Origin of the sequence: Pseudomonas sp. P5_152, from assembly GCF_033989915.1 — a bacterium.
Taxonomy (GTDB): domain Bacteria; phylum Pseudomonadota; class Gammaproteobacteria; order Pseudomonadales; family Pseudomonadaceae; genus Aquipseudomonas.
In genome coordinates this window covers 1,434,841-1,660,077 of sequence record NZ_JASFAH010000002.1, presented here as the reverse complement: position 1 = coordinate 1,660,077, position 225,237 = coordinate 1,434,841, and the positions used below count along the sequence as shown (strand labels likewise).

The window sequence follows — 225,237 nt, the reverse complement described above, 5'->3', positions numbered from 1 at the left end:
TCCGTTTCCACTCCCTCGGTATTCGACGTCTTCAGGCTGACATACGGACAACCCTCCACATGCCGGGTGCTGGGCACATTCTTGAAATGTGGCGTGCGGATGTAGTTCACGCTCTTGGCATTGATCGTCCCCAGCACATTGGTGGTTCCAAAGGCCAAGCGGCAGGCATCGTTGGGGCACTGGAAGTGTTCCTTCGCAGAGTCGAACGCCATCGTCTCGTCAAAATTCAGGTCCCGCACGTCATAGATCGACAGCTTGGCGTCGAGGCTGATGCAGTAGGCGAGGTCGAATTTCATGGCGGCGCGAGTCCTGGAGGGGAGAGGTATTAATAGCGGGATGCGCTGATGGTTTTCAACCCTGGCACAGCGATGTAGGAGCAAGGCTTGCCCGCGGTTGCCGTTATCAGTGGAGCAACCAGTAAAGGCTCACAAAAAAGCCCTGGAGGCATTACGCATCCAGGGCTCTTTAAGATCATCGACTCAGCAGTGATGAGCGTCAGGAATCAATCCCAGCTCAATGCCCCGCCAGTCTGATATTCAATAACCCGAGTCTCGAAGAAGTTCTTCTCTTTCTTCAAGTCCATGATCTCGCTCATCCATGGGAATGGGTTGGTGGTGCCTGGGTACTCTTCCTTCAAACCGATCTGCGACAGGCGACGGTTGGCGATGAACTTGAGGTAGTCCTCCATCATCGCCGCGTTCATGCCCAGTACGCCGCGCGGCATGGTGTCGCGTGCGTATTCGATTTCCAGTTGGGTGCCCTGCAGGATCATCTGGCTGGCTTCTTCCTTCATCTCGGCATCCCACAGGTGCGGGTTTTCGATCTTGATCTGGTTGATCACGTCGATGCCAAAGTTCAGGTGCATGGATTCGTCGCGCAGGATGTACTGGAACTGCTCGGCGACGCCGGTCATTTTGTTGCGCCGACCCATGGAGAGGATCTGGGTGAAGCCGCAGTAGAAGAAGATGCCTTCCAGAACGCAGTAGTAGGCGATCAGGTTACGCAGCAACTCTTTGTCGGTTTCGACGGTACCGGTTTCGAACTTCGGATCGGAGATCGAACGGGTGTATTTCAGGCCCCAGGTGGCTTTTTTCGCGACCGATGGGATCTCGTGGTACATGTTGAAGATCTCGCCTTCATCCATGGCCAGCGATTCGATGCAGTACTGGTAGGCGTGAGTGTGGATCGCCTCTTCGAACGCCTGGCGCAGGATGTACTGGCGGCATTCCGGGTTGGTGATCAGGCGGTACACGGCCAGAACCAGGTTGTTGGCAACCAGGGAGTCGGCGGTGGAGAAGAAGCCCAGGTTGCGCATCACGATGCGGCGCTCGTCGTCGGTCAGGCCTTCCGGGTTTTTCCAGAGGGCGATGTCGGCGGTCATGTTGACTTCTTGCGGCATCCAGTGGTTTGCGCAACCGTCCAGGTACTTCTGCCAGGCCCAGTCGTATTTGAATGGGACGAGTTGGTTGAGGTCGGCGCGGCAGTTGATCATGCGCTTCTCGTCGACCGCAACGCGGGCAGAGGCGCCTTCGAGTTCGGCCAGGCCTTCGGCGACGTCGAGTTTGTCGAGGGCAGCCTTGGCGCGAACGATCGCGGCCGAGTCGCTGGCGGTCACGGCGCGCGCTTCCAGCGCAGCAGCACCACCGGCGCTGTCGAGGCGGTCCATGTTGGCTTCTGTTGCGTGGCCAGCATTGGCGCCTTTGGCGACAACTTCGCCGTCTTCTTTATCGAATTCGTCCCAGCTCAGCATGACGTGTCGTCTCCTGCGTGAGGGCCAGTTGCCCGTGTGAAAACTCTGAAGGTCGGTTATTCACACGGCCTGGTGGCCGCGGTGGATCTAAAGGAATCGTTTGTTGCAGCGGTACGCAGGCAAAAAACAGAAATGTCTACGGGTGTCCTGAAGTCGCTGAAGGGCGGAGTCGACATGGTCAGCATCCGGCGATGGCTTCAGCACGGCTTTCACCCTCATGTAAGGAGGTGTTGCAGGCCCGATTTACCGGCGCATTATAGGTGTTTTTTACGGCTTGTGGTGCGACGAAGTAGCCCAGTTAGTGGCCATGAGGCCTGCTTTTTCGGACAGAGCGAGAGTTTATGGGGCTTTGGCCGGCATAGATTTTTTTTGCCGGGTATCGGTAAATTTTTGCCAACTGCAGCCAGCTGTCCCGCCAGCTCCACGCAAAGCCCGCCGGGGCGGGCGTGCGGCTCAATAAAACATCGTGCGCGAGTCTTCCAGTTCGGCACAGGGGATGGGCTTGTTCGGGTTGATTCCCAACCGTTTGAAGGCGGGCAGGCTGCTGATGTCGATCTGGGCCAGCGGGTGGTGGCTGCCCAGATGGGCATGCACGGTCGCCACTTGCACCAGGTCGACGTAGTCGACAGCCTCGGGCTGACGCTTGAAGTCCAGGTATTGCCCCGGCAGGTGGACCAGCATTTCCGGAAACTCCCAGACCTGCAGCAGCTTGTCGCCAAGCAGCGGGTGGATGCGCTCGATCACATGGTTGAGGCTGACCGGGTCCGAGAGCAGCTCATAGTGGTCTTGGGCGTAGGTCAGGATTGGCAGCACGCCGATCTGGTGTACCAGGCCACCCAGCGCCGCCTGGTCGGGCTTGAGCTGAGTGTGGCTACGGCACAACGAGTAGCTGATGCCGGCGATCTCCTGGCTCTTGCGCCAGACGTCGCGCATTTTCTGGCCGACCACATCGGAGCGGGCATGGAAGATCTGCTCGATGACCAGGCCGATGGCCAGGTTGCTGCTGTAGTTGATGCCCAGTCGGGTAATGGCCGTGTACAGGTCGGTGACTTCCTGGGCGCCGCGCAGCAGGGGGCTGTTGACCACTTTGATCAGGCGCGCCGACAGGGCGGTGTCGCGGCCGATGACTTTACTCAGGGTGGTGACGCTGATATCCGGGTCTTCGGCGGCCCGACGAATCTGCAGGGCCACTTCCGGTAACGTTGGCAGAACCAGGTCATCATTATCGATGGCCTCAACCAAATCCTGTTGGACCTTTTCCGCCAGCTTGCTCATTTCGTTTCTCTAGGTGTTGCGACAAAGTACTGCGGATTAACGCTGGATCTCGCGATCGCGATCCAGTTGGTAAGGCAGTTCGAGCAGGTGCAGGGTCGGGCCTTCGAGCGCGCCCAGGTGCAGGTTGGCACCTTCGGCCGCTTCGGCTTGCAGCACTGCCAGCAGTTCGATGCCCTGTTCGGCGTGTGCGGCGAGGACCACTTCGCCAATGGAGCTGCCGTGGGTTGGCGCGAACAAGGCGGTGCCTGGCTCGGGCAAGTCGCTGGCGTCTAGTTGCAGGCGATACAGGCGGCGCTTGAGTTTGCCCAGGTATTGCATGCGTGCGACGATTTCCTGGCCGGTGTAGCAGCCTTTCTTGAAGCTCACGCCGCCTACCGCCTGCAGGTTGAGCATCTGCGGAATGAACAGCTCGCGAGTGGCGGGCATCACCTGGCCAATGCCGGCGCGGATCTGGCCCAGCAACCAATCATTGAGGCTGCCTTGCGCGAGGGTGCTCGAGAGTTGTGTCGCCAGGCTCTGTGCCTGTGCGGCCGGGGCCCAGAGTTCAGTGCGGCCAGGGGAGACCCGAATGGCGATCAGGCCGGCGTGGCGGGCGACCGAGTCGGTGTCTGGCGGCAGGTCGAGCCCCAGTGCCGTCAGTGCGGTATCGGCCTCGACTAGGCCAAAACGAACCCAGGCGGCGCTTTCATCAGTGAGTTTGGACTTGGAGAACACGGCGTACTTTTTCAGGTCGGCCAGTTGCGGCTCCAGCAACTCGCTGGCCATCGCCAGCAACACCCCGTCACCCTCCAGCAGGATGCGGAAGCTCGACTGCATGCGGCCCTTTTGGGTGCAGCGGGCGCCGAGGCTCGCCTGGGTATCGCTCAGGTAGTTGAGGTTGCAGGTCAATTGGCCCTGAAGAAACTTGCTGGCATCGCTGCCGCGGACGGCGAGCACGCCTTCATGGGACAAGGTGCAGAAAAAAGCGGAATCAGCCATGGGTCATCGCAGGGTAAAAGGTCTGGAGGACATCATAAGGGGGTGCTCTGGAAATGGGTAGTTTACAAAAGCCTGGAGGCGCCCGACCAAAGCCGACTGTTCGACCGGGATCGGGGCTGTATACTTGCGCTCTATTTGAGGAGCGCTCCATGGTCGAAGATGTTGAACTCAATCGCCTCTATTGGCACAGCCGCCGCGGCATGCTTGAACTTGACGTGTTGCTGGTGCCCTTTGTCAAAGAGGTTTATGCGCACCTGAACCAGGTCGATCGCGACTGCTACGTCAGGTTGCTCGAATGCGAAGATCAGGACATGTTCGGCTGGTTCATGGAGCGTTCCGAATCGGAAGATCCCGAGCTGCAACGTATGGTCCGGATGATCCTGGATCGTGTCCAGCCCAAGTAGTTTCGAATGCCGCTGGCAGGCCTCACGGCAACTGCTGGCGGCCTATCTCCTGGCCCAGCTGTTCGCGCTGGGCTCGCTGTTTCTACTCGATGTTGCCCTGTGGGCCCGCCTGGCGGGTGTCTTGCTGTGCCTGGCGCACGGCGCCTGGGTGCTGCCGCGGCAGATTCTCCTGACTCATCCCACAGCCTTCAGTGGCTTGCGCCGCGATGCCGATGGCTGGCAGTTGTGGAGCCGGGCCGGTGGCTGGCAGGCCGTGCAATTGCGCCCTGATAGCCTGGCCTTGCCGTTGATCGTGGTGCTGCGCTTTCGCCTGAGTGGCGAGCGCTGGGTGCGTTCGATCTGTGTGCCGCGCGATGCCCTGGCGCCGGATGTTCACCGGCGCCTGCGGGTACGGCTCAAGTTCAGTCGGCGTAGGTGGGCGGCACCAGGATAGTGTCCAGCGCTTGCGGCAACAGGTCCGGGTAGTCGAGGGTGTAATGCAGGCCACGGCTTTCCTTGCGCTCCATGGCTGACTGGATCATCAGTTCGGCCACCTGGGCCAGGTTGCGCAACTCGATCAGGTCGCGGCTGACTTTATAGTTGCTGTAGAACTCGTCGATCTCGTCCAGCAGCAGGCGCACGCGGTGCTGGGCGCGCTGCAGGCGCTTGTTGGTGCGCACGATGCCGACGTAGTCCCACATGAACCGCCGCAGTTCATCCCAGTTGTGGGCGATGATCACGTCTTCGTCGGAGTCGGTAACCTGGCTGGCGTCCCAGACAGGCAGGGCGCAGGGGATCGACACCTGGGGCAGTTGCGCAAGAATGTCCGCAGCTGCCGAGCGGGCATAGACGAAGCATTCCAGCAGCGAGTTGCTGGCCATGCGGTTGGCGCCGTGCAAGCCGGTGAAGCTGGTTTCGCCGATGGCATAGAGGCCGGGGACGTCGGTGCGCCCCTGCTGGTCGACCATCACGCCGCCACAGGTGTAGTGCGCCGCCGGGACGACCGGGATCGGCTGGCGAGTTATGTCGATGGAAAACTCCAGGCAGCGCTCATAGACCGTCGGGAAGTGACTCTTGATGAAGGCTTCGGGCTTGTGGCTGATGTCCAGGTAGACGCAGTCGATCCCCAGGCGTTTCATTTCGTGGTCGATGGCCCGGGCCACGATATCCCGTGGTGCCAGCTCGGCCCGTGGGTCGAAGCGCTGCATGAAACGCTCGCCGTTGGGCAGCTTGAGGTGCGCTCCCTCGCCGCGCAGGGCTTCGGTGATCAGGAAACTCTTGGCTTGCGGGTGGTACAGGCAGGTCGGGTGGAACTGGTTGAACTCCAGGTTGGCCACCCGACAACCCGAGCGCCAGGCCATGGCGATGCCGTCGCCACAAGCGCCATCGGGGTTGCTGGTATAGAGGTAGACCTTGGCCGCGCCACCGGAGGCGAGGATCACGAACCGCGCGCCGTAGGTGTCGACCTGGCCGGTGCCGCGATTGAGCACATAGGCACCAAGGCAGCGATCGCCCTCCAGGCCGAGGCGTTTTTCGGTGATCAGGTCAACGGCGACCCGTTGCTCCAGCAGTTCGATGTTCGGGCGTAGCCGCGCTTGCGCCAGCAAGGTGTTGAAGATTGCGGCGCCGGTGGCATCGGCGGCGTGAATGATACGCCGATGGCTATGACCACCCTCACGGGTCAGGTGGAACTCAAAACCGCCGTCTTCGGTGCCCGACTGTTCGTCGCGGGTGAAGGGCACGCCTTGGTCGATCAGCCACTGTATGGCTTCGCGGCTGTGCTCTACCGTGAACCGCACCGCGTCTTCGTGACACAGGCCACCGCCGGCGTTGAGGGTGTCGTCGACATGAGATTCAACGGTATCGGTATCGTCCAGCACGGCAGCGACACCGCCCTGGGCCCAGTAGGTCGAGCCGTTGGCGAGGTTGCCTTTGCTCAATACCGCAATGCGCAAATGATCAGGCAACGTCAGTGCCAGACTCAGACCGGCAGCGCCGCTGCCAATCACCAGAACATCGTGTTGAAACTGTTGGCTCATTTCAGGATTCCGCTCAAAGCGACCCGGGACGGGGTTGGCGCAAGACACCTGAATCGGCGAGTCGAGACAGCCACACAGCGCACTAGTATATAGAGGGGTGGATCGGCACAATAGCCGAGCCTTCGTGGCAATGTGAAACTACTGTGACGGAAAAGACGGATGCCTATGTCGGGTGTTTTACCTCGTGAGGAGGCGAAATGCTCAAGTTTTCGGCGACAAACCCCGCTTTTTCGCTTCGTGGTTGCACATTGTTGGTTTCACCCGGCTATAAAGATTGGGAACTTTTGCCAAGGCCCTAAACTCAATAGAAGGTTGCCTGAAACGAGGGACGACGTCGGTTTCACGCAGGATCTGTGTTCCGGTCAATGCGTATGGATTCGACAACAAGATTATTCGCGCAGCCGGCCAAGCCGGTGCTGCGTTTTTCGTGTGTGCCAAATCAGCGCGCGCAGGAAACTTGCTTGGAGGGGGAGAACTTTTGCGAAAAGCCCGAGTCTATGTTTGCAAGCCTGAACGATTAGCCATGCAAGCCTCCTCCGAGTTTATCGAGGAGTGTTCATGCTAACCCAGGAAGAGGATCAGCAGCTGGTCGAACGCGTTCAGCGCGGCGACAAGCGTGCTTTCGATCTGCTAGTGCTGAAATACCAGCACAAAATTCTCGGGTTGATCGTGCGTTTTGTGCACGACACCCATGAAGCCCAGGATGTTGCGCAAGAGGCCTTTATCAAGGCTTACCGTGCACTGGGGAATTTTCGCGGGGACAGCGCGTTTTATACGTGGCTTTACCGCATTGCCATCAACACGGCGAAGAACTATCTGGTTTCACGCGGCCGCCGGCCGCCGGATAGCGATGTTAGCTCTGAAGATGCGGAGTTCTACGACGGCGATCACGGCCTCAAGGATCTCGAGTCACCAGAGCGTGCATTGCTGAGGGATGAGATCGAAGGCACCGTCCATCGAACCATTCAGCAACTGCCAGAAGATTTACGTACCGCTCTAACTTTACGTGAGTTTGATGGTCTGAGTTACGAGGACATTGCGAGCGTCATGCAATGTCCGGTGGGTACCGTGCGCTCCCGGATCTTCCGCGCTCGGGAGGCCATCGATAAAGCCCTGCAACCACTGTTGCAGGAAAACTAAAGACAGCGGCGACAGCCAAGAGAGGAACGCCATGAGTCGGGAAGCCCTGCAGGAATCGCTGTCCGCAGTGATGGATAACGAAGCGGACGAACTGGAATTGCGTCGGGTGTTGAATGCCTTCGACGATGTTGAAACCCGCGAAACCTGGGCGCGTTACCAGATTGCCCGGGCAGTGATGCACAAGGACTTGCTGATCCCCCGTCTGGACCTGGCTTCGGCCGTCTCGCAAGCGCTGGCTGATGAAGCCGTGCCAGCGAAAGTCAGCCGTGGACCGTGGCGTAGCTTGGGTCGCCTGGCCGTTGCAGCATCCGTGACTGTTGCGGTGCTGGCAGGTGTGCGTCTGTACAACCAGGATGAGATCGCCGGCGTCGAATTGGCCCAGCAATCCACTCAACCGGGTCTGACCGTTCCTCAAGTCAAGGGCCCAGCCGTTTTGGCAGGCTACAATGAGAGTTCGCAAGCCACAGGCCCGATGGCCAATGGTGTCTTGCAAGGTCAGCCAGGCTGGCACGATCAGCGTCTGCCGGGTTATCTGCGTCAACATGCTCAACAAGCTGCACTCAAAGGTACTGAAAGTGCCCTGCCTTATGCTCGTGCAGCGAGCCAGGAAACCCGTTAAGGAGGATCATGCGCGCCATACCTCTACTTACGCTTTTGCTCAGTGGCTGGTTCGTTGTTCCAGCCCATGCCGATGAGGCTCAAGACTGGTTGAACCGTCTGAGCCAGGCCGAGCAGCAGCAGAGCTTTCAAGGCACTTTCATTTACGAGCGTAACGGTAGTTTTTCTACCCACAACATCTGGCATCGTGTCCAGGATGGCAAAGTCCGCGAGCGTTTACTGCAGCTCGACGGCTCGGCCCAGGAAGTCGTACGCATTGATGGACGTACTCAATGCGTGAGCGGCAGCCTGGTGGCAGGGCTGGAGGACACCCCCGACGCGTCCGCTCGAGCACTTGACCCACAAAAGCTGAAGAATTGGTACGACCTTGCCGTCATCGGCAAGTCGCGCGTGGCCGGGCGCGCGGCGGTGATTGTTTCGCTGACGCCCCGTGACCAGCATCGTTACGGTTTTGAATTGCACCTGGATCGGGAAACCGGTCTGCCGCTCAAATCCTTGCTACTCAATGAAAAAGGCCAGTTGCTGGAGCGCTTCCAGTTTACCCGCCTGGACACCGCCGACGTGCCGGGCGACCAGGACCTGCAGGCCAGTGACGAGTGCAAGACCGTGGCGCTGGACAGTAACAAGGCCACGGCCGCGAAGACCGCCCAGGCCTGGCACTCCGATTGGTTACCGCCGGGCTTCGAGTTGACCAGCAGCAGCGCCCACAAGGATCCGCAGACCAAGGCTCAGGTTAGTAGCCTGATGTATGACGACGGCCTGGCGCGTTTCTCGGTGTTCCTCGAGCCGCTCAATGGCGAAGTAGTCACTGATACTCGAACCCAGCTTGGGCCCACCGTTGCCGTTTCACGGCGCTTGACCACCCCCGATGGTGAGATGATGGTGACCGTGGTGGGGGAAATTCCGATCGGTACCGCTGAACGGATCGCGCTGTCCATGCGCACCGCTCCATCGACGTCCAAGCAGTAAGTCGACCCAGTGCCGCTCATCGAACGACGGGTTGGTTGTGGAAAAGGTCAGTCATGGCTGGTTCCACAATCGAGATGTCGAAATGTTTGGTGAGCATTTCAGTTTGCAAAACTTCTTAAAATTTTCTATAGGTCAGAGCCCCTCGGCTCTGGCCTTGTATAGTTGTTCCCGGAACAAAAGTACCGATGGCGGTTGCCTGGTGTTTCTTGTTCCCTATCGCTTAACCATGCTCGTCGTAACGGGAGCCGTATGTCGATACCACGTTTAAAATCCTACCTGACTATTTTTGCCACCGTCTTGGTGCTGGGTCAGACCGTTGCTGCCCAGGCAGCCGAACTGCCGGACTTCACCCAACTGGTCGAGCAAGCCTCGCCAGCCGTGGTGAACATCAGTACCACGCAAAAATTGCCCGACCGCAAAGTGTCTAACCAGCAGATGCCTGACCTGGAAGGCTTGCCACCGATGCTGCGCGAGTTCTTCGAGCGCGGTATGCCGCCACAGCAGCGTTCCCCTGGCGGTGGCCGCCAGCGTGAAGCGCAATCCCTGGGGTCGGGCTTCATCATTTCCTCGGACGGCTACATCCTGACCAATAACCATGTGATCGCCGATGCCGACGAAATTCTCGTGCGCCTGGCTGATCGCAGTGAACTCAAGGCCAAGTTGATCGGCACCGACCCGCGTTCCGACGTGGCGCTGCTGAAAATCGAAGGCAAGGACCTGCCGGTGCTGAAACTGGGTAAATCCCAGGACCTCAAGGCCGGGCAATGGGTAGTCGCCATCGGTTCGCCGTTCGGCTTTGACCATACTGTGACCCAAGGCATCGTCAGCGCGATCGGCCGTAGCCTGCCGAACGAGAACTACGTACCGTTCATCCAGACCGACGTGCCGATCAACCCGGGCAACTCCGGTGGCCCGCTGTTCAACCTGGCGGGCGAAGTGGTGGGGATCAACTCCCAGATCTACACCCGTTCCGGTGGTTTCATGGGCGTCTCGTTCGCTATTCCAATCGATGTGGCAATGGATGTCTCCAACCAGCTCAAAAGCGGTGGCAAAGTCAGCCGTGGCTGGTTGGGTGTGGTGATCCAGGAAGTGAACAAGGATCTTGCCGAGTCCTTCGGCCTGGACAAGCCGGCCGGCGCGCTGGTGGCCCAGATCCAGGACGACGGTCCGGCAGCCAAGGGTGGTTTGCAGGTGGGTGACGTGATCTTGAGCATGAACGATCAGCCGATCGTCATGTCGGCAGACCTGCCGCACCTGGTGGGCGCACTCAAGGCCGGCGCCAAGGCAAACCTTGAAGTGATTCGCGACGGCAAGCGCAAAAACGTCGAGTTGACGGTTGGCGCGATTCCGGAAGAAGGCAAGGAGCTCGATGCACTGGCCAAAAACGGTGTCGAGCGCAGCAGTAATCGTCTGGGCGTGGCCGTGATTGAGCTCAGCGACGAGCAGAAGAAGGCGTTCGACCTCAAGGGCGGCGTGGTGATCAAGGAGGTCCAGGACGGTCCTGCTTCATTGATCGGCCTGCAGCCAGGCGATGTGATCACGCATCTGAACAATCAGGCGATCGTATCGGCCAAGGAGTTCACGGAGATCGCCAAGGCACTGCCGAAGAATCGTTCGGTGTCGATGCGGGTCCTGCGCCAGGGGCGCGCGAGCTTCATTACCTTCAAGCTGGCTGAATAACCCGGTTACTCGCTAAAAAAAACCGCCTCGATTGAGGCGGTTTTTTTTGGTCGGGAGAATGTACCTCCAACCAGCAACGAGTCGACCATTGCCCGCGATGCACTCAGCAACAATACGATATTCGCTGGCAGTCAGCGTCCGCAGGGGCTGTTCGCGGGCAAGCCTTGCTCCTACGGATGGGCAGGCAAAAGAAAACCCCCGGCAAGTCCGGAGGACCTGGCGGGGGTTTTGGGTAAGCGCCGGGTGGCGCCTACGGGCTCAGCTTATTGGCAAGCTTCGCAATCCGGCTCGTCGATGGCGCAAGCCTTCGGCACTGGTGCAGGACCTGCTGGAGCTGCCAGGACCGAGTCGTCACCGTGGTTGCCGCCGCTGGAAACAGCGTTCAGCTTGCCGGTGTTGATGGTCGACTTCTCGGTGCTGGTCGCGGCCAGGGCACGGAGGTAGTAAGTGGTTTTCAGACCACGGTACCAGGCCATGCGGTAGGTCACGTCGAGCTTCTTGCCCGATGCGCCAGCGATGTACAGGTTCAGCGATTGGGCCTGGTCGATCCACTTCTGACGACGGCTGGCCGCGTCAACGATCCACTTGGTGTCCACTTCGAAGGCTGTCGCGTAGAGCTCTTTGAGTTCTTGCGGGATGCGCTCGATCTGTTGCACCGAACCGTCGTAGTACTTCAGGTCGTTGATCATGACCGAGTCCCACAGGCCACGAGCCTTGAGGTCGCGAACCAGGTACGGGTTGATCACGGTGAATTCGCCCGACAGGTTCGATTTCACATAGAGGTTCTGGTAGGTCGGTTCGATCGACTGCGATACGCCAGTGATGTTGGCGATGGTCGCGGTCGGTGCGATGGCCATGATGTTGGAGTTACGAATGCCTTTCTGTACACGGGCACGTACCGGTGCCCAGTCCAGGGATTCGTTCAGGTCAACGTCGATGTACTTCTGGCCACGGGCTTCGATCAGGATCTGTTGCGAGTCCAGTGGCAGGATGCCTTTGGACCACAGCGAACCCTGGAACGTCTCGTAGGCGCCACGCTCGTCGGCCAGGTCGCAGGAGGCCTGGATCGCGTAGTAGCTGACCGCTTCCATGGACTTGTCGGCGAACTCGACCGCAGCATCAGAACCGTAAGGAATGTGCTGCAGGTACAACGCATCCTGGAAGCCCATGATGCCGAGGCCAACCGGACGGTGCTTGAAGTTGGAGTTCTGCGCCTGTGGCACCGAGTAGTAGTTGATGTCGATAACGTTATCGAGCATGCGTACGGCGGTGTTCACGGTGCGTTCCAGCTTGGCGGTGTCCAGCTTGCCGTTGACGATGTGGTTCGGCAGGTTGATCGAGCCCAGGTTGCAAACGGCGATCTCGTCCTTGTTGGTGTTCAAGGTGATCTCGGTGCACAGGTTCGAGCTATGGACCACGCCTACGTGCTGCTGCGGGCTACGCAGGTTGCACGGGTCTTTGAAGGTCAGCCATGGGTGGCCGGTTTCAAACAGCATGGAGAGCATTTTGCGCCACAGGTCTTTGGCCTGGATGGTCTTGAACAGCTTGATCTTGCCCGGGTACTGGGACAGGGCTTCGTAGTACTCGTAGCGCTCTTCGAAGGCCTTGCCGGTCAGGTCGTGCAGGTCTGGCACTTCGGACGGCGAGAACAGGGTCCACGGGCCGTCATCGAAGACGCGCTTCATGAACAGGTCAGGGATCCAGTTGGCGGTGTTCATGTCGTGGGTACGACGACGGTCATCACCGGTGTTCTTGCGCAGCTCGATGAACTCTTCGATGTCCATGTGCCAGGTTTCCAGGTAGGCGCACACAGCGCCTTTGCGCTTGCCACCCTGGTTGACGGCTACGGCGGTGTCGTTCACTACCTTGAGGAACGGAACCACGCCTTGGGACTTGCCGTTGGTGCCCTTGATGTACGAACCCAGGGCACGTACCGGAGTCCAGTCGTTGCCCAGGCCGCCGGCGAATTTCGACAGCATGGCGTTGTCGTGGATCGCGTGGTAGATGCCCGACAGGTCATCCGGCACGGTGGTCAGGTAGCAGCTCGAGAGCTGTGGACGCAGGGTGCCGGCGTTGAACAGGGTCGGGGTCGACGACATGTAGTCGAAGGACGACAGCAGGTTGTAGAACTCGATCGCACGGTCTTCTTTGTGCTTCTCTTCGATCGCCAGGCCCATGGCCACGCGCATGAAGAAGATCTGCGGCAGTTCGAAACGCACGCCATCCTTGTGGATGAAGTAACGGTCGTACAGGGTTTGCAGGCCCAGGTAGGTGAACTGCTGGTCGCGCTCGTGATTGATCGCCTTGCCGAGTTTTTCCAGGTCGAAGGTAGCCAGGATCGGGTTCAGCAATTCGAATTCGATACCCTTGGCGATGTAGGCCGGCAGTGCCTTGGCGTACAGGTCGACCATTTCGTGGTGGGTCGCGCTTTCGGCGACGCCGAGGAAGCCCAGGCCTTCGGCACGCAGGGTGTCCATCAGCAGGCGGGCGGTGACGAACGAGTAGTTCGGCTCACGCTCGACCAGGGTCCGCGCGGTCATCACCAGGGCGGTGTTGACGTCGGTCAGGGCTACGCCGTCGTACAGGTTTTTCAGGGTTTCGCGCTGGATCAGGTCGCCGTCGACCTCTTCCAGGCCTTCGCAGGCCTCGGTCACGATGGTGTTCAGGCGGCCCATGTCCAGTGGCGCGAAAGTGCCATCGGCGCGGGTGATACGGATCGAAGGGTGCGCCTGCACCGCGTCTTCGGCCGGGGCGCGGACTGCGCGCTCCTTGGAGCGGGCGTCACGGTAGATCACGTAGTCGCGAGCCACTTTCTGCTCGCCAGCACGCATCAGGGCCAGTTCGACCTGGTCCTGGATTTCTTCGATATGGATGGTGCCGCCCGATGGCATGCGACGCTTGAAGGTCGCGGTGACCTGCTCGGTCAGGCGCGCAACGGTGTCGTGGATTCGCGACGAGGCGGCAGCGGTGCCGCCTTCAACTGCGAGAAACGCTTTGGTGATGGCGACGGTGATCTTGTCATCGGTGTAAGGAACGACAGTGCCGTTACGCTTGATCACGCGCAGTTGGCCTGGCGCAGTGGCGGACAGATCGGAATTCGAATCTGCGCCCTGCGGCAAGGTGCCCTGCGGGTTCTCGCGAGTTGTGTCGGTTTGCATGGGTGTCTCCACATTCTCTATGTTTGTTTGGGCACCATGAAGGTGCCCACCGTTCCGTCCTGAAGCACTACAACCGGCAAGCGCCGGGCATAACAACTTCGGGACAGTAGGAAGGGGCCGTCGGGCGCCGCTTCCATGCCGAAGCCTTTGGTTTCAAGCCAGGGGCTGGAAACCGAATTCCGTTGGGGTGACAGTAAACGACTGCAACACCCGTACCGTTTTTGCCGTTTTGGGCGGAAAAACAGTTGCCATCCGCGGGAGCGGTTTGGGCTTCTGAAAAAGAGTTTGGTTCAACCAAAAACATGCAAGAAAAGCACTTGAGTTTCTTGTCTGATTTGTGTTTGGTTTTTGCCTCAAAACCCTATATGTAGGGTTTTTCTGAGCGCGAGCTACAAGATAATGCGTTTTGGGGGGTGATTGCAACGTACTACCTGTGGATAAAGCTGTGCGTAAAATGTGTATGAAACAGCCAATCGTCGTGTAGGCCGCGACCCTGCTGGGGTCGACCGTTTGTCACTGTTTATTACCCAGAAAAATAGCCTGGGGGGATTTTTGCGGGCGCGAACCCTATCACAAAAAATCCCGGTTACCGAGCGCATTTGCCAGCTTGTGTTCTCAAGGGTGGGCGTTGCTACAATCGGGCGCTGTGTAAGCAGTCTTATCCACTTCAAAGATGACAAAAAGATGAGTGGAGCCTTCCTTAATAGTGTTCTGGCAAGCAGAGGTCACCCGTGAAGCAAGAAGCCTGGCAGGTATTGATTGTCGAGGACGACCAGCGCCTGGCTGAGTTGACTCGTGAGTACCTGGAAAGCAATGGATTGCAGGTAACCATCGAAGGCAACGGCGCATTGGCGGCGGCGCGGATCATTGCCGAGCAGCCGGACCTGGTGATCCTTGACCTGATGCTGCCCGGCGAAGACGGGTTGACCATCTGCCGCAAGGTTCGCGACCACTACGATGGGCCGATCCTGATGCTCACGGCGCGCACCGACGACATGGATCAGATCCAGGGCCTGGACATGGGCGCCGATGACTACGTGTGCAAGCCGGTGCGTCCGCGGCTGCTGCTGGCGCGCATCCAGGCCTTGCTGCGGCGCAGCGAGGCGCCCGAACCGGCCGCGCCGCAAAAGCTGCGGCGCCTGCAGTTCGGCCCGCTGGTGGTCGACAACGCCCTGCGCGAAGCCTGGCTGCATGACCAGGGCATCGAATTGACCAGTGCCGAATTCGACCTGCTCTGGCTGCTGGTGGCCAATGCCGGGCGAATTTTGTCCCGCGAGGAAATTTTCACCGCGTTGCGCGGCATCGGCTATGACGGCCAGGATCGCTCCATCGATGTGCGCATTTCACGCATCCGCCCGAAAATCGGCGATGACCCGGACCACCCGCGCCTGATCAAGACCATCCGCAGCAAGGGCTACCTGTTCGTTCCCGAAGCCTGCGTAGACCAGCCACTGTGAACTCGATCTTCCTGCGCATCTACGGCGGCATGTGTGCGGCGCTGATTCTGGTGGCCGCCCTCGGGGTCCTGGCCTTGCACCTGCTCAACGAAGTGCGCAGCGAGCAATACCGCGAGCGCCTGGCCCACGGTACGTTTTCCCTGATGGCCGACAACCTGCAGCCGATGAACCTCACCGAGCGCCGTCGTGCGCTGCTGGTGTGGGAGCGCTTGCTGGGTATTCCCCTCAACCTGCAGACCTTCAGCCAGACCGGCCTCGATCTGGGCGAACGCACCCGGGTATTGCGTGGCCAGGCGCTGGTGGAACAGACGGGGCCTCATGCGGCAAAGGTCTACCGGCTGGTCAGCGAGCAGGAGCAGTTGGTGCTGACGGGGGAAGTGCAGCAGATCAGCGAGCAACTGGCACGGGCGACTATTTATCTGTTGGCTGATGAACTGGTGCGCTACCCGGTGGCCGAACAACCGAAGCGCCTGGAGGCCTTGAAAAAAGACAAGGGGTTTGGCTTCGAGCTGCAACTGGTCACGGTGGACCAGGCGGACATGGACGAAGACCAGAGCCGCCGGGTGTCCGAGGGCGACACCGTGATGGCGCTGGGCAAGGAGGGCGATTCGATCCGGGTGTTTGCCGGGATGGTGGGCACGCCATGGGTGCTGGAAATCGGCCCCCTGTACCAGATGAATCCGTATCCGCCGCAGTGGCTGGTGTTGATTGCGGCCCTGGGGCTGAGCTTGATCGGCCTGATCGTCTACCTGCTGGTACGTCAACTGGAGCGGCGCCTCAGTGGCCTGGAGTCGGCCGCCACGCGCATCGCCAAGGGCAGCCTGGAAACCCGCGTGCCGACCCGGGGCGCGGACTCGGTAGGGCGGCTGGCGGCAGCGTTCAACGGCATGGCCGAGCACTTGCAGCAATTGCTGGCGATCCAGCGCGAACTGGTGCGTGCGGTGTCCCATGAGTTGCGTACGCCGGTGGCGCGCTTGCGGTTTGGCCTGGAGATGATCAGCATGGCGTCCACCGCGCAAGCGCGGGACAAGTACCTCGAAGGCATGGACCACGACATCCAGGACCTCGATGGCCTGGTGGACGAGATGCTCACCTATGCACGGCTGGAGCAGGGTTCGCCGGCGCTGGTTTTTCAGCGGGTCGACCTCGATGCCCTGGTCAATCAGGTGATCAGCGAACTGGCACCACTACGCGCCGAGGTCCGGGTGCAGCGCGGGTTGTGCCTGTCGGCAGCCGACTGCGACGGCGCCTGGGTCGAGGCCGAGCCGCGTTACCTGCACCGGGCGTTGCAGAACCTGGTGGGCAATGCCATGCGCCATGCCCAGGGGCAGGTCTCGATCAGCTATCAGGTCGGGCAGCAGCGCTGCCGGGTGGATGTCGAGGACGACGGCCCGGGAGTGCCGGAAAGTGCCTGGGAAAAAATCTTCACACCCTTTCTGCGCCTGGACGACAGCCGCACCCGAGCCTCGGGGGGCCACGGTCTGGGGTTGTCCATCGTGCGTCGGATCGTGCACTGGCATGGCGGGCGCGCGTTGATCAGCCAGAGCAAGAACCTGGGCGGGGCGTGTTTCAGCCTGAGCTGGCCGCGCAACCAGGAAAAGCCCGAGCGCTGACCTGTCTAATCAGGCCCGGATACTCACCAGGCTCAACAATTGCCCCGCTTTTACCGCGAACTGCGCATCCAGCTCGGTGCCATTGCGCCATTCACCGGACAAGTCCGTCAGCAGGCGCAGGCGCACCTGCCCGCGGTCGGTCCATTCCAGCACTTCGGCATGCTCGAAGTAGAAGCGTTTCTGGACGATGGGGTACAGGGCCTTGAACAGGCTTTCCTTGACCGAGAACGTCAGGGTCACCCACAAGGCCAGTTGTTCGCGCCGGCCGGCCGTCATCCGCTTGAGCTCCGCCGGGGTGAGAATCTCACCGGCCAGACGTTCGGCGCGCTCGGTGGTGAGCAGGTTTTCCAGGTCCATGCCCAGGCCGCGCCAGTCGGTGTTTTGCGCAACGATGGCGGCGGCGTGCCCAGTGCTGTGGGTAATCGAGCCGCAGATGCCGGGCGGCCAGACCGGCGCCCGGTCTTCGCCAATTGCCGGACTGCAGTCCAGGCCCTGCAATTTTTGCAGTGCAGCACGTGCACACAGTCGCCCCGCAAGAAACTCGGCCTGACGCTTGGCCACCGAGCGCTGGATGCTCGGTGGCGGCTCGATCTGGCTGCGACGGAAATCGTCGAGCGCCAGTAATGAGGGATCGAAGCGTGTGCTGAGCAGGACTGTGCCAGGCAGCGAATCAGGCAACGGCCATTGGTCGTCGAGCGGCGTGCAGCAGGCGGGCAGGGAGGGGAGCGGATTCATCGCGGCATTTTGCCGATTAGTCGCGTGGCTGGGTAGTGCTGAGGAGTGTCGAGCTCGTTCAGCCAGGGTTCAGCGTGTGTTCAGGGGGAGTTCAGTGGGGGGTAGTTAACCTGAGCGCATCACCTAAAAACACATTGCGAACGAGGAAGCTCAACATGACCCACTTCAAAAAGCTCATTCTGGCCATGACTGTCCTGGGCGCCAGCGCCGTGGTTCACGCCGCTGACGACAACTTCGCCAGCCTGACCCTGGGGCAGACCAGCGACAAGGTGAAAAAATCCAGCCTGTTGAACAGCAACCTCGATCACCCGAATGCCAATGGCGTGATTGGCAAGGACACCACCTGGGGTCTGCGTCTCGGTCAGCAGAACAATGACCGTCGTTACTACGCCACCTACGACAACGTTTCCGGCAGCCACAACGGCATCAAGCTGCGCCAGGAAAACCTCCTCGGCAGTTACGACCTGTTCCTGCCCGTGACCAGCAGCACCAAGCTGTTCGGTGGCGCTAGCGCCGGCCTGACCAAACTCACCCAGGATTCGCCGGGCTACAGCCGCGACAGCGACATTGGTTATGCCCTGGGCGTGCAAGGCGGTGTCCTGCAACAGGTTTCCAAGAACGCCTCGGTGGAATTGGGGTACCGTTACCTGCGCAGCAATGCCAGCACTGAAATGAGTACCCAAGGCACCAAGCAGGGCTCGTTGAGCCTGGACAGCAGCGCCCAGACCTATCTGTCCGCCAACTACGCTTTCTAATCAGCGGGCAAGCAGGACCTGCGCCGGATCCGCCCTAGAGGTGATCCGGCGCAGGCATGTCGGTAAGCTGGGTGCATGGCACCCGTGGAGTGGTTGATTTGCCTGGGAGAGCGTTATGAAATTACTGGTCGTCGAAGACGAGGCGCTATTGCGCCATCATCTGCATACCCGCCTGACTGAAAATGGCCATGTGGTCGAGTCCGTGGCCAACGCCGAAGAGGCGTTGTACCAGTCCGGTCAATACAACCATGACCTGGCAGTGATCGACCTCGGCCTGCCGGGCATGGGGGGGCTGGACCTGATTCGCCAGTTGCGATCGCAAGGCAAGACCTTCCCGATCCTGATCCTCACCGCACGCGGCAACTGGCAGGACAAGGTCGAAGGCCTGGCCGCTGGTGCCGATGATTACGTGGTCAAGCCATTCCAGTTCGAAGAGCTGGATGCGCGTCTGAATGCCTTGCTGCGCCGCTCCAGCGGTTTTACCCAGTCGACGATAATCGCCGGCCCGCTGTTGCTTGACCTCAACCGCAAGCAGGCCAGCCTAGACGAGCAACCGTTGGCCCTGACAGCCTATGAATACCGGATCCTCGAGTACCTGATGCGCCATCATCAGCAAGTGGTCGCCAAGGACCGCCTGATGGAGCAGCTCTACCCGGATGACGACGAGCGCGATCCGAACGTGATTGAAGTGCTGGTCGGGCGTTTGCGGCGCAAGCTTGAAGCGCCGGCCGGGTTCAAGCCGATCGAGACCGTGCGAGGCCTGGGCTACCTGTTCAACGAGCGCTGCCAGTGATTCGTTCCCTTCGCCTGCGCCTGATGCTGGCGGCCACCACCTTGGCGGTGCTGTTCATGCTGGCGCTGTTGCCGGCCATGCAGGGCGCCTTCAGCCTGGCGCTGGAAGACTCGATCGAACAGCGCCTGGCCTCGGACGTCACCACGCTGATTTCTGCGGCACGGATCGAGAACAAACAGTTGATGATGCCTTCGCAGTTGCCGGACGAGCGCTTCAATCTCGCCGACAGTCGCCTGCTGGGCTACATCTACGATCGCGAAGGGCAACTGGTCTGGCGCTCGCGGGCGACCCAGGACGAACACATCAATTACAAGCCGCGTTATGACGGGCGCGGCAATGAGTTTGCGCGTATTCGTGAGGCCGACGGCCAGGAGTTCTTCGTCTATGACGTCGAAGTCAAGCTGCTGGGCGGCAAAAGTGCGGCATTCAGTATCGTTGCGCTGCAGCCGGTGCGCGAGTACCAGCAGACACTCGAAGGCCTGCGGGAAAATCTCTACCTGGGTTTTGGCGCAGCCTTGCTGGTGTTGCTGGCGCTGCTGTGGATCGGCCTGACCTGGGGCCTGCGCGCGTTGCGGCGCTTGAGCCAGGAGCTCGACCAGATTGAAAGCGGTGACCTGGAAAGCCTCAGTGAAGAACACCCGCGCGAACTGTTGCGCCTGACCGGCTCGCTGAACCGCTTGCTGCGCAGCGAGCGCGAACAACGCAGCCGCTACCGCGACTCGCTGGACGATCTGGCCCACAGTCTGAAAACCCCCCTGGCAGTCCTGCAAGGCGTCAGCGAGGACATGGCCCAGCGTCCCGAAGAGCGCGAGCAGGCGTGGGTCCTGCAAACGCAGATCGAGCGCATGAGCCAGCAGATCAGCTACCAGTTGCAGCGTGCCAGCCTGCGCAAAAGCGGGCTGGTGCGGCACCAGGTGCAGTTACAGCCAGTACTCAAGAGCCTGTGCGACACCCTGGACAAGGTCTATCGCGACAAACGGGTGCGTACCAGCTTCGACTTGCCGCAGTCCTGCTATGTGCCGATCGAGCAGGGTGCCTTGCTGGAAATGCTCGGCAACCTGTTGGAAAACGCCTACCGCCTATGCCTCGGCGAAGTGCGGATCAGCCTGCGTCAGACCCGTGCCAGCATCGAAGTCTGCGTTGAAGACGACGGGCCGGGTGTACCAGAGGATCAACGGGCGCGGATCCTCCAGCGTGGCGAACGCCTGGACCGCCAGCATCCGGGGCAGGGCATTGGCCTGGCTGTGGTCAAGGACATCATCGAAAGCTACGGCGCCCAACTAACCCTTGGCGATTCGACCCTGGGTGGGGCGGCCTTCCGGATTCATTTCCCGCTGGCGTGAAGCCGCGCTTCAACTGTCCTGGGCGCGATAGGCGCCCGGGGTCAGGCCGGTCCATTTCTTGAACGCCCGGTGAAACGCCGAGGGTTCGGAAAAGCCCAATTGCCAGGCGATCTGTTGCAACGACAGGTCGGCGCGACGCAGATGATAGATCGCGATGTCGCGGCGCAACTGATCCTTCAATTCCTGAAAACTCGAACCCTCTTCGCGCAAGTGCCGACGCAGGGTTTGCGGGCTGATGTGCAGGTGCGCCGCCACGGCTTCCAGGTCGGGCCAGCGACTGCTGTCGCGGCTGAGCAGGCGGCGCAACTGACTGCTCAGGCTGTCGCCGTCATCCGGGCGTGACAGCAGGTCGGCCGGTGAGCGTTCCAGAAAGTGCTTGAGGGTTCGTTCGTCCTGCAACAGCGGCATGCCCAGGTAGCGACTGTGAAACAGCAGGCTGGTGCGCTGGGCGCCGAACTCGAGTGGGCAAGGGAACAGCAGGTCGTATTCGGCGCCATGTCCGGGTTTCGGGTAACTGAAACTGGCCTGCTCGAGGGCGATGCGCTGGCCGATCAACCAACTGCCAAGGCGATGCCAGATCACCAGCAGGCTTTCGCTGAGAAAGTGATCGGGGTCGCGCAGCTGCGAATCATCCAGGCTCAAGCGCACCCATTGCTCTTCCCGGGTCAGGGTCAGGCCTGGCGAGTCGGCAAACAGGCTGTAAAACAACAGGCCGCGCCCCAAGGCTTTCTCCAGCGTGCTGCAGTGAATCAGGGCGTGGCACATCATGGCGAAAGTCCCGCGCTTGCTGGGACTGCGGGCCAAGCCCAGGTACTCGTCATCCAGCGCCAGCCACAGGCCTTGCAACAGGGCGCTGAACTGCTCAGGCGCGATCCGGGCGCGGGGCTCGTCGAGCAATTCGGCGCTGATCCCGAGCTGGTGCAACAGCTCTGCATAGTCATAGCCCATCCGCCGGGCGCCACCGGTGGCGGCGCGGGCGAAATGACTGGCGATGGTGCGTTCGCGCATGGGGAGTGGGGTCCGGCCATTGAGTGGCGGATCTTAGCCAGCCCTCCCGGATGGAACAAGGCGGATTTCCGCCAAATTGCAGGGCTCGATTCGGGCATTGGGCGGGAATCCGCCAAGTGGCTCCTGCGCGCCGCACCATGGAAAGTGCTGCAGCCCTTGTGGCAAGCGGCTTGTGAGGGATTTGGCAAAGGTGGCACGAGCTCTGCAATAAGGCCAAGAGGTCTGCCAGCGCGCAGCTCGCCACAACAAATCCCTCCAGTGCAGGAGGGTTCGCACTTTAGGCGTCGTTTGCATCAGATGGATGATGACAACGCGGTGCTCTTGAGGAACTTTGCAATGACGACTCGTCAGCCACTGTACAAATCCCTGTATTTCCAGGTAATCGTTGCCATCGTTATCGGCATCTTGCTCGGTCACTTCTATCCGCAGACCGGGGTGGCGCTCAAGCCACTGGGTGACGGGTTCATCAAACTGATCAAGATGGTCATTGCACCCATCATCTTCTGCACCGTAGTCAGCGGTATCGCGGGCATGCAGAACATGAAGTCGGTGGGCAAAACCGGCGGCTACGCGCTGCTCTACTTCGAAATCGTTTCCACCATCGCCCTGCTGATCGGCCTGGTCGTGGTCAACGTGGTGCAACCGGGCGCCGGCATGCACATCGATGTGACCACCCTCGACGCCTCCAAAGTCGCGGCCTATGTCACGGCCGGCAAGGACCAGAGCATCGTCGGCTTCATTCTCAACGTGATCCCGAACACCATTGTCGGCGCCTTCGCCAACGGTGACATCCTGCAGGTCCTGATGTTCTCGGTGATCTTCGGTTTCGCCCTGCACCGCCTGGGTGCCTACGGCAAGCCGGTGCTGGACTTCATCGATCGTTTTGCCCACGTGATGTTCAACATCATCAACATGATCATGAAACTGGCGCCAATCGGTGCGCTGGGTGCCATGGCCTTCACCATCGGTGCCTACGGCGTCGGTTCGCTGGTGCAACTGGGCCAGTTGATGATCTGCTTCTACATCACCTGCGTGCTGTTCGTGGTGCTGGTACTGGGTGCGATCTGCCGTGCTCACGGCTTCAGCGTACTGAAACTGATCCGCTACATCCGTGAAGAGCTGTTGATCGTACTGGGTACTTCCTCGTCCGAATCGGCGCTGCCACGCATGCTGATCAAAATGGAACGCCTGGGCGCACAGAAATCGGTGGTAGGCCTGGTGATTCCAACGGGCTACTCGTTCAACCTGGACGGTACTTCGATCTACCTGACCATGGCGGCCGTGTTCATCGCCCAGGCGACTGACACCCACATGGACATCACTCACCAGATCACCTTGCTGCTGGTGCTGTTGTTGTCTTCCAAAGGTGCTGCAGGCGTGACCGGTAGCGGCTTCATCGTCTTGGCTGCAACCCTCTCGGCTGTAGGCCACCTGCCGGTCGCCGGCTTGGCGCTGATCCTCGGTATCGACCGCTTCATGTCCGAAGCGCGGGCGCTGACCAACCTGGTGGGTAACGCTGTTGCGACCCTGGTGGTGGCCAAGTGGGTCAAGGAGCTGGACGAAGACAAGCTGCAAGTCGAGCTGGCGTCCGGTGGTCGTGGTATCTCCGATGATCGTGAAATGGATGACCTGGGTGTGGCCGAAGGCCCGGCCCCGACTTCCTTGAAGTAACTCACGCACGTCAATGAAAAACCCGCTACGGCGGGTTTTTTGTTGCCTGCGGTGCGGGAGCCAAACCTGCTCGCGGCAGCGCCCTGAGCGCAAAGGTCACCCGTCCTGACGGTTAAGGTGATTGCCGTCAGGCGGACGGCTGCCTAGTCTGCAGGTATCGCTCAAGGAGATGGCTTATGCAGGGTCCACTGGCATCACTCAAGGTTCTGGATTTCTCGACACTGTTGCCGGGGCCCTTCGCCTCGCTGTTGCTGGCGGACATGGGGGCCGAGGTGCTGCGCATCGAATCGCCAACCCGCATGGACCTGCTGCGGGTGCTACCGCCCCATGACCAGGGCATCTCGGCCAGCCACGCCTACCTCAACCGCAACAAGCGCAGCCTGGCGTTGGACCTCAAGCAACCCGCGGCGCTGGAGGTGGTCAAGCAACTGCTGCAGGACCACGACATCTTGCTGGAGCAATTTCGCCCCGGGGTAATGGAACGGCTGGGGCTGGGGTATGAGGCGCTGAGGGCGATCAACCCGCGACTGATCTACGTGTCGATCACCGGCTACGGCCAGACCGGCCCCTACAAGGACCGCGCCGGGCACGACCTCAACTACCTGGCGCTGGCTGGCCTGGCCAGCTACACCGGGCGTGCCGACAGCGGGCCGTTACCGCTGGGGTTCCAGGCGGCGGACATCGCCGGTGGTTCGCTGCACGGGGTGATCGGCCTGTTGGCCGCGGTGATTGCCCGTCAGCAGAGCGGGCAGGGCCAGCACCTGGATGTGAGCATGACTGACTGCGCATTCAGCCTGAACGCGATGGCCGGGGCGGGGTACCTGGCGTGTGGCGTGGAGCCGGGGTGCGAGGAGCAGATGCTCAACGGTGGCAGTTTCTACGACTACTACCGCAGCCGGGATGGACGCTGGATGTCGGTGGGCAGTCTGGAGCCCAACTTCATGCAGCAATTGTGCACCGCCCTCGGTCGTCCCGAGTTGGCGGCCCAGGGGCTGTCGCCCAAACCAGAGCAGCAACAGGCTTTGAAGCAAGCCTTGCAGATCGAATTCGAAAAGCGCGACTTCAGCGACCTGTGTGCGCTGTTTGCCGACGTCGATGCCTGTGTCGAGCCGGTACTCAGCGTGGCCGAAGCGGTGGCCCATCCCCAGCTCAAGGCACGGGAGCTGGTGACCCAGGTACCACGCGGCGATGGCAGCAGCCAGGCACAAATGGCTTGCCCGTTGAAGTTCTCCGAGGGTTTGCCGCAACCACGCAATATCGGTGCGACGCTGGGGGCGCACACCAACCAGGTGTTGCACGAGTTGGGTTACAGCGAGCAACGGATCGACGATTTGCGGCGGACCAAGGTCATTCTCTAGAGGTGACGCAGGTTCGCAGCGAGCCTGCTCGCGATAGGGCCAGGGAAGGCTCTGCCTATCCCACTATTCGACCCGCGACTCCCCGGTAAACACCAATGTCTGCCGACAACGCCGACACAGGTAACGCCGGCCCTGGCGTACCAGACTATGGCGCTGGGCCGAAAACGGGAAGTCGCTGTTGGCGCACGGGCAGCGGTAGATGTAGCGGGTCACGCTGCGGCGTTTAATAGCGTAGGTATGGCAACGATCGGGCGGTAGTTCATAGACGCCGCGCATGATCAGTTGCCATTCCTCACCGTGGGGTGCAATGCGCTCGCCAAACAACTGGTGTGCGATCAGGTGCGCGACTTCGTGGGCCACGGTCTGCTTGAGGAAATCTTCACTGTTCTCGCGGTACAACTGCGGATTGAAGCGCAGCAGGTTTTCGTGCAGGTGTGCCACGCCGGCCTTCTGCCCGCGCAACTTGAGGCTGACCACCGGGCGCTTGAAAGGGCGTTTGAAAAAGGATTCGGCTTGTTGGAAACAGTCTTCGACGCGGGTATTGAGTTGCTCGGGCATGCTTAACGGATCTCCAGAGGCCACAAGTATGCTGCAAACCCAGGCCATTGCGAATCGCCTGGCTGCCGAATGGTCGTGGTCCCAGCAAAAGGCCGCCTTGCGGCGGCCGGTATTGGCAGATCCTCGTTTGTTTCATGGGCGGCGTCCCTTGCTCGCTCCAGCGGCTTGCGTTGAATGCTGGTTTAGTTGGTATAGACCGGGCCGACGCCCAGGCCCCAGACAATGACGGTGAAGGCCATGATCGCCACCAACACCACCAGCCCTACGGCAAGCACTGAACTTGAGAAGAGAAACCCTTCGTCCGTTGGAATGTTCATGAAGGTCGGCAAGCCGACATACAACAGGTAGACCGTGTAGCAGATAGCCGCGGTGCCGACGATCATGCCCAGCCACATATGTGGATACAGCGCGGCCAGGCCGCCGATGAACAACGGCGTGGCGGTGTATGTGGCAAAGGCGACACAGCGCGCCAGGCTCGGTGTAGCGTCATAGGTGCGGGCCATCCAGTGAATGAACGCGCCCATGACCGCGACCCCGCCCAGCATCGCCAGGTACGACATGATGGTCATCCAGAGCGCGCTTTCCATGGTCAGCATGACGGGCGCCCGACTGCCGATGACCCAGCCCACCTGGGTCGTGCCGATAAACGCGGAAATTGCCGGAATCGCCGCCAGGATCAGCGTGTGGGTGAGGTACATGTGGCTGATGCTTTCCTCTTGGTCGCCACGGATTTCTTTCCATTCTTGATCTGGGTGGGTGAAAAGCCCCACGACGTGATGGATCATAGTCAGTCACTCCTACGTGATTGCTGTCGCCCCCCAACGGAGCGCCTACGGGCCAGTGGCCAAGTCGGTAAAGGTCTTCAGGTATGCGACCTTATGTCGCAGTATAGAAAGGACTGGAACACGCAGGAGCAGGGGCTTTAGAGCAAATCGCGCTGTAAACCCCGGGCTTAATCGCTGTGCTGCATGACAGCAGCCCTGCTGGTTAGTCGATAACCGTAGAAGACGCAGGGCACTTCGCCCGCCCCGGGTTTTTGCGTAAAATGCCGGCCTTTCGTCACACCTCGCGGATTTCAAGCGCCATGGGCACTCTTACGGTCAACCAGAACAAACTGCAGAAACGTCTACGCCGCCAGGCCGGGGAGGCCGTTGCCGACTTCAACATGATCGAGGATGGCGACAAGGTCATGGTCTGCCTGTCCGGAGGCAAGGACAGCTACACCATGCTCGACGTGCTGCTGCACCTGCAGAAGGTGGCGCCGATCAAGTTCGAGATCGTCGCGGTGAACATGGACCAGAAGCAGCCGGGTTTCCCTGAGCATGTGTTGCCCGCCTACCTCAAGGAACTGGGGGTGGAGTACCACATCGTCGAAAAGGACACCTATTCGGTGGTCAAGGAGCTGATCCCGGAGGGCAAGACCACGTGCTCGCTGTGCTCGCGCCTGCGTCGCGGTACGCTCTATACCTTTGCCGACGAAATCGGTGCGACCAAGATGGCCCTGGGTCACCATCGCGATGACATCGTCGAGACTTTTTTCCTCAATATGTTCTTCAACGGTTCGCTCAAGGCCATGCCGCCGAAACTGCGCGCCGATGACGGGCGCAACGTGGTGATTCGCCCGCTGGCCTACTGCAACGAGAAGGACATCCAGGCCTACTCCGACTTCAAGCAGTTCCCGATCATTCCGTGCAACCTCTGTGGCTCCCAGGAAAACCTGCAGCGCCAGGTGGTCAAGGACATGCTTCAGGACTGGGAGCGCAAGACCCCGGGCCGCAGCGATAGCATCTTCCGCAGCCTGCAGAATGTGATCCCGTCGCAACTGGCGGACCGTAACCTGTTTGACTTCACCAGCCTGAAAATCGACGAAAGCGCGGCATCGCGTTTCGTCAATGTGGTCAATCTCTGACCGGATCACTGGTTGGGCATGACGGCGCTCGCGGGCGCCGTTTTTATTTGTTTGCAAAGGAGAGGGCATGCGCGATTACAAGTGGCTGCACGAATACTGTCTGAACCGCTTTGGTTCGGCAGCCGAACTGGAAGCCCATCTGCCAGTCCCCAAGACCCCGGCACAATTGCGCAAGATCAGTGATGATCGCTACCTGTCGACCATGGCCCTACGGGTCTTCCGCGCAGGCCTCAAGCACAGCCTGGTGGACGCCAAGTGGCCGGCATTCGAGGAGGTGTTCTTCAAGTTCGATCCGCAAAAAGTGGTGTTGATGGGCGCCGAACACCTGGAGCGCCTGATGCAGGACGCGCGGATCATCCGCCACCTGGGCAAGCTCAAGAGTGTGCCGCGCAACGCCCAGTTCATCCTCGATGTAGCCAAGGACAAAGGCAGCTTCGGCGAGTTGATCGCCCAATGGCCGGTGACCGACATCGTCGGCCTGTGGAAATACCTGGCCAAGCACGGGCATCAGATGGGCGGCTTGTCGGCGCCACGGTTTTTGCGCATGGTTGGCAAGGACACCTTTGTGCCCAGCTATGACGTGGTCGCGGCGTTGAATGCCCAGCAGATCATCGACAAGGTGCCCACCAGCCTGCGTGACCTGGCGACTGTGCAGGACGCCTTCAACCAGTGGCACGCTGAAAGTGGCCGGCCGATGTGCCAGATCTCGATGATGCTGGCCTTTACCGTCAATCATTGAGCCAGTCGCTCCAATCGCGGGCAAGCAGAGCGCCACCCGGCAGCTCCCACATGAAGTTCGCTCACCTGGGGGCCGGCCAGGATGTTGGATTAGACCGCGTACATATCCATTTCTTCGGTAACGGCCACCTATGGTTCCGCTTTTACAGCGGCTCACTTTTGGAGGAGCCCAAAAGTAAGCAAAAGGCTCTTGCCCACCACTCGGCACCTCGCTTAAGCTCGGTGTGCCCTCACTCCGGCTTGAATCCGTGGGCCGCCGCCACGCGCCATCCATGGCGCGGGGCGGCTAACCCGGCGTCCTGCCGGGTTACCCACGGATTCAAGCCTGCGTTCGGCCAGCGTGGTTAACGGGGCGCCCCAGGATCAAAAGCCAAAGCCAAAGCCAGATCAAAAGATTGCTGACTTCGTCAGCGTCTTAGGAAGTAGAAGCTACACCGCGCATGCTCCAACGATCAGGTCGGCTCTAAGGCCGCCTCGCTTTGTTTTTGATCCTGGGCGCCCGTTAACCACGCTGGCCGGAGTCCGATATTGATTTGGGGGGTAAACCGGCAGGACGCCGGTTTAGCCGCACTGGGCCAGGGAGGGCCCATTGCGGCGGCCCCCAAATCAATGTCGGAGTACGGGCATGCCGAGCCTAAGCGAGGCACCGAGTGGTGGGGCAAGAGCGTTTTGCTTACTTTTGCGCTCTCAAAAGTGAGCCGCTGTCAGAGCGGAACCATAAGTGGCCGTTTCCGAAGAAATGGATATGTACTCGGTCTAATCCAACACCCCAGAGGCCCACAGGTGCAACGTCGCACCACAGTTATGTAGATACCTATGCCGCGATGAGGCCCTGTCAGGCGGCGCAGGTTTCGCCTTCTCCCGCCAACTTGCGGTTGAGCTGGAAGCGCCAGCGCACATACAGCAAAGCCGAGCAGAACAGCGCCAGGCTGGCGCCCATTTCCAGCAGGCCGAACACCTGGCGATTGGGGTCGAACGCGGCAATCGCGCCCTTGATGAAGTACAGGTTCACCACAAAGCACATCCATGAGTGTCCGCGCGCACTGCCGCTGATCATCCCCGGCGCCAGCAACAGCAAGGGCACCAGCTCGATCAGCAGGATCACCCAGGGTCGTGCGCCGTGCAGGTCGGCAAACACCAGGTAGTAGGCGCAGAGCAGGCCGACCAGGGCGAAGAAGCACAGCAGGCTGGCGGTGCGGCTGATCCGCACGCGTGGCTCCAGCCACTCGATGGCCGGCAGGATCTTGGGCTTTTTAGCCACGGTGGTTCTCCATTGGCTGGGCGCTGGCAAGTTGCTGTGCAGTTTTCGCCAGGCGCAGGCCCAGGGCCCGGCACAGCGCCACTTCATGTTCGTTCAAGCCGCTCTTGCCGTCGGCCCCGGCGTGATGGCTGGCGCCATAGGGCGTGCCGCCGCCACGGGTTTCCAGCAGGGCCGACTCGCTGTAGGGCAGGCCGGTGATCAGCATGCCGTGATGCAGCAAGGGCAGCATCATCGACAACAGGGTGGTTTCCTGGCCGCCATGCAGGCTGGCAGTCGAGGTGAACACCCCGGCTGGCTTGCCCACCAGGGCGCCGGTCAGCCACAGGTTACTGGTACCGTCAAGAAAGTACTTGAGCGGTGCCGCCATGTTGCCGAAGCGAGTCGGGCTGCCGAGGGCCAGGCCCGAGCAGTGTTTCAGGTCGTCGAGGCTGGCGTACAGCGGGCCTTCGTCAGGGATATCCGGCGACACGGCTTCGCATTCGCTGGAAATCGCCGGCACGGTGCGCAGACGCGCTTCCATGCCGGACTGTTCGACGCCGCGGGCGATCTGCCGGGCCATTTCATTGGTCGAGCCATTGCGGCTGTAGTACAGGACCAGGATGTACGGCGCGCTCACGGCAGGATCTCCAGTACTTTTTCTGGCGGCCGGCCGATCACGGCCTGGTCGCCGACTTCGAGGATCGGGCGTTCCATCAGCTTGGGGTGGGCGGCGATGGCGGCGATCAGTTGTGCTTCGCTGAGGTTCCCATCGGCCAGGTTCAGGCTCTTGTATTCGTCTTCACCGGTGCGCAGCAATTGCCGGGCGCTGATGCCCAGTTTGCCCAGCAGGCCGTGCAACTGCTCGGCATTGAGCGGGGTTTCCAGGTAGCGCACCACGGTCGGCGTCAGGCCGCGGGCCTCCAGCAGTTCCAGCGCACCGCGGGATTTCGAGCAGCGCGGGTTGTGATAAAGCGTCAGATCGGTCATGAGCGGGTCGCATCTTGCGTAAGGTGGCGGCTATTCTACCTGTGCGGCGAGCAGTCCAGAACCTTCAGGGGCAATGGGTCGCAGCGCAATTTATTTATCGAGTAAGGATCAGCCCCATGACAAGGCGATTGAGCGCGGCATTGGCACTTTTCACCACCCTGCTGCTGGCAGGCTGTGGTTACGACTACGGCACCGATCAGTTGGGCCAGAAGGTGGCCTCGGAGCGCCTGGACGGTAAATGGTTGGTGCTCAACTACTGGGCTGAGTGGTGTGGCCCCTGCCGGACCGAGATCCCTGAGCTCAACGCCCTGGCCGAACAGCTCAAGAGTCAGAAGATCAATGTCTTCGGGGTCAACTTCGACAACGTGCAGGGCGAGGAACTCAAGAGCGCCAGCAACAAACTGGGCATCGACTTTACCGTCCTGGCCCAGGATCCGGCCGAACGTTTTGAGTTGCCGCGCAGCGAAGCGCTGCCGGTGACCTACATCATCGACGACAAGGGCAAGGTGCGTGAGCAGATGATGGGTGAGCAGACGGCGGCGGGGGTGATCGCCAAGTTGCAAGCGTTGCAAGCGAAGAACTGAAGCGGCGCTTGGTGTCACTTGATCGTTCCCACGGGGCGTGGGAACGATCATCGGCCGATCAGCCTTCTTCCGGCCACCAGCGCAGGGGTTTGCCGGTGGCGGGCCAGAAGCGTACTTGCTCGATGGGCGAGATGTCCCAGCGTTGCACGGTTTCCAGCGCCTGCAGGAAGCGTCTTTCCTGCTCCATCAAGGCCGGTGCACACAGCTTGCGGGTGCTGCCTACTTTGCCGAAGCTCAGTTGGTTGCCGTCCAGGGTGTAGGGAGCGAACCAATGGTTGCAGCCACCGTTGCCGTAGGCCCGGCCGTCTTCACCCAGGGTGATGGTCAGGTGGCTGCTGTCGATCAGCGGACGCTCACCAATCCATTCCAGGATGTAGCTGCGCTCCTGTTGCAGTTTCATCGGCTCGGCCGCGCACCCCAACAAGCCCACAGCCGCCATCCCGGCCAGCACTAGGTGTTTCATCACGCGGGCTCCTGGCATTTCGGGCACAGGTGCTTCTCGCCAGCGGTGGTCCAGCCCAGTTCGGCGATCCGCGCGGTGGCGGCCGGCTTTTCGGCCTTGATACCGTGTGAGGTGTCGACCGCGAACTCGAACTTGAGCTCCTTGGCGCAGTTGTCGCAGTTGACCTGCCAGCTGTGGATCGCCAACTCCCCGAACACCGGACCGCTGGCCATGGCAACCCACTGGCCCATCGGCTTGAGCAGGTGACGCACATTCTCGACGGTCAGGCGCATGGACAAGTCCTTGCTGCCCTTGAGGGTGACCAGCAACACGTCGTCGGCGCGAATCGAGCCACCGTTGCCGGTGACTTGATAACGCCCCGGCGCGAGGGTGCGGCATTCGATCAGGGTGTGTTGCGGGTTCATCAGGCTATAGCGGAAATCGTGTTCGACCATGGGTCCTCCAAATATGGCCGATATGCTAGCACGCGAAACCCTCGCCCATGGCCCGTGGATGTGACCTTCGATCAGCCAATCTCAGCCTTCGACGCGGTTTTGCGGGGTACCTGCGGCCCACTCGGTAATGTTCTGCAACGTAGTCGCGGCAATGGCCGCCAGGGCCTCGCGGGTGAGGAACGCCTGGTGGGCGGTGATGATCACATTGGGAAAGGTCAGCAATCGCGCCAGGACATCGTCCTGCAAGGGCAAGTCGGAGCGGTCCTCGAAGAACAGTTGGGCTTCTTCTTCATACACATCCAGCCCCAGGTAGCCCAACTGTCCGCTTTTCAGGGCTTCGATCAGCGCCGGGGTGTCCACCAGGGCGCCGCGTCCGGTGTTGATCAACATGGCCCCGGGTTGCAGGTGCGCCAGTGACTGGCTGTTGATCAGGTGCTTGCTGTCGGCGGTCAGCGGGCAGTGCAGGCTGATGATTTGCGCCTCGGCGAGCAATTCAGCCAGGGGCAGGTAGCGTGCGCCGAGAGCTTGCACTTCAGGGTTGGGGTAGGGGTCATAGGCCAGCAACTGGCAGCCGAAGCCAGCCATGATTTTGGCGAACGTAGCGCCAATCTGCCCGGTGCCGACGACTCCCACTGTCTTGCCGTACAGGTCAAAGCCGGTCAACCCGTGCAGGGTGAAGTCGCCTTCGCGAGTGCGGTTGTAGGCGCGGTGCAGGCGCCGGTTGAGCGCCAGGATCAGCGCCACCGCATGTTCGGCCACCGCATGGGGCGAGTAGGCTGGCACGCGGACCACGCTGAGGCCCAGGCGCTTGGCGGCCGCCAGGTCGACGTGGTTGTAGCCGGCCGAGCGCAGGGCGATCAAGCGGGTGCCGCCAGCCGCCAGGTGCTCCAGCACCGGCGCGCTGAGGTCGTCATTGATAAAGGCGCAGACCACCTCGAACCGCTCGGCCAGGGCCACGGTGTCCAGGCTCAGGCGTGCCGCCTGGAAGTGCAGCTCGATACTGGCGTTGGCCGGTGCGGCGAGAAAGCTGTCGCGGTCGTAGGTCTGGCTGCTGAAGAGAATGGTGCGCATGCGGTCCTCCTGGAATCGACGGGCAAAAGGTTGAGTTTAATCCCTCGAGCGCCCGGCGCCATTGCCCTGGATCAGGCGCTGATCCGGGCTTGCAGGGCCAGGCGGTTGATCGCGCGTTCCAGTTCTTCCAGCGCGGCATGGGCCTTGGGGTCTTGCTGCTTGAGCAGGGTTTCACTGCGTTGGCAGGCCGCGCGCAGCTGCGGTACCCCGCAATAACGCGTGGCGCCGTGCAAGCGGTGGACCCGCTCGATCAAGGCATTGTGGTCATGGCTCTGGCGGGCCACGCGAATCGCCTCGCGGTCAGCCTCCAAAGACGCCAGCAGCATTGCCAGCATGTCGGCGGCCAGGTCGGCCTTGCCGGCGGCCAGGCGCAGGCCTTCATCCGGGTCGAGTACCAGCAGGTCGCTGGTGCTGCCATAGGTGTCGGCGCGCTCCGGCGCATGATTGCGCAGCGCCAGTCCCGTCCACTTCAATACCACCTGCGCCAGTTGGCGCTCACTGATGGGCTTGGTCAGGTAATCGTCCATGCCGCTTTGCAGCAGCGCGCGTTTTTCGTTGGCCATGGCGTGCGCCGTGAGGGCGACGATCGGCAGCGGCGTGCAATGCCGTTCACTTTCCCACTGGCGAATGGTTTCGGTGCTCTGGCGCCCGTCCATGCCGGGCATCTGTACATCCATCAGCACCAGGTCGAAGGTTTCGGTCTGCACGGCCTTGATCGCCGCGTAACCACTTTCCACCGCCAGGACCTTGGCCCCCATGTCTTCGAGCAGGGTTTGCACCAGCAACAGGTTGGCCGGGTTGTCGTCCACACAGAGCACTTTGGGTGGACGGCTGGACAGCGGCTCGCCAGGTTCACTGCGCACCTGGCGTGGGGTGACCAGGTCGGACAAAGCCCGGCGCAACTTGCGGGTGCAGGCCGGCTTGGCCTGCAACTGGCTATGGGGGTTGGGCACCGAGAGGTGGAACAGCGTCTGTTCGGTGGTCGGGCACAGCACCAGCACCTTGCAGCCCAGGTGCTCGAGGTCCCAGATGTGCTGGTTGAGCCGCTCCGGAGGCATGTCGTTGGAGGTGATGCCCAGGACCGCCAGGTCGATCGCCTGCTCGGTCTGATGAGCAATGGTGACGCCGTTGGCCAGGCTTTCCAGGGTGTTGAACGGGGTGACTTCCAGGCCGCAGTCCTGCAATTGGTGCTGCAAGGCCTGGCGCGCCAGTTCGTGGTTTTCCAGGACTGCGACGCGACGTCCCAACAGTGGCGGGGCCGGTAGGTCCTCGATGTCGTCGCGAGTCTTGGGCAGGCTTAGGCTGATCCAGAATTCCGAGCCTTCGCCTGGGGTGCTGTCGACCCCGATCTCGCCACCCATCTGTTCGATCAGCCGCTTCGAGATCACCAGCCCCAGCCCCGTGCCGCCGGGCTGTCGGGACAAGGAGTTGTCGGCCTGGCTGAAGGCCTGGAACAGGGCTCGGACATCCTGGTTGGACAGGCCGATGCCGGTGTCCTGAATGCTGATGCGCAGTTGCACGCTGTCTTCGAACTCGTCTTCCAGCATGGCGCGGGCAACGATGGTGCCTTCGCGGGTGAACTTGATGGCGTTGCTCACCAGGTTGGTCAGGATCTGCTTGAGGCGCAGCGGATCCCCCACCAGCGACAGCGGCGTGTCGCGGTATACCAGGCTCACCAGTTCCAGCTGCTTGGCGTGAGCGGCGGGGGCGAGGATGGTCAGGGTGTCCTGCAGCAGGTCGCGCAGGTTGAACGGAATACTGTCGAGCACCAGCTTGCCGGCCTCGATTTTCGAGAAGTCGAGAATCTCGTTGATGATCCCCAACAGGCTGTCGGCGGACTTTTCGATGGTCCCCAGGTAATCCAGCTGGCGCGGCGTAAGTTCGCTCTTTTGCAGCAGGTGGGTAAAGCCGAGGATGCCGTTGAGCGGGGTGCGAATCTCGTGGCTCATGTTGGCGAGGAATTCGGATTTGATCCGGCTCGCTTCCAGGGCTTCCTTGCGCGCCAGGTCCAGCTCGATGTTCTGGATCTCGATGGTCTCCAGGTTCTGGCGCACGTCTTCGGTGGCCTGGTCGATGCTGTGCTGCAATTCTTCCTGGGCATTTTGCAGGGTGCTGGCCATGCGGTTGATGCCCGAGGCCAGTTCATCCAGTTCCTGGCTGCCCAGCGGGGGCAGGCGGGTTTCCAGGTGGCCGTCCTTGAGCTGGGCCACGGCCTGCTTGATGCTGTTGAGCGGGTTGTTGATGGTGCGGCCCATGCGCAGGGCGAGCAGGGCGGTGCAGATCAGCCCGCCGACGATCAGCAGCAGGCTGGCGAACAGGCTGCGATAACCGCGCAGCAACATACCGTTGTGGGATAGCTCCAGTTCGACCCAGCCCAGCAGGCGATCGGCTTCATCGGGGATCACTTCGCCGGCCAGGTTGCGGTGCTTGCCGAACACCGGCAGCAGGTAGCGGGTGGCATCGCTGCCGGAGCGGCGCAGCAGGTGCGAGTTGTCGCCGGTCGGTGCCGGGTTGAGCATCAAGGGGCCGGCGTGCGCCACAGGGCTGCGGTCAGGGGCGAGGAACGACACAGCGCGCACGTCCTGTTGTTCCAGCGACTGGGTGGCGATGCGTTCCAGCAACTCTTCGTTCTGATGGCCCATTGCTGGCGCCACCAGCGGTGCCAGTTGTTCGGCGATCATTTCTCCGCGCTTGAGCAGTTGGGTCTGCAGGTCGGACTGCTGCATCCAGGTGAAATAACCACCCAGGACCAGGGCCATCAGGCTGGTCGGCAGCAAGGTCAGCAGGAGCACGCGACCTTTGATCCCCATTTTCTTCAGCACGCCACTCTCCTGCTCTTACGTCGTTCATCGATCATCGATGCGCCTATCTGGCACGCAATACCTGCGCAGTGTAGCGATTTGCAGGCAGGCAATCTCGGCAAATTGCCCGGCACCGCCGACAGCTGCGTGACGTCGGGCAGCCGCGCGGGTTGCTCATGGCCGGGCAATCTTGAATAATCACTGATTGAGAATTACTTGCAGAAGCTAATGACTCCCGTACCTGTTGGCTTTCCCCGGATCCTGGCGATTGAAGACGACCTTGTGCTCGGCGCTTATGTGCATGAGCACCTGGGACGTTGTGGTTTCCAGGTCACCTGGTGCCAGAACGGCAAGGAAGGGCTGGCGCTGGCCCGTGCCCAGGCCTTCGATGTGGTGTTGATGGACATCCTGTTGCCCGGCATGGATGGCCTGGCGGTACTGACCGACCTGCGTACCAGTGACTCGACGCCCGTGCTGCTGATGTCCGCGCTGGGCGCGGAAGCGGATCGCATCAGCGGTTTTCGCCTGGGCGCCGACGACTACCTGCCCAAGCCGTTCAGCATGGCCGAATTGCGCGTGCGCATTGAAGCCATCCTGCGGCGGGTGGCCCTGGACCGCCGCCACGTGCCACCGACACTCAACACTGAAGCCCACAGCCTGCGGTTCGACGACGAACTGTGCGATGTGCATTTTGGCCAGCAGTGGGCTGGCCTGACCCGCAGTGAGTACCGGCTGCTGGAAACCCTCAACCGCAATGGCGACGAAGTCCTGAGCAAGGCCTTCCTTTACCAGCATGTATTGCAACGCGGCTACGCACCCCACGACCGCAGCCTGGACATGCACATCAGCCAGATCCGGCGCAAGCTCAAGGCCATCGGCTACAGCGAGCGCGAAGTGCGCACCGTGTGGGGCAAAGGTTACGTCTTGAGCGCCATCGATGAAGTGGTCTGACCTCCCCGGCAAACATTCGCTGTTCTGGAAACTGGCGTGCCTACTGGTTGCCTTCTGCCTGCTGATGATCTGGCTGAGCTGGTCCTGGGGCCGCTACATGGAAAAGCAGAACCAGTTTCTGTCCCACGAGGCCCGGGCTACCCTCTTGGGCTACGCCGCAGAGGCCGAGCAGGCCTGGCAGCAGGGCCAGCGCGCCGGCGTTGATGCCTGGCTGCAGGGCATGGCTCAGCGTGAGAAAGGCTGGGTGGGAGTCATCAGTAATGAGCTGCAATCCTTGAGCAGCCATGAACTCACCGCTCCGGAAATCCAGCGTTTGACGTTTTTGCGTGACATGGAGTGGCCGATCCACGCCAAGCGCCTGCCCGGGCTGCGTATTCCCTTTCCCCAGGACTCGAGCGTCGGCAGCCTGGTGCTCGAATTGCCCAAGCGCTTCATGCCTGGGCGCTACCAAGTGTTCTGGCGGGTGATCACCAACGGGGTGATTCCCGGGCTGTTCACCCTGCTCCTGTGCGTGGGGCTGTACCGCTTGCTGGTGGTACCGCTGAACAATCTGCGCGAGCAGGCCAACGCCTGGCGGGCGGACCAGTTGAGCGTGCGCCTGTCGAGCCAGACCACCAATCGCAAGGATGAGCTGGGTGAACTGGGGCGCGCCTTCGATCACATGTCCGAACGGCTGCAAAGCACGGTGGCGCTGCAACAGCAGTTGCTGCGTGACCTGTCCCATGAACTGCGCACCCCGCTGAGTCGCCTGCGAGTGGCCAGCGAAAGCGAACAGGACCTGGCGCAACTGCGGGACCGCATCGGCCGTGAAGTCGATGGCATGCAGCGCCTGGTCGAAGACACCCTGCAACTGGCCTGGCTCGATACCGAGCGTGCGCCCCTGCCGGACGAGGCAATCCAGGTGCAGGCGCTGTGGGAAATGCTCACGGAAAACGCCTGCTACGAAAGTGCCTGGCCCAGTACCCAACTGCAATGCGCGGTCGACGCCGAGTGTTGGGTGCGCGGCAACCTCAACACCTTGGCCCAGGCCCTGGAAAACATTCTGCGCAACGCCATCCGGCATTCCCCCGAGGGCGCCTGCGTTCGCCTCGACGGTCGCCGTGACGGCGAGTTCTGGCACCTTTGGCTGGAGGATCAGGGCGGTGGGGTGGCGGAGGCCGACCTGGAACGGATCTTCCTGCCCTTCACCCGCCTCGACGGCTCGCGCCCGGGCAATGGCGGTTTCGGGCTGGGCTTGAGCATTGCCAGGAATGCCGTGCAACGCCAGGGCGGGCAGTTGTGGGCGCAGAACACCGGAGGGGGATTGTGCCTGCACCTGCGCCTGCTGGCTCATCCCTCTGCCGTCTGATCGGGCGCTCGACAGCGTAATAGCTGCTTATAGCTATCAGCCATAAGCACCGTACTTTGCGTGATATGGCCCGCGCACGTTTGCCGGTATGATGGGCGCCCCCGCAGTCTGGATTGCGAATACGCCATGACCTTGCAGTACCCAACTATCGCCGATTGCGTCGGCAACACCCCGCTGGTCCGTTTGCAGCGCCTGCCTGGCGAGACCAGCAACACCCTGCTGCTCAAGCTTGAGGGCAATAACCCGGCGGGTTCGGTCAAGGACCGTCCGGCGTTGTCGATGATCACCCGTGCCGAGTTGCGTGGGCAGATCCATGCCGGCGACACTCTGATCGAGGCGACCTCCGGCAACACCGGGATCGCCCTGGCCATGGCGGCGGCGATCAAGGGTTACAAGATGATCCTGATCATGCCCGACAACTCCAGCGCCGAGCGCAAGGCCGCCATGACGGCCTACGGTGCCGAGCTGATCCTGGTCAGCCAGGAGGAGGGCATGGAAGGCGCCCGCGATCTGGCCCAGCGCATGGAGGCCGAGGGCCGTGGCAAGGTGCTGGACCAGTTCGCCAACGGTGACAACCCCGAGGCGCACTACACCACCACCGGCCCGGAGATCTGGCGCCAGACCCAGGGCACCATTACCCACTTTGTCAGTTCCATGGGCACTACCGGGACCATCATGGGCGTTTCGCGCTACTTGAAAGAGCAGAGCGCCAGCGTGCAGATCGTCGGCCTGCAGCCGATGGAAGGCTCGGCGATCCCGGGCATCCGCCGCTGGCCCCAGGAATACCTGCCGAAGATCTACCAGGCCGAGCGCGTCGACCGGATCGTCGACATGGCCCAGGGCGAAGCTGAAGACGTGACCCGTCGACTGGCCCGCGAGGAAGGCATCTTCTGTGGCGTTTCCTCGGGTGGCGCGGTGGCGGCGATGCTGCGGCTGTCCCGGGAAGTTGAAAACGCGGTGATCGTCGCGATCATCTGCGACCGGGGCGACCGTTACTTGTCGACCGGCATTTTCGATGCGCCCAACTGATGGCCAAGCAACCGAGAGGCCTGCGTTTCCAGCCCACGGGCGGCAGCAAGGCCCCGCAAATCCCGACCGGTAAAAAGCAGCGCTTGAGCATCGAGCGCCTGGCCAATGACGGTCGTGGCATCGCGTTTTTCGAAGGACGCACCTGGTTCGTCATCGGCGCCCTGGCGGGCGAGGAGGTCGAGGCGCGGGTCCTTGGCGCCCATGGCAAAGTGGTCGAGGCCCGTACCGAACGAGTATTTGTCGCCAATGACCTGCGCCGTCCTGCCCCCTGTGTCCATGCCGGGCGCTGCGGTGGCTGCAGCGTGCAGCATCTGCCCCATAACGAACAACTGGCCCTGAAACAGCGCATGCTCGCCGAGCAGTTGTCGAAGGTGGCCGGGGTCGAGCCCGAAGAGTGGGCTGCGCCGCTGAGCGGGGCGGAATTTGCCTATCGACGTCGCGCCCGAGTGGCAGTGCGCTGGGACATCAAGGCGAAGAAGCTGGAAGTCGGATTCCGTGCCGCGGGTAGCCAGGACATCGTAGGCATCGATGATTGCCCGGTGCTGGTACAGCCCTTGCAACCGATCATGAGTCGTTTGCCCGAGATGCTTCGGCGCTTGAGCAAACCGCAGTCCCTGGGGCATGTCGAGTTGTTCGCCGGTTCTTCGCTGGCCGTGTTGTTGCGGCACATGGCACCGCTGTCCGACGCCGACCTGAACATACTCAAGGAATTCTGCGCCTTCCATCAAGCCCAGTTGTGGCTGCATGGCGAAGGTGAACCACAACCGGTGGATGCCGGCCAGGCGCTGGGCTATCGACTGGAACGCTGGAACCTGGAGCTGGCGTATCGGCCGGGGGACTTTGTCCAGGTCAATGCCGCGGTCAACGAGGCGATGGTGGCCCAGGCCCTGGACTGGCTGCAACCGACGGCTGAGGAACGCGTGCTGGATCTGTTCTGCGGCCTGGGCAACTTTGCCTTGCCGCTGGCCCAGCAGGTGCGCGAAGTGGTGGCTGTGGAAGGCGTGCAGACCATGGTCGAGCGCGCTGCTGCCAATGCCGCTAGCAACAATCTGCATAACGCCAGGTTTTTTCAGGCCGATTTATCCCAGCCTTTGGCTGATGCCAAATGGGCCGAGGAACGCTTTTGTGCGGTACTCTTGGACCCACCGCGTGATGGTGCTTTCGAGGTGGTGCGCACACTCGCCTCGCTCGGCGCCAAGCGCCTGGTATACGTGTCGTGCAACCCGGCAACGCTGGCGCGCGACACGGTTGAATTGATCAAGCAGGGCTACCGGTTAAAACGTGCCGGGATCCTCGATATGTTTCCTCAGACGGCACATGTCGAGGCCATGGCGTTATTTGAAGCGAGCTAGGATGCTCGTCTGGTCCGACTGGGCCGCCCATGCCGCACTCGCAGCAGCCCAGCGAGGGCGCATGGGCAACGAAGGTCAGCGATTTGACGCATTGAATCTGCGTCGTAGGGAAGGTAAGCAAGATGGTACAGGTGAGAGCACACCAGCCGATCAACACCGACGGCAGTATCAATCTCGAGGCTTGGCTCGATCATGCGGTCAGTGTCGATCCAGCACTGGATCGCGAAGCCTTGAAGGAAGCCTGCGAGTTCGCTCGCCAGGCCGAGCAGCAAGACAATGCGGCGAAGAACCTGTGGTCCGAAGGCACCTCGAGTTTTCGTACCGGGCTTGAGATCGCGGAAATTCTCGCCGACCTCAAGCTCGACCAGGACTCCCTGGTCGCGGCGATTCTTTACCGTGGCGTGCGCGAAGGCCAGATCCAACTGCCCAACGTCAGCCAGCGCTTTGGCCCGGTGGTCGGCAAGCTGATCGACGGCGTGCTGCGCATGGCGGCCATCAGCGCCAGCCTGAGCCCGCGCCAGTCCATGGTGCTGGGCACCCAGGGCCAGGTGGAAAACCTGCGCAAGATGCTGGTGGCCATGGTCGACGACGTCCGTGTGGCCCTGATCAAGCTCGCCGAGCGCACCTGCGCGATCCGCGCGGTGAAAACCGCCGACGACGAAAAGCGCAACCGGGTCGCCCGGGAAGTTTTTGATATCTACGCGCCGCTGGCCCATCGCCTGGGGATCGGTCATATCAAGTGGGAGCTGGAGGACTTGTCCTTCCGTTACCTGGAACCGGACCAGTACAAGCAGATTGCCAAGTTGCTGCATGAGCGGCGCCTCGACCGCGAGCGCTTCATCAGTGACGTGATGAACCAGTTGCAGAGCGAGTTGCAGGCCACCGGTGTCGATGCCGACATCAGCGGCCGAGCCAAGCACATCTATTCGATCTGGCGCAAAATGCAGCGCAAGGGTCTGGAGTTTAGCCAGATCTACGACGTGCGCGCGGTGCGCGTGCTGGTGCCGGAAATGCGCGACTGCTATACCGCGCTGGGCATCGTCCACACGCTGTGGCGGCACATTCCCAAGGAATTCGACGACTACATCGCCAACCCCAAGGAGAACGGCTACCGCTCGTTGCACACGGCGGTGATCGGTCCCGAGGGCAAGGTGCTGGAAGTGCAGATCCGCACCCACGCCATGCACGAAGAAGCCGAGTTGGGGGTCTGTGCGCACTGGAAGTACAAAGGCACCGACGTCAAGTCCGGCTCCAACCACTACGAAGAGAAAATCTCCTGGTTGCGCCAGGTGCTCGAGTGGCACGAGGAGCTGGGGGACATCGGTGGCCTGGCCGAACAGTTGCGGGTCGATATCGAGCCGGACCGGGTGTACATCTTCACCCCCGACGGCCATGCCATCGACCTGCCCAAGGGCGCGACGCCGCTGGACTTTGCCTACCGCGTGCACACCGAGATCGGCCACAACTGCCGTGGCGCAAAGATCAACGGGCGTATCGTGCCGCTCAACTACAGCCTGCAAACCGGTGAACAGGTCGAGATCATCACCAGCAAGCACGGCACCCCGAGCCGTGACTGGCTGAACCCGAACCTGGGCTACATCACCACCTCGCGGGCCCGGGCCAAGATTGTCCACTGGTTCAAGTTGCAGGCGCGCGATCAGAACGTCGCGGCGGGCAAGACCTTGCTCGAGCGCGAGCTCAATCGCCTCGGCCTGCCGCAGGTGGATTTCGAGAAGCTGGCCGACAAGGCCAACATGAAAACCGCCGAGGACATGTTCGCAGCCCTGGGCGCGGGCGATCTGCGCCTGGCCCAACTGGTCAACCTGGCGCAGCAACTGGTGGAGCCGGAACGCGGCAACGAACAGTTGGAGCTGATCCCGCGCAAGGCCACCGGCTACAAGCCCGGCAAGCGCGGCGACATCCAGATCCAGGGCGTGGGCAACCTGATGACGCAGATGGCCGGCTGCTGCCAGCCGCTGCCAGGCGACGCGATCGTCGGCTACATCACCCAGGGCCGCGGTGTCAGCATTCACCGCCAGGACTGTGCCTCGGTGTTGCAACTGGGCGGGCGCGAACCCGAGCGGATCATCCAGGTCAGCTGGGGCCCGGTGCCGGTGCTCACCTATCCGGTGGACATCATCATCCGTGCCTACGACCGCTCCGGTCTGCTGCGTGACGTCTCGCAAGTGCTGCTCAACGAGCGGATCAACGTGCTGGCGGTCAACACCCGCTCGAACAAGGAGGACAACACTGCGTTGATGTCCCTGACCATCGAGATTCCGGGGCTGGACGCTTTGGGGCGGCTGCTGGGGCGAATTTCCCAGTTGCCAAACATCATTGAGACCCGGCGTAATCGTACGCCATAAGACGCAAGAGCTTTATTGTAGGAGCGGGCCCGCTGGCGGCTTGCTCGCGAAGGATTTGAGGGCGACGCATTTATTCAGATGACGCGCGTCATCGTTAACGTCCATCGCGAGCAGGCTCGCTCCTACAGTAAGCGGGCAGAGGCCGTTTTGATGTATTCACTTGAAGACCTGCTGCACCTCATGGCCCGTCTGCGCGACCCGCAGTACGGCTGCCCGTGGGATATCAAGCAAACGTACAAGAGCATCGTCCCGCACACCCTGGAGGAAGCCTACGAAGTAGCTGACGCCATCGAGCGCGGGGACTTCGATCACTTGCAGGGTGAATTGGGCGACTTGCTGTTCCAGGTGGTGTACTACAGCCAGTTGGCCCGAGAGGAGGGGCGTTTCGAGTTTGCCGGCGTCATCGACAGCATCACCCGCAAGTTGATCCGCCGTCATCCCCACGTGTTTCCCACTGGCGACCTGTACGCACCGCTGGATGTCCCGCGCCTCGACGAGGAGCAGGTCAAGCAGCGTTGGGAGCAGATCAAGGCGCAAGAACGGGCCGAGAAGTCCCAGGCACCCGAGCAGTTGTCCTTGCTCGACGATGTGCCCAGTGCGCTGCCGGCGCTGTCGCGTTCGGCCAAGTTGCAAAAGCGCGCCGGGCAGGTAGGGTTCGATTGGCCGCATGCGTTGCCGGTGCTCGACAAGGTGCGTGAAGAGCTCGATGAAGTGCTTGAGGCCATGGCCGATAACGACAAGGCGGCGATCAGTGACGAGGTCGGCGACCTGTTGTTTTCCGTGGTCAATCTGGCGCGGCACCTCAAGGTCGACCCGGAAACCGCGCTGCGCGGGGCCAATGCCAAGTTTGAGCGACGTTTCCGATTTATCGAACAGGCATTGCGCGACACGCACCAACCCATAGAAAATTGCACCCTCGAAGAGTTGGACGCCTTGTGGGGCGAAGCCAAACGTCAGGAAAAGAATTTGCCCAGCTGCGGTTGAGCAGTTGCCTAAGTGAGTAAGCACATGAGCATTTCCCTTCGCGACCAGTTGCTCAAAGCAGGGCTGGTCAATCAAAAGCAGGCCAAGCAGGTCGGTAAAGAAAAGCAGAAGCAACAACGCCTGGCCCACAAAGGCCAGATCGAGCTCGACGACAGCCAGCAGCGCCTGGCCCAGGAAGCCATGGCCGAGAAGGTCAAGCGCGACCAGGAGCTCAACCGCCAGCAGCAGGAGAAAGCCGAGCAGAAGGCCCGTGCCGCACAGATCAAGCAACTGATCGAAGTCTCGCGCCTGCCCAAGCTCACCACCGAGGACTACTACAACTTCGTTGACGACAAGAAGGTCAAGCGCCTGTCGGTCAACACCCTGATGCGCAACAAACTCAGCAGCGGCTCGCTGGCCATCGTCCACCATGGCGGCGGCTACGAAGTGATCCCACGTGAGGCTGCGCTGAAGATCCAGGAGCGCGATCCACAGCGCATCGTGCAGATGAACGTGCAGACCGAAGAGGTCGATGCCGAGGACGATCCGTATGCGGCCTATCAGATTCCTGATGATCTGATGTGGTAATACGACATGGGTAGTTGGCGACAACTACACACGCGTTAGTACTTCAGGCGGTCAAACATGTTGAGCCCGAAAGAGTGTATCGCTACGCTCTTTCGGGCTCTTCTGTTATACGGCGGTTAATATTTATTTATGTCTGGCTTCAGGTCGGTGTAATACCGATCCTGCGGTTGATCTTTTAATGGCCCAACGGCAAGGAGAGTATTTGATCTATTAATGATTCTGAGGTGCTTAATGTTTGTGACTATTGCGTCTTTGCAACAACCCACCTTTCATTCGGAATTCTCCTGGGCGCGTAAACCGGGCCAGAGCATCGTCAGTTATGTCACCCAGGAACTCGATCGGCGAGTTCAATTCGTCAGTGACAGGCTGAACCTGAGTGCCGAACTGACCATCAATGATTACGTCGACAGTCAGTGCCTGTTCTTCACCTTGCCCGAGTTCTTCTGGAACGTACCCTGGGCCAGTGCGGGCACCGAGGAGGAGCTGCTGCAGCTGAGCAGTTGTTACCTGGAGCAACTGCCGGGGAGTATCGCGCAGCTCATCAAGTGGCTGCCGCTCAACGACTATGGCAGGGTCGTCCTGATGGCCGGCACCTGTGCCAGCTTGATCAAGGTCGAGGATCCTCAAGGTGAGTATTTTGAAGTGGTCAACTCAGTGTTGCTGGCGAGTAACTTCAAGTTTCTGGGCGACGGCTTCCCGGAGCTATCGATGTGGCCAAAGCGCCATGTTTCCGGTATCGACTTTGGCAGGAATGTCGGCAGTGATGAGTGTTATTGGTACTTTCAGCTTTCCGATAACTTGAAAGTCAAAGTGCGCAAACTCAGTTCGGCGCTGTCCGAGCACAATACGGCGCAGGGTTATGGTCCGATGTTGTTTAACTCGATGATCGAACTGTGCCCTTTTAGTATCAATGTGTGCCTGGACTACGCGCAGCTCGAAGAGGGCGAGCGAGATGAAGAGACGGAGCAGATCGAGGCGAAAATTGATTTTCTGATCGCCTGTGGCATGCCGTTTGATCAAAACCGACCGTACCCGCCGAGTGTGCAGTTTGCGGTCAGGAACGATGGCATGGGCGAGGGGCATTGTCAGTTCGCTAAAGTCAGTTGCGGCCGGATCAGCCACGAACTGCAGGCTATGAAAGTCGAGGAGACGTTGCACTTTGTGCAACTGGAACTGAGCTGAGTCTGCAGCCGCCAGCCTCGGCGCTTGGCTGGGTTGGCGGCTGCAGTTTTCAAAGGTCAGCGCGTAGCGGTTTCGCGTTGCTGCTCCAGGGTTTCCAATTCGATGCGATAGCTGTGGGCGTCGCTTTCGGAATGAAACATTCCCACCAGCAAGTCTTGTTGATGCACATCCCAGATGCGGATACCGGCGGCTACCCCTTCGTGGGACATGTGTGAATCGTCGCGTTCTGTCACTTTAACTGTCATCTGCTAGCTCCAATCCTGATTGATCTGCAGCAAGGCGTGTGCAGGCCTTTGTTATATGTTTTGATAGCTTGCTAAGTAAATCAGCAGAATCGGTAACGGTCTGTTGCAGGAATTGAGAAAATCCTGCAGCCCGTGCAGGGCGTGACATTCGGTCGCAGGCTGGAAAGTTTCATGACAGAAGTTTCATGAGCCGAAGGGCTTCGCGGGCCGGTGACGGCGAATCTACAGGCGAAAAAAAGCCCCGCTTTCGCGAGGCTTTTGGGTGTTTCCAGGCTTAGCTGCCTTTGACCGACTTGCCGTTGACGGTGCCGTCCAGGAGCATGATGTTGTACTCCTTGCCGTCGGTTTCGACCTGTTGCAGGCGAACCAGCAGGTAGTCCCAGTCCTTGGCGAACCACATCACGGTGATGCGTTTGCTTTGTGTCGGGTCGCGTACGCGCTCCACCTTGATCGCGTCGATCTGGCCGGCCTTGGTGTCGACTTTCTCGGAGCCCAGGACGCGGAAGTCGTAGGTATCGACTTCGCCGTCATCGACCACTTGGTAGCTCATGCTTTTCTTGCCGGCGGCGACATCGTGCTGCAGGGCGAGCTGATAGGTGGATTTGTCGACCATGCCGCGGTTCAGCGGGATCTTGACCGCGTCACCGCGATCAGTGCCGGTGACCATCTTGGTGGTCCAGTCGAAATCCAGATCAGCCTTCTTGGCCTTGCCCAGGCCGCCACGCTCGAAGTGATACGACTGCGGCAGCAGGGTGTCCTTGTCGAGTGTCAGGGTGCTTTCTTCGGTCAGGCTGGCAATCATCATGGAGGCCTTGAAGCTGAGCTTCCAGACACCATTGGCTTGTTTGGCCAGGCTGCGTTCGGCAGTGCCGCTCATCGGCAGCTGTTTCCAGTCGGCGGTGTAGCTGGCGGAGAACGGTTGAAGGTCTGCAGCCTGCGCGAGTGGCAGGGCGAACAGAGCGCAAGCGAAGAGCAGGGCGCGACGCATAAAATCTCCTAGTTACGAATCAAGTGACCGCTGGCCTCGAGCAACTGGCCATCCAGTAAAGCACCTTCTTCGCCAAGGCTCAGGCGGCCCTCGGCAAACCAGCGAACAGCCAACGGATAAATCTGGTGTTCGCGTACGTGTACGCGTTGCGCCAGACTTTGCGGCGAATCATGCAACTCTACCGGTATTACTGCCTGTACGACCAGTGGGCCGCCGTCGAGTTCCTCGGTAACGAAGTGCACGCTGCATCCGTGTTCAGTGTCGCCGGCCTCCAACGCTCGCTGATGAGTGTGTAACCCTTTGTATTTGGGTAGCAGCGAAGGGTGGATATTGAGCAGGCGGCTCTGATAGTGGCGCACGAAATCAGCGCTGAGAATGCGCATGAAACCGGCCAGTACCACCAGCTTGGGCTGGAATTCATCGATCAGTTCGATCAAGGCGGCATCGAAGGCCTCGCGGCCTTCGAAAGCCTTGTGATCCAGGGCGCGGGTGTCGATACCCGCGTCCCTGGCGCGCTGAAGGCCGTAGGCATCGGCGCGGTTCGAGATCACGGCGCGGATGCGGACAGGGTTGTCCGCATGCTGTGCGTCGTCGATCAAGGCCTGCAAGTTACTGCCGGTGCCGGACAACAGCACCACCACATCACAGGTCTTGGACATCAATGAGCCTTGAGGTTCTTCAGTTCAACCTGAGCCGCGCCTTCGGCAGCGGTGGAGATCTGACCGATGACCCAAGGCTGCTCGCCGGCTTCACGCAGCACGTTCAGCGCGGTTTCAACGTGCTCTTGAGCGACGCAGATGACCATGCCCACGCCGCAGTTCAGCACGCGGTGCATTTCGTTTTCGTCGACGTTGCCTTGCTCTTGCAGCCAGTCGAACACGGCAGGACGGGTCCAGCTCGCAACGTCAACCACGGCTTGTGCGCCTTTTGGCAGGACGCGTGGGATGTTGTCCAGCAGGCCACCACCGGTGATGTGGGCCATGGCTTTTACAGCGCCGGTGTCCTTGATCAGCTTGAGCAACGGCTTGACGTAGATGCGGGTCGGCGCCATCAGCAGGTCGGTCAGCGGCTTGCCATCGAGTTCGATGTTCTCGATGTCGGCACCGGATACTTCGATGATCTTGCGGATCAGCGAGTAGCCATTGGAGTGCGGGCCGGACGAAGGCAGGGCGAGCAGGGCGTCGCCGGCGGCCACTTTCGAGCCGTCGATGATCTCGGCTTTCTCGACCACACCGACGCAGAAGCCGGCCAGGTCGTAGTCTTCGCCTTCGTACATGCCAGGCATTTCAGCGGTTTCGCCGCCAACCAGGGAGCAGCCGGACAGTTCGCAGCCAGCGCCGATGCCAGTGACCACCTGGGTGGCGGTTTCGACGTTGAGCTTGCCGGTGGCGTAGTAGTCCAGGAAGAACAGCGGTTCGGCGCCGCACACCACCAGGTCGTTAACGCACATGGCCACCAGGTCGATGCCGATGCTGTCGTGCTTGTTCAGGTTCAGTGCCAGGCGCAGCTTGGTGCCAACACCGTCGGTGCCGGAAACCAGTACAGGCTGCTTGTAGCCGGCCGGGATTTCGCAGAGGGCGCCGAAACCGCCCAGGCCGCCCATGACTTCCGGGCGCGCAGTGCGCTTGGCGACGCTCTTGATGCGTTCGACCAATGCTTCACCGGCGTCGATGTCTACACCGGCGTCCTTGTAGCTCAGGGAGGGTTGCTTGCTCATGATCCAGGCCTTTAGGGGGGATTCAGGGGTAACGACCGAGTCTGGCGGGAAGGCTGAAAGCGTCCTGGCGGGAGTGCCGCGCAAAACATTTCAGATCACCCGGCCATTGCCGGTCTGCGAAGGCGCGCGATTTTATCAGGCTTGAGGGGCAGCGGCCATCCTCGGGCCGACGGGCAGGGGCATATCGGCAAAAAAAAGCAAAAAATGCCGGCGTTGGAGATCTCGTGTGTCGCTGTATAAGGTAGAGCTGTTTACCGTCTATGGTTATGACGGAGTAAAAACTTCCAGCGATCGCGTGAATGTTTTGCTGGGGCGCGTGGTCACAGCCCTGTTCAAATTGATTCATGCGGTGCGTTCCAGCCGCTTTCTGTCGTCGGGAATCTTCCATGCGTCTGTGTAAATTGTTGTTTGCCGGTGTGTTGTCAGTGCTCAGCCTGGCCAGCCAGGCCCAAACCGTCAAAGGTCTCTATCAGGTGCGCGAACCGGTCAGCAACCAGACCCCGCAAGAGCGCGACCAGGCCACCCAGCGTGCGCTCGACACCCTGGTGTTGCGCCTTACCGGAGATGCCAAGGCCTTGCAAAGCCCCGGCCTGGCCGCCTTGCGCAAGGACCCGCAACAAATCATCAGCCAGTACGGCTACGATGCCGGGCCGCCGGAAAGCCTGCAGGTCGAATTCGATCCGGCGAGCACCGATCGCGCGTTGCGCCAGGCCGGGCTGGCGGTGTGGGGCGCCAATCGGCCGTCGATCCTCGGTTGGTGGCTCAACGACTCCAGTGAAGGCTCGAGCCTGGTGGGCGACGGCCAGTCCAGTGCAGAGCCCTTGCGCCGTGCGGCCCAGCATCGTGGGTTACCCTTGCGCCTGCCGCTGGCCGACCTGAGCGAGCAACTGGTCGCCACCGCACCCAATCTGCAAGGTAATGATGCCACTGCGCTGCGCAGCGCCTCCGAGCGTTATGGTGCCGATGGCCTGCTGGCGGTACATGCGCGTGAGGATGGCGGTGCATGGCAGGCCAAATGGCATCTGTGGCTGGGAGACCAGCGTGAGCAGGGCAGCGTGCAGGGGGCGGATAGCGCGGAGGTTGCCGACGCGGTGTTGCTGGCAGTGAGTGAGCGCCTGGCGCCGCGCTTTGCCTCCAAGCCGGGGGCGTCCGGCGAGCAGGTGCTTGAAGTGCAGGGCATGAACCTTGAACGTTATGCTGCGCTGGGGCGCTTGCTGGAGCCCTTTGGTGCCCGTTTGCAGCGGGTGGTGGGTGACCGGATCGTGTATCGGGTCAATGGCAGCAGCGAGCAACTGCGTGCGCAGTTGAGCCTGGCCAAGTTGCAGGAGGTGCCCGTAGCGGCGCCTGCGCCACTGGCCCCGGGCGCCGAGGGTACGCCTGCGGCAGTGGCGGCAGCACCCAAGGCGCAATTGAGTTTTCGCTGGTAGTTTTTCTTTTCCTATATAGAAGCAGGAGTGGTACATGGCCGATTCGCGGCGTTGGGTTTGGCTGGGTGGGGTCGTCCTGCTGTGTCTGTTCATTTATCTGTTGCACCCGATCCTCACGCCGTTCCTGGTGGCGCTGGGGCTGGCGTACCTGTTCGATCCGATGGTCGACCGTCTGGAAAAGTACGGTCTGTCGCGGACCTGGGGCGTGGTGGCGGTGTTTGCCGTGTTCACCTTGATCGTCATGGCCTTGTTGCTGGTGCTGGTGCCGATGCTGGCCAAGCAGTTGTTCAGCCTGTACGAACTGGCTCCGCAGATGCTCGACTGGCTGCAGCACACCGCGATGCCATGGGTGCAGGCCAAGTTGGGGCTGGCGGACGGGTTCTGGAAGTTCGACAAGGTCAAGGCTGCCATCAGTGAGCACATGGGGCAGACCACCGACATCGTCGGGGTGGTGCTGAGCCAGGCCACGGCGTCCAGCCTGGCGCTGATCGGGTTGCTGGCCAACCTGGTGTTGATCCCGGTGGTGAGCTTTTACCTGCTGCGCGATTGGGATGTGATGATGGCCAAGATCCGCAGCCTGCTGCCGCGTGATCGTGAGGCGCGGCTGGTGTCGCTGGCCGGCGAATGCCATGAGGTGCTGGGCGCCTTCGTGCGCGGGCAGTTGCTGGTGATGCTGGCGTTGGGGGTGATCTACGCGGCGGGCCTGATGCTGGTCGGCCTGCAGTTGGGGTTGTTGATCGGCCTGATTGCCGGTCTGGCGGCCATCGTGCCCTACATGGGCTTTGTGATCGGGATTGGCGCGGCGTTGATTGCCGGACTGTTCCAGTTTGGTGGCGACCCGTACCCGATGATCGGGATTGTCGCGGTGTTCATGGTTGGCCAGGCCCTGGAAGGCATGGTGCTGACGCCATTGCTGGTGGGTGACCGGATTGGCCTGCACCCGGTGGCGGTGATCTTCGCGATCCTGGCCGGTGGCGAGTTGTTCGGCTTTACCGGGATCCTGCTGGCGTTACCGGTGGCGGCGGTGATCATGGTGCTGGTGCGTCACGTGCAAGATTTGTACAAGGATTCGGGAATGTACAGTGGGGCCCAGGGGCCCGAGGCGTGAGTGCCTCTGGCCCGATACTGGCAAGTTAACGCAAACCTTTGATTTTGCTTATGGTCTGTTGCATTGTGCGGCTGGCTTCACGGGTATAAACTTTGCAAACTTTACACAGAGGCCACTAACGGTTCCTTTGGAACTGTTCAGTCAGCATGAAACCGATTCAGCTGCCCCTAGGTGTGCGTCTGCGTGATGACGCCACCTTTATCAATTACTACCCTGGCGCCAACGCCGCTGCACTCGGCTATGTCGAACGCCTGTGCGAAGCCGACGCCGGCTGGACCGAAAGCCTGATCTATCTGTGGGGCAAGGACGGCGTGGGGCGTACGCACTTGTTGCAGGCGGCGTGCCTGCGCTTCGAGCAGTTGGGCGAGCCGGCGGTGTACCTGCCGTTGGCCGAATTGCTGGACCGGGGTATCGAGATCCTCGACAACCTCGAGCAGTACGAGCTGGTGTGCCTGGATGACCTGCAGGCGGTTGCCGGGCGAGCAGACTGGGAAGAGGCGCTGTTCCACCTGTTCAATCGGCTGCGCGACAGTGGTCGGCGCTTGCTGATCGCAGCGTCGACTTCGCCGCGGGAGTTGCCGGTCAAGCTGGCCGACCTCAAGTCCCGTTTGACCCTGGCGTTGATTTTCCAGATGCGTCCGCTGTCCGATGAGGACAAACTGCGCGCCCTGCAACTGCGTGCCTCGCGCCGCGGTCTGCACCTGACCGACGAGGTCGGGCATTTTATCCTGACTCGTGGTACCCGCAGCATGAGTGCCCTGTTCGAGCTGCTTGAGCGCCTCGATCAGGCGTCCCTGCAGGCTCAGCGCAAGCTGACCATTCCCTTCCTCAAAGAAACCCTGGGCTGGTAAAACCGCGGCCTGTAGCGCGTTTCGGCAAATTTCAGGCGTCAGAAAACCCGCAGGCGAACGGCGTTCGTCATGCGTGCAGATTTATAATGGGCTTAAGCGCTTAGATGGCGGGGCGAAACTGCAAAGTCACATTTAAATCGATTGAATTTGCAAATGAGGGTGATAGAAGGCATAGTCTCGGCTTCTTTACACAATTCAGCCACGGTCGTGCCCATGCTAAAGCGCTTCGCACCCCTCGTGCCTCTCGCACTCGTCACCCTGTTGTTTGGTTGCGCTGCACACTCCCCAGTGTCCCAGCAAGAGCCCCAGCAACAGGTCAAGAACTCTGTTACCGCGCAGTCTTCCGCTGTTTATCAGGAAGAACTGGCAACCGAAAAAGAGCTGGCCGCGTTTGCGGGCCGCAAGCCTTACCAGATGCCGGTCCTGGCCGACAGCATCCTCGAACGTGGCATGTCCCTGATCGGTACCCGTTACCGTTTCGGTGGTACCTCTGAAGCCGGTTTCGATTGCAGCGGCTTCATCGGCTACCTGTTTCGCGAAGAAGCGGGCATGAACCTGCCACGCTCCACCCGCGAAATGATCAACGTTGATGCGCCACTGGTTTCGCGCAGCAAGCTGGAACCGGGCGACCTGCTGTTCTTCGCCACCAATGGTCGTCGCGGGCGTGTCAGCCACGCCGGGATCTACCTCGGTGACAACCAGTTCATCCACTCCAGCAGTAGCCGCAGCGGCGGTGTCCGGGTCGATAGCCTGGGCGACAGCTACTGGAGCAAGACCTTCATCGAAGCCAAGCGCGCCCTCGCCATGGCTCCGACCACGGTCACTGCCCGCAAGTAAGCGGGCAGGCTGGCAACGGCGCTCCAGGCGAGCGCCGGCCAGCGCAAAGACCATCTTCCCGGCAATACCCCTTCTTTTTGTAGTGCAAACTTAAAGTCTTACTTGAAGTTTGGCGCGTAGCCGCTAGAATCCTGATCTATTGTTGATCAACTAACCGCGTAAGCCCTGCTTACGCGGTTTTGTTTTCAGCCTCCCGGCAGTGACAGCCGCAGCCAGATCAGGATGTTCGGTAATGACGATGTCGGCCCGCCTTGCACTCATGTTCTGCGTCGCGCTGCTCAGCGCCTGCGCCAGTCGCACGCCGCCACCGGCCAAGGTGGTCCGCGCACCGATTTTTGCCCCTACCCAGAATTTCTCCCCGGCTGCCGAAGACGTGCTGTTTCGCGCCTTGGGCCTGGTGGGCACACCCTATCGCTGGGGCGGTAATACTCCGGATTCGGGATTTGATTGCAGTGGCTTGATTGGCTATGTCTACCGGGATGCAGCGGGTATTTCCCTGCCGCGCACCACCGGTGAAATGATCGGCATGCAGGCCCCGAGCGTCGGCAAAGAGGCCCTGCAGACTGGCGATGTGATCTTCTTCGCCACCAACGGCGGCTCACGGGTCAGTCACGCTGGCATCTACGTCGGCGAAGGACGCTTCGTGCACGCGCCGGCTACCGGTGGTACGGTCAAGCTCGACAGCTTGTCCAAAGCCTATTGGCAAAAAGCCTACCTGAGCGCCAAGCGCGTACTGCAACCCGAGCACCTGGCGCACAATCCCTAGTTCACAACGGGTTGGCAGAGGTGGTAATGACCGCGCGTACGCTCAATCTCGACGATGCCCTCTATCAGTACCTGCTCGACGTCTCGCTGCGCGAAACGCCGCTGCAACGTCGTCTGCGTGACGAAACCCAGGCGCTGCCCATGGCACGTTGGCAGGTAGCGCCGGAGCAGGGCCAGTTCCTCGCGTTGCTGGTCAAGCTCAGCGGTGCGCGCCGGGTGATTGAAGTGGGGACGTTCACCGGTTACAGCGCCCTGTGCATGGCCGCGGCCCTGCCGGACGACGGGCAACTGATCTGCTGCGACATCATTGGTGACTACAACGCCACAGCGCGGCGCTACTGGCAGGAAGCCGGCCTCAGCGAGCGCATCGAACTGCGCCTGGCGCCGGCGTTGCAGACCCTGGAGCAGATCGAGCAGCAAGGGCAGGGCGGCGCTTTCGACTTGATTTTCATCGATGCCGACAAGGCCAACTATCCGGCCTACCTGGAAAGCGCCCTGCGTTTGTTGCGCAGCGGCGGCCTAGCGGTGTTCGACAACACCCTGTGGAGTGGCCGGGTCCTGGAGCGCCAACCCGAGAGTGCCGATACCCGCGCCATCCAGGCACTCAACCTGGCCTTGAAGGATGATCCGCGGGTCGACCTGTCGTTATTGCCCCTGGGGGATGGCCTGACGCTGTGCCGCAAACGCTAGGCGCTGCGGTCATTGGCGGGCGGATACCCGCCACACCTTGTTGCCCACATCGTCGGCCACCAGCAAGTTACCCTGCCGATCGATCACCACTCCCACCGGCCGCCCCATGGCCTCTTCGTCCTGGTTGAGGAAGCCGCTGAGCACATCCAGCGGTTCCCCGCTTGGCTTGCCGGCACTGAAGGGTACGAAGATCACTTTGTAACCGCTGTGCGGTTTGCGGTTCCACGAGCCGTGCTGGCCGATAAACGCGCCTTCGGTAAACGGGGCTGGCAACGTGCTGCCTTCGGCGAAGGCTAGGCCCAGGGAGGCTGTGTGTGGGCCCACTGCGTAGTCCGGGGCGATGGCCTTGGCCACCTGATCCGGATCTTGCGGGCTGACGCGGACATCGACGTGTTGGCCGTAGTAGCTGAACGGCCAGCCATAGAAGCCGCCATCCTTGACCGACGTAATGTAGTCCGGCACCAGGTCGCTGCCGATCTCGTCTCGCTCATTGACCGCCGTCCACAGTTTGCCCGAGCTCGGTTCCCAGGCCATGCCGTTGGGATTGCGCAGGCCGGAGGCGAAAATCCGCTGATTGCCGGTGGCACGATCCACCTCCCAGATAGCGGCGCGGCCCTGTTCCTGCTCCAGGCCGTTTTCCCCGACATTGCTGTTGGAGCCCACCGTGACATACAACTTGCTGCCGTCCTGGCTGGCAATGACGTTTTTGGTCCAGTGGTGATTCAGCGTGCCACCGGGCAGGTCGATGACTTTCATGGGTTTGGTGGTGATTGAGGTTTGTCCCTCGACATAGTTGAAGCGCAGCAAACGATCGGTGTCGGCGACGTACAGGTCGTTGCCGACCAAGGTCATGCCAAACGGCGAATTGAGGTTTTCGATAAAACTGCTGCGGGTTTCGGCCACGCCATCGTGGTTGCTGTCGCGCAGCAGGGTGATGCGGTTGGCGCTGGGCACCGCGGCCCCAGCGCGGTCCATGACCTTGCCCATGACCCAGCCACGGATGCCCTTGCCATCTTCAGGCTTGGCTGGCGCATTGGTTTCTGCGACCAGTACATCGCCGTTGGGCAGCACGTAGAGCCAGCGCGGATGCTCCAATCCTTCGGCAAAGGCGACTACCTGGGTGCCGGGCGCTGCGGTCGGCTTGGCGCCATTGGCCCAGCCGACAGCGGGCGCGATGTTGACCGTCGGTATCAGGGTTTTGTTGGGTTCAGGCAGCTTGGGCGAAGGCCCGGTGCCATCCTCGACCCTGAGGCTCGAGGATTCTCCACAGGCGACCAGGCCTGCGGCCAGGGCGATGACACCAACGAGGCGGGACGTGGACATGCGGCTCTCCCTTTGAATGCACTGCTTAAGCCATAGAGGCGTCAGCATGACCTTAGGTTCAATTCGTCAGGTGGCGCTTTGCATTCTTGCTGCCGATTAGCCCGGCTTTAATTGACGCTCCACCCCCAACCCACTAACCTTCGCGACTTGTTTCAGGTGCTCGGTGACCCCAGGGTCGATCGAGTGAAACAGGGAAGCCGGTGAGCGCGCGTTCTATGACAGAACGGGTGACGATCCCGGCGCTGCCCCCGCAACGGTAAATGAGTGAAAACGACGCTTTGAGCCACTGTATCGGTGTCCGATATGGGAAGGCGCGTCGTCCGGCCAGCGCGCCACTCATGAGCCCGGAGACCGGCCTGATCCATCCAGCGGCATCACGGTGGGCGATGCCAGGCTTCTTGCCGTCTATTTCTATGCCTGCCCGCCGTTATCCAGCCTCAACGGAGAGCTCCCCCATGACTGATTCCCCTGATCGTGACGAACGCCATCTGGCGCGCATGCAGCGCAAAAAAGCCGTGATCGATGAGCGTATTGCCAACTCACCCAACGAATGTGGCCTGCTGCTGGTGCTGACCGGCAACGGCAAAGGCAAGAGCAGTTCGGCGTTCGGCATGCTCGCCCGCGCCATGGGCCATGGCATGCAGTGCGGTGTGGTGCAGTTCATCAAGGGCCGCAACAGCACGGGCGAGGAGCTGTTCTTCCGGCGCTTCCCGGAGCAGGTGCGGTTTCATGTGATGGGCGAAGGGTTCACCTGGGAAACCCAGGACCGCCAGCGTGATATCGCCGCTGCCGAGGCCGCCTGGCAGGTGTCCCGCGAACTGCTGCGCGACCCGGCCATCGGCCTGGTGGTGCTCGATGAGCTGAACATCGCCCTCAAGCATGGCTACCTCGATCTCGATCAGGTGCTCAGCGACCTGCAAGCCCGCCCGCCGATGCAACACGTGGTGGTTACCGGCCGCGCGGCCAAAGAGCAAATGATCGAACTGGCTGACACCGTCACCGAAATGGGCGTGATCAAGCATGCGTTCCAGGCCGGGATCAAGGCGCAAAAAGGCGTCGAGCTGTGAGCCTCTTTTCATGACCAGCAGTCGTTTTTGCCCGGCGGTACTGATCGCCGCGCCAGCCTCCGGGCAGGGTAAGACCACCGTCACCGCGGCCCTGGCCCGTTTGCACCGCAATCAGGGGCGCAAGGTCCGGGTGTTCAAGTGCGGCCCGGATTTTCTCGACCCGATGATTCTCGAACGTGCCAGTGGCCAGCCGGTGTATCAGTTGGACATGTGGATGGTCGGCGAGCAGGAAAGTCGCCGGCTGTTGTGGGAAGCCGCGGCCGAGGCTGACCTGATCCTGATCGAAGGGGTCATGGGCCTGTTCGACGGTACCCCGTCCAGTGCTGACCTGGCGCGCCACTTCGGCGTGCCGGTGCTGGGGGTGATCGACGGCACCGCCATGGCCCAGACCTTTGGTGCACTGGCGTTGGGCCTGGCGCGTTATCAGCCGGACCTGCCATTTGCCGGCGTGCTGGCCAATCGGGTGGGCACCCTGCGCCACGCTCAGTTACTCGAAGGCAGCCTTACCGAAGGCTTGCGTTGGTATGGCGCATTGTCCCGGGAAACCGGGATTGAATTGCCGAGCCGGCACCTGGGCCTGGTACAAGCCAGTGAGCTGAACGACCTCGACCTGCGCCTCGATGCAGCCGCCGAGGCCTTGGGTAGCAGTTGCCAGGTGGCCTTGCCGCCCGCAGTGGAATTTGCCGCGCCCGAGGTGATCCCAGTCGAGCCTTTGCTGGCCGGTGTGCGGATCGCCGTGGCCCGGGATGAAGCCTTTGCTTTCACCTATGGCGCGAGCCTGGACTTATTGCGTGCGATGGGCGCCGAGCTGCGGTTCTTCTCGCCGATCCGCGACAGCCAGTTGCCAGAGGCAGATAGCCTGTACCTGCCTGGTGGCTACCCGGAATTGCACCATGTGGCCTTGTCAGGCAACACCGCGATGCTCGATGCCATTCGTGGCCATCACGCCGCCGGCAAGCCGCTGCTCGCCGAATGCGGCGGCATGCTGTATCTGCTGGATTCCCTGACCGACGTGGAAGGCACGCGGGCCGAACTGGTGGGTTTGCTCAAAGGCGATGCGACGATGCAAAAACGTCTGGCGGCGCTGGCGCTGCAGGCGGTCGAGCTGCCGGAAGGCGCGTTGCGTGGGCACACCTATCACCATTCCCTGACCAGCACCGAGCTTGAGCCGATTGCGCGTGGACTGAGCCCGAACGGCGGGCGAGGAGCGGAGGCGGTTTATCGTGAGGGGCGGATGACGGCTTCTTATGTGCACTTTTATTTTCCGTCCAATCCCAGCGCTGTAGCCGCGTTGTTTGCGCCAGACCCGGTGGTAGCGAGCTTGCTCGCGAAGAGGCCATGAGCAATAACGCATTCTGCGAAGTCGAACGCGCAGCGGTTTACCGCGCCATCGCCGAGCGCCGTGACATGCGCCACTTCAGCGGTGGCACGGTGGAGCCTGAGCTGCTGCGTCGTTTGCTTGAAGCTGCGCATCAGGCGCCCAGTGTTGGCCTGATGCAGCCATGGCGCTTCATTCGCATCAGCGACCGGACCTTGCGCGGGCAGCTCCAGGCGCTGGTGGAGGAGGAGCGCATCCGCACCGCCGAAGCCCTCGGCGAGCGCAGCGATGAGTTCATGAAACTCAAGGTCGAAGGCATCAATGACTGCGCCGAAGTGCTGGTTGCCGCGTTGATGGACGATCGCGAACGGCATATTTTCGGCCGCCGTACCTTGCCGGAAATGGACATGGCGTCGTTGTCCTGTGCAATCCAGAACCTCTGGCTGGCCTCCCGTGCCGAAGGTCTGGGCATGGGCTGGGTTTCGCTGTTCGAGCCCCAGGCACTGGCCGATCTGTTGCAACTGCCGGCCGGAGCCAAGCCCGTGGCGATTCTCTGCCTGGGCCCGGTCAAGGCCTTTTACCCGGCGCCGATGCTGGCCCTTGAAGGCTGGGCGCACGTGCGTCCGCTGCATGAACTGCTGTACGAAAATGTCTGGGGAGTGAATCAATGAGTGTGGCGTTGTTGAGTGTCGCTGCCGTTGCGCTGGATGCGCTGCTGGGCGAACCCAAGCGCTGGCATCCGCTGGTGGCGTTCGGTCGATTTGCCGGGCGCATCGAGCAGCGTTTCAATTCTGCCGGGCGTGGCTGGCGCAGTCATGGAGTCACCGCGTGGGTGCTGGCCGTGGTGCCGCTGACCCTGCTGGCCACGGCGTTGTCCTGGCTACCCTACCTCGGTTGGATCGTCGAGATCCTGGCCCTGTATTGCGCCCTGGGCTTGCGCAGCCTGGGCGAACACGTCGAGCCGGTGGCCCAGGCGCTGCGCAGCGATGACCTGGACGAAGCGCGCACCCGTGTCAGTTACCTGGTCAGCCGCCAGACCAGTGAGCTGGACGCCACTGAAGTGGCTCGCGCGGCCACCGAGTCGGTCCTGGAAAATGGCAGCGACGCGGTGTTTGCCGCGCTGTTCTGGTTTGCCGTGGCCGGGGCGCCCGGGGTGGTGCTGTATCGCCTGAGCAATACCCTGGATGCCATGTGGGGCTATCGCAACGAACGTTTCGAGCGCTTCGGCTGGGCGGCGGCGAAAATCGACGACGTGCTCAACTACATTCCCGCACGCCTGGTGGCCCTGACCTACGCTGTGCTCGGCAAGACCCGGCTGGCCCTCAAGTGCTGGCGCACCCAGGGACCGACCTGGGACAGCCCGAATGCCGGCCCGGTGATGGCTGCCGGGGCTGGGGCGCTGGGCGTCGAGCTGGGCGGGGCGGCGATCTATCATGGCGAGCTGCACCAGCGTCCACCCTTGGGCGAAGGCGTGCCGGCGGACGCCAGCTCCATCGACCGTGGCTGGCAGTTGGTCCAGCGCGGGGTATGGTTATGGCTGTTGATCCTCTGTGTGGGGGCTGAGTTTTATGCTTGAACACGGTGGTCGCCTGCGCAAGGCGGCGTTGCACTATGGGATTGCCGAAGCCGACTGGCTCGACCTCTCCAGCGGGCTGGCGCCCTGGCCGTGGGACATCCCGCCGATTCCCGCCAGGGCCTGGGCCCGCTTGCCGGAAACCGAGGACGGCCTGGAGCAGGCCGCCCGGCAATACTATGGCGCGACTCAGTTGCTGCCGGTCGCCGGTTCGCAGATGGCCATCCAGTTGCTGCCGCGTTTGCGGCGGGCCGGCAAGGTCGGCGTACTGTCGCCTTGTTACGCCGAACACGCCGAAGCCTGGCGGCGTAACGGTTACATCGTGCGCGAGGTGTTGGAGCAGGAGGTGGAATTTTTCATCGACAACCTCGACGTGCTGGTGGTGGTCAATCCCAACAATCCCACGGGCCTTAGCCTGACCCCGGAGCGCCTGCTCGACTGGCATGCCCGCTTGGCGCAGAGAGGCGGCTGGCTGGTGGTGGACGAAGCGTTCATGGACAACACCCCGCACCTGAGCCTGGCGTCTTTCGCCCATCAGGTCGGGCTGATCGTGTTGCGCTCCTTCGGCAAGTTCTTCGGCCTGGCTGGGGTGCGCTTGGGGTTTGTCCTGGCCGAACGGCGGCTGCTCAATCTGCTCGCTGAGCAGGTGGGCCCCTGGGCGGTTGCCGGGCCGACGCGGGTGCTGGGGCAGGCCTGCCTGCTCGACAGCGAAGGTCATCGCCGGCAACGCCAGCGTAGCGAAGAGGCGAGCGAACGCCTGGTCGAACTGCTGGAGCGCCATGGTTTCAAGCCTCAGGGCGGCTGCGCGCTGTTCCAGTGGTTGAGCACCGAACGGGCCGAGCACTTGTATGAATTCATGGCGCGCCAGGGCATTTTGCTGCGCCTGTTCAGCCACAACAGCAGCCTGCGCTTCGGCCTGCCAGCCGACGAAACCGACTGGTTGCGCCTGGAGCGGGCCTTTGTCGCCTACGCCAAGGAAACCCCATGCCAACGTTGATGGTTCAAGGCACCACGTCCGATGCCGGCAAAAGCACTCTGGTCACGGCGCTCTGTCGTTGGGCGACGCGCCAGGGAGTGCCGGTGGTGCCGTTCAAGCCGCAGAACATGGCACTCAACAGCGCTGTCACCGCCGACGGTGGCGAAATCGGTCGGGCCCAGGCGGTACAGGCCCAGGCCGCGAACCTCGAACCCCACACCGACATGAACCCGGTGCTGCTCAAGCCCAACAGCGATACCGGTGCCCAGGTGATCATTCACGGGCGCGCGGTGACCAGCATGAATGCCGTCGCCTACCACGACTACAAGGCCATCGCCATGCAGGCGGTGCTCGCCTCGCACCAACGCCTGAGCGCGGCCTATCCGCTGGTGATGGTGGAAGGGGCGGGCTCGCCGGCCGAGATCAACCTGCGGGCCGGCGACATCGCCAACATGGGGTTTGCCGAGGCTGTCGATTGCCCGGTGGTATTGATTGCCGACATCAATCGTGGTGGCGTCTTCGCCCATCTGGTGGGCACCCTGGAGTTGCTCTCGGCCAGTGAGCAGGCGCGGGTCAAGGGCTTCATCATCAACCGTTTTCGCGGTGACATCGCCTTGCTGCAGCCGGGCCTGGACTGGCTGGAGGCGCGGACCGGCAAGCCGGTGATCGGAGTCTTGCCGTATGTCATGGACCTGCACCTGGAGGCCGAGGACGGCATCGACCAGCGCCAGGCCGACAAGGCCGAACAGGTACTCAAGGTGGTGGTGCCGGTATTGCCGCGCATCAGCAACCACACCGACTTCGATCCGCTGCGCCTGCACCCCCAGGTCGACCTGCAATTCGTCGGGCCGGGCCAGGCGATACCGCCTGCTGACCTGATCATCCTGCCGGGCTCCAAGAGCGTGCGCAGCGACCTTACGTACCTGCGCGCCAATGGCTGGGACACCGCCATCGCCCGTCACCTGCGCTACGGCGGCAAGCTGCTGGGCATCTGCGGTGGCCTGCAAATGCTCGGCACGCAGTTGCATGATCCGCTGGGCCTGGAAGGGGCCGCGGGCTCCAGTGCCGGGCTCGGCTTGCTGGCCTTCGACACGGTGCTTGAGGCCGAGAAGCAACTGCGCAATGTGCGTGGTCGCCTGGTCTTGGAAAACGCCGAGGTCAGTGGTTATGAAATTCATGCCGGGGTCACCCGCGGCGTGGCGCTGGAGCAGCCTGCTGTATTGCTCGACGATGGCCGCAGCGATGGCGCCCAGAGTGCCGATGGACAAGTCCTCGGGACTTACCTGCACGGCTTGTTCGAGTCCCCGGCGGCGTGCAGTGCACTGTTGCGCTGGGCCGGGCTTGCGGATGTGCAGGCAGTCGATTATCACGGCTTGCGCGAGCGCGATATCGAGCGCCTGGCGGACCTGGTGGAGAAGCATCTGGATACCGGGTTGTTGCGTGAGCTCTGTGGTTTGTAGGTTGACCGGCCTGGCCTCTTCGCGGGCAAGCCCGCTCCTACACAGAGCTGCCGACCCTGATACCGCTCATAGAAGGTAAAGACCATGCTGCAATTGATCCTCGGCGGTGCCCGTTCCGGCAAAAGCCGCCTGGCTGAAAAGCTCGCCGCCGACAGCTCCCTGGCGGTGACCTACATTGCCACCAGCCAGCCGCTGGACGGCGAAATGAATGCCCGGGTCGCCCATCACCGGGCACGCCGCCCGGCCGAGTGGGGCTTGATCGAGGAACCCCTGGCGCTGGCTCGGGTACTGCGCGAAACCGCCAGTGCCGAGCGTTGCCTGCTGGTGGATTGCCTGACCCTGTGGCTGACCAACCTGCTGATGCTCGACAACCCCGAGCGTCTGGCCCAGGAGCGTGAAGCCCTGCTGGACTGCCTGGCGTCGTTGCCGGGAGAGGTGATTCTGGTCAGCAACGAAACCGGAATGGGGGTCGTGCCACTGGGCGAATTGACTCGCCGTTATGTCGATGAAGCCGGTTGGTTGCATCAAGCCCTGGCTGAGCGCTGTCAGCGTGTCGTATTGACCGTCGCCGGCCTGCCCCTGACTTTGAAAGGTACTGCGTTATGACTCAATCCTGGTGGCTGAACCCGTGCAAGGCCGTTGATCGCCAAGCCCTGCAAGATGCAGAGCAGTTGCAGCAGCAACTGACCAAGCCGGCCGGTTCGCTGGGGCAGCTGGAAACGCTGGCGGTGCAGTTGGCGGGGTTGCAAGGCCGGCTCAAGCCGAGCGTGAACCAGTTGTGGATCGGGATTTTTGCCGGTGACCACGGGGTGGTGGCCGAAGGTGTCTCGGCCTTTCCCCAGGAAGTCACCGGGCAGATGTTGCGCAACTTCGTCAACGGCGGCGCGGCCATCAGCGTGCTGGCGCGCCAACTGCAAGCCCGGCTGGAGGTGGTCGACCTCGGCACCGTGACCCCCTCGCTGAATCTGCCGGGGGTGCGCCACCTGCACCTGGGCCCTGGCACCGCCAACTTCGCCCGTGGCCCGGCGATGACTCCGGCCCAAGGCGCACAAGCCTTGCAAGCCGGGCGCGACACGGTGTTGCGAGCCCTGGCCGAAGGCGCGGAGCTGTTCATCGGCGGCGAGATGGGCATTGGCAATACCACCGCGGCCAGTGCCTTGGCCTGTGCCTTGCTGGATTGCCCGGTGGCCCACCTCACCGGCCCGGGCACCGGCTTGGACACGGCGGGCGTCAGCCACAAGACCCAGGTCATCGAACGCGCCCTGGCCTTGCACGCGGCGCAGCGAGGTGATCCGTTGCAAACCCTGTTCAACCTCGGCGGCTTTGAAATCGCCGCGCTGGTCGGCGCTTACCTGGCCTGTGCCCAAGAGGGGCTGGCGGTGCTGGTGGACGGCTTTATCTGCAGCGTTGCGGCCCTGATTGCCGTGCGCCTCAATCCTGCGTGTCGCGAGTGGCTGCTGTTCGGCCATCGCGGGGCGGAGCCGGGTCACCGGCATGTCCTGCAAGCGTTGAACGCGCAACCGCTGCTCGAACTCGGCTTGCGCCTGGGCGAGGGCAGTGGTGCGGCGCTGGCGGTGCCCTTGTTGCGCCTGGCCTGCGACCTGCACGGGCAGATGGCGACCTTTGCCGAGGCGGCGGTTGCCGATCGCCCGGCATGACCTTGCACCTGGACCTGCTACGCCACGGTGAAACCGAACTGGGCGGCGGCCTGCGCGGCAGTCTGGATGACGCGCTGACGCCACTGGGTTGGCAGCAGATGCGCGACGCCGTCGTAGGCGCTGGCCCCTGGGACCGCCTGGTGAGTTCGCCCCTGCAACGCTGTGCGCGGTTTGCCGAGGAACTGGGCGCGCAACTGGGCCTGCCGGTAAGCCTGGAGCAGGACCTGCAAGAGCTGCATTTTGGCGCCTGGGAGGGGTGCAGCGCGGCGGCGTTGATGGAGACTGACGCTGATGCCCTTGGCCGTTTCTGGTCGGACCCTTATGGTTTTACCCCGCCCGAGGGCGAGCCAGTCAGCGACTTTTCGGCGCGGGTGTTGGCGGCGGTGCAGCGCTTGCACCAGGCCTATGCCGGTGAGCGGGTGTTGCTGGTCAGTCATGGCGGTGTCATGCGCCTGCTACTGGCGCGCGCGCGCGGGCTGCCTCGCGAGCAGTTGCTGAACGTCGAAGTCGGCCACGGCGGGCTGTTTTTCCTGCGGGTCGAGGCTGACGCCATGCTTCGGGAAGAGGCGTAGACATGTTGCCAATGTGGATCGCCCTGCAATTTCTCAGCAGCCTGCCGATTCGCCTGCCGGGCATGCCGTCACCTCAGGAGCTGGGGCGCTCATTGCTGTTTTATCCGCTGGTGGGCCTGTTGTTTGGTGGGCTGTTGTGGGGCCTGAACGGACTATTGGGGGGCGCGCCGGCGCTGTTGCACGCGGCCATCCTGCTGACGGTCTGGGTGGTGCTCAGTGGCGGCTTGCACCTGGACGGCCTGGCCGACAGTGCTGATGCCTGGCTCGGTGGTTTTGGTGACCGCGAACGCACCCTGACCATCATGAAAGACCCACGCAGCGGACCGATTGCCGTGGTCACCCTGGTGCTGGTGCTGCTACTCAAGTTCGCCGCCTTGCTGGCACTGATCGAACAGCAGGCCACGGTCGCGCTGATCCTCGCGCCACTGCTCGGGCGCACGGCCTTGCTCGGCTTGTTCCTGACGACGCCTTATGTGCGGGCGGGGGGGCTGGGGCAGGCATTGGCTGACCACTTGCCACGCCAGGCCGGCCGGCGGGTGCTGCTGCTCAGTGCGCTGGCCTGTGTACTGATCGCGGGCTGGGGTGGAGTGATTGCGCTGGTGGTGGCGGTCGGGGTGTTCGCCGGCGTGCGTCATTTGATGATGCGCCGCCTTGGCGGGACAACCGGGGATACGGCGGGGGCGTTGCTGGAATTGCTGGAAGTGGCGGTGCTGATGGCTTTGGCGCTGGTTTGAGGGGAGGCGAAAATCGTAAGCAAAGCTTGCATAAAGTTAAACGCGGGTATATACACGCACCATGCTAGCCTCTCAGTGTTTATGCACCAACCTGCGTCGCGCCGCCCGTGGCGTCAGCAGGCATTACGACGGCGCCCTCGACGGCTTCGGGATCAACGTTGCCCAGTATTCTTTGCTGTGCAATCTGCAGCGCCTGGATCAGCCGAGTATTTCCACCCTGGCCGAGGCCATGGGGCTGGATCGCAGTACTCTGGGGCGTAACCTGCGGGTGTTGGAGGGTGAGGGGCTGGTGCGGATGGTCGAGGGTGAAGACCAGCGCAACCGCATCGTGCAATTGACCGAGGCCGGGCGTGAGCGCCTGGCGGCGGCCTTGCCGGCCTGGGAGGCGGCGCAACAACGTTTGATCGATCGGTTGGGCGCCGAGAAGCGCGCAACATTGCTGGCCTTGCTGGACGAACTCGCATGAAGCGGGTTTTTTCGAGTTTAAGCGGGTATATACCCGCGATTGGAGAATAACAATGACATCGATGTGGCGTACCAGCGGTTGGATTTTACTTGGGAGTGCGCTGATTCTGGCGTTGTCCCTCGGCGTGCGGCATGGCTTCGGCCTGTTCCTGCCGCCGATGAGTGAGCAGTTCGGCTGGGGGCGCGAAGTGTTCGCCTTCGCCATCGCCTTGCAGAATCTGATCTGGGGCCTGGCGCAGCCCTTTACCGGCGCGCTGGCCGATCGCTTCGGCGCGGCGAAAGTGGTGCTGGTGGGAGGTGTCTTGTATGCGGTGGGCCTGGTGTTCATGGGGCTGTCCGACTCGCCCCTGTCACTGTCGTTGAGCGCCGGCCTGTTGATTGGTATCGGCCTGTCCGGGACGTCGTTTTCGGTGATTCTCGGCGTGGTTGGGCGGGCCTTGCCGGCGGAGAAACGCAGCATGGGCATGGGGGTCGCCAGTGCTGCCGGCTCCTTCGGCCAGTTTGCTATGTTGCCCGGCACCCTGGGCCTGATCGGCTGGCTCGGCTGGTCCAGCGCGCTGCTGGTGCTGGGCGTGCTGGTGGCGCTGATTGTGCCGCTGGTGAGCATGCTCAAGGACAAGCCGCTGCCGGTGCTGGGCCATGAGCAGACGCTGAAGGAGGCCCTGCGCGAGGCCTGTTCGCACTCCGGCTTCTGGCTGCTGGCGTTCGGCTTTTTTGTCTGTGGTTTCCAGGTGGTGTTCATCGGTGTGCACTTGCCGGCCTACCTGGTGGATCAGCATCTTCCGGCCACCGTCGGCACCACGGTGCTGGCCTTGATTGGCCTGTTCAATATCTTCGGCACCTACACCGCCGGTTGGCTCGGCGGGCGCATGTCCAAGCCGCGCCTGCTGACCGGCCTGTACCTGCTGCGCGCGGTGGTGATCGGGCTGTTTCTGTGGATGCCGGTCACCCAGACCAGCGCCTACCTGTTCGGCATGGCCATGGGCTTCCTCTGGCTGTCGACGGTGCCTTTGACCAACGGTACGGTGGCGACCCTGTTCGGTGTGCGAAATCTCTCTATGCTGGGAGGTATCGTCTTCCTCTTTCACCAATTGGGCTCGTTCCTCGGTGGCTGGTTGGGCGGGGTGGTGTATGACCGAACAGGAAACTACGACTTGATCTGGCAAGTGGCGATTCTCCTCAGCCTGTTGGCGGCTGCCTTGAACTGGCCTGTGCGTGAGCGTCCGGTGGCGCGCCTGCAAGCCCAGGCGAGCGCGGCATGAGGTGGATCGCCTTGAGGCTGGTGGCGACGGCGGTTGTCGCGCTGCTGCTGGCGCTGGCCTGGTGGGGCTGGCATCAGGGCGGCCTGGCCATGATGCAGCTGGGACTGGGAGCTTGCTAAATAGCCACTTGCCATCATTCGTGCAGGGCGAGTAACGTCGCCCTCTGACGATTTCTCGAGGACACCCGATATGCTGATGCGCTGGCTAGCTGTTCCCGCCCTGCTGTTGCTGGTCGCAGGTCCGACGTTGGCCGCTGAGTGCCCGGCACTGCTGTCGGGCTCACTGCCCAAGCTGCATGCCAAGGAATCCATTGAGCTGTGCAAGCGTTTTGCCGGCAAACCGCTGGTGGTGGTCAATACCGCCAGTTTCTGTGGTTTCGCTCCGCAGTTCAAAGGCCTTGAGGCGTTGTACCAGCGCTACAAGGAGCAGGGGCTGGAAGTGCTTGGCGTGCCGTCCAATGATTTCAAGCAGGAGTCCGGGGATGGCGCGGAGACGGCCAAGGTCTGCTACGTCAACTATGGCGTGACCTTCACCATGACCGAGCCGCAGAAAGTTCGCGGTGCCAGCGCCATCCATCTGTTCAAGGTGCTTGCCGAGCAAAGCAGTTCGCCGAAGTGGAATTTCTACAAGTACGTGGTGGACCGCCAGGGCAAGGTGATTGCCAACTTCTCCAGCCTGACCAAACCCGAAAGCCCGGAATTCATCGCGGCGGTGGAGCAGGCCCTGGCCTCGAAACCCTGAATGCCAGCCATTAAAAAGCCCCGCCTCTGAACCAGAGAGCGGGGCTTTTTGCTGTTCAGCAAGCGCGCCATTCAGGCGCGCCGTGAATCAGAAGCGGTAGGTCGCGCCCACACCAAAGCCGTTTGCCCAGTTTTCATACTTGGCGTTGTAGCTCTGGCCACGATCGTTCTGATTGTTGACCTTGACGGCTTCTTCCTTGAGGTAGGAGTAGGCCATGTCGATGGTCAGGTCTTCAGTTGGGCTCCAGCCGGCGCCCAGGCTGAAGATGGTACGGTCGCCAGTCGGGATGCGTGGGGAGCGATCGACGTTGTTGGTCGGGGCCTGGTCAAACGACAGGCCGGTACGCAGTACCCACTGTTTGTTCAGCTTGTACGAAGCACCGACGGCGTGCGCCCAGGTGTCATGCCAGTTCTGCTCTTCGGTGATTTCACCGAACTGCGAGCCCAGCACGCCAGGTACACCCTTGTTCTCTACGGTGATTTCTTTCAGGCGGCTCCAGCGGGTCCAGGTGCTGCCTGCGTACAGGGTCCACTGGTCGTCCAGAGCGTGGGTCACCGAGAAGTCCGCGGACTCAGGGGTGGTCAGGTCCAGGGACGCGTCGTACTTCTGGTCCTTGCTCTGGCCAGCCAGCGGCAGCAGGCCGTAGTTGACCTTGGTGTTGCCTTCGAGCTTGTACTTCACTTTCGAGTGGTAGGTCAGGCCGACGCGGGTGCTGTCGGTCAACTGGGCCAGGATCCCGATGTTGTAGCCCAGGGCGGTATCGTCGCCCTTGATGCGCACGTGGCCATCGGGAGCAGCCTGGGTAATCGACAGGTCGGATTCCAGCTTGCCTTCGATACGGTTGATGGTCGGACCAAAACCGATGGAGACCTTGTCATTGAATGCGTAGGAAACAGTTGGCTGCAGGGTCACGACTTTAACGTCGCTCTTGCTGCCGAAGTATTTGCCGGCAAAACCGTTCTCGTAGTCGGTGACCAGGCCAAATGGCGCGTACATGCCAACGCCGACGGCCCATTGGTCATCGATCGGCTTGACGTAGTAGCCCATGGGAACGGCAATGAACGGAACCATGTCGCCCTGATTGGTGCCATTGTTAGGGCTGGAACTGGCATTGCTGATGTCAGTGTGGGCATCGAGCATGGCGACCCCGCCAGTGACTTGTTCGCGCTTGAGGCGCGCCATGCCGGCAGGGTTACCGAAAACTGTGCTTGCATCATCGGCGACAGAAGAACGCCCGGCGAAACCAGTACCCATCCCACTGATGCTTTGTTCGTTGATGGCAAAGCCAGCTGCGAAGATCTGGGTGGATGCCAAGGTAACGGCGAGGCTAAGGGTGGTTTTGAGCATGACTTTTTTCATTATTAGAACTCCGGGTGATCACCGGGGCGAAAATTACCAACATTTTCGACTCAGCGCTATAGCCGGTAATGCGTGAGATAGAGCGTTTTGTAGGACAATCCGACCATAATCGCGGGATTTTCCCCGATCTTGCAAATTGCCCGGTCAGCAGGCGACCTGATTCATCGGTGAAACACAGTCGCGCCATGCACAAGTGAAGTCGCGCAGGCGTCCTTGGGGTTGGAAGGTCTGGCGCCAGATTCGGGCCATTCCCAACAGGTCGTCGGGTTCGGGCAGCGGGGTGTTTTGCTCTTCGATCAGCAGCCAGGCAATGGCCGTGGCATAACGCAGATTGACCGTCAGTTCCAGGTGCGGGCCACTGAGAAAGGCATGCTGGCTGGCGAGGCCGCGCACCAGGCTGGCACGTTCCGGATCCAGGGCCAGGTAGTCATCCCACAGGGCCTGGTGGCGAAGCTCGGCAATCCGGTACAGGCCGTGGCCACGGCGGTCATGCAGGGCGGAGCCGAGGGCTGACTGGCTGGCGGCAACACCCAGCAGCAGGGATTCGGCAGTCGTGCTATGTCGTCCCAGGTAAATCAGGGTAGGACGGATCACAAAACGGCACAGTTCGCTGGCAGCGATACCCATAAGGCCCTCGAAACGTTAAGTGAGCGGCGATACCTGAATGGGGGGGCTTGGCAGCGGTAGGTCGACTCAGGCTCGCCGGAAGCGGATCATGCCGCTTGAGTTGAAGTGTAGTGTCATATTCTTGCTGTAAAGGACTGTTTTTAAAATATTTCCAGCTCGCAGTTATAACCGTTATATCGGTTGGTGCTTAAGCCAGGGTGGGGCGATGGGAAATATCAGGCAATAAAAAGCCCCGCATTTTCAGCGGGGCTCTTGTGGTGTTCAGCCTTTCTCGCGTCTCAGGCAACCAGTGCCTGGCGAGTACGCTCGATCACGGCCTGCAGCGGCTCGGCGCTGGAGTACTGGTCGGGATACAGGCGTTCGCTGTGACGAGCGATCCCGTGTTCGTTGACCAGCGTGAAGCTGAAGCAGCCTTTGCGAGCGGCCATGATCAGGCAGTTCATTGGGGCAAAAGCGTTGGTTAGGGTGCGAATGGCATCCTGAGTATGGATTTGAGTCGACATAATTATTGGTGTTCCTGCAAATGACACGGAATCTGATCCGTGCAGCGTTAAAACGTTCCAGTAACGTCGATCACCATTGATCGAACGAAGAACCCGACTGGAACAAAGCAGCCAGTTGAAGCGCTATTAAATGTGCGCGCTTGGGCCGGCAGGTAGGTACTTAGGAGGGCAGGCAACACATCAAGGGCAAAGGTTCTGGGCCCGGGGTGAAGATCCTGATCAATTTGCAGGTTGGTTCGGTCAGAGTAAGTGAGCTTCGCAACACCCTTTGCATTCGATTCAAAGGCTGTGTTGTCGCAAGCGTTACCTGGAAACCATCGAGGTGGTCGATCCCGTGATGTCGGTAGAAGCTTCTCTTTAGGGAAGGTATACCGCGGGAGGTGTTCGACCAGAATTGACTTTCAGCTTGGTACTAACGCTGCGGATACTAACGGATTGAAATGCTTAAGGGAAGTGTGTTAGGCAAAAAACATTTGCTTACGTTTGCTGGGTTGTTACCTCTGCTTGGCAAAACGCACGCAAAAAGTGCGGTGATATAACCAGTGCACAGGTACTTGTGCACAATAGCCGGGCAGGGTGTCACCCCGCCGACATTTCCCCACTGGGTACAGTGGGTGCCTGTAGTGAAAATTTAAGTCAATGAAAAACATCGCTTTTTTTTATTGGTGAAAAAATCGTCAGTTTGAGCGGGAGCCCCATTCCACAGGGCTTCTGGCGAGTTCGGGGCGGGTTGTCCACTGAGTTATCCACAGCTTCTGTGGATTGTCCCGAGCGCTTGCTCTAGGACGGGCGTGCTGGGTTTTTTTCGGCTTTACCCGTACGAAAAAAGGAGTAAAGTGGCGCGCCTTCCGATCTGTCCCACAGTGCTTTATGAAGTTTCGCTCAGTATCAACGTCTGTTACCTCCCCACCCTCAGGTGTTACCGCCCCCAAGCGCATGTCAATGCGAGTGGCCGAGTGGCTGCTTGACAGTCCCCGCCTGGGCGATAACCCCAACGTCAAACATTTTGCCGGGCGTTTGCTCAAGGCACCTGCCCGTGAAGGGGTGGTGGCCGCGCAAAGTCGCCTGGGTCAATTGATGTGCCGCGAATGTGGCAATGCCCGCGACCGCCGCATTGGCCAGGACCTGCTGCGCCAGGCTGCACGTGCCGGTGACCGGCGGGCCCTGCGCGAGCTCGGGCAGATCGAAGACTGAGCTGTCCAAGCCTGGGCGGCTTGGTTAACCTTCGGGCTTTAATTCTTCGGCAGGAGTCGTCATGGCTATGGACTTGACCAGTGTGTTGCTCGGTCTGGCGGGCGCTGGGTTGCCGTTGTTGTTTCTGGCGTGGCAACTGCAGCGGCGCTTGAGCCTGGCACAGGCCGACCGGGCGCTGCTGGAAGAGCGCCTGGGTACCGCCCAGTTGGCCCAGGACGGCCTGAGCGCGCAACTGGACGCCTGCCGCGATGAAATCAGCGACCTGGGACAAGCCAACGCCAGCAAGCAAGCCGAACTGGCGGCTGTGCGCCGGGAAGTCGAACTGCTGCAGATAGAGCGCGACAACGCCCGTGACGCGGCCCATGCCTGGAACCTCGAGCGCAACAGCAAAGAGACCGAGCTGCGGCGCCTGGACGCCCAGGCCGCTTCGCTGAAGGCCGAATTGCGTGAGCAACAGGACAGCCATCAGCAACGCCTCCACGACCTGCAAGGTTCGCGCGATGAGCTGCGCGCGCAGTTCGCCGAGTTGGCGGGGAAGATCTTCGATGAGCGCGAGCAGCGCTTTGCCGAGACCAGCCAGCAGCGCCTGGGCCAGTTGCTCGACCCGCTGAAGGAGCGCATTCAATCCTTCGAAAAACGCGTCGAGGAAAGTTATCAGGCCGAGGCGCGCGAACGTTTCTCCCTGGGCAAGGAACTGGAGCGCCTGCAACAACTGAACCTGCGCCTGAGTGACGAGGCCACCAATCTCACCCGAGCCCTCAAGGGCCAGAAAACCCAGGGCAACTGGGGCGAGTTGATTCTGGAGCGGGTGCTGGAGCATGCGGGCCTGGAGAAGGGTCGCGAGTACCAGACCCAGGTCAATCTCAAGGGCCCGGATGGCGAGCGTTTCCAGCCGGACGTGTTGATCTACCTGCCGGGCGACAGGCAAGTGGTGGTCGACTCCAAGGTCAGCCTCACGGCCTATCAACAGTACGTGGCTGCCGAGGATGCGGCGCTGGGCCAGGCGGCTCTCAAGCAGCATGTGCAATCCTTGCGCAACCACGTCAAAGGCTTGTCCGACAAGGATTACAAACGCCTGGAAGGCCTGCACAGCCTCGACTTCGTGTTGTTGTTCGTGCCCATCGAAGCAGCGTTTTCGGCAGCGCTGCAGGCCGAGCCGAACCTGTTTCAGGAGGCCTTCGATCGGCATATCGTGATCGTCAGCCCGACCACCTTGCTGGCGACCCTGCGGGTGATCGACAGCCTGTGGAAGCAGGAGCGCCAGAGCCAGAACGCCCGGGAAATCGCCGAGCGTGCGGGCTGGCTGTACGACAAGTTCGTATTGTTCATCCAGGACCTGGACGAAGTCGGCAATCGCCTGCAGCAGTTGGATAAAGCCTACAGCGCAGCCCGCAACAAGCTGACCGAGGGCCGTGGCAACCTGGTCAGCCGCAGCGAGCAGCTCAAGCTGCTCGGCGCACGGGCCAGCAAGAGCCTGCCAGCGGACTTGCTGGAGCGGGCGATGACCGATGTTGATGGCTTGGCTGAATTGCCCGAGTAACGCTAGTCGTCCCCGGCGCTGTCGGTCGCAGCCTCGCGTTGCTCGACAGCTGCTACGGGTTCGTCGCCCGGGTGATGGTCAAAGCGGCAAATGCCGACTCAACAAGGCTCGCAAGGCCGCCGGTTTCACTGGTTTGGCCAGGTAATCCAGCCCCGCGGCATGCACTTGGGCGACCATCTCGGGGCGGCCGTCGGCGCTGATCACCACGCCTGGCACCGGCTCACCCAGGCGGGTGCGCAGCCAGGCCATCAATTGAGTCCCGGTTTCGCCGTCATCGAGGTGGTAGTCCACCAGTGCCAGTTGCGGGCGCATGCCGTCGTTGAGCAGGTTCGCGCATTCCTCGCGGTTACGCGCGGTGTACACCTGGCAGCCCCAGCGCGTGAGCAGGCTATTCATGCCGATCAGGATGCTGTCTTCGTTATCCACGCACAGCACCTGCGCGCCCGTGGGCAGGCGGCCGTTGAGCTCGGCGACTTTGCCGGGCGCGCTGGCCTGGGCGCGGGCCAGCGGCACGCTGACGCTGAACACGCTGCCTTTGCCCGGCCATGAGCGTACTTGCAGTTGATGGCCGAGTACCCGGCACAAGCCGTCGGCAATCGCCAGGCCCAGGCCCAGGCCTTTCTCGGCGCGGGTCTGGTGGCTGTCCAGGCGCTTGAACTCTTCGAAGATCACCTGGCGCTTGTCTTCCGGGATCCCCGGGCCACGGTCCCAGACTTCCAGGCACAGTTGGTCGCCCTTGCGGCGCACCCCCAGCAGCACCGGGCCCTTGGCGTAGCGGAAGGCATTGGTGAGGAAATTTTGCAGCACCCGGCGCAGCAGTTTGCTGTCGCTGTCGACCCGCAGGCGGCTGCCGCGCAAGCGGAATTTCAAGCCTTGCTCGCGGGCCAGGGCCTTGAATTCAGCGCCCAGGGTGTCGAACAGTTCGTTGAGCACGAAGGGTTGGCGATCCGGGTTGATCTTGCCGTTTTCCAGGCGCGAGATGTCCAGCAGATCGCTGATCAGGTCTTCGGCCGAGCGCAGCGAACTGTCCAGGTGATGCACCAGTTGCTGGGTTTCCGGGCTCAGGTCTTCGTCGCGGTGGGACAGGGCGGCGGAGAACAGGCGCGCGGCATTCAAAGGCTGCATCAAGTCATGGCTTACCGCCGCGAGGAAACGGGTCTTCGACTGGTTGGCTGACTCGGCTGTGCCCTTGGCTTCGGTCAGGGCGACGTTCAGTTGCGACAGTTCGTGGGTCCGCTCGGTGACGCGGCGCTCCAGGCCTTCGTTGGCCTCGGTCAGCGCCTGTTCGGCTTCGCGGAATGCGGTGATGTCGGTGAAACTCATGACAAAACCACCGCCCGGCATCGGGTTGCCGATCAACTCGATCACCCGGCCGTTGGGGAACAGTCGCTCGGAGGTGTGGGCGCGACCCTGGCGCATCCAGTGCAGGCGGCGGGCCACGTGCACTTCCGCTTCGCCGGGGCCACACAGGCCGCGCTCGGCATTGTGGCGAATGATGTCGGCAATCGGCCGGCCGACGCTGATCAAGCCGTCGGGATAGTTGAACAGTTCCAGGTAGCGGCGGTTCCAGGCCACCAGCTTGAGCGACTGGTCGACCACGCTGATGCCCTGGGTGATGTTTTCGATCGCGCCTTGCAGCAGTGCGCGGTTGAACTGCAGCACTTCCGAGGCTTCGTCGGCGATGCGGACCACGTCTTCGAGCTGCATTTCCCGGCCTTCAATCGCGGCTTTCACCACGGCGCGGGTCGATGAAGCCCCCAGGACACCGGCGAGCAACCGCTCGGTGTGGGCGATCCATTCACCGTCGGCATTCTGGTTCGGGTTGAAGCCTTTGCCCTGGCGATAGGCGAAGCGGATGAAGCTCTGCCGCGCCCGCTCTTCGCCGACGAAGCGGGCCGCCAGTTGCAGCAGGTCGTCGATCTGCACCGCGAGCAGCGAGCGACCACTGGGCCGCGCGCTGATCTCCTGGCCGATGAAGCGCCCGGCTTGCCAGTGTTCCGAGACCCGGGTGCGGGACAGCACCGAGACCCAGGCAAACAGGGTGAAGTTACCCGCCAGTGACAGCACCACACCCTGGGTCAGCGGGGTGATCGGCAGGTTCAGCGGGTTGCTGTGCAGCCAGCCGAGACCGGGGAAGGTGCTCAGCGACCAGCCCATGCTGTGGGCGGCAATCGGCAGGATCAGCGTGTAGAACCACAGGAAGGTGCCCGCGGCGAGGCCGGCGAATACGCCGCGGCGGTTGGCCTGTTTCCAGTACAGCGCGCCAAGCATCGCGGGGGCCAGTTGGGTGACCGCGGCAAAGGCGATCTGGCCGATGGTGGCCAGGCTGGCGGTCGAGCCGAGCAGGCGATAGGCGACATAGGCCAGCAGCAGAATCACCACGATGCTCACGCGGCGGACCGAGAGCATCCAGTGGCGGAACACTTCGAACGGGCGCTCGGCGTTTTTGCGCCGCAGCAGCCACGGCAGCAGCATGTCGTTGGAAACCATGGTCGACAGCGCGACACTGGCGACGATCACCATGCCGGTGGCGGCCGAGGCACCGCCGATGAATGCCAGCAGCGCCAGGGCCGGATGAGCCTGGGCCAATGGCAGGCTGATGACGAAAGAGTCTGGCAGCACGGAGCTGGGCAGCAGCATTTGCCCGGCCAGGGCAATCGGCACCACGAACAGCGCGGCCAGCGCCAGGTAGGCGGGGAATACCCATTTCGCCAGGCGCAGGTCCTGGGGTTCGATGTTCTCCACCACCGTGACGTGAAACTGCCGGGGCAGGCAGATGATCGCCATCATCGCCACACCGGTCTGCACCACCATCGACGGCCAGTTGATGGTTTCCTTCCAGTATTGCTCCAGGCGGGGGGCGAGCATGGCCTGGTCGAACAGGTCATCGAAACCGTCGTACAGGCCGTAGGTGACAAATGCGCCGACGGCAAGAAAAGCGAACAGCTTGACCAGCGACTCAAAGGCAATCGCCAGGACCATGCCCCGGTGGTGCTCGGTGGCATCCAGGTTGCGGGTGCCAAAGACGATGGTGAACAGCGCCAGGATCAACGACACGATCAGCGCCGTGTCCTGGGCGCGGGTGCCCATGGCGTCGGCACCGGCGCCGATCAGCAGGTTGACTCCCAGGACGATACCTTTGAGCTGCAAGGCAATGTAAGGCAACACGCCGACCAGGCAGATCAGCGCCACCACCACCGCCAGCGACTGGGATTTGCCGTAGCGGGCGGCGATGAAGTCGGCAATCGAGGTGATGTTCTCCTGCTTGCTGATCATCACCATCTTTTGCAGGACCCAAGGCGCGAACACCAGCAACAGGATCGGCCCCAGGTAAATCGGCAGGAACGACCAGAGCTGTTCGGCGGCCTGGCCCACCGCACCAAAGAAGGTCCAGCTGGTGCAATAGACGGCCAGCGACAGGCTGTACACCCAGGCGCGCATGCGCGGCGGCAGCGGCGTGCTGCGGCGGTCGCCATAAAAGGCGATGGCGAACATGATGGCCATATAGGCCAGGGCGACGGCGGCGATCAGCCCGCTGGACAACGACATGGAAACTCCTGGCAAAAGACCCCCGGGACTGCAGTCCGGTCGAACAGTCTCGCACGATGTTCAGGCGGCGTCAGTGTCGACCAAGGTCTCAGCGTGGCGGGGTGTCGCAGGGCGATCTTGAGCGAGCCGAGCCTGAGCGGGGCATTTGCGTTAGCCTTGGCCATCAATCAGTACTGACCCCAAGGATTGCCCCCACCCATGAAGATCATCCGCAGCAAAGCGTTTACCGGCGAGCGTGCCTGGGCGGCGCTGGATATCGCCAACATGAATGGCATCACCACCCGCCTGCACTGGACGGATCAGCCATACAAATGGCACGTCAACGATGGCCAGGAAGTGTTTGTAGTGCTCGATGGACAGGTGCAGATGCGCTACCGCGAGAACGGTGTCGAGCAAGCCGTCGTGCTGGAGGTCGGGGACATTTTCTACGCCGCGGTGGGGACCGAGCACGTGGCGCATCCACAAGGCCCGGCGCGGGTGCTGGTGATCGAATCCGAGGGCAGTGTGTAGAGCGCATATCTGCAAAATAGATAACAGTTAGAGATATTACCCGTTATATAGATATTCGATCTGCTTCTATCATGGGCTCTACCTCATCAGGGGACAGGAGCTCAGCATGCAATGCGCCAATAGCAGCAAAATTCTCAACCGGCCCTTGAGCCAGTTACAGCACCCGCGCGAAGTGATTCGCCAGTTCACGCCCAACTGGTTCGCCGCCACCATGGGCACCGGGGTGCTGGCATTGGCCTTGGCCCAGTTGCCGCTGGCGATCCCCGGGCTGCGGGTGTTCGCCGAAGGCCTGTGGCTGTTCAACATTGGTCTGTTTCTGTTGTTCAGCGTGCTGTATGCCGCGCGCTGGGTGTTGTTCTTCGATGAGGCGCGGAGGATTTTCGCCCACTCCACGGTGTCGATGTTTTTCGGCACCATTCCCATGGGCCTGGCCACCATCATTAATGGTTTCCTGGTGTTTGGCGTGCCGCGGTGGGGGCAGGATGTGGTCCAGGTGGCCGAGGTCCTGTGGTGGCTGGACGTCGCCATGTCGCTGGCCTGCGGCGTGCTGATCCCGTACATGATGTTCACGCGGCAGGAGCACAGCATCGACCAGATGACCGCGGTGTGGTTGTTGCCGGTGGTGGCGGCGGAAGTGGCTGCAGCCAGCGGGGGCCTGCTGGCCCCGCACCTGGCGGACGCCCATGGGCAACTGGTGATGCTCTGCACCAGCTACGTGCTGTGGGCGTTCTCGTTGCCAGTGGCGTTCAGCATCCTGACCATCCTGTTGTTGCGTATGGCCTTGCACAAGTTGCCCCACGAGAACATGGCGGCGTCGAGTTGGCTGGCGCTGGGGCCGATTGGCACCGGAGCGCTGGGCATGTTGCTGCTGGGCGGTGACGGACCGGCGATCTTCGCGGCTAATGGCCTGCCGGGAGTCGGTGAAGTGGCGGCGGGGCTGGGGCTGATCGGCGGCATCACCCTGTGGGGTTTTGGCCTGTGGTGGATGCTGATGGCGGTGCTGATTACCCTGCGCTACTTGCGCGACGGCATTCCCTTCAACCTCGGTTGGTGGGGCTTTACCTTCCCCCTGGGCGTTTATTCGCTGGCCACCTTGAAGCTGGCCAGCACCCTGGGCCTGGCCTTCTTCAGCCTGTTCGGTTCGGTGCTGGTGGTGCTGCTGGCGAGCCTGTGGCTGATCGTCGCCAAACGTACGGTGCAGGGAGCATGGCGCGGTGAGTTGTTTGTCTCGCCGTGCATCGCCGGATTGAAGAAATAGTCTTAAGGTTGTGGCCTGGATCGCTGAGCGACATTCCAATAAGAGCATCCAAGCCACTCAGGGACATGGAAGATGAGTCAACCTTCGCAGTTCACCTTGCTTCGCAAGCGGCGCTTCCTACCGTTTTTTCTTACGCAATCGCTCGGGGCGTTCAACGACAACATCTTCAAGCAGTCGTTGATCCTCGCCATTCTGTACAAGCTGGCCATTGAGGGCGACCGCTCGATCTGGGTCAACCTGTGCGCGTTGCTGTTTATCCTGCCGTTCTTTCTGTTTTCGGCGCTGGCCGGACAGTTCGGGGAAAAGTTCGCCAAGGACGCGTTGATCCGTCTGATCAAGCTGGGGGAAATCGCCATTATGGCGGTAGGCGCGGTCGGCTTCATGTTCAATCACCTATGGCTGATGCTGCTGGCGTTGTTTGCCATGGGCACTCACTCGGCGTTGTTCGGTCCGGTGAAGTATTCGATTTTGCCCCAGGCGCTGCGCGAAGAAGAATTGGTCGGCGGTAATGGTCTGGTGGAAATGGGCACCTTCCTGGCGATCCTCGCCGGGACCATCGGTGCCGGGATCATGATGTCCTCCAGTCACTACGCGCCCATTGTCTCCACGGCGATCATCGCCATCGCAGTGCTCGGTTACCTGGCCAGTCGTGGCATTCCCCGCGCAGCCGCCTCCACGCCTGGGCTGCGGCTGAACTGGAATATCGTCAGTGAGTCCTGGGCCACCTTGCGCCTGGGCCTGGGGCAGACACCAGCGGTGTCGCGCTCGATTGTCGGCAACTCATGGTTCTGGTTCGTCGGAGCGATTTACCTGACGCAGATCCCGGCATACGCCAAGGAGTGGATGCACGGCGACGAAACCGTGGTGACCCTGATCCTCACGGTGTTTTCGGTGGGGATTGCCCTGGGCTCGATGCTCTGCGAGAAACTCTCCGGGCGTAAAGTCGAGATCGGCCTGGTGCCCTTTGGCTCCTTCGGCCTGACGGTGTTTGGCCTGCTGCTGTGGTGGCACTCGGGCGGTATCCCGGACAGCGTCGAAGGCCATGGCTGGCTCGAAGTGCTCGGCTTTGGCCATACCTGGCTGGTGCTCCTGGACATCCTCGGGCTGGGGGTGTTTGGTGGTTTCTACATCGTGCCGCTGTATGCATTGATCCAGTCGCGCACCGCCGAACACGAGCGGGCGCGGGTGATAGCTGCCAACAACATCCTCAATGCGCTGTTCATGGTGGTGTCGGCGATTGTCACCATTGTCTTGCTGAGCCTGGCCAAGTTGACGATTCCCCAGTTGTTCCTGGTGGTGTCGCTGCTCAATATCGGGGTCAACACCTACATCTTCCGCATTGTCCCCGAGTTCAGCATGCGCTTCATGATCTGGCTGCTCAGCCATTCCATGTACCGCGTCCAGCACCGGAACCTGGAGCTGATTCCCGATGAGGGTGCGGCGCTTTTGGTGTGCAATCACGTATCGTTTGTCGACGCTTTGCTGATTGGCGGCGCGGTGCGTCGGCCGATTCGCTTCGTGATGTACTACAAGATCTACAACCTGCCGGTATTGAACTTCATCTTCCGCACTGCCGGGACGATTCCCATCGCCGGGCGCCAGGAAGACATCCAGATCTACGAAAGGGCCTTCAGCCGCATCGCCCAGTATCTGAAGGACGGCGAACTGGTGTGCATCTTCCCGGAAGGCAAGCTGACCGCTGACGGTGAGATCGATGAGTTCAAGGGCGGGCTGACGCGGATTCTCGAACAGACTCCGGTGCCGGTGATTCCCTTGGCCCTGCAAGGGTTGTGGGGCAGCTTTTTCAGCCGCGACCCAAACAAGGGTTTTTTCCATCGGCTATGGTCGCGGGTGACCCTGGTGGCAGGCCCGCCGGTAGCCGCCGAGGCGGCAGCGCCGGCGCAGTTGCAGGCACGGGTCAGCGAGTTGCGGGGGACGGTGCGCTAGGAAGTGCACAGATAAAAAACGCCCGCGTAATGCGGGCGTTTTTTATTCAGTTGATCAGGCCGCGCTGATTTTCAGCCCGACCAGTCCGGCAATGATCAGCGCAACGCTGGCCAGGCGGAACAGCGCCATGGATTCACCAAACAGGATGATCCCGGCGATGACTGTGCCCACTGCGCCTACACCCGTCCAGATCGCGTAGGCGGTGCCCAGCGGCAACTCCTTCATCGCCAGCCCGAGCAAGCCGAGACTGATGGCCATGGCGACGATTGTCAGGGCGGTGGGCAGGGGGCGGCTGAAGCCGTCGGTGTATTTCAGGCCAACGGCCCAGCCGACTTCAAACAGACCGGCGAAAAACAGAATGATCCAGGACATGCAAACCTCCATCGATTGACGGGGCCGTCCCCAGATTAATGACTCGATCGAGCCGCGAGGTCGTCCTCGCGTTGCGCAGTATAGTGCCCATCATTAGTCCGGGGATCAAGCTCCCACGTCAGTCAGCCGCTTGTTGTGCCGCCAGTTCCCGGTCCTGTTTCTCACTCATGCGTCGGAAGTAGGTCGAGAGCAGGGCGCCGGAAATATTGTGCCAGACGCTGAACAGGGCGCTGGGCACCGCCGCCAGCGGCGAGAAGTGCGCGCTGGCCAGTGCCGCCCCGAGCCCCGAGTTCTGCATGCCGACTTCCAGGGCGAGGGATTTGCGTTGTGCCAGGGGCAGGTTGAACACTCGTCCGGTGAAGTAGCCCAGGAGGAAGCCGAAGCTGTTGTGCAGCATCACCACCGCCATGATCAACAGGCCGGACTCGGCGATTTTGGCTTGGCTGGCGGCAACCACCGCGGCCACGATGATCACGATACTCACCACCGAGACCAGCGGCAGTACTTCGACCGCGTGGCGCACCCGGTTGCCCAGCAGGCGCTGCGCGACCACACCCAGCACGATAGGCAGCAGTACCACCTGCAGGATCGACCAGAACAGCTCCATAAAGGAAACCGGCAGCCAGGCCGAAGCCAGCAGCCAGATCAAGGCTGGCGTCAGCAATGGGGCGAGCAGGGTGGTGACTGCGGCAATCGCCACGGACAGCGCCAGGTCGCCGCGTGCCAGCCAGGTCATCACGTTCGACGAAGTGCCACTTGGGCAGCAACCCACCAGAATCACCCCGACGGCAATTTCCGGGGGCAGGTGGAACACCTGGCACAGCACCCATGCCACGCCGGGCATGATCACAAAGTGCGCGACCACACCCAACGCCACGCGCCACGGATGACGTGCGACTTCGGCGAAGTCTTCGAGTTTGAGGGTCAGGCCCATGCCGAACATCACCAGCCCCAGCAGCGGCACGATGAAGCTTTTCAGGTCGATGAACCAAGACGGTTGCAGGAATGCCACGACCGCAAAAATCAGTACCCAGTAAGCAAAGGTGTTGCCGACAAAACGACTCAGTGCTGCCAATGCGCGCATGACCTGTTCCTTATTATTAGTTACACCATACAAACACTTGTAGGAGCGAGCTTGCTCGCGATGGTGTATCAGACATCACTCATTTACCTGACACACCATCGCGAGCAAGCTCGCTCCTACAAGAGAGATCGCCAGGCTTTAGATGCCCTGCGGAATCTCTTCGCCGCCCAGCGCTTCCACCAGTGCCGGGAGGAATTCGCCGAAGGTCAGCATCATCAGGGTGAAGCTGGCGTCCAGTTGGCCCAGGGCTTCGTCGCCACCGTCCTGTTCCGCCTGGTCTTGCAGCAGGTCTTCGAACTTCAGGCGCTTGACCACCATCTTGTCGTCGAGGACAAACGACAGTTTGTCTTGCCAGGCCAGGGACAGCTGGGTCACCACTTTACCGGTGCTCAGGTGCAGCTGGATTTCTTCGCTGGTCAGGTCCTGGCGTTTGCAGCGCACGATGCCGCCGTCTTCGTGGGTGTCGCGCAGTTCGCACTCGTCCAGCACAAAGAAGTCGTCCGCGGCTTTCTGGGTAGTGACCCATTCGGTCATGGTTGCGGTCGGCGACATTTTCACTGTCAGCGGACGCACCGGCAGGGTGCCGATCACTTCACGCAGGGTCGACAGCAGGTCTTCGGCACGTTTCGGGCTGGCCGAGTTGACGAGGATCAGGCCCTGCTTCGGCGCGATGGCAGCGAAGGTCGACGAGCGGCGGATAAAGGCGCGCGGCAGGAACGCCTGGATGATTTCATCCTTGAGCTGGTCGCGTTCCTTCTTATAGACCTTGCGCATTTGCTCGGCTTCGATCTCTTCGACCTTTTCCTTGAGCGCGTCACGCACGACGCTGCCTGGCAGGATGCGCTCTTCCTTGCGTGCGCTGATCAGCAGGAAGTCACCGCTGACATGCACCAATGGTGCATCTTCGCCTTTGCCGAACGGCGCGACGAAACCGTAGGTGGTCAACTCCTGGCTTGCACATGGACGCGCCAGCTTGGTGGCCAGTGCAGTTTCCAACGCCTCGGCATCAACAGGCAGATCTTGGGTCAGGCGATAGATAAGCAGGTTTTTGAACCACATGGGGTGAGTCTCTCCTTTATACAAAGGGGGGCATTATTCTCCGCGCAGCTCAATAGGCCAACCCTTCGCTAAGCCTTTGGAAGGCCTGAAAAAATTATTTAAAAAAGTGCTTGCCAGAGGTGGGGTCGCTCCGTAGAATGCGCGCCACACCGAAGCGAAGGGTGATTAGCTCAGCTGGGAGAGCGTCTGCCTTACAAGCAGAATGTCGGCGGTTCGATCCCGTCATCACCCACCATTCGTTTTCAGTGTTATGCGCAGCGGTAGTTCAGTCGGTTAGAATACCGGCCTGTCACGCCGGGGGTCGCGGGTTCGAGTCCCGTCCGCTGCGCCATATTCGGTAACCTGGATCGCTGAACGCCAGGTCACCACGGAAAAGCCCGCTTAGGCGGGTTTTTTTCTGTCCGAAGTTCCTGCAGGAAGCATGTTTCACCGGTTTTTAGATTTATTTGAAAAATACTTCAATTAAATCAACACTTTATAAAAATCTGTGGCATAATGTGTCCCGCAACGAAGGTAAAGGGTGATTAGCTCAGCTGGGAGAGCGTCTGCCTTACAAGCAGAATGTCGGCGGTTCGATCCCGTCATCACCCACCATTTACTTTCAACGCTTAGCGCAGCGGTAGTTCAGTCGGTTAGAATACCGGCCTGTCACGCCGGGGGTCGCGGGTTCGAGTCCCGTCCGCTGCGCCATATTCGGTAACCTGGACCACTGAACGCCAGGTCACCACAGAAAGCCCGCCTAGTGCGGGATTTTTGCTGTCTGGGATTTGGCAAACTTCCCTTCGCCCCTCCTCGCAACACCTTGGCCGTCCGCGTCAAACCTCTTTGTCGCCAGCCATTCGGACTGCGCCTGATACATGTCAACGACCACACCGGCCAATTCCTATAGAAAGTACCTGGGACCTGCACATCGCGGTTGCCGTTTGCTGAACCTATAAAAACGAAGTGGTGCCTGGCCAACGGGAAAACCCGACGCAGGCGCCATAAGGGGTGTTTCAATGGATCTGAATTTGCCGCGACTGGCCGTGTTGGTTTCGTCGTTATTGTTTGTGCACCACCTCAACGCCAGTGAGCCGCCGTCGGCAGCGGCCACAGAGGCTGACCCGTTGATCGCCCAAGGCAAGTACGTGGCCCAGCTGGGCGACTGTATTGCCTGCCACACCGCCAAGGACGGTGCGGTGATGGCCGGCGGCCTGGAACTGACAACGCCCATGGGCACCCTGTATTCCAGCAACATCACCCCCGATCCAGAAACGGGCATTGGCCGCTACACCTTCGAACAGTTTGACCGTGCCATGCGCCAGGGCGTGACGCCAGCGGGCGACAACCTGTACCCGGCGATGCCGTACCCGTCCTACGCCAAGATGAGCGAAACAGATATGCGGGCCCTGTATGCCTACCTGCTGCAGGGGGTCAGCCCGGTCAAGCAGGCCAATCTGCAGGCAGACATGAGCTGGCCGTTCAACCAGCGCTGGGGGCTGTGGTTCTGGAACAAGGTGTTCGTCGATGACGCTCCCTTCGCTGCGGACCCGGCCAAGGACCCACAGGTGAACCGTGGCGCCTACCTGGTGCAGGGCTTGGGTCACTGCGGCGCTTGCCATACCCCACGGGGTATCGCCTTCCAGGAAAAGGCCATGAGTGATGCCGGTGCCAGTGGCAAGCATTACCTGGCCGGGGAGACCGTCGAGCATTGGCGCGCACTCAGCTTGCGTAACCTGTGGACGGTGGAAGACACCGTGCAGTTGCTCAAGACCGGGCAGAACCGATTTGCCACGGTGTCCGGCAACATGGCGGAGGTGATCCATCACAGCACCCAGCATTTTACCGATGATGACCTGAACGCCATCGCGACCTACCTCAAGTCGCTGCCAGCCGGCCCGGATGACCTGCCGCCACCGTCCTTGCCACTGGCCCCGGCGGCGGCTCCGGCGACGCTGTTCAGCAGCCGTGGTGGCCTGGGCTACACGCAGTTCTGTGCCGACTGCCACCGTGCGGATGGCGGTGGTGTACCGGCGATGTTCCCGCCGCTGGCGGGCAACCCAAGCGTGGCCTCGGCCGATCCGACCTCGTTGCTGCACATCACCCTGACGGGCTGGAAAACCGCCGAGACCCAGACCCACCCACGGGTCTACACCATGCCCGGATTCGCCCGGCTGGCCGATGACGAGATCGCCGAAATCCTCAGCTTCGTGCGCACCAGTTGGGGCAATAGCGGCTCAGTGATCAGCGCTGCCCAGGTCAAGCAGCTGCGTGGCCAGCTCAAGCCGGTGGACGGGCCTGTCACCTTCGAAACCCCACGCCTGGCCGATATGCTAGTGGCGCCCAATGCGCCACAGGTAGTGCGGGGCATGCGCCTGCACCTGCAGACCAAGGCCCTGTTGCCGGACAACGTCGGTAACGCCTTGAACTGCACCAGTTGCCACCTGAATGCGGGCACTGTTGCCGATGGTTCGCCGTTTGTCGGGGTCTCGGCGTTCTTCCCGGGCTATGCACCGCGTGTGGGACGGGAAATCACCCTGGCCGAGCGCATCAATGGTTGCTTCCGCCGTTCGATGGACGGCAAGCCGCTGCCCGTCGAGTCGGCGGACATGCAGGCGATGATTGCCTACTTCGACTGGATGAAGCGCAACACCCAGCCCGGGGATAAAGTGGCCGGGCGCGGCGTCGGCAAGATCGATCCGGCGATCAAGCCTGACCGCGCCAACGGTGAGCGGGTCTACGCCAAGCAATGCGCGGTGTGCCATGGCACTGAGGGCGAAGGCTTGAAGAGCGCCAAGGGCGAGTGGGTATTCCCGCCGCTGTGGGGCGAGGAGTCGTTCAACATTGGCGCCGGCATGGCGCGCACCTATACCGCGGCGGCGTTCGTCAAACGCAACATGCCGATCGGCTTTCACGAACAATTCCCGCTGGGGCAGGGCGGGCTGTCCGATCAGGAGGCGGTAGACGTCGCCGAGTACTTCTCCCATCAACCGCGGCCGGACTTCCCGGACAAGCACAAGGACTGGCCAAAAGGTGGCAAACCACAGGATGCCCGGTACTGAGCCTTGATCGCCGCACGCCCGTCGTCTGACGGGCGTGCGGCCTGGCCTTACTGTTCGGCGTTGCGCGCGTGCCGGTAGTCGCTGACCGCTTCGTACACGGCTTTGCGCAATCGATTGATCCCACCGATGGGGCGATGCGCCTCCAGCCCGAACCAGGGATTGAACGACTGATTGTCACATTGCAGGTTCAGCGCCGGGGTGTCGAAGTCCTGGGCGGGAATCCGGATGCGCGCCACGGTTTCGAACGGCGCGTCGCTTTCCTGCCATTCAATGCTGGTGTCTTCGATCGGCATGTATGCGCCCGGATCCTGACGTTGGATCTGCAGGACAAAGCAGGCCGCGACCCGGTCCGTCGACAGCTGCTGGTTCAGCGCACTGCGCAGGAAGTTCGGCAAGGCCTGGTTCTGCGCCGGCAGGGTGTAGCTCGGGCAACTGCCTGGGTCTGGAGCCACGCGAAACTTTGCGTTGGCGTTGCCAAACTTGTAGGGCGAGACGGAAAAATAGGTGCTCTGGGTGGGGCTCGTCGGTGCCGGCGCCAGCGTCGCCAAGGCGATGAACAGGTGGCGCACCTGCCAGCTGCGCGGGTCCCAGCCGGGAAAGAATGCGAGGACCTTTTTGCCGTCGGCCTGGGCCGCGACGTTCTGCCGGTACTCGGCAACGTCACTGACGAAAAAGTTCGGGTGGTTGAACATGACGAAGTCCTGTTCGCCACGGCCTTGACGGTCCTTGAGTAACTGCGTGCCGGGTACGTCGAGTAACTTCAGGGCCATGCCCCGGGCATCGCGCATGCTGTCGAACTGCGGGTAGGCATTGCCGTTGGATAGACGCAGGGTCGCTTGCCAGGTCTTGCCGGCTTCGCTGAATACGCCCTGGCGCAGTTCCGGGGCCAGGTCGGTCAATACCTGGACCTCGGCCTGCAAGCAGCCGTGCGCCTTGGCGTGGGCGTCACGCAGGTAACGGGTGTTGTCGCGGTGCTGGTCGACGATGCGCACGGCAGTCTGGATCACCTCCTGGGTCATCGCGGCTTCGCCGGCCGGTATCTGCTCCTGGGCGGACACCGGCCCGCTGTGCTGCCAGGCCCACCATGCGCTGGCCAGGGCCCAGCCGAGCAGGCCGAGTCCGAGCAACCACAGCAGGCATTTACCCAACAACGCCGCGAGGCGCAGCCATAGGCTCATCAACATGTAAAACTCCTTCCTGACTGTCTGCGGCTCATGGCAATTGCGCCTCCAATGGGCCGCCCAGCACCTTCAGGTACTCCAGCAGTGCCCAGCGTTCTTGAGGTAGCAACAGGCGCCCGATGACCCCGTTACCCCGTTCGCCAGCGCGAAACTCGTGGCCGCTGTTGTGGTTGCCGGTAACCCGCGTATCGAACACAAACCCGTTGTCGAAGGCTTCGGTGCGATAACCCAGGTGTTTGGGGTCGTACTCGAAGGTGCCTTTATAGAAGATGCTCGCGCGTTCACTTTGCGGTGACAGCAGTTGGTAGAGGCTCGGCACCGAACCGTTATGCAGGAAGGGCGCCGTGGCCCAGACACCGGCCAGCGGCCGGGCCTTGTAGGCCACGCGCTCGCGCACGCCGATCGGCAGGGCAAAACCATCCATGTCCGGCCGCTCCTCAGGGGTGACGTTGGCCTCGCGGTAGGCGCGGTTCTCGACGAAGGCGGTGACGTAGGCCAGGCCCTTGGCGACTGACAACTGGCTCAGGTCCAGCGGCTCGGTGGGCGTGGGTTGCAGCTTGACGTCGAGGTCGGCCAGTTCCGCCGGGTCCCATTGCAGTGGGGTGACGTCGAAGCGGTGCTGCGCGATGTTGTTGGCGCTGGCGGGGTCCGTGCCGATCACTGCCACCGGCAGCATTTTCAACTGCTGCTCGGGGCGGCCGTTGGCCTGGATCACCTTGGGCACGTGGCAACCGGCGCAGTTCTCGGCGAACAGCGCGCGGCCCTGGGCAGCCAGGGGCTTGTCGACGGTGCCCAGCAGCGCTTCGGGCCAGGCCGGCGGCTTGAGGCGCTTGAGGGTTTCTTCGATCAGGTGCAGGTCACGTACGCGCACGCTGGAGGGGTAGCGCGCATCGCCCTTGAGCGGTTGACCGTTGGCGTCGAAGAAACTCAGGGTGGCGCCCACCCCCAGGGCTTCGCCGACGTTGCGCGCCATGGGCTGCTGCGCCGAGCCGTTCCACTGTACCCAGTCGAAGGTCCAGATATCCCACAGTTGTGGGTAGTCCACTGGGGCGTTGGCGACCCGATAATTGTCCGAGGAAATGGCGTCGCCAAAGGTGGCATTGGCGATACGGCCGAAGGCGTCGGTGCGCCCGGGGCCTTCCTCGGTGGGGTAGAGATCGCGATGGGTGTCGTTCCAGGCCACGCGCAGGAAGGTGTCCAGCGAAGCCTTGAAGTCCTTGCGCAGTTGTCCGTGCTCGGCGTCGTAATCCTGTCCCAGCACATTGCGGGCGAAACGTTCGAATTTCCACGGGTTGTAATAGGTCGAGGCAAGGCTGGCCACCAGTGCCTGGCCGAAGCTGCCGCCGCGTAACGTGGGGACGCTGGAGGGCAGCACGTGCTGCGCCGTACCGCCATCGATGCGCAGGGCCTGGCCCTGGTAGCGCAGCTCGCCGGTGTGGCAGGCGGCGCAGGTAATATCCAGATACTCTTCTTTGCTGCCAGGATTCTGGTGCCTGGCGAAGCCCACCGGCAGATTGCCCGGATTACTGGAGGTGGCCGTTTGCGTCGGGTCCACCAAAAAGCCGAAGCGCGCCAGGTACTGCGGCGCGGCAAAGCGTTGCTCGGAAAACGGCAGCTCAAGGGCCTTGAACCAGTCGTACCGCAAGCCCTTTACCTGGGTGCCCTGGGGGGTGAAGTAATAGGTCTGGCGATCGGCCGCGCTCCACTGGTCGAGGTAGTTCACCTGGGTCACAGGCGTATAAACCGGCAGTTTGGGGTTGGCCACGTAATACAGCACAACGGCCAACGCGACCCCCAACAGGGTCAGAATCAGCAGTAAAAAACGGAGCAGCAGGCGCACGATAAACATCCTTGTAGATTGATCGGGGTGTTATGCCTGAGCTGAAGTTTGGCAGCAAGAGGCCATTACGCCATAGGCTGTGGGAACAGGCTGCGTCTGCCCTCGGCTGAAGCTGACAGAAACTTCACCCTATTCCTGGGTAAAACGCGTTAAAAGACCTGAACTTATCGGAGCTTTCCTGCTCTCATGCCGGTAGCCATTGGTCGTGGCGGCCTGATAAGCTCGCGGCTTTATTCGATTGCCCTTTAGGCGCATGAACAAGGAAATAGCATGAAACAGCATCGGTTGGCGGCGGCGGTGGCCCTGGTTAGCCTGGTACTTGCGGGTTGTGACTCGCAGACCAGCGTAGAGCTGAAAACCCCGGCGCAAAAAGCTTCCTACGGTATCGGCCTGAACATGGGCAAGAGCCTGGCTCAGGAAGGCATGGATGACCTGGACTCCAAAGCCGTAGCCCAAGGCATCGAAGATGCTGTCGGCAAGAAAGAACAGAAGCTCAAGGATGAAGAGTTGGTCGAAGCCTTCGCTGCGCTGCAAAAGCGCGCTGAAGAGCGTATGGCCAAGATGAGCGAAGAGTCGGCCGCAGCCGGCAAGAAATTCCTCGAAGACAACGCCAAGAAAGCCGGTGTGACCACCACGGCTTCCGGTCTGCAGTACGAAGTCGTGAAGAAGGCCGACGGCGCTCAGCCTAAGCCTACCGACGTAGTGACTGTGCACTACACTGGCACCCTGACCAACGGCACTGTGTTTGACAGCTCGGTCGAGCGTGGCAGCCCAATCGATCTGCCGGTCAGCGGCGTGATCCCGGGTTGGGTCGAAGGCCTGCAACTGATGCACGTAGGCGAGAAGTACAAGCTGTACATTCCTAGCGAACTGGCCTACGGCGCTCAAAGCCCTAGCCCGGCAATCCCGGCCAACTCGGTGCTGGTGTTCGACCTGGAACTGCTGGCGATCAAAGATCCAGCCAAGCAAGACGACGCCAAGTAAGCTGCGTCGGATTGAAAAACAACGCCCCGTTTATCCGGGGCGTTGTTGTATCTGGCGGTCGGTGGGGGAAAATCCAGTAGAACCGACACCGGTTGTAGCAGTCATAGCATTGAAGGCGCCGCCGTTAGCCGCACCAGGCCGCCAAGTCAATGAAATGTTGGGGTTTTTTTATGTGAGTAAAAAACGCCCGATCTGACTCGAGCCCTTGTAAGACGGGGCTTTGAGGCCTGAAAAGCGGCTCTGTTCACAAGGTTATCCACAATTTGTGTGGATAACATTTCAGTGGAGGCATGATGAAAACACCCTGGAATTTCGCTCGGTTCCTGCCCCTGGCCGGTCGCTTGATCAGTCGTGGCCGTTTGCCGACTCTGCTCTTCGCAGTGGCCAGCAAGGGCGCCACTCAGGGTTTCCGGCTGGGCAAGCTCAAGGACGACCTGCGCTTGCTGCAGGCGTTGTGCCTGGCGTACTGGCGTGGCGAGTACCGGGCCATCAGTCCCAAGGCCCTGGTATCGGTGGTGGCCGGCCTGATGTACTTCCTCAGTCCCTTGGATGCCGTTCCAGATTTCATCCCGATGTTCGGCATGCTCGACGATATCGCCGTACTGGCATGGCTGATGAAAACCCTGGATGACGAGTTGACTGCCTTTCGCCTCTGGCGCAACCGCCAGCACCCGGAAAAACTGGTGAACGTCGAGTGCCTGCCCGATTCGCCGGAGCAGTTGTTGCTTCAACACCCGAAAAAAACCTGAATCGAATCAGATCTATCCAGAGATTGATACGCCCCAGCGACCTTAGCGACTGTTAGGATTACACTTCAATGGAAAAGTGCCGACTCGCTAAGTGTTGTTGTCCTACGGGGTAGTCATGGATATTCAGATAATCACACGTGATGGTGAACCCGAGTACGCGGTGTTGCCATGGGCGCAGTATCAAGCATTATTAAAAGCGGCAGGCGTCAAGGAGCAACCACCGCGTGCAGCCACAGTCCCGCACGCGGCCACCTCGAACCCGGTTCTTCCGGGCCTCGATCAACTGCGTCATCTACGCGAAGAACAGGGCATTGCCATTGATGCGTTGGCCCGCACCGTAGGCATCAGCCCTTCCTACCTGGCCTTGATCGAAAGTGGCGAGCGCCAGCCCGACGCCGCGATTCGTCGCAGCCTGGCCTGGGAGTTGAAGGTGCAGGGTTGGAGGGATGAATCGTGAGCGTACGGATCAGTCGTCAACATTGGGACGGTTTGCTCGGTGAACTGGATCAGGCGCGCCGCCAGCGCCACCTGCTGACCTATCGTGCGCTGCTGGAGCGGTTGCAGTTGCCGAGCCCGGCGATGCAAACCCTGACGGCCGCCCTCGAGCACCTGGCGGCGTTGGACGCTCGGGCTGAGCAGCCGCTGCGCAGCTCGCTGGTGATCAGCCAGGGCGCGAGCCGGTTGCCGCGCACGGGGTTCTTCGAGTGTGTGGAGCGCCTGGGACGCTTCTCCGGGCCGTCCGACGGCGTAGCTGCAGCGTCCTGGCATGCTTCGGAAGTGGTTCGGGTGTTTGAGTACGAATACCCTGAATCTGCGGAGGCCTGAGTGTTGCTACGACTCAAGGCACATGTCAGCTACTGGCTGGCTCGTCGGTTGTTTCACTGGTCCTGGTTTGTCCGTCAGCCGCGGGGCTGGGCCTGGCTGGAAGGGCAGTTTGCGCGCATGGCCAACTTGGGTGATGTGGGCGCGCAGAGCTTCTATGGTCACATCCTGACGTTTCGCGGGGTCGGTCTTGGGGCTCGCGAGGAGGGTGTGCGTTTGTTGCGCCTGGCGGCGTTGGCGGGCGATGGCAAGGCGGCCTATCAGGTGGGTGTGATCAGTCTGGCGGGGACGCCGAGCAAGGCTCCGGATCCGCTGGAGGCGGCTCGCTGGTGGGGGTTGGCGGAAAAGGCCGGGCATCCGTTGGCTGCGATCAAGTTGCGGGAGTTGGCTGCGCGGGCTGGTTGATCTGGGTGTAGATCCGCTCCTGCGGTTATGGCGGCTTAGGGTTGGGTCCCCTTGTGGGAGCGGGCTCGCCCGCGATGGCGATCTCCGACAAACCACAAATCTGGCGAATACCCCCAATCCCCTGCAGCAGCTGCCGAGCCCCCCAGGGTCTGTATACGACCTGATGCAACAAAAAACTCGCGGCCAAAAAAAACCGGGCAAGCCCGGTCTTTTCTGGTCAGCGTGTTGCTTGGGTGGCCATTACTTCTTGTTGCTGGCGACCGCGGTGTTGAGTTTCAGGTAGTCCAGCAGGATCCGCCCGGTTTCGCTGAGGTAGGCGTCGTCTTCCGGCTTGGTCTTGTCTGGCTCGGCCGCGATGGCGTCCTCGTCTTCTTTTTTCAGTTCCTTGAGCGGCTCTTCGCCTTTGGCTTTGCGGCGAATGTTTTCCATCGTCAGCTGTTGGGCTTCGATATCGGCATGTTGCGCGCGGCGTTCGGCTTCGTTGAGGCTGACGGTTTTTTCCGCCATCAGCTTCTGGGCCAGGGCCAGTTTGTCGCGGATGAAGACAAACTCGGCATCCTTGGCGGTGCGCTCGTCATGCTCGGACTTGAGCTGGGCGAGGAAGGGTTTGAACGGGTCGACGGCCGGTTTGATCGCCGGGCGGATGGTGTCCCACGGCATGGCTTCCGGCAGTGCGCTTTCGCCGATTTCCTTGGTGTCGATGATCGACGGGTAATCGATGTCCGGCAGTACGCCCTGGTGTTGGGTGCTCTGCCCGGAAACCCGGTAGAACTTGGCCAGGGTCAGTTTCAGTTCGCCATGATTAAGCGGCTGAATGGTCTGTACCGTGCCCTTGCCGAAGGTCTGGCCGCCGATGATCAGTGCGCGGTGGTAGTCCTGCATGGCGCCGGCAAAAATCTCCGAAGCCGAGGCTGACAGGCGGTTGACCAGCAAGGCCATCGGGCCTTTGTAGAACGCCCCCGGGTTTTCGTCTTCGAGTACATCGACCCGGCCATCGGCGTTGCGCACCAGGACGGTCGGGCCCTTGTCGATGAACAGGCTGGTCAGTTCGGTGGCTTCCTGCAGGGAGCCGCCGCCGTTGTTGCGCAGGTCGATGACCACGCCGTCGACTTTTTCCTTTTGCAGTTCGGTCAGCAGTTTCTTGACGTCGCGGGTGGTGCTCTTGTAGTCCGGATCACCGGCACGGAACGCCTTGAAGTCGAGGTAGAAGGCCGGGATCTCGATTACGCCGAGTTTGTAGTCCTTGCCATCCTGCTTGAGGTTGAGCACGGATTTTTTCACCGCCTGGTCTTCAAGCTTCACCGCTTCGCGGGTGATCGGCACGATCTTGCTGGTCTGGTCGTTGGGCGCATTGCTGGCCGGAATCACTTCCAGGCGGACCACGGTGCCTTTCGGCCCACGGATCAGCTTGACCACTTCGTCCAGGCGCCAGCCGACCACGTCGACCATTTCCTTGTTGCCCTGGGCGACACCGATGATCTTGTCCGCCGGCGCGACCAGTTTGGTCTTGTCGGCTGGACCTGCAGGCACCAGGCGCACGACCTTGACCTGGTCGTTGTCGCTCTGCAACACGGCGCCGATGCCCTCGAGGGACAGGCTCATGTTGATGTCGAAGTTTTCCGCGTTATCCGGTGACAGATAGTTGGTATGCGGATCGTAGGACATGGCGAAGGTGTTGATGTACGCCTGGAAGATGTCCTCGGCGCGGGTCTGGTCCAGGCGCGACAATTGGTTCTTGTAGCGCTTGGTCAGGGTTTCCTGGATCTGCTTGGAGTCCTTGCCGGCAATTTTCATGCGCAGCACTTCGTCCTTGACGCGTTTGCGCCACAGGTCGTCGAGCTCGGCATTGGATTTGAGCCACGGGGCGTCCTTGCGATCGATCAGCAAGGTTTCCTTGGCGTTGAAGTCGATCTTGTCCACGCCTTTGTTGAGTTCTGTCAGGGCGAACTGCAGACGCGATTTGACCCGGTCCAGGTAGCGCTTGTAGATGGTGAACCCGGGGTTCAGGTCGCCACTCTTGAGGAAGTCGTCAAACTGGGTTTTCCATTTGTCGAATTCGCCAATGTCGCTGGCCATGAAGTAGCTGCGCGATGGATCCAGCAGCTTGAGGTAGCTGTCGTAGATGATCACCGAGCGCGCATCATCGAGGGGCGGCTTGCTGTAGTGGTGGCGCTTGAGCAGCTCGACGACGTTCAGGCTGGCGATCACCTCGTCACGGTCGGGCTGAAGCTTGTCCCAGCTATTGGCTGCGAATGTATCGGGCGCGAGCGATAAGCTGCCCAGGCCGATGAGGAGAGCGAGTGCGGTGCTGGGGAACAAATGCTTCATGCCGATTCGACGCGGGGACAATTGATAACGCATATTAGGCCGTCTTTGAAGTCGCCGGTTCCACAAGGACCGGTCGCATAATGCAAAAAGCCCGGCGCTATAGCATCGGGCTCAGTCCAGACTCACTATGGAGGCACTGTGAAGGCATTGCAAGGCGTTGAGGGACATGTGGAGTGGGTTGAAGAGCCGGCTCCGGTCTGTGATGTGGGGCAAGTTCGCATCCGTGTTGCGGCCGCGGGGTTGAACCGGGCCGATCTGCTGCAGCGAGCGGGGCTCTATCCTGCGCCTGCGGGTGCCAGCCAGGTGCTGGGGCTGGAGTGCTCGGGGGTCATCAGCGAGGTGGGCCCGGGCTCGACCTGGCAGATCGGTGACCGGGTGTGCGCGCTGCTGGCCGGGGGCGGGATGGCCGAGGAGGTGGTGGTCGATGGTCGCCACGTCCTGCCGGTACCTGAGGGCTTGTCGTTGGTAGAAGCGGCGGCGCTTCCGGAGGTGTACAGCACTGCCTGGCTGAATCTGTTTCAACTGGCTGCGCTCAAGCCCGGGGAAAAAGTCTTGCTGCATGCCGGCGCCAGTGGCGTAGGGTCGGCGGCCATCCAGCTGTGCAAGGCGTTTGGCAACCCGTGCTGGGTCAGTGTCGGCTCGGCCGATCGGTTGGCCTATTGCGAAGCGCTGGGTGCCCAGGGCGGGGTGGTGCGCACCGATGGTCTGGAGGGATTGAGCGATCTGGGACCGTTCGATGTGATCCTCGACCCGGTCGGCGCCAACTACGCGGCGTTGAACCTGAAGGTGTTGGCTCGGGACGGACGCTGGGTGTTGATTGGCCTGATGGGCGGCCGTGATGCCAAGCTCGACCTGGCGCAAGTGCTGGCCAAGCGGATCCAGCTGTTGGGTTCGACCCTGCGCAGCCGCGACGAGCAGTTCAAGGCCGATCTGTTCAGCGATCTCAGCCAGCACGTCTGGCCATTGTTCGCCGAAGGCCGCTTGAGCCCGCAACTGGCCAAGACCTTCCCGATCAAGGATGCCGAGGCGGCGTTTGCCGAACTGGCGACCAATCAGGTGTCGGGCAAGCTGGTGTTGGTGATTGACGAGAGCCTGACCTGACGACATTGCACTGAAACGGTGGGAGCGAGCGCCCGCTCCCACACAGGTATTCGATTACTTCCAGTGGTGAATCGGCCAGCCGGCCTGTTGTGCATGCTCGCGCAGCACTGGGTCCGGGTTGACCACGTGGGGGAAGTCGACCTTGAGCAGCAAGGGCAGGTCGTTGCGGGAGTCGGAATAGAAACTCGCGCCCTCGAGATTTTCTTCTTCGGCGTCCAGCCATTCCAGCAGGCGGGTGATTTTGCCTTCGCGGTAGGTCAGGGTGCCGACGGTATGGCCGCTGTAGAAACCGTTGACCAGCTCCAGTTCGATACCCAGCACCTCATCGATGCCCAGGCGCTCGGCGATGGGCTTGACCAGGTGGGTGCCCGAGGCGGAAATCACCAGGATCCGGTCGCCGGCCTTGCGGTGGGCGGCGATGGTCTTGGTGGCATCGCTGAAAATGATCGGCTCGATAAAGTCTTCGACCCAGGGCCCTACAAGGTGCTCGACCTCTTGCGGGGTACGGCCGATCAAGGGTTCCAGGCTGAAGGCCATGAACTCTTCCATGGCCAGCTTGCCGTGGCTGTAGGCGTCCATCAGTTCGTTGTTGCGGCGCATGAACGACTCGCCGTCGACCCAGCCCAGGCGGGCCATCTGCTCACTCCAGAGGGTGGCGCAGTCACCGTGGATCAGGGTTTCGTCCAGATCAAAAATTGCCAGGGCCATCAGTGCTCTCTCTTCAGCTCATTCGTTGACATCATCAGGCGACCTCACACAGGGCGCTCGGATCAATGGACAGTGCCAGGCGTTGACCGTCGGCATGCAAGTCAGCCGCCGAACGGTTCAGTACATCCACCACCAACTCCACGCCGCGTGACTCGACCCGATAGCGAATCACGTTGCCCAGCAGGCTGTGGCTGCGGATCAGGGTATCGGGTTCGCCCGTGCGGCTCAGCACGATGGCCTCCGGGCGAATCGCGATGCGGCTGTTGATGGGACGTTGCAGCAGTTTACTGGCACTGGCGGCATCAAGCAGGTTGTAGTTGCCGATGAATCCGGCGGCAAACACATCCACTGGCGCAGTGTAGAGGGTCTCTGCGTCGCCACTTTGTACGATTTTCCCCTGGTTCATGAGGAATATTCGATCAGACATGGTCAGGGCCTCCTCCTGATCGTGAGTGACGAAAATAGTCGTCAGCCCCAGCTCACGCTGGATCTGGCGGATCTGTTCGCGCAGGTGCTTGCGAATCCGCGCATCCAGTGCCGACAGCGGCTCATCGAGCAGCAGCAGGCGTGGACGGGTGACCAGGGAGCGGGCCAGGGCCACGCGCTGGCATTGGCCGCCGGACAACTGGTGCGGATAACGCGCGGCAAAGTCAGTCAGCTCCACCAGTTGCAGTACTTCCTGTACGCGCTTGTGGCTGTCGTCGGCATTGACCTTTTGCATGCGCAAGCCGAAGGCGACGTTCTGTTCCACGGTCATGTTGGGGAACAGCGCATAGCTCTGGAACACCATGCCGATCCCACGTTTTTGTGGACTCAGGGGCACCAGGTCCTGGCCCTCGAGCAGGATCTTGCCGCCATCCACCGCGGTCAGCCCGGCAATGCAGCGCAGCAGGGTGGACTTGCCGCAACCCGAAGGGCCGAGCAGGGTGACGAACTCGCCCTTGTGGATTTCGCAGTTGATGTCGCTGAACACCGTGGTGCCGGAGTAGTTTTTTTGCAGGTGTTGGACGCTGACATAGCTCATTGGCTTTTGTCCTTGTTCAAGATATTGGCAGCCCAGGTCAGAACCAGCACAAAGAGGAAGTAGGAGATCACCAGCGCGCTGGTGAAGTGGCCACTGCTGTTACGCATGTTGTTGAGGTACACCTGCAGGGTTTCGTAGCGGGTGCCGACCAGGATGTTGGCGAATACAAACTCGCCAAACAGGAACGAGAACGACAGCAGCAACGCCACCATCAGGCCCTTGCGCAGGTTCGGCAGCACCACCAGGAACGCCGCCTGGAAGGTGCTGGCGCCGAGCAACTGGGCGGCGTCCATCAGGTCGCGCAGGTTGATTGCCTGCAGGTTGTTGGTGATTGCCCGGTACATGAACGGCAGCGCCACGGTGAAGTAGCAGCCCACCAGGATCCAGGGCGTACCGACCATGGCGAACGGTCCGGAACCGTAGAGCTGCAACAGGCCCACCGAGGACACCACCGGCGGCACCGCGAACGGCAGCAGGATCAGGATGTTCATCAGCGCATCGAGTTTCGGGAAGTGGTAGTGCACCACGAACAGCAGCGGCAGGATCAGCACCACCGACAGGATCAGCGCCCCGACGCAGACCAGCAGCGACTGGCCGAAGGCGTTGAGAAAACGCGGGTCGCTCCACAGTTGCAGGTACCACTTGAAGGTAAAGCCCGAGGGCAGGATGGTCGCCGACCAACTGCTGGAAATCGAGTAGATCAGAGTGCCAACCAGCGGCAGTAACAAGATGGCAAACAGCAGGTAGACCACCACGCGGTGATAAAGGGCCGCAGAGCCGGGTTCAGCGCGAGACATGGTAGCTCCTCTTCAACAGTAACTGATGGACCACGGTCACCACGGTCATCAAGGCCACCAGCACCACGGCCAGGGCACTGGCCAGATTCGGGTCCAGGGAAATGTCACCTGAAACCATCGCCGCGATGCGGATCGGCAACACGTTGAAGTTGCCGGTGGTCAGGGCGTACACCGTGGCGTAGGCGCCCAGGGCATTGGCCAGCAGGATCACGAAAGTGCCGAGCAGGGCTGGAGTCAGCACTGGCAGGCCAATGTGGCGCCAGTACTGCCAGCCGTTGGCCCCCAGCAACTCGGCGGATTCGCGCCAGTCTTCGCGCAGGGCGTCGAACGCCGGGTACAACAGCAGTACGCCCAGGGGAATCTGGAAGTAGGTATAGAGGATGATCAGCCCGGTTTTTGAGTACAGGTTGAAGTCATCGATGATCCCGGCCTGCTTGAGCATGATGGTGATGCTGCCGTTGAAGCCCAGCAGGATGATGAAGGCGAAGGCCAGGGGCACGCCGGAAAAGTTACTTGTCATGTTGGCGAAAGCGTTGACGAAGTTGCGCAACCTGGAGTCGACCCGACGCAGCGAGTAGGCGCCGAGGATGGCGATGACAATGCCGAACAGGCTGGAGTAGAAACTGATTTCCAGACTGTGCTGGATCGCTTGCAGGTAGAACCTGGAGCTGAAGATCTTGTTGAAGTTGGCCAGGCCCCAGCCGAACTCTTCCGATTGCAGGCTGTTGATCAGCACCCAGCACAGCGGGGCGATCTGGAACACGAAAAAGAAGATTGCAAAGGGCACCAGGCACAACGCTGCCAGCCATTTGCCGCGTGTGATGGCATTCACTTGAGCAACTCCCGGCATACAGGTTTGTCGTGGGGTATGCCGAGTAACTGGCACACCGTGCCGCACAGTTCGAGCTGCTTGGGAGCGGCATCGGGGTCGAGGCTGAAGGCATCGCCAATCACAAACAGCGGGACCTCCCGTTCCTCGGCCAGCAGACCATTGTGGGAGCGGTCGTTGTTCATGCCGTGGTCGGCGGTCACCAGCACCTGGTAACCGGCGTCGAGCCAGCCTTGCAGGTAGTCGGCCAGGATGATGTCGGCCGAGCGGGCACTGTTGCGGTACTGCGGGGTGTCGAGGCCGTGCTTGTGCCCGGCGTCGTCGATGTTCATCGGGTGCACCAGCAGAAAGTGCGGGGCATGTTGCAGGCGCAGGTGCTCGGCGTCGGCGAACAGGTGCGAATCCGGGTAATGGTCGGACCAATAGAAGTGGCCGTACTGGATCGGCAGTTCGGGCTCGGCGGTGTGGCGATCCCGGGCTGCGACGAAAGGGCTGCGGTTGTACAGCTCGCTGACCCAGTGATAGGCCGCGGCGGCGGTGGTCAGGCCGGCGTCACGGGCATAGTGATAAATGCTGCGCTGGTTGGACAGGCGCGCGACGTTGTTGTGGACGATGCCGCTGTCGATGGGCGTGACCCCGGTCAGGATCGTTTCGTAGAGCGGGCGCGATAGCGCAGGAAGCTCGCAGGTGAGTTTGTACAGGGCAGCTTTTTGCGCCTGTACATAGGCCTGCAAATGCCCCATGGCATGCCGCGCGACTTCGTAGTTGAGACCGTCGAGAACGACAAGGATGACGTTGTGACTCATGGCACTGAAACTCCGTACATCGGTAACTCGAAACATCGTAATTCGTTGTAGGAGCGAGCCTGCTCACGAGAACGGCCTGACACCCGAGAAGGTCTTCGAATGTCAGGTCGCCATCGCGAGCAGGCTCGCTCCTACGGGGGTTATTTCATTTCGACGATGACTTCTTCGTTCCACTTCTGTGGCAAGGCCTTGGAGGTTTTTTCCCAGGCGTCGGCGTCCTTGATCGGGGTCACGCCTTTGTACTGCTCGTTCGGCAGCAGCTTGGCCTGGATCTCGGCGGGCAGGGTCAGGTGTTCGGCGCGGATTGGCCGGGCGTTGCCTTTGGCCAGGTTGATCTGGCCCGCATCGCTGAAGATGTACTCACGGGTCAGCTTGGCGGCGTTGGGGTTCTTCGCGTATTTGTTGATGATCGTGGTGTAGCCGGAAATCACCGAGCCATCGGACGGGATCAGCACGGTGTAGTCATCCGGGTTAGCCATCTTGGCCTTGTAGCTCAAGCCGTTGAAGTCCCAGACCACGCCAACCTCGACCTCGCCTTTCTCCATGGTGGCAATGGTCGGGTTGGCCATCGACAGGCGACCCTGCTTGGCGATTTCGGCAAACAACAGCAGTGCTGGTTGCAGGTTCTTCTCGTCGCCGCCGTTGGCCAGGGCCGCTGCCAGTACACCGTTGGCAGCCTGGGCGGCGGTGCTCACGTCACCGATGGAAACCTTGTATTTGCCGGTCTTGAGGTCGGCCCACTTGGTCGGTGCAGGGGAGCCGTGCAGCAGCTTCTTGTTGACGATAAAGGCGATGGTGCCGGTGTAGGCCAGGGCCCAGTTGCCATCTTTATCCTTGGCCCAGGCCGGTACCTGGTCCCAGGTCGAAGGCTTGTAGGGTTGCACCACGCCTTGCTTGACCGCGATCGGGCCGAAGGCCGCTCCGACGTCGCCGATGTCGGCGCTGGCGTTGTCTTTTTCCGCGGCAAACTTGGCGATTTCCTGCGCCGAGCTCATGTCGGTATCGATGTGCTTGAGGCCGTAGGTCTTGGCCAGGTCTTCCCAGGTGCCTTTCCAGTTGGCCCAGTCATCGGGCATGCCGACACTGTTGACCGCGCCTTCCGCTCGCGCAGCGGCTTCCAGGGTTTTCAGATCGGTATCAGCAGCCATGGCGGCGGTGCACATGGCAATGGTCGAGCCTAACAGGGATGCCAGGAAAAGCTGTTTCATCGAAAGCTCCTTTGGGCGTATTCAACGCTGCGTTTTTATCGAACGTTTGCGGTTGGGTTGGTCTAGGTCAGCAATACCTGAGCCAATTTAGGTGGGCTGGATGACACTTTGATGTCGGCGGCCCCAGCCCAGGGCTTTTTTTCGCTTGCTAGGGGTGACAACGAGATAAGCGTAGACCATCGGGAGGAGGCCGGTTTACCGGGACTTGGCCGCACAATTGCAGTGCTTAGATGCTGCCGTTGGGCGGCTTTGTCATCGATCAGTCATATGTTGTGCCTAGGCTTGCACTAGCTTAGAGGAGGCGTTTTTTGGCGCACTCCGGCCCCGAAACAGTGCTGGTCTAGTCCAGAAAGGTAACCTTGATGCGTGAAGAGGCAACCCGCGCGGTGACAGCCATTGGCCAAGTCCTGCAAGAGCAGATCGACCACGGTCTGCTGGCGCCTGCCAGCAAGCTGCCGGCCGAGCGCAAGCTCAGTGAGCTGTTCGGCACCACACGCATTACCGTGCGTGAAGCGCTGTTGCAACTGGAGGCCCAAGGCCAGATTTATCGGGAGGAGCGCCGTGGCTGGTTCGTCTCGCCACCCCGGCTGGCTTACAACCTGATGCAGCGCAGTCACTTTCACGCCATGGTCAGTGCCCAGGGGCGGGAGCCGTCGACCGAGGTTATCTCGGCGCGTCTGCAGCCGGCGTCGGCAGCCGTGTGTGCCTGGCTGCAGCTGCCGGCGCTGTCGAGTGTGATCCAGATCTGCCGCGCTCGGCGTATTGATGGGCGACTGGTGCTGTATGTGGAGCACTACCTGAACCCGCAGTATTTCCCGGGGATTCTGCAGCTGGATCTGAATCAGTCGATTACCGAGTTGTATGCCCGGCATTACGATTTGCACTATGGGCGGGTGCGCTTCGAGATCGTGCCGACCTCACTGCCGGTGGATGCGGCGGCGGCCTTGCGGGTGTCGCTGGGCAGCCCGGGGTTGCGCATCGCCCGGGTCAACTACGATCAGCATCAGCGGCTGATCGATTGTGACCTGGAGTTCTGGCGGCATGATGCGATTCATGTCGGGGTGGATGTGGTCTAGCTGCCGCCACAATGTTGAATGTTCCGTTTCCATTGCGGTATCGGTATCTACATAACTGTGGTGCGACGTTGCATTTGTGGGCCTCTGGGGTGTTGGATCAGGCCGAGTACATATCCATTTCTTCGGTAACGGCCTCCTATGGTTCCGCCTGACGGCGGCTCACTTTTGAACAGCGCAAAAGTAAGCAAAACGCTCTTACCCCACCACTCGGTGCCTCGCTTAGGCTCGGCATGCCCGTACTCCGACATTGATTTGGGGGGCCGCCGCAATGGGCCATCCCTGGCCCAGTGCGGCTAAACCGGCGTCCTGCCGGTTTACCCCCAAATCAATATCGGATTCCGGCCAGCGTGGTTAACGGGGCGCCCAGGATCAAAAACAAAGCGAGGCGGCCTAAAAGCCGACCTGATCGCTAGGGCATGCGCGGTGTGGCTTCTACTTCCTCAGACGCTGACGAAGTCAGCAATCTTTTGATCTGGCTCTGGCTCTGGCTCTGGCTCTTTTTGGCTCTGGCTTTTGATCCTGGGCGCCCCGTTAACCACGCTGGCCGAACGCAGGCTTGAAGCCGTGGGTAACCCGGCAGGACGCCGGGTTAGCCGCCCCGCGCCATGGATGGCGCGTGGCGGCGGCCCACGGATTCAAGCCTGCGTGAGGGCACACCGAGCCTAAGCGAGGTGCCGAGTGGTGGGGCAAGAGCCTTTTGCTTACTTTTGGGCTCCTCCAAAAGTGAGCCGCTGTAAAAGCGGAACCATAGGAGGCCGTTACCGCAGAAATGGATATGTACTCGGCCGAATCCAACACCTCCGGTAGGCCCACAGGCCGCCACAAAGCTGTGTAGATACCTACGCCCATCGCGGGCTAGCGGCATGTCAGGCACCATCAATCCTTCTCGGTCCCCCCTCCCGGGGTAATCACCTGGACGCTCATGCGTGGCGTCGCCAGGTCCAGGCCGGCCTCGTCCATATGGCGCTTGAGCGACAGGTTGAACGCCCGTGACACTTCCCACTGCTTGATTGGTGCGGTCTTGAACCGGGCGCGCAGGATCGCACTACCAGACTCGAAACTCTCGACGCCCTGGATCTCCAGCGGCGACCAGATGTTACGGCGTTGCAGCGGATCGTTACGGATCTTCTGGCCGACGTCGCGCATCAGTTTGATCGCTTCGTCGATTTCCATGTTGTAGGGCACCGCCACGCGGAAGATGGCGTAGCCGAACTCGCGCGAGTAGTTCTTGATGCTTTTGATTTCGCTGAACGGGATGGTGTGGACGATGCCGTCGATGTCCCGCAGGCGTACGGTGCGGATGGTCAGGCCTTCGACAGTGCCCAGGTGGCCGCCGACGTCGACGTAGTCGTCGATGGCCAGGGAGTCCTCGATGATGATGAACAGCCCGGTGATCAGGTCGGCCACCAGCGACTGCGCACCAAAACCAATGGCCAGGCCGATGACACCGGCACCGGCGAGCAGCGGGGTGACGTTCATGCCCATGTTGGCCAGGGCGACGATCAGCGCGATGATGAAAATCGCCACGAACAGCACGTTGCGAATCAGCGGCATCATGGTCTGCGCGCGGGCATTGGCCAGGCCTTTGCGCGAGCGGGTGAGGGCGTGGTGCACGGCGGTGTCGCTGAGGATCCAGATCAACCAGGCGAAAATCAGGGTGCCGGCCAGGCTGAACAATTTGACGCTGACGTCATGGCCTTCGCCTTCGGTGAAGCGGATCAACGACATGCCCCAGACCCGCAGGCCCAGTTCGATGAACACCAGCCAGATCGCCAGGTGCACCAGGGTGTAGCAGAAGCTCTTGAGGCGTTCGGAGTACAGCGCGTGGCGCTTGGCCCCGCGTTGCGGTTTGAGGGAATGCCGGCGAACCAGGCCGTTGATGACCATGCACACCACCAGCAGCACGGTGCAGATCAGCGCCTGGCGCAGGGCGGTGCTGGTGTCGCCTGCCGAGACGAAGGTGGCAAACAGCGAGATACCCACCAGTACCAGGGCTGGCAGGTACCAGAAGGTACCGAGGATCTCGATCGTGTCGCTGAGGGCGCGGCGGGTCAGGCGTCGCGACAGCGGCTGGTTGCGGATCAGGTGCGCGATGGGACGGCGGAAACGCAGGATGAACAGGCCGGTAGACAGGGCGGCCAGTACATTGGCGACGGTGGCGGTGGCGTGGGCCAGGTGAATCCCCAGGCTGGCCACCAGCCTTGGGTCGTTCAAGGCTTCGCCGAATGCGGCAAAGCTGCCGATCAGCCACAGCGGGCGGAAGGCCTGGTGCCGCAGGATGTACAACGCGCGGTGGCGGTGCGGACCATCGAGCAGGGAAAAGGCAATCACGCAGACTGCCGAGAAGCAGGTCCCCACGACCAGTGCATAGGCCAGCACCATCGCCAGGTACTTGCCCAGGGAGGGCGGCAGGGCGTAGCTCATGTAGACGGTGATCACCAGGGCGATCAGCCAGGGCCCGAGCTTGCGCAGGGCGAAGCGCACCAGGTCCCAGGTCCGGGGATGTTGTGGCAGCTCTTCGGTCAGGCCGAAGCGCATGCGCAAGCGGTGGCTGAGCCAGATCAGGGCCGCGGCGAGCAGGCTCCAGAGCATCAGCACCACGGCAAAGCCAAAGATGATCGGCAGCCACTCGCTGGCCGGCAGCATCAGGCTGCTGAATTCTTCCTTGGCCTGGTCAAATTCGGCGCTCCAGCGGGTGATCGGGCTGTCGGCGCCGGTGAGTTGTTTTTCCAGGCTCGACAGGGTGCCGCCGATCAGGCCCAGCACGCCTTCTTCCGCGGGTGGCTGGGCCTTTTTCGTGGCGTCGCGCAGTTTTTTCAGGTCGGCCAGCAGCTTGGCCCGTTGCTGGTCGTTTTCCAGCGACTTGATCACTTCGTCCAGCGATTGCCCCAAGGGCTCGCTCGCCTGCGGCTGGGTTTTGCTGGAGCTGCCGAGCAGGCTCGGCAAGCCGACCGCCTGGGCCGACGCCATGGGCAGCAACAGCAGCAGGCAAATGAACAACGTGGACGGCAGGGCGAACAGGCGAGCAAACACTAGGCGGTCAACCTCAACAGGTGCAGGTTGACCGAGTGTACGAGCGGGGCAAAGCCAATGCGAGCGTGGCGGGTGCTTTTATTCGTTGAGCTTGGCGAGGATCTTGATGACCACGGTGGCGAGAATCACCAGCATGCCGATCCACATCGAGAACACGCCGGCGTTCTTGTCGCGAAAGTTGAAGCCGATGGCCAGCAGGATCATCCCCGACAGGATCGGAATGAGCATGGAGTTGAACAAAGACATCGAGATCATGGCGACAGCCTTAGAAAGGTACAGGTTTAAGTTTAGGTGGCTTTTGCGTCAACGGGCGTGATGAATGTCAACGCCAGGGCAATTCGCGGCGAGGGCACCAGCACCCTCGCCGTGACGGGTCATGGCAATTCGCGGCAGGCGTAGAACGCGCTCAGCACTTTGACCAGGTGCACCAGGTCGTGGCTGCCGCACAGTTCGCGGATCGAGTGCATGGCGAACGTCGGCAGGCCGATGTCCACGGTTCGCACGCCCAGGTGGCTGGCGGTGATCGGGCCGATGGTCGAGCCGCAACCCATGTCACTGCGCACCACGAAGCTCTGCACGGGTACTTCTTCGGCCATGCACAGGTGGCGGAAGAAACCGGCGGTTTCACTGTTGGTGGCGTAGCGCTGGTTGCTGTTGACCTTGATCACCGGGCCGGCATTGAGTTTCGGGCCATGGTTGGCGTCGTGCTTGTCGGCGTAGTTGGGGTGCACGCCGTGGGCATTGTCGGCCGAGATCAACAGGGATTTCTGGATGGTGCGCACGAACTCCTCACCTTCGGGCAGCAGGCGGCGCAGGGTCTGCTCCAGCATCGGGCCGTCGGCACCGCAGGCCGAGCAGGAGCCGACTTCTTCGTGGTCGTTGGCGACAAACACGCAGGTCTCGTCAGTCTCGGCGCTCAGCAGCGCTTGCAGGCCGGCGTAGCACGACAGCAGGTTGTCCAGGCGCGCACCGGCAATGAAATCGCCGTGCAGGCCAATCACCGCAGCACTTTGGGTGTCGTAGAAGCTCAACTCGTAGTCCAGCACCACGTCGGCGTTGAGGCCGTGTTCCAGGGCCAACTGGTTAGTGAGCACGGCGCGGAAATCGACGCGCTCGTCACCGGCAAATTGCGCGAGGATCGGCGGCAGTTCGGTCTGCGCGTTGATCGCCCAGCCCAGGTTGGCCTCACGGTTGAGGTGAATGGCCAGGTTGGGAATGGTGGCGATCGGCGCCTTGAAGTCGATCAACTGGCTTTCGACCTTGCCGTCGCGGCGGAAGGTCACGCGTCCGGCCAGCGACAGGTCGCGGTCGAACCAGGGGGCAAGCAGCGCGCCGCCATAGACTTCGACGCCCAGTTGCCAGAACCCCTGGCGTTGCAGTTCAGGTTGCGGTTTGACCCGCAGGCACGGGCTATCGGTATGGGCGCCGACCATGCGAATGCCGTCGTACAGCGGCGAGTTGCGGCCCAGCTTGATGGCCACGATCGAGGAGTCGTTACGGGTTACGTAGTAACGACCGTTGGCTTCGGTAGTCCAGGACTCGCGCTCGTCAAGGCGCTGATAGCCCGCCGCTTCCAGGCGCTGAACCAGGCTGGCAGTGGCATGAAAGGGGGTAGGGGAGGCCTTGAGGAAGTCGATCAGGCCTTGGTTCAACTCTTCGCGCATAAGTAGCTCCAGACAGCAGTGCCGCGAGTTTAACGTATTGGCCACACGCATTGGGCAAGTGCGTGTGGCGCACGGCAATCGACTCGCGACACGGGATCAATGTGCCAAACGCTTGCGCAGGTAGGCAATGATGGTTTGTTCGTCCGCCGATTTTGCCGGCTTGGGCAGGTGTTTCGGCCAGCGTCCCTGGTCGGGGCCGAAGAACTTCTTCCGCGTGCCTTCGTCCCAACGCAGAATCTCCCGCGAAGCCGACTCCCACCATTCATGACGACACACTTCGTAGTACGGGTGCTCGGGGGCGGCACTGCCATAGAGCAACGCACGGCCGACCTTTTTCACCGCACCACGCTTGTTGCGCAGCTTCCACTTGATGCGCAGGCGCTGCCACGGCGAGGGGATCGGTTTGCAGCGGGGCACCTCGGTGCACAGCGTGGGCAGTTCGGCGCGGAAGCGTTCGCCATGCAGGCTGAAGAAGTGCTTTTGCATGGCATGGAAAAAGCCCTTCTCGGCGAAGTAGTGGTAGATGTAGCGGTTGGCTTCATGCACCGGCTTGTCGCGCATGGCGAAGGACAGGGCGATCTGTTCGATGGTGTGGATATCGAACCCATCGCGGGTCCACTCGTCGATCAGCTCGATGCTGCGTTCAAGCAAGGGGCTATCGCCGTCGGTGACGCCACACAGGCCACTGTTGTACAGCTTGAAACCGTTGTCAGGCGTGACCCCGTGGGCTTGCAGGCAAGTGCCCAGCTTGAGGTAGTCCGCACGTTCGCATACGGTGCGCCAATCGTACTCGAAGCGATCCATCACGTACTGGCCGGGGCCAATGTGCTCGAACACCCGCAGGGGGGTGTCGAGGAACAGCGTGTCGGTGTCGACGAACAGGGTCTTGTGCGCCAGGGTCAGGCCGTAGGCAATGGCGCAGGCCTTGCGCCGGTGGTGATAGCCGTTGCTGCCCTGCCAGGCGGTCATGATCTCATCGCTCAGGGCGATGGTTTCGACCGGCCAGCCGGCGTAGTCCTGCGGGCGATCGGTGAGGACGCGGATGCACAGCGGCTCGGCCTTTTTCAGTTGGGCCAGCGCCGTGAGGATGCTGAACTTGGCTTCGCGCCGGTACACGTCCTTGTCGCCGTAGACCAGATAGAGCAACTGCTGCGGCGCTTTCTCAAGGGGCGTCGACGGTTGTGGGGAGTCAGGCGTCATCGGTCCAGGCGTCCTTCAGGTTTCGACGGGTTGCTTGAAAGGGCTTCAAGGCGCTCAAAAGGGTGCCGGGCACTCAAAGCGCAGGCGTTCACCACTTTGCGGGTGGGTAAAGCTCAGCATGCTGGCGTGCAGGCACAGCCGAGGATACGCCGCCAGGGCTTGGGGGTGGGCGTACAGCCCGTCGCCCAACAGCGGATGGCCGATGGAGAGCATGTGCACGCGCAATTGGTGCGAGCGACCGGTAATCGGCGTCAGCTCCACCCGGCACCAGTCACCACAGCGCTCCAGCACGCGCCAAAAGGTCAGCGCATGTTTGCCGAACTCGTGGTCGACCACGTGGCGTGGTTTGGTCGGTGGGTCGTAGCGCAGCGGCAGATCGATACTGCCGCTGTCCAGCTCCGGTTGGCCCCAGCACAGCGCCGTGTAGGCTTTTTCGGTTTCACGGTCGTGAAATTGCCGAGACAGTTCGCGATGGGTATCCGGGTCGCGGGCCAGCAGGATGATCCCCGAGGTTTCCCAGTCCAGGCGATGGACGATACGGGCTTCCGGGTAGCCGTTTTCCTGCAGGCGAGTAATCAGGCAGTCCTTGTTGTCGTCGGCGCGGCCAGGCACCGAGAGCAGCAGGGTAGGCTTGTTCACCACCAGGACGGCGGCGTCCTGGTGGAGGATGTGGATATTGGACAACGGCATTAAAACAGCCTCGTAACAAACGCCAACGGCGACTCAGGCCCCTCCAGCAAACCTGGGGGACCTGAGCCGCCGTGGCTCCAGCCGGATCGACTCAGCGATCTGGCAGGGTGATATTGAGTTCCAGAATCGAGCAGCTGCCCTGGTTTTCCAGTGCAACATGCACGTCGTCGGACCCGATATTGACGTACTTGCGGATCACCTCGACCAGTTCCTTTTGCAAGGCTGGCAGGTAGTCAGGGGTGCTGCGCTGGCCGCGTTCATGCGCCACGATGATCTGCAGACGCTCTTTCGCTACCGACGCGGTGCTGGTTTTTTTGCTGGCGCGAAAGAAGTCAAAAAGATTCATTATCTACCTCCAAAAAGGCGCTCGAAGAATCCCTTCTTCTCAACATCAAGGAACCGGTGTTCCACGGTTTTGCCCAACAGACGATCGACGGCATCGCTGTACGCCTTACCGGCGTCGCTCTGGTCGTCGAGAATCACTGGCACGCCTTGGTTGGAAGCCTTGAGTACGGCTTGCGACTCTGGAATCACGCCAAGCAGGGTGACGGCCAGAATCTCCTTGACGTCTTCGACGCCAAGCATTTCGCCGTTGCTGACGCGCTCAGGGTTGTAGCGAGTCAACAGCAGGTGTTCCTTGATCGGGTCTTCGCCGTTTTCGGCGCGTCGCGATTTGCTGGCCAGCAGGCCCAGCATGCGGTCCGAGTCACGTACCGAGGACACTTCCGGGTTGGTCACGACAATCGCTTCATCAGCGAAGTACATGGCCAGGTGGGCGCCTTTCTCGATGCCCGCCGGGGAGTCGCAGACCACGAATTCGAAATCTTCCTTGAGTGCCATCAGCACCTTTTCCACGCCTTCGACGGTCAGCGCGTCTTTGTCGCGGGTCTGACTGGCTGCCAGGACGTAGAGGTTCTCAAGGCGCTTGTCCTTGATCAGGGCCTGCTGCAGGTTGGCTTCGCCATTGACCACATTGACGAAGTCATACACTACGCGACGCTCGCAACCCATGATCAGGTCGAGGTTACGCAGGCCGACGTCGAAGTCGACGATGACTGTTTTGTGACCACGCAGAGCGAGGCCGGTACCGATAGCGGCGCTGGTGGTGGTCTTACCCACACCACCCTTGCCGGATGTAACCACGAGAATCTTGGCCAAGGTGTTTCACCCCTAAGGAAAAAGGACTTTTAGCCCCGAAAAACATCTCTTGAAAACTACTGCAGTCGGACAGCCTTGGCTGGAATCGGGCCTGGGGCAGGGTTTACCTCCGGTAAACACCGCTCTACGCCATTTTCCTACTTCGTTTGAGCCGTTTTCACTACGTTTTAGAGATGCTTGGAAAATGCGGCAGTATCCGTTAAAGCCGAATGATGTTCAACACGTCGCCCGACAGGCTGACTTGTACGCCGGCCCCCCAGAGCGGGTCGCGACGAAGATCTTCGGAAACCTTGTAATGACCGGCGATGGACAGCAGTTCAGCGCTCATTTGCTGGCAGAAAATCCGTGCTTTGGTGTCGCCTTTGACCCCGGCCAGCGCACGACCGCGCATCGGCCCGTATACATGGATGTTGCCATCGGCCAGAAGTTCCGCCCCCGGACTGACCGAGGACACCACCACCAGGTCGCTGCCCTGGGCGTAGATCTGCTGGCCGCCACGTACTGGCGAAGTGATGATGCGCGTCGGCTTGATGCTCGGCTCCGGTGGTTTTTCCGGTTTTTTGCGCACTTCCCCTTCCAGCGGTTCAAGGGCGCGCTCGCGGGCCCCCGACGGTGGCAACACCGGCAGGTCGACGGCGATGGCCGCGGCAATGTCCTCGATACGGCTGGCGCGGATGGCCAGGGTGCGCAGGCCATGGTGGCGGCACACGCGCATCAGGGCCGGCAGGTCCACCGAGCCTTCACTGGCCGGTAGCTTGTCCAGGGCCAGCACCAGCGGGGCGTTGCTGAAGAAATTAGGTGCCAGAGCTACCTTTGCAGCCAGCTGCCGGTCGAGGATTTCCAGGTCATTGCGGGCCAGCTCCAGCACCGTAATGGCGAGCATGCTGCCCTTCAACTGGAACACGGGATCTTGGTCTAGCAGTTCGGTTTGGCTCATGGTTGGCATACAACGGCTTGTCACTAAAAGTGCCGAGACTTATAACGAGAACGCCCGCAGCCCGCAAGCAGGGTCGAACCGATGTAGAATGCGCGACCTTGTTGTCCGTCCGGAATCGTTAATGGATCGCCCGCAATTTCGAGCTGCATTTCTTTCGCCACGTTTTTGGCCGCTATGGTGCGGTCTAGGGCTGCTGTGGCTGGTTGTCCAGTTGCCGTATTCGTGGCTGTTGCGCATTGGTCGTGTGCTGGGGGCCGGCATGTATCGGGTCGCCAGCGACCGTCGGCGCATCGCCAAACGTAACCTTGAGCTGTGTTTTCCCGAGAAAACTCCCGACGAACGCAAACGTCTGCTCAAGGAAAACTTCGCCTCCACCGGCATTGCCTTCTTTGAAATGGCCATGAGTTGGTGGTGGCCACGCGAGCGCCTGGCGCGCCTGTCCCATATCGAAGGCCTGGAGCATCTCAAGCAGGCCCAGCGCGATGGCCAGGGCGTGATCCTGATGGCCTTGCACTTCACCACCCTGGAAGTCGGCGCGGCGCTGCTAGGCCAGCAACATACCATCGATGGCATGTACCGCGAGCACAAGAACCCGCTATTCGATTTCATCCAGCGTCGTGGCCGCGAGCGGCATAACCTCGACTCCCTGGCGATCGAGCGCGAGGACGTGCGTGGCATGTTCAAGCTGCTGCGCGCAGGCCGGGCGATCTGGTATGCACCGGACCAGGACTACGGCGCCAAGCAAAGTATCTTTGTGCCGTTGTTTGGCATTCTCGCGGCCACGGTGCCGGCCACCAGCAAGTTTGCCAAGCTGGGCAAGGCGCTGGTGGTGCCGTTCACCCAGGAACGCCTGGCCGATGGCAGCGGTTACCGCCTGGTGATCCACCCGCCGTTCAGCGATTTCCCGGGGGCCAGCGACGAAGCCGACTGCATCCGCATCAACCAGTGGATCGAAAGCGCCGTCAGCGCCTGCCCCGAGCAGTACCTGTGGGCGCACCGGCGCTTCAAGAGCCGGCCGCCGGGCGAGCCGAAACTCTACGACAAGCGTGGTTGAGCCCGCGACGGCCTACCGTCAATAACCAGCACCAGGGAGTGTGGCGATGAGTTCGGCTGAACCGGTGACAGGCTTGATTCTTTCCGGCGGCGGGGCTCGGGCGGCGTACCAGGTAGGCGTATTGGCGGCCATCGCGCAACTGTTGCCGGCCGGCGCGGCCAATCCGTTCCCGGTAATCGTCGGCACCTCGGCTGGGGCAGTCAATGCGGTCAGCCTGGCCGCCGGGGCCATGGACTTCACGGCCGCCATCGAACGCCTGACCGCGTTCTGGCAGGGCTTTCGCAGCCATCAGGTGCTGCGCAGCGACTGGCCCGGTGTGATTAGCCAGGCCAGTCGTTTTGTCACCCACAGTCTGCTGGGGATCGGCGCCAAGGTGCCGGTGGCGCTGCTCAACAGCTCGCCCTTGAGTGATCTGCTCCACACCAGGCTGGACCTGTCGGGGATCGATCAGGCCATCGCGCAAAAACAACTGCACGCTGTGGCCGTCACCGCCTTTGGCTATGAATCCGGACAGGCGGTAACCTTTTATCAGGGCGGTCGCAGCATCGACCCCTGGCTGCGGCACCGGCGCATCGGCGTGCCGACCCGGTTGAGCGTCGAGCACCTGCTGGCCAGTTCGGCCATTCCCCTGTTGTTTGCACCCGTGAAAATCGGCAATGAGTACTTCGGCGACGGCGCGGTACGCCAGTCGGCGCCGATCAGCCCGGCGTTGCACCTGGGGGCGAGCCGGGTGCTGGTAGTGGGTGTCAGTGGCAACCCGCGCGGCGTCGATCCCGACACCTCCCTGCGCACCTACACCGGCCAGCAGCCGTCCTTGGCGCAGATCGGCGGGCACATGCTCAACAGCACCTTCATTGACAGCCTGGAAAGCGACATCGAGTTGTTGCAACGCCTGAACCAGTTCAGCCACTTGCTGCCCGATGGCACGCCAACCCGCGCCCTGGGTGTGGCACCGGTAGAGGTGTTGGTGATTGCGCCGAGCCAGCCGATCGACGAGATCGCCGCACGGCACCGCCAGGAATTGCCGGCGGCACTGCGCCTGTTCCTGCGCGGCCCGGGGGCAACCAAGACTAGCGGGGCAGGGGTGTTGAGTTACCTGCTGTTCGAGGCGGGATACTGCAGCGAGCTGATCGAACTCGGCCGGCGCGATGCCTTGGCCAAGCGGGAGGAGTTGTGTCGGTTTCTTGGGGTGCGGGAGCCGGTGATTCCGGCCTGACAGGCATCGCCCTTCACCCGCCTACGATGCGCGTTGGCGGGTGAAGGGTGATGCCGGTTGGTCAGTCCAAACTCAGAAGTGCACCTTGACCAGGAAGCTGGTCACGCTCTGATCGGTCTTGAAGCCCTGGCTGTCTTCAATCCCGTACTTGTTTTTCCAGTAGTCGTACTCGACACCGACGTACAACTGCTTCTCGCCCAGATTCAAGGCCTTGCCCAGGTCGTATTTGACCTGTGGGTTGAAGTGCAGGTTGGCGTGGTATTCGCCTTTGCTGTTGACGTCGTTGTCGACCACCCAGTCCATGAAACCGTCGATCAGCACATCGGAGCCGCCGACAGGGATGGTGTAGGACCACACAGGGGTGATCTGCCAGACATCGTCACCCGGACGGTCGCCTTCAGTGTGGCGGTTGTAGAAGTTCAGCTGGAAGTAGTCGAAGCCTGGAATGGCCAGGTCGAAGCCCGGACCGATCAGGTAGGACTCGGTGTCGTCTTCGCCAAACTCGTAGGTCATGGCCAGCAGCACGTCCTTGATTGGGCCAAACTCGAACTTCTGGTCGAAGATCTTGTTGAATGACAGGCGCGGCTGGAGCTCACCGTAGTGGGTGTTCTCACCGGCGAAGGCATCTTCTTTGCCGTTGTAGAAGATCTTGTCGATAAAGAAGAAGTTGTCGCCGTACTTCCAGGCGTCGGCGTGCTCGAAGGTCACGGTCTGCTGGATGCGCGGGTTGACTTGAAAGTCTTTGCCGTAGAGATAGGTCAGGCTGTTGTTCTGCCACTGCAGCAGATCGCCGGCCATGGCCTGGCCCCCTGCCAGCAAGGATCCGGCGAGCATCAGGCTAGTGCACGTACGTTTCATTCGGTTGCTCCCAAAGTAGGTGTTCCACGTTTTTTTTGACGGCGCTCTGGTGTGGCGCCTTTTTTCAGTGCTGCAAAAACCATCCAATCGGTCAGCTTTACAGCTCTTAGCAAGAGCTGGGCCAAGGCATTTAAAAAGGCAAAAAACGCCTGGTCGGCTGTTCGAAAACAGTCGATCAAGCGTCCATTGGGCTTTTGTCTGTCTAGCCTCGTGACCGTCCAGGGCCGGGATAAGTTGGCTTTCTGGTCAGGAATTAAATCCGGGCTTTTTTTTATACCGGATTCAGACGGCCGCGGAGAATACTGGCTCCCGCGCCACGGCTCAAGCGCCCCGCAACAGCGCACCGGTATCAAACCTGGGGCACCGTTGCGGGCCATTCTAGAAGTGCACCTTGATCAGCAGGCTGGCGGTGTTCTGGTTGGTGTCCAGATTGGCGTTGTCCTCGATGCCGTACTTGTTTTTCCAGTAGCTGTATTCGGCCCCGACGTAGATCTGTTTGGCCGGGCCATTGAGGGCCTTGCCCAGGTCGTACTTGATCTGCGGGTTGAGGTGCAGGTTGGCGTGATAGGTGCCGCGTGAGTTCTGGTCGTTGTCCACGACCCAGTCGAGGTAGCCGTCGATCAGCACGTCGGAGCGGCCGGCGGGAATGGTGTAGGACCAGGTCGGGGTGATCTGCCAGACCCCATCACCTGGGCGCGGCCCTTCGGTCTGGCGTCGGTAGAAGTTCAGGGTCACGTAGTTGAACCCGGGCACCGCCAGGTCGAAGCCGGGGCCAATCAGGTAGGCTTCGCTTTCGCCTTCGCCGTACTCATAGGTCATGGCCAGCAATACGTCCTTGATCGGACCTAATTGCAGTTTCTGGTCGAAGATCTTGCCTGCCGACAGGCGTGGGCTGAACTCGCCGTAAAAGCTGTGGGGGCCTTTGTTGGGGTCTTCCTTGCCGTTGTAGAAGATCTTGTCGACGAACAGAAAGGTGTCGCCGTACTTCCAGCGGTCAGCGTGCTCGAAGGTCACGGTCTGCTGGATCGATGGGTTGATCGCGAAATTCTTGCCGTACAGGTAGCTCAGGCTGTTGGTTTGCCACAGCAGCAGGTCGCCGGCCATGGCCTGGCTCGCGGCCAACAGGCTGGTGCCCAACAGTAGGCTTGTGTGTGTACGAATCATCTGTTGCTCCCTTTTTGTTTTTATTTTTGCTCTTGCAGGCAGCCGCCAACCCTGTAGGCGCTGGCAGCCAGCGCCTACAGGGGATGTTGCGTTTGCATCAGTGCGGGTGAGCGGCGCAATCGTTGATGGCAGCCCGTTCGCTGCCACCCAGGATGTTGAACAACAGGTTCAGCGTCAGCGCGCTGAGGGTGGCCATGGCAATGCCGCTGTGGGTGATCGGGCTCATCCACAGCGGCAGGTGGGCGAAGAATTCCGGCCGGACCACCGGGATCAGGCCCATGCCGATACTCACCGCGACCAGCAATTGATTGCGCCGGTCGGCGATGTCGGCTTCCTGGAGGATCTTGATCCCGGTGGCCGCGACCATGCCGAACATGGCGATGGCCGCGCCGCCCAGCACTGCCGGCGGGATCGAGGCCACCAGGAACGCGGCCTTGGGCAGCAGGCTCAGGAGGATCAGCAACCCCCCAGCAACGATGGTGACGGAGCGGCAACGCACGCCAGTCATCTGCACCAGGCCAATGTTCTGGGCAAACGAGGAGTGGGTGAAGGTGTTGAGGAAGCCGGCGAAGAACGAGGCGCCGGCATCACACAGCAAGCCGCGACGTAGCATGCGCGGGCAGACTTCCTGGCCGGTGATCTTGCCCAGCGCCAGGAACATCCCGGTGGACTCGACGAAGATGATCACCACCACCAGGCACATCGACAGGATTGGCGCCAATTCAAACTTGGGCATGCCGAAGTGCAGCGGCGTGACGATCTGCAGCCAGGGCGCCTGGGTCATGCCGCTGAGGTCGACCATGCCCAAAAGGCCACAGAGGATGTAGCCCAGGGTCATGCCGATCAGCACCGAAATGTTGACCCAGAACCCGCGCATGAAGCGGTGTACCAACAAGATGGTGCCCAGCACCAGGGCGGCGATGCTGAGGTAGATGGGGGAACCGAATTGTGCGGCGGAACTGCCGCCGCCTGCCCAGTTCACCGCGACGGGGAACAGTGACAAACCGATCGAAGTGATGACGGTACCGGTCACCAAAGGCGGGAAGAAACGCACCACCTTGGACATGAACGGTGCGATCAGCATGCCGAAGAACCCTGCGGCAATGGTCGCGCCGAAGATGCCTTGCAGGCCGATGCCGGGCATGCCGGCCATGGCCACCATGCTGCCGACAGCCGCGAAGCTGGCGCCCATCATCACCGGCATGCGAATGCCCATGGGGCCGATGCCCATTGACTGGACGATGGTGGCGATCCCGGCGACCAGCAGGTCGGCATTGATCAGAAAGGCGATTTCTTCACGACTCAGGCCAGCGGCCTGTCCGATGATCAACGGCACGGCGATGGCGCCGCCGTACATCAACAGAACGTGTTGCAGACCTACCAGGATCAGTTGCAACAACGGCAGGCGCGCGATAGCGGGTGCGTCGGGGATGCGCGCTTCGGATGACACGGACATGCAACACCTCGGATCTTTTTATTCTTGTGATTTTGTGCAGCAGGGAGGACCGCGATGCGGCCAATCGCTGGCAAGCCAGCTCCCACAGGATTCAGGTGATCCTTGTGGGAGCTGGCTTGCCAGCGATGCTTTTCGCTACTTAATTGGTCTGGGCTCCCTGCACGATCCAGGCGCCGATCAGGTCACGTTCCTGCTGGGTCATCTGGGTGATGTTGCCCAGTGGCATGATCTGCGTGGTGACTGCCTGGGCTTGAATGCGCGGGGCGTTCTGGCGGATCTGCTCGGGGGTGTCGAACATCACGCCGCCCGGGGCGGCACTGAACAGCGGGCTGGTGGGCTTGGCCGAGTGACAGACCGCGCAGCGTTCCTGGATCACACTGTGCACCTTGTCAAAGCCAGGACCGGTATTGGCTGCCTGGGCCGGGGCTGCAGGAGCAGCGGCTGGCGTGGCCTCAGCCGGTTTCGCACCACCGCCGACGGCGGTTTCCGGCAGCGGCTGGTACTGGATCTGCGCGGGGGCCTTGGCCACTTCCGGGCTGGTCATCGGCGCGGGGCCGGTAACGTACGCCAGGCTGATCATGCCTACGGCCGCGACTGGCAGGGTCCAGGCGAACTTGTGGCTGTCGTGGCGGGTGTTGAAGTAGTGACGCACCAACACCGCCAGTACCGCGATCCCGGCCAGGATCAACCAGTTGTACTGGCTGCCGTAGGTGCTCGGGAAGTGGTTGCTGATCATGATGAACAGCACAGGCAAGGTGAAGTAGTTGTTGTGTCGCGAACGCAGCAGGCCCTTGGCCGGCAGGGCCGGGTCCGGGGTGCGGTTCTCGGCGATCGCCGCCACCAGTGCCCGTTGTGCCGGCATGATGATGCGGAACACGTTACCGACCATGATGGTGCCGATGATGGCGCCCACGTGCAGGTAAGCACCCCGGCCGCTGAACACTTTGCTGAAGCCGTAGGCCGCGCCGATGATCAGGACGAACAGGATGAAACCCAGCAGGGCAGGGCGTTTGCCCAGGGCCGAGTCGCACAGGAAGGAGTAGATGAACCAGCCGGCGAACAGCGAACCGATGCCCAGCAGAACCCCTTCAGGGCCGCTCAGGCTGCTGCCAGGTGCCAACAGGTACAGGGTCGGGTTGGAGTAGAACACCACGCACAGCAGCGCGATCCCCGACAACCAAGTGAAGTAGGCCTCCCACTTGAACCAGTGCAGGTTGTCCGGCATGGTCGGTGGAGCCAGTTTGTATTTCTCCAGGTGGTAGATCCCGCCACCGTGAATCGCCCAGAGATCGCCCGCCAGACCGTTCTTCGGGTTGACCCGATTGAGGTTGTTTTCCAGCCAGACAAAATAGAACGACGCGCCGATCCAGGCGACGCCAGTGATCATGTGAACCCAGCGCACGCTCAGGTTCAGCCATTCGAACAGATGTGCTTCCACAGTCTTTACCTCTCGCCTGTCACTCTGTCGTCGAGTGATCAGACCTTCTCTTATTGGTGGGGGGCAAGGATCAAGCGTTGATCCTCTTTGAAAAAATGCTCATCGCAGTTATTGCCTGTGCCACTGCGATCAACCACCAGGAAGTCATCCCGCTTTTCGATCGTCAGCACCGGGTGGTGCCAGACGCCGCGATGGTAATTAATGCCCTGCCTGCCGTTGGTGACGAAGGCGCGGACCAAGCCTGATACAGGTTCATCGCCAACGGGCGCGACCACGATCAGAAAGGGGTTGCCGAGCAGCGGAATGAAAGCCTGGCTGCCCAACGGGTGACGCTCCAGCATGCAAACGGTCAGCGGCATGTCCTGCGCGTCGGCGCGGAAAATGCTGATGATCGCGTTGTCTTCTGGCTTGGCGGTTTCCACCGTCGCCAGTTTATGGAAGCGCATGGTCGAACCGTTGTTGATCATGAAGTGATCGCTGCCGTCGGTTTCGATCACGTCACCGAAAGGGGCGAAGGCTTCTTTGGTCAGCGGTTCAATCGTCAATGTGCGCATGCTGTTCTTCTTATCCGGATTCTGTGTTGTTGGTTCTTTCGTCATCGCTGGCAAGCCAGCTCCCACAGGTTGTGTGTACACCATCATTCCTTGTGGGAGCGGGCTTGCCCGCGATTAGGGGCGACGCTTACTTAGCTACCTTGCCGAGAACACGCAGGCGGCTCACACCGCCGTCCGGGAATACGTTCAGGCGGATGTGGGTGATCGGACCCAGCGCCTTGATCTGCTCGGCGAAGGTGTGTTCGGCGTGCATTTCCAGTTTCTGTGCCGGCAACAGTTCGCGCCAGAACAACGACTGGGTTTCGATCTGGCTGTCGGTACCGCCCTTGACGAATGCGCCCTGGATCGAGCAAGTGTCCGGGTAGTTGCCCTTGAAGTGCAGGGTGTCGACGACAATTTTCTCGATCTCGCCCGGGTGACCCAGGGCGACGATCACCCAGTCATTGCCAGGTGTGCGACGACGGGCAGTTTCCCAGCCATCGCCCATGTTGATCCCGCGGCCTGGGTTGAGGATGTTGCTCATGCGGCCGAAGTGTTCATCGGAGCAGGCCAGGGCACGACCGCCATTCAAGGCAGCAGCCAGGTCAACCTGCTCGTTGTCGCCAACGGCCGACCAGTCGCGGAACGGAATGCCGTACACACGCAGACGGGCCACGCCACCATCAGGGTAGATGTTGAAACGCAGGTGGCTGAACGACTGGTCGTTGTTGATTTCGTGGAAATGGTGGCTATTGCCCTGCAGCTCGACAGCCGACAGGACTTCGGTCCATTGGGTGTTTGCGTCCGGCTCACCGGATGTCAGGAAGCAGGCTTCCAGGGAGGCCGATGGCGGGAAGTTGCCGGTGAAGAATGAAGTGTCGATGTCCACACCCTTGATCGAACCCGGTACACCCAGGCGGATCACCGCGCTGTCGTAGCCTTCGAAGCGCTTGCGGCGCGACTCCCAGCCGTCCATCCACTTGCCGTTGTCATCGAAAACGCCCTCCTTCCATACGGCCGGGGTCGGCTGGAACAGACGGTTGGCGTCGGCAAACCAGTCATCGGTGACCGAGATGATCTTGGTGCCCAGGCGGGCGTCGGCCAGGTTGACGAACTTCTCGAAAGGTACGGCGTAAGCTTTCATTCTTCTTGTCTGCCTTAAATAGAGTGGCTGGGGATGGTCGTTTAGAGGGTCAGTAATCGGAACAACGCGATCTTGTTGATCTCTGCCAACGCGCACTTGAACTCGGTCTCGACCGGGTTGTGGATGCGTGTTTCGAACGCTGCGAGGATCTGATGCCGGTTGCTACCTTTTACCGCCATGATGAAGGGAAACTTGAACTTGGCTTTGTAGGCGTCGTTCAGCTCGGTGAAGCGAGAAAACTCTTCGGCCGTGCATTGGTGAATACCGGCGCCGGCTTGTTCATTGGTGCTGGCTTCGGTCAGTTGGCCCTGGACGGCAGCTTTGCCGGCCAGGTCCGGGTGAGCGTTGATCAGCGCAAGCTGGCTTGCGTGATCGGCGCTCAACAGGATGTCGCTCATGCGCTGGTGCAGGGTTTCGATCTCGTCGATCGAAGCGTCCTGGCCCAGGTCGAAGGCCTTTTCGGCCACCCATGGCGAATGTTCGTAGATATCGGCGAAAGCGCTGACGAAGGCGTCACGGCTCAGGCTCGAGGGTTTCAGCGTTTGAAAGGTGGTCATTTCGACGCCCCTTGGTACGGGTGGGTTTGTTGCCAGTGGCGAGCGATGTCGACGCGGCGGCTGAACCACACCTGTTCATGACTTTTAGCGTATTCGATAAAGCGCTTGAGCGAAGCCAGGCGCGCCGGACGACCGATCAGGCGACAGTGCAGGCCGATAGACAGCATCTTCGGCGCCTCGGCGCCTTCGGCGTAGAGCACGTCAAACGCATCCTTGAGGTATTCGAAGAAGTCGTCGCCCTTGTTGAAACCCTGGACCTGGGTGAAACGCATGTCGTTGGTGTCCAGGGTGTAGGGGATCACCAGGTGCGGCTTGCCGGTCGGGTTGTTCGGTTCCCAGTAGGGCAGGTCGTCGTCGTAGGTGTCGCAGTCGTAGAGGAAACCGCCTTCTTCCATCACCAGTCGCCGGGTGTTCGGGCCGGTGCGGCCGGTGTACCAGCCCAATGGGCGCTCGCCGGTGATTTCAGTGAGGATGCGGATGGCTTCGAGCATGTGCTCGCGCTCTTGCGCTTCGTCCATGTACTGGTAGTCGATCCAGCGATAGCCGTGGCTGCAGATCTCGTGGCCGGCCTCGACCATCGCGCGGATCACGTCCGGGTGGCGCTGGGCGGCCATGGCCACGGCGAAGACGGTCAGCGGAATGTCGAATTCCTTGAACAGCTTGAGAATCCGCCAGACGCCGACACGGCTGCCATACTCGTACAAGGACTCCATGCTCATGTTGCGCTCGCCCTGCAGCGGCTGCGCCGAGACCATTTCCGAAAGGAAGGCTTCCGATTCTTTGTCGCCGTGCAGGATGTTGCGCTCGCCGCCTTCTTCGTAGTTGAGCACGAAGGACAAAGCGATGCGGGCATTGCCCGGCCAGTGTGGGTGGGGAGGGTTACTGCCGTAACCGATCAGGTCGCGTGGGTAGTCAGCGCTCACTGCAGTCTTCCTTCTTATTCGAGTTTGCTTATTCGCGATAAGGGGTGGTGTGGCGGCCTGATGGTGAGATGACAGGCTGGCGTCACAGCGATGGAGTGATTGTATACAACTTTATGTGCGCTTTGTAAGCCTGATTTTTTCCATTTTTCATCAACTGTCATCTTCCAGTGCTACTGCAAGAAACCTGCCTAACTGGTCAGCTTATGGATGAGAGGTCGTGATTGGCTGTGGTTTTGCGGATAAACGAGGCGAGGCGGGCAGGCCAGGAAGCTTGGGATAAAAAGTCATTATTATTGTGTACAATTTTTATTGAAAGTGTCTTAATCAGCTGCTCGCCGCAACTTTTCGTGCTCCGAAAGGGTGCGGTCTCCTTTTCAACTGACTTCGGGAGGCGCGAGGCCTGACTGCCGTACACGCGGGCAGGCGCGCAGAATCAATGGGACGTTTGACTACACACGTTTTGGATGCAGCACACGGTTGCCCGGGCAGCTCGATCAAGGTCGAGTTGTACCGCGTTGAGGGTTCGCAGCTGGAATTGGTCGCCAGCGCACTGACCAACAGCGATGGCCGTTGTGATGCGCCCTTGTTGCAAGGCGATGACTACCGGTCGGGGGTCTATCAGCTGCAGTTTCATGCCGGCGACTACTACCGCGCCCGCGGTGTCCAGCTGCCGGAGCCGGCGTTCCTGGATGTGGTGGTACTGCGTTTCGGCATCTCGGCCGAGCAGGATCACTACCATGTACCGTTGCTGATTTCGCCTTATAGCTATTCGACCTACAGAGGAAGCTAGATCCCCCAAGAATCTGCGCAAAAAGCTTCTTTGGTCCTTCGCCCGCTCACACTGCGGGCTTTTTTTCGTCCCGGGAAAAGTGTGGCGCCTGTATGGACGCCATCGCGGGCAAGCCCTGCTCCTACGGTTTTGCAGGGTGATGCAGATCCTGTAGGAGCAAGGCTTGCCCGCGATGCTTTTAGCGGCTCAACAGGGACGCTGCGCCCGCGCCACTGAACAAGCCGGCGCTGATCCGGTTGAACCAGCTTTGCCCCTTGCCGCTGCGCAGGTAGCGCGCGGCACCATGGGCGCCAAGGCCGTAGGCCAGCTTGCAGCACAGGTCGAGCAGGGTCCAGGTGACGATCATGATCAGCAACTGCGGCAGGAACGGCTGCTGTGCGCTGAGGAACTGGGGCAGGAAGGCGGCGAAGAACAGGATGTCCTTGGGATTGCTCGCCCCCAGGACAAAGGCGCGCCCGAACAGTGCGCGAAAGCGCGGCACAGCGGCCGCCTGGGGCACTTCGGTGGCGTGGGCCGGTTGCCGGGACTGCTGCCAGCTCTGCCAGGCGAGGTAGAACAAATACAGGGCGCCGACAATCTTCAACGCGCTGAACAGTTGCTCCGAGGCCAGCAGCAACGCGCCAAGGCCCAGGGCCGAGGCGCTCAGCAGGCAGATCGAGGCAAACACCCCGCCGAGAAACGCCGGGTAAGAGCGGCGCAAACCGTAGTTCAGGCTGTTGCTGATCATCAATAACGACAAGGGGCCCGGGATCAGGATCACGACCAGGGCGGCGCTGCTGAACAGCAGCCAGGTTTCCAGACTCATCACTTTCCTCCATATGTGCAAAAGCCCCACCCGACGGGGTGAGGCTGGGTCACGCTTGAAACGCTTACAAGAAAATGAACTTGGCGATAAAGATCGCGCAAAGAACCCACAGGCTTACGGATATTTCCTTGTACTTGCCAGTACCGGCCTTCAGGGCCACGTACGTGATAAAGCCCAGCGCGATACCGTCGGCGACCGAAAAGGTCAGGGGCATCATGATCGCGGTGACGATCGCCGGAATGCTGTCGGTGGCTTCGTCCCACTCGATGTGAGCCATGCCGCCCATCATCAGCATCGCCACATAAATCAATGCACCGGCGGTGGCATACGCCGGAATCATGCCCGCCAGCGGTGCGAAGAACATTGCGGCAATAAATAGCACGCCGACGGTCACCGCGGTAAGACCAGTGCGACCACCCGCAGCCACACCCGCGGCACTTTCCACATAGCTGGTTACTGGAGGCACGCCGACCACCGCACCAAACACGCTGGAGGCACTGTCGGCCTTCATGGCGCGGGAGAGGTTTTCGATCTTGCCGTCCTTACCCACCAGGTTGGCCCGTTGCGCGACACCCATCAGGGTCCCGGCGGTGTCGAACATGTGCACGAAGAGGAACGCCAGCACCACGCTGATCATGCTGACGTTGAACACGCCAGCGACGTTCATCGCCATCCAGGTCGGCGCCAGGCTCGGCGGAGCGGACATGATGCCCTCGTAGTGCACCAGGCCCAGGCCCCAACCGGCCAGGGTCACGGTGATGATACTGATGAGGATGGCGCCGAAGACCCGGTGATAGCTGAGGATGGCGATCATCAGGAAGCAGATGGCGGCCAGCAGCGGGCCTGGCTCGCGCAGGGAACCGAGCTTGATCAGGGTAGCCGGGCTGTCGACCACGATGCCGGCGGTCTTCAGGCCAATCAGCCCGAGGAACAGGCCGACACCGGCTCCCATGGCATAACGCAGGCTCACCGGAATGCTATTGAGCAGCCATTCGCGGATCCGCGAGAAGGTCAGGATCATGAACAACACACCGGAGACGAACACCGCGCCCAGTGCGGTTTCCCAGTTGTAGCCCATGGTCCCGACCACGGTGTAGGTAAAGAACGCGTTCAAGCCCATGCCCGGCGCCAGGCCCACTGGCCAGTTGGCGTACAGCCCCATCAACAGGCAACCCAGCGCTGCGGCGATGCAGGTGGCGACAAAGGCCGCACCGTGATCGATGCCGGCATCGGCCATGATGTTCGGGTTGACGAAGATGATGTAGGCCATGGTGATGAAGGTGGTCAGGCCGGCGATCAGCTCGGTCTTCACCGTGGTGCCATGCACGCTGAGTTTAAACAGGCGCTCCAGCCAGCCGGTACGTACGGGGGGCGAGAGATCCAGCGTCGGTGCTTCGGATTTGCGGCTTTCCACAGCGAGTACTCCTCAAGAGTTTTATTGTTATTTCCAGAGCCGGACACAGAGGTGGGCAGCGGCTCTTTGAGGCACTTGCGAATTTGTTGACCGCTTGGTCAGGAACTCGCACGAAGCGAATTATGCTTTTGTATACAAATAAAGCAAATAATGTTTTCGATTTTGTCGACGAAAAATCTGGCGATAGGGATATATCGCCAGTGGATCCAGACTGAGGGCTCAGTCTGCGAGCGCTTGGGTTTGCCCCAGGGCCTTGTTTACCGCCAGCCAGCCATCCACCGCCGCTTCACCCGCCTCGGCAAACACGCGCTCGAGCAGCTTCACCTGTTCACGGCGCAGCGCGGCTTCGAAGCGCACACCTTCGGTCGTCAGTTGCAGCAGGCGCTTACGTTTGTCGTCCACGGCCGCCACGCTGTCCACCAGGTGCATTTCCAGCAATTGGCGCAAGGGCATGTTCAGTGCCTGTTTGCTGACGCCCAGTAGCGCGAGCAATTCCTTGACGCTCAAGCTCGGGTAGCGGGCGATGAAAAACACGATGCGCTGGTGCACCCGGCTGAGGCCTCGGCGTTCGAGCATTTCGTCGGCTTTGGCAGTGAAGGCCTGGTAGCCGAAAAAAAACGCTTCCATGGCGGCTTGCTGGGTGCTTTGGGATTTAAGGTCAAGCATATTGACGTATCTGTCCGGGCTGGCGTAATTTCGGTCAACCAGTTTGACTTAATTTCCTTGGCCTTTGCTACCGGTGACTCCCATGGCTTTTTCCGAACGTGTTGCGCGCCTCAAGAGTTCCTTGATCCGTGAAATCCTCGCCGCGGCCCAGCGCCCGGAAGTGATGTCGTTTGCCGGCGGCCTGCCGGCCGAAGCCATGCTGCCAAAGGTGCAGTGGGCCGATATGCCGGTGGCCATGGGCCAATACGGCATGAGTGAAGGCGAGCCGGCGCTGCGTGAAGCGTTGGCGGCAGAGGCGCGTGCCCTCGGCGTACCCTGTGAGGCGAGCCAGGTGTTGGTGGTCAGCGGCTCACAACAGACCCTCGACCTGGCGGCCAAGCTGTACATCGACCAAGGCACGCAGATCCTGCTCGAGGCGCCGACCTACTTGGCCGCGCTGCAAATCTTCCAGCTGTTCGGTGCCGATTGCCTGAGCGTGCCGCTGGAGGCCGACGGCCCCGACCTGGTGAAGCTGCGGGCGCGCCTGGAGCAACATCGGCCGGCGTTCATCTACCTGATCCCGACCTTCCAGAACCCCTCTGCGGTGCGCTACAGCGAGGCCAAGCGCGATGGCGTGGCGGCGTTGCTCGACGAATTCGGCGTGACCCTGATCGAGGATGAGCCGTACCGCGAGCTGACATTCGATGGCGCCAGCGCCACGCCGATTGTCAGCCGCTTGCAGCGGGCCAGTTGGATCTACACCGGCACCGTGTCCAAGACCTTGTTGCCGGGCTTGCGTGTCGGCTACCTGATTGCCAGCCCGGACCTGTTCCCGCATCTGCTACGGCTCAAGCAGTCGGCGGACCTGCACACCAACCGTGTTGGTCAATGGCAGGCCTTGCAATGGATCGGCACCGAGCGCCTGCGTGATCACCTGGGCGAATTAAGGGATTTCTACCGAGTTCGGCGCGATGGATTCCAGGCGGCGCTGCAGCGGCATTTCAGCGAGCTGGCGGATTGGGAGCTGCCGCAGGGTGGTCTGTTTTTCTGGCTGACTCTCAAGCAGCCGCTCGACACCCGAACCTTGCTCAAGGCTGCACTGGCCAATGATGTGGCGTTCATGCCGGGGGAACCGTTCTTTCCCGAGCCGGATTGCAACCTGGGTCACCTGCGGTTGAATTTCAGCCACATTGACCCGGCGCGCCTGGATGAAGGGCTCAAGCGATTAGCGGCGGTGGTGCGCGAGGGACAGGCGCGGCAGGCGGCGTAAGGGGAAGCTAGACAAGCATAAACCGGCCAATGGGCCGGTTTATGCTTGTCTGGGGTTTGTGTTTCTAGCGCCCAACGATCAGGCCGCTGCGAAACGCTGGTCCAGGTAATCGATGATTACCTTGGACTCATACATCCAGGTGGTCTGGCCGTTCTCTTCGATGCGCAGGCACGGCACTTTGATCTTGCCGCCTTGCTCCAGCAGGGTCTGGCGGTCCTGCTCGTTGTTCTTGGCATCGCGCAGGGCCACCGGCACGTTCAGGCGACGCAGGGTGCGGCGGGTTTTCACGCAGAACGGGCAGGCGTGGAACTGGTACAGGGTCAGGCCCTTGGCGGCGGCTTCGACCTGGGCCTGGGCGGCGGCAGGGCGCTGCTTTTTACCAGGACGGGTGATGAAGTCGATGAAGATGATCAACTGGCCGAGGCCGACACGAAGCGCTTTGACGAACACGATGTAAGCCTCACGGGGCAAATGGGAATGGCGCGCAGCTTACCTGATTTTTCACGGACGAAAAAAAACCGGCGATGAACGCCGGTTTTCCGGGTGCCGCGTGTTACTTGATCAGGCTGAGAAACTCGCTGCGGGTGGCCGCATTTTCGCGGAACTCACCCAGCATCACCGAAGTGATCATCGACGAATTCTGTTTCTCCACACCGCGCATCATCATGCACATGTGCTTGGCCTCGATCACCACTGCAACGCCCAGGGCGCCGGTGACTTGCTGCACCGCATCGGCGATCTGGCGACTGAGGTTTTCCTGGATCTGCAGGCGGCGGGCGTACATATCGACGATCCGCGCGACTTTCGACAGGCCCAGTACCTTGCCACTCGGAATGTAGGCGACGTGCGCCTTGCCGATGAAAGGCAGCAGGTGGTGTTCGCACAACGAGTAAAGCTCGATGTCCTTGACCAGTACCATTTCGCTGTTGTCGGAGCTGAACAAGGCACCGTTGGTGACTTCTTCAAGTGTCTGTTCATAACCGCGGCAAAGGTACTGCATGGCTTTGGCGGCACGCTTTGGCGTGTCGAGCAGGCCCTCGCGGGACACGTCCTCGCCCAGTTGGCCGAGAATCGCGGTGTAATTCTGTTCCAGGGACATGAAACTACCTGTGGGATTTTACGCAAAGGGCAAGGGTACGGTGGCGGACACGGCGCTGCAAGCGTGACGCGTCAGCTTTACTCGTCGCGGCCTTCCATCATGGTTCGTTTGAGCATCACATACACCGCACCGGCGCCGCCGTGCTTGGCCTGGCAGGAGGTAAAGCCCAGGACCTGTGAATGCTGGCGCAGCCAGGTGTTGACGTGGCTTTTGATCATCGGGCGCTTGCCGTCCAGGCGCACGGCCTTGCCGTGGGTCACGCGCACGCAGCGGATTTCGAATTTTGTCGCTTCGGCGAGAAATGCCCAGAGCGTCTCGCGGGCCTTTTCCACGTTCATGCCGTGCAGGTCGAGGCTGCCTTCGAACGGGATCTGCCCGATCTTGAGCTTGCGCATCTGGCTTTCCTGGACCCCGTCACGTGCCCACATCAACTCGTCTTCCGGACCGACATCGATCACGAATTGGTCGGACAGGCCGTCCACAGCCGCCACGTCGGTACGAATGGTCGCTGCCTGGCGCAGCTTGGCAATTTGCGCGCGGTCAGCCTTGGGCTTGCCGGTTTCGGCGCGGTCGTGCTTGATCGGTTTGACGCCTTGGATCGCACTTTTGAACAGGGAAAAATCGTCGTCTTGCATGTCAGCCTCCGCGAAGGGCGGCCAGTTTACCCAAGTCGAGGTGAATCGGGCGCGGCAAAACGCGTCGCGCGCGACTCAGTCATGCTTTTTCATCAAATGCGGGGCCATGTTCAGCTCGCGAGGTTGACGCATGCGGCGGCGACAGCGACGCCAGAACGCGACACCCAGGTAGAGCAGCAACAGGCCAATCGCCAGAATGATCGCCGAGCCCAGCGGGCTGGCGTTCAGTTCACCCAGTGCGGGCGGACGACCAAGCAGGCTGGCAGCACCGGCCATTGCCAGCAGCACACCGAGGGTGGCGAGCAGGGCGGCGAATGCAGCGCCGAAACGATAACGCCAGTTGCGTTGCCCTTTGGGGCGCAAGCGGCGAGCGTCAAATCCATCGGATATCTTCATTCCGACCTTCCTCAATGGGTATCGGCCCTTCGACCGGGAGTTGACCGGGTTGTTCCTGAGGCTAAGGCAAATAGAGGAAATGAGAGTCTTTTGCGGATGAGCGGCGATGATCGCCGCTCATCCGCGGGCGATCAGATCAGGTCCCGGGTCTGGGCGAGGGTGGCGAAGTTGTCAGCCATGATCGCCATTTCGGTCTGCTGGACGTGCTCGGCAGTCAGTACGCCACCCTTGTAGGGCAGGTCCCGGGTGGCGCAGGCGTCTTCGACCAGGGTGCAGCGAAAGCCCAGGTTCTTGGCCGCACGCACGGTGGTACTGACGCTGGAGTGACTCATGAAGCCGCAGACGATCAGGTCCAGTGAGCCAAGGTCCTGCAGGCGTTTTTCCAGGGGCGTGCCGTGGAACGCGCTGGGCAGCAACTTGCCGATGAGGGTTTCGTCGCTCAGGGGTTCGAGGCCGGGAATGAACTCACCGCGCTCGCCCTGGGGGTCGAACAGGCCGCCGACGGTGCCCAGGTGATGCACATGGACAATCGGTCGTCCCGCGGCCCGGGCCGCTGCGAGCAGTTGCTGGATGTTGGCCACGGCCTCTGCCATGCCGGTCAGGGCCAGCGGGCCGCTGAGGTATTCTTTTTGTGCATCGATGATCACCAGTGTCGCGTGGGCCAGATTGGCTGGCGCGTAACCACGACCGCTGAGTTGAAACATCGTCTTTGGAACGGACATTCTGGGGCTCCTTCGAGTGGGGCTTTTGCGACATTGTCCTCTGGCTGAGCGCTTCTGTGAATCGCTACCATCGTAGGCACCGTCGTTGCTGGGCTGCAGCCTCTCAAGAGCTGACCGGATGTTCAACCAAAAGCTGAAAAACCGGATAAATCCTACATTTGCCCAGGGGTTTTTTCATTGATCGTCGGGGCAGGTTTAGGCTGTTAGAATCCCCGGTCGTTTTTTCAGGAGTTTACCCCGTGATCACTTCCCGTCTGCGCACTTTGCGCGACCATATTCGTTGGGCTGTCAGCCGTTTTCATGGGGAGGATCTGTTTTTCGGCCATGGGACCGACAACGCCTGGGATGAAGCCCGTCAACTGGTGCTGGGAGCGTTGCACCTGCCTTGGGAAATCGCCGACAGCTACCTGGACTGCGCGCTCGAAGACGACGAACTGGTCAACCTGCAGCGGTTGCTCAAGCGCCGTATCGAAGACCGCATTCCCACTGCCTACCTGCTGGGCGAGGCCTGGTTCTGCGGCATGTCGTTCATTGTCGATGAGCGCGTGTTGATCCCGCGTTCACCGATTGGCGAGCTGATCGAAAAACGCTTCGCTCCCTGGCTGGACAGCGAGCCGGCGCGCATTCTCGACCTGTGCACCGGTTCCGGTTGCATCGGCATCGCCTGTGCCTATGAGTTCCAGGACGCTGAAGTGGTGCTGGCGGACTTGTCGTTCGAAGCCCTTGAGGTGGCCAACCAGAATATCGAGCGCCATGGCGTCGATGAGCGGGTGTACACGGTCCAGGGCGACGGATTCGACGGTTTGCCTGGCCAGCGTTTCGACCTGATCGTGTCCAATCCACCGTACGTGGATGCCGAAGACTTTGCCGATATGCCGGACGAGTTCCAGCACGAGCCCGAGCTGGGCCTGGCCTGTGGCGAAGACGGTCTGAACCTGGTGCGGCGCATGCTCGCGCAGGCGGCCGATCACCTGAACGAGAAAGGCTTGCTGATTGTCGAGGTGGGCAACAGCCAGGTACACGTCGAGGCGCTGTACCCGGAAGTCGATTTCGCCTGGCTGGAGTTCGAACGCGGCGGCCACGGCGTGTTCATGCTCAGCGCCGAGCAATGCCGTGAACACCAGGCACTGTTTGCATCACGGGCCTGATCCATCCTTCGCGAGCAAGCTCGCTCCCACGGGTTGTTACGAATCCTTGTAGGAGCGAGCTTGCTCGCGAAGATCGAAAGCGCCACGCGGTTATTCAGGTAATTCGCGTCAGCGTTGACGTCCTTCGCGAGCAGGCCGCAAGCGGGCGCCGCAAGCGGGCGCTCGCTCCTACAGACGTTGGCGGTGGTCAGCGGTGTGTGGCGATCCAGATCAGCAAACCGGCCTGGAACACTGAAAACGCCACCAGGCAGGTAATGGTGAAGCGCAAGCCGGTTTCTTCGCGTTTGAATTTGCTGACGGTTTCTTCCTGCTTTTGCAGTTTGACTTCCTGTTCGGCCAGGTTCTGCTCGGCTTGCTGCAACATCTGCGCGGCTTCGAGGATTTCCACGAACTGCAGCTTCTCGGTGTTCCAGTCGCCCAGCAGGTCACCGACCTTGCCGGCCTTGACGCTGCCTTTCAAATGCTGGGCGTCGGCGTAGACCACGTCAAAACCGTGCACCCGCAAAAAATGGTCGCGGCGCAGGCGCGTGTCTTCGACCAAGGCATCCTTGTTGCTCAGGTCCATCGCATCAAAGCTGTAGCTCGCCCACTTTTTCTTCGCCCAGGTAATGCCTTGGGCCGCGAGAAAACGCCCGATGCCGCGGTTCATTGGTTCTATCTGCACACCGCTGTCGGGGCCGAAGTGCACGCGCCGCTGTTCGTGGTCGACCCAGATGTCCAGGTGGTTCTGCTCCTTGCGCACCCGCTGGCCCGGCAACGTGATGCTCATGCGCAACAGGCTGCGCTCCTTGTTGTTGCGCTCGGCATAGCCGAACTCGACAAAGCGCAACGGCCGGCCCCCGGTGCTGCGATCGGTTTTCAGCGGCGCCAGGCGCAGCATCCGCCGGTGCTCGGCCGCAACGTCCGCCCACGGCTGTTCCGCCGCTTCGGGGGCCGTTGTGTCGGGCGTGGTGTCGGGTGATTTGTGGGTATCAGTCATAACGGCGAGATCCTGTCCAAGCGCTGCTTGTCGACAGACAATGGGCTGTCGACACTGGCTTATCGGCCGAATTGCGCAGGACTGGAGGGTAAAACCGGGCTAACTTCGAGCAATTGCATCAATAAAGCCGAGGATCCGGGTGCCGAGTTCTGCCGCCAGTGGCAGTTGCGGATCCTTGTAGGACGCCACCTGGCGCTTGATGTCGTTGGGCACGATGCGCATCACGTGGTTCATGCCCTCGATCACCACCAACTGGGCGTCGGGCTTGGCAGCCTTGAGCATTTGCGCATCCCCGACACCGACCTGCATGTCATTGCTGCCCTGGACGATCAGCGCGGGCATGTGCAGGCGGGCGAATGCGGCGGCCGGGTCCTGGCGGAACAGGCTGATCAAGTAGGGTTGCACGCTGGGGCGAAAGATCACTTGCAGCGCCGGCGGCACATTGCTGTCCACCTGGCCGGCCTTGAGGTTGTCCAGCAGTTCATTGCTGCGCAGCAGCAACTGGGGCGGCAGGCGGTGGCTCAACTGTTGGCGCAACACCTGATCCACCGGTCGTGCGCTGCCGGACAGGGAAATCAGGCCGGCGGCGTCCACCTGGGGAGCGGCAAGGGTGGCTACCAGTGCCCCTTCACTGTGCCCCAATAGAATCAGCGGCCCCAGGCGCGGGTCACTTTTGAGTTGCTTGCCCCAGGCCACGGCGTCGGCCACGTAGGCCTCCAGGCTCAGGTTGCGCTCGTCCGGGGTGGCCGCCAGGCTCGCCGCCACGCCGCGCTTGTCGTAGCGCACGCTGGCGATATTGTGTTTGGCCAGCACCCAGGCCAGGCGCTTGAGGCTATCGTTGTTGCCGCCTTCTGGGTTATTGCCGTTGCGGTCGGTGGGGCCCGAGCCGGAAATGATCAGGACCACCGGCACCGGGGCGTCGGACTTGGGCAGCAGCATCGAGCCAAACAGCTCGCCGCTACCGGTATCCAGGCTGACCGGGCGTTGCAGGACCGTGGCCTGCGCGATATTGCACAGCAGGCCGGTAATCAGGGTAAGGCTCAAGGCTATAACTCGCAGCATCATCACGCCATCATTCACAAGGTGTCGGTTGGACTCGCAGACACCCATAAGGTTCGAGGATGAACTACTGGGTGAGCCTGCGTATACTGGCGCGCACTTAGTTCAGCGATTTCACGGAGCGCCCTGCATGTCCGGCAATACCTACGGCAAGCTGTTCACTGTCACCACCGCGGGCGAAAGCCATGGTCCGGCGTTGGTCGCCATTGTCGACGGCTGCCCGCCGGGTCTTGAGTTGTCCCTGGACGACCTGCAGCGCGATCTCGACCGACGCAAGCCAGGCACCAGCCGCCACACCACCCAGCGCCAGGAAGCCGACGAGGTGGAAATCCTCTCCGGCGTGTTCGAAGGCCGGACCACTGGCTGTGCCATTGGCCTGCTGATCCGCAACACCGACCAGAAGTCCAAGGACTATTCGGCGATCAAGGATCTGTTCCGCCCGGCCCACGCCGACTACACCTACCACCACAAATACGGCGAACGCGATTACCGTGGCGGCGGTCGCAGTTCTGCGCGCGAAACTGCCATGCGCGTGGCGGCCGGGGCGATTGCGAAAAAGTACCTGGCGACCCAGGGCATCGTGATTCGCGGCTATATGAGCCAGTTGGGCCCGATCGAAATCCCGTTCAAGAGCTGGGACTCGGTGGAGCAAAATGCGTTTTTCAGCGCCGACCCGGACAAGGTGCCGGAACTTGAGGCCTACATGGATCAACTGCGCCGCGACCAGGACTCGGTCGGCGCCAAGATCACCGTGGTCGCCGAAGGCGTGAAGCCAGGCCTGGGTGAGCCGATCTTCGACCGCCTCGATGCCGAACTGGCCCATGCGCTGATGAGCATCAACGCGGTCAAGGGCGTGGAAATCGGCGCCGGGTTCGCCAGCGTCGCCCAGCGCGGTACCGAACACCGCGACGAGATGACTCCACAAGGTTTCCTCAGCAACAACGCCGGCGGCATCCTCGGTGGCATTTCTTCCGGCCAGCCGATCGTTGCCCACCTGGCGCTCAAGCCAACGTCGAGCATCACCACCCCGGGCCGCTCGATCGATGTCCATGGCAACCCGGTGGACGTGATCACCAAGGGCCGTCACGACCCCTGCGTCGGCATCCGCGCCACGCCGATTGCCGAAGCGATGATGGCCATTGTGTTGATGGACCACCTGCTGCGCCATCGCGGGCAAAACGCCGACGTGCGTGTCAGCACCCCGGTGTTGGGCCAGCTGTGAAGCCGGGCCCTGACGTCGCCGCGGTCTGATGGCCGTGGCGGTGCTCCCGTACTGGCGGCTTTCCAGCTTTTATCTGTTTTATTTCGCCTTGCTCGGTTCGACAGCGCCTTTTTTGGCGCTGTACTTCGATCACCTGGGGTTTTCGCCTGCGCGTATCGGCGAGCTGGTAGCGATCCCGATGCTGATGCGCTGCATCGCGCCCAATATCTGGGGCTGGCTGGGTGACTACACTGGCCGGCGCCTGGCCATTGTGCGTTTTGGCGCGGTCTGTACGCTGCTGACGTTCTGCCTGATCTTCGTCAGCAAGAGTTACGCCTGGCTGGCAATGGTCATGGCCCTGCACGCGTTTTTCTGGCACGCGGTGCTACCGCAGTTCGAAGTGATCACCCTCGCGCACCTGCAAGGCCAGGCTTCGCGCTACAGCCAGATCCGCCTGTGGGGTTCGATCGGCTTCATTATCGCGGTGGTTGCACTGGGGCGGCTGTTCGAATGGTTGAGCCTGGACATCTACCCGGTAACCCTGGTGGTGATCATGGCAGGGATCATCATCAGCAGCCTGTGGGTGCCCAACGCCCAGCCTGCGCCCGGCAACCGCCTGGCAGGGGAGGGCTTCGTCAAGCAGTTGCGCAATCCGGGGGTCCTGGCATTTTATGCCTGCGTGGGCCTGATGCAGCTCAGCCACGGGCCGTACTACACCTTCCTGACCCTGCACCTGGAGCGCCTGGGCTACAGCCGTGGAGTGATCGGCATGCTCTGGGCCGTGGGAGTGGTCGCCGAAGTCCTGATGTTCCTGTTCATGAGCCGGATCCTGGCGCGGTTTTCAGTGCGCCGAGTGCTGCTGGCCAGTTTCCTGCTGGCCGCCTTGCGCTGGCTGCTGCTGGGGTCGTTCGCCGAGTTTCTCTGGGTGCTGTTGTTTGCGCAGGTCCTGCACGCGGCCACCTTTGGCAGCTTTCACGCCGCAGCCATTCATTTTGTCCAACGCAGTTTCGGCCCGCGCCAGCAGGGGCAGGGCCAGGCGCTCTACGCGGCGCTGGCCGGCACCGGTGGTGCGCTGGGGGCTTTGTACGCCGGCTACAGCTGGAATGCCCTGGGCGCCACCTTCACCTTTAGTATTGCAAGCCTCGCCGCGCTGGCTGCAGCCGTTATCATTGCCACACGCATGCAAGAGGAGTTGCCGAAATGAGCAGCCTGTCGGTTTACCACGTTTCAAGCCCGGACCTGCCGAACAAGGTCCTGACCCACTTCGACGACATCAGCGCGACCCTGGCCGAACAGGGTGTCAGATTCGACCGTTGGCAGGCGGCGGCAAAGCTTCAGCCGGGCGCCAGCGATGAAGAGCTGGTGTCCGCCTATCAGGGGCCGATCGACCAACTGATGACCGAGCGTGGTTACCATGGGGTGCAGGTCATCAGTGTCAGCAGCGAGCAGCAACAACCCGCCGAACCGCCTGCCGAGCTCCTCGAAGAGCAGCATTTTGACGAGGACCTGGTACGGTTGTTTGTTGCCGGACGTGCCCAGTTCAATTTGCACATCGGCGATTATGTGTACGCCGTACTCTGCGAGAAAAACGACCTGATCCTGCTGCCTGCCGGTACTCGGCACTGGTTCGACAAGGGTGAGCGACCGCACTTCGTGGCCATCGGCCTGTTCACTGCTGTGGAGCCGCTGCCCCGCATCACCCCAGGTGACTTCGCCGGGCACTTCCCGCGGCTGGAAGATTAAACTGCCGACCGGATACGCGACAGGCGATTAAACGCTGGCGCAGTGCGTCATCCGGGCTTTCCTTGTGCTGTGCGTAGGACGTTGCCTATTGCTGAGTCAGTGAAGACTGATTCAGCGTTCATGCGCTTGTTTAATCCGCCCTCTATGTAACTCTTTCTTTCTGACACTCAACCACTGGCCCGGACGATCACCGTTCGAGTTCAGGCATGGACGATCACCAGGAGAAAGGTAATGGACAGCGCAACGGGTGACGCCGGGCCGGAGGTCAAGCCAGTCAAGCGCCGACGCCCGGATCGGGCAGGCAAGCCGCTGAGCGAGAAGGAACTGGAGATCCTGCACTGGGCCAAGCGCGGCAAGACCGTTTGGGAAATCAGTGTGATTCGCTCGATCTCCCAGGCCACGGTGAAATTTCACCTGGCCAATATCTACGCCAAGCTGCAGGTCAGCAACCGTGCTCAAGCGGTGGGGGAGGCGGCCAGACGCGGTATGTTGCGCTGAAAAAAGGGCCACCTGACTGTGTGTCAGGTGGCCCAGGGAAATCTGCTAGCAACCCGCTTCGATTACATCGAGTGATAGGTCGGCAGGGCAAAGCGCTGTTGGCTCTGCAGCATGGAAATTTGCGGCAATTCACTGGCCTGTTCCGCCAGGTCGCGACGAATAGCGCTGATCACCCAGGACAGTTGATCGCCAGCATGCAGTTGGGCGTAGGAAATCGAGCGCTTGAAGACTTTGCCTTCACTGCTGCGCAAGGTCAGCAGAATGCCGCCATCCGGGCGTGCCTGGGTGGTGACGTCGAAGTTGGAGAACAGCGAAGTGAATTTTTCTTGGATCAGGCTCATGTCTATCAGCTCCGTGTGCACATGAATGGCAAGCATGGAGGGGTAGTTGCAGTGATTGTGCCAGTATCGTTATCTAAAAAAATCCTTATAAATCAATGATATACGAAAAAGTGAATTTTTCGGATTCGTGCATTCTGCATGAATGGCCATCGTGCATCCTGCATTTTGCGAGATTGCACGGCCGTTTGCGGGCCCACCTGGCGGCAGTGGCAGTGGGCGAGGGCCGGATACAAAACATTTCAAAAACCGCGTGTACAGCGACAGAACCCCTGGCGTACTTTTTTGCCGTTAAGCAGAGGTTTTCCGTTGTGTCTCATACAGGGATGAAGTTGCCCGAACACCTCGATTGCATGTTCGCCCGACAATAACAATACAGGCCCGCCGCAGAGGGCCGAACGGGAGCAACCATGAGCAGCACGCACCACGACACTATTACCTGGAGCATGATGCTCCGTAAGTTGCCGTCGATCGTCAAAGCCCTGCCCCGGGTGGTCAAGGGCCTCAAGGTGGCCAATGTCAAACAGCCGGACCAGCCTTGTGGCCTGGCGTTCACCTTCGAACAGGCGACAGTTCGTAACCCTGATGGCCCCGCCTTGCTACACGGCAGCGTGTCGCTGACTTATGCACAGGTCAACCAGTGGGCCAACCGTATCGCTCATCACCTGTTGGCCCAGGGCATCGGCAAGGGCGACGTGGTCGGGGTGTTCATCGAGAACCGTCCTGAACTGCTGGTCACGGTGCTGGCGGTGGCCAAGGTCGGCGCCGTCAGCGCCATGCTCAATACTTCGCAAACCCACCAGGCGCTGCTGCACAGTGTCAACCTGGTCAAGCCGGCGGCCATTGTTGTCGGTGGAGAGTTGGTCCAGGCCTATTCGGCGATTCGCCAGCAGGTCGCCATCGATGACTGCCGCACCTGGTGGGTGGCTGACCAGGATTGCTCTCGGCATCACGGCGAGGCACCAGAGGGCTTGCGCAACCTGATGGCCGAGAGTGCCGATTGCGCAAGCGACAACCCGCCCAGCAGCCAGCAGGTGTTTCTCGATGACCCGTGCTTCTACATCTATACCTCCGGCACCACCGGGTTACCCAAGGCCGGGGTCTTCAAGCACGGTCGCTGGATGCGCAGCAGCGCCAGCTTCGGCATGATCGCCCTGGATATGAGCCCGGACGATGTCGTCTATTGCACCTTGCCGCTGTACCACGCGACGGGCCTGTGCGTGTGCTGGGGCTCAGCCATCTGCGGCGCCTCGGGTTTCGCCATTCGGCGCAAGTTCAGCGCCAGCCAGTTCTGGAACGATGTGCGTAAGTACCAGGCTACAACCATCGGTTACGTGGGTGAGTTGTGCCGCTACCTGATCGACCAGACGCCGGCCACTAACGACCGGGATCACGCAGTCGTGAAGATGATTGGCAACGGCTTGCGCCCCGGCGTGTGGAGCGAGTTCAAGGGGCGTTTTGCGGTCAATCACATCTGTGAACTGTATGCCGCCAGTGACGGCAACATAGGTTTCAGCAACATCCTCAACTTCGATAACACCATCGGTTTTTCGCTGATGTCCTGGGAGTTGGTGGAGTACGCCCACGACAGCGGTGCGCCGCTACGCAACAGCAACGGCTTCATGCAGAAAGTCGGCAAGGGCCGGCAAGGCCTGTTGCTGGCGAAGATCGACGACAAGGCTCCGCTTGACGGCTATACCGACCCGCAAAAGACCGAAAAAGTGGTGCTGCACGATGTGTTCGAGAAGGGCGACCGTTATTTCAATACCGGTGACTTGCTGCGCAACATCGGTTTTGGTCACGCGCAGTTCGTCGACCGGTTGGGCGACACCTATCGCTGGAAGGGCGAGAACGTGTCCACCACCGAAGTCGAGAACATCCTCTTGCAACACCCGCATATTGCCGAGGCGGTGGCCTATGGCGTGGAGATCAGCAACACCAACGGGCGTGCCGGCATGGCGGCGATCACCCCGGCCGAATCCCTGGCGACCCTGGATTTCAGTGAACTGCTGAGGTTCGCCCGCGAGCAGATGCCGGCCTATGCGGTGCCGTTGTTCCTGCGGGTCAAAGTCAAGATGGAAACCACTGGCACCTTCAAGTACCAGAAGACCCGACTCAAGGACGAAGCCTTCGACCCCGGCAAAACCGGCGACGATCCGATCTATGCCTGGCTGCCCGGTTCAGACACTTACGTGCAGATCACCGAACAGGTACTGGCGGATATCCATGGCGGCAAGTTCCGTTATTGATTGTGGCTATGGTGGCATGAGAGAAAAAAGGGGTGACAGGGGGCAGGCCGCTTGCGGACACTAGCGGCCTATCGATTGACCGAATGTGGAGTCACCCATGTCAGACCAACCCCGCCAGATGACCCCGGAAGAAGCCGCCGAGTTTGCCGAGCAGGTTTTCAACAAGGCCCGTGAAGGCGATGCGGCGATGCTCGCGGCGCTGTTGAGCAAGGGTTTGCCGCCGAACCTGCGCAATCACAAGGGCGACACCCTGTTGATGCTGGCGGCTTACCACGGGCATGTCGATGCGGTGAAAGTGCTGCTGGAGCACAAGGCCGACCCGCAGATTCGCAACGACAACGGCCAGAGTCCGATTGCCGGGGCGGCGTTCAAGGGTGACCTGGCGGTGGTGGCGGCACTGGTCGATGGCGGGGCGGAGATCGAAGGTTCGTCCTTCGATGGCCGGACCGCGTTGATGATGGCCGCAATGTTCAACCGCACAGCCATCGTCGACTACTTGATTGGCAAGGGCGCAGATCCCAAGGCCAAGGACGCCAACGGCATCACCGCGCTGGACGCGGCCAAGACCATGGGCGCGGTGGATACCACGGCGCAATTGGAGAAGATCCTCGGCTGATAGCCGGGTGGGCCGCAAGCTTCGCTGAATAATTACCGCCAAATACGCTATCCTTCGCGGCCGAAAATCTCCCTCGCTACAGGATCTGCCATGAAAGCCGCACTCATCGAACTCATCAGTAAAATCAGCTCCGGCTGCATGAGCGACGCGCAAATCGTGCAGATCGCCGATGAGGCGGCGCAGGCGTACGCCGACCCGGAGGCGTTCCTGGCGGCCAATCCGGACATCAACTACGACGACACTTTCCCGATTGCATTGGGCGAGTGGGTGGTAGTTGGCAGCCTGCCGGACACCGTGCTGTTCCAGGCTGACACCTATATGGACCTGTTCGAGCAGATCGTTGCGTCGTTCGGCCCCGGTGTGGCGTTCAACATCAAGCCCAAGCAACTGGCCAAGACCGAGGCGCTGACCGCGCTCAACCGGATCCAGATCCAGATGGGCAGCATGAACCCGGAAAACGGCGGTTACACGCTGCTCAACTTCAGCCAGTTGCTCGACGACGAAATCCAGCTCGTGCTGGTGTATGGCAACGACGTGGCACGGGTGCTGGAGTTGTGTGCCGAAGTCGGGATCAATGCGGCGCCGTCCCTGGAAGCGCTCAAGGTAGCCGTACACGTTTAACTCACGGCAATAAAAGGGAACCCTCCCGGGAGCCGGCTATCCTAAGGGGGGAATGCCTTCTATTGGGAGCGACACCATGGGTTCTACCTTTAATGGCCTGGTTGGCCTGATTATCCTGGCGCTGGATATCTGGGCGATCATCAACGTGCTCAAGAGCGGCGCGCAAACCGGGATGAAAATCGTCTGGATACTGCTGATCCTCTTGTTGCCGGTACTGGGCCTGATCATCTGGGCCATCGCTGGGCCGAGGGGCAACGTGCGCCTATAGCCCCCATCAACAACCGTAGCAGCTGTCGGGCAGCGCGAGGCTGCGTCAACGGCCGCAGGACGTTCATCCGGATTGGCAAGATAGCCGGGGGTCGCTGCGCAACCCAACGCAGCCTTCGGTAGCTGCTACAGGACCAGGTTAGCTCGCAGCCTTTTTTGTGTTTCCAGATATGCGTTGCACGAAATTTTCACAACCGCTCCAAGACAATTCGCCCGCTTGTTTTTCATCCCCGGTTTTCGCCCCGCCAGTGCTTGCGAGTAATAAATGGCAATGCCGTGGGTGATCGTGCAACATTTGTGCTCCGCGCAAGGTCCCGGCCATTTCCCCCAAGTCATGGCAATAAGAAAGCCTGGGCGCCGCTACTTCTTTGTAACTTCAACTTCCAATGGGTCCTAAAACGACATGGCAAACACGGACGCCCTGAATCAGCAGCGAGCCTCGAATCGCTTGCTGCAACCGACCGTCAAATCCCATCTGGCGTACACGCTACTCTGCGCCCTGGTCATGATGGTGATGCTCTCCCTGCTGCGCCTGGCGTTGCTGGTGTACAACCGGGAGATGATTCTTGACACACCGGCTTCGACTTTCCTCGAAGCTTTCGCCAACGGCCTGCGTTTCGACCTGCGTCTGGTGATCTACCTCAGCATCCCGCTGTTGCTGTCGCTGTTCAGCGTCCGGGCGATGGCCGCCCGTGGCCTGTTCCGGTTCTGGCTGACGGTAGTGTCGAGCATCGCGCTGTTCCTTGGCCTGATGGAGATGGACTTCTACCGTGAGTTCCACCAGCGCCTCAACGGCCTGGTCTTCCAGTACGTGAAGGAAGACCCGAAGACCGTGATGAGCATGCTCTGGTACGGGTTCCCGGTGGTGCGCTACCTGCTGGCCTGGGTGGTCGGCACTTGGTTGCTGAGCCTGGCGTTCAAGGGCGCTGACCGCGCTACCCGGCCGCGTGGCCCGTTCAGTGGCGGCAATGTCGGCACCCGTCAAGTGGCGCCGTGGTACACCCGCGTTGCCGTGTTCATGGTGTGCCTGCTGATCTGCGTAGCGGCCGCCCGTGGCACCCTGCGTCAAGGCCCGCCGATGCGCTGGGGTGACGTGTACACCACCGACTCGAACTTCGCCAACCAGTTGGGCCTCAACGGCACCCTGCAACTGGTGGCCGCGGCGAAAAGCCGAATGTCCGAAGACCGCGACAACATCTGGAAAGCCACCCTGCCGCAGCCTGAGGCGCAGCAGATCGTGCGCGACATGCTGGTCATGCCGGACGAGAAGCTGGTGGATGCCGACAGCGCCGCCGTGCGCCGGGATTTCCTGCCGCCTGCCGACAAGACCCTGCCGATCAAGAACGTCGTCGTGATCCTGATGGAAAGCATGGCCGGTCACTCGGTCGGAGCGCTGGGCGCGCCGGGCAACATCACCCCGTACCTGGACAAACTGTCCAAGGAAGGCCTGCTGTTCGACCGTTTCTTCTCCAACGGCACCCACACCCACCAGGGCATGTTCGCCACCATGGCGTGCTTCCCTAACCTGCCAGGCTTTGAATACCTGATGCAGACCCCGGAAGGCAGCCACAAGCTGTCCGGCCTGCCGCAGTTGCTCAGTGCACGCAAGTTCGACGACGTTTACGTCTACAACGGTGACTTTGCCTGGGATAACCAGTCGGGTTTCTTCAGCAATCAGGGCATGACCAACTTTGTCGGCCGCAACGACTTCGTCAACCCGGTGTTCTCCGACCCGACCTGGGGCGTGTCCGACCAGGACATGTTCGACCGTGGCCTGGTAGAGCTCAAGGCGCGTGAAAACGGCAAGCCGTTCTATGCCTTGCTGCAAACCCTGTCCAACCACACCCCATACGCGTTGCCGACTCCTTTGCCGGTGGAGCCGGTCACCGGTCGTGGCAGCCTCAACGAACACTTGACCGCCATGCGCTACTCCGACTGGGCACTGGGGCAGTTCTTCGAGAAGGCCCGCAAGGAGCCGTACTTCAAGGAAACCCTGTTTGTCATCGTTGGCGACCATGGGTTTGGCAACGAACGGCAGATCACCGAAATGGACCTGGGCCGCTTCAACGTGCCGATGCTGATGATCGCGCCGGGTATCCAGGAAAAGTTCGGTACCCTGGATCACACCGTGGGGACTCAGGTCGACATCGTGCCGACCATCATGGGCCGCCTGGGCGGCGAAACGCGTCACCAGTGCTGGGGGCGTGACCTGCTCAACCTGCCGCAGGGCGACACCGGCTTTGGCGTGATCAAGCCTTCGGGTAGCGAGCAGACTACGGCGATCATCACCCAGGACCAGATCCTGGTGCTGCCGAAGGAAAAGGACATGGCGCCGAAGATGTACCAGTACCAACTGGGCGCCAATCCACGTGCCGAGATCATCCCGGACGCACCGCGTACCGCTGAGATGAAACAGAAACTGGAAGCCTTCCTGCAGACAGCAACCAAAAGCCTGATCGATAACACCGCTGGTGTGGTCGACGGCACGCCGGACTAAGGCCTGGCGTAATACAAAAAAGAGGCCCGTTCGGGCCTCTTTTTTTGCCTGCAGTTTTTGTCTTAGATCCTGCCGAGCAACAGCAATACCAGCAGCACCACGACCACCACGCCGATCACCCCGGATGGCCCATAGCCCCAACTTCTGGAGTGGGGGAACACCGGCAGACCACCGATCAACAGCAGAATCAGGATAACCAGAAGAATCGTGCCCATGTCGAATTCCTTATTGGAGAGTCATTGAACGTCGCATTGGTTGAATAACAGGCCCGACTGCAATAAATCCGAGCGGCTTAATATTTCCGACTGTGGCCGGCGCGAGAAAATTCAAAGTTTCTTTACTGCTATTTGCTTGCCGGTTTATTTCGTTTATCAACCACCGCGAGGGGGCTGCGCTGTGGTTCGGTTTGCCTGGGGCATTCAGCGCTTTGATGGTCATGGGTGTAGGAAATTCCTTCGCTACACTGCGAGCATCTTTCCCAGAACAACAAGGCAACTTCCTATGCAAAATCGCATGATGATCACTGGCGCCGGGTCCGGCCTGGGTCGCGAAATCGCTCTGCGCTGGGCTCGTGAAGGTTGGCAGTTGGCCTTGTCGGACGTCAGCGAGCCCGGTCTGCAGGAAACCCTCAAGCTGGTCCGCGAGGCCGGCGGTGATGGCTTTGTGCAGCGCTGTGATGTGCGCGACTACAGCCAGTTGACGGCCTTTGCCCAGGCCTGTGAGGTCAAGTTCGGCGGCATCGACGTGATCGTCAACAACGCTGGGGTCGCCTCAGGTGGCTTCTTCAGCGAGCTGTCGCTGGAAGACTGGGACTGGCAGATCGCAATCAACCTGATGGGCGTGGTCAAGGGCTGCAAGGCCTTCCTGCCGCTGCTGGAGCAAAGCAAGGGCAAGATCATCAACATCGCTTCGATGGCGGCACTGATGCAGGGGCCGGCCATGAGCAACTACAACGTGGCCAAGGCCGGCGTGGTGGCGCTGTCCGAGAGCCTGTTGATCGAGTTGGCGCAACAGGAGATCGGCGTGCACGTGGTCTGCCCGTCGTTCTTCCAGACCAACCTGCTCGACTCGTTCCGCGGCCCGACCCCGGCCATGAAGGCCCAGGTCGGCAAGTTGCTGGAGAGCTCGCCAATTACCGCCAGCGATATCGCCGACTACATCTACCAGCACGTCGCGGCTGGCGAGTTCATGATCCTGCCCCATGAACAGGGGCGCATGGCCTGGGCACTGAAGCAGAAAAACCCGCAATTGCTGTACAACGAAATGACCGTCATGGCCGACAAGATGCGCGCCAAGGCCCGGCAAAACGCTAGCTGAACTTGCGACTCAGAGGCGCGATGGTTAGGGTTGCCGCATTCTGGCAACCCTGACGAGATGTGCCCATGCTCAACTACCTGTGGTTCTTCCTCGCGGCGCTGTTTGAAATCGCCGGTTGCTACGCCTTCTGGATGTGGCTGCGCCAGGGCAAAAGCGCCTGGTGGATGGTCCCGGCGCTGCTCAGCCTGACGCTGTTTGCCCTGCTGTTGACCAAGGTCGAGGCGACCTACGCCGGGCGAGCCTATGCCGCTTATGGCGGGATCTACATCGTTGCCTCGATCGCCTGGCTGGGGCTGGTCGAGCGGGTGCGCCCGTTGAGTTCGGACTGGTTGGGGGTAGCCCTGTGCGTGCTGGGGGCGAGCATTATTCTGTTTGGCCCACGCTTCACGTCGACCTGAGTCATTTGGCGGGTATTGCAGGGGATGTCTGTAGGGTAATTCGATCTGGCGTGTAGGAATGGGCTATTTTCCTGGCGCTGTCTTGAAGCTCCGGAGTTCGCCGGCCATCTTCAGGGCTCGGTAACCTCAAGGACTAGAGCCATGCTTGTACTCAGCCGCGTTGTCGGTGAATTGATCTCTATTGGCGACACCATCACCGTGCGTGTTCTCGACGTCAGCGGTGGCAACGTGCGGTTCGGCGTCGAAGCCCCGCGGCACGTCAATGTCCACCGTTGTGAAGTCTACGAACGCATCCAGGCCAAGCGTGCCCGGGAAATGCGCGACTAAGGCTCAGTCGAACAGGTGCTTGGGCACATCGTGCTTGAGCATCAACTGGCACTGCTCGCTCTCGGGGTCGAAGACAATCAGGGCCTGGCCTTTGCTCAGGGCATTGCGCACCCGCAGCACCCGAGTCTGCAGCGGTGTGTCGTCGCCGTTGTCGGTGCCGTCGCGGGTGACAAAGTCTTCGATCAGGCGGGTCAGGGTGTCGACTTCAAGTTGGTCGTGGGGAATCAGCATGGCTACCTCGGTCATCAACGCGCCGATCCTACGGCGCTTCGCGCAGCAGGACCAGTGCAAAGTGACCCCGGTCCTAGGACGAACGTTGCCCTACCAGGCTGTCCACCGAGGGCACGCGGGTATCGCTTTCCATCTGTGCATCGTGTTCCAGTTGATGGCTGAAGCGATCCAGTGAGCCTTTGGCCGGCTGGGCGTCGCTGGCAAATACTGGCGGGCTGAGGATGTAGGCACCCAGCAAGCGGCTCAAGGCGGCGAGGCTGTCGATATGGGTGCGCTCGTAGCCGTGGGTGGCGTCGCAACCGAATGCCAGCAGGGCGGTGCGGATGTCATGGCCGGCGGTGACCGCCGAGTGGGCGTCGCTGAAGTAATAGCGGAACAGATCGCGGCGCACCGGCAATTCATGTTCGCTGGCCAGCCGCAACAGGTGGCGCGAGAGGTGGTAGTCATAGGGCCCGCCGGAATCCTGCATCGCCACACTGACCGCGTGCTCGCTGGAGTGCTGGCCCGGGGCGACCGGCGCGATGTCGATGCCGACAAACTCACTGACATCCCAGGGCAATGCCGCCGCCGCGCCACTGCCGGTTTCCTCGGTGATGGTGAACAGCGGATGACAGTCGATCATCAAGGGTTCGCCGCTGTCGACAATGGCTTTGAGCGCGGCCAGCAGGGCGGCCACGCCGGCCTTGTCGTCCAGGTGCCGGGCACTGATGTGGCCGCTCTCGGTGAATTCCGGCAGGGGATCGAAGGCGACAAAGTCGCCGATGCTCACGCCCAGCGAATCGCAATCGGCCCGGGTGGCGCAATAGGCATCCAGGCGCAGTTCGACGTGGTCCCAACTCACCGGCAGTTCGTCGACCGCGGTGTTGAACGCATGCCCCGAGGCCATCAACGGCAGCACGCTGCCCCGTATCACGCCGTTGTCGGTAAACAGGCTGACGCGGCTGCCTTCGGCAAAACGGCTGGACCAGCAGCCCACCGGGGCGAGGGTCAGGCGACCGTTGTCCTTTACCGCGCGCACGCTGGCGCCGATGGTGTCGAGGTGCGCGGAGACGGCGCGATCGGGGCTGTTTTTCTGGCCCTTGAGCGTGGCGCGAATGGTGCCACGGCGGGTCAGCTCAAAGGGGATGCCCAGTTCTTCAAGACGCTCGGCGACGTAGCGCACGATGGTGTCGGTGAAACCGGTCGGGCTGGGAATGGCGAGCATCTCCAGGAGGACTTTCTGCAGGTAGGCGAGATCGGGTTCGGGAATTTTACGGGTCATGGGAATTCCTTGAATTGACTTGAGTCGCGAGCGGCGAGCGGCAAGCGGCAAGCCTCAAGAGCTAACGCGCTCAGGCGTGACTCGCCGCTCGCAGCTGTCAGCTATGCGGAAACAACAGATCCACAAACCGCTCGGCCACCGGTTGTGGTTCGTGATTGGCCAGGCCGGCACGTTCATTGGCTTCGATGAACACGTAGTCCGGCTGATCGGCGGCCGGCACCATCAGGTCCAGGCCTACCACCGGAATATCCAGTGCCCGCGCCGCGCGCACGGCGGCATCGACCAGGGTGGGATGCAGCATCTCGGTGACATCTTCCAGGGTGCCGCCGGTGTGCAGGTTGGCTGTACGCCGCACACACAGGCGCTCACCCGCGGGCAGGATGCTGCTGTAGCTAAAGCCGGCGGCCTGCAGCGTGCGCTCGGTTTCGTGGTCCAGGGGGATTTTGCTTTCGCCGTCGGTGGCGGCCTGGCGTCGGCGGCTCTGGGCCTGGATCAAGGCGTCGATCGTATGCTGGCCATCGCCGATGATCTGCGCCGGGCGGCGGATGGCGGCCGCCACCACCTCGAAGCCGATCACCAGAATGCGCAGGTCGAGGCCTTGGTGGAAACTTTCCAACAACACCCGGGAGTCGAAGCGGCGGGCGTCGTCGATGGCCTGTTGCAGCTCGTCGATGCTCTGCAAGTCCACCGCCACCCCTTGACCCTGTTCACCGTCCAGGGGTTTGACCACCACCCGGCGGTGTTCGTCGAGAAACGCCAGGTTGTCGTCGGCGTTGCCCGCCAGTTGCTGGGCCGGCAGATTCAGCCCGGCGGCCTTGAGCACCTTGTGGGTCAGACTCTTGTCCTGGCACAGGCTCATGCTGATGGCACTGGTCAGGTCGCTGAGGGATTCCCGGCAACGCACCCGACGCCCGCCATGGCTGAGGGTGAACATGCCGGCCTGGGCATCGTCGACTTGCACATCGATGCCGCGCCGGTGGGCTTCATCGACGATGATCCGCGCGTAGGGATTGAAATCGGCCTGGGGCCCCGGGCCGAGAAACAGCGACTGGTTGATGCCATTCTTGCGCTTGATGGCGAAGGTCGTCAGCGTGCGAAACCCCAGCTTGGTGTAGAGCTGCTTGGCCTGACGGTTGTCGTGCAAAACCGAGAGATCGAGGTAGCTCAGGCCACGGCTCATGAAGTGTTCGATCAGGTGGCGTACCAGCACTTCGCCAACCCCGGGCCGCGTGCACTGCGGGTCGACCGCCAGGCACCACAGGCTGCTGCCGTGTTCGGGGTCGGCGAAGGCCTTGTCATGGTTGAGGCCCATGACGCTGCCGATCACCGCGCCGCTGTCTTCATCTTCGGCCAGCCAGTAGACCGGGCCACCGTGATGCCGGGGCGTCAGGCGCTGCGGGTCGATGGGCAGCATGGAACGGGCCTGGTACAACTGGTTGATGGCGTGCCAGTCGGCGTCGCTCTGCGCCCGGCGAATACGGAAGCCGCGAAAGACCCGGGTTGCCTGGCGGTAGTCGCTGAACCACAGGCGCAGGGTGTCGGAGGGGTCGAGAAACAGCTGCGCCGGCTCCAGGCCCAACACTTGCTGGGGCGCGGCCACGTACAGGGCAATGTCGCGCTCACCCGGTTCTTCATGGGCCAGCTCCCGGGCCAGGCTCGCCGCGTCGGGGAAGGTATGGCCGATCAGCAACCGGCCCCAGCCGCAATGCACGGCAATCGGCTCGCCCGCGTCGCTGCCGTCTTCGGCGAAACGCGCTTGCAGGCGTTCATAGGACGGTGCCTGGCCGCGCAGCAAGCGCTGGTTCAGCGCTGTGGCGTGAGGTTTCATCAGTCAGATTCCTTGTTCGCTGAGCCATAGGTTCAGCGCTGCCAGTTGCCACAGTTTGGAGCCGCGCAACGGGGTCAACTGGCCTTGCGGGTCGGTGAGCAGGCGGTCGAGCATGGCCGGCTTGAACAGGCCGCGGTCCTGGCTTGGATCCAGCAGCAGTTCGCGCACCCAGTCCAGCGTCGCACCTTGCAGATGCTTGAGGCCGGGAACGGGGAAATAACCCTTCTTGCGGTCGATCACCTCGCTGGGGATCACCAGGCGCGCAGCTTCCTTGAGCACCTGCTTGCCGCCGTCCGGCAGTTTGAATTTGCCCGGTACCCGCGCTGACAATTCCACCAGGCGGTAGTCGAGAAACGGCGTACGCGCCTCCAGGCCCCAGGCCATGGTCATGTTATCCACACGCTTGACCGGGTCGTCGACCAGCATCACCGTACTGTCCAGGCGCAACGCTTTATCCACAGGTGCGGCGGCGCCGGGCTGGGCGAAATGTGCCCGCACGAAGTCGCCGGCGGCGTCATGCTCGGTCAGCCATTGCGGTTGCACGGTGGCGGCGTAGTCGTCGTAGCTGCGGTCGAAGAAGGCCTCGCGATAGGCCGCATAGGGGTCGCTGGCGCCATCGACCTGCGGGTACCAGTGGTAGCCGGCAAACAGTTCATCCGCACCCTGGCCGCTTTGCACCACTTTGCAGTGCTTGGCCACTTCCCGGGACAGCAAGTAGAAGGCGATGCAGTCGTGGCTGACCATCGGCTCGCTCATCGCGCGGAACGCGGCGGGCAACTGCTCGATGATTTCCTTCTCGTCGATGCGCAGTTGGTGATGACGGGTGCCATAGTGCTTGGCGATCAGGTCCGAGTATTGGAACTCGTCACCCCGTTCGCCGCCCGCGTCCTGAAAACCGATGGAGAAGGTCGACAGGTCTTGCACACCGACTTCGCGCAGCAGCCCCACCAGCAGGCTGGAGTCGACGCCGCCGGACAGCAGCACGCCGACATCCACCGCCGCGCGCTGACGAATCGCCACCGCGTCACGGGTACTCTGCAGCACCCGGTCACGCCAGTCTTCCAGGGTCAGGTCGAGTTCGTCGGCGCGGGGTCCGTAGGGCAGCGTCCACCAGGTTTGCTGTTCGGTGCTGCCGTCAGCCTCGATACGCATCCAGGTCGCCGGCGGCAGTTTTTCGATGCCTGCCAGTAAGGTGCGGGGCGCCGGGACCACAGCGTGGAAGTTCAGGTAGTGGTTGAGCGCCACCGGGTCGAGGATCGGGTTGATGTCGCCGCCCTTGAGCAGGGCAGGCAAAGTCGAGGCGAAGCGCAGGCGCTGGCCGGTGCGCGACAGGTACAAGGGTTTCACGCCGAGGCGGTCACGGGCGATGAACAGGCGTTGGCTGTCGCGCTCCCAGATGGCGAAGGCAAACATGCCGTTGAGCCGGGGCAGCAGGTCTGCGCCCCAGGCGTGATAGCCCTTGAGCAACACTTCGGTGTCACCGCCGGAATAGAAGGCGTAACCGAGGCTTTCCAGCTCGGCGCGCAATTCGGGGAAGTTGTAGATCGCGCCGTTGAAGGCCAGGGACAGGCCCAGTTGACTGTCGACCATCGGCTGCGCCGAGCCGTCCGACAGGTCCATGATTTTCAGCCGTCGATGGCCCAGGGCGATCGGTCCCTGGCTGTGAAAACCCCAGGCGTCGGGGCCACGAGGCGCCAGGTGATGGGTGATTCGCTCAATGGCGGCCAGGTCGGCCGGTTGATGATCAAAACGTAACTCGCCAGCTAATCCGCACATGTACCGTAAACCCTTTGTATTTCGGCATGCATGTCACTACTGGTGATTTTCACGTACCGTTTTTGTACCACTTTCAATTTTGTCCAGCTTCTCAAGCTCTGCCCAATCACTCGGCGAGCTGATCCACTTGGCGTACGTCGAAAGCAGAACCTGAACGCTGTGCCCAAGCTGTGCGGCAATGAAAGCTGGGTTCATGCCGGACATCAAACACATCGTTGCGTACGTGTGGCGCGTGTCATACATCCTGCGATGCCGAATTCCTAACTTTCGCAGCGCGCTCAACCAGTAGCGTTTTGGGCCAGTCTCGGATCGGATAAACAGTTCCGACCTGTCACCCGATCCTTCCGGCGCGAACACATAATCAGAACGCGCCGCCGTAAGTGGCCTGGCTTTTTCGAGCGCCTTAATCGCGCGATCGTTCAATAAAACTTCGCGAGAGGTCTTTGTTTTAGTTCGCTCCTGGATCTTTCCGTAGATACGAATACGACAAATACGAGCGGTTTTCTTGCGCATATCAACCTCCGCCCAGCGCAGAGCCATCGCCTCTCCTGGGCGCATTCCGGTGTAGAACGAGAACTCAAAAAAGGAGGCGTAGATCTGTTGTAAACCGCTCGTCAGTTCGTACAGTTTGGAAATCATCAGGTCGGCTTCGGGGCGCGTGAAGGGATCGAGATCTCGCTTTGGAACGCGGGTTGCCGGAATAGATGCAGCAGGGTTTCGGGTAATGAGCTCGTCGCGCACAGCCTGGGTGAAGATCGTAGTCACCAGCCGAATGGCGTTCTTTCGGCGAACTGGTGACGTCCATTGAATGTCGTTGACGATCTTGCGCATGATCACCGGCGTGACCTTGTCCATCGGCTTATCGGCCAAGTAGGGCATCCTTGGTCACCAGCTTGAGGTTGGCCAAGTCAGTGTTACGTCTGTTTCCATCTAGAGGAGATACGTAGCAGCCATCAGGTATAGGGCCGTTTGCCTGTTCCCAAAATCGGCAAAGCAATGGCAAGACTTTCAGAGAGCAGGGCGGGCAGCCGCAATGCGCTCGCCTTCCTCGATATGCTGGCCTGGAGAGGGTACTGTCACCTCGCCGGCCACGGCCATGGATGGCTACGACGTGATCGTCACCGGCATCGACCGGAAGCCTGAGGTGTTCAAGGACTTCACCGATCACCCCTTTGCCCGGGGCTGCAAGTCCAAGGTCATCAACAGCAAGGGGCTGACCTCGAACGCCTCCGGCCGCTATCAGCAGATGCTCAAGGACTGGCCGCATTACCGGGCGCTGCTCAAGCTGCCGGACTTCAGCCCGATCAGCCAGGACCTGCTGGCCCTGCAGCACGTCCGCGAATGTCGGGCGCTGCCGGACGTGCATGCCGGTCGGATCGAAACCGCTATCAAGAAGTGCCGGAAAATCTGAGCCAGCCTGCCCGAGGCTGGCTATGGCCAGCGTGAACACCGCCTCGAGGACTTGATTAAGCAGTTCCGCCTGGCGGGCGGGGCGCTGTCATGAGCGTGCCGGGGTTGAAGGTGGTGCTGGTCGGGGAGCTAGTGATGGTACTGCTGGCGATTGGAGCAACCTGGAAGGTTCAGGACTGGCGCTACGGTAAGCAACTGGCAGAGCAGGCCGACCTACATCAGAACGATTTGACCGCCATCAACAACGCGGCCTCAGCCCAGATGAGCACGAATCAGGAAAACCGCCTTGCGCTCGAGCAGCGGTTGTCAGCTAACGATCAAGCCCACTATAAGGAAATGAGCGATGCTCAGACCAAACAGGCTCGCCTGCGTGATCGTCTTGCCACTGCTGATCTCCGGCTGTCAGTCCTCCTTGCTGAGGATTCAGCCGGTAGCTGGTCAGTGCCTACCACCGCCGGCGCCGTCGGCATGGTTCATGGAGGGGCGCGAGCCCGACTTGAACCAGCGCATGCTCAACGAATTATCGGCATTACCAATGCCGGCGACCAAGGATTGATCGCTCTGGCGGCTTGTCAGGCCTATGTCAAAGCCGTGACAGCAACAAAGTGAAAAAGAGCGACCGGGAAGAATGCGTCAACATCCACCCCGGTCGCCGCCCCTGCAGATGGTCCCTGAAAGTCCAGCAGAGGCTCTTGCTCCGTGCACAAAGCACGGATCGATTGATACGCTCTGAGATGATCGGCGGCTCTTTACTCTTTCAACTAAAACATTGAAGTTACTTAGGCTGAATACGTCAAAGTCTCTTCGCTCGCCCTATCAATTCTGATTCTAGGAACCTCTGGAGTTCCTGTGCCGAATCTAAAACCAAGGCTTGAGGATGCTTCTTGCAATAGGCGTATATATAACTCTCACGCTGACCTCTGTTCAAGGTGTTTTCTACCAAATCCACCCACTCAGGCGCATCCTGGTTTTGAGCATTCAAGTATCCTTCAGCCCATGTGGTAGCATGATCCAGGGCCGAATTGCCAGAAGGCAAGCTCCGCGTTACGTCCGCACATGAAACACCCCCGAACGAAATAGCCCGTGCCGAATGCTCGGCAATAGCTTGTTGCGACGCCTCCAAACTAAAAAACATCGCAAGAGTAAGAAAAGACCTCAAAGAATCACCGGCGGAGGGTTAATGTTTACGGGCATATTTTGGTAGTAGCAAATCCACCCACCTCCACGTGGTTCACTAGTAGGAGCATTATTGCAAGTATAGATCATTGCGGAAGAAACCCCAGCAAACGATAGCGACGGCAGCATAAATACTAATGCAGCCAGAGTAAGCTTAGCTTTTGTCATTCGATTATACTCAGAGTTCTTCATCAAGTGGGATGTATGGCTGGGCTAATATCGATGCTTTAGCCGACTTGGCCATAGTCGACTTCGATGATGCTTCGGCCTTTACTTCAGGCGATGACTTAATAGCCTCCAAGACTATTTTCAGATTTTCTGTTGGCGCCGACTTCACTGCTTGTTGAGCCAAACCTTCAGCACCGACAGAGTCCCCGGTCACCATCTTTAACTGACTCTTTGCCATAAGTATTTCTGATTCAATCACTGGGCGAAGACCAGGCTTCTCCCACTTATAAGAATCATTAACTGTTTGGGCAGTATTCAGCGATCTTTCTGCAGCATCAAAATCCCCTTTGATTGTTTCAACTTGTCCAAGCTGCGTATACAGGGATGGGGATGGTGTGTCGCTGAGATCAATGGCAGTGCGCAGGCTCCTCTCAGCCTTCTCCAAAAAATCACTGCGGCTGCGTGCTGCGAAACTTTGCTTGACGGCTACTTGTACATATGCCAGAGCCAACTTGCTATGAATCTCTGGAATTCTTGTTTTTTTTGCCCCGCCCGCAAGTGCTGCTTCCAAATGCTTGGCTGCATCTTCGTAGTTTCCAAGCCTGATATTGCTGGTTGCTAAAAACTCCAACGCATCCGAATCAAAATCCCCTTTCGGATAACTTCTCTCCAAGTAAGCAACAGCTTCTGCATCTCGGCGAAGCTCAGACAAACAACCAGCCTTAGTTAATACATGCGACTTCCAATCCCCAGACTGCCTAGAAGGCTCTCCTAGCTTCGCAAGTCGTGGAAGGGCCCGACTGCATGATTGAAACCATCCATTGGCCTGGATCTCCTGAGAGATTTCCTTAACTGAGTCAGCGAAAGCTATGCTATGAGCAGAGGCTATCGCTACTAACAACGCACTACGTACAAAAGCTACCATTGTCTTGCCTTCCTTTGCTTTACCACACGGTTGATCTGTCAATGAGCATCAAACTTACTGCCCTACGGGTCCGTCTTCTCTCGGTCGTACAGATGAGAATGATGCGCATTACGATATCACGTTTGCAAGCCGTGTTAAACGTCTGTGTGGACTGTTTCCATGAGGAGTTTGGCGCAGCGGGATAGCACTAGTTGATCAGTTGCCTCAAACGTGTCAGTGCGAGATCCTGGAGGCCACTCCAGGCGCCCGCGTCTAGGTACTCAATGCCCCCGGATATGCTAGTCAACAGGAATCTTAGTTGGGGGCCAGCGGATGCAAACGGTTGGTCATCGGACCATGGCGTAGAGTCTGCGGTAATCCGCCATATCCAGACTCATTCTGGGGTCAAAAGCACTGCCAGCGTTATTTTGATGAACTCTTCATTCCGGTCGATCGTGTCCAGGGCGCCGCGGAGGTTATCGGCGACGTCTGCCGAGCCGCGAGCCTCCACCTAGTTCGATAGCTCCATGATGGCGGCCTCGAGGGCGAGTTGGTTCTCGTTGAGCTTGTAGGGCAGGGAAGGGAATAGGTCAGAATTTGGCATCGCGAATCCTCGTTTATGAGCTCAGCAGAAGCACTGCGCTTCACGAAGATTTTAACGGTCGGCAGGGCGCCTGGTAAGGGGAGTGAGCTTAGAAGTGGCCAGATGCTATCCAATCGAATACATTCAGCCTTACCACGAACATGCCACAACATGGAAGCTGAAATGAAATTGAGAATTGATAAGGTGCCACGGGCACGGTGATGCAAGTGAAGAGCGAGTGCTGTTAACCGTACTCGAAGACTGTAACTTGAATAGCTATATGGTATCTGATGCGACATATACCGAAGATGGGAAAATATCCAACAAGCATCGCCACTCTAAATGGTTTGTCAATAAATTGGTGAGCAAGGGAGAGCGGGTTGCTCTGCACACCAAGGTCGGGCAGGACAAGGAGCGAAAAAATGGAGATGTTCTTTGGCATCACATTTACTGGAACTTTAAAACCCCTATCTGGAACGACGATGGCGATGCAGCTGTTTTGGTAGAGATCTCCAATTGGAAGACAACTAAAGCCCGGTAATTCTCGTACCACTTTTTATACCAATCATGCGTTTTTCAGGGGGATTTTAGGGGGTTGAATACCCCCTGAAGCCCTTTAAAACCCCCGGACCAAAAACGCCAGCTAATCCGCACATAAATTCCTTACCGGTTTTTCCGTTGGGGAGGGTCAATCTCGAACCCGCCGGAAGTGGCGGGTACTCAGAAACTGACCTGCTGCGGTGCTGTGAGTTTTAGATCGATCGGTTATAAGCAGAGGTTACCGGACTGGCCTCAGGCTTTGCCGCGAATCAACTGGCGCAAGGCAAATCGATTCGGGTGGCAGGCTTCAGCCACGCTGCGGGGCAGGGGCAGCGGTTCATTGTCCAGCCAGGCTGCGAGCAGCTCGCCAGACAGCGGAGCGGTGATCAACCCCCGGGAACCATGGCCGCTATTGACGTACAAGCCTTCGAGCCAAGGGCACGGGTGGTCCGGTACTTGCCGGGCGTCCTTGGCCAGTGCGCCATAGGCCTGGGTGAAGGCTTGGCTGTCGGCCAGCGGACCGACAATCGGCAGGTAGTCGGGGCTGGTACAGCGGAAGGCTGCGCGTCCCTGGAGTTGCTCCGGGTCCAGTTCGGATATGTGCAGGCGCTCGACCAGGTCGGGGGAGATGTCCTTGAGCATGTCCAGGTTGCCCAGGTGTTCGGCGGTGGTCGGCGTGAGGTCGTCGCTCTTGAAGTCGAAGCTGGCGCCCAGGGTGTGTTCACCCAGGCGCGCCGGGGCGACGTAACCTTCGGCGCACACGACGGTGCCGAGGCTCTGGCTCTGTGGGGTTTGCGCTAGACGAGTGATTTGCCCGCGAATCCGCTTGAGCGGCAAGTCGGCACTTTGCGCAAACTGTTTGATCTGCGCCGCGCCAGCCAGGATCACCACCGGCGCGCTGGCCAGCAGGGTCTCGCCATCCCAGGCTTGCCAGAGCTGGTCGACCTTGCGCAGTTGCAGTACTTCGCGGTGGGCCAGCAGTTGCACCTGGGGGTGGGCCGCTTGCCAGCGGCACAACGCAGGCGGGTGCACCCAGCCGCCTTCGGGGTAAAACAACCCGCCGTGTTCCAGGGCGATGCCGGCGATGGCCTGTGCCTGGAGGCGATCCAGCGGCTGCAGCAGATCGCTGGCAAACGCCGCCGCCAGCTTGGCCTGGCGCTCGGCTTCCTTGGCATCGAATGCCAGTTGCAGAACCCCGCAATCATCCCAGTCGTGGCCGCGGTGCAAGTGTTCGAGCAGACGTCGGGTATGACCGAAGCCGCTGACGATCATTTGCGAGAGGGCGGTGCCGTGGGCCGACAACTTCAGGTACAGCACCCCTTGCGGGTTGCCGGAGGCTTCCTGGGCGAGGTCGGCGTGGCGCTCCAGCAGGCTGACCTGCCAGCCACGTGCGGCGAGGCTGGCGGCACTCGCGCAGCCGGCCAGGCCGGCACCGATCACCAGCGCATGGCGTTCGCCCAGGTGCTGCGGCGGCCGGGCAAACCAGGGTTTGACGGCTGCCGGTGCTGGCGTCTCTGCGGGCCAGGCGATGAACGCCCCGCGCAGGATCTCCCATTTGTGGCCGATGCCCGGCGTGCGGCGCATCTTGAAGCCGGCGGCGTTGAGCAAACGACGCACCCAGCCGGTGCTGGTGAAGGTGCTGATGGTCGAGCCGGGAGCGGCCAGGCGCGCCAGTTCGGCGAACAGTTCGGCGGTCCACATCTCGGGATTTTTCGCCGGGGCAAAGCCGTCGAGAAACCAGGCGTCGATCTGCGCGTCCAGTTGTGGCAACTGCTCCAGGGCGTCGCCAATCAGCAGTGTCAGCGTGACGCGGCCATGGTCCAGTACCAGGCGCTGGAAACCCTGGTGGATGGCGACGTACTGCGCCAGCAAGGGCTCGGCGAAGGCCTTGAGTTCCGGCCACAGGGCCAGGGCTCGCTGCAGATCGGCAGGGCTCAGCGGGTATTTTTCAACGCTGATGAAATGCAGGCGCGCACCCGCCACTGCCTGCTGTTCAAACAGTTGCCAGGCACACAGGAAGTTCAGCCCGGTACCGAAGCCGGTCTCGCCAATCACCAGTTTTTCGCCGGCACTCAGGGCGGCAAAACGTTCGCTCAGGCGGTTTTGTTCGATGAATACATAGCGGGTTTCTTCCAGGCCCGATTGGTCGGAGAAATACACGTCATCGAACACCCGCGAGCGCGGGCGGCCTTGGTCGTCCCAGTCGAGCTGGGCGTGGGGCAATACAGGGTTCATGGCGGGCTCAGCATTGGCAAGGCCGCCATTCTAGCGGATCAGGGCAACGGCAACTGATCTATGGCAGCTCGGCGCGTATTACCCGCACAAACCGCCGGTCAATCCGCTAGGCTTGGGCCATCTTGGATGGGAGCCACTCATGTTCGAATCTGCCGAAATCGGTCACGCGATCGATAAAGAAACCTATGAGGCCGAAGTACCGGCGCTGCGTGAAGCCTTGCTCGAAGCCCAGTTCGAGTTGCAGCAGCAGGACCGCTTTCCGGTGATCGTGCTGATCAACGGTATCGAAGGCGCCGGCAAGGGCGAGACGGTCAAATTGCTCAACGAGTGGATGGACCCGCGGCTGATCGAAGTGCGCACCTTCGACCAGCAGACCGATGAAGAACTGGCGCGGCCACCGGCCTGGCGCTATTGGCGGATGCTTCCGGCCAAGGGCCGTATGGGGGTGTTCTTCGGCAATTGGTACAGCCAGATGCTGCAAGGTCGGGTTCACGGCTTGTTCAAGGACGCGGTGCTGGACCAGGCAATCAACGGTGCGGAACGCCTGGAGAAAATGCTCTGCAACGAAGGCGCACTGATCTTCAAGTTCTGGTTTCACCTGTCCAAGCAGCAAATGAAGGCCCGCCTCAAATCGCTGCAGGACGACCCACTGCACAGCTGGCGCATCAGCCCGTTGGACTGGCAGCAGTCCCAGACCTACGACAAGTTCGTGAAGTACGGCGAGCGGGTGATCCGCCGCACCAGCCGCGATTACGCGCCATGGCACATTATCGAAGGCGTCGACCCGCACTATCGTAGCCTGGCGGTAGGCAAGATCCTGCTCGCCGGCCTGCAGGCCGCCCTCAAGCGGCCCAACCTCAAGCCGGATAAGGTCAGCGCCGCGCCACTGACCACCAGCGTGGACCAGCGCGGGCTGCTGGATGCCCTGGACATGAGCCAGCACCTGGGCAAGAAAGACTATGAAGAGCAGTTGATTACCGAGCAGGCACGGCTGGCCGGCTTGCTGCGGGACAAGCGCATGCGCAAGCACGCATTGGTCGCGGTGTTCGAGGGCAATGATGCGGCAGGCAAGGGCGGGGCGATCCGTCGGGTGGCCGCGGCGCTCGATCCGCGGCAGTACAGCATCGTGCCGATTGCCGCGCCGACCGAGGAAGAGCGTGCGCAACCTTACCTGTGGCGCTTCTGGCGGCACGTTCCGGCGCGGGGTAAGTTCACCATCTTTGACCGTTCCTGGTATGGCCGGGTGTTGGTGGAACGTATCGAAGGCTTCTGTACGCCGGCCGACTGGATGCGCGCCTATGGCGAGATCAACGACTTCGAAGAGCAACTCGATGCCTCCAATGTAATCGTCGTGAAGTTCTGGTTGGCCATCGATAAACAGACCCAGCTGGAGCGTTTCCAGGAGCGCGAACAGATCCCCTTTAAGCGCTTCAAGATCACCGAGGACGATTGGCGTAACCGCGAAAAATGGGACGACTACCGTGGCGCCGTGGGCGATATGGTCGACCGCACCAGCACCGAGGTCGCGCCCTGGACCCTGGTGGAGGCCAACGACAAGCGCTGGGCCCGGGTCAAGGTGCTGCGCACCATCAACCGGGCGCTGGAAGCGGCGTTCGAGAAATCCGACAAGCACGACAAGAAACACAAGTAGGGGTAGGTCTCTGGCAAGTCGTAAGCGTCGTGTCAGGCTCCATTCATGTTGGCTGCGCCGACCTCATCGCGGGCAAGCCCGCTCCCACGGTAATTGTGGGTGCATGCAAATTTTGCAAGCAAGCATGAAACCTGTGGGAGCGGGCTTGCCCGCGATAACGGTGTGTCAGGCTCCATTCATGTTGGCTGTGCCGGCCTCATCGCGGGCAAGCCCGCTCCCACGGTAATTGTGGGTGCATGCAAATTTTGCAAGCAAGCATGAAGCCTGTGGTAGCGGGCTTGCCCGCGATAGCGGTGTGTCAGGCTCCATTCATGTTGGCTGTGCCGGCCTCATCGCGGGCAAGCCCGCTCCCACGGTAATTGTGGGTGCATGCAAATTTTGCAAGCAAGCATGAAGCCTGTGGGAGCGGGCTTGCCCGCGATAGCGGTGTGTCAGGTTGCATTCATGTTGGCTGTGCCGGCCTCATCGCGGGCAAGCCCGCTCCCACGGTAATTGTGGGTGCATGCAAATTTTGCAAGCAAGCATGAAACCTGTGGGGCGGGCTTGCCCGCGATAACGGTGTGTCAGGCTCCATTCATGTTGGCTGTGCCGGCCTCATCGCGGGCAAGCCCGCTCCCACGGTAATTGTGGGTGCATGCAAATTTTGCAAGCAAGCATGAAACCTGTGGGAGCGGGCTTGCCCGCGATAACGGTGTGTCAGGCTCGGCCCATTCATGTTGGCTGCGCCGACCTCATCGCGGGCGAGCCCGCTCCCACGGTAGTTGTGGGTGCATGCAAATTTTGCAAGCAAGCATGAAACCTGTGGGAGCGGGCTTGCCCGCGATAACGGTGTGTCAGGCTCCATTCATGTTGGCTGTGCCGGCCTCATCGCGGGCAAGCCCGCTCCCACGGTAATTGTGGGTGCATGCAAATTTTGCAAGCAAGCATGAAACCTGTGGGAGCGGGCTTGCCCGCGATAACGGTGTGTCAGGCTCCATTCATGTTGGCTGCGCCGACCTCATCGCGGGCGAGCCCGCTCCCACGGTAGTTGTGGGTGCATGCAAATTTTGCAAGCAAGCATGAAACCTGTGGGAGCGGGCTTGCCCGCGATAACGGTGTGTCAGGTTGCATCCATGCTGGCTGTGCCGGCCTCATCGCGGGCGAGCCCGCTCCCACGGTAGTTGTGGGTGCATGCAAATTTTGCAAGCAAGCATGAAACCTGTGGGAGCGGGCTTGCCCGCGATAACGGTGTGTCAGGCTCCATTCATGTTGGCTGCGCCGACCTCATCGCGGGCAAGCCCGCTCCCACGGTAATTGTGGGTGCATGCAAATTTTGCAAGCAAGCATGAAACCTGTGGGAGCGGGCTTGCCCGCGATAACGGTGTGTCAGGTTGCATCCATGTTGGCTGCGCCGACCTCATCGCGGGCAAGCCCGCTCCCACGGTAGTTGTGGGTGCATGCAAATTTTGCAAGCAAGCATGAAACCTGTGGGAGCGGGCTTGCCCGCGATAGCGGTGTGTCAGGTTGCATTCATGTTGGCTGCGCCGATCTCGAGCGAGCACCATGGGTTTGCATACGCGGGATGAATGATTGTCGCGGTCGGCGGGGTGGTGGATCTATTCTCGATTCAATCCCCTGAACGACAACAACAATGAGGTATGCCATGCGTGAAGTAGTGATCGTCGATAGCGTGCGAACCGGCCTGGCCAAGTCTTTCCGTGGCAAGTTCAACCAGACTCGCCCGGATGACATGGCGGCCCATTGCGTCAACGCACTGCTGCAACGAAATGCTATCGACCCGGCCAGCGTCGAGGATTGCATCGTCGGCGCCGGTTCCAACGAAGGTGCCCAGGGCTTCAATATCGGGCGTAACGTGGCCGTGCTCTCGCGCCTGGGCACTGGCACCAGCGGCATGACCCTCAACCGCTTCTGCTCCTCCGGCCTGCAGGCGATTGCCATTGCGGCGAACCAGATCGCTTCGGGTTGCAGCGACATCATTGTCGCCGGTGGTGTCGAGTCCATCAGCCTGACCATGAAAAGCGTCAACACCGACAACCTGATCAACCCGTTGCTCAAGGAGCAGGTGCCGGGTATCTACTTCCCCATGGGCCAGACCGCGGAAATCGTTGCCCGTCGTTATCAGGTCAGCCGCGAAGAGCAGGACCGCTACGCCCTGCAAAGCCAGTTGCGCACTGCCCAGGCGCAGGCCGGCGGATTGTTCGACGATGAAATCGTGCCGATGGCGGTGAAGTACAAGGTCGAGGACAAGCACAGCGGCGAGGTGCAGATCCTCGAGGGCATTGTCGATCGTGATGACTGCAACCGTCCCGACACCACCTACGAAAGCCTGGCCGGATTGAAACCAGTGTTCGCCGAGGACGGCTCGGTGACGGCCGGTAACTCGTCGCAACTGTCCGACGGTGCTTCGATGACCCTGGTGATGAGCCTGGAAAAAGCCCTGCAACTGGGCCTTAAACCCAAGGCGTTCTTCCGTGGTTTTACGGTGGCCGGTTGTGAGCCGGATGAAATGGGTATCGGCCCGGTGTTCTCGGTGCCCAAGCTGCTCAAGGCCAAAGGTCTGCAAGTCGCTGATATAGATCTGTGGGAACTGAACGAAGCCTTTGCCTCGCAATGCCTGTACAGCCGTAACCGCCTGGAAATCGACAACGAAAAGTACAACGTCAACGGCGGCTCGATCTCCATCGGCCATCCGTTCGGCATGACTGGCTCACGCCAGGTCGGGCACCTGGTGCGCGAACTGCAGCGCCGCAACCTGCGCTACGGCATCGTGACCATGTGCGTGGGCGGTGGCATGGGCGCCAGCGGGTTGTTCGAAGCGGTGCGTTGAACCGAGCGACCCATACAGTCTTATTAGCGGCTAGTGCGCAACTGTCCCTGTGTGATGCCGGCGTGGAAGCCTAGAATGGGCTTTTCTCGCCGTCTTGCTCTGGGGTTTGCATGCACATTTCGTCCGGTCGCTGGGTCTATGGTCTGTTCCTGGCCCTGCTGACCGCTTTTTTATGGGGCATCCTGCCGATCAAGCTCAAGCAGGTGCTGCTGGTGATGGACCCGGTCACGGTGACCTGGTTTCGCCTGCTGGTTTCCGGCGGGTGCCTGTTTGCCTACCTGGCCGCCACCCGGCGCCTGCCAAGCCGCAAGGCCCTAGGCCCCAAAGGCGGCTGGCTGGTGCTGATGGCTGTGCTCGGGCTGGTGGGGAACTACGTGCTGTACCTCATGGGCCTGAATCTATTGAGCCCCGGCACTGCGCAACTGGTGGTGCAGGTGGGCCCGATCCTGTTGCTGATCGGCAGTGTGTTGATATTCAAGGAGCGTTTCAGCCTGGGGCAGGGGATTGGCCTGCTGGTGCTGATGCTCGGCTTCGGGCTGTTTTTCAATCAACGCCTGAGCGAGTTGCTGACGTCCTTGAGTGACTACACCGCCGGGGTGCTCCTGATTTTGTTGGCTTCCACCGTGTGGACCTTCTATGCGCTGGGGCAAAAACAATTGCTGACAGTGTGGAATTCGCTACAGGTGATGATGGTGATCTACCTGTTTTGCGCCCTGTTGCTCACGCCGTGGGTGCATCCACTGGAGGCGCTGCAGTTGAGCCCGCTGCAAGGCTGGTTGCTACTGGCGTGCTGCCTCAATACCCTGGTTGCCTATGGCGCGTTTGCCGAGGCGCTGGCCCATTGGGAAGCCTCACGGGTCAGTGCAACGCTGGCGATCACCCCGTTGGTGACTTTTGCGGCAGTGGCGTTGGCGGCCTGGTTATGGCCGGAGTATGTACAGGCCGAGCAGATCAATGGCCTGGCGTATGGCGGCGCGTTGCTGGTGGTACTGGGTTCGGCGCTGGTGGCATTGGGGCCGTCGCTGATTGCCGGGCTCAGGGCACGGCGGATGCGGGCGGCGGTGACGCGGATCAGTTGAAAAATTGCGGCGTACTTTAGAGCATCGCGAGCAGGCTCGCTCACACAGGGATTGTGTATAACCTGCGCAAGCGTGCCAACTGGCGGATTCAGCCCTGCTTGCCTGCCTCCAGCATGTTTTCCGGGCGCACCCAGGCATCGAACTGCTCGTCTGTCAGGTAGCCCAACTGCAACGCCGCGTCACGCAGGGTTAACCCCTCGCTGTAGGCTTTCTTGGCGATTTCCGCCGACTTGTCATAACCGATGTGCGGGTTCAGCGCGGTCACCAGCATCAAGCCTCGTTCCAGGTGAGCGGCCATTTGCCCGGCATCCGGTTCCAGGCCGGCGATGCAGTGCAACTGGAAGTTGCTGCAGCCGTCGGCGAGCAAGCGGATCGATTGCAACAGGTTGTGGATGATCACGGGCTTGAACACGTTCAACTGCAGGTGACCTTGGCTTGCGGCGAAGCCGATCGCCACGTCGTTCCCTAGCACCTGGCAGGCCAGCATCGACAGGGCTTCGCACTGGGTCGGGTTGACCTTGCCGGGCATGATCGAACTGCCTGGTTCGTTGGCCGGCAGCCTGACCTCGGCGAAACCGGCGCGCGGCCCGGAGCCGAGCAGGCGCAAGTCGTTGGCGAGTTTCATCAGGGTCACGGCGAGGGTTTTCAGGGCGCCGGACAGGGTGGTCAGCGGCTCATGACCGGCCAGCGCGGCGAACTTGTTCGGTGCGGTGACAAACGGCAGGCCGGAGAGGGCGGCGAGCTCCGCGGCAATCGCTTCGCCAAAGCCATGGGGCGAGTTGAGCCCGGTACCGACGGCGGTCCCGCCCTGGGCCAGCTCGCAGACGGCCGGCAAGGCGCTGCGGATGGCTCGCTCGGCGTAGTCGAGCTGGGCGATGAAGGCGGACATCTCCTGGCCGAAGGTGATCGGCGTGGCGTCCATCAGATGGGTGCGCCCGGTCTTCACCAGCTTCATGTGGCGCGCCGCCAGCTCGGCGAGACCGCCGGACAGTTCGTTGATCGACGGCAGCAGTTGCTGTTGCACGGCCTGCACCGTGGCGATGTGCATGGCCGTGGGGAAACAGTCGTTGGAGCTCTGCGAGCGATTGACGTGGTCGTTCGGGTGCACCGGCGCCTTGCCGCCACGCGGGTTGCCGGCCAGTTCGTTGGCACGCCCGGCAATCACCTCGTTGACGTTCATGTTGCTCTGGGTGCCGCTGCCGGTTTGCCAGACCACCAGGGGGAACTGCTCATCATGCTCGCCGTCGAGCACTTCGTCGGCAGCCTGTTCGATCAGCCGGGCAATATCGGCCGGCAGGTCACCATTACGATCATTGACCCGGGCCGCCGCTTTCTTGATCAGCGCCAGGGCGTGCAGCACCGCCAGTGGCATGCGTTCGCTACCAATCGCGAAATTGATCAGCGAGCGTTGGGTCTGCGCGCCCCAGTAGGCGTCATCCGGGACTTCAACCTGGCCAAGGCTGTCGGTTTCAATACGGCTCATGGGTCACATTCCTTCAGGGTTGATAGCGAAGTTTAGGTGCTGAATGTCGCTGGGGGTTCCATCAGTCGATTTTTCTACCGTTCGGTTGCTGCAAATCAGGCCCGGCAAGGGGGAGGGGTTGAGCGCACGCGTTTTTTAGGCGCAGAATGGCTCCCCTTGGGGTTTTACCTCGCCAGCTAGAAAAGGAAACTCGATGACCCGTCTTCGTGCCATCTGTACCGCGGTTGCCCTGGTCTGCGCCAGCGGCCAGGCCTTCGCCGATACCGCCAGCCACAATGCCAGCGCCGAGGCTTTCCTGACCCTGGCGCATGCCGACAAGCTGGGTACCCCGGTGTACATGCAGGTGCAGCAGATGTTTGCCCAGCGCTTTGCCCAGACCAAGGCCCCGGAGTCGAAAAAAGCCCTGCTGGAAACCTACCAGGCCAAGGCCAACGCCGCGCTGGACCAGGCCATTGGCTGGAACAAGCTCAAGCCGGACATGGTCAAGCTGTACACCAGCAACTTCAGCGAATCAGAACTCAAGGACCTGGTCGCGTTCTACCAGTCGCCCCTGGGCAAAAAAGTCCTGGAAAAAATGCCTCAGCTGACTCAGCAGTCGGCGCAGATGACCCAGGCCAAACTGGAAAGCGCGGTACCGGTGGTCAACAAGCTGCTGGCCGACATGACCAACGAACTTGATCCAAAAGCCGCGGCAGCCGCCAAGAAAAAGCCCTGACCGGAGCCCGTGATGACCATGCAACATCGTATTGAGACGACGCTGAACGCGTTGCTACCCGTGCACCTGGATGTGCTGGACGAAAGCCACATGCACAGTCGCGGGTTGCAGACCCACTTCAAGGCGGTAGTGGTCAGCGAACAGTTCGCCGGGCTCAACAGCGTCAAACGCCACCAGAAGGTCTACGCCACGCTGGGCGACCTGATGGGTGAGTTTCACGCGTTGGCGCTGCACACCTATACCCCCGAGGAATGGGCCAAGACGGGCGCCGCGCCTGCCTCGCCGACTTGTGCCGGCGGCAGCAAGCACTGATCGCCTACAGGCCAGCTGATTTTTGTTAGACTACGCAGCGCGCCGCTTATGCCGGCGCGTTTTTTTTCGCATCCGGTTCACCCTTTACGAGGGTAGCCACCTGGAGAAATACCCATGACACAACAGATTGTCGTGGCGGCACTGTATAAGTTCGTCACCCTGGAAGATTACGTTGCACTGCGCGAGCCCCTGCTGCAGGCGATGGTCGACAACGGCATCAAAGGCACCCTGCTGATTGCCGAGGAAGGCATCAACGGCACGGTTTCCGGTAGCCGCGAAGGCATCGACGGCCTGATGGCCTGGCTCAAGAACGACCCGCGCATGGACGATATCGACCACAAGGAATCGTACTGCGACGATCAGCCGTTCTATCGCACCAAGGTCAAGCTCAAGAAAGAAATCGTGACCCTGGGCGTCGAAGGCGTCGACCCGAACAAGAAAGTCGGCACCTATGTCGAGCCGCAGGACTGGAACGCCTTGATCAGCGACCCGCAAGTGCTGTTGATCGATACCCGTAATGACTACGAGGTCTCGATTGGCACCTTTGAAGGGGCGATCGACCCGAAGACCACCAGTTTTCGCGAATTTCCCGACTACATCAAAGCCAACTTCGATCCGGCCAAGCACAAGAAGGTCGCGATGTTCTGCACCGGCGGCATTCGCTGCGAGAAGGCTTCGAGCTATATGCTCAGCCAGGGCTTCGATGAGGTCTTCCACCTCAAGGGCGGAATCCTCAAGTACCTCGAAGAGGTGCCGCAGGAAGAAACCAAATGGCAGGGCGACTGTTTTGTATTCGATAACCGGGTCACCGTTCGCCACGACTTGAGCGAAGGCGACTACGATCAATGTCATGCCTGTCGCACCCCCGTCAGCGTAGAAGACCGCGCATCCGAGCATTTTGTGGCTGGCATCAGTTGCCCTCATTGCTGGGATAAGCTGAGCGAGAAAACCCGTCGCAGCGCAATCGACCGGCAAAAGCAGATCGAATTGGCCAAGGCGCGCAACCAGCCGCACCCGATTGGTTACAACTACAAGCAATCCAGCACCGAGGCCTGAACCATGACCGCGCGCCTGCTCTATGTAATGGACCCGATGTGTTCCTGGTGCTGGGGGTTCGCTCCGGTGGCCGAGGCATTGGCCTTGCAGGCGCAGGCCGCCGGCGTGGACGTGCACCTGGTGGTCGGTGGTTTGCGCACGGGCAGTGGCGCGGCGCTGGAGCCGACTACCCGACGCTACATTCTTGAACACTGGCAGGCCGTCAACGACGCCACTGGCCAACCATTCAAGCTCGACGGTGCGCTGCCCGAAGGTTTTGTCTACGACACTGAGCCCGCCTGCCGCGCGCTGGTCACGGCCCGCAGCCTGGCACCGGATTGCGCCTGGCAGTTGCTCAAGCTGATCCAGCAGGCTTTTTATGCACAGGGGCGCGATGTGACCCACGCCAGCGTGCTGGTGGAGTTGGCCGAGCAAGCGGGCTTGCCGCGAATCGAATTCGCCGCAGCCTTCGACCGTGCCGACCAGCACGCCGCCACGGCGGCGGATTTCACCTGGGTCCAGGACCTGGGGATTGCCGGCTTCCCGACCTTGTTGGCCGAGCGTAACGGTCAACTGGCCTTGTTGACCAATGGCTACCAACCACTTAGCGAGCTGTCCCCGTTGCTCGGCCGCTGGCTGGAGCGTGCCGCCTGTGTATGACCAGCCTGACGCTGGACAGCCACCGGAGCGAGTCGATCGGCTGAGTTGGGCACACATCCGTCGCCTGGCACTGCGGCATAAAAAAGCCTTGTGGATCGCCAACGGTGTCGCCGTCCTGGCGACCTTGTGCAGCGTGCCGATTCCCTTGCTGCTGCCGTTGCTGGTGGATGAGGTGTTGCTGGGCAATGGTGATGCGGCGCTGAAGGTGATGAACCACGCGCTGCCCCAGGCCTGGCAAAGCGCCGCCGGTTATATCGGCCTGATGCTGCTGATCACCCTGACCCTGCGGTGTGCGGCATTGTTGTTCAACGTGGTGCAGGCTCGGCTGTTTGCCGGTTTGGCCAAAGACATTGTGTATCGCATTCGCCTGCGGCTGATCGAGCGCCTCAAGTGCATTTCCCTGGGCGAGTACGAAAGCCTGGGCAGCGGCACGGTCACCACCCACCTGGTCACCGACCTGGACACGGTCGACAAGTTTGTCGGCGAGACTCTCAGTCGGTTCCTCGTGGCCATGCTCACGCTGGTGGGCACGGCGGCGATCCTGGTCTGGATGCACTGGCAGCTGGCACTGCTGATTCTGCTGTTCAACCCACTGGTGATCTACGCCACGGTGCAGTTGGGCAAGCGGGTCAAGCACCTGAAGAAGCTGGAGAACGACAGCACCTCGCGGTTCACCCAGGCGCTGACCGAGACCCTGGACGCGATTCAGGAAATCCGTGCCGGCAACCGCCAGGGCTTTTTCCTCGGTCGTCTTGGCGCCCGCGCCCGGGACGTGCGCAACTATGCGGTCAACTCGCAGTGGAAAACCGATGCGTCGAGCCGCGCCAGTGGCTTGCTGTTCCAGTTCGGCATCGACATCTTTCGTGCCGCAGCGATGCTCACCGTGTTGTTCTCCGACCTGTCCATCGGGCAGATGTTGGCGGTGTTCAGCTACCTGTGGTTCATGATCGGTCCGGTCGAACAACTGCTGAATCTGCAATACGCCTATTACGCCGCCGGCGGTGCCTTGACGCGGATCAATGAGCTGTTGTCGCGCGCTGACGAGCCGCAGTACCCGGGAGGGATCGATCCGTTCAAGGGGCGCGAGACAGTCGGTATCGAAGTGCAAGGCCTGAGTTTCAGCTATGGCGACGAGCCGGTGCTGGACCAGATGAACTTGTCCATTGCGCCCGGAGAAAAAGTCGCCATCGTCGGGGCCAGTGGTGGCGGTAAAAGCACCTTGGTGCAATTGCTCCTGGGGCTTTATACCCCCCAGGGCGGCGAAATCCGTTTTGGCGGTGTCACCCAGCACGACATTGGTCTGGAAACCATCCGCGAGCATGTCGCGGTGGTGCTGCAGCACCCGGCGCTGTTCAACGACAGTATTCGGGCCAACCTGACCATGGGCCGTGAGCGCAGTGACGAAGCCTGCTGGCAGGCCCTGCAGATCGCCCAACTCGATGCCACGGTCAAGGGCTTGCCCCAGGGGCTGGACAGTATTGTCGGGCGTTCCGGTGTGCGCTTGTCCGGTGGTCAGCGCCAACGCCTGGCGATTGCCCGGATGGTGCTCGCCGAACCCAAGGTGGTGATTCTCGACGAAGCCACCTCGGCGCTCGATGCCGCCACCGAGTACAACCTGCACCTGGCGCTGGCGCGGTTTCTCAGTGGGCGGACCACCTTGATCATTGCCCACCGCCTCTCGGCGGTGAAGCAGGCCGACCGGGTGTTGGTGTTCGATAGCGGGCAAGTTGCCGAGGATGGCGACCATCAGCAACTGATCGCGGAGGGTGGTTTGTACGCCAAGCTGTACGGTCATTTGCAACAGCACTGAAGGCGGCCGGCACTTACTTCCAGGCCACTTCCAATGCATTGGGGTTGCCGTCAACAGCAAACTGCTTCATCACGTATGAGCATTAAAAATGTCGCGGCTTGCCGGGAGTGAGATCGCCTCCTAGGCTAGCTGTAACGATTTCGGCTGCACGTCGATCAAGCAGCGTTAACGCAAGGGACCTCATGAAGCAAAAAAGGACGCTCGGGACACCTCGGCTGCTGGGCATCGTCTGGCCGTTTATTGCCGTCGTCCTATTTCAGGCCCTGCTCGGTGGTGTCAGCCTCTATACGCTGTCGGCGGTTCGCGGCTATGTGGCCGGCGAGAGCCTGTGGTCCAAGAGCCAGAAAGACGCGATCTACTACCTCAATCTCTATGCTGACAACCGCGACGAATCTATCTTTCGAAAATACCAGCAGGCCATGACGGTGCCGGAGGGTGGCCATGAACTGCGGGTTGCACTGGACCGCGAGCCGCCGGACCTGGAGGCGGCCCGACTAGGCATTCTCAAGGGGGGTAATCACCCGGACGACGTACCGAGCCTGATCTGGCTGTACTTGAATTTTCGCCATTTCAGCTATCTGCAAATCGCTATCGATCGTTGGATTGAGGGTGATGCGTATCTGGTCCAGCTGGACACTGTTGCCCGGGACATGCACGAGCGCATCAGCCGCAACCAGGCCACCGAAGCGGACATGGCGCGGTGGAAAGCGCGGATATTTGCCATCAATGAAGGTGTAACCCCCGCCGCCAAGGCCTTCAGCGATGCGCTGGGCGAGGGCTCGCGGGTGATTTTGCGCTGGTTGCTGTACACCAACCTGGCAACCGCGCTCGGTCTGATTGTCCTGGCCTTGCTGCGGACCCACAAACTGCTCGCGCAGCGCCACGCTTTTGCCGATGCCTTGCAGCTGGAAAAAGAGCGCGCGCAAATTACCTTGCAGTCGATTGGTGACGCCGTGATCACCACCGATGTCGAGGGCGCCATTGCTTACATGAACCCGGCGGCCGAAGCACTGACCCACTGGAAGGCTGGACAGGCCGTCGGCCTGCCGCTGGCGGAGTTGTTCAATCTGCTGGATGAGAACGCCCAGGCCGACGGCTTCACCCTGATCGAGCACATTCTCAGCGGTCAGCTCAGTGGCAGCAGCGAACACGCCAAGCTGATCCAGCGTCTGGACGGCAGTACGGTATCGGTGACCCTGGTCGGCTCGCCGATTCACACGGCCGGCAAGGTCAGTGGCACGGTGCTGGTGTTGCATGACATGACCCAGGAGCGGCAATACATCGCCAACCTTTCCTGGCAGGCGACCCACGACGCTTTGACCGGCCTGGCCAACCGCCGCGAATTCGAATTTCGCCTGGAGCAGGCGCTGCATAACCTGACACGCCAACCTGGGCGACATGCACTGATGTTCCTCGACCTCGATCAATTCAAGCTGGTCAATGACACCTGTGGACATGCTGCCGGCGATGAGTTGCTGCGACACATCTGTGCCTTGCTGCAGTCGGGCTTGCGCGAGGGTGACACCCTGGCTCGGCTGGGGGGGGACGAGTTCGGCATTCTCCTGGAGAACTGCTCGCCGGAGTCCTCGGAGAAAATCGCCGAGACCCTGCGCCAGACCGTGCAAAACCTGCATTTTGTCTGGAAAGGCCGGCCATTCGTGACCACTGTCAGTATCGGCCTGGTGCACGTCGCGCAGAATCCGGCGACCCTGGAAGCCTTGCTGCGGGCCGCGGACATGGCGTGCTACATGGCCAAGGAGAAGGGCCGTAACCGCGTCCAGCTGTACCATGTCGACGATTCCGAGTTGTCGCTGCGCTTTGGCGAAATGGCTTGGGTGCAGCGCTTGCACATGGCCCTTGAAGAAAATCGCTTCTGTTTGTACTCCCAGGAAATCGCCACCTTGGGGCACGTCGATACAGGCGGTGGGCATGTCGAAATTCTTCTACGACTGCATGACGAAGCCGGGCGAATGATATTGCCCAGTTCTTTTATTCCCGCCGCCGAACGTTATGGCTTGATGACTTCCCTGGATCGCTGGGTGGTCGAGAATGTATTCAAGATAATTGCCCAGTGTATGGCCCGACAACATGAAGGGCCGATGGCGATGTGTGCGATTAATCTGTCAGGCATTACTATTGGTGATGATGAATTTTTAATCTTCTTGCGTCAGCAGTTTGTTATTCACGGTATTCCGCCTGAAATGATTTGTTTTGAAATTACTGAAACCAGTGCAATTTCAAATTTATCCAGTGCAATTAAATTTATTAATGAACTCAAAGGCTTGGGTTGCTACTTTTCTCTAGATGATTTTTGTGCCGGAATGTCATCGTTCGCGTATCTGAAACACTTACCTGTAGACTTTCTAAAGATCGACGGAAGTTTCGTCAGGGATATGCTGGACGACCCGATTAACCGCGCAATGGTCGAAGTGATCAACCACATTGGTCATGTCATGGGTAAGCGCACGATTGCCGAATTTGTTGAAACCCCGCAGATCGAGCAGGCCTTGCTGGAAATCGGCGTGGATTATGCGCAGGGTTACAACATTGAACGTCCGCAGTTGTTTACCACTGACAGCCTGCTCTGTCGGCCGAGTCGACCTCGGCCATTGTTGTTCAAGGCGCCCGGTACGTTCCGTTGAAGTTGTCTGTCGATCCCTAACCATCACAATCAAAAGGAGTGCGACAGTGATCGATACATTCAACAGAACCGGCCCGCTTATGGAAGCTGCTAGTTATCCTGCCTGGGCTCAGCAATTGATTCAGGCGTGCAGCGAGAGCAAGCGTCGGGTTGTCGAACATGAACTTTACCTGCGTATGCGCGACAACCAACTCAGCGCCAGGACCATGCGCCAATACTTGATTGGTGGCTGGCCGGTGGTGGAACAATTTGCGCTGTATATGGCGCAGAACCTGACCAAGACCCGCTTTGCCCGGCACCCGGGCGAACACATGGCACGCCGCTGGTTGATGCGCAATATCCGGGTAGAACTCAATCATGCCGACTATTGGCTGCATTGGAGTCGTGCCCATGGCGTGAGTCTGGAAGATTTGCAGGCGCAACAAGTGGCGCCGGAGCTGCATGCGCTGAGTCATTGGTGCTGGCATACCAGTTCGTCCGACTCGTTGATCGTGGCCATCGCCGCCACCAACTATGCGATCGAGGGAGCGACGGGGGAGTGGGCGGCGCTGGTCTGTTCCAATGGGATCTATGCGGCGTCATTTGCCGATGAGGAACGCAAACGCGCCATGAAGTGGCTGAAAATGCACGCGCAGTACGACGATGCTCATCCTTGGGAGGCGCTGGAGATCATCTGCACGCTCGCCGGCCAAAACCCCAGCAAGGCGCTGCAGGAAGAGCTGCGCCTAGCCGTGTGCAAAAGCTACGACTATATGTACCTGTTCCTGGAGCGCTGCCTGCAACTGGAGTACGTCCACAAGCCCAGCGTAGTCCGTGGGCGAATGGCGATGGCGGAAGGCTGACGGCGCGGCTCCTGCAGCAGCTGGCGCAGCCTGCGTTGGGTTGCGCGGCGACCCCTGACATTCTCAAGCAGGGTGTCGGGGGATTATCCCGCCATCGCCAGGCGATTACGCCCCTCGCGCTTGGCCACGTACAGCGCACTGTCAGCGCGGCGCAGCAGGCTTTCGGCCGATTCTGCGGGGAGCAGGGTCGAGCAGCCGAGGCTGACGGTCAGCTCGATCAGCTTGCCCTCAACCCGATAATCCTCCACCTGTGCGCTGTATCGCAGGCGTTCGCCGACCATGGCCGCAGCTTCGCGGGTGGTATTGGACAGCAGGATCAAAAACTCCTCGCCACCGAAACGAAACACCATGTCGACGTTGCGCAGTTGGTTCTTGATCGACGTGGCGACGGCCTTGAGCACCTGGTCGCCAGCAGCGTGGCCGTGGCCGTCATTGACGCGCTTGAAGTGGTCGATATCCAGCATCAGCAGGGACAAAGGCTGCTGGTGACGTCGGGCCATGTGGATTTCCCGTTCCAGGGTCTGATCCATGGCGATACGGTTACCGGTACCGGTCAGGGGGTCACGCAGTGCGCTTTGAGTCGCCGCTCGATACAGCAGGGCGTTGCGCATCGGGAACAACAAGGGCACCAGCAGGGCTTCGAGGTTGGCCTGCTCCTGCTCGCTGAAGCGTTGATTGCGCCGGAACACCAGTTCACCCAGGTGTTCACCCTGATGGCTGAGGCTGTAGCTCACCGAGTGATGGCCGCGCTGGCCGAGCTCCAGGCGCAACTCGCTGGACTCGTGCCGATAGTGCAGGGCGTCCAGTGGAACCAGGCGCTGAACTTCGCGAAAAAACAGGCCGAGGATGCGTTGCGGTTCCAGGCTGGTTTGCAATTGCAGGCCCATTTGCTGGCGCAACTGGCTCAGGCTCGCAGGGCGTTCCACAAGGGGCGGGATCTGGCCAAAACCCAGGCGTTGCAATTTGGCGCTATCAAAATCAATTGCGTGGGTCTGGGTTGGAGATTTCATATGGCGTGCGCCCCCAAGCAGGAATGCTGTCTGACAAGCTGGGTTACAGCGTGTTTGGTGCAGATTTAGAGCGAAATGCGTGCCATCGGTTCATTTTCTGGAAAAGCCGATTGCAATCAGATGCTTGGGGCACCCAGCGGGGTATGCCTGCGAGCAATATGACGGTTGTTTGACTAAGCATAGCAGAATAGTGGCACCGCCTGGCTCATGCCGCGGCGGGAAGCCGTCGCGACATGCTGGGGCGAGCTTACTGGGCGTCGAACGCCTGGCCGTTGATGCCGCTGCTATCCGGCCCCATGAGGTACAGGTAGACCGGCATGATCTCTTCCGGGGTCGGGTTGTTGTTCGGGTTTTCCCCGGGGTAGGCCTGGGCACGCATGCTGGTGCGGGTGGCGCCCGGGTTGATGCTGTTGGAGCGGATCGGTGCGACGGTGTCGACTTCATCGGCCAGGGTCTGCATCAAGCCCTCGGTGGCGAACTTCGATACGCCATAAGCACCCCAGTAGGCACGGCCCTTGCGACCCACGCTGCTGGACGTGAAGATCACCGAGGCGTCCTTGGACAGCTTGAGCAGGGGCAGCAGGGTGCTGGTGAGCATGAACATGGCGTTGACGTTGACTTGCATCACGCGCATGAAGTTTTCGCCGGACAGTTGCTCGATCGGCGTGCGTGGACCAATGATCGAGGCGTTGTGCAGCAGGCCGTCAAGGTGCCCGAACTCAGTCTCGATCATTGCCGCCAACTCGTCGTACTGGTGCGGCAGAGCGGTTTCCAGGTTGAACGGGATCACCGCCGGTTGAGGGTGGCCCGCAGCTTCGATTTCGTCGTAGACCTGGGTCAGGTTGGCTTCGGTCTTGCCCAGCAACAGCACGGTGGCGCCGTGAGCTGCGTAGGTTTTCGCGGCGGCTGCACCGATCCCGCGGCCGGCACCGGTGACCAGGATGACCCGGTCCTTGAGCAATTCAGGACGAGCGGAGTAATCAAACATAAAAAACCTCTACAAAAATTCTTCAGGTCAGGCGCAATCCCAGCGGGGGCGCCGGTGCGGCTATCGCCAGCAGGCGCGCTCCCACAGATGTGGTGCGTTGACTGCTTAGCAGCTGCACAACGCGCTATCGAGCACCTTGCGCAACTCCAGCGGATGATCCACCACCACGTCCGCACCCCAGTGCCGCGGGTTGTCGTCTGGGTGAATGTAGCCGTAGGTGACCGCGGCGGTGCGGGTGCCGGCATCGCGTCCGGACTCGATGTCGCGCAGGTCGTCGCCGACGAACAGGACGCTGGCCGGGTCGAGGTCGAGCATCTTGCACGCGAGGATCAGCGGTTCCGGGTCTGGCTTGCTGTTCTTTACGTGATCCGGGCAGATCAGTAGGGCCGAGCGCTCGGCCAGCCCCAGTTGTTGCATGATCGGCTCGGCAAAACGCAGCGGCTTGTTGGTCACTACGCCCCAGATCAGATTGGCCTTCTCGATGTCGGCCAGCAGTTCAGCCATACCGTCGAACAGTTTGCTGTGGACCGCGCAGCCCTTGAGGTAGCGCTCGAGGAACTCCAGGCGTAGTTCCTCGAAGCCTGGCGCCTGCGGGTCCAGCATGAAGGTCGCGGCGACCATGGCCTTGGCCCCGCCGGAAATCTCGTCGCGGATGCGTTTGTCCGGGATCGCTGGCAGCCCGCGCTCGGCGAGCATGTCCTGGCAGATGGCGATGAAGTCCGGCGCGGTGTCGAGCAGGGTGCCGTCCATGTCGAAGAGAACTGCTCTGATTGCCATGGGCTTACTCCTCGCGCAGGGTCTGGATCATGTAGTTGACGTCAACGTCGCTGGCCAGCTTGTAGTGCTTGGTCAGCGGGTTGTAGGTCAGGCCGATGATGTCCTTGACGGTCAGGCCGGCTGCACGGCTCCAGGCGCCCAGTTCGGAAGGGCGGATGAATTTCTTGAAGTCGTGGGTGCCGCGTGGCAGCAGCTTCATGATGTATTCCGCGCCGACGATGGCGAACAGGTAGGCCTTCGGGTTGCGGTTGATGGTGGAGAAGAACACCTGGCCGCCGGGCTTGACCATACGGAAGCAGGCGCGGATCACCGACGAGGGGTCGGGCACGTGCTCGAGCATTTCCAGGCAGGTGACCACGTCGAACTGCTCGGGCATTTCTTCGGCCAGGGCTTCGGCGGTGATCTGCCGGTATTCCACGCTCACGCCCGACTCCAGTTGATGCAACTGGGCAACTGCCAGGGGCGCTTCGCCCATGTCGATGCCCATCACGGTGGCGCCGCGCTGTGCCATGGATTCGCTGAGGATGCCGCCGCCACAGCCGACGTCCAGGACCTTCTTGCCCGCCAGTTTGACGCGTTCGTCAATCCAGTTGACGCGCAGTGGGTTGATGTCGTGGAGGGGCTTGAACTCGCTTTCGCGATCCCACCAGCGATGGGCCAGGGCCTCGAATTTGGCGATTTCAGCGTGGTCGACGTTGCTCATGGGTAATCCTCTGAATCTGAAATATTCTGCTGTCAGCCTTGAGGTTCAGCTCAAGGGGTCGTTCTATTCGGTGTGGCCGCTGATGCGTTGGCCCCAGGCGTTGGCCGTGGCGCACAGCTGTTGTTCATCGAGGCGCGTCAGGCGCCGGTCGTCGAGCAATTGCTTGCCGCCGACCCAAAGGTGTTTCACGCAGTCCCGGCCGGTGGCATAGATCAGTTGCGAGACTGGGTCGTAGACCGGTTGCTGGGCCAGGCCGGACAGGTCGAAGGCCACGAGGTCGGCAAGCTTGCCGACTTCCAGCGAGCCAGTCTGCTGTTCCAGGCCCAGGGCACGGGCGCCGTTGAGGGTCGCCATGCGCAGGGCGCGATGGGCGTCCAGGGCGCTGGCGGATCCGGCAACGGCTTTGGCCAGCAGGGCGGCGGTACGGGTTTCGCCCAGCAGGTCCAGGTCGTTGTTGCTGGCGGCGCCATCGGTGCCGATCGCCACATTGACCCCGGCTTGCCACAAGCGCTCCACCGGGCAGAAGCCGCTGGCCAGTTTCAGGTTCGATTCCGGGCAATGAATCACGCTGCTGTTGCTTTCTACCAGCAATACCAGGTCGTCTTCGCTGATCTGGGTCATGTGCACCGCCTGGAAGCGTGGCCCCAGCAGGCCCAGGCGTGCCAGGCGGGCCAATGGCCGCTCACCGTGCTTTTCCAGCGCCTGGTGCACCTCGATCGCGGTTTCGTGGACGTGCATGTGAATGGCGGCGTCCAGTTCCTCGGCGATCACCCGGACTTTCTCCAGGTTTTCATCGCCAACGGTGTAGGGTGCATGGGGGCCGAAGGCGATTTTGAGGCGTGGATGGTGCTTGAGGTCGCCGAACAGTTCGATGCCCTGGCGGATCGCCTCATCGGCACTGCTGGCGCCGGGAATCGGGAAGTCGAGGATCGGAATTGCGATCTGTGCCCGTATGCCGCTGTTATGGACACGCTCACTGGCAACTTTGGGGAAGAAGTACATGTCCGAGAAGCAGGTGATGCCACCTTTGATCTGTTCGGCGATGGCCAGGTCGGTGCCGTCGCGTACAAAGGCCTCATCAACCCACTTGGCCTCGGCCGGCCAGATGTGCTGTTCGAGCCAGGTCATCAGCGGCAAGTCGTCGGCCAGGCCGCGGAACAGGGTCATTGCCGCATGCCCATGGGCGTTGATCAGCCCGGGGCTGAGCAGCATGCCTGGCAACTCCCGGACCTCATGGGCCGCGAGTTTGAGTGCAGCGCTGCGCGGACCGATGAAGGCAATTCGCCCGTCGCGGATCCCCAGGCCATGCTCCTTGAGCACCACGCCCGCCGGCTCGACAGGCACCAGCCAGGTCGGCAGCAAGAGGAGGTCGAGAGCGGCAACGGGGGTCGGCATCGAGGATTCGGTCCAGTGCTTTTGTAAAGGATGGCGAAGTATACCCGAGCGTCTTCGCGGGGGGATCGCTATAATCGACGGCTTTTGTTCATGAGTACGGGGTGAGGGATGCGCGATCGACTGTTGGCTGCTGAGAAGGTGAAGGCCATCGATTGGCGAGACGGCACCCTGTACCTGCTGGATCAGCGCCTGCTGCCGTTCGAGGAGCGCTGGATCGCCCATACCAGCGCGGCGCAGGTGGCGGAGGCCATTCGTGCGATGGTGGTCCGTGGCGCCCCGGCAATCGGCATTAGCGCCGCCTATGGCATGGTGCTGGCCGCGCGTGCCCGAATCGCCGCGGGTGGCGACTGGCAGGCGGCGCTGGAAGAGGATTTTGCCCTGCTGGCCGAGTCCCGCCCGACCGCAGCCAACTTGTCCTGGGCCCTGGGGCGCATGCGCGAACGCCTGGCGCGGCTCAAGGCCCACGCCCAGCCCTTGGCCGCGCTCGAGGCCGAAGCCCTGGCGATCCAAGAAAGTGATCGTGAGGCCAACCTGACCATCGCCCAGTTGGGCGTCGACCTGATTCGCAAGCACCAAGGCAACGCGCAGACCATCCTCACCCATGGCAATGCCGGTGCGCTGGCCACGGGCGGCTTCGGTACGGCGCTGGGGGTGATTCGCGGGGCGTTCCTGGAAGGCATGGTCGAGCGGGTCTATGTCGACGAAACCCGGCCCTGGCTGCAAGGCTCGCGCCTTACCACTTGGGAGCTGGCCAACGAAGGCATTCCGGTGACTGTCAATGCCGATGCGGCTGCCGCCCATATCATGAAGACCAAGGGCATTACCTGGGTGGTCGTCGGCGCTGATCGGATCGCCGCCAATGGCGATGTGGCCAGCCAGATCGGCACCTACCAGTTGGCAGTCAACGCCATGCACCACGGCGTGCGCTTCATGGTGGTGGCGTCGAGCTCGACCATCGACATGGACCTGGCCAGCGGCGAGGACATCGTCCTTGAAGAGCGCGACGCCGGTGAGTTGCTCGAAGTGGGCGGCAAGCGGATTGGTGAGGGGGTCGAGGCTTTTAATCCGGTGTTCGACGTCACGCCGGCGGACTTGATCGATGCCATCATCACCGAAAAAGGCCTGGTCGAGCGGCCGGATACCGCAAAGATGGCGCAGTTGATGTGCCGCAAGCGCCTGCATTGATCAGCTCAGGTGTCTGAGCGATTGTCGTCGCGAGCAGGTTCATTCCCACAGGTTTTGCGCCCACCACATGCTCTGCAGGAGCTGGCTTGCCAGCGAAGGGGCAGGTCAAGTCAATAAATTAACCACAATCTAGTCTCGAATCAGCCTCTAAGCTTCTCTCGTCCCCCTCAAGCCTGTCATCGGTCAACTAACTATGCTCCATGCGCATCAGGGGGATAGGTGCGTGGCGGCTCTTGTGATAACATCCGGCGGTTTCCAAGGTCGCCCCGCGGGGTAACCTTTACTGCGCAGATCCATGGCATAACTCGTTGATTTGTCGTAAGTCGGTGCATGGCACTCAGCCTGCAGCGGCGAGCTTCGTTCGTCCCATCTGGATGTGACGAAGTTTCACCAGAAAAAGGAATCAGGCTTCTCATGGGCGAACTGGCCAAAGAAATCCTCCCGGTCAATATCGAAGACGAGCTGAAGCAGTCCTACCTCGACTACGCAATGAGCGTAATTGTCGGGCGGGCACTGCCTGATGCGCGCGATGGCTTGAAGCCCGTGCATCGGCGTGTGCTGTTCGCTATGAGCGAGCTGGGTAACGACTTCAACAAGCCGTACAAGAAATCTGCCCGTGTTGTCGGTGACGTGATCGGTAAGTATCACCCCCACGGTGATACCGCGGTGTACGACACCATCGTTCGGATGGCGCAGCCATTCTCGCTGCGTTACCTGCTGGTCGACGGCCAGGGCAACTTCGGTTCGGTCGACGGCGACAACGCCGCTGCGATGCGATACACCGAAGTGCGCATGACCAAGCTGGCGCACGAGCTGCTGGCTGACCTGCACAAGGAAACCGTGGACTGGGTGCCGAACTACGACGGCACCGAAATGATCCCGGCGGTCATGCCGACCCGTATTCCCAACCTGCTGGTCAACGGCTCCAGCGGTATCGCCGTGGGCATGGCGACCAACATTCCGCCGCACAACCTCGGTGAAGTCATCGACGGTTGCCTGGCGCTCATCGACAATCCCGAGCTGACTGTCGACGAGTTGATGCAATACATCCCGGGTCCGGACTTCCCGACCGCGGCGATCATCAACGGTCGCGCCGGCATCATCGAAGCCTACCGTACCGGCCGCGGGCGCATTTACATGCGTGCCCGCTCGACGATCGAAGACATCGACAAGGTCGGTGGTCGCCAGCAGATCGTCATCACCGAACTGCCTTACCAGTTGAACAAGGCGCGTCTGATCGAGAAGATCGCCGAGCTGGTCAAAGAGAAGAAGCTGGAAGGCATCACCGAGCTGCGCGACGAGTCCGACAAGGATGGTATGCGCGTCGTGATCGAATTGCGTCGCGGCGAAGTGCCAGAGGTGATTCTCAACAACCTCTACGCCCAGACTCAGCTGCAAGCAGTGTTCGGTATCAACATCGTTGCGCTGATCGATGGCCGTCCGCGGATCCTCAATCTCAAGGATCTGCTGGAAGCCTTCGTGCGTCACCGTCGCGAAGTCGTGACCCGTCGTACCGTGTTCGAGCTGCGTAAAGCTCGCGAGCGTGGCCACATCCTGGAAGGCCAGGCCGTTGCCCTGTCGAACATCGACCCGGTCATCGCCCTGATCAAGGCCTCGCCAACGCCGTCGGAAGCCAAGGAAGCGCTGATCAGCACTGCCTGGGAATCCTCCGCCGTGGTGGCGATGGTCGAGCGCGCCGGTGCCGACTCTTGCCGTCCAGAGACCCTGGACCCGCAATACGGCCTGCGCGAAGGCAAGTACTTCCTGTCGCCGGAACAGGCGCAAGCCATTCTGGAGCTGCGTCTGCACCGCCTGACTGGCCTGGAGCACGAAAAGCTGCTGGCCGAGTATCAAGAGATCCTCAACCAGATCGGCGAGCTGATCCGCATCCTCAACAGCGCCACGCGCCTGATGGAAGTGATCCGCGAAGAGCTGGAAGTGATCCGCGCCGAGTACGGCGATGTGCGCCGCACCGAAATCCTCGATGCCCGTCTCGACTTGACCCTGGGTGACATGATCCCGGAAGAAGAGCGCGTCGTGACCATTTCCCACGGTGGCTACGCCAAGACCCAGCCATTGGCTGCGTACCAGGCCCAGCGTCGTGGCGGTAAAGGCAAGTCGGCGACTGGCGTCAAGGATGAGGACTACATCGCTCACCTGCTGGTTGCCAACAGCCACACCACGCTGCTGCTGTTCTCCAGCAAGGGCAAGGTGTACTGGCTGAAAACCTACGAGATTCCGGAAGCTTCCCGCGCTGCCCGTGGGCGTCCGCTGGTCAACCTGCTGCCGCTGGACAGTGATGAGTACATCACGACCATGCTGCCGGTCGAGGAATACACCGAAGGTCACTTCATCTTCATGGCGACCGCCAAAGGCACCGTGAAGAAGACCCCGCTGGAATCCTTCAGTCGTCAACGCAGCGTCGGCCTGATCGCGCTGGAGCTGGACGAAGGCGACGTATTGATCAGCGCAGCCATCACCGATGGCGAGCGTGAAGTCATGCTGTTCTCCGACGGCGGCAAGGTCACTCGCTTCAAGGAATCCGATGTACGTGCCATGGGCCGTACTGCACGTGGTGTGCGCGGCATGCGCCTGCCGGAAGGGCAGAAGCTGATTTCCATGCTGATCCCGGAAGAAGGCAGCCAGATCCTCACCGCTTCGGCGCGTGGTTATGGCAAGCGTACCGCCATCGGCGAGTTCCCGGAGTACAAGCGTGGCGGCCAGGGCGTGATCGCCATGGTCAGCAACGACCGCAACGGCCGTCTGGTAGGTGCCGTTCAGGTGCTCGACGGTGAGGAGATCATGCTGATTTCCGACCAGGGCACTCTGGTGCGTACCCGTGTCGACGAAGTCTCGAGCCTGGGTCGTAACACCCAGGGCGTGACCCTGATCAAGCTGGCCAGCGACGAAACGCTGGTAGGCCTGGAGCGGGTCCAGGAGCCGTCGGAAGTCGAAGGTGACGAGCTGGAAGGTGAAGAGGGTGCGGTATTCGACGGCGAGGTCGTGATCGACGACGTGGTTGACGATCAGCAACTCGATGCCGCCGCTGACGAAGAACCGCAAGAGTAAGCGGACAAACAGGGGGCGGATGAAAATTCGCCCCCTTGTTGTTTGTCCCTATGGAAAATTGATGACCCTGTAGGAGCGAGCTCGCTCGCGATGGACGTTAACGATGACGCGGGTTTCCTGATTAAGCGCGGCGTCCTCAGGTTTTTCGCGAGCAAGCTCGCTCCTACAGTTGATCGCTGCTCAGCCATGTGAGTGGCGATCGCCCCCTATAAATGTGTGATACCACCAAATCAGAGCGAGATTGGATGTGAGCAAGAGAGCCTATAACTTCTGTGCCGGTCCGGCGGCACTTCCCGAAGCTGTCCTGCAACGTGCCCAGGGTGAACTCCTGGATTGGCACGGCAAGGGCCTCTCCGTCATGGAAATGAGCCATCGCAGTGATGAGTTCGTGTCCATTGCCACCAAGGCCGAGCAGGATCTGCGTGATCTGCTGAATATCCCTTCGAACTACAAAGTACTGTTTCTGCAAGGCGGCGCGAGCCAGCAATTTGCCCAGATTCCGCTGAACCTGTTGCCGGAAAACGGCACTGCCGACTATATCGACACCGGTATCTGGTCGCAGAAAGCCATCGAAGAAGCTTCCCGTTACGGCCACGTCAACGTTGCCGCAACCGCCAAGCCCTACGACTATTTTGCAATTCCCGGACAGAACGAGTGGCAGTTGTCGCAGGACGCCGCCTACGTGCACTACGCGCCGAACGAAACCATCGGCGGCCTGGAATTTGGCTGGGTGCCGGAAACCGGTGATGTGCCGCTGGTCGCCGACATGTCCTCGGACATTTTGTCGCGCCCGATCGATGTTTCGCGCTTTGGCATGATCTACGCCGGCGCCCAGAAAAACATCGGGCCGAGCGGTATCGTGGTCAACATCGTGCGCGAAGACCTGCTGGGTCGTGCCCGCTCGTTGTGCCCGACCATGCTCGACTACAAGGTCGCGGCCGACAATGGCTCGATGTACAACACCCCGCCAACCCTGGCCTGGTACCTGTCCGGCCTGGTGTTCGAGTGGCTGAAGGATCAAGGTGGCGTGGAAGCTATCGGTAAGCTCAACGAGGCCAAGCAGCGCACTCTGTATGACTTCATTGATGCCAGCGGCCTGTACAGCAACCCGATCAACAAGACTGATCGCTCGTGGATGAACGTGCCGTTCCGCCTGGCCGACGATCGCCTGGACAAGCCATTTTTGGCCGGTGCCGAGGAGCGGGGTCTGCTGAACCTCAAGGGTCACCGTTCGGTAGGCGGTATGCGCGCCTCCATCTATAACGCCGTCGACATCGTTGCGGTCAACGCACTGGTTTCGTACATGGCAGAGTTCGAGAAGGAACACGGCTAATGTCTGAGCAAGAACTCAAGGCACTGCGCCTGCGCATTGATTCACTGGACGAAAAGGTCCTGGAGCTGATCAGTGAGCGTGCCCGCTGCGCCCAGGAAGTCGCGCGAGTAAAGATGGCCTCGCTGGCCGAAGGCGAAGTGCCGGTGTTCTATCGTCCTGAGCGTGAAGCTCAGGTGCTCAAGCGCGTGATGGAGCGTAACCAGGGGCCGCTGGGCAACGAAGAGATGGCGCGGTTGTTCCGTGAAATCATGTCCTCGTGCCTGGCGCTCGAGCAGCCGCTGAAAGTGGCTTACCTGGGGCCTGAAGGCACCTTCACCCAGGCAGCCGCCATGAAGCACTTTGGTCACGCGGTGATCAGCAAGCCGATGGCGGCGATCGATGAAGTGTTCCGTGAAGTGGCTGCCGGCGCGGTGAATTTTGGCGTGGTGCCTGTGGAAAACTCCACGGAAGGCGCCGTCAACCACACCCTCGACAGCTTCCTTGAGCACGACATGGTCATCTGTGGCGAAGTCGAGCTGCGGATTCACCACCACTTGCTGGTGGGTGAAAACACCAAGACTGACAGCATCAGCCGCATCTACTCCCACGCCCAGTCCCTGGCCCAGTGCCGCAAGTGGCTGGATGCGCATTACCCGAATGTCGAGCGCGTGGCGGTCTCCAGCAACGCCGAGGCAGCCAAGCGGGTCAAGGGTGAGTGGAATTCGGCGGCAATCGCTGGCGACATGGCGGCTGGCCTGTACGGCCTGACTCGCCTGGCCGAGAAGATCGAAGATCGTCCGGACAACTCCACGCGCTTCCTGATGATCGGTAGCCAGGAAGTGCCGCCGACCGGCGACGACAAAACCTCGATCATCGTCTCGATGAGCAACAAGCCGGGTGCGCTGCACGAACTGCTCGTGCCTTTCCACGACAACGGCATCGACCTGACTCGCATCGAGACTCGTCCGTCGCGCAGTGGCAAGTGGACCTACGTGTTCTTCATCGACTTTGTCGGCCACCACCGCGATCCGCTGGTCAAGGGTGTGCTGGAGAAAATCAGTCAGGAAGCAGTGGCACTTAAAGTGTTGGGTTCCTACCCCAAAGCAGTTCTCTAAGGGCGTTAACAATGAGTGGCGACTTCCTCGCTCTGGCACAGCCGGGCGTGCAACAACTTTCGCCTTACGTTCCGGGCAAGCCCGTGGACGAACTGGCTCGCGAGCTGGATATCGATCCGGCCAGCATCGTTAAACTGGCCAGCAACGAAAACCCGCTGGGTGCCAGTCCCAAGGCCTTGGCGGCGATTCGCGAAGAGCTGGCCGAGCTGACCCGGTATCCGGATGGCAATGGCTTTGCGCTCAAGACCCTGCTGGCAGAACAGTGCCGCGTCGAGCTGAGCCAAGTGACGTTGGGCAACGGCTCCAACGACATTCTTGAGCTGGTGGCGCGTGCCTATCTTGCACCCGGCTTGAACGCGGTGTTCAGTGAGCACGCCTTTGCGGTCTATCCGATCGTCACCCAGGCCGTTGGTGCTGATGCGCGGGTAATCCCGGCCAAGGACTGGGGGCACGACTTGCCGGCCATGTTGGCGGCGATCGACGCCAACACCCGAGTAGTGTTCATTGCCAACCCGAACAACCCGACCGGAACCTGGTTCAGTGCCGAGGCACTGGATGAGTTCCTGCAGGATGTGCCTGCCTCGGTGCTGGTGGTGCTGGACGAGGCGTACATCGAGTACGCCGAGGGCAGTGAACTGCCCGATGGCCTGGATTTTCTTGCTGCGTATCCGAACTTGCTGGTATCGCGCACCTTCTCCAAGGCCTATGGCTTGGCGGCGCTGCGCGTCGGTTATGGTTTGTCGACGGCGGTGGTGGCTGACGTGCTGAATCGCGTGCGCCAGCCCTTCAACGTCAACAGCCTGGCACTGGCAGCCGCCTGTGCCGCGTTGCAGGACGATGAATACCTGGCTGAAAGCCGACGCCTGAATGAGGCTGGCATGCAGCAGTTGGAAGCCGGGTTCCGTGAGCTGGGGCTGGGCTGGATCCCGTCCCGGGGCAACTTCATCTGTGTTGATCTGGGGTGCAGTGCTGCGCCGATCTTCCAGGGCTTGCTGCGTGAAGGTGTGATTGTGCGTCCGGTGGCCAACTACGGCATGCCGAACCACCTGCGCATCACCGTCGGCCTGCCGGCGGAAAACAGTCGTTTCCTCGAGGCGCTGAGCAAGGTTCTGGCTCGTGGTTGATGTCAGTGCCGTGCAACCTGCTGTGCCGGTGATCGGCCGCCTGGTGGTGGTCGGCCTGGGGCTGATCGGCGGTTCGTTTGCCAAGGGCTTGCGCGAAAGCGGCATTTGCCGTGAGGTGGTGGGGGTCGATCTCGATCTGCAATCACGCAAGCTTGCCGTAGAACTGGGCGTGGTCGACCGCTGTGAAGATGACCTGGCGGCCGCCTGTGTCGGTGCGGACGTCATTCAGTTGGCGGTGCCGATCCTGGCCATGGAGAAACTCCTGGCGTTGCTCGCGGGCATGGACCTGGGCGCAGCGATCCTGACGGATGTCGGCAGTGCCAAGGGCAATGTGGTACGCGCGGCAACCCAGGCGTTCGGCGGCATGCCGCCACGCTTCGTGCCGGGGCACCCGATTGCCGGTTCCGAGCAGAGCGGGGTTGAGGCCTCCAATGCCCAGTTGTTCCGCCGGCACAAGGTGATCCTTACGCCGCTTGAGCAAACCGATCCGGCTGCGCTGGCGGTGGTTGATGCGTTGTGGCGCGAACTGGGTGCCGATGTCGAGCACATGCAGGTCGAGCGCCACGATGAAGTGCTGGCCGCAACCAGCCATCTGCCGCACCTGTTGGCGTTCGGTCTGGTCGACTCTTTGGCCAAGCGCAATGAAAATCTTGAGATCTTCCGTTACGCTGCGGGCGGCTTCCGCGATTTCACAAGAATCGCCGGTAGCGACCCGGTGATGTGGCACGACATCTTTCTCGCTAACCGGGAAGCGGTGCTGCGCACACTCGATACATTTCGCAGCGACCTCGACGCCTTGCGCGACGCGGTCGATGCAGGGGACGGGCACCAATTGTTGGGCGTATTCACTCGCGCCCGGGTTGCCCGCGAGCATTTCAGTAAAATCCTGGCCCGCCGGGCCTATGTGGACGCTATGAACTCCAACGACCTGATTTTCCTGGCACAACCTGGTGGCCGCCTGACTGGGCGGATTCGTGTACCGGGCGATAAATCGATTTCCCACCGTTCGATCATGCTCGGTTCCCTGGCTGAGGGTGTCACCGAAGTCGAAGGCTTCCTCGAGGGCGAAGATGCCCTGGCGACCCTGCAGGCCTTCCGCGACATGGGGGTGGTCATCGAAGGGCCGCACCATGGTCGTGTGACCATTCACGGTGTGGGCCTGCATGGCTTGAAACCGGCGCCTGGCCCGATCTACCTGGGTAACTCCGGCACTTCGATGCGCCTGCTGTCTGGCCTTCTGGCTGCGCAGAGCTTCGATAGCACCCTGACGGGCGACGCCTCGTTGTCCAAGCGCCCGATGAATCGCGTGGCCAATCCGCTGCGGGAAATGGGTGCGGTGATCGAAACCGCCGCTGAAGGCCGTCCGCCGATGATCATTCGTGGTGGCCATGCCCTCAAGGGCCTGACCTACACCATGCCGATGGCCAGCGCCCAGGTTAAGTCCTGCCTGCTGTTGGCCGGCCTGTACGCCGAAGGCCAGACCACGGTCACCGAGCCTGCGCCAACGCGTGACCATACCGAGCGCATGCTGCGTGGCTTCGGCTATCCGGTAACTGTCGAGGGCGCAACCGCTTCGGTCGAGTCCGGCCACAAGCTGACGGCCACTCACATCGAAGTGCCGGGCGATATCTCCTCGTCGGCGTTTTTCCTGGTCGCCGCTTCGATTGCCGAAGGTTCCGAGCTGGTGCTGGAGCACGTCGGCATCAACCCGACCCGCACCGGGGTGATCGATATCCTGCGTCTCATGGGGGCCGACATTACCTTGGAGAACCAACGCGAAGTCGGCGGTGAGCCGGTGGCTGACCTGCGTGTGCGTGCGGCTCAACTCAAGGGCATCGAGATTCCCGAGGAGCTGGTGCCGCTGGCCATCGACGAGTTCCCGGTATTGTTCGTGGCGGCAGCTTGTGCGCAAGGCCGGACTATCCTGCGTGGTGCCGAAGAGCTGCGGGTCAAGGAATCTGACCGGATCCAGGTCATGGCCGACGGTCTGCTGGCGCTGGGCGTCAAGTGTGAGCCGACGCCGGATGGGATTATCATTGACGGCGGCCAGATCGGTGGTGGCGAAGTCCACGGTCATGGTGATCATCGGATTGCGATGGCCTTCAGTGTGGCGTCGCTGCGTGCCAATGCGCCGATCCGCATCCATGATTGCGCCAACGTCGCCACCTCCTTCCCGAATTTCCTCGCGTTGTGCGCGCAGGTCGGTATCCGCGTTGCCCAAGAGGCTCAGTCGTGAACAACATTGCTCCAGTTATCACCATCGACGGGCCAAGTGGTTCGGGTAAAGGCACTATTGCCGGCATGCTCGCCAGGCGCCTGAACTGGAATCTGCTGGATTCCGGTGCGTTGTACCGTTTGCTGGCGTTCGCTGCGCGCAACCACGGGGTCGACCTGACCAACGAGGAATTGCTGAAGAAACTTGCCGCTCATCTGGATGTGCAGTTCATCGCGGCGACCGACGGTCAGTTGCAGCGCATCATCCTTGAAGGGGATGAGGTCAGCGACGCGATCCGCACCGAAGCTGCTGGTGCGGGCGCCTCCCAGGTAGCTGCGCTGCCGGCTGTGCGTGAAGCGCTGCTGCAGCGCCAGCGGGCTTTCCAGGAAGCCCCGGGGCTGGTGGCTGACGGTCGTGACATGGGTACGGTGGTCTTTCCCGATGCACCCTTGAAGATTTTTCTGACCGCCAGCGCCGAGGAACGGGCGCGCCGCCGATATTTGCAGTTGAAGGGCAAGGGCGAGGATGTTAGTCTGTCGAGTCTGCTAGATGAGATCCGTGTGCGCGATGAGCGCGACACCCAGCGAGCGGTAGCCCCGCTCAAGCCGGCGGTCGACGCGATTCAGCTGGATTCCACGGAGTTGTCCATCGATCAGGTGCTGGAACGCATCATGAGCGAAATCGCCCTCCGCGATATCGCCGGGTGACCAAGAAGGCCGTAGGGGACCAGTCATAGTCCTGCGGTGCTTCTTTTAATTGAAACTAACCCACACCGTCTGGGGTGTGGAGATGGGCGTATTCTTCGCCCTTATCAACAGGAATTAAAATGAGCGAAAGCTTTGCGGAACTCTTTGAAGAAAGCCTAAAAACCCTGAACCTTCAGGCAGGCTCCATCATCACCGGTGTTATCGTTGATATCGATTACCAAGCTCGCTGGGTAACCGTTCACGCTGGCCTGAAGTCTGAAGCACTCATCCCGCTTGAGCAGTTCTACAACGACGCTGGCGAACTGAACATCAACGTCGGTGACGAAGTTCACGTTGCTCTGGACTCGGTTGAAGACGGCTTTGGCGAAACCAAGCTGTCCCGTGAAAAAGCCAAGCGCGCTGAATGCTGGATTGTTCTGGAAGCAGCCTTCGCAGCCGAAGAAGTGGTCAAGGGCGTTATCAACGGTAAGGTTAAAGGCGGCTTCACTGTCGACGTTAACGGCATCCGTGCGTTCCTGCCAGGTTCTCTGGTTGACGTCCGTCCTGTGCGCGACACCACGCACCTGGAAGGCAAAGAGCTGGAATTCAAGGTCATCAAGCTTGACCAGAAACGCAACAACGTTGTCGTTTCCCGTCGTAGCGTCCTCGAAGCCGAGAACTCCGCTGAGCGTGAAGCTCTGCTGGAATCCCTGCAGGAAGGCCAACAAGTCAAAGGTATCGTCAAGAACCTCACCGATTACGGCGCATTCGTCGATCTGGGTGGCGTCGATGGCCTGCTGCACATTACCGACATGGCTTGGAAGCGTATCAAGCATCCATCGGAAATCGTCAACGTTGGCGACGAGATCGATGTCAAGGTTCTGAAGTACGATCGCGAGCGCAATCGTGTTTCCCTGGGCCTCAAGCAACTGGGCGAAGATCCATGGGTTGCTATCAAAGCCCGTTACCCAGAAAGCACTCGCGTTACCGCGCGTGTAACCAACCTGACCGACTACGGCTGCTTCGCTGAGCTGGAAGAAGGCGTTGAAGGTCTGGTACACGTTTCCGAAATGGACTGGACCAACAAGAACATCCACCCTTCGAAAGTCGTACAAGTCGGCGACGAAGTGGAAGTTATGGTTCTGGACATCGACGAAGAGCGTCGTCGTATCTCCCTGGGCATCAAGCAGTGCAAATCTAACCCATGGGAAGATTTCTCTGGCCAGTTCAACAAGGGCGATAAAATCTCCGGCACCATCAAGTCGATCACCGATTTCGGTATCTTCATTGGTCTGGACGGCGGCATCGACGGCCTGGTTCACCTGTCCGACATCTCCTGGAACGAAGTGGGCGAAGAAGCTGTTCGTCGCTTCAAGAAAGGCGACGAGCTGGACACCGTTATCCTGTCGGTTGACCCAGAGCGCGAGCGTATCTCCCTGGGTATCAAGCAACTGGAAAGCGATCCGTTCTCCGAGTACGTTCAAGAGAACGACAAAGGCGCAATCGTTAAAGGCATCGTGAAAGAAGTTGACGCTAAAGGCGCCATCATCACTTTGGCTGACGACATCGAAGCGACTCTGAAAGCCTCCGAAATCAGCCGTGACCGCGTTGAAGACGCGCGTAACGTTCTGAAAGAAGGCGAAGAAGTAGAAGCCAAGATCATCAGCGTTGACCGCAAGAGCCGCGTAATCCAGCTCTCCATCAAGTCGAAAGACGATGCTGAAGAGAAAGAAGCAATCCAGAGCCTGCGCGACAAGCCAGCTACCTCTGACATTGCTGCTGGTCCTACCACTCTGGGCGACCTGTTGCGTGCACAGATGGAAAAACAGAACTAAGTTCTGTCAGACCATAAAAAGGGCGACTTCGGTCGCCCTTTTTTGTGCCTGGAATTTGAGTTTGCGACGATTGATGGGTGTGTCGGTTATCGGTGAAACAAACCCCGGGCAGTGCGGTCTGGTTCTTTGTGCAGAGCATTTCACTATTTGGGCTAGGCTTAGCCTGAAGCAAACAGCGGTCGGGCAAATCGTCCAGTCTAAGGAAGCGAATGAACAGGTTCTTCGTCGTGCTTGTTGTGCTGGTTCTGGCAGGCTGTACCACTAACGTGAAGTCCCATGCGGTGCGCGGGGTGAGCGGGATCGAGATCGATTGTTCGGGGCTTGGGTCGGGTTGGGAGAGGTGCTACAAGCGCGCAGACAAGGAATGCAAGGCGCAGGGGTATAAGGTCGTTGCCAGGTCCAGTGATATCAAGGAGGAGGATCAGGACTATCCGTTTGGTTGGAATCCGGCGGGTTACCTTACGCGCACTATGCTGGTCATTTGTAGGTAATCGTGTGGTGAATTTGTATGGTGAGTCTGGGTTTGATGTCTGAAAAAACTCGATTGATCGGTGAGGTCGTGGTCGTGCAGATAAGTCAATGCTTGGGCTGTTCAAATTCCTTCTGGCATGCTAAAACCTTTGAAGCGCTGATCTAGCTGCTTGAAAAAGAAGGGAAAAATATGACGAAGTCGGAGTTGATCGAACGAATTGTCACCCATCAAGGGCTGCTTTCATCCAAGGATGTAGAGCTGGCCATCAAGACTATGCTTGAACAAATGTCCCAATGCCTGGCCACCGGTGATCGCATCGAGATCCGTGGTTTTGGCAGTTTCTCCCTGCACTACCGCGCACCTCGTGTAGGACGCAACCCGAAGACCGGGCAATCGGTTAGCCTGGATGGAAAATTTGTTCCCCATTTCAAACCGGGCAAAGAGCTTCGGGATCGGGTGAATGAAGAAGAGGAGGAGGGGCTTTGACAGACTGCGCAACTCAAGGAATCACTTATGCGTAGCGTGAAGCGTGTACTGCTTGGCGTTTTTGTCCTGTTGCTGGCGCTGGCGATACTGCTGTTTGTGCTGGAAAATCAGCAGTCGGTATCTTTGCTGTTTCTTGGCTGGGCGGGGCCGCAAATCCCACTGTCGGTGGTTGTGGTACTGACGCTCCTGGTGGGGATGGTGATAGGGCCTGTATTGGGGTGGTTCCTGGGTCGTACTTCCAGGGGGGCGCGAAAGCGGGTGCTGTCCTAGCGGAGCACCTTTGGCATGCCCCTGGCTTTGGCTGCAGGGTGCCCATATCCATTAGTGAGTCGTGATTGAGCGGTAAATTGCAGCAATCGTCCGCAAATGATTGGGCCTCACATCGGTCGGACTGAACCTGACAAAAAACGACTGATGCATTCATGGATTAGACGGCCGTCCGGTAGCGACGCTGTCTGCAACTCAAGGGTATGCTTTCGCGTGAAAATTCTAGTAACCGGCGGTGCAGGATTTATCGGTTCGGCGGTCATTCGCCATATCATTTCCAACACGAATGACGCGGTCGTTAATGTCGATAAGCTCACGTATGCGGGCAACCTTGAGTCTTTGGCTGAAGTCAGCCAAAACGCCCGTTATCTATTCGAGCACGTCGATATTTGTGATCGCGAGCAGATCGATCGTGTCCTGCGTGAACAGCAACCAGATGCCATCATGCACCTGGCCGCGGAATCCCACGTCGATCGTTCGATCAGCGGCCCATCCGAATTTATCCAGACCAACATCATTGGCACCTACACGCTGCTTGAAGCCGCGCGTCACTACTGGGCAGCGCTGGACGATGGTCGCAAGGCGAGTTTCCGATTTCACCATATTTCGACTGACGAAGTTTATGGTGACCTCGAAGGCCCGCAAGACCTCTTCACCGAAACCACGTCCTATCAGCCAAGCTCGCCGTACTCGGCCAGCAAGGCCAGCTCTGATCATCTGGTTCGTGCCTGGGCGCGTACCTATGGCCTGCCTACCCTGGTCACCAACTGCTCGAACAACTACGGGCCGTGCCACTTTCCCGAGAAACTGATTCCGCTGATCATTCTCAATGCGCTGGAAGGCAAGGTATTGCCGGTGTATGGCAAAGGTAACCAGGTGCGTGACTGGCTCTATGTCGAGGACCATGCGCGGGCGCTGTATAAAGTCGTGACCGAAGGTGTCATTGGCGAAACCTACAACATCGGTGGCCATAACGAAAAACAAAATATCGAGGTCGTACGCACCCTGTGCGCACTACTCGATGAGCTGCGTCCGGATTCTCCTCATTGCCCGCACGCCAGCCTGATCACTTACGTTCAGGATCGCCCGGGTCACGATCAGCGCTACGCGATCGATGCCAGCAAAATCCAGCGTGAGCTAGGTTGGACGCCGCAAGAGTCTTTTGAAACCGGCATCCGCAAGACCGTCGAATGGTATCTAACCCACACTGAGTGGGTGGATCACGTGAAGAGCGGAAGCTACCAGCAGTGGATCGACCAGAACTACGCGGATCGGTCGAGCAAGGCATGAAAATCCTCCTGCTGGGGAAAAATGGCCAGGTAGGCTGGGAACTGCAGCGCTCTCTTGCACCCCTTGGCGAGTTGATTGCGCTGGATCGTCATGCCTCCGATGGCTTGAGCGGCGACCTGTCCGACCTCGAGGCCTTGCGCGCGACAATCCGCCGGGTCAAGCCCAACGTCATTGTCAACGCTGCTGCTTATACAGCTGTTGATAAGGCCGAATCCGAGACCGAACTGGCTGATCGTGTGAATGGTCAGGCGAGTCAGGTCATGGCGGTGGAAGCCAAAGCTCTCGATGCCTGGCTTATTCATTACTCGACCGACTATGTCTTCAGCGGGCAGGGCCTGGTTCCATGGACGGAGGTAGATGCAGTCGCCCCCGTCAATCACTACGGCGCCAGTAAGTTGCTCGGTGAGCAGGCGATTATTGAGTCCGGATGCAAGTACCTGATCTTTCGCACCAGTTGGGTCTATGGGGCTCGCGGCAATAACTTCGCCAAGACGATGCTGCGACTGGCCAGGGAGCGCGAGACCTTGAGCATCATCGGTGATCAGATTGGGGCTCCTACGGGGGCAGAGCTTATCGCAGACATCACCGCGCTGGCTGTTCAGAAAGTCATGCACAACCCCGAGCTTGCGGGCCTTTATCACTTGGCTGCTGGTGGTGAAGTGTCCTGGCACGGCTATGCTAGTCATGTGATCGATTTCGCCCGCAGCCAGGGTGAACAACTGGCAGTGACGGCAGTCAATCCGATCGATACCACGGCCTATCCAACACCTGCACGCCGCCCGCTGAATTCGCGTCTGAATACGCAAAAGCTGCGCGACAGTTTTTCACTGTGCTTACCGGATTGGCAAACTGGTGTAACCCGAATGCTTAGGGAAGTCCTGAATAAATGACCACGACAAATCGTAAAGGCATCATCCTCGCAGGCGGCTCAGGCACTCGACTTCACCCGTTGACGCTCGGCGTGTCCAAGCAGATGCTGCCGATCTATGACAAGCCGATGATCTTCTACCCGCTATCGGTACTGATGCTTGCGGGTATGCGTGAAGTTCTGATCATTTCCACGCCTGAAGACCTGCCGAGTTTTCGTAAGCTTCTTGGTGACGGTAGTCTTTATGGCATCAAGCTAAGCTATGCCGAACAGCCGAGCCCGGATGGCCTTGCCCAGGCATTCATTATTGGCGAAGAGTTTATCGGCAACGACCCATGCTGTCTGATCCTGGGTGACAACATTTTTTACGGTCAGCACTTTTCCGATAATCTGCGCGCGGCGAGCGCCCAGCAACACGGTGCTACGGTTTTTGGTTATCACGTTTCCGATCCGGAGCGTTTTGGTGTAGTTGAGTTTGACGCATCGGGGCGAGCGCTTAGTATTGAGGAAAAACCGCTCAAGCCCAAATCAAACTACGCGGTTACAGGGTTATATTTTTACGATAACCAGGTTGTCGAGATTGCCAAGGGCATCAAGCCCTCCGAGCGGGGCGAGCTGGAAATCACGGATGTAACTCGCGCCTATCTTGAGCAGAATACCCTGAACGTCGAAATGCTCGGTCGCGGTTTCGCCTGGCTCGACACCGGCACGCACGAGTCTTTACTGGAAGCCAGTCACTTCGTGCGCACGATCGAACAGCGTCAGGGACTGAAAGTAGCTTGTCTGGAGGAGATCGCTTACAACAATGGCTGGATCACCCCAGAGCAATTGAGTGCTCAGGCACAGCGTCTCAAGAAGACTGGCTATGGTCAGTATCTGCAGAGGCTGCTGGACTAGTGTTTTTACTGACCTGTGAGCGTCCTTTTTCCAATTTGAAGTGTTCAACCAATGCAAGCAGGATCGGCATGCCAGTAAAGTATCCACGGGTAGCAGTTTTGCTGGCTGCGTACAACGGAATGCGGTGGATTGAAGAGCAAGTTTCCTCGATCTTAAATCAGTCATCTGTAGATGTTACCGTCTATATAAGTGTTGATCCTTCGACAGACGGCACCGAGGGGTGGTGTGCCAGTCTCGTCGTTGAGCGCAGCAACGTAGTTTTGTTGCCTACTGCCGGCCATTTCGGTGGCGCAGCACGTAATTTCTTCCGTCTCATCCGTGATGTCGACTTTGAAGGTTATGACTTCATCGCGTTCTCTGATCAGGATGACATTTGGCACTCAGATAAGCTCGCGCGGGCCACTCAGGCTTTACTGACAAGCGAATACGACGCCTATTCAAGTAATGTAACGGCTTTCTGGCCGGACGGGAAAACACATTTGTTGGACAAGGCGCAGCCACAGGTTACCTGGGATTTTTTATTTGAGGCTGCTGGGCCCGGTTGCACCTATGTATTGAGTAAGAGATTGGCAGACCCGCTGAAGGACTCCATGCTTTGCAATTGGCAAGCATTACAGGACGTTGGCTTGCATGATTGGTATTGCTACGCTTTCGCTCGCAGTCACCATTACAAATGGTTCATCGACCCTGTTCCATCCATGCACTATCGTCAGCACGATAGCAATCAAGTGGGGGCTAATACTGGACTAACACCTCTAATTGCCCGATATAAAACCATTCATAATGGCCAGTGGTTTTCTCAAGTGCAATTGATCGCCTCGTTGGTTGGCCAGAACAGAGATCCATTTGTCGGTGCCTGGTTGGAATTAGGGCGCAGCCAGTTATTGAAGCTTTCCTTAAGCGCCTGGAAATGCCGGCGAAGATTCCGCGATAAAGTATTCTTCTTTTTTATTTGCTGTGCCATCGCGGTGATGGGGAATAGAGCTAAATGAAAGGTCCAGAGGTTTTGGTAACGGGAGCAAGCGGGTTTGTTGGTGAAGCTTTGGTTTTCAGGCTTCTATTCGATAAAAAATTCACGCCTGTCGCCGCCGTACGGGGCGTTACACAACTACTTGGTTTGTGCCGGGTAGTCCCGTTCGACTTGAACGACAAAACTGCGTTGCCTGCCCTGAATGACGTCCAAGTAGTAATTCATGCCGCGGCTCGAGTGCATGTAATGAAGGAAGCGTCAACGGATTCCCTTTCTGAATTTCGTAAAGTTAATGTGGAGGGAACCGCTAGACTGGCCCAGAAAGCTGCCGATTCGGGGGTGAAGCGGTTTATTTTTATCAGTTCAATCAAGGTTAATGGCGAAAAAACTGCACCAAGGACATCTTTTAAAGCTGACGACCTTCCAGCACCTGTAGATCCGTATGGAATCTCGAAACAAGAAGCTGAAGAAGCGTTGAGGGAAATTGGCCAGAATACAGGGATGGAGATTGTTATCATCAGGCCACCGCTCGTGTATGGCCCGGGTGTGAAAGCGAATTTTTTAAGCATGATGAACTGGCTGTGCCGAAATGTACCCCTGCCATTAGGGGCTATCAATAATCAACGCAGTCTGGTGGCGCTTGAAAATCTTGTGGATCTCGTTGTGACCTGTATCGATCATCCCGCGGCGGCGAATAATGTATTCCTGGTTAGTGATGGTGAGGACTTGTCGACAACGTTGCTGCTTCGGCGCCTGGCTCACGCCTTGGGCTCAAAATCATGGTTACTACCGGTGCCGGCATTGATATTGACTTTAAGTGCTGCACTCATAGGTAAAAAGGCGATTGTTCAGCGTTTGTGCAACTCATTGCAGGTTGATATTAGCAAGACATGTGATGTTTTGAACTGGCGTCCCCCGGTAAGCGTGGACAATGCATTACGCAAAACTGCTGACTATTATCTGGATAAGCTAACGAAATGAATTTTTGGTGGTTGCTAACTGCGGTGTTCGCTAGTTCCTGGTTATTGACCTTTGTCCTGCGCCGTTATGCCTTGGCCCGAAGTTTGATGGATATACCTAGCGAGCGCAGTTCCCATACGGTGCCTACGCCTCGCGGAGGAGGGGTCGCTATTGTGTTGGCATTTGCAGGAGCGCTGCCGGTGTTAGTCACTATGGGCCTGCTGGGCATACCTTTGCTGACTGGGCTGCTGGGCTCTGGAATTCTAGTGGCGATTATTGGCTTCGCCGATGATCATGGTCATATTGCTGCTAGATGGCGCCTATTGGGGCATTTCATAGCAGCCGGCTGGGCACTGTTCTGGTTCAACGGACTCGCGCCTATCTCATTTTTTGGTACGGCAATTGACTTGGGTTGGTTCGGTATTGTTCTCGCACTGATTTACCTTGTGTGGATGCTGAACCTCTACAACTTTATGGACGGGATTGATGGCTTGGCCAGCGCCGAAGCCATATGCGTATGCCTGGGGGCATGTGTACTGTATTGGCTTGGTGGCTACGCCAACCTGATATGGGTTCCATTCGTTTTGGCGGGAGCGGTGGCAGGGTTTCTATGCTGGAATTTTCCTCCTGCACGTATTTTTATGGGAGATGCGGGGAGTGGGTTTCTAGGCTTCACTCTCGGTGGTTTGGCGCTTCATGCGGCCTGGACAGCACCTGAGTTGCTTTGGAGTTGGTTGATTCTGCTCGGTGTTTTTATAGTGGATGCGACCTGGACGTTGCTGCGACGTTTAATGCGTGGAGACAACGTTTCTCAGGCGCATCGCAGCCACGCCTATCAGTATGCATCTCGTCACTTTAAGAGCCATCGAGTTGTAACGGTCGGGGTTGTTGTTATTAATCTTGTCTGGTTGCTGCCCATTTCGATTTTTGTTGGGGTGGGACTGATCAATGAAATGCTGGGGATGTTACTTGCGTACACTCCGCTGGCCTTTATAGTCTGCTTATTCAACGCTGGAGCGCTTGAGGAAAAGCCTGATTCTTGAGCCGCAGTGAGAGTGACTGTTTGCTGTATCAAACTAACAATCTCATCCTTGGTGGGAGAGATTGTTAGTTGGTTACTGTTGGCAAACTTAAGCACTATCTTTTGCGGGACTTCATCCGATAGCGTTTGACCGCGTTGGCCAATGTGAAGAGAGCAATAAGTACGGCCTTGTGCACCGGGCCAATTCCATTGAGATGCTTGATTCCAGAGGTCCATTGAACTCGGCGGATATAGTCCATCACCTGTCTGCGCGCCGTGCCACTAAATGGTGAAAGAAAGATTGTGGATAGTGCCGGGGCTTGATTCTTCTGAAAAATATCGCCGAAGCCAAAAACATCATGCTGAGGGGTTTGGATAAAGATCTTTGCCAAGTCGGGATTCGGATTGACACTGAGTTTTTTCCAGACATGCACAGCCGACGCATGCAGTTCTGCAGCGCCCACCACGTAACGCTCCAGATACGGTCCCCATACTTGAGCCGCCAGTGCGACACCTTCCTGAAAGTGAACGGAAAATTCACTGTGGGAACTATTCTCCTCGGCACAGACGTTGCGATGTGCAGTAACCTTGCCTTGCGATCGCACGTATTTCTCCGCGCTACCCAAGTTTGAAGTGCACAGCATTTCAAGTACGGCAAACGCTTCAAACAACTGCCCTGTATCTGCATCAGCCCTTTCATCAGCACCATAGGCACATTTTGAAACGTTCGACGTCTGAGGATTTAACATCTTACGCAGGCCGAGGTACATCCCGTGAAAGTGTGTAGCAGGCTTTATCCGCGCAAGATTATCCTGGATCGTTCCGCGCCAGCCAATATCAACCAGGCCAACTTTGTCGCTCTGCGAAATACCTTTTTCTGTAAGGTATTCATTCAAAAGCTCACGTTGTTCCAGTATTTTTTCGTTGACGGCAGCCGTGAATTCCGGGGCCCGAATCAACTTGCTTAATGACTCGTTTGCCTCGGGGCGTTCAATAACATCCGTGGACTTTAACCCAACCTCAGATAATAGATTAGAAAAGTTGGAGTATTCCAGGCCAAGGGTGGAAAACAGTCCGGAAACTTTTTGTGAGCGGTTCAAGCGCCAAATACGATTGAACTCATCCTTCGAGATATCTTCCATTGAGGCGACGAACGTAGAAAGCCGGCTGACTTCAAGCTCCGCATAAGCTGGCAACTGATGCCCAAAAAGCGTCTGATCTGGGAATATAATTTCGTATATGCGGCGAAAGAACTCGCCTTCTCGGGTAAGAAAGAATACTTGATCCAGACGCTGAGCGATTGCCTGTTCGGCGATCCACAAGGCGAAGCCCACGAACAGTGGAGCGGCTTCCACCCCGAAACGAAAAGCTGTCGATTCGGTCTTTTGCCGCGCAAGTATAGATGGCGCCATTGCTTGGATACTGAGCTGGCGAAGATGTTGGAACAGCGCTTCACGCGAAACAAACAGGCTCTCTCGCTCTTTCCTGTCGGCATGGGATTTTTCCGGCACGAATGAAATGCCGGTAACACCCAGTTGCGCCGGAGACTCCACATCCGACCAAGGGTGATCGCCTACATGCACATGTTCGTGAGGGGTGATCCCGAAGACCTCGTGTACATGCTTGAACAGCGTTCCTGAGCGTTTATTCAAGCCCACGTCGCACGAGCTCACGCCATCCTCGAAGAGATGACTGAGGCCCTTCTGCTCGAGCAAGTGTTTGAGCATGTCAGAGCTCATGTAGAAATCGGAAAGGAATATTGTTCTTTCGGCAGAGTGCAGCTTGAGAAACTCTTCGATATCCGGGTCCTGAAAAGTATGCCGCACTTCTACTGAAAGCTCATAGTCGGCAAAGCGCTGAGGCAGGCTCTCATCGGAGGAAGAGAGCAGTATTGTCTTCAGCCATTCTTTGAGCACATGAACGATTTCGTACTCTTCGTCCTTGTTTGCTTCTCGAGCCTCTCGCGCAAGACGGGCCTCGGTCTCTACCCGTGCTCGATAGATATCCCAGTAACCCGTATAGGGTGGTTTGAAGTGTCCAAGCAGCTCGAAATAGACATGAGCGGCAGTCGCCAGCTTGATGCATTCAGGGTGGCAATCTCTTCTAAGCAAGGTGTCCCAGACATCAACTGTCTTGATTTTGTAGATCATCGTACTTCTCGCCCACCAAAAATCACTTCACCTACCGCTTCCAGTTGTTTGATCCGAAGCTTCAGCGACTCGGGGAGTCTGGCGGAAAGCGCGCTGAGTTTATGGCGGCGAACGACCCAGCGATTTGTATTGAGACGCTGTTTTTCTTGAGCTGAGTACTCGTTGAATGCTTTTACCGTCAACTCTGTAAAAATAGACTTTTCCATGAGCGGACCTTCCAAACACTTCTCTACCCATTCGCAGAAAAGAGCCGAAGAGTCACGCCAGGAGGGCCAGTTGTCGGCCGTTTGGCGTGCCCCTTCTTGAAGCCGTGAAAGCTCCGTGCGATCGCTTATGAGTTTTTTTAGGACGTTGACGACACTGTCAGTGTCTCCAGTGGGGATCACGACCGCATTGTCTCCGTTGACGATGTACTCGTCATGTCCGGAAACATCAAAGACTACGGCGGTGCCGCCGCAGTGAAATAGCTCAAGCGGTGGGCCGAACATCCCTTCGACCGTACTGAGTTTGATCAAAATATCGCAAGAGCGATAAATTTCGGCAGTCTTGACCATTGGTACCCGAGAAAACACCCGCGAAACCCCGGGAAGCCACTTGATGGGAGACCCCGTCAGCACCCAGATGTCTTTTGCACCGGCTTCTCTGGCTAATCGAACACCCAAGGCCGTGTTCTTGAATGAAACACCAAAATGCCCTTCTACCAGGATCCTGGGTTGCGCATCAGTAGGGCGGGGTGCGCTGGCTACGCCCTGTGTTGAGTACACATCCTTGCGAATACCGTTGCGTACCAGAGCAGTATCCCGATTGAAATCGTCCTTCAGATATTGTTGGATCCACGTAGCTTCAGTCACGTATTCGATGGGGAAGCGGTAGGTAGCGTCCACCAAAGCCCGCAAGGGTATTTCCGATTCAGGATAAAATCTGGACTCGATCGATTGTACGAAGTACGCATACCTCCTGGCGTCGAAATTGCCAAGCTCAAAAGCGGTTTTCCACCATGTGGCGATGACCAGGTCGAAAGATTCTTGTTTGGCCTCTTCGATAGGCAGGCAACGAAGCTTGGGCGCTTCGTCATGCCAGGAAAGTGTCGCTGCCGAAAAAGGCTCCTGAACTGCCAGCGTTACGTCATATCCATGTCTGCGCAAGTAGCTGGCATGCTGAATGATGACGTAAGTGCCACCGCTGATAGCCATCGAGCCTACGAGAAAGCAAATTTTTCTATCGTTCAATTTATGACTACTTCTGAAAATAGCGGATTAGTCCATACAAGTTGGCTATTGGGCGGCCCACCCGCTCATCGAGCTTCTTCCATGGCCAGAACCCAAGCAATCCTCGTCCGTTGCGCCTCAGGACGGTGAACATGAACTTCAACCTAGCAGAAAAGCTTGGGACCTTGTGTACGCCAGTAAAGAAAGAGCGCTCAAATACACCGTAGTTTTCAACATGAAATACTGAAGAAAACCAGTCGATCTCGGGCTGTGAAGGCTGGAAGACCAGGCGTGCATGGCTGCGAGCGATTTGCCCAAGACGTAGTGACTTAACATCTGCTTGCTGTGTCATGGCGTCCAGCAGTTGGTCAAAGCGAGCGAAGAGGTAGCGCTGAACAGGAAACACCAGAGCCTCCACCATCTCTTGCTCATGGTACGTGTCATGGACGGCAAGGGCCTTGCCATCTGTGTCAATTAGGTAGCTGGCCACGGAGCCGTGATCTGCTGCCAGGAGTATTTCGAACAGAGCACGATTTTCATTGAATACATGAAAGCGCGGTGTACGGCCCGCAATGGAGGAAAATAGAAGACCGTGCTTGAGGTTTGCCGCCCCTGCTGCTCCTGGTGCTATAAGCCCGATGTAGTAGCCGGTGACTGATTTGATTGGCGATGCCGGTCCCTTGCACAACAGCGCATAAAGGTTGTCCTGGATCGTGCCCTTCCAGCCGACGTCTACGACCACAAGATTTTCGGGAACATCACCTTCCGAGAGCACAGAAATATATTGTTCAAAAGCCTTCTGACGACTCAGCCGTTGCTCGTCATATATTTCTATGAATCGTGGTAACGCCTTCAGGCGGTAGAAGAGTTCGCTCTCGGGAAAATCCTCTTGCCTTTGATTCAATTGTTCGTTCGTCAGCCCCAGCAAGGCTGACAGCTCCACGCAGAACTCATCCAGCCCAAGACTCGATAGAAACTCCAGTAGCGACATGCACCGATATTGCCTGAAAAGCGTTTCGAACCGTTCTTCACTCAACGTATTCAGAGAAGGCAGCAGCGTTGACCTGCGAGAAACCTCGAGGTAACGGCTCTGAATCGGAACTCCCACGCGAACGCAATATCGATCGAACATTTGCTTGAGCGGTTGCCCCTCTCTGGAGAGAAAGAACACCTGCTTGACACCGTTGCCGATGAGCGTGCGATGCAGTTCGCTCACCCAATACAGAAGCGTGTCTGCCATCTCTCCGAAAAGTTCGAACGAGTTAGAGCTTCCTTCAACGCCAGTTTTTCTGATGCCACTCGTCGCCGATGGAGTTTTTTTCACTGCATGTATTCCGTTTGATGGGGGCGATGTCGATTGACGTTTTGAGGTATGTTGATAGCAGGTAGGACAGGTAGATCCGATAGACCGCGATACTCGGATATCCGTGCTAACTGTAAGCTCAAAGCGTTTTGCATGCCGAAGGCTGTTTCGAGCCAGCGGCATGCTCAATTCTCATGTACGGCTGTCGATGGCTGTAAGGCTTTCAAAGTACTGACCAAACTTTTCAGCTTTTATCGACCAGTTCCAGTCCTTGATTCTTTCAATATTTTCAGTTGAAAGCCGAGTCAGTAGTGCCGGCTCCTCGACAAGCTTACGGATACTCACCTTGAGTGCTTCAATTGTTCTTTCTGGCAAGATAAATGCTTTTTGCAACTCACCGAAAGCCTGCGGCACGATACCAACATCAGTACTGATAACCGGTACTCCGCAGGCCATCGCTTCTAGAACAGGATTAGGCGTACCCTCAATTTTCGACGTACAGACATAGACATCGATCTTTGTGTAGTAGTTCGGCATCTGATCATGGGGAATGAATTGATCCTGGCGGTCAGCAAACAGGCTCTTTACAGCGAAACCTTCTTGCTGAAGCTGTTCAATTGCTGGCTTGAGTATCGTATTCACGCCTTTGAAGTCTTCGAGCTCAGCTGCCCACTTACTGTTTCCTACCCAGCCGACAACCAGTTCCCGCTGACCGACTTCTTGAAAGCGCTCTATATTCATGGGCATGAACTTGCTCAGGTCGACACCATCTTCAATTACGCAGGTGGGTTCGGGGTAGCCATTCACTTCGGAATAAATGCGCTCTAATTTTTCAGAGCCCACCGTGTAGCCGGCGACTACTTCGGTAAAAATATGCGCGCGCCCACTGAGCTCCTCTTCTTTCAGAAGCAGATGGTCATAAATACTTGTACTGAGCTTTTTAGTGGCAATGAAACGCTGATGGAACAGTTCATATGGCATGCCTAGGCTTTCAGCGTAGCTCCTGTAGTAAGGAGTACCAATGAGCGTCAGATGTTCCCTCCAGAAGAAGTGAACGATGTCGCAGTCTTCGGTCATCATGAATACTTTGTTGACGTTATCGATGATATCCATCGGTATTACAACAAAATCAAACCGGTCACTCAAATAACGTTCCAGTTGTCGGGAAATATTTCCAAATGCCCAGTTATCCGTATCAATGATCAGGGCTATTTTTGTTTTTTTGTGTTCTGCCGGAACGGTCTTCGCAGGAGCGGAAATGTGATCCGCTTCATTATTGAGCCCCAGTTCATCATGCCGTGACTGCAGCCAATGGTCTACCGCGTCACCCCATATCTTGAAACCGTGTTTTGCTTCAAGATGCATCGCCGACTTGTGAAGGACACCACGAGAAAAACGTTCTTTTTCATAGTCGCGATCAGCGTCCGAATCAGGCATTGGGTGGTCATGCACCAGAGCGCAAACCGATGCGCAGCCGACTTTGTAGCCCTGCTGGAATAGGCGTACCGAAAAATCGATATCCTCGAAACCAACAAACATTGCCTCGTCATAACTACCGACGCGAACGAACGTGTCTTTGTTAACGACGCAAGCACCACCAAATAGAAAGGTCCCTAGGAACGGCTGACTGATAATGTCTTGTATTTTTGTCTGTAGGGAAGCGCTGCCCGCACCAATATGAAGTTCGCCGTCTTCATAGGACACATAAACGTGACCACCCCTGGCGAAAATTGTTTGACCATCTGGATCCAGTAAGGGGAGGCTCATGAAATGGCAGCCAAGAACCGCTAGATCATGCTGGATCTGTTTCAGCGGATTCATCGTGAAGTAGATATCATTATCCAGACACATCAACCATTCCGTCGTGACGTGCGGAATGGTTCTATTGCGGCCGCCTGATACACCGAAATTTTGCCCGAGTTCAACAATACGAGTGCGGAAGGTCAGTGTTTTACATGCTTCGCGTATCTGCTCGATTTCTTCCGCTGAAGAGCCGTTGTCTATGATTAGCGCTTCACCGGCGAAGTGTGGTATGAACTCCTCGATGGACTTGAGCAATTTGATCGAGAGCGACGAACGGTTCATTGAAAGGAAAGAAATCGTTAAGTTTTCACCGCTGCTGCCGATATTCGGTCCTGTCTCCTGCCATGCATCGGTTGCCAGAAGAGCGTGCGCATTGTCGTAAACGTAGAGCCCGCGCGAAAGCCCCGGGATGATATCCAACCCTAGAACTTTCATTTATTTGGGTTCCTGCGAACAATTTTTACGGCTTTTTTCATGAGCGCTCGAACCGGACGAGGAATCAGTCCTCCCAAACGCAGATATCGGTAATAACCGACTCGCATCTGATCACGCTCAGCAGTTACTTTAGCCACTTCGGCCTGAAGTCCGTGCACTACTTCACTCAACGCGTGCTGGGCAGAGTTGAATGCATGCAGTCGTTCTTTTACTAGTTCGTTTTCCGTCAGCGTTGCCTGATAGTTAAGTCGTGTTTTTCTCAAGTCCGCCTTCAATACATCAGCTTCCATTTGAAGGGTCGTTAAAGCCTGGTTGAGCGCTTCCAGCTTCAATCGTTCATCCCCAAGCAGTGTCGCCGCCTTCTTCCGTTCGTCGACGAGCAGTGCACCGTCCATTGCCTGTACCATGCGCGCATAAGCGTCCATATTTACCGGGAAAACAGCGGCGCCATTAGTGATTTCAGAAGCATTCCAGATGCCAAAGTAATAGCTGCAGTTCTCAGGGTTGAATTCCCGCTTCTCGCCGCCGTTTACCAGGTATGCACCTTGGACTGAATTGAATTTCATCCAGCTATCGGGGACAGTTTCATAGTCTCGTTCGATATCTAGCGACGTTGAGCCGAATCCGAAGACCGCGGTTCCTATGCTCCAATTGACGTTGTCTCCCAGCACGCTGCTTGCGAGCTCCTGAAACTCTTCGAATCGGTATTTGCGCAAGTGGTACGGGTTGCTTTGATGCTCTTCCGGAAAGTACCAGTAGTCATTTGGACAACTGATGATAATGATCGCATCTTTTTTTGCAATGCGTTTCAGAGAATGTAAGTAGGCTACCGGGTCTTCAATGTGTTCGATGGTTTCACATGAAACGATAACGTCAAAGTGTTCGGCCGGAAACCTGCCTTCGATGGTTGTAGCGTCCGCCGCAATAAACTCAATTCCAGGACCGCCAAATGAATGAGTGGCACGATTCACTGCGTCAGTGAATACATCTACGCCGACTACTTCTTCAGCCCCAGCCTGTTTTAAAAGGTAGCTTCCATAACCCTCGCCGCAGGCGATATCCAGGACTCGCTTATTTTTAACAAAGGGCGTGGCAACCGAGTATCTCGCGAAATGGATTGACGCTTCTATGTTCGCTCTCTCTGGAGCAGAGTTGATATCTAACCGTTCCATTTGTGGCCTATTCAAATACTGTTGAGTTCGGTTGCTTGAAAATTCCACTGTCGCGGAAGGCTTAACATGCCAACCGCCTTGAAATTATCTTCAACACGGAACGAGCACGCATTTTTTGCTTCTGCGTAAGTTATGAATCCAACATTGTCGTTAATTGCTACCCGCCACTTGTATTGACCGCTCAACAGAGGGAGATCTGCAAAGTCAATCGATACGGTTCCTGCGCTTGAGGACCGGTAGGCTGGAATTTTATCCATCAATGTGGTGGCGCCACATAGATATAGTTCATCATGTCTATATAAGTTGAAGACGAAACTGATTTCTTCCGGCGGTGCATCCACCAGCGCGATAAAATCAAAATTCACACGTACGGATTGTCCGGTTGTCACTGTATCCAGGGGCGTGCCTTCGGTGTCAGTCAGGCGGACATCCGTAATTCTAAACAGTTGATCTGCTGACTCGCTGCTACTCAGAGTTGTTTTAGGGGCGACGCTTTTTGGCTTGCTCGCACCTGACTCGGCAGGGTCTGAATCGACGTGACTTTCGACAGTCGCTGTTGCTTGCGTGGCAGTGAATGCAGCTGGAGTATTTTGAGCAACCTGAGCCTCCATTTCGATCATGTATTGATCGATGACTCTAGGCGCAGGACCGAACATGATCTGTTGGCCTTCTTTGAGGTACAGCGCTCTTTCGCACACTGACTTAACTTGATATTGGTCATGGGACACAAAAAGGATGGTGCAGCCACGATCACGTATTTCGTAAAATTTCGAAAGGCAACGTCGTTGGAATGCAGCATCGCCGACAGCAAGAATTTCATCTACGATCAATATTTCGGGTTCAACGTGAACAGATACCGAGAATGCAAGTCTGGCAAACATACCACTTGAGTAGTGTTTTACAGGGCTGTCGATAAACTGCCCAATGTCAGCAAAACCGGCAATTTTATCAAATCGATTATCAATTTCTTCTTTTGACAATCCAAGAATCGAGGCGCTCAGGTAAACGTTCTCGCGGCCAGTAAACTCTGGGTTGAAACCTGAACCGAGCTCAAGCAAGGCTGATAAGCGACCTTGACGCTCTACGTGGCCATGGGAAGGCGTCAGGGTTCCGCAGATAATCTGCAACAGCGTGGACTTACCGGAGCCGTTGCGCCCCACAATGCCAACGGTCTCGCCCTTCTTTACATCAAAGTTGATATCCCGCAGCGCCCAGAACTCGTCGCTGGGATTGGCAGCGCTTTTCCAGAGAATTTGTTTCAGTCTGTCTTGAGGTTTTTCATAAAGATGGTAAACCTTCGAGACGCCTGTAACTGAAATTGCCAGGTCATTAGAGGACATCAGCAAACCCCTTTCTTGTTTTCTGGAACCAGATATAACCTAGCCATGCAATGAATACTGCGCAAAGTGTGTAAATTGCCAGTCCCTGAAAGTCCGGGAGTTTGCCCCATATCATCACTTCCCGAGCTTGCTCAATGATGAAGGTCAGCGGGTTGATCATTAACCACGGGCGTACCGCTTCAGGTAATGAGGTGACGGGGTAGAAAACGGGAGAAAGAAACATTAATACGGTGGTGAAAAGCCCAATCGTTTGAGCTACGTCGCGCAAATACACGCCCAGCGAAGCGAGGAACCAGGCAGCTCCCAGTGAAAGTATTACAAGTGGTAATATTACCAGCGGTATGAATACAGCGGTCCACTGAATGAAACCATTGAAAATCAGGAACGCAACCAGTAGCACTGCGAGGCTAATCGTGGCATGAAATAATGCGACGCATATACTGATGGCAGGTAGAACTTCAATGGGAAATACAACTTTTTTTACATAGTTTGCATTGTCAAGTATCAGCTTCGGAGAGCGATTAAGAATTTCTGCAAGCAGTCCATGAACAATCATGCCTACGAACAATATTACAGCGAAGTCTGTCTTGCTATCGGTTCCTCCTGTCCCCCAGCGTGATTTGAACACGACGGCGAAAAAAAATGTGTATACCAATAGCATCAGGACTGGATTGAAAAAAGACCAGGCGAGGCCGAGCACCGATCCACGATAACGCCCGACTACTTCGCGTTTTGTCATTTGGAGGATGAGTTGGCGGTTGCGCCACAAACACGAAATCAGGGTGAATGGGGAAGTTGAATGTCTGCTGTGTGGATTGATCGGCGTAGCCTTTTGCATCGATACACTCACTTGTTGAATCCTTTGGGGGGGCTTGCTCTGCCTGCGTCAATAATCCGCGTGCATAGTTTCAGTGCAGAGCCAGTTGCCGGTATAGCAAACCACCTCACCATCCCAGCGAGGGCTGGTATAGAGCTAAAACCGTGCGGTTGGCGGGGGGCGTAGGTAGTAAATGATTCGAGCGGATCCGTCAAAAAGCTTTTGTCAATGCTAGCGTAGGGTGTGGTTGGAACCTTGGATAAGGTTTGCTTTTTCTGAATAGATACCTCCGTAGGTTGTTTCGGAGGCGATAACGCACGGGTGATACTTTCTAGGCAATACATCGTACTGACGTTAATCCGTACTGTGTTGAATTGGCTCACCAGCGGATCTCCAGATCTGCTCTCCAAAGCACCTTCGGCGGTTGTTTTTCTTGGTTGAACCATAATAGGCATTCGCCCCTTGGGAGCGATGGAATCCTAAACGTAAGGGAGCAATTGTAGCACCCTCGAATTAAGTCGTATAACCCCCCTAAATGATTCGTAACCATTGATGATTCCTGAGTTCAGCCGAGGCTTGATCCGTGCTTCTGAGGCCCGATTTCTCTAGGGAGCCAGCCCCTCGTGCGCCCGGTGCAGTAGTGAAAAAAACTATCCCTCCTCCATGGCGAGCGGCTCGCGAAAATCCGTGGACGACCTCGAAGCTCTGGCCGGGTTGGATAGCCAGAATGGCCGCGTTCGACTTGGTGTTTTTCACTTTTCTCGATGACCTTTGCCACTGAGCCGAAGGTCGATTATTTCGAAGGGCAGAGTACGCTATTACGCCAGCATTTTTTGGCCGTAAGTCGGAGCGCGTCGATGAATTTGCGACACCGTAAGTCGCGCTCTTCGGCAAAATACAATGTTCGCTAATGCCTGTTGCTGAGCGGCTTGAGGGTGAGGTGCTCACGCCAAGCCTGGTGAGACGCAAGCGCAAGCCATTCCGCCAGACCTGCCGCTCGTCGAGGTCATCCGCGAGCTGTCAAGGCATGGCTCGACCTGCGATTACCGCGAGCATGGCGTCTGACAGGCTCGGGATGTAGACGTGTGAGCGGTTTTGTGATCACCTGCTAGGTTAGTTGGAGGCGGGATCAATTTTGTTCGCAACCTTTGTCGTTGAGCGTACTGGCGGCGTACATAATCGTTTGCGACCCTCCATCGCTGGGCAATCTCTATCGTCAGGTTTACGGTGATGGGTTGGGATGTTTATGTACAATGCTGTATCAGATCCAGTAATGAGGGGCGGACTTGGCAGGTCAAGTGTTCATGGACAAATTTAGAGTTTTTTTGCTGGGACTGCCTCGTAGGCAAAAAAGACTGTTACAGGTAGCCACTGATACGGTCTTGGTTTGGTTTGCTCTATGGCTGGCCTTCATTGTTCGTCTGGGCATTGATGGCATGTACAATCCCCTGAAGGTCCATTTCTGGCTCTTCGTGTGCGCCCCCATTTTAGCCATCCCCCTTTTCGTCCGTTTTGGTATGTACCGCGCGGTCATGCGCTATTTTGGCAACGATGCGTTGATCGCCATCATCAAGGCCGTCAGCCTGTCATCACTGCTCCTTGCGGTCGTGGTCTATTGGTACAGTAACCATGAAGCCGTGGTGCCTCGTTCCATTATCTTCAACTACTGGTGGTTGAGCCTCGTCATCATTGGTGGGCTGCGTCTTTGCATGCGCCAATATTTTATGGGGGATTGGTTTACCGCTGCTCAACACGTACCGTTCACCAATCGCGACGATGGTCTGACCAAAGTGGCCATTTATGGAGCCGGTGATGCCGGCAATCAACTCGTTGCTGCGTTGCGTATGGGGCGGGTTATGCGGCCTGTCGCTTTTATCGACGATGATACAAGTATTACGGATCGCTCGATTGCAGGCTTACAGGTTTACAAGCCCAAGCATATTCAGCAGATGATCGATGTGACGGGGGCTGAAGAGATTCTTCTGGCTCTACCATCGTCTACTCGAGCGCGACGTCGAGAGATTCTCAATCTCCTGGAAGGCTTTCCGCTTCACGTTCGCAGTGTGCCGAATTTCACTGATCTCGCCAGTGGCAGGGTGACGGTCGATGACATTCAGGAGGTTGATATTGCGGATTTGCTGGGGCGCGATTCGGTTCCGGCGCAAGCTGATCTGCTGGCGCGCTGTATCAAGGGTAAGACGGTCATGGTGACGGGGGCCGGTGGTTCGATTGGCTCGGAACTGTGTCGGCAGATCTTTTCCATCGGTCCGACCACGCTTTTGTTGTTCGAACATAGTGAGTTCAATCTTTACAGCATCTTGTTTGAGCTAGAGCAGCGTATTGCCCGCGAGTCGCTGTCTGTCCGGTTATTGCCTATTCTCGGTTCCATTCGTCATCCCCATAAGCTTCTTGATGTAATGAAGACTTGGAATGTAGACACGGTCTACCATGCAGCCGCGTACAAGCACGTTCCTATGGTTGAGCATAATATCGCCGAAGGCGTGCTGAACAATGTGATTGGGACACTCAATACCGCCCAGGCTGCATTGCAGGCAGGTGTTGCTAACTTTGTACTGATCTCCACTGACAAGGCGGTACGTCCGACTAATGTGATGGGTAGCACCAAGCGCCTGGCTGAGTTGACCCTTCAGGCGCTGAGTCGCGAGGTTGCGCCGGTGTTGTTCGGCGATAAGGCCAACGTATCGCGGGTAAATAAAACCCGATTTACAATGGTCCGGTTTGGCAATGTGCTGGGGTCTTCTGGTTCAGTCATACCCCTATTCCATAAGCAGATCAAGTCAGGCGGGCCGTTGACGGTCACCCATCCGAAAATAACCCGTTATTTCATGACCATCCCCGAGGCGGCCCAACTGGTAATTCAGGCCGGCTCCATGGGGCAGGGCGGTGACGTGTTTGTGCTGGACATGGGCGAGCCAGTGAAGATTGTCGAGTTGGCGGAGAAGATGATTCATTTATCGGGTTTGAGAGTTAGATCGGAGAAAAATATTCACGGTGATATCTCAATCGAGTTCACCGGTCTTCGCCCGGGCGAAAAACTGTACGAAGAGTTACTGATTGGTGACAATGTGGCAGCTACTCAGCATCCAATGATCATGAGTGCCAATGAAGATCATCTGTCCTGGGATGTGCTCAAGGCTAGGCTAACGGAACTACTTGCTGCGGTTGAGCAGGATGACTATTCCCGGGTTCGTCAGTTACTGCGTGATACAGTCAGTGGCTACACACCGGATGGTGATATCGTCGACTGGATTTATCAGCAACGTCGCCTCGATCCCTGATTCCCGTATGTGCAACTATACCGTTGGAAACGGCGGGTTGTTTGCCAGGAGGGTTGTTGAGGAGTAATTAAAGTTATTGTTTTAGTTAGGTGAGCGCGAACGGGATGGTCATCCAACAATGGCCGGAACTAAAAAATACCCAACATTGAAGCATGCTGGGTATTTTCGTTATTGTCTGAATGTGAAGCGATGTGTTTGATCAAAGCAGAACTTTTTGTCTTTCTCTTCCGACCGTCAGTAAACTTGCATACAAGATGCAAGGTCTTTCCGCCCATTGCCCCTTTATCGAGAATATGATAGGAGGTGGGCGGTTGATTTGAACACCTCAGAGTTTTCACGTTATTAGGCGTCAAGGTTTTCAAGAGTTCAAAAAAACTCTTTACCCAGCAACCGTGCCAGCCCCACCTTCATAGGTGTCTGTTCGGGGAGCTGAAATCTTTCAAGCAGCCGCTGGTTGTTAGCCCGCGAGTGGCGAATATCTCCAGAGCGCGCGGGGCCATAACTCACTGGTGGCAGTCCTCCTAGTACCTCGGACAATGTTTCCAGCATTTGCTTGAGTGTGGTGGCTTGATTCATTCCGACGTTGATTGCGCCCACTTCGACCTGCGGTGCTTCGATGGCCTGCACCAATACTTTTACCAAGTCTTCGACATAAACAAAGTCTCGGGTTTGTTCGCCGTCGCCGAAGACGGTAATCGGCAGACCTTTCTGTGCCCGTTCGCTGAAGATGCTAATCACCCCCGAGTACGGTGAAGAGGGGTCCTGGCGAGGGCCGAAGATGTTGAAAAAACGGAACATGACTGGCTCAAGGGCGTGCTGGCGGCGGTAGAAGTCGAAGTAATACTCGCTCGCTAGCTTGTCCGAGGCATAGGGTGTTAATGGCGCCTTAGGCGTCTCCTCGTCGATAGCTTGGCCTTCTCCATTGTTACCATATACCGCGGCACTCGAGGCAAATACCACGCGTTTGACGTCTGCCAGGCGCATGGCTTCGCAGACGTTCAAGCTACCGATGAAATTGCTCTGGTGTGTGCGTACTGGATCATCCACTGAGGCTTGGACTGAAGCTACCGCGGCTAAATGCACAACCGCCCGACAACCGATCATGACCTGTGCAACCAAGGCAGCGTTGGCGACATCGCCTTCGACGAATTCGACGAGAGGGTTTTCTTGCGGCAAGTTGCTGCGCTTTCCGGTGGACAAGTCATCGAGAACGCGCACTGCATAGCCCTTGGCCAGCAAAGCATCGGTCAGATGGGAGCCAATAAAACCGGCTCCGCCGGTGATTAAAATAGGGGCATTAGCCATGATGGTAAACCTATCAAATGATGTCGGGGTTTTGTGCCGTGAGCACAGCGGGTGCCCTGAGATGCGCAGTTTTGCAGGCGAAGCCAGATACAAAGGCTCTTGGGTGGTGTGGGGCGGTAGTATTTTCTAATGCACAGCCAATGTAAGTGTCCCATAACGACGCTACGCAATCGAGTTGTGTTTGTGCTCGGGTAGTCGTCGTACGTTTGTTTTCCCAGGTTCAGGTGGATGGGTACCAGCGCTATGCTGACGCGCGGGTAGAGTTGAGTTTCACTCGCTTTGTACCTTTAAAAATGTTTGCAGCAGTGCGTACGGTTTGGCACTGCCCGAGGTCGCTTTGATTTGAGTGTCTCTGCTGGGCTGAGACACTCAAATCAGCGGGGGGCATCAAAATTAAGTCTACCGGTTTGCTCCCAGGAAAAAACGCAACGAAGAGTTGCGACAACATTGTGGCGACTCAGCCCCATTGAGCATGACCATCTACCCTGGGATGTGTTTAAGGTTTGATGGACGGAGTTGCTGACTACTGCGGATCAAGACGATTACGCCCGAGTTCGTCAGTTGCTGCGCGAAACCGTCAGCGGCTATACCCCGGACGGGGAAATCGTCGATTGGATCTACCAGCAACGCCGCCTTGAGCCCTGATGCTACATACTCTGCAACGCACACATTTTTGACAGACGCCCAGCATGACCTAGGTTTGGGAGGCAGCTTTGGAAAAGCTGCTTCTCTCTCAACGAAGTCATGGAGCGTCACTTATGCGTACAGGCTACTTCCACTCTCTGGTTTTCGCCCTGTTGACCAGTCTCTCAGCTGCAGCCATCGCTGCTCCCGCCCCTAAACTCGAAACGGTTCCAGCGCCTGCAACGATGCCAGTGGCGTCTTCTGAGATGGCGGCCAAGATAGATCTGAACAAAGCCGATGTGGCTACTTTGCAGCGTGACCTCTCCGGAATCGGCGAAGCCAAAGCCAAGGCTATTGTTGCGTACCGTGACAGCAATGGTTCGTTCACCTCAGTGGATGAATTGTTGGAGGTCAAGGGCATCGGCAAGATGCTCCTGGACAAGAACCGTGACCGGCTGGAAGTGAACTGATACCCGAGCGCCCGCACTGAGGCCGGTCATTGACCGGCCTTTTTTGTCTGTGTAATTGAACACTGGCAGGTAAAGGGAACGCTCCGGAATCGACGGTAGTGCCATTCCGGCAGAGATGGTCATGGAAGCAGGGGAGATGGTTGACGCTGCCTTGTCGGGTTTCGACCAAGGGGAATTGATCTGCATTCCTTCGCTACCTGATGCCGCAGACTGGGATGGGTTTGTTACCGCGCGTCACGCATTGGCGCCGAACCTGTCGAGAAACGTCGCCGCCGCACGTTACAAGTAGGGCAGGTTTAGTCCGCCAGCTTGTTCAGATGCTCGCGCGTGACGTCGAGAATTCGCTGGGCCAACTCCGGGCTTTCGACGCTGCGCGACAGCAGGAGTGCCCCGACCAGGGTCGACATGACGATCAGGCTCTGGTCGGCCGCATCCTCACTGCCCAGGGCGTGCTCAACCTGCTGCAGGCGTGCATTGAGCACGACATCGCTGGTGGGGCTGGCTTGGCCGCGCAATCCCAGTTCAGACGACATGGTGGGCAGCGGGCAGCCCTCATGGGGAGAGGTCTTGTGCCACTCGGACAAGTAGGTGTCGATAAAGGCCTGGAGGGGGCGCTCTTGGGCAAACAGCGCTGCACAACGCTCACTGACTTCTTCACCCGCGGCTTGCAGGGCCTTTTCGACCAGTTCGTCCTTGGATTTGAAGTGTGAGTAGAAACCGCCATGGGTCAGGCCCAGGGCCTTCATCAGGGGTTGCAGGCCAGTGGCAGCGATTCCGTCGCGGCGAAAGCGTGCGGCTGCTTCCTTGATGATGCGCTGATGAGTCTGGGCTTTATGGTCCTGCGAGTAGCGCATCGTTAATCTCCACGGCAATGCGCCATATTAACCAAGCTAAATGGAATGGTGACTGTACTTCTATTTCGAAAAAGCATGCAGATGCGTCCACATTCAGTTCATAGCTGGCACGAATAGTGATTACTCATTCCCAGAAGATTGTTCAACAATCCGCAGGTGATGAGTATGAGTGATGGACTGTCCCTGGCTGACCACATCACATTGGAGCTGCGCGCCGATATCATTGGCGGGCGCTTACTGCCGGGCAAGGCGTTGATCGAGGCGGACCTGGTGCTGGCTTACAACGCCTCGCGCAACACTATTCGCGAAGCCCTGCACCGCCTGGGGCAGGAAGGCCTGACGCGCTACGTACGGCACAAAGGGGTGATGGTTCGCCAGCCCGGCGCCGATCAGGTGCGCGACCTGTTCCAGGTGCGACGTACCCTTGAGTTGCAGGGGATCGCCGCCAGCCGTCCGCTGCGCGAGCAGCAATCGAACTCCATGCACGAGGCCATCGAGGCCGCGCAGTTGGCCCGTGATCGGGAGGACTGGCGAGCCGTCGGTACCCACAGCCTGCATTTTCACCAACTGATTGTCGGGTTGCTGGGCAGCTCGTTGCTCGACGAGTTCTTCACCAACGTCGTCGCGCAATTGCGCCTGGTGTTCAGCGCGGCGCCTGATGAATCCAGGTTCCAGGCACCGTGGCTGGCGCGTGATCGACTGATTTACCAGCGCCTGATCGCGAACGACCGTCCGGCCGCCCTCGAAACCCTGAGCACTTACCTTGACGACTCCGAGCAGCAACTGCTCGAGGTATTCAACCCTGGCTCGCGCCACTGATCGAGGAATCACGCCATGTACAAAGACTATCCCGCGGCCTACCAGGTCAGTAAGGGTTCGGCATTGCAGGTCGATACCGCGTTTTACCAGCGAATTCGCGACACCCCGGATGGCCGCACGCTGATCGAGCAGTTCGAGGTGCCCATTCGTACCGGTCGCGCCTGGCATGTGCCCGCCGGTCATGTGTTTCGGGTAACCACGCCGGTGGGGCCGCAAGTGGGGGATTTTAACGTCTGGAATGCCAACGATCCGCGCGAGCGCTTATGGGCGGCCCGGACCCGGCAGTTGCAGGGTGCCCATGTCAGCACCCATGACCGGCTCTGGTCAAACCTGCCATTTCTCAGGCCACTGGTGACCATCACCGACGATAGCCTGGCCGACTACGGGATTGACGAACACGGCGGCCGCCTGCACGACTTGTTGGGCACGCGCTGCGATCCCTACGTGAACAAGATGCTCACCGGCGAAGACTTTCACCATCACTGTCATTCCAACCTGACCCGTGCGGTGTTGCCCCATGGCTTGACCGAGTTCGACGTGCATGACGTGCTGAACATCTTCCAGTGCACAGGACTGAACCACGACGACCTGTATTTCATGAAGGCCTGTCCCGCGCGCAAAGGCGACTACCTGGAGTTTTTTGCCGAGATCGATCTGTTGTGCGCGCTGTCAACGTGCCCGGGCGGGGATTTGTCGCTGGCGATGTGGGGGCCGGATGCCCAGGACCCGTTGAGTGTTTGCCGGCCACTGGGGGTGGAAATCTATCGGCTGGACGATGACTTGCTGCAAGGCTGGAGTCAGCCTGAACGGGCTGCGTACAAAGGCTTGCACGGGCTGCAGATTGCCAAGGCGGATTGGCAGGAGTAGGGCGGGTGCCGGCCGGGACGCATAATTACAAAATCCCGGCCGGCGCCAGGGTCAACGATCCTGAGCGTCCTTGGCATCCATTTCCGCGTTACGTTCAGCCACGCGTTTACGTTGCTCATCGGTCAACTCGACCTTGTTCGCGGTGTCGCGCAACATCATCAGACCACCGACGATCGATCCGATCGCAACCACCAGAATCAACCAGGCATACCAGGGCATAGGGCTCTCCTTAAGGGCAGGCATCGAGGCGAACGGTTTCGCGTCAATGTCGTGCATATCCACTTTGAGTCACAACGATTCTCCGTGGTTCCATTCTAGGCCTGTTGCGCCAGGATCACCTGATCAACATCGGTTCAGCGCAGCGAGCGGGTTTCAATCGAATACCTGGGCGTCCTTGAACCAAGCGCCTGCCTGATCCTTGGCGGAGAGTTGCGGGGCATCTGCCAGTTGCCAGTCGATCGCCAGGTCCGGGTCGTCCCAACGAATACTGCGCTCGGCCGAAGGGGTGTAGTAGTCGGTGGTCTTGTAGAGAAACTCGGCGAACTCACTCAGCACCACAAAACCGTGGGCGAACCCTTCCGGGACCCACAGTTGGCGATGGTTCTCGGCGGACAAGCGTACCGCGACCCATTTGCCGAAGTGTGGCGAGCTGCGGCGAATATCCACGGCAACGTCCAGTACTTCGCCCGCCGTCACACGCACCAGCTTGCCCTGGGTGTTTTCCAGTTGGTAATGCAGGCCGCGCAACACGCCTTTTTGCGAGCGTGAGTGGTTGTCTTGAACGAACTGGGTGTCCAGGCCTGTCGCCTGGGCAAAAGCCTTCGCGTTGAAACTCTCGTAAAAGAACCCACGTTCGTCACCGAAGACCTTCGGTTCGATAATCAGAACACCCGGCAGATCGGTGTTGACTACATTCATCATGTTCTCCAGCAATAGACGGCGATGGTTGGCATTCTCGCCCGAAGTCGCGGTCATGTGCGAGGGCAAATGCGCAAGGTCCCTCGCTTGACTTGCGATAAAGCCGGCAGCCCTCCCGCCAATCGAGGCCAGACCCCGGCTCAAGCGCACTCTTTACGGTTTTTTTACGTCCCGCCAACCCCCCTGATCTCGTTCCTTTACGCCCTCCTTGCCGACAATCACTGCACACGCGGCAACACGCCGTAACTCGGAGAAATTCAATGAACATTCTGGACGGGGTGTCCCTGCTGCTGGCGGTGGGACTGTTCATTTATCTATTGGTCGCGTTGTTGCGCGCGGACCGGAGCTAGGAGCGGCTATGCACAGTTATGACTATTGGCTGATCCTGGCCTTTTTCGCCCTGGTGCTGATTCCCGCACCGTTCCTGGGACGCTTCTACTACAAGGTCATGGAAGGTCAACGCACCTGGTTGTCGCCGATCCTCGGGCCAGTGGAGCGTGGCTGTTATCGCGTAGCCGGGGTTGATCCGCACAGCGAGCAGAGCTGGCAGAAGTACACCCTGGCCTTGCTGGCGTTCAACCTCGCGGGCTTTTTGCTGTTGTTCGCGATCCTGCTGTTGCAGAACTACCTGCCGCTCAATCCGCAGAATCTGCCGGGGCAGGAATGGACCCAGGCATTCAATACCGCCGTCAGCTTCATGACCAACACCAACTGGCAGTCCTACAGTGGTGAAGCGACCCTCAGTTACCTGAGCCAGATGATCGGCCTGACCGTGCAGAACTTTGTCAGCGCCGCCACCGGCCTGGCTGTGCTGGTTGCGCTGTGCCGTGGTATCAGCCGCAAATCGGCGCAAACCCTGGGCAACTTCTGGGTCGACATGACCCGCGCCACGCTCTACGGCTTGCTGCCGCTGTGTTTGCTGCTGGCGCTGTTTCTGGTCTGGCAGGGCGTGCCGCAAAGCTTCGCGCAGTATGTGAATGCGCTGACGATGCAAGGTGTCGATCAGGTGATTCCACTGGGCCCGGCCGCCAGCCAGATCGCGATCAAGCAACTGGGCACCAACGGCGGTGGCTTCTTTGGTGTCAACTCGGCGCACCCCTTCGAAAACCCGAGCGCCTGGAGCAACCTGTTCGAAGTCAGCTCCATCATTCTGATCCCGGTGGCCTTGGTGTTCACCTTCGGCCATTACGTCAAGGACCTGCGCCAGAGCCGGGCGATCATCGCCTGCATGCTCGCGCTGTTCCTGATTGGCGGCAGCGTGTCGCTGTGGGCCGAGCAGCAGCCTAACCCAACCCTGAACAACGCCGCCGTAGAACAAACCGCGCCGCTGGAAGGTAAAGAAGCACGCTTTGGCACCACCGCGACCGTACTTTGGTCTGTGACCACCACCGCAGCCTCCAACGGGTCGGTCAACGGTATGCACGACAGCCTCAACCCGTTGAGCGGCATGATTGCAATGATCAACATGATGGTCGGCGAGGTGATCTTCGGCGGCGTCGGTGCCGGCCTCTACGGCATGTTGCTCAACGTGCTGATCGCGGTGTTCCTCGCCGGGCTGATGATCGGGCGCACCCCGGAGTACCTGGGCAAAAAGCTGCAAGCCAAGGAAGTCCAGTTGCTGGTGGTGACCTTGCTGGTAATGCCGGTTGGCGTACTGGTGCTCGGTGCTCTTGCGACGAGTCTGTCAGGCCCTGCGGCCACCATCAGCAACCCCGGCCCCCACGGTTTCAGCCAGTTGCTCTACGCCTACACCTCGGCCAGCGCCAACAACGGTTCGGCCTTCGCCGGCCTGGGTGCCAACACGCCGTTTCACAACCTGATGCTGGGCCTCGGCATGTTGATCGGACGCTTCGGCTACATCCTGCCAGTGCTGGCACTGGCCGGCAGCCTGGCGCAGAAAAAGGCCGCACCGATTGGCCAGAACAGCTTCCCGACCCATGGTCCGCTGTTCGTCACCCTGTTGACCGTAACCATATTGCTGGTGGGTGGCCTGACGTTCCTGCCGAGCCTGGCGCTGGGCCCTATTGCTGAACACTTGAGCCTGGGCTTCTGAGCCACTTTATAGGAGCTGGATGATGAATATGCCCGCAACCAAACCCGTGGCCGCCAAGGCCCCGGAGCAACCGAAAACCGCGATCTCGGCCCTGTGGCGGCCGGCGCTGGTGCAAGCCTTCGTCAAGCTCGACCCGCGCCAGCTCAAGCGCTCGCCGGTGATGCTGGTGGTCGAACTCACGGCGATCCTCACCACCGTCTTGTGCTTCATCCCGGACACCGCGGTGCCGACCTTTGTCGCCGCGCAAATTGCCTTGTGGCTGTGGTTCACCGTGCTGTTCGCCAACTTTGCCGAAGCCCTGGCCGAAGGTCGGGGCAAGGCCCGCGCCGACAGCCTCAAGGCCGGCAGTGAAGGCCTGAGCGCGCGTCGCAAGAAGGCCGATGGCAGCTTTCAGGTAGTGCCCGCCGCCAGCCTGCGCAAAGGCGATGTGGTGCGCGTCGAAGCCGGGGAAATGATCCCGGGGGACGGTGAGGTGATCGAAGGCATCGCCGCGGTCAACGAGGCGGCGATTACCGGCGAGTCCGCCCCGGTGATCCGTGAATCCGGGGGGGATCGCTCGGCGGTCACCGGCAACACCCGGCTGGTGTCAGACTGGCTGCTGGTGCGCATCACCGCCAACCCGGGTGAGTCGACCCTGGACCGGATGATCGCCCTGGTCGAAGGTGCCAAGCGCCAGAAAACCCCGAACGAAGTGGCGCTGGATATCCTGCTGATCGGCCTGACCATGATTTTCCTGGTGGTGGTCGTGACCTTGCAGCCCTTCGCCCACTTCGCCAATGGCAACCTGCCGCTGGTGTTCCTGGTGGCGCTGCTGGTGACGCTGATTCCCACCACCATCGGTGGCTTGCTGTCGGCCATCGGGATTGCCGGCATGGACCGCCTGGTGCGGCTCAACGTGATCGCCAAGTCCGGCCGTGCCGTGGAAGCGGCGGGTGACGTGCACGTGCTGTTGCTGGACAAGACCGGCACCATCACCTTCGGCAACCGGCGTTGCGCGGCCATCTATGCGGCACCCGGGATCAGCGCCAAGGAACTGGCCGAAGGCGCGTTGTTCGCCTCGTTGGCGGACGACACGGCCGAAGGGAAGTCGATCGTCGAGTACCTGCGCGGACTTTATCCACAGCCTGAACCCGCCGCCGAAGCAGTGACCGGCGTGCCATTCAGCGCCGAAACCCGGTTGTCCGGGGTCGATTATCAAGGACGCGTCTATCGCAAGGGCGCGGTTGATTCACTGCTGGCCTTTGTCGGTCAGAGCCGTGCCGACCTGCTGCCGCCGATGGCGCGGGAAATCGACAAGATCGCGCAGAGCGGCGGCACGCCGTTGCTGGTGTGCGCCGAGGGTCGGTTGCTGGGCGCGATCCACCTCAAGGACGTGGTCAAGCCGGGGATCCGCGAGCGTTTTGCCGAGCTGCGCAAGCTGGGGATCCGCACTGTCATGGTGACCGGCGATAACCCGCTGACCGCGGCGGCGATTGCTGCGGAGGCAGGCGTCGATGATGTGCTGGCCGAAGCTACGCCCGAGAAAAAGCTGGCGCGCATCCGTCAGGAACAGAACGACGGCCGCCTGGTGGCCATGTGTGGTGACGGCGCCAACGACGCCCCGGCGCTGGCCCAGGCGGACGTCGGCATGGCCATGAACGACGGCACCCAGGCCGCACGTGAAGCGGCGAACATGGTCGACCTCGATAGCGACCCGACCAAGCTGCTGGATGTGGTGCAGATCGGCAAGGAGTTGCTGGTGACGCGTGGGGCGCTGACCACTTTTTCCATCGCCAACGACGTGGCCAAGTATTTCGCCATCCTGCCGGCACTGTTCGCGGCGATTTATCCACAGCTTGGGGTGCTCAACATCATGCACCTGAGCAGCCCGCAGAGCGCGATCCTCTCGGCCATTGTGTTCAACGCCCTGATCATCGTCGCGCTGATTCCGTTGGCGTTGCGTGGCGTGCGAGTACAGGCCGCCAGCGCCGCTCACCTGCTGCGCCGCAACCTGCTGATCTACGGCGTGGGCGGGCTGGTGGTGCCGTTTGCGGGCATCAAGTTGATCGACCTGCTGCTGACTGCCTTGCATCTGGTGTAACGGAGCTGCGCCACGCCTGGGGCGTGGCGTTTTAACTGAATTGAGGGGTGTGACATGTCCACAATGATTCGTCCGGCCTTGAGCCTGCTAGTTCTGATGACCCTGATTACCGGCGTCGCTTATCCACTGCTCGTGACCGGCGTGGCCCAGGTCGCCTTCCCGGCCCAGGCCAATGGCAGCCTGGTGCGTGATGCCGATGGCAAGGTGCGCGGCTCGTCGTTGATTGCCCAGGATTTCGTCGGTGATGCCTGGTTCCATCCACGGCCTTCGGCGGGGGCCTTTGCCACCGTTTCCAGCAGCGCCAGCAACCTGGCGCCGAGCAATCCGGCGCTGGCCACGCGGGTCATCGATGAGGCCAACAAACTGTTGGTCCCAGGCCAAGGCCCGGTGCCATTGGCGCTGGTGACCACTTCCGGCAGCGGCCTCGATCCGCACTTGCCTCCGGCCGCGATTGCCTATCAACTGGCGCGGGTTGCTGCGGCGCGAAATGTGCCGGTGGCGACGTTGCGCCAATTGCTCAACGCGCATATCGAACAGCCGCTGGTAGGTCCGCCGGTGGTCAATGTGCTGCAATTGAACCGGGCGCTGGAACAGTTGCCGTTGTAGGCGCTGGCGGACCCGAGCGACACCACCCAACCACCTGAATGAAGAGCCTCCCATGAGCGACTCCGGCCGCGCCGATGCACTGCTAGCCGATCTGCCCCACGATGGCCGTGGCCGGCTCAAGGTCTTTCTCGGCGCGGCGCCCGGCGTCGGCAAGACCTACGCCATGCTGCAGGCCGCTCACAGCCAGTTGCGCCAGGGCGTGAAGGTCATGGCCGGGGTGGTGGAAACCCACGGCCGCGCGGAGACCGAGGCCTTGCTCGGTGGGTTGGTGCAACAGCCGTTGCTGCGTTCGGAATACCGTGGGGTGATGCTCGAGGAAATGGACCTCGACGGCCTGCTCAAGGCCCGGCCAAAACTGGTGCTGGTGGACGAACTGGCCCACAGCAATGCCCCCGGCAGTCGCCACGCCAAACGCTGGCAGGACATCCAGGAGCTGCTGGCGGCCGGTATCGATGTCTACACCACGGTCAACGTCCAGCACCTGGAAAGCCTCAATGACCAGGTGCGCGGTATCACCGGCGTACAGGTGCGCGAGACCCTGCCCGACTGGGTGCTGCAGGAAGCCTACGAGCTGTTGCTGATCGACTTGCCGCCCCGTGAGCTGCTTGAGCGCCTGCGTGACGGCAAGGTCTATGTGCCCGAGCAGGCGCGGGCGGCGATCGATGCGTTCTTCACCCAGACCAACCTCACCGCATTGCGCGAGTTGGCGATGCAAACCGCCGCGGCCCAGGTCGACGACGACCTCAGCCGTGGCTACCGGCAGTTGGGCCAGGCCGCGCCGGCCGTGCGGGGACGCTTGTTGGTGGGGGTCGACGGCGATGCCCAGGCCGAACGCCTGGTGCGCCACGCCAGTCGAGTTGCCCAGCGCCGGCATCTGCCCTGGAGTCTGGTGCATGTGGACAACGGCAGCGTCGGCGATGAGCAGTCGCGCTTGCGCCTGCAAAGCGCCCAGCAACTGGCCGAGCGGTTGGGCGGTGAAGTGGTGTTGCTGCGTGCCGGCGAGGTGGCCAAGACCTTGATCCAGCACGCAGCCGAGCGGCGCGCCAGCCTGGTGCTGGTCGGCCAGTCCCGTGCGCGTTGGCGCCGGCGGCTGTTCGGCGGTGGCCTGGCTTCGCGCCTGTTGCGTAATGCCCGAGGCCTGGAAATCAACGTGCTGGACAGCGATGAGCAACAGCACCTGCCGCGCCAGCGTTCGCCCCAGGCCCTGGTCTGGTTCGACTACGCCCTGGCACCGCTGGCCACGCTGTTGGCCAGCGGCCTGGCGTGGGCAGTATCGAGCCTGCTGCCACTGCCGAACATCTCCTTGGTATTTCTCGCCGCGGTGCTGCTGGTGGCAGTGCGCAGTAGCCTGGGGCCGGCGCTGGTGTGCGCCGCGCTGTCGTTCCTGACCTACGATTTCCTGTTTATCCCGCCCAACTTCTCGTTTGCCATTCAGCGCGAAGAGGACGTCCTGACTTTGCTGTTTTTCCTGCTCATGGCGGCGCTCACCGGCAACCTCGCCGCGCGTCAGCGTCGGCAATTGCAGGCCCTGCGTGATACCCAGGAAGAGACGAGCGAGCTCCTCGACCTGTCGCGCAAGCTTACGGCCGCCACCGACCGTCAGGCCGTGGTCAGTGCGGCGGCGCAACACCTGGTGGGCTGGAATGATCTGCAGTTGTGCCTGCTCAATCGTGACGGCCAGGGCGGCTGGAAGGTCGAAACCGGCGGGCCGTTGCAGTTTTCTGAAGCCGAGCGTGCGGCTGCCGAGTGGGCCTGGCAGCATGACCAGCCGGCGGGGAAGGGCACCGGAACCCTGCCGTTCGGTCGTTGGTGGTGGTGGCCGTTGTCGGTCGACGACGGTCCGCTGGGCCTGCTCGGCGTGTGCCCGCGCGAAGGCGAGCCACTCAGTGGGCAACGGCGGCGCTTGCTGACGGCGCTGAGCCAGCCCCTGGCCCAAGCCCTGGCCCGCGCCCAATTGGCCGAAGACCTGGAGGCGGCGCGCCTGCACGGTGAAACCGAACAACTGCGCAGCGCCTTGCTGGCGTCGGTGTCCCACGACCTGCGCACGCCACTGACGTCCATGCGCGGCAGCATCGACAGCTTGCTGGCGCTGGGCGAGGCGATCCCGTTGGAGGATCGTCGCGAACTGCTGGAAGGCACGCGTGATGAAGCCGAGCGGTTGGACCGCTACATCCAGAATCTGCTGGACATGACCCGGCTTGGCCATGGCGCGCTGAAGCTCGCGCGCGACTGGGTGTCGCCCGCCGACATCGTTGGCAGCGCGCTCAATCGCTTGCGCGCGGTGCTGGCGCCGTTGCAGGTCAGCGTCGAGGTGCCGGCCGAGCTGCCACTGCTGTTCGTGCACGCGGCGCTGATCGAGCAGGCGCTGGTCAATGTGCTGGAAAACGCCGCACGATTTTCCCCGGCCCAAGGCCATCTGCAACTGAGTGCGGGGGCGACGGACAGCGAGCTGTATTTCTCGGTGAGTGACGAGGGCCCGGGTATCCCCGAAGAGGAGCGGGCGAAGATCTTCGACATGTTCTATACCGCTGCCCGTGGGGATCGGGGCGGGCAGGGCACGGGGCTGGGCCTGGCGATCTGTCAGGGCATGGTTGGTGCCCACGGCGGGCGCATCAGCGTCGCTGACGGTCTCAACGGCCGTGGCACCTGCATCACCCTGCACCTGCCGTTGCAGGCACAACCGGGGTTGGAAAGTGAAGCCTGAGGCGGGCTGCGCTACTCTGTCGCCAGTTCTTTATGTTGAATGGAAACCATGAGCCAGACCACGACCATCCTGGTCATCGACGATGAGCCGCAGATCCGCAAGTTCCTGCGCATCAGCCTGGTCTCCCAGGGCTACAAAGTGCTCGAAGCCGGCACGGGCACCGAAGGCCTGGCCCAGGCTGCGCTGAACAAACCGGATTTGCTGGTGCTCGACCTCGGCCTGCCGGACATGGATGGCCAGCAGGTCCTGCGCGAATTTCGCGAGTGGTCGAAGGTGCCGGTGCTGGTGTTGTCGGTGCGCGCCAGCGAGGGGCAGAAAGTCGAGGCCCTGGACGGTGGCGCCAATGATTACGTGACCAAGCCGTTCGGTATCCAGGAATTCCTCGCCCGTATCCGAGCCCTGTTGCGCCAGGCGCCCGCCGGCCAGGCGCCGGAAGCAGCGCTGAGCATTGGCCCGCTGACGGTGGACCTGGCGTACCGCCGGGTCCTGCTCGACGGTGCCGAAGTGGCGCTGACCCGCAAGGAGTACGCGGTGCTGGCGCAACTGGCACGCCACGCCGGGCGGGTCATCACCCAGCAGCAACTGCTCAAGGACATCTGGGGCCCGACCCATGTCGAGGACAGTCACTACCTGCGGATCGTGGTGGGGCACTTGCGCCAGAAACTGGCGGACGACCCGACCCGACCACGGTTCATCCTGACCGAGGCGGGTGTGGGGTATCGGTTGTTGAGCGACGCTTGAACCGTGTCCGGTCAGCGGATACTCAATCGCGCTCACTCTCGTAGCGGTCCAGGGTGTCGCGGGCAATCTCGCGGCCCAGGGCGATCAGTTCCGGGGCCTTGTAGAACTCGAAGAAGCGGCAGACGCGCTTTGGCACGTTGATCAGGATGTCCGGTGGATAACCGGCAATCTTGTACTGCGCCAGGGAGGTTTGCATGACCTCGAAACTCTGGTTGATCAGGTCGAGCAGGGAGGCAGGGCCGACGTTGTCGATGATGAACGAGCCGGTCGCCGACTTGGGTGCCCCTTCGGTTTCGGGGGCGGCTGCGGGCTGCTGCGCTTCGGGTTCGGCACCTTCGAGCCAGGGGTTGATCTCGGCGGCTTCGCTGCGCAACGCTTCCTGCTCCAGCAGGAGCAATTGTTCGGCCTGCTTGCGGCGGAACGGCAGGTGCGAGCCGAGGGAGTTGATCAGGCTGTCGAAGCGGCTTTTGAACGCGGCGGGGCGTTGGATCACCGGCAACTGATAGTGCTTCTGGTTGGTGGAGTTGAGGTTGACCGCGATGATCAGGTCGCAGTGGCTGGAGACCACGGGGACGATCGGCAGCGGGTTGAGCAAGCCACCGTCCACCAGCATGCGATTGCCCTGCATCACCGGGGTGAACAGGCTCGGAATGGCCGCCGAGGCACGCATGGCCTGGTGCAGACAACCTTCCTGAAACCAGATTTCCTGCTGGTTGGTCAGGTCGGTAGCCACGGCCGTGTAGGGAATGCGCAGCTCTTCGATATTGATCTCACCGACGATCTTGCGGATCTGCCCGAAGACTTTTTCGCCGCGTATGGCCCCCAGGCGAAAACTCACGTCTACCAGGCGCAACACATCGAGGTAATCCAGGCTTTCGATCCAGTCACGGTATTCGTTGAGTTTGCCCGCGGCGTAGATACCACCCACCACTGCTCCCATGGAGCAACCGGCGATGCAGGAGATGTCGTAGCCTCGTCGTTCAATTTCCTCGATGACCCCGATATGGGCATAGCCCCGGGCGCCACCGGAGCCGAGCACCAGCGCGACACGCTTCTTCATGTACTTGATCCTTCGCCAAACAGGTTTTAACAATGCACCCTTTCAGGGGCGTGCTTCAATCACACAGACACAAGCAGTCGTTTTTTCGACACTGGATGACGGCGCATGGGTATTCTCGCCGACGCTATAGTTTCCAGCGATGGGCTAAGGCACTTTTACCCGCGTTGACCGTCTTACCCTGCACGATTGTATTTCTACCTTGAGGTGTCATTGATGAAAGCATGGATCTGTCTGCCATTGATTGCGTTGGTCCTGGCCGGTTGCGCGGGCAAGACGGCTTACCGCGATAGCTGCGCTAGCCAACTGGATTCCGCATGGAAAGAACTGGACCTGGCCAAGGCCGAAGGATTTGCCGGCACCGTGAGTTACTCCAAGGCCCTGTCGCTGTTGACCGGGGCCAAGACCCAGCAACAATTCGAAGCCTTCGAAGGCTGCGCCAACAAGGCCGAGAAGGCACGCTTCTATATCCGTGAATCCCGCGCCGGTCGATAAGCCATCCATGACCTGGCGCAATACCGGCGGCCGCTATTGCGCCTAGCGTAGACTTGTGAGGATGACTGGGTTGACTGGGGAGAACGGGATGTCTGCGTTGGTGGATCGATTGGTGGCTCAAGTGTTGGGCCTGCATGTGCGTTTGCTGGCTTGCCAGGCACGCTTGAGTGCCAACACCGACCCGGAGGCATTGCATGACTTGCGCACCACCGTGCGCCGGTTGCGCAGCTTGTTGCGGCCCTTGCGTGGCTTACCCGGCGTCGAGCAACTGGAAGCGTCTGCGGCGGGCGTAGGCACCTTGACCACCCCGTTGCGTGACCGCGAAGTGTTGGCGGCCTATCTACTCGACCACGGGCAAGCCACTGCGGCCGAGCGACGCATGCGGCAGATGGCCCAAGCCTATCCGGCGGTGGCCGACAGTCCCCAGTTGGCGCAGTTATTGATGGTCCTCGATGCCTTTCCACGGTTCTTGCGCGCCTCCCAGCGCCAAGGGCTGCTCAAGCGCCTGCGTGCACGCATCGAGAAGCGCCTGGCCAAGCAGTGGCATAGCCTGGACACAACTCTGCACGATCCGGCCCATGACCGTCACCGCCTGCGCTTGTTGATCAAGCGCGTGCGCTACGCCATCGAAGCCTACCCGGAGCTGGATCGTTTACCCAAGGCCGCCATGCCACGGCTCAAGGCGGCGCAGGCTGCGTTGGGTGACTGGCACGATTGCTGGCAATGGCTGGCCAGGGCCGAGCACGAATCCGATCTGTTGCCCTGCGTAGCGGTCTGGCAACAGACCATGAGCAAGGCCGAGGCGCGTGCCGATCAAGTGCTCGACAAGCTCAGCGCCGCCTGCTTCAAGTCCTGAATCCAGCGCCGGTGTTTTTGTAGCCGCTGGCGAAGGCTGCGTTGGGTTGCGTCGCGACCCCTGCGGTATTGCCAACTCGAATGAACGTCCTGCGGCCGTTGATGGGCGGCCTATCTGTCCGGCACTTTGGCCGGAATAGGTGCTGTATAGAGCGCTTGGGCTGGTTAAGATCCTGCTGTCCTTTTCCCTGTCTTGAGGTTGCCATGCGCTTTAGCGAATTACTCGACGCCGTGCGCCGTTCCCCTGATGAGCTGGTCATTCCGGCGCAATGGGCGCAGGGTCGCGCCAGTTTTGGTGGGCTGGTCGCCGCCTTGCAGTACGAAGCCATGCGTGCCAAGGTTCCGGCAGAGCGCCCGGTGCGCTCGCTGGCGATCACCTTTGTCGGCCCGGCGGAGCCCGGTGTGCCGATCCGTTTCGAAGTCGAG

At 60.1% G+C, this 225,237-nt stretch carries 210 protein-coding genes, 4 tRNA genes, 4 pseudogenes and 1 riboswitch (2 of these 219 cut by a window edge); of the genes and pseudogenes, 124 read left to right on the top strand and 94 right to left on the bottom strand.

Annotated features, from left to right (window positions below; genetic code table 11):
• The 4 genes from QMK50_RS07385 to QMK50_RS07370 form a co-directional block, all read right to left on the bottom strand.
• On the bottom strand, window positions 1–296 hold the beginning of the coding sequence (locus QMK50_RS07385; protein ID WP_320332860.1) for a hypothetical protein. 664 nt of this gene lie to the left of the window's left edge; 296 of the gene's 960 nt are visible here — the first part of the coding sequence; it begins with the start codon at window positions 294–296; its stop codon lies beyond the left edge, outside the window.
• A gap of 206 nt (window positions 297–502) precedes the next feature.
• Complete coding sequence (locus QMK50_RS07380) at window positions 503–1,750, bottom strand: ribonucleotide-diphosphate reductase subunit beta (RefSeq protein ID WP_095169764.1); 1,248 nt, start codon at window positions 1,748–1,750, stop codon at window positions 503–505.
• 453 nt (window positions 1,751–2,203) lie between these two features.
• On the bottom strand, window positions 2,204–3,025 hold the full coding sequence (locus QMK50_RS07375; RefSeq protein WP_095169763.1) for an HDOD domain-containing protein: 822 nt from the start codon (window positions 3,023–3,025) through the stop codon (window positions 2,204–2,206).
• Window positions 3,026–3,061: 36 nt separating this feature from the next.
• Window positions 3,062–4,003 carry a YgfZ/GcvT domain-containing protein gene (locus QMK50_RS07370; protein WP_159997516.1) on the bottom strand — a complete coding sequence of 314 codons (942 nt, stop codon included), beginning with the start codon at window positions 4,001–4,003 and terminating at the stop codon, window positions 3,062–3,064.
• A 149-nt stretch (window positions 4,004–4,152) separates the two neighbouring features.
• Between QMK50_RS07370 and QMK50_RS07365 the strand changes: the two genes are divergently transcribed.
• Window positions 4,153–4,407: a succinate dehydrogenase assembly factor 2 gene (locus QMK50_RS07365; protein ID WP_095169761.1), complete on the top strand. Its 255-nt coding sequence runs from the start codon at window positions 4,153–4,155 to the stop codon at window positions 4,405–4,407.
• On the top strand, window positions 4,391–4,840 hold the full coding sequence (locus QMK50_RS07360; RefSeq protein WP_159997514.1) for a protein YgfX: 450 nt from the start codon (window positions 4,391–4,393) through the stop codon (window positions 4,838–4,840). The genes QMK50_RS07365 and QMK50_RS07360 overlap by 17 nt, the downstream gene beginning before the upstream one ends.
• On the opposite strand, the gene nadB is transcribed toward QMK50_RS07360, so the two are convergent.
• Entirely contained in the window at window positions 4,809–6,425 is a 1,617-nt protein-coding gene (gene nadB, locus QMK50_RS07355; protein WP_095169759.1) for an L-aspartate oxidase, read from the bottom strand. The genes QMK50_RS07360 and nadB overlap by 32 nt on opposite strands.
• Window positions 6,426–6,983: 558 nt before the next feature.
• Here nadB and rpoE point away from each other — a divergent pair.
• From rpoE to QMK50_RS07335, 4 genes are all read left to right on the top strand, one after another.
• Window positions 6,984–7,565: an RNA polymerase sigma factor RpoE gene (rpoE, locus tag QMK50_RS07350; protein ID WP_003172477.1), complete on the top strand. Its 582-nt coding sequence runs from the start codon at window positions 6,984–6,986 to the stop codon at window positions 7,563–7,565.
• Window positions 7,566–7,596: 31 nt separating this feature from the next.
• A complete protein-coding gene (locus QMK50_RS07345; protein WP_095169758.1) occupies window positions 7,597–8,184 on the top strand; it encodes a sigma-E factor negative regulatory protein in 588 nt (195 codons plus the stop codon).
• An 8-nt stretch (window positions 8,185–8,192) separates the two neighbouring features.
• Entirely contained in the window at window positions 8,193–9,152 is a 960-nt protein-coding gene (locus QMK50_RS07340) for a MucB/RseB C-terminal domain-containing protein (protein WP_095169757.1), read from the top strand.
• 249 nt (window positions 9,153–9,401) lie between these two features.
• Window positions 9,402–10,832 carry a DegQ family serine endoprotease gene (locus tag QMK50_RS07335; RefSeq protein ID WP_320332859.1) on the top strand — a complete coding sequence of 477 codons (1,431 nt, stop codon included), beginning with the start codon at window positions 9,402–9,404 and terminating at the stop codon, window positions 10,830–10,832.
• A gap of 263 nt (window positions 10,833–11,095) precedes the next feature.
• Here the strand turns inward: QMK50_RS07335 and QMK50_RS07330 are convergent, their stop codons facing one another.
• A complete protein-coding gene (locus QMK50_RS07330) occupies window positions 11,096–13,990 on the bottom strand; it encodes a ribonucleoside-diphosphate reductase subunit alpha (RefSeq protein ID WP_095169755.1) in 2,895 nt (964 codons plus the stop codon).
• A gap of 731 nt (window positions 13,991–14,721) precedes the next feature.
• Between QMK50_RS07330 and QMK50_RS07325 the strand changes: the two genes are divergently transcribed.
• Both QMK50_RS07325 and QMK50_RS07320 read left to right on the top strand, forming a co-directional pair.
• Window positions 14,722–15,447: a response regulator gene (locus QMK50_RS07325; protein WP_320332858.1), complete on the top strand. Its 726-nt coding sequence runs from the start codon at window positions 14,722–14,724 to the stop codon at window positions 15,445–15,447.
• Entirely contained in the window at window positions 15,444–17,060 is a 1,617-nt protein-coding gene (locus tag QMK50_RS07320; protein ID WP_320332857.1) for an ATP-binding protein, read from the top strand. The genes QMK50_RS07325 and QMK50_RS07320 overlap by 4 nt, the downstream gene beginning before the upstream one ends.
• Window positions 17,061–17,069: 9 nt before the next feature.
• Here the strand turns inward: QMK50_RS07320 and QMK50_RS07315 are convergent, their stop codons facing one another.
• Entirely contained in the window at window positions 17,070–17,795 is a 726-nt protein-coding gene (locus QMK50_RS07315; RefSeq protein WP_320332856.1) for a 4'-phosphopantetheinyl transferase family protein, read from the bottom strand.
• Window positions 17,796–17,950: 155 nt separating this feature from the next.
• Between QMK50_RS07315 and QMK50_RS07310 the strand changes: the two genes are divergently transcribed.
• From QMK50_RS07310 to QMK50_RS07300, 3 genes are all read left to right on the top strand, one after another.
• A complete protein-coding gene (locus tag QMK50_RS07310; RefSeq protein ID WP_159997510.1) occupies window positions 17,951–18,550 on the top strand; it encodes a hypothetical protein in 600 nt (199 codons plus the stop codon).
• Window positions 18,551–18,665: 115 nt separating this feature from the next.
• Complete coding sequence (locus QMK50_RS07305) at window positions 18,666–19,343, top strand: response regulator (RefSeq protein WP_095169750.1); 678 nt, start codon at window positions 18,666–18,668, stop codon at window positions 19,341–19,343.
• Window positions 19,340–20,686: an ATP-binding protein gene (locus tag QMK50_RS07300; RefSeq protein ID WP_159997508.1), complete on the top strand. Its 1,347-nt coding sequence runs from the start codon at window positions 19,340–19,342 to the stop codon at window positions 20,684–20,686. The genes QMK50_RS07305 and QMK50_RS07300 overlap by 4 nt, the downstream gene beginning before the upstream one ends.
• 9 nt (window positions 20,687–20,695) lie before the next feature.
• Here QMK50_RS07300 and QMK50_RS07295 read toward each other — a convergent pair whose 3' ends face one another.
• Complete coding sequence (locus QMK50_RS07295; protein ID WP_159997506.1) at window positions 20,696–21,694, bottom strand: AraC family transcriptional regulator; 999 nt, start codon at window positions 21,692–21,694, stop codon at window positions 20,696–20,698.
• A gap of 336 nt (window positions 21,695–22,030) precedes the next feature.
• On the opposite strand from QMK50_RS07295, the gene QMK50_RS07290 reads away from it, so the two are divergent.
• Both QMK50_RS07290 and QMK50_RS07285 read left to right on the top strand, forming a co-directional pair.
• Window positions 22,031–23,365: a dicarboxylate/amino acid:cation symporter gene (locus QMK50_RS07290; RefSeq protein ID WP_095169846.1), complete on the top strand. Its 1,335-nt coding sequence runs from the start codon at window positions 22,031–22,033 to the stop codon at window positions 23,363–23,365.
• Window positions 23,366–23,541: 176 nt separating this feature from the next.
• On the top strand, window positions 23,542–24,723 hold the full coding sequence (locus tag QMK50_RS07285; protein WP_320332855.1) for a CaiB/BaiF CoA-transferase family protein: 1,182 nt from the start codon (window positions 23,542–23,544) through the stop codon (window positions 24,721–24,723).
• Between the two features lie 63 nt (window positions 24,724–24,786).
• Here the strand turns inward: QMK50_RS07285 and QMK50_RS07280 are convergent, their stop codons facing one another.
• Together QMK50_RS07280 and QMK50_RS07275 are read right to left on the bottom strand one after the other, a co-directional pair.
• Window positions 24,787–25,281: a SprT family zinc-dependent metalloprotease gene (locus tag QMK50_RS07280; RefSeq protein WP_095169746.1), complete on the bottom strand. Its 495-nt coding sequence runs from the start codon at window positions 25,279–25,281 to the stop codon at window positions 24,787–24,789.
• A gap of 182 nt (window positions 25,282–25,463) precedes the next feature.
• The gene (locus tag QMK50_RS07275; RefSeq protein WP_159997502.1) at window positions 25,464–26,066 is read right to left on the bottom strand and encodes a Yip1 family protein; all 603 of its coding nucleotides are present in this window, start codon (window positions 26,064–26,066) and stop codon (window positions 25,464–25,466) included.
• A gap of 299 nt (window positions 26,067–26,365) precedes the next feature.
• Here QMK50_RS07275 and ttcA point away from each other — a divergent pair, with 299 nt between their 5' ends.
• Together ttcA and QMK50_RS07265 are read left to right on the top strand one after the other, a co-directional pair.
• Window positions 26,366–27,190: a tRNA 2-thiocytidine(32) synthetase TtcA gene (gene ttcA, locus QMK50_RS07270; RefSeq protein WP_095169744.1), complete on the top strand. Its 825-nt coding sequence runs from the start codon at window positions 26,366–26,368 to the stop codon at window positions 27,188–27,190.
• A 67-nt stretch (window positions 27,191–27,257) separates the two neighbouring features.
• Entirely contained in the window at window positions 27,258–27,929 is a 672-nt protein-coding gene (locus tag QMK50_RS07265) for a DNA-3-methyladenine glycosylase I (RefSeq protein ID WP_095169743.1), read from the top strand.
• Window positions 27,930–28,763: 834 nt separating this feature from the next.
• Here QMK50_RS07265 and QMK50_RS07260 read toward each other — a convergent pair.
• From QMK50_RS07260 to arsC, 3 genes are read right to left on the bottom strand one after another with little or no spacing between them, the layout of a single operon-like run.
• Entirely contained in the window at window positions 28,764–29,189 is a 426-nt protein-coding gene (locus QMK50_RS07260) for a DUF2069 domain-containing protein (protein ID WP_095170362.1), read from the bottom strand.
• The gene (wrbA, locus tag QMK50_RS07255; RefSeq protein ID WP_320332854.1) at window positions 29,182–29,805 is read right to left on the bottom strand and encodes an NAD(P)H:quinone oxidoreductase; all 624 of its coding nucleotides are present in this window, start codon (window positions 29,803–29,805) and stop codon (window positions 29,182–29,184) included. Before wrbA ends, QMK50_RS07260 begins: the two co-directional genes overlap by 8 nt.
• Window positions 29,802–30,155, bottom strand: coding sequence for an arsenate reductase (glutaredoxin) (arsC, locus tag QMK50_RS07250; RefSeq protein WP_159997496.1), 354 nt, complete (start codon window positions 30,153–30,155; stop codon window positions 29,802–29,804). The genes wrbA and arsC overlap by 4 nt, the downstream gene beginning before the upstream one ends.
• A gap of 116 nt (window positions 30,156–30,271) precedes the next feature.
• Here arsC and QMK50_RS07245 point away from each other — a divergent pair, with 116 nt between their 5' ends.
• The gene (locus tag QMK50_RS07245) at window positions 30,272–30,739 is read left to right on the top strand and encodes a TlpA disulfide reductase family protein (protein ID WP_320332853.1); all 468 of its coding nucleotides are present in this window, start codon (window positions 30,272–30,274) and stop codon (window positions 30,737–30,739) included.
• Window positions 30,740–30,797: 58 nt separating this feature from the next.
• Here the strand turns inward: QMK50_RS07245 and QMK50_RS07240 are convergent, their stop codons facing one another.
• The 4 genes from QMK50_RS07240 to QMK50_RS07225 all read right to left on the bottom strand — a co-directional run bounded on the left by QMK50_RS07240 (window position 30,798) and on the right by QMK50_RS07225 (window position 35,529).
• Window positions 30,798–31,202, bottom strand: a complete 405-nt coding sequence (locus QMK50_RS07240) for an META domain-containing protein (protein WP_095170358.1) — start codon at window positions 31,200–31,202, stop codon at window positions 30,798–30,800.
• A complete protein-coding gene (locus QMK50_RS07235) occupies window positions 31,202–31,636 on the bottom strand; it encodes a hypothetical protein (protein WP_320332852.1) in 435 nt (144 codons plus the stop codon). The genes QMK50_RS07240 and QMK50_RS07235 overlap by 1 nt, the downstream gene beginning before the upstream one ends.
• Window positions 31,637–31,717: 81 nt before the next feature.
• The gene (locus QMK50_RS07230; protein ID WP_159997490.1) at window positions 31,718–32,707 is read right to left on the bottom strand and encodes a 2-hydroxyacid dehydrogenase; all 990 of its coding nucleotides are present in this window, start codon (window positions 32,705–32,707) and stop codon (window positions 31,718–31,720) included.
• Between the two features lie 71 nt (window positions 32,708–32,778).
• Window positions 32,779–35,529, bottom strand: coding sequence for a response regulator (locus tag QMK50_RS07225; protein WP_095170355.1), 2,751 nt, complete (start codon window positions 35,527–35,529; stop codon window positions 32,779–32,781).
• 207 nt (window positions 35,530–35,736) lie between these two features.
• On the opposite strand from QMK50_RS07225, the gene QMK50_RS07220 reads away from it, so the two are divergent.
• The 8 genes from QMK50_RS07220 to QMK50_RS07185 all read left to right on the top strand — a co-directional run bounded on the left by QMK50_RS07220 (window position 35,737) and on the right by QMK50_RS07185 (window position 45,287).
• A complete protein-coding gene (locus tag QMK50_RS07220) occupies window positions 35,737–36,459 on the top strand; it encodes a response regulator transcription factor (protein ID WP_320332851.1) in 723 nt (240 codons plus the stop codon).
• Window positions 36,446–37,807, top strand: a complete 1,362-nt coding sequence (locus QMK50_RS07215; RefSeq protein WP_320332850.1) for a histidine kinase sensor domain-containing protein — start codon at window positions 36,446–36,448, stop codon at window positions 37,805–37,807. Before QMK50_RS07220 ends, QMK50_RS07215 begins: the two co-directional genes overlap by 14 nt.
• A 126-nt stretch (window positions 37,808–37,933) precedes the next feature.
• Complete coding sequence (cysM, locus tag QMK50_RS07210) at window positions 37,934–38,836, top strand: cysteine synthase CysM (protein ID WP_320332849.1); 903 nt, start codon at window positions 37,934–37,936, stop codon at window positions 38,834–38,836.
• Window positions 38,836–40,188, top strand: coding sequence for a 23S rRNA (uracil(1939)-C(5))-methyltransferase RlmD (gene rlmD, locus QMK50_RS07205; protein WP_095170351.1), 1,353 nt, complete (start codon window positions 38,836–38,838; stop codon window positions 40,186–40,188). Before cysM ends, rlmD begins: the two co-directional genes overlap by 1 nt.
• A 122-nt stretch (window positions 40,189–40,310) precedes the next feature.
• Window positions 40,311–42,554, top strand: a complete 2,244-nt coding sequence (relA, locus tag QMK50_RS07200) for a GTP diphosphokinase (protein WP_095170350.1) — start codon at window positions 40,311–40,313, stop codon at window positions 42,552–42,554.
• A gap of 150 nt (window positions 42,555–42,704) precedes the next feature.
• Window positions 42,705–43,538: a nucleoside triphosphate pyrophosphohydrolase gene (mazG, locus tag QMK50_RS07195; RefSeq protein ID WP_320332848.1), complete on the top strand. Its 834-nt coding sequence runs from the start codon at window positions 42,705–42,707 to the stop codon at window positions 43,536–43,538.
• 24 nt (window positions 43,539–43,562) lie between these two features.
• Window positions 43,563–44,105 carry a DUF2058 domain-containing protein gene (locus QMK50_RS07190; protein WP_095170349.1) on the top strand — a complete coding sequence of 181 codons (543 nt, stop codon included), beginning with the start codon at window positions 43,563–43,565 and terminating at the stop codon, window positions 44,103–44,105.
• A gap of 237 nt (window positions 44,106–44,342) precedes the next feature.
• Window positions 44,343–45,287, top strand: coding sequence for a hypothetical protein (locus tag QMK50_RS07185; RefSeq protein WP_320332847.1), 945 nt, complete (start codon window positions 44,343–44,345; stop codon window positions 45,285–45,287).
• Between the two features lie 56 nt (window positions 45,288–45,343).
• Here the strand turns inward: QMK50_RS07185 and QMK50_RS07180 are convergent, their stop codons facing one another.
• The 4 genes from QMK50_RS07180 to purM all read right to left on the bottom strand — a co-directional run bounded on the left by QMK50_RS07180 (window position 45,344) and on the right by purM (window position 48,237).
• On the bottom strand, window positions 45,344–45,532 hold the full coding sequence (locus QMK50_RS07180) for a hypothetical protein (RefSeq protein WP_095170347.1): 189 nt from the start codon (window positions 45,530–45,532) through the stop codon (window positions 45,344–45,346).
• 274 nt (window positions 45,533–45,806) lie between these two features.
• Entirely contained in the window at window positions 45,807–46,520 is a 714-nt protein-coding gene (locus tag QMK50_RS07175; protein WP_095170346.1) for a DUF3108 domain-containing protein, read from the bottom strand.
• Between the two features lie 8 nt (window positions 46,521–46,528).
• The gene (purN, locus tag QMK50_RS07170; RefSeq protein WP_320332846.1) at window positions 46,529–47,179 is read right to left on the bottom strand and encodes a phosphoribosylglycinamide formyltransferase; all 651 of its coding nucleotides are present in this window, start codon (window positions 47,177–47,179) and stop codon (window positions 46,529–46,531) included.
• Window positions 47,179–48,237 carry a phosphoribosylformylglycinamidine cyclo-ligase gene (gene purM / locus QMK50_RS07165; protein WP_095170344.1) on the bottom strand — a complete coding sequence of 353 codons (1,059 nt, stop codon included), beginning with the start codon at window positions 48,235–48,237 and terminating at the stop codon, window positions 47,179–47,181. Before purM ends, purN begins: the two co-directional genes overlap by 1 nt.
• Window positions 48,238–48,463: 226 nt before the next feature.
• Between purM and QMK50_RS07160 the strand changes: the two genes are divergently transcribed.
• The 7 genes from QMK50_RS07160 (at window position 48,464) to QMK50_RS07130 (ending at window position 53,915) form a co-directional block, all read left to right on the top strand.
• Window positions 48,464–48,637, top strand: a complete 174-nt coding sequence (locus QMK50_RS07160) for a hypothetical protein (protein WP_162530191.1) — start codon at window positions 48,464–48,466, stop codon at window positions 48,635–48,637.
• Window positions 48,624–49,664 carry a DUF2066 domain-containing protein gene (locus QMK50_RS07155; protein WP_320332845.1) on the top strand — a complete coding sequence of 347 codons (1,041 nt, stop codon included), beginning with the start codon at window positions 48,624–48,626 and terminating at the stop codon, window positions 49,662–49,664. Before QMK50_RS07160 ends, QMK50_RS07155 begins: the two co-directional genes overlap by 14 nt.
• 34 nt (window positions 49,665–49,698) lie before the next feature.
• A complete protein-coding gene (locus QMK50_RS07150; RefSeq protein WP_095170342.1) occupies window positions 49,699–50,772 on the top strand; it encodes an AI-2E family transporter in 1,074 nt (357 codons plus the stop codon).
• 146 nt (window positions 50,773–50,918) lie between these two features.
• A complete protein-coding gene (hda, locus tag QMK50_RS07145) occupies window positions 50,919–51,623 on the top strand; it encodes a DnaA regulatory inactivator Hda (protein WP_008033543.1) in 705 nt (234 codons plus the stop codon).
• Window positions 51,624–51,836: 213 nt separating this feature from the next.
• On the top strand, window positions 51,837–52,460 hold the full coding sequence (locus QMK50_RS07140) for a C40 family peptidase (protein WP_095170341.1): 624 nt from the start codon (window positions 51,837–51,839) through the stop codon (window positions 52,458–52,460).
• 232 nt (window positions 52,461–52,692) lie between these two features.
• Window positions 52,693–53,226 carry a C40 family peptidase gene (locus QMK50_RS07135; RefSeq protein ID WP_095170340.1) on the top strand — a complete coding sequence of 178 codons (534 nt, stop codon included), beginning with the start codon at window positions 52,693–52,695 and terminating at the stop codon, window positions 53,224–53,226.
• A gap of 26 nt (window positions 53,227–53,252) precedes the next feature.
• A complete protein-coding gene (locus QMK50_RS07130; protein ID WP_095170339.1) occupies window positions 53,253–53,915 on the top strand; it encodes a class I SAM-dependent methyltransferase in 663 nt (220 codons plus the stop codon).
• 9 nt (window positions 53,916–53,924) lie between these two features.
• On the opposite strand, the gene QMK50_RS07125 is transcribed toward QMK50_RS07130, so the two are convergent.
• A complete protein-coding gene (locus tag QMK50_RS07125; protein ID WP_320332844.1) occupies window positions 53,925–55,238 on the bottom strand; it encodes a sorbosone dehydrogenase family protein in 1,314 nt (437 codons plus the stop codon).
• Between the two features lie 137 nt (window positions 55,239–55,375).
• Window positions 55,376–55,613, top strand: a riboswitch (cobalamin riboswitch).
• Window positions 55,614–55,693: 80 nt separating this feature from the next.
• Between QMK50_RS07125 and cobO the strand changes: the two genes are divergently transcribed.
• From cobO to QMK50_RS07055, 14 genes are all read left to right on the top strand, one after another.
• Window positions 55,694–56,305, top strand: a complete 612-nt coding sequence (gene cobO, locus QMK50_RS07120) for a cob(I)yrinic acid a,c-diamide adenosyltransferase (protein WP_095170337.1) — start codon at window positions 55,694–55,696, stop codon at window positions 56,303–56,305.
• 10 nt (window positions 56,306–56,315) lie between these two features.
• The gene (locus QMK50_RS07115; RefSeq protein WP_320332843.1) at window positions 56,316–57,647 is read left to right on the top strand and encodes a cobyrinate a,c-diamide synthase; all 1,332 of its coding nucleotides are present in this window, start codon (window positions 56,316–56,318) and stop codon (window positions 57,645–57,647) included.
• The gene (bluB, locus tag QMK50_RS07110) at window positions 57,644–58,294 is read left to right on the top strand and encodes a 5,6-dimethylbenzimidazole synthase (protein ID WP_320332842.1); all 651 of its coding nucleotides are present in this window, start codon (window positions 57,644–57,646) and stop codon (window positions 58,292–58,294) included. The genes QMK50_RS07115 and bluB overlap by 4 nt, the downstream gene beginning before the upstream one ends.
• Window positions 58,291–59,199: an adenosylcobinamide-phosphate synthase CbiB gene (gene cbiB / locus QMK50_RS07105; RefSeq protein WP_095170334.1), complete on the top strand. Its 909-nt coding sequence runs from the start codon at window positions 58,291–58,293 to the stop codon at window positions 59,197–59,199. The genes bluB and cbiB overlap by 4 nt, the downstream gene beginning before the upstream one ends.
• The gene (cobD, locus tag QMK50_RS07100) at window positions 59,192–60,193 is read left to right on the top strand and encodes a threonine-phosphate decarboxylase CobD (protein ID WP_320332841.1); all 1,002 of its coding nucleotides are present in this window, start codon (window positions 59,192–59,194) and stop codon (window positions 60,191–60,193) included. The genes cbiB and cobD overlap by 8 nt, the downstream gene beginning before the upstream one ends.
• Window positions 60,181–61,632 (top strand): cobyric acid synthase, encoded by a 1,452-nt coding sequence (locus QMK50_RS07095; protein ID WP_320332840.1) that lies wholly within the window; start codon window positions 60,181–60,183, stop codon window positions 61,630–61,632. Before cobD ends, QMK50_RS07095 begins: the two co-directional genes overlap by 13 nt.
• Window positions 61,633–61,716: 84 nt before the next feature.
• Window positions 61,717–62,238, top strand: coding sequence for a bifunctional adenosylcobinamide kinase/adenosylcobinamide-phosphate guanylyltransferase (gene cobU, locus QMK50_RS07090; RefSeq protein ID WP_320332839.1), 522 nt, complete (start codon window positions 61,717–61,719; stop codon window positions 62,236–62,238).
• Window positions 62,235–63,290 carry a nicotinate-nucleotide--dimethylbenzimidazole phosphoribosyltransferase gene (cobT, locus tag QMK50_RS07085; RefSeq protein ID WP_320332838.1) on the top strand — a complete coding sequence of 352 codons (1,056 nt, stop codon included), beginning with the start codon at window positions 62,235–62,237 and terminating at the stop codon, window positions 63,288–63,290. The genes cobU and cobT overlap by 4 nt, the downstream gene beginning before the upstream one ends.
• Window positions 63,287–63,862 carry an alpha-ribazole phosphatase family protein gene (gene cobC, locus QMK50_RS07080; protein ID WP_320332837.1) on the top strand — a complete coding sequence of 192 codons (576 nt, stop codon included), beginning with the start codon at window positions 63,287–63,289 and terminating at the stop codon, window positions 63,860–63,862. Before cobT ends, cobC begins: the two co-directional genes overlap by 4 nt.
• A gap of 2 nt (window positions 63,863–63,864) precedes the next feature.
• A complete protein-coding gene (locus QMK50_RS07075) occupies window positions 63,865–64,596 on the top strand; it encodes an adenosylcobinamide-GDP ribazoletransferase (RefSeq protein WP_159997462.1) in 732 nt (243 codons plus the stop codon).
• A gap of 61 nt (window positions 64,597–64,657) precedes the next feature.
• Window positions 64,658–65,062 (top strand): MarR family winged helix-turn-helix transcriptional regulator, encoded by a 405-nt coding sequence (locus QMK50_RS07070; protein ID WP_095170327.1) that lies wholly within the window; start codon window positions 64,658–64,660, stop codon window positions 65,060–65,062.
• Between the two features lie 61 nt (window positions 65,063–65,123).
• A complete protein-coding gene (locus QMK50_RS07065; protein ID WP_162530236.1) occupies window positions 65,124–66,323 on the top strand; it encodes an MFS transporter in 1,200 nt (399 codons plus the stop codon).
• Window positions 66,320–66,442 carry a hypothetical protein gene (locus QMK50_RS07060; RefSeq protein ID WP_256585528.1) on the top strand — a complete coding sequence of 41 codons (123 nt, stop codon included), beginning with the start codon at window positions 66,320–66,322 and terminating at the stop codon, window positions 66,440–66,442. The genes QMK50_RS07065 and QMK50_RS07060 overlap by 4 nt, the downstream gene beginning before the upstream one ends.
• Before the next feature lie 70 nt (window positions 66,443–66,512).
• Window positions 66,513–67,064 (top strand): glutathione peroxidase, encoded by a 552-nt coding sequence (locus tag QMK50_RS07055; RefSeq protein ID WP_320332836.1) that lies wholly within the window; start codon window positions 66,513–66,515, stop codon window positions 67,062–67,064.
• Window positions 67,065–67,151: 87 nt separating this feature from the next.
• Here QMK50_RS07055 and QMK50_RS07050 read toward each other — a convergent pair whose 3' ends face one another.
• The 3 genes from QMK50_RS07050 to QMK50_RS07040 all read right to left on the bottom strand — a co-directional run bounded on the left by QMK50_RS07050 (window position 67,152) and on the right by QMK50_RS07040 (window position 69,553).
• Window positions 67,152–68,423, bottom strand: coding sequence for an OmpP1/FadL family transporter (locus QMK50_RS07050; protein WP_320332835.1), 1,272 nt, complete (start codon window positions 68,421–68,423; stop codon window positions 67,152–67,154).
• Between the two features lie 144 nt (window positions 68,424–68,567).
• Window positions 68,568–69,050, bottom strand: a complete 483-nt coding sequence (locus QMK50_RS07045; RefSeq protein ID WP_095170323.1) for a hypothetical protein — start codon at window positions 69,048–69,050, stop codon at window positions 68,568–68,570.
• A gap of 278 nt (window positions 69,051–69,328) precedes the next feature.
• Entirely contained in the window at window positions 69,329–69,553 is a 225-nt protein-coding gene (locus QMK50_RS07040) for a hypothetical protein (protein WP_007898912.1), read from the bottom strand.
• 870 nt (window positions 69,554–70,423) lie between these two features.
• On the opposite strand from QMK50_RS07040, the gene QMK50_RS07035 reads away from it, so the two are divergent.
• Window positions 70,424–70,747, top strand: a complete 324-nt coding sequence (locus QMK50_RS07035) for a hypothetical protein (protein WP_095170322.1) — start codon at window positions 70,424–70,426, stop codon at window positions 70,745–70,747.
• Window positions 70,748–70,922: 175 nt separating this feature from the next.
• Window positions 70,923–72,287, top strand: a complete 1,365-nt coding sequence (gene rmuC, locus QMK50_RS07030) for a DNA recombination protein RmuC (RefSeq protein ID WP_320334500.1) — start codon at window positions 70,923–70,925, stop codon at window positions 72,285–72,287.
• A 78-nt stretch (window positions 72,288–72,365) separates the two neighbouring features.
• Here rmuC and QMK50_RS07025 read toward each other — a convergent pair whose 3' ends face one another.
• The gene (locus QMK50_RS07025) at window positions 72,366–75,836 is read right to left on the bottom strand and encodes a PAS domain-containing hybrid sensor histidine kinase/response regulator (protein WP_095170320.1); all 3,471 of its coding nucleotides are present in this window, start codon (window positions 75,834–75,836) and stop codon (window positions 72,366–72,368) included.
• A 198-nt stretch (window positions 75,837–76,034) separates the two neighbouring features.
• Here QMK50_RS07025 and QMK50_RS07020 point away from each other — a divergent pair, with 198 nt between their 5' ends.
• The 3 genes from QMK50_RS07020 (at window position 76,035) to QMK50_RS07010 (ending at window position 79,551) form a co-directional block, all read left to right on the top strand.
• Window positions 76,035–76,346: a cupin domain-containing protein gene (locus QMK50_RS07020; RefSeq protein ID WP_095170319.1), complete on the top strand. Its 312-nt coding sequence runs from the start codon at window positions 76,035–76,037 to the stop codon at window positions 76,344–76,346.
• A 106-nt stretch (window positions 76,347–76,452) separates the two neighbouring features.
• Window positions 76,453–77,604: a TDT family transporter gene (locus tag QMK50_RS07015; protein WP_320332834.1), complete on the top strand. Its 1,152-nt coding sequence runs from the start codon at window positions 76,453–76,455 to the stop codon at window positions 77,602–77,604.
• A gap of 72 nt (window positions 77,605–77,676) precedes the next feature.
• Entirely contained in the window at window positions 77,677–79,551 is a 1,875-nt protein-coding gene (locus QMK50_RS07010; protein WP_320332833.1) for an MFS transporter, read from the top strand.
• Window positions 79,552–79,605: 54 nt separating this feature from the next.
• Here QMK50_RS07010 and sugE read toward each other — a convergent pair whose 3' ends face one another.
• The 3 genes from sugE to rdgC all read right to left on the bottom strand — a co-directional run bounded on the left by sugE (window position 79,606) and on the right by rdgC (window position 82,066).
• The gene (gene sugE, locus QMK50_RS07005) at window positions 79,606–79,923 is read right to left on the bottom strand and encodes a quaternary ammonium compound efflux SMR transporter SugE (RefSeq protein ID WP_027620002.1); all 318 of its coding nucleotides are present in this window, start codon (window positions 79,921–79,923) and stop codon (window positions 79,606–79,608) included.
• Between the two features lie 118 nt (window positions 79,924–80,041).
• Window positions 80,042–81,007 (bottom strand): bile acid:sodium symporter family protein, encoded by a 966-nt coding sequence (locus tag QMK50_RS07000; RefSeq protein ID WP_320332832.1) that lies wholly within the window; start codon window positions 81,005–81,007, stop codon window positions 80,042–80,044.
• A gap of 138 nt (window positions 81,008–81,145) precedes the next feature.
• The gene (gene rdgC, locus QMK50_RS06995) at window positions 81,146–82,066 is read right to left on the bottom strand and encodes a recombination-associated protein RdgC (RefSeq protein WP_095170314.1); all 921 of its coding nucleotides are present in this window, start codon (window positions 82,064–82,066) and stop codon (window positions 81,146–81,148) included.
• Between the two features lie 159 nt (window positions 82,067–82,225).
• Here rdgC and QMK50_RS06990 point away from each other — a divergent pair.
• From QMK50_RS06990 to QMK50_RS06970, 5 genes are all read left to right on the top strand, one after another.
• Window positions 82,226–82,301: transfer RNA gene (locus QMK50_RS06990), tRNA-Val, on the top strand.
• A gap of 19 nt (window positions 82,302–82,320) precedes the next feature.
• Window positions 82,321–82,397, top strand: a tRNA-Asp gene (locus tag QMK50_RS06985).
• Window positions 82,398–82,584: 187 nt separating this feature from the next.
• A tRNA-Val gene (locus tag QMK50_RS06980) sits at window positions 82,585–82,660 on the top strand.
• 19 nt (window positions 82,661–82,679) lie between these two features.
• Window positions 82,680–82,756, top strand: a tRNA-Asp gene (locus QMK50_RS06975).
• A 308-nt stretch (window positions 82,757–83,064) separates the two neighbouring features.
• Window positions 83,065–85,107, top strand: coding sequence for a c-type cytochrome (locus tag QMK50_RS06970; RefSeq protein ID WP_320332831.1), 2,043 nt, complete (start codon window positions 83,065–83,067; stop codon window positions 85,105–85,107).
• A gap of 47 nt (window positions 85,108–85,154) precedes the next feature.
• Here the strand turns inward: QMK50_RS06970 and QMK50_RS06965 are convergent, their stop codons facing one another.
• Together QMK50_RS06965 and QMK50_RS06960 are read right to left on the bottom strand one after the other, a co-directional pair.
• A complete protein-coding gene (locus tag QMK50_RS06965) occupies window positions 85,155–86,291 on the bottom strand; it encodes a catalase family protein (protein ID WP_159997446.1) in 1,137 nt (378 codons plus the stop codon).
• 28 nt (window positions 86,292–86,319) lie between these two features.
• Window positions 86,320–88,128, bottom strand: coding sequence for a cytochrome c (locus tag QMK50_RS06960; protein ID WP_320332830.1), 1,809 nt, complete (start codon window positions 88,126–88,128; stop codon window positions 86,320–86,322).
• Window positions 88,129–88,398: 270 nt separating this feature from the next.
• Between QMK50_RS06960 and QMK50_RS06955 the strand changes: the two genes are divergently transcribed.
• From QMK50_RS06955 to QMK50_RS06935, 5 genes are all read left to right on the top strand, one after another.
• Window positions 88,399–89,112: an FKBP-type peptidyl-prolyl cis-trans isomerase gene (locus QMK50_RS06955; RefSeq protein WP_095170311.1), complete on the top strand. Its 714-nt coding sequence runs from the start codon at window positions 88,399–88,401 to the stop codon at window positions 89,110–89,112.
• A 293-nt stretch (window positions 89,113–89,405) separates the two neighbouring features.
• On the top strand, window positions 89,406–89,861 hold the full coding sequence (locus tag QMK50_RS06950; RefSeq protein ID WP_159997442.1) for a YkvA family protein: 456 nt from the start codon (window positions 89,406–89,408) through the stop codon (window positions 89,859–89,861).
• 115 nt (window positions 89,862–89,976) lie between these two features.
• Window positions 89,977–90,318: a helix-turn-helix domain-containing protein gene (locus tag QMK50_RS06945; protein ID WP_159997440.1), complete on the top strand. Its 342-nt coding sequence runs from the start codon at window positions 89,977–89,979 to the stop codon at window positions 90,316–90,318.
• Complete coding sequence (locus QMK50_RS06940) at window positions 90,315–90,686, top strand: hypothetical protein (protein ID WP_003179080.1); 372 nt, start codon at window positions 90,315–90,317, stop codon at window positions 90,684–90,686. The genes QMK50_RS06945 and QMK50_RS06940 overlap by 4 nt, the downstream gene beginning before the upstream one ends.
• Window positions 90,687–91,088: a sel1 repeat family protein gene (locus QMK50_RS06935; protein ID WP_095170309.1), complete on the top strand. Its 402-nt coding sequence runs from the start codon at window positions 90,687–90,689 to the stop codon at window positions 91,086–91,088. It abuts the gene before it with no gap.
• A gap of 240 nt (window positions 91,089–91,328) precedes the next feature.
• Here the strand turns inward: QMK50_RS06935 and QMK50_RS06930 are convergent, their stop codons facing one another.
• Window positions 91,329–93,416: a carboxy terminal-processing peptidase gene (locus QMK50_RS06930; protein ID WP_320334499.1), complete on the bottom strand. Its 2,088-nt coding sequence runs from the start codon at window positions 93,414–93,416 to the stop codon at window positions 91,329–91,331.
• Window positions 93,417–93,554: 138 nt separating this feature from the next.
• Between QMK50_RS06930 and QMK50_RS06925 the strand changes: the two genes are divergently transcribed.
• Window positions 93,555–94,517: a zinc-binding dehydrogenase gene (locus QMK50_RS06925; RefSeq protein ID WP_095170307.1), complete on the top strand. Its 963-nt coding sequence runs from the start codon at window positions 93,555–93,557 to the stop codon at window positions 94,515–94,517.
• 54 nt (window positions 94,518–94,571) lie between these two features.
• Here QMK50_RS06925 and QMK50_RS06920 read toward each other — a convergent pair whose 3' ends face one another.
• The 6 genes from QMK50_RS06920 to QMK50_RS06895 all read right to left on the bottom strand — a co-directional run bounded on the left by QMK50_RS06920 (window position 94,572) and on the right by QMK50_RS06895 (window position 99,889).
• Window positions 94,572–95,225: an HAD family hydrolase gene (locus QMK50_RS06920; RefSeq protein ID WP_159997434.1), complete on the bottom strand. Its 654-nt coding sequence runs from the start codon at window positions 95,223–95,225 to the stop codon at window positions 94,572–94,574.
• 34 nt (window positions 95,226–95,259) lie between these two features.
• The gene (locus QMK50_RS06915; RefSeq protein ID WP_159997432.1) at window positions 95,260–96,249 is read right to left on the bottom strand and encodes an ABC transporter ATP-binding protein; all 990 of its coding nucleotides are present in this window, start codon (window positions 96,247–96,249) and stop codon (window positions 95,260–95,262) included.
• Window positions 96,246–97,046: an ABC transporter permease gene (locus QMK50_RS06910; RefSeq protein WP_159997430.1), complete on the bottom strand. Its 801-nt coding sequence runs from the start codon at window positions 97,044–97,046 to the stop codon at window positions 96,246–96,248. The genes QMK50_RS06915 and QMK50_RS06910 overlap by 4 nt, the downstream gene beginning before the upstream one ends.
• On the bottom strand, window positions 97,033–97,896 hold the full coding sequence (locus QMK50_RS06905) for an ABC transporter permease subunit (RefSeq protein ID WP_320332829.1): 864 nt from the start codon (window positions 97,894–97,896) through the stop codon (window positions 97,033–97,035). The genes QMK50_RS06910 and QMK50_RS06905 overlap by 14 nt, the downstream gene beginning before the upstream one ends.
• Entirely contained in the window at window positions 97,875–98,681 is an 807-nt protein-coding gene (locus QMK50_RS06900; RefSeq protein ID WP_320332828.1) for an alkaline phosphatase family protein, read from the bottom strand. Before QMK50_RS06900 ends, QMK50_RS06905 begins: the two co-directional genes overlap by 22 nt.
• Window positions 98,682–98,821: 140 nt before the next feature.
• Window positions 98,822–99,889 (bottom strand): ABC transporter substrate-binding protein, encoded by a 1,068-nt coding sequence (locus QMK50_RS06895; protein WP_159997426.1) that lies wholly within the window; start codon window positions 99,887–99,889, stop codon window positions 98,822–98,824.
• Window positions 99,890–100,251: 362 nt separating this feature from the next.
• Here QMK50_RS06895 and phnR point away from each other — a divergent pair, with 362 nt between their 5' ends.
• A complete protein-coding gene (gene phnR / locus QMK50_RS06890; RefSeq protein ID WP_095170300.1) occupies window positions 100,252–100,965 on the top strand; it encodes a phosphonate utilization transcriptional regulator PhnR in 714 nt (237 codons plus the stop codon).
• Between the two features lie 876 nt (window positions 100,966–101,841).
• Here phnR and QMK50_RS06885 read toward each other — a convergent pair.
• From QMK50_RS06885 to minC, 8 genes are all read right to left on the bottom strand, one after another.
• On the bottom strand, window positions 101,842–103,998 hold the full coding sequence (locus QMK50_RS06885) for a mechanosensitive ion channel family protein (RefSeq protein WP_320332827.1): 2,157 nt from the start codon (window positions 103,996–103,998) through the stop codon (window positions 101,842–101,844).
• A gap of 78 nt (window positions 103,999–104,076) precedes the next feature.
• Window positions 104,077–104,253, bottom strand: a complete 177-nt coding sequence (locus QMK50_RS06880) for a hypothetical protein (protein WP_174244590.1) — start codon at window positions 104,251–104,253, stop codon at window positions 104,077–104,079.
• A gap of 119 nt (window positions 104,254–104,372) precedes the next feature.
• Window positions 104,373–105,662, bottom strand: a complete 1,290-nt coding sequence (locus QMK50_RS06875; RefSeq protein WP_095167916.1) for a M18 family aminopeptidase — start codon at window positions 105,660–105,662, stop codon at window positions 104,373–104,375.
• A gap of 96 nt (window positions 105,663–105,758) precedes the next feature.
• Complete coding sequence (locus tag QMK50_RS06870) at window positions 105,759–106,862, bottom strand: hypothetical protein (RefSeq protein ID WP_320332826.1); 1,104 nt, start codon at window positions 106,860–106,862, stop codon at window positions 105,759–105,761.
• A 54-nt stretch (window positions 106,863–106,916) separates the two neighbouring features.
• Complete coding sequence (locus QMK50_RS06865) at window positions 106,917–107,552, bottom strand: RluA family pseudouridine synthase (RefSeq protein WP_027620023.1); 636 nt, start codon at window positions 107,550–107,552, stop codon at window positions 106,917–106,919.
• Window positions 107,553–107,643: 91 nt separating this feature from the next.
• Complete coding sequence (gene minE, locus QMK50_RS06860; RefSeq protein WP_095167919.1) at window positions 107,644–107,898, bottom strand: cell division topological specificity factor MinE; 255 nt, start codon at window positions 107,896–107,898, stop codon at window positions 107,644–107,646.
• Window positions 107,898–108,710, bottom strand: coding sequence for a septum site-determining protein MinD (minD, locus tag QMK50_RS06855; RefSeq protein ID WP_095167921.1), 813 nt, complete (start codon window positions 108,708–108,710; stop codon window positions 107,898–107,900). The genes minE and minD overlap by 1 nt, the downstream gene beginning before the upstream one ends.
• Before the next feature lie 199 nt (window positions 108,711–108,909).
• Entirely contained in the window at window positions 108,910–109,647 is a 738-nt protein-coding gene (minC, locus tag QMK50_RS06850; RefSeq protein ID WP_095167923.1) for a septum site-determining protein MinC, read from the bottom strand.
• A gap of 121 nt (window positions 109,648–109,768) precedes the next feature.
• On the opposite strand from minC, the gene QMK50_RS06845 reads away from it, so the two are divergent.
• Entirely contained in the window at window positions 109,769–110,701 is a 933-nt protein-coding gene (locus QMK50_RS06845) for a lipid A biosynthesis lauroyl acyltransferase (RefSeq protein ID WP_159997418.1), read from the top strand.
• Between the two features lie 46 nt (window positions 110,702–110,747).
• The gene (locus tag QMK50_RS06840) at window positions 110,748–111,917 is read left to right on the top strand and encodes a patatin-like phospholipase family protein (RefSeq protein WP_095167926.1); all 1,170 of its coding nucleotides are present in this window, start codon (window positions 110,748–110,750) and stop codon (window positions 111,915–111,917) included.
• Between the two features lie 72 nt (window positions 111,918–111,989).
• On the opposite strand, the gene QMK50_RS06835 is transcribed toward QMK50_RS06840, so the two are convergent.
• The 9 genes from QMK50_RS06835 to puuE form a co-directional block, all read right to left on the bottom strand.
• Window positions 111,990–112,775 (bottom strand): outer membrane protein OmpK, encoded by a 786-nt coding sequence (locus QMK50_RS06835; protein ID WP_095167928.1) that lies wholly within the window; start codon window positions 112,773–112,775, stop codon window positions 111,990–111,992.
• A complete protein-coding gene (locus QMK50_RS06830; RefSeq protein WP_143501178.1) occupies window positions 112,772–113,152 on the bottom strand; it encodes a hypothetical protein in 381 nt (126 codons plus the stop codon). The genes QMK50_RS06835 and QMK50_RS06830 overlap by 4 nt, the downstream gene beginning before the upstream one ends.
• A gap of 1 nt (window position 113,153) precedes the next feature.
• Window positions 113,154–113,939 (bottom strand): outer membrane protein OmpK, encoded by a 786-nt coding sequence (locus QMK50_RS06825; RefSeq protein ID WP_095167929.1) that lies wholly within the window; start codon window positions 113,937–113,939, stop codon window positions 113,154–113,156.
• Between the two features lie 97 nt (window positions 113,940–114,036).
• Window positions 114,037–115,395 (bottom strand): nucleobase:cation symporter-2 family protein, encoded by a 1,359-nt coding sequence (locus tag QMK50_RS06820; RefSeq protein WP_320332825.1) that lies wholly within the window; start codon window positions 115,393–115,395, stop codon window positions 114,037–114,039.
• Between the two features lie 139 nt (window positions 115,396–115,534).
• Entirely contained in the window at window positions 115,535–116,833 is a 1,299-nt protein-coding gene (locus QMK50_RS06815) for a urate hydroxylase PuuD (protein WP_159997416.1), read from the bottom strand.
• 50 nt (window positions 116,834–116,883) lie between these two features.
• Window positions 116,884–117,387, bottom strand: a complete 504-nt coding sequence (locus QMK50_RS06810; RefSeq protein WP_095167934.1) for an ureidoglycolate lyase — start codon at window positions 117,385–117,387, stop codon at window positions 116,884–116,886.
• Window positions 117,388–117,514: 127 nt separating this feature from the next.
• On the bottom strand, window positions 117,515–118,510 hold the full coding sequence (alc, locus tag QMK50_RS06805; protein WP_095167936.1) for an allantoicase: 996 nt from the start codon (window positions 118,508–118,510) through the stop codon (window positions 117,515–117,517).
• A 41-nt stretch (window positions 118,511–118,551) separates the two neighbouring features.
• Window positions 118,552–119,067 carry a 2-oxo-4-hydroxy-4-carboxy-5-ureidoimidazoline decarboxylase gene (gene uraD, locus QMK50_RS06800; protein WP_320332824.1) on the bottom strand — a complete coding sequence of 172 codons (516 nt, stop codon included), beginning with the start codon at window positions 119,065–119,067 and terminating at the stop codon, window positions 118,552–118,554.
• The gene (puuE, locus tag QMK50_RS06795; protein ID WP_095167940.1) at window positions 119,064–119,990 is read right to left on the bottom strand and encodes an allantoinase PuuE; all 927 of its coding nucleotides are present in this window, start codon (window positions 119,988–119,990) and stop codon (window positions 119,064–119,066) included. Before puuE ends, uraD begins: the two co-directional genes overlap by 4 nt.
• Window positions 119,991–120,426: 436 nt before the next feature.
• On the opposite strand from puuE, the gene uraH reads away from it, so the two are divergent.
• On the top strand, window positions 120,427–120,780 hold the full coding sequence (gene uraH, locus QMK50_RS06790; protein WP_095078352.1) for a hydroxyisourate hydrolase: 354 nt from the start codon (window positions 120,427–120,429) through the stop codon (window positions 120,778–120,780).
• A gap of 178 nt (window positions 120,781–120,958) precedes the next feature.
• Here uraH and QMK50_RS06785 read toward each other — a convergent pair whose 3' ends face one another.
• The 3 genes from QMK50_RS06785 to QMK50_RS06775 all read right to left on the bottom strand — a co-directional run bounded on the left by QMK50_RS06785 (window position 120,959) and on the right by QMK50_RS06775 (window position 123,665).
• On the bottom strand, window positions 120,959–121,585 hold the full coding sequence (locus QMK50_RS06785; protein ID WP_320332823.1) for a LysE family translocator: 627 nt from the start codon (window positions 121,583–121,585) through the stop codon (window positions 120,959–120,961).
• A 64-nt stretch (window positions 121,586–121,649) separates the two neighbouring features.
• Window positions 121,650–122,999, bottom strand: coding sequence for an NCS2 family permease (locus tag QMK50_RS06780; RefSeq protein WP_095167943.1), 1,350 nt, complete (start codon window positions 122,997–122,999; stop codon window positions 121,650–121,652).
• A gap of 219 nt (window positions 123,000–123,218) precedes the next feature.
• Entirely contained in the window at window positions 123,219–123,665 is a 447-nt protein-coding gene (locus tag QMK50_RS06775; protein ID WP_320332822.1) for a MarR family winged helix-turn-helix transcriptional regulator, read from the bottom strand.
• An 82-nt stretch (window positions 123,666–123,747) separates the two neighbouring features.
• On the opposite strand from QMK50_RS06775, the gene QMK50_RS06770 reads away from it, so the two are divergent.
• Window positions 123,748–124,914 (top strand): PLP-dependent aminotransferase family protein, encoded by a 1,167-nt coding sequence (locus QMK50_RS06770; protein ID WP_320332821.1) that lies wholly within the window; start codon window positions 123,748–123,750, stop codon window positions 124,912–124,914.
• A gap of 78 nt (window positions 124,915–124,992) precedes the next feature.
• On the opposite strand, the gene QMK50_RS06765 is transcribed toward QMK50_RS06770, so the two are convergent.
• The 5 genes from QMK50_RS06765 to QMK50_RS06745 form a co-directional block, all read right to left on the bottom strand.
• Entirely contained in the window at window positions 124,993–125,364 is a 372-nt protein-coding gene (locus QMK50_RS06765; protein WP_095167949.1) for a glutathione S-transferase N-terminal domain-containing protein, read from the bottom strand.
• A 103-nt stretch (window positions 125,365–125,467) separates the two neighbouring features.
• The gene (gene folE / locus QMK50_RS06760; RefSeq protein WP_003204506.1) at window positions 125,468–126,013 is read right to left on the bottom strand and encodes a GTP cyclohydrolase I FolE; all 546 of its coding nucleotides are present in this window, start codon (window positions 126,011–126,013) and stop codon (window positions 125,468–125,470) included.
• A gap of 77 nt (window positions 126,014–126,090) precedes the next feature.
• Window positions 126,091–126,648 carry a Smr/MutS family protein gene (locus QMK50_RS06755; protein WP_095167951.1) on the bottom strand — a complete coding sequence of 186 codons (558 nt, stop codon included), beginning with the start codon at window positions 126,646–126,648 and terminating at the stop codon, window positions 126,091–126,093.
• Window positions 126,649–126,723: 75 nt separating this feature from the next.
• On the bottom strand, window positions 126,724–127,044 hold the full coding sequence (locus QMK50_RS06750) for a hypothetical protein (protein WP_095167953.1): 321 nt from the start codon (window positions 127,042–127,044) through the stop codon (window positions 126,724–126,726).
• Window positions 127,045–127,175: 131 nt separating this feature from the next.
• Window positions 127,176–127,766: a cysteine hydrolase family protein gene (locus QMK50_RS06745; RefSeq protein WP_095167955.1), complete on the bottom strand. Its 591-nt coding sequence runs from the start codon at window positions 127,764–127,766 to the stop codon at window positions 127,176–127,178.
• A gap of 239 nt (window positions 127,767–128,005) precedes the next feature.
• On the opposite strand from QMK50_RS06745, the gene prmB reads away from it, so the two are divergent.
• On the top strand, window positions 128,006–128,914 hold the full coding sequence (gene prmB, locus QMK50_RS06740; RefSeq protein WP_159997406.1) for a 50S ribosomal protein L3 N(5)-glutamine methyltransferase: 909 nt from the start codon (window positions 128,006–128,008) through the stop codon (window positions 128,912–128,914).
• Window positions 128,915–129,101: 187 nt separating this feature from the next.
• Here the strand turns inward: prmB and QMK50_RS06735 are convergent, their stop codons facing one another.
• Together QMK50_RS06735 and QMK50_RS06730 are read right to left on the bottom strand one after the other, a co-directional pair.
• Complete coding sequence (locus QMK50_RS06735; protein ID WP_320332820.1) at window positions 129,102–129,893, bottom strand: hypothetical protein; 792 nt, start codon at window positions 129,891–129,893, stop codon at window positions 129,102–129,104.
• 99 nt (window positions 129,894–129,992) lie between these two features.
• Window positions 129,993–131,003, bottom strand: coding sequence for an alpha/beta hydrolase (locus tag QMK50_RS06730; RefSeq protein ID WP_320332819.1), 1,011 nt, complete (start codon window positions 131,001–131,003; stop codon window positions 129,993–129,995).
• A 79-nt stretch (window positions 131,004–131,082) separates the two neighbouring features.
• On the opposite strand from QMK50_RS06730, the gene aroC reads away from it, so the two are divergent.
• The 4 genes from aroC (at window position 131,083) to QMK50_RS06710 (ending at window position 134,394) form a co-directional block, all read left to right on the top strand.
• A complete protein-coding gene (aroC, locus tag QMK50_RS06725; protein ID WP_095167962.1) occupies window positions 131,083–132,174 on the top strand; it encodes a chorismate synthase in 1,092 nt (363 codons plus the stop codon).
• Between the two features lie 28 nt (window positions 132,175–132,202).
• Window positions 132,203–133,357: an MFS transporter gene (locus QMK50_RS06720; RefSeq protein WP_320332818.1), complete on the top strand. Its 1,155-nt coding sequence runs from the start codon at window positions 132,203–132,205 to the stop codon at window positions 133,355–133,357.
• Complete coding sequence (locus QMK50_RS06715) at window positions 133,354–133,896, top strand: acireductone dioxygenase (protein ID WP_320332817.1); 543 nt, start codon at window positions 133,354–133,356, stop codon at window positions 133,894–133,896. Before QMK50_RS06720 ends, QMK50_RS06715 begins: the two co-directional genes overlap by 4 nt.
• A 231-nt stretch (window positions 133,897–134,127) precedes the next feature.
• Window positions 134,128–134,394, top strand: coding sequence for a helix-turn-helix domain-containing protein (locus tag QMK50_RS06710; protein ID WP_095167966.1), 267 nt, complete (start codon window positions 134,128–134,130; stop codon window positions 134,392–134,394).
• Window positions 134,395–134,456: 62 nt separating this feature from the next.
• On the opposite strand, the gene QMK50_RS06705 is transcribed toward QMK50_RS06710, so the two are convergent.
• Window positions 134,457–134,735 carry a DUF3509 domain-containing protein gene (locus QMK50_RS06705; RefSeq protein ID WP_095167968.1) on the bottom strand — a complete coding sequence of 93 codons (279 nt, stop codon included), beginning with the start codon at window positions 134,733–134,735 and terminating at the stop codon, window positions 134,457–134,459.
• A 407-nt stretch (window positions 134,736–135,142) separates the two neighbouring features.
• Here QMK50_RS06705 and QMK50_RS06700 point away from each other — a divergent pair, with 407 nt between their 5' ends.
• The 5 genes from QMK50_RS06700 to QMK50_RS06680 all read left to right on the top strand — a co-directional run bounded on the left by QMK50_RS06700 (window position 135,143) and on the right by QMK50_RS06680 (window position 140,982).
• Window positions 135,143–136,981 carry a long-chain-acyl-CoA synthetase gene (locus QMK50_RS06700; RefSeq protein ID WP_095167970.1) on the top strand — a complete coding sequence of 613 codons (1,839 nt, stop codon included), beginning with the start codon at window positions 135,143–135,145 and terminating at the stop codon, window positions 136,979–136,981.
• 97 nt (window positions 136,982–137,078) lie between these two features.
• The gene (locus QMK50_RS06695; RefSeq protein WP_095167972.1) at window positions 137,079–137,597 is read left to right on the top strand and encodes an ankyrin repeat domain-containing protein; all 519 of its coding nucleotides are present in this window, start codon (window positions 137,079–137,081) and stop codon (window positions 137,595–137,597) included.
• 90 nt (window positions 137,598–137,687) lie between these two features.
• Complete coding sequence (locus QMK50_RS06690) at window positions 137,688–138,218, top strand: hypothetical protein (protein WP_095167974.1); 531 nt, start codon at window positions 137,688–137,690, stop codon at window positions 138,216–138,218.
• Between the two features lie 76 nt (window positions 138,219–138,294).
• Entirely contained in the window at window positions 138,295–138,486 is a 192-nt protein-coding gene (locus QMK50_RS06685) for a PLDc N-terminal domain-containing protein (protein WP_095167976.1), read from the top strand.
• A gap of 402 nt (window positions 138,487–138,888) precedes the next feature.
• Window positions 138,889–140,982 (top strand): LTA synthase family protein, encoded by a 2,094-nt coding sequence (locus QMK50_RS06680; protein WP_095167978.1) that lies wholly within the window; start codon window positions 138,889–138,891, stop codon window positions 140,980–140,982.
• 62 nt (window positions 140,983–141,044) lie between these two features.
• Here the strand turns inward: QMK50_RS06680 and QMK50_RS06675 are convergent, their stop codons facing one another.
• Complete coding sequence (locus tag QMK50_RS06675) at window positions 141,045–141,197, bottom strand: DUF3309 family protein (protein WP_095167980.1); 153 nt, start codon at window positions 141,195–141,197, stop codon at window positions 141,045–141,047.
• A gap of 286 nt (window positions 141,198–141,483) precedes the next feature.
• Here QMK50_RS06675 and QMK50_RS06670 point away from each other — a divergent pair, with 286 nt between their 5' ends.
• The 3 genes from QMK50_RS06670 to csrA all read left to right on the top strand — a co-directional run bounded on the left by QMK50_RS06670 (window position 141,484) and on the right by csrA (window position 143,024).
• A complete protein-coding gene (locus QMK50_RS06670) occupies window positions 141,484–142,299 on the top strand; it encodes an SDR family oxidoreductase (protein WP_095167982.1) in 816 nt (271 codons plus the stop codon).
• A 65-nt stretch (window positions 142,300–142,364) separates the two neighbouring features.
• Window positions 142,365–142,697 carry a YnfA family protein gene (locus QMK50_RS06665; protein ID WP_159997392.1) on the top strand — a complete coding sequence of 111 codons (333 nt, stop codon included), beginning with the start codon at window positions 142,365–142,367 and terminating at the stop codon, window positions 142,695–142,697.
• Window positions 142,698–142,838: 141 nt separating this feature from the next.
• Window positions 142,839–143,024: a carbon storage regulator CsrA gene (csrA, locus tag QMK50_RS06660; protein WP_095167985.1), complete on the top strand. Its 186-nt coding sequence runs from the start codon at window positions 142,839–142,841 to the stop codon at window positions 143,022–143,024.
• A gap of 3 nt (window positions 143,025–143,027) precedes the next feature.
• On the opposite strand, the gene QMK50_RS06655 is transcribed toward csrA, so the two are convergent.
• From QMK50_RS06655 to QMK50_RS06630, 6 genes are all read right to left on the bottom strand, one after another.
• Window positions 143,028–143,255 carry a YheU family protein gene (locus QMK50_RS06655; RefSeq protein ID WP_095168255.1) on the bottom strand — a complete coding sequence of 76 codons (228 nt, stop codon included), beginning with the start codon at window positions 143,253–143,255 and terminating at the stop codon, window positions 143,028–143,030.
• Between the two features lie 73 nt (window positions 143,256–143,328).
• Entirely contained in the window at window positions 143,329–144,516 is a 1,188-nt protein-coding gene (locus QMK50_RS06650; RefSeq protein ID WP_166591345.1) for an osmoprotectant NAGGN system M42 family peptidase, read from the bottom strand.
• A 97-nt stretch (window positions 144,517–144,613) separates the two neighbouring features.
• The gene (gene ngg, locus QMK50_RS06645; RefSeq protein ID WP_320332816.1) at window positions 144,614–146,344 is read right to left on the bottom strand and encodes an N-acetylglutaminylglutamine synthetase; all 1,731 of its coding nucleotides are present in this window, start codon (window positions 146,342–146,344) and stop codon (window positions 144,614–144,616) included.
• Window positions 146,345–146,347: 3 nt separating this feature from the next.
• Complete coding sequence (locus QMK50_RS06640; RefSeq protein ID WP_320332815.1) at window positions 146,348–148,120, bottom strand: N-acetylglutaminylglutamine amidotransferase; 1,773 nt, start codon at window positions 148,118–148,120, stop codon at window positions 146,348–146,350.
• 36 nt (window positions 148,121–148,156) lie between these two features.
• Entirely contained in the window at window positions 148,157–148,990 is an 834-nt protein-coding gene (locus tag QMK50_RS06635; protein ID WP_320332814.1) for a site-specific integrase, read from the bottom strand.
• Window positions 148,980–149,117 carry an HNH endonuclease signature motif containing protein gene (locus tag QMK50_RS06630; RefSeq protein WP_237235026.1) on the bottom strand — a complete coding sequence of 46 codons (138 nt, stop codon included), beginning with the start codon at window positions 149,115–149,117 and terminating at the stop codon, window positions 148,980–148,982. The genes QMK50_RS06635 and QMK50_RS06630 overlap by 11 nt, the downstream gene beginning before the upstream one ends.
• On the opposite strand from QMK50_RS06630, the pseudogene QMK50_RS06625 reads away from it, so the two are divergent.
• Together QMK50_RS06625 and QMK50_RS06620 are read left to right on the top strand one after the other, a co-directional pair.
• A pseudogene (locus QMK50_RS06625) lies at window positions 149,117–149,624 on the top strand (glycoside hydrolase family 104 protein). The gene QMK50_RS06630 and the pseudogene QMK50_RS06625 sit on opposite strands and share 1 nt — an antisense overlap.
• On the top strand, window positions 149,621–150,139 hold the full coding sequence (locus QMK50_RS06620) for a lysis system i-spanin subunit Rz (RefSeq protein ID WP_159997382.1): 519 nt from the start codon (window positions 149,621–149,623) through the stop codon (window positions 150,137–150,139). The pseudogene QMK50_RS06625 and the gene QMK50_RS06620 overlap by 4 nt, the downstream one beginning before the upstream one ends.
• Window positions 150,140–150,884: 745 nt before the next feature.
• Here the strand turns inward: QMK50_RS06620 and QMK50_RS06615 are convergent.
• Both QMK50_RS06615 and QMK50_RS06610 read right to left on the bottom strand, forming a co-directional pair.
• Window positions 150,885–151,586 carry a tetratricopeptide repeat protein gene (locus QMK50_RS06615; RefSeq protein ID WP_159997380.1) on the bottom strand — a complete coding sequence of 234 codons (702 nt, stop codon included), beginning with the start codon at window positions 151,584–151,586 and terminating at the stop codon, window positions 150,885–150,887.
• A 586-nt stretch (window positions 151,587–152,172) separates the two neighbouring features.
• Window positions 152,173–152,382, bottom strand: a pseudogene (locus QMK50_RS06610) (hypothetical protein).
• Window positions 152,383–152,629: 247 nt separating this feature from the next.
• Here QMK50_RS06610 and QMK50_RS06605 point away from each other — a divergent pair.
• Window positions 152,630–152,902, top strand: coding sequence for a hypothetical protein (locus QMK50_RS06605; RefSeq protein WP_159997378.1), 273 nt, complete (start codon window positions 152,630–152,632; stop codon window positions 152,900–152,902).
• A 251-nt stretch (window positions 152,903–153,153) separates the two neighbouring features.
• On the opposite strand, the gene mnmC is transcribed toward QMK50_RS06605, so the two are convergent.
• Window positions 153,154–155,136 (bottom strand): bifunctional tRNA (5-methylaminomethyl-2-thiouridine)(34)-methyltransferase MnmD/FAD-dependent 5-carboxymethylaminomethyl-2-thiouridine(34) oxidoreductase MnmC, encoded by a 1,983-nt coding sequence (gene mnmC, locus QMK50_RS06600; RefSeq protein ID WP_159997376.1) that lies wholly within the window; start codon window positions 155,134–155,136, stop codon window positions 153,154–153,156.
• Window positions 155,137–155,275: 139 nt separating this feature from the next.
• Here mnmC and pap point away from each other — a divergent pair, with 139 nt between their 5' ends.
• From pap to QMK50_RS06585, 3 genes are all read left to right on the top strand, one after another.
• A complete protein-coding gene (gene pap, locus QMK50_RS06595; RefSeq protein WP_095167995.1) occupies window positions 155,276–156,787 on the top strand; it encodes a polyphosphate:AMP phosphotransferase in 1,512 nt (503 codons plus the stop codon).
• Window positions 156,788–158,429: 1,642 nt separating this feature from the next.
• Window positions 158,430–159,614: a thiolase family protein gene (locus QMK50_RS06590; protein WP_159997374.1), complete on the top strand. Its 1,185-nt coding sequence runs from the start codon at window positions 158,430–158,432 to the stop codon at window positions 159,612–159,614.
• A 110-nt stretch (window positions 159,615–159,724) separates the two neighbouring features.
• Complete coding sequence (locus QMK50_RS06585; RefSeq protein ID WP_095167999.1) at window positions 159,725–160,693, top strand: DMT family transporter; 969 nt, start codon at window positions 159,725–159,727, stop codon at window positions 160,691–160,693.
• Between the two features lie 88 nt (window positions 160,694–160,781).
• Here QMK50_RS06585 and QMK50_RS06580 read toward each other — a convergent pair whose 3' ends face one another.
• Entirely contained in the window at window positions 160,782–162,176 is a 1,395-nt protein-coding gene (locus QMK50_RS06580) for a class II fumarate hydratase (protein WP_320332813.1), read from the bottom strand.
• 193 nt (window positions 162,177–162,369) lie between these two features.
• Here QMK50_RS06580 and QMK50_RS06575 point away from each other — a divergent pair, with 193 nt between their 5' ends.
• The 7 genes from QMK50_RS06575 to QMK50_RS06545 all read left to right on the top strand — a co-directional run bounded on the left by QMK50_RS06575 (window position 162,370) and on the right by QMK50_RS06545 (window position 170,191).
• The gene (locus tag QMK50_RS06575) at window positions 162,370–162,891 is read left to right on the top strand and encodes a DUF2059 domain-containing protein (RefSeq protein WP_095168002.1); all 522 of its coding nucleotides are present in this window, start codon (window positions 162,370–162,372) and stop codon (window positions 162,889–162,891) included.
• A 12-nt stretch (window positions 162,892–162,903) separates the two neighbouring features.
• The gene (locus tag QMK50_RS06570) at window positions 162,904–163,203 is read left to right on the top strand and encodes a BolA family protein (protein WP_320332812.1); all 300 of its coding nucleotides are present in this window, start codon (window positions 162,904–162,906) and stop codon (window positions 163,201–163,203) included.
• 114 nt (window positions 163,204–163,317) lie between these two features.
• Complete coding sequence (locus QMK50_RS06565; protein ID WP_320332811.1) at window positions 163,318–164,259, top strand: rhodanese-related sulfurtransferase; 942 nt, start codon at window positions 163,318–163,320, stop codon at window positions 164,257–164,259.
• A gap of 36 nt (window positions 164,260–164,295) precedes the next feature.
• Complete coding sequence (locus QMK50_RS06560) at window positions 164,296–164,898, top strand: DsbA family protein (protein ID WP_174244628.1); 603 nt, start codon at window positions 164,296–164,298, stop codon at window positions 164,896–164,898.
• Window positions 164,891–166,708 (top strand): ABC transporter ATP-binding protein, encoded by a 1,818-nt coding sequence (locus tag QMK50_RS06555; protein ID WP_320332810.1) that lies wholly within the window; start codon window positions 164,891–164,893, stop codon window positions 166,706–166,708. Before QMK50_RS06560 ends, QMK50_RS06555 begins: the two co-directional genes overlap by 8 nt.
• Window positions 166,709–166,890: 182 nt before the next feature.
• Window positions 166,891–169,350 (top strand): EAL domain-containing protein, encoded by a 2,460-nt coding sequence (locus QMK50_RS06550; RefSeq protein WP_095168010.1) that lies wholly within the window; start codon window positions 166,891–166,893, stop codon window positions 169,348–169,350.
• A 79-nt stretch (window positions 169,351–169,429) separates the two neighbouring features.
• On the top strand, window positions 169,430–170,191 hold the full coding sequence (locus tag QMK50_RS06545) for a TenA family transcriptional regulator (RefSeq protein ID WP_413787293.1): 762 nt from the start codon (window positions 169,430–169,432) through the stop codon (window positions 170,189–170,191).
• Between the two features lie 83 nt (window positions 170,192–170,274).
• Here the strand turns inward: QMK50_RS06545 and QMK50_RS06540 are convergent, their stop codons facing one another.
• The 5 genes from QMK50_RS06540 to QMK50_RS06520 all read right to left on the bottom strand — a co-directional run bounded on the left by QMK50_RS06540 (window position 170,275) and on the right by QMK50_RS06520 (window position 175,064).
• On the bottom strand, window positions 170,275–171,201 hold the full coding sequence (locus QMK50_RS06540; protein WP_320332808.1) for a GGDEF domain-containing protein: 927 nt from the start codon (window positions 171,199–171,201) through the stop codon (window positions 170,275–170,277).
• A 247-nt stretch (window positions 171,202–171,448) separates the two neighbouring features.
• The gene (locus QMK50_RS06535; RefSeq protein WP_095168015.1) at window positions 171,449–172,189 is read right to left on the bottom strand and encodes a YciK family oxidoreductase; all 741 of its coding nucleotides are present in this window, start codon (window positions 172,187–172,189) and stop codon (window positions 171,449–171,451) included.
• 105 nt (window positions 172,190–172,294) lie between these two features.
• The gene (gene mupP / locus QMK50_RS06530; protein ID WP_095168017.1) at window positions 172,295–172,966 is read right to left on the bottom strand and encodes an N-acetylmuramic acid 6-phosphate phosphatase MupP; all 672 of its coding nucleotides are present in this window, start codon (window positions 172,964–172,966) and stop codon (window positions 172,295–172,297) included.
• A 4-nt stretch (window positions 172,967–172,970) separates the two neighbouring features.
• Window positions 172,971–173,669 carry a bifunctional 2-polyprenyl-6-hydroxyphenol methylase/3-demethylubiquinol 3-O-methyltransferase UbiG gene (gene ubiG, locus QMK50_RS06525; protein WP_095168018.1) on the bottom strand — a complete coding sequence of 233 codons (699 nt, stop codon included), beginning with the start codon at window positions 173,667–173,669 and terminating at the stop codon, window positions 172,971–172,973.
• Window positions 173,670–173,732: 63 nt separating this feature from the next.
• A complete protein-coding gene (locus QMK50_RS06520; protein WP_320332807.1) occupies window positions 173,733–175,064 on the bottom strand; it encodes a TRZ/ATZ family hydrolase in 1,332 nt (443 codons plus the stop codon).
• Window positions 175,065–175,172: 108 nt separating this feature from the next.
• Here QMK50_RS06520 and mtnA point away from each other — a divergent pair, with 108 nt between their 5' ends.
• From mtnA to QMK50_RS06435, 17 genes are all read left to right on the top strand, one after another.
• Entirely contained in the window at window positions 175,173–176,249 is a 1,077-nt protein-coding gene (gene mtnA, locus QMK50_RS06515; protein ID WP_320332806.1) for an S-methyl-5-thioribose-1-phosphate isomerase, read from the top strand.
• Between the two features lie 414 nt (window positions 176,250–176,663).
• Window positions 176,664–179,318 carry a DNA gyrase subunit A gene (gyrA, locus tag QMK50_RS06510; protein WP_095168022.1) on the top strand — a complete coding sequence of 885 codons (2,655 nt, stop codon included), beginning with the start codon at window positions 176,664–176,666 and terminating at the stop codon, window positions 179,316–179,318.
• Between the two features lie 247 nt (window positions 179,319–179,565).
• A complete protein-coding gene (serC, locus tag QMK50_RS06505) occupies window positions 179,566–180,651 on the top strand; it encodes a 3-phosphoserine/phosphohydroxythreonine transaminase (RefSeq protein ID WP_095168258.1) in 1,086 nt (361 codons plus the stop codon).
• Window positions 180,651–181,745 carry a prephenate dehydratase gene (pheA, locus tag QMK50_RS06500; protein WP_017129662.1) on the top strand — a complete coding sequence of 365 codons (1,095 nt, stop codon included), beginning with the start codon at window positions 180,651–180,653 and terminating at the stop codon, window positions 181,743–181,745. The genes serC and pheA overlap by 1 nt, the downstream gene beginning before the upstream one ends.
• An 11-nt stretch (window positions 181,746–181,756) precedes the next feature.
• Window positions 181,757–182,869: a histidinol-phosphate transaminase gene (gene hisC / locus QMK50_RS06495; protein ID WP_320332805.1), complete on the top strand. Its 1,113-nt coding sequence runs from the start codon at window positions 181,757–181,759 to the stop codon at window positions 182,867–182,869.
• 28 nt (window positions 182,870–182,897) lie between these two features.
• On the top strand, window positions 182,898–185,105 hold the full coding sequence (locus QMK50_RS06490) for a bifunctional prephenate dehydrogenase/3-phosphoshikimate 1-carboxyvinyltransferase (RefSeq protein WP_320334498.1): 2,208 nt from the start codon (window positions 182,898–182,900) through the stop codon (window positions 185,103–185,105).
• Complete coding sequence (cmk, locus tag QMK50_RS06485) at window positions 185,102–185,791, top strand: (d)CMP kinase (RefSeq protein WP_159997356.1); 690 nt, start codon at window positions 185,102–185,104, stop codon at window positions 185,789–185,791. The genes QMK50_RS06490 and cmk overlap by 4 nt, the downstream gene beginning before the upstream one ends.
• Window positions 185,792–185,910: 119 nt before the next feature.
• Window positions 185,911–187,605 carry a 30S ribosomal protein S1 gene (rpsA, locus tag QMK50_RS06480; RefSeq protein WP_014337228.1) on the top strand — a complete coding sequence of 565 codons (1,695 nt, stop codon included), beginning with the start codon at window positions 185,911–185,913 and terminating at the stop codon, window positions 187,603–187,605.
• Between the two features lie 209 nt (window positions 187,606–187,814).
• Window positions 187,815–188,096, top strand: a complete 282-nt coding sequence (locus QMK50_RS06475) for a hypothetical protein (RefSeq protein ID WP_095168027.1) — start codon at window positions 187,815–187,817, stop codon at window positions 188,094–188,096.
• Between the two features lie 170 nt (window positions 188,097–188,266).
• The gene (gene ihfB, locus QMK50_RS06470; RefSeq protein WP_007899751.1) at window positions 188,267–188,563 is read left to right on the top strand and encodes an integration host factor subunit beta; all 297 of its coding nucleotides are present in this window, start codon (window positions 188,267–188,269) and stop codon (window positions 188,561–188,563) included.
• Between the two features lie 27 nt (window positions 188,564–188,590).
• A complete protein-coding gene (locus QMK50_RS06465) occupies window positions 188,591–188,833 on the top strand; it encodes a lipopolysaccharide assembly protein LapA domain-containing protein (protein WP_159997354.1) in 243 nt (80 codons plus the stop codon).
• A gap of 210 nt (window positions 188,834–189,043) precedes the next feature.
• A complete protein-coding gene (gene rfbB / locus QMK50_RS06460) occupies window positions 189,044–190,120 on the top strand; it encodes a dTDP-glucose 4,6-dehydratase (protein ID WP_320332804.1) in 1,077 nt (358 codons plus the stop codon).
• Window positions 190,117–191,010 (top strand): dTDP-4-dehydrorhamnose reductase, encoded by an 894-nt coding sequence (rfbD, locus tag QMK50_RS06455; protein ID WP_320332803.1) that lies wholly within the window; start codon window positions 190,117–190,119, stop codon window positions 191,008–191,010. The genes rfbB and rfbD overlap by 4 nt, the downstream gene beginning before the upstream one ends.
• Window positions 191,007–191,885 (top strand): glucose-1-phosphate thymidylyltransferase RfbA, encoded by an 879-nt coding sequence (gene rfbA, locus QMK50_RS06450; RefSeq protein ID WP_159997350.1) that lies wholly within the window; start codon window positions 191,007–191,009, stop codon window positions 191,883–191,885. Before rfbD ends, rfbA begins: the two co-directional genes overlap by 4 nt.
• A gap of 68 nt (window positions 191,886–191,953) precedes the next feature.
• Window positions 191,954–192,877, top strand: a complete 924-nt coding sequence (locus QMK50_RS06445) for a glycosyltransferase (protein ID WP_320332802.1) — start codon at window positions 191,954–191,956, stop codon at window positions 192,875–192,877.
• Window positions 192,874–193,836 (top strand): SDR family oxidoreductase, encoded by a 963-nt coding sequence (locus QMK50_RS06440; RefSeq protein ID WP_320332801.1) that lies wholly within the window; start codon window positions 192,874–192,876, stop codon window positions 193,834–193,836. The genes QMK50_RS06445 and QMK50_RS06440 overlap by 4 nt, the downstream gene beginning before the upstream one ends.
• Entirely contained in the window at window positions 193,833–194,858 is a 1,026-nt protein-coding gene (locus QMK50_RS06435; RefSeq protein WP_159997344.1) for an MraY family glycosyltransferase, read from the top strand. Before QMK50_RS06440 ends, QMK50_RS06435 begins: the two co-directional genes overlap by 4 nt.
• A gap of 94 nt (window positions 194,859–194,952) precedes the next feature.
• Here QMK50_RS06435 and QMK50_RS06430 read toward each other — a convergent pair whose 3' ends face one another.
• From QMK50_RS06430 to QMK50_RS06400, 7 genes are all read right to left on the bottom strand, one after another.
• Complete coding sequence (locus tag QMK50_RS06430) at window positions 194,953–196,986, bottom strand: HAD family hydrolase (protein WP_320332800.1); 2,034 nt, start codon at window positions 196,984–196,986, stop codon at window positions 194,953–194,955.
• Window positions 196,983–198,215 (bottom strand): glycosyltransferase, encoded by a 1,233-nt coding sequence (locus QMK50_RS06425; protein WP_320332799.1) that lies wholly within the window; start codon window positions 198,213–198,215, stop codon window positions 196,983–196,985. The genes QMK50_RS06430 and QMK50_RS06425 overlap by 4 nt, the downstream gene beginning before the upstream one ends.
• Before the next feature lie 7 nt (window positions 198,216–198,222).
• Complete coding sequence (locus QMK50_RS06420; protein WP_237234933.1) at window positions 198,223–199,518, bottom strand: hypothetical protein; 1,296 nt, start codon at window positions 199,516–199,518, stop codon at window positions 198,223–198,225.
• Between the two features lie 171 nt (window positions 199,519–199,689).
• Window positions 199,690–201,735 (bottom strand): glycosyltransferase, encoded by a 2,046-nt coding sequence (locus QMK50_RS06415; protein WP_159997340.1) that lies wholly within the window; start codon window positions 201,733–201,735, stop codon window positions 199,690–199,692.
• Complete coding sequence (locus QMK50_RS06410; protein WP_159997338.1) at window positions 201,732–202,907, bottom strand: class I SAM-dependent methyltransferase; 1,176 nt, start codon at window positions 202,905–202,907, stop codon at window positions 201,732–201,734. Before QMK50_RS06410 ends, QMK50_RS06415 begins: the two co-directional genes overlap by 4 nt.
• Before the next feature lie 11 nt (window positions 202,908–202,918).
• Complete coding sequence (locus QMK50_RS06405) at window positions 202,919–204,247, bottom strand: ABC transporter ATP-binding protein (RefSeq protein ID WP_159997336.1); 1,329 nt, start codon at window positions 204,245–204,247, stop codon at window positions 202,919–202,921.
• Entirely contained in the window at window positions 204,237–205,085 is an 849-nt protein-coding gene (locus QMK50_RS06400; protein WP_320332798.1) for an ABC transporter permease, read from the bottom strand. The genes QMK50_RS06405 and QMK50_RS06400 overlap by 11 nt, the downstream gene beginning before the upstream one ends.
• 1,283 nt (window positions 205,086–206,368) lie before the next feature.
• Here QMK50_RS06400 and QMK50_RS06395 point away from each other — a divergent pair.
• Window positions 206,369–208,363: a polysaccharide biosynthesis protein gene (locus QMK50_RS06395; protein WP_159997334.1), complete on the top strand. Its 1,995-nt coding sequence runs from the start codon at window positions 206,369–206,371 to the stop codon at window positions 208,361–208,363.
• A gap of 366 nt (window positions 208,364–208,729) precedes the next feature.
• Here QMK50_RS06395 and QMK50_RS06390 read toward each other — a convergent pair whose 3' ends face one another.
• On the bottom strand, window positions 208,730–209,668 hold the full coding sequence (locus QMK50_RS06390) for an NAD-dependent epimerase/dehydratase family protein (protein WP_320332797.1): 939 nt from the start codon (window positions 209,666–209,668) through the stop codon (window positions 208,730–208,732).
• Between the two features lie 380 nt (window positions 209,669–210,048).
• On the opposite strand from QMK50_RS06390, the pseudogene QMK50_RS06385 reads away from it, so the two are divergent.
• The 3 genes and pseudogenes from QMK50_RS06385 to QMK50_RS06375 all read left to right on the top strand — a co-directional run.
• Window positions 210,049–210,313 (top strand): annotated as a pseudogene (locus QMK50_RS06385) (polysaccharide biosynthesis protein); the annotation flags it as partial.
• A 113-nt stretch (window positions 210,314–210,426) separates the two neighbouring features.
• A complete protein-coding gene (locus tag QMK50_RS06380) occupies window positions 210,427–210,762 on the top strand; it encodes a ComEA family DNA-binding protein (protein ID WP_159997330.1) in 336 nt (111 codons plus the stop codon).
• A 76-nt stretch (window positions 210,763–210,838) separates the two neighbouring features.
• A pseudogene (locus tag QMK50_RS06375) lies at window positions 210,839–211,051 on the top strand (SDR family oxidoreductase); the annotation flags it as partial.
• 7 nt (window positions 211,052–211,058) lie between these two features.
• Here the strand turns inward: QMK50_RS06375 and QMK50_RS06370 are convergent.
• The gene (locus QMK50_RS06370; protein ID WP_320332796.1) at window positions 211,059–211,616 is read right to left on the bottom strand and encodes a TetR/AcrR family transcriptional regulator; all 558 of its coding nucleotides are present in this window, start codon (window positions 211,614–211,616) and stop codon (window positions 211,059–211,061) included.
• 165 nt (window positions 211,617–211,781) lie between these two features.
• On the opposite strand from QMK50_RS06370, the gene QMK50_RS06365 reads away from it, so the two are divergent.
• Window positions 211,782–212,435, top strand: coding sequence for a GntR family transcriptional regulator (locus QMK50_RS06365; RefSeq protein ID WP_320332795.1), 654 nt, complete (start codon window positions 211,782–211,784; stop codon window positions 212,433–212,435).
• Between the two features lie 15 nt (window positions 212,436–212,450).
• Window positions 212,451–213,302 carry an urea carboxylase-associated family protein gene (locus tag QMK50_RS06360; protein WP_095168062.1) on the top strand — a complete coding sequence of 284 codons (852 nt, stop codon included), beginning with the start codon at window positions 212,451–212,453 and terminating at the stop codon, window positions 213,300–213,302.
• 51 nt (window positions 213,303–213,353) lie between these two features.
• Here QMK50_RS06360 and QMK50_RS06355 read toward each other — a convergent pair whose 3' ends face one another.
• On the bottom strand, window positions 213,354–213,521 hold the full coding sequence (locus QMK50_RS06355) for a DUF2897 family protein (protein ID WP_071554261.1): 168 nt from the start codon (window positions 213,519–213,521) through the stop codon (window positions 213,354–213,356).
• A gap of 153 nt (window positions 213,522–213,674) precedes the next feature.
• Window positions 213,675–214,220 carry a dTDP-4-dehydrorhamnose 3,5-epimerase gene (rfbC, locus tag QMK50_RS06350; protein ID WP_320332794.1) on the bottom strand — a complete coding sequence of 182 codons (546 nt, stop codon included), beginning with the start codon at window positions 214,218–214,220 and terminating at the stop codon, window positions 213,675–213,677.
• Window positions 214,221–214,480: 260 nt separating this feature from the next.
• Between rfbC and kdpF the strand changes: the two genes are divergently transcribed.
• The 6 genes from kdpF to QMK50_RS06320 are packed head-to-tail and all read left to right on the top strand — an operon-like array spanning window position 214,481 to window position 222,404.
• Window positions 214,481–214,570 (top strand): K(+)-transporting ATPase subunit F, encoded by a 90-nt coding sequence (kdpF, locus tag QMK50_RS06345; protein ID WP_095168066.1) that lies wholly within the window; start codon window positions 214,481–214,483, stop codon window positions 214,568–214,570.
• 8 nt (window positions 214,571–214,578) lie between these two features.
• Window positions 214,579–216,273, top strand: coding sequence for a potassium-transporting ATPase subunit KdpA (gene kdpA, locus QMK50_RS06340; RefSeq protein ID WP_320332793.1), 1,695 nt, complete (start codon window positions 214,579–214,581; stop codon window positions 216,271–216,273).
• Window positions 216,274–216,295: 22 nt separating this feature from the next.
• Window positions 216,296–218,353, top strand: coding sequence for a potassium-transporting ATPase subunit KdpB (gene kdpB, locus QMK50_RS06335; protein ID WP_320332792.1), 2,058 nt, complete (start codon window positions 216,296–216,298; stop codon window positions 218,351–218,353).
• Between the two features lie 54 nt (window positions 218,354–218,407).
• Complete coding sequence (gene kdpC, locus QMK50_RS06330; protein WP_320332791.1) at window positions 218,408–218,959, top strand: potassium-transporting ATPase subunit KdpC; 552 nt, start codon at window positions 218,408–218,410, stop codon at window positions 218,957–218,959.
• Window positions 218,960–219,011: 52 nt separating this feature from the next.
• The gene (locus QMK50_RS06325) at window positions 219,012–221,663 is read left to right on the top strand and encodes a sensor histidine kinase (protein ID WP_159997320.1); all 2,652 of its coding nucleotides are present in this window, start codon (window positions 219,012–219,014) and stop codon (window positions 221,661–221,663) included.
• A 48-nt stretch (window positions 221,664–221,711) separates the two neighbouring features.
• Entirely contained in the window at window positions 221,712–222,404 is a 693-nt protein-coding gene (locus QMK50_RS06320) for a response regulator (RefSeq protein WP_095168074.1), read from the top strand.
• A gap of 22 nt (window positions 222,405–222,426) precedes the next feature.
• Here the strand turns inward: QMK50_RS06320 and QMK50_RS06315 are convergent, their stop codons facing one another.
• Window positions 222,427–223,464 carry a patatin-like phospholipase family protein gene (locus QMK50_RS06315; RefSeq protein ID WP_095168076.1) on the bottom strand — a complete coding sequence of 346 codons (1,038 nt, stop codon included), beginning with the start codon at window positions 223,462–223,464 and terminating at the stop codon, window positions 222,427–222,429.
• A gap of 213 nt (window positions 223,465–223,677) precedes the next feature.
• Here QMK50_RS06315 and QMK50_RS06310 point away from each other — a divergent pair, with 213 nt between their 5' ends.
• From QMK50_RS06310 to QMK50_RS06300, 3 genes are all read left to right on the top strand, one after another.
• Window positions 223,678–223,956 (top strand): hypothetical protein, encoded by a 279-nt coding sequence (locus QMK50_RS06310; RefSeq protein WP_095168077.1) that lies wholly within the window; start codon window positions 223,678–223,680, stop codon window positions 223,954–223,956.
• Window positions 223,957–224,044: 88 nt separating this feature from the next.
• Window positions 224,045–224,812: a CHAD domain-containing protein gene (locus tag QMK50_RS06305; protein WP_159997318.1), complete on the top strand. Its 768-nt coding sequence runs from the start codon at window positions 224,045–224,047 to the stop codon at window positions 224,810–224,812.
• A gap of 203 nt (window positions 224,813–225,015) precedes the next feature.
• On the top strand, window positions 225,016–225,237 hold the 5' end (the start) of the coding sequence (locus QMK50_RS06300) for a thioesterase family protein (protein ID WP_320332790.1). It continues 576 nt past the right edge of the window; 222 of the gene's 798 nt are visible here — the first part of the coding sequence; its start codon is at window positions 225,016–225,018; its stop codon lies off the right edge, out of view.

Excerpts from the sequence above, each read along its gene's own strand:
- QMK50_RS06305 (WP_159997318.1), top strand. The coding sequence starts at position 224,045 with ATGTCTGCGTTGGTGGATCGATTGGTGGCTCAAGTGTTGGGCCTGCAT.
- QMK50_RS06440 (WP_320332801.1), top strand. The coding sequence starts at position 192,874 with ATGAAAGGTCCAGAGGTTTTGGTAACGGGAGCAAGCGGGTTTGTTGGT.
- QMK50_RS06665 (WP_159997392.1), top strand. The coding sequence starts at position 142,365 with ATGCTCAACTACCTGTGGTTCTTCCTCGCGGCGCTGTTTGAAATCGCC.
- QMK50_RS06585 (WP_095167999.1), top strand. The coding sequence starts at position 159,725 with ATGCACATTTCGTCCGGTCGCTGGGTCTATGGTCTGTTCCTGGCCCTG.
- purM (WP_095170344.1), bottom strand. The coding sequence starts at position 48,237 with ATGAGCAAGCAACCCTCCCTGAGCTACAAGGACGCCGGTGTAGACATC.
- kdpF (WP_095168066.1), top strand. The coding sequence starts at position 214,481 with ATGAACATTCTGGACGGGGTGTCCCTGCTGCTGGCGGTGGGACTGTTC.
- QMK50_RS06675 (WP_095167980.1), bottom strand. The coding sequence starts at position 141,197 with ATGGGCACGATTCTTCTGGTTATCCTGATTCTGCTGTTGATCGGTGGT.
- rpoE (WP_003172477.1), top strand. The coding sequence starts at position 6,984 with ATGCTAACCCAGGAAGAGGATCAGCAGCTGGTCGAACGCGTTCAGCGC.
- rfbC (WP_320332794.1), bottom strand. The coding sequence starts at position 214,220 with ATGAATGTAGTCAACACCGATCTGCCGGGTGTTCTGATTATCGAACCG.
- QMK50_RS06870 (WP_320332826.1), bottom strand. The coding sequence starts at position 106,862 with ATGACGCCTGACTCCCCACAACCGTCGACGCCCCTTGAGAAAGCGCCG.
- QMK50_RS06745 (WP_095167955.1), bottom strand. The coding sequence starts at position 127,766 with ATGTCCGTTCCAAAGACGATGTTTCAACTCAGCGGTCGTGGTTACGCG.
- pheA (WP_017129662.1), top strand. The coding sequence starts at position 180,651 with ATGTCTGAGCAAGAACTCAAGGCACTGCGCCTGCGCATTGATTCACTG.
- QMK50_RS06820 (WP_320332825.1), bottom strand. The coding sequence starts at position 115,395 with ATGTCCGTGTCATCCGAAGCGCGCATCCCCGACGCACCCGCTATCGCG.
- mtnA (WP_320332806.1), top strand. The coding sequence starts at position 175,173 with ATGCGCGATCGACTGTTGGCTGCTGAGAAGGTGAAGGCCATCGATTGG.
- QMK50_RS07190 (WP_095170349.1), top strand. The coding sequence starts at position 43,563 with ATGAGCATTTCCCTTCGCGACCAGTTGCTCAAAGCAGGGCTGGTCAAT.
- QMK50_RS07240 (WP_095170358.1), bottom strand. The coding sequence starts at position 31,202 with ATGAAACACCTAGTGCTGGCCGGGATGGCGGCTGTGGGCTTGTTGGGG.
- QMK50_RS06370 (WP_320332796.1), bottom strand. The coding sequence starts at position 211,616 with ATGCGCTACTCGCAGGACCATAAAGCCCAGACTCATCAGCGCATCATC.
- QMK50_RS07380 (WP_095169764.1), bottom strand. The coding sequence starts at position 1,750 with ATGCTGAGCTGGGACGAATTCGATAAAGAAGACGGCGAAGTTGTCGCC.
- QMK50_RS07035 (WP_095170322.1), top strand. The coding sequence starts at position 70,424 with ATGAAGTTTCGCTCAGTATCAACGTCTGTTACCTCCCCACCCTCAGGT.
- QMK50_RS06900 (WP_320332828.1), bottom strand. The coding sequence starts at position 98,681 with ATGAGTCACAACGTCATCCTTGTCGTTCTCGACGGTCTCAACTACGAA.
- hisC (WP_320332805.1), top strand. The coding sequence starts at position 181,757 with ATGAGTGGCGACTTCCTCGCTCTGGCACAGCCGGGCGTGCAACAACTT.
- QMK50_RS06445 (WP_320332802.1), top strand. The coding sequence starts at position 191,954 with ATGCCAGTAAAGTATCCACGGGTAGCAGTTTTGCTGGCTGCGTACAAC.
- csrA (WP_095167985.1), top strand. The coding sequence starts at position 142,839 with ATGCTTGTACTCAGCCGCGTTGTCGGTGAATTGATCTCTATTGGCGAC.
- QMK50_RS06965 (WP_159997446.1), bottom strand. The coding sequence starts at position 86,291 with ATGTTGATGAGCCTATGGCTGCGCCTCGCGGCGTTGTTGGGTAAATGC.
- QMK50_RS06435 (WP_159997344.1), top strand. The coding sequence starts at position 193,833 with ATGAATTTTTGGTGGTTGCTAACTGCGGTGTTCGCTAGTTCCTGGTTA.
- hda (WP_008033543.1), top strand. The coding sequence starts at position 50,919 with ATGAAACCGATTCAGCTGCCCCTAGGTGTGCGTCTGCGTGATGACGCC.
- QMK50_RS06655 (WP_095168255.1), bottom strand. The coding sequence starts at position 143,255 with ATGCTGATTCCCCACGACCAACTTGAAGTCGACACCCTGACCCGCCTG.
- QMK50_RS06550 (WP_095168010.1), top strand. The coding sequence starts at position 166,891 with ATGAAGCAAAAAAGGACGCTCGGGACACCTCGGCTGCTGGGCATCGTC.
- kdpC (WP_320332791.1), top strand. The coding sequence starts at position 218,408 with ATGTCCACAATGATTCGTCCGGCCTTGAGCCTGCTAGTTCTGATGACC.
- purN (WP_320332846.1), bottom strand. The coding sequence starts at position 47,179 with ATGTCCAAGACCTGTGATGTGGTGGTGCTGTTGTCCGGCACCGGCAGT.
- QMK50_RS07140 (WP_095170341.1), top strand. The coding sequence starts at position 51,837 with ATGCTAAAGCGCTTCGCACCCCTCGTGCCTCTCGCACTCGTCACCCTG.
- QMK50_RS07330 (WP_095169755.1), bottom strand. The coding sequence starts at position 13,990 with ATGCAAACCGACACAACTCGCGAGAACCCGCAGGGCACCTTGCCGCAG.
- QMK50_RS07345 (WP_095169758.1), top strand. The coding sequence starts at position 7,597 with ATGAGTCGGGAAGCCCTGCAGGAATCGCTGTCCGCAGTGATGGATAAC.
- ngg (WP_320332816.1), bottom strand. The coding sequence starts at position 146,344 with ATGAAACCTCACGCCACAGCGCTGAACCAGCGCTTGCTGCGCGGCCAG.
- QMK50_RS07135 (WP_095170340.1), top strand. The coding sequence starts at position 52,693 with ATGACGATGTCGGCCCGCCTTGCACTCATGTTCTGCGTCGCGCTGCTC.
- QMK50_RS06465 (WP_159997354.1), top strand. The coding sequence starts at position 188,591 with ATGCGTAGCGTGAAGCGTGTACTGCTTGGCGTTTTTGTCCTGTTGCTG.
- ubiG (WP_095168018.1), bottom strand. The coding sequence starts at position 173,669 with ATGAGCAACGTCGACCACGCTGAAATCGCCAAATTCGAGGCCCTGGCC.
- cobD (WP_320332841.1), top strand. The coding sequence starts at position 59,192 with ATGCTTGAACACGGTGGTCGCCTGCGCAAGGCGGCGTTGCACTATGGG.
- QMK50_RS06565 (WP_320332811.1), top strand. The coding sequence starts at position 163,318 with ATGACACAACAGATTGTCGTGGCGGCACTGTATAAGTTCGTCACCCTG.
- QMK50_RS07275 (WP_159997502.1), bottom strand. The coding sequence starts at position 26,066 with ATGATCCATCACGTCGTGGGGCTTTTCACCCACCCAGATCAAGAATGG.
- uraD (WP_320332824.1), bottom strand. The coding sequence starts at position 119,067 with ATGACCACCTTTCAAACGCTGAAACCCTCGAGCCTGAGCCGTGACGCC.
- alc (WP_095167936.1), bottom strand. The coding sequence starts at position 118,510 with ATGAAAGCTTACGCCGTACCTTTCGAGAAGTTCGTCAACCTGGCCGAC.
- QMK50_RS07370 (WP_159997516.1), bottom strand. The coding sequence starts at position 4,003 with ATGGCTGATTCCGCTTTTTTCTGCACCTTGTCCCATGAAGGCGTGCTC.
- QMK50_RS07060 (WP_256585528.1), top strand. The coding sequence starts at position 66,320 with ATGAGGTGGATCGCCTTGAGGCTGGTGGCGACGGCGGTTGTCGCGCTG.
- cbiB (WP_095170334.1), top strand. The coding sequence starts at position 58,291 with ATGAGTGTGGCGTTGTTGAGTGTCGCTGCCGTTGCGCTGGATGCGCTG.
- QMK50_RS07310 (WP_159997510.1), top strand. The coding sequence starts at position 17,951 with ATGACCCACTTCAAAAAGCTCATTCTGGCCATGACTGTCCTGGGCGCC.
- QMK50_RS06380 (WP_159997330.1), top strand. The coding sequence starts at position 210,427 with ATGCGTACAGGCTACTTCCACTCTCTGGTTTTCGCCCTGTTGACCAGT.
- QMK50_RS06475 (WP_095168027.1), top strand. The coding sequence starts at position 187,815 with ATGAACAGGTTCTTCGTCGTGCTTGTTGTGCTGGTTCTGGCAGGCTGT.
- QMK50_RS06320 (WP_095168074.1), top strand. The coding sequence starts at position 221,712 with ATGAGCCAGACCACGACCATCCTGGTCATCGACGATGAGCCGCAGATC.
- QMK50_RS07290 (WP_095169846.1), top strand. The coding sequence starts at position 22,031 with ATGACGACTCGTCAGCCACTGTACAAATCCCTGTATTTCCAGGTAATC.
- QMK50_RS07235 (WP_320332852.1), bottom strand. The coding sequence starts at position 31,636 with ATGGTCGAACACGATTTCCGCTATAGCCTGATGAACCCGCAACACACC.
- QMK50_RS06365 (WP_320332795.1), top strand. The coding sequence starts at position 211,782 with ATGAGTGATGGACTGTCCCTGGCTGACCACATCACATTGGAGCTGCGC.
- cobT (WP_320332838.1), top strand. The coding sequence starts at position 62,235 with ATGACTCAATCCTGGTGGCTGAACCCGTGCAAGGCCGTTGATCGCCAA.
- QMK50_RS06915 (WP_159997432.1), bottom strand. The coding sequence starts at position 96,249 with ATGAGCTATGTCAGCGTCCAACACCTGCAAAAAAACTACTCCGGCACC.
- QMK50_RS06695 (WP_095167972.1), top strand. The coding sequence starts at position 137,079 with ATGTCAGACCAACCCCGCCAGATGACCCCGGAAGAAGCCGCCGAGTTT.
- relA (WP_095170350.1), top strand. The coding sequence starts at position 40,311 with ATGGTACAGGTGAGAGCACACCAGCCGATCAACACCGACGGCAGTATC.
- QMK50_RS06560 (WP_174244628.1), top strand. The coding sequence starts at position 164,296 with ATGTGTTCCTGGTGCTGGGGGTTCGCTCCGGTGGCCGAGGCATTGGCC.
- QMK50_RS07245 (WP_320332853.1), top strand. The coding sequence starts at position 30,272 with ATGACAAGGCGATTGAGCGCGGCATTGGCACTTTTCACCACCCTGCTG.
- QMK50_RS07020 (WP_095170319.1), top strand. The coding sequence starts at position 76,035 with ATGAAGATCATCCGCAGCAAAGCGTTTACCGGCGAGCGTGCCTGGGCG.
- QMK50_RS06360 (WP_095168062.1), top strand. The coding sequence starts at position 212,451 with ATGTACAAAGACTATCCCGCGGCCTACCAGGTCAGTAAGGGTTCGGCA.
- QMK50_RS07095 (WP_320332840.1), top strand. The coding sequence starts at position 60,181 with ATGCCAACGTTGATGGTTCAAGGCACCACGTCCGATGCCGGCAAAAGC.
- QMK50_RS06395 (WP_159997334.1), top strand. The coding sequence starts at position 206,369 with ATGGACAAATTTAGAGTTTTTTTGCTGGGACTGCCTCGTAGGCAAAAA.
- QMK50_RS06520 (WP_320332807.1), bottom strand. The coding sequence starts at position 175,064 with ATGCCGACCCCCGTTGCCGCTCTCGACCTCCTCTTGCTGCCGACCTGG.
- QMK50_RS06835 (WP_095167928.1), bottom strand. The coding sequence starts at position 112,775 with ATGAAACGTACGTGCACTAGCCTGATGCTCGCCGGATCCTTGCTGGCA.
- QMK50_RS07050 (WP_320332835.1), bottom strand. The coding sequence starts at position 68,423 with ATGAAAAAAGTCATGCTCAAAACCACCCTTAGCCTCGCCGTTACCTTG.
- sugE (WP_027620002.1), bottom strand. The coding sequence starts at position 79,923 with ATGTCCTGGATCATTCTGTTTTTCGCCGGTCTGTTTGAAGTCGGCTGG.
- QMK50_RS06720 (WP_320332818.1), top strand. The coding sequence starts at position 132,203 with ATGGCCGTGGCGGTGCTCCCGTACTGGCGGCTTTCCAGCTTTTATCTG.
- cysM (WP_320332849.1), top strand. The coding sequence starts at position 37,934 with ATGACCTTGCAGTACCCAACTATCGCCGATTGCGTCGGCAACACCCCG.
- QMK50_RS07215 (WP_320332850.1), top strand. The coding sequence starts at position 36,446 with ATGAAGTGGTCTGACCTCCCCGGCAAACATTCGCTGTTCTGGAAACTG.
- QMK50_RS06650 (WP_166591345.1), bottom strand. The coding sequence starts at position 144,516 with ATGACCCGTAAAATTCCCGAACCCGATCTCGCCTACCTGCAGAAAGTC.
- QMK50_RS06735 (WP_320332820.1), bottom strand. The coding sequence starts at position 129,893 with ATGACTGATACCCACAAATCACCCGACACCACGCCCGACACAACGGCC.
- QMK50_RS06895 (WP_159997426.1), bottom strand. The coding sequence starts at position 99,889 with ATGAAACAGCTTTTCCTGGCATCCCTGTTAGGCTCGACCATTGCCATG.
- ihfB (WP_007899751.1), top strand. The coding sequence starts at position 188,267 with ATGACGAAGTCGGAGTTGATCGAACGAATTGTCACCCATCAAGGGCTG.
- QMK50_RS07285 (WP_320332855.1), top strand. The coding sequence starts at position 23,542 with ATGCAGGGTCCACTGGCATCACTCAAGGTTCTGGATTTCTCGACACTG.
- QMK50_RS06310 (WP_095168077.1), top strand. The coding sequence starts at position 223,678 with ATGAAAGCATGGATCTGTCTGCCATTGATTGCGTTGGTCCTGGCCGGT.
- QMK50_RS06830 (WP_143501178.1), bottom strand. The coding sequence starts at position 113,152 with ATGGCCCGCAACGGTGCCCCAGGTTTGATACCGGTGCGCTGTTGCGGG.
- QMK50_RS06785 (WP_320332823.1), bottom strand. The coding sequence starts at position 121,585 with ATGAGTCTGGAAACCTGGCTGCTGTTCAGCAGCGCCGCCCTGGTCGTG.
- QMK50_RS06840 (WP_095167926.1), top strand. The coding sequence starts at position 110,748 with ATGAGTTCGGCTGAACCGGTGACAGGCTTGATTCTTTCCGGCGGCGGG.
- QMK50_RS07280 (WP_095169746.1), bottom strand. The coding sequence starts at position 25,281 with ATGCCCGAGCAACTCAATACCCGCGTCGAAGACTGTTTCCAACAAGCC.
- QMK50_RS06955 (WP_095170311.1), top strand. The coding sequence starts at position 88,399 with ATGAAACAGCATCGGTTGGCGGCGGCGGTGGCCCTGGTTAGCCTGGTA.
- rfbA (WP_159997350.1), top strand. The coding sequence starts at position 191,007 with ATGACCACGACAAATCGTAAAGGCATCATCCTCGCAGGCGGCTCAGGC.
- QMK50_RS07075 (WP_159997462.1), top strand. The coding sequence starts at position 63,865 with ATGTTGCCAATGTGGATCGCCCTGCAATTTCTCAGCAGCCTGCCGATT.
- QMK50_RS06685 (WP_095167976.1), top strand. The coding sequence starts at position 138,295 with ATGGGTTCTACCTTTAATGGCCTGGTTGGCCTGATTATCCTGGCGCTG.
- QMK50_RS06400 (WP_320332798.1), bottom strand. The coding sequence starts at position 205,085 with ATGCAAAAGGCTACGCCGATCAATCCACACAGCAGACATTCAACTTCC.
- folE (WP_003204506.1), bottom strand. The coding sequence starts at position 126,013 with ATGTCCCTGGAACAGAATTACACCGCGATTCTCGGCCAACTGGGCGAG.
- QMK50_RS07375 (WP_095169763.1), bottom strand. The coding sequence starts at position 3,025 with ATGAGCAAGCTGGCGGAAAAGGTCCAACAGGATTTGGTTGAGGCCATC.
- aroC (WP_095167962.1), top strand. The coding sequence starts at position 131,083 with ATGTCCGGCAATACCTACGGCAAGCTGTTCACTGTCACCACCGCGGGC.
- QMK50_RS06910 (WP_159997430.1), bottom strand. The coding sequence starts at position 97,046 with ATGTCTCGCGCTGAACCCGGCTCTGCGGCCCTTTATCACCGCGTGGTG.
- QMK50_RS06715 (WP_320332817.1), top strand. The coding sequence starts at position 133,354 with ATGAGCAGCCTGTCGGTTTACCACGTTTCAAGCCCGGACCTGCCGAAC.
- gyrA (WP_095168022.1), top strand. The coding sequence starts at position 176,664 with ATGGGCGAACTGGCCAAAGAAATCCTCCCGGTCAATATCGAAGACGAG.
- QMK50_RS06845 (WP_159997418.1), top strand. The coding sequence starts at position 109,769 with ATGGATCGCCCGCAATTTCGAGCTGCATTTCTTTCGCCACGTTTTTGG.
- QMK50_RS07010 (WP_320332833.1), top strand. The coding sequence starts at position 77,677 with ATGAGTCAACCTTCGCAGTTCACCTTGCTTCGCAAGCGGCGCTTCCTA.
- QMK50_RS06875 (WP_095167916.1), bottom strand. The coding sequence starts at position 105,662 with ATGCGCGAAGAGTTGAACCAAGGCCTGATCGACTTCCTCAAGGCCTCC.
- QMK50_RS06620 (WP_159997382.1), top strand. The coding sequence starts at position 149,621 with ATGAGCGTGCCGGGGTTGAAGGTGGTGCTGGTCGGGGAGCTAGTGATG.
- QMK50_RS06590 (WP_159997374.1), top strand. The coding sequence starts at position 158,430 with ATGCGTGAAGTAGTGATCGTCGATAGCGTGCGAACCGGCCTGGCCAAG.
- QMK50_RS06825 (WP_095167929.1), bottom strand. The coding sequence starts at position 113,939 with ATGATTCGTACACACACAAGCCTACTGTTGGGCACCAGCCTGTTGGCC.
- QMK50_RS06355 (WP_071554261.1), bottom strand. The coding sequence starts at position 213,521 with ATGCCCTGGTATGCCTGGTTGATTCTGGTGGTTGCGATCGGATCGATC.
- cobC (WP_320332837.1), top strand. The coding sequence starts at position 63,287 with ATGACCTTGCACCTGGACCTGCTACGCCACGGTGAAACCGAACTGGGC.
- QMK50_RS06570 (WP_320332812.1), top strand. The coding sequence starts at position 162,904 with ATGACCATGCAACATCGTATTGAGACGACGCTGAACGCGTTGCTACCC.
- QMK50_RS06970 (WP_320332831.1), top strand. The coding sequence starts at position 83,065 with ATGGATCTGAATTTGCCGCGACTGGCCGTGTTGGTTTCGTCGTTATTG.
- QMK50_RS07295 (WP_159997506.1), bottom strand. The coding sequence starts at position 21,694 with ATGCGCGAACGCACCATCGCCAGTCATTTCGCCCGCGCCGCCACCGGT.
- QMK50_RS07065 (WP_162530236.1), top strand. The coding sequence starts at position 65,124 with ATGTGGCGTACCAGCGGTTGGATTTTACTTGGGAGTGCGCTGATTCTG.
- QMK50_RS06730 (WP_320332819.1), bottom strand. The coding sequence starts at position 131,003 with ATGGGTGTCTGCGAGTCCAACCGACACCTTGTGAATGATGGCGTGATG.
- QMK50_RS06880 (WP_174244590.1), bottom strand. The coding sequence starts at position 104,253 with ATGATCTCGATGTCTTTGTTCAACTCCATGCTCATTCCGATCCTGTCG.
- QMK50_RS07070 (WP_095170327.1), top strand. The coding sequence starts at position 64,658 with ATGCTAGCCTCTCAGTGTTTATGCACCAACCTGCGTCGCGCCGCCCGT.
- pap (WP_095167995.1), top strand. The coding sequence starts at position 155,276 with ATGTTCGAATCTGCCGAAATCGGTCACGCGATCGATAAAGAAACCTAT.
- QMK50_RS06750 (WP_095167953.1), bottom strand. The coding sequence starts at position 127,044 with ATGAAGATATCCGATGGATTTGACGCTCGCCGCTTGCGCCCCAAAGGG.
- QMK50_RS07335 (WP_320332859.1), top strand. The coding sequence starts at position 9,402 with ATGTCGATACCACGTTTAAAATCCTACCTGACTATTTTTGCCACCGTC.
- QMK50_RS06680 (WP_095167978.1), top strand. The coding sequence starts at position 138,889 with ATGGCAAACACGGACGCCCTGAATCAGCAGCGAGCCTCGAATCGCTTG.
- rdgC (WP_095170314.1), bottom strand. The coding sequence starts at position 82,066 with ATGTGGTTCAAAAACCTGCTTATCTATCGCCTGACCCAAGATCTGCCT.
- QMK50_RS07115 (WP_320332843.1), top strand. The coding sequence starts at position 56,316 with ATGACCAGCAGTCGTTTTTGCCCGGCGGTACTGATCGCCGCGCCAGCC.
- QMK50_RS07040 (WP_007898912.1), bottom strand. The coding sequence starts at position 69,553 with ATGTCGACTCAAATCCATACTCAGGATGCCATTCGCACCCTAACCAAC.
- nadB (WP_095169759.1), bottom strand. The coding sequence starts at position 6,425 with ATGAGCCAACAGTTTCAACACGATGTTCTGGTGATTGGCAGCGGCGCT.
- QMK50_RS06810 (WP_095167934.1), bottom strand. The coding sequence starts at position 117,387 with ATGCGCACATTGACGATTGAACCGCTGACCAAAGAAGCCTTCGCCCCT.
- ttcA (WP_095169744.1), top strand. The coding sequence starts at position 26,366 with ATGGGCACTCTTACGGTCAACCAGAACAAACTGCAGAAACGTCTACGC.
- QMK50_RS07025 (WP_095170320.1), bottom strand. The coding sequence starts at position 75,836 with ATGTCGTTGTCCAGCGGGCTGATCGCCGCCGTCGCCCTGGCCTATATG.
- QMK50_RS06865 (WP_027620023.1), bottom strand. The coding sequence starts at position 107,552 with ATGCCGTTGTCCAATATCCACATCCTCCACCAGGACGCCGCCGTCCTG.
- mnmC (WP_159997376.1), bottom strand. The coding sequence starts at position 155,136 with ATGAACCCTGTATTGCCCCACGCCCAGCTCGACTGGGACGACCAAGGC.
- mupP (WP_095168017.1), bottom strand. The coding sequence starts at position 172,966 with ATGGCAATCAGAGCAGTTCTCTTCGACATGGACGGCACCCTGCTCGAC.
- QMK50_RS06950 (WP_159997442.1), top strand. The coding sequence starts at position 89,406 with ATGAAAACACCCTGGAATTTCGCTCGGTTCCTGCCCCTGGCCGGTCGC.
- QMK50_RS06770 (WP_320332821.1), top strand. The coding sequence starts at position 123,748 with ATGGCTTTTTCCGAACGTGTTGCGCGCCTCAAGAGTTCCTTGATCCGT.
- uraH (WP_095078352.1), top strand. The coding sequence starts at position 120,427 with ATGGGACGTTTGACTACACACGTTTTGGATGCAGCACACGGTTGCCCG.
- QMK50_RS07315 (WP_320332856.1), bottom strand. The coding sequence starts at position 17,795 with ATGAATCCGCTCCCCTCCCTGCCCGCCTGCTGCACGCCGCTCGACGAC.
- phnR (WP_095170300.1), top strand. The coding sequence starts at position 100,252 with ATGCGTGAAGAGGCAACCCGCGCGGTGACAGCCATTGGCCAAGTCCTG.
- QMK50_RS06670 (WP_095167982.1), top strand. The coding sequence starts at position 141,484 with ATGCAAAATCGCATGATGATCACTGGCGCCGGGTCCGGCCTGGGTCGC.
- cobU (WP_320332839.1), top strand. The coding sequence starts at position 61,717 with ATGCTGCAATTGATCCTCGGCGGTGCCCGTTCCGGCAAAAGCCGCCTG.
- kdpA (WP_320332793.1), top strand. The coding sequence starts at position 214,579 with ATGCACAGTTATGACTATTGGCTGATCCTGGCCTTTTTCGCCCTGGTG.
- QMK50_RS06580 (WP_320332813.1), bottom strand. The coding sequence starts at position 162,176 with ATGAGCCGTATTGAAACCGACAGCCTTGGCCAGGTTGAAGTCCCGGAT.
- QMK50_RS07265 (WP_095169743.1), top strand. The coding sequence starts at position 27,258 with ATGCGCGATTACAAGTGGCTGCACGAATACTGTCTGAACCGCTTTGGT.
- QMK50_RS07045 (WP_095170323.1), bottom strand. The coding sequence starts at position 69,050 with ATGGGTATCGCTGCCAGCGAACTGTGCCGTTTTGTGATCCGTCCTACC.
- QMK50_RS07055 (WP_320332836.1), top strand. The coding sequence starts at position 66,513 with ATGCTGATGCGCTGGCTAGCTGTTCCCGCCCTGCTGTTGCTGGTCGCA.
- mazG (WP_320332848.1), top strand. The coding sequence starts at position 42,705 with ATGTATTCACTTGAAGACCTGCTGCACCTCATGGCCCGTCTGCGCGAC.
- QMK50_RS07000 (WP_320332832.1), bottom strand. The coding sequence starts at position 81,007 with ATGCGCGCATTGGCAGCACTGAGTCGTTTTGTCGGCAACACCTTTGCT.
- QMK50_RS06545 (WP_413787293.1), top strand. The coding sequence starts at position 169,430 with ATGGAAGCTGCTAGTTATCCTGCCTGGGCTCAGCAATTGATTCAGGCG.
- QMK50_RS07220 (WP_320332851.1), top strand. The coding sequence starts at position 35,737 with ATGACTCCCGTACCTGTTGGCTTTCCCCGGATCCTGGCGATTGAAGAC.
- QMK50_RS06705 (WP_095167968.1), bottom strand. The coding sequence starts at position 134,735 with ATGAGCCTGATCCAAGAAAAATTCACTTCGCTGTTCTCCAACTTCGAC.
- QMK50_RS06690 (WP_095167974.1), top strand. The coding sequence starts at position 137,688 with ATGAAAGCCGCACTCATCGAACTCATCAGTAAAATCAGCTCCGGCTGC.
- QMK50_RS06540 (WP_320332808.1), bottom strand. The coding sequence starts at position 171,201 with ATGAAATCTCCAACCCAGACCCACGCAATTGATTTTGATAGCGCCAAA.
- arsC (WP_159997496.1), bottom strand. The coding sequence starts at position 30,155 with ATGACCGATCTGACGCTTTATCACAACCCGCGCTGCTCGAAATCCCGC.
- QMK50_RS07340 (WP_095169757.1), top strand. The coding sequence starts at position 8,193 with ATGCGCGCCATACCTCTACTTACGCTTTTGCTCAGTGGCTGGTTCGTT.
- QMK50_RS06700 (WP_095167970.1), top strand. The coding sequence starts at position 135,143 with ATGAGCAGCACGCACCACGACACTATTACCTGGAGCATGATGCTCCGT.
- rfbD (WP_320332803.1), top strand. The coding sequence starts at position 190,117 with ATGAAAATCCTCCTGCTGGGGAAAAATGGCCAGGTAGGCTGGGAACTG.
- QMK50_RS06640 (WP_320332815.1), bottom strand. The coding sequence starts at position 148,120 with ATGTGCGGATTAGCTGGCGAGTTACGTTTTGATCATCAACCGGCCGAC.
- QMK50_RS07305 (WP_095169750.1), top strand. The coding sequence starts at position 18,666 with ATGAAATTACTGGTCGTCGAAGACGAGGCGCTATTGCGCCATCATCTG.
- minE (WP_095167919.1), bottom strand. The coding sequence starts at position 107,898 with ATGAATCTTTTTGACTTCTTTCGCGCCAGCAAAAAAACCAGCACCGCG.
- QMK50_RS07150 (WP_095170342.1), top strand. The coding sequence starts at position 49,699 with ATGGCCGATTCGCGGCGTTGGGTTTGGCTGGGTGGGGTCGTCCTGCTG.
- QMK50_RS06415 (WP_159997340.1), bottom strand. The coding sequence starts at position 201,735 with ATGAAAGTTCTAGGGTTGGATATCATCCCGGGGCTTTCGCGCGGGCTC.
- rlmD (WP_095170351.1), top strand. The coding sequence starts at position 38,836 with ATGGCCAAGCAACCGAGAGGCCTGCGTTTCCAGCCCACGGGCGGCAGC.
- QMK50_RS06315 (WP_095168076.1), bottom strand. The coding sequence starts at position 223,464 with ATGAAGAAGCGTGTCGCGCTGGTGCTCGGCTCCGGTGGCGCCCGGGGC.
- QMK50_RS06430 (WP_320332800.1), bottom strand. The coding sequence starts at position 196,986 with ATGATCTACAAAATCAAGACAGTTGATGTCTGGGACACCTTGCTTAGA.
- kdpB (WP_320332792.1), top strand. The coding sequence starts at position 216,296 with ATGAATATGCCCGCAACCAAACCCGTGGCCGCCAAGGCCCCGGAGCAA.
- QMK50_RS07125 (WP_320332844.1), bottom strand. The coding sequence starts at position 55,238 with ATGTCCACGTCCCGCCTCGTTGGTGTCATCGCCCTGGCCGCAGGCCTG.
- QMK50_RS07015 (WP_320332834.1), top strand. The coding sequence starts at position 76,453 with ATGCAATGCGCCAATAGCAGCAAAATTCTCAACCGGCCCTTGAGCCAG.
- rpsA (WP_014337228.1), top strand. The coding sequence starts at position 185,911 with ATGAGCGAAAGCTTTGCGGAACTCTTTGAAGAAAGCCTAAAAACCCTG.
- QMK50_RS06905 (WP_320332829.1), bottom strand. The coding sequence starts at position 97,896 with ATGCCGGGAGTTGCTCAAGTGAATGCCATCACACGCGGCAAATGGCTG.
- QMK50_RS06755 (WP_095167951.1), bottom strand. The coding sequence starts at position 126,648 with ATGCAAGACGACGATTTTTCCCTGTTCAAAAGTGCGATCCAAGGCGTC.
- QMK50_RS06775 (WP_320332822.1), bottom strand. The coding sequence starts at position 123,665 with ATGCTTGACCTTAAATCCCAAAGCACCCAGCAAGCCGCCATGGAAGCG.
- QMK50_RS07365 (WP_095169761.1), top strand. The coding sequence starts at position 4,153 with ATGGTCGAAGATGTTGAACTCAATCGCCTCTATTGGCACAGCCGCCGC.
- cobO (WP_095170337.1), top strand. The coding sequence starts at position 55,694 with ATGACTGATTCCCCTGATCGTGACGAACGCCATCTGGCGCGCATGCAG.
- QMK50_RS06930 (WP_320334499.1), bottom strand. The coding sequence starts at position 93,416 with ATGAAGCATTTGTTCCCCAGCACCGCACTCGCTCTCCTCATCGGCCTG.
- QMK50_RS06325 (WP_159997320.1), top strand. The coding sequence starts at position 219,012 with ATGAGCGACTCCGGCCGCGCCGATGCACTGCTAGCCGATCTGCCCCAC.
- minC (WP_095167923.1), bottom strand. The coding sequence starts at position 109,647 with ATGAGCCAAACCGAACTGCTAGACCAAGATCCCGTGTTCCAGTTGAAG.
- QMK50_RS07230 (WP_159997490.1), bottom strand. The coding sequence starts at position 32,707 with ATGCGCACCATTCTCTTCAGCAGCCAGACCTACGACCGCGACAGCTTT.
- QMK50_RS06390 (WP_320332797.1), bottom strand. The coding sequence starts at position 209,668 with ATGGCTAATGCCCCTATTTTAATCACCGGCGGAGCCGGTTTTATTGGC.
- QMK50_RS07155 (WP_320332845.1), top strand. The coding sequence starts at position 48,624 with ATGCGTCTGTGTAAATTGTTGTTTGCCGGTGTGTTGTCAGTGCTCAGC.
- QMK50_RS06410 (WP_159997338.1), bottom strand. The coding sequence starts at position 202,907 with ATGGAACGGTTAGATATCAACTCTGCTCCAGAGAGAGCGAACATAGAA.
- QMK50_RS06575 (WP_095168002.1), top strand. The coding sequence starts at position 162,370 with ATGACCCGTCTTCGTGCCATCTGTACCGCGGTTGCCCTGGTCTGCGCC.
- QMK50_RS06920 (WP_159997434.1), bottom strand. The coding sequence starts at position 95,225 with ATGGCCCTGGCAATTTTTGATCTGGACGAAACCCTGATCCACGGTGAC.
- QMK50_RS07180 (WP_095170347.1), bottom strand. The coding sequence starts at position 45,532 with ATGACAGTTAAAGTGACAGAACGCGACGATTCACACATGTCCCACGAA.
- QMK50_RS06405 (WP_159997336.1), bottom strand. The coding sequence starts at position 204,247 with ATGTCCTCTAATGACCTGGCAATTTCAGTTACAGGCGTCTCGAAGGTT.
- QMK50_RS07130 (WP_095170339.1), top strand. The coding sequence starts at position 53,253 with ATGACCGCGCGTACGCTCAATCTCGACGATGCCCTCTATCAGTACCTG.
- QMK50_RS06945 (WP_159997440.1), top strand. The coding sequence starts at position 89,977 with ATGGATATTCAGATAATCACACGTGATGGTGAACCCGAGTACGCGGTG.
- QMK50_RS06535 (WP_095168015.1), bottom strand. The coding sequence starts at position 172,189 with ATGTTTGATTACTCCGCTCGTCCTGAATTGCTCAAGGACCGGGTCATC.
- QMK50_RS07175 (WP_095170346.1), bottom strand. The coding sequence starts at position 46,520 with ATGCGTCGCGCCCTGCTCTTCGCTTGCGCTCTGTTCGCCCTGCCACTC.
- bluB (WP_320332842.1), top strand. The coding sequence starts at position 57,644 with ATGAGCAATAACGCATTCTGCGAAGTCGAACGCGCAGCGGTTTACCGC.
- QMK50_RS06710 (WP_095167966.1), top strand. The coding sequence starts at position 134,128 with ATGGACAGCGCAACGGGTGACGCCGGGCCGGAGGTCAAGCCAGTCAAG.